Consider the following 230,686-nt stretch of genomic DNA (forward strand, 5'->3'; position numbering starts at 1 on the left):
CTGACTTTAGGCATAGCAAGGCTTAGTGCCTGACGCTCATCTGCCTGCTCGTGTAGCAATTCACCGGCGATTTCACCTTCCCGCATAACTACGATGCGGTCGGCGACACCAAGGACTTCGGGCAGGTCACTGGAGGCAAACAGTACCGCCACGCCCTGCGCGGCCAGCGCATAAATCACGTTATAAATTTCATGTTTAGCCCCCACATCGATGCCGCGCGTAGGTTCATCAAGCAAAATGACTTTCATCTCTTCGGATAACCAGCGCCCCAAAATGGCTTTTTGCTGATTACCGCCGGAAAGATTCATGATCAATTGCTCTGCACCTGGCGTTTTGATGTTGAGAGAACGAATATGGTGATCGGCATTATTGGCTTCCCAGCCGTTGTTGATCACGCACCCGCCGTGCACATGTTTGCGACGAGCGCTGATGTTGATATTGTCGCGCACCGAGTGCACTGGAATAATGCCCTCCGCTTTGCGATCTTCCGGGCAGAGCATCATGCCAGCGGCAATGGCGTGGCCCGGTTTACGGATATCGATCGGCTGTTGGTCGATATAAACCTGACCAGCGGTAATTTGCGTACCGCCAAACATGCCTTTCATTAATTCGCTGCGCCCTGCCCCCACCAGACCAAACAGACCGACGATTTCGCCACTGCGAACAGCCAGGCTTATTGGCGTACGCACGCCTGGTGCCTTTACCGCATCCAGACGCAAGCGCTCCTCGCCGTAGCTGCGCGGTTGCCAGCCGTAGATATCGCCGATGTCGCGACCAACCATTGCCTGCACCAGCGAGTCATGATCTACCTGCTGCATGTCGGTAAAGGTTTTGACGTAACGACCATCTTTAAAGACAGTGATGGCATCGCTGAGCGCAAAAATTTCTTCCATACGGTGAGAAACGTATAAGATCACCCGCCCCTCTTTTCGCAGTTCACGAATGACGCGAAACAGATTGTCTATTTCACGCGCGGATAAGGAGCTGGTTGGTTCATCAAAAGCGATAATTTTGGCGTTACGTGCCAAAGCTTTGGCAATTTCAACCATCTGCCATTGCCCGATGGAGAGGTATTTCAGCGGCGTATCCGGGTCAATATCCATACCCAGATGTTTGAGCTGTATCCCAGCTTCATAATTCAGCAGTGAACGATTCACGATACCGCCTTTATGAGGAAGCTGGCCGAGATAGATGTTTTCCGCGACGGTCATTTCCGGCACGAGATGCAGTTCCTGGTAAATAATCGCGACACCCGCATTCAGTGCTGCGGTGGTATCGGAAAAGGACATTTCCTGCCCATTAATCACTACAGAACCCGTGGTTGGCGCATAGTTTCCACTAAGGATTTTTAAAAGTGTTGATTTTCCGGCGCCATTTTCACCCATCAATGCATGAACCTGACCGGCATAACAGTCAAAACTGATATCCGTAAGCGCCTTGACGCCTGGAAAGGTTTTACCAATGCCGCGAAATGAGAGATACGGGGTAGACTGTTGCATAACGTCTCCGTGAATCACTGGTCGTTTTACACCCCCTCTGCATAACGCAGAGGGGAATTTTTCCGGCAGATTACTTACCGCCTAAACCTTTTTTCTCCAGTTCTTCTTTAAAGTTGTCACGCGTGATCAGCACCACGTCGGTAACTTCAGTGAATTTTGGCGGTTCAACGTCTTTTGCTACCCAGTTGTAAAGCATTTCGCTGGATTTATAGCCATGAACGTCCGGACTTGGCAGCAGTGAACCATAGAAACCCGTAGCCTGTGCCTTTGACAGTTCGCTCACCGCATCCACACCGTTAATACCGATACCGATAATATCAGCTGCTTTAAAGCCCTGACCTTCCGTCGCGCGAACGCCACCCAGCACGGTGCTGTCGTTCATACCGACGATCAACCAGTGTTTAACTTCAGGATGCTGAACCAGCATAGAGTTGGCGGCATCAAACGCCCCTGGAATGTCGTTAGATTTGGTAGGAACTTGATAAATTTGTTTTTCCGGGAATCCGGCGGCTTTCAGCGCATCCATAGAACCGGTGGTACGACGACGGGCGGTATCCAGTTCGTTGGCAGTAATCGCCATTACGGCGCTTTCTTTCACATCCCAGCCACGTTTCTGCATCTCTTTATACAGTTCCTGGCCCTGACGTTCGCCAATTTTCGTCGCCGCCATCATCACCAATGGAACGGTATCAACCGGCTTACCTTTGGCATTAACAAACTGATCATCCACGGCAATAACTTTCATATCGTAGCCACGCGCTTTCGCCACGATGGCTGCACCCAATTTCGGGTCCGGAGTACAGATAACAAAACCTTTCGCGCCACTGGCTGCCAGGCTATCAATAGCGTTCAGTGTTTTTTCGCCATCAGGTACGGCTATCTTAATAACTTCAAAGCCTAAATCTTTCCCGGCTTTATCGGCAAACTTCCATTCAGTCTGAAACCACGGTTCTTCTGGTTGCTTCACCAGGAAACCGAGTTTCAAATTTTCCGCCATAGCGGATTGTGACATAACGGCAGCCAGACCGATGGCTGCAAGAGCTTTAGTAAATTTGTGCATGGTTATCTCCAGCTTTAGCATCATTTTGTGTAGGGCAAAACCTAAGAACTTTTGTTAATTCAATCGGAAAACAAAGCATTACCTTTGGCGAAAAGATAAGTGACTGTGTTGGCATAGTTTTAGCGAGAAATTAATTCTCCATAGGAGAGCAATATCACACCGCAGAATTACAGTGAAAACGTGCATGAATTTAGCAATAAAAGACATACGGAAGACGTCAATTGTATGACAAATGAGAAATGACTTAGCAGATTAGTCCATAAGATTAGCCTGGAAATCCTTGTGGCATCATTTGATAGCTCTGGCGTGTCTTCTTTTTAATCTAATTTGCTCGGGCAAGAAGCTGCTCATTACAGCTGAATGGTGAATGATGTAAGAAGAATAAAAACTCCAGACAAAATTCCTTTCGCTGTTAATTATCACCACCTTCATTAATGAAGGATAAATCCATAATGCGAGCATCATCGCAAAACTGAAAAAATAACTGAAAATATAAGAACAGCATCATGAAATTGATAAATTCATTTAATATCAATAACATCCAGAAATTCACAACATTGAGAGTTATTGCAAATCAATAACCCTAATCAATGAAATGTAAAAAAATATAAACTTGGTGATTTAAGGATTTTCTTATAATGCTTCAGACGTTATGCTTATTTCAGATCATCGTCAGAATTGACTCCAGGATCACATTTCGGACCCGCAGAAAGGAATTATTCTGCAAACAGTAATTACGGTGTTTTGATTTATCTTGCACCTCTCGTCTTCTGGATATAAGGATATTAGGTATGGCAACCACTGGAATGCTTCTCAAACTCAACACTCAAATGAACCGCGAGTTTTATGCATCCAATCTCTACCTTCACCTGAGCAACTGGTGTTCTGAACAAAGTCTGAATGGCACCGCGACTTTTCTTCGCTCCCAGGCACAAAGTAACGTGACTCAAATGATGCGCATGTTTAACTTCATGAAAAGTGTCGGAGCGACGCCCATCGTTAAAGCCATTGATGTACCTGGAGAAAAACTGAACTCTCTGGAAGAACTCTTCCAAAAAACGTTGGAAGAATATGAGCAGCGTTCAAGCACGCTGGCGCAATTAGCAAATGAAGCTAAAGAATTGAATGATGATTCTACTGTCGATTTTCTGCGCGATCTGGAAAAAGAACAGCAGCACGATGGCCTCTTACTGCAAACCATTCTTGATGAAGTACGCAGTGCGAAACTGGCCGGTATGTGCCCTGTCCAGACCGACCAGCATGTTCTGAATGTCGTGTCGCATCAGATACATTAATAAAATCGGCGCATAAAAAGATGCGCCGAATACAAAAAAGTGGTGAAAACCGCTGCCTCACATTACTGAGGCAGCGGTTTTTTTAATGGGATTCGTTTTGTGGGGTGAACTTTAGCTCAATCAACGCGATGGCTTTTTGAATAGCGCGCATAGTGACTGGGTCAGCAGCAGCCGGATGGTGAGTAAAATCAATATTCTTCAGCTGGCTGGACATTTTTTCACGTACCTCAACAGGCGCGATCACATCGAGCACGTCGAGAATTTGTTTGATCACCAACTGGCAAGCAACAACATCAGAAACCAGTTCCTGATCGGCATTCAGCGGCTGGGACATCCTAAACTCCTGATAGCATTTTGAAAGCCGTTATAGTAGCGGCTTCCCTTCCTCAACGATAGTCACATCAGCCCGCATCAGGGTACAAAAAAACCTGCCGAAGCAGGTTTTTTTGTTATCTGAACATATTGCCAGGCGGTACGTCTTTGAACGTCTTGCAATAATTATTGAACATGCTTTTCAGGATCTTACGCAGTTTCATCGCGCCACTCCGATTATTTGTTATGCAGGTGTTATCGTCTTTACGTTTATAATATGACATTCATCACAAAAATCAATCTTTATGTGATATGCATCACATAAATACCTCTTTAATGTTATAAAAATGATAACCACAAAACCTCTGTGTTCTGCAGAAAGCAAGGAATAGCGCTAATCCGTCGTCTTTTCTGTCCATAGCCTGGCTGTGTCCACAAGTACAATACCTGTTTCTTCTCCCTCTTCAGGCTGTGACATGAAACATCTGATAATTGTTTTTTCACTTTTAACAGTAGCGGGCTGTACCGTAACTCGTCAGGCTCACCTGAGCGATGTTGACGCCACGAGTGGCATTGTCCGCCTCGTTTACAATCAGGCTTTTTTACAACACGCCCGCACTGACAACTATCTCGATCAGGGAATCGCGAACCGCGCATGTCAGCAGGTTGGATTTACCCGCGCCTTTGCGTTTGGGCAACCTGTAAGTAACTGTAGTTTGTTTGCGGGATCATTATGTCTGAATACGCAATTTACACTGTCGTATCAGTGCCGATACTTAACACCCTCGGCTTATCAATAAAGATTTTAATCAGCGAGGGAGGCTTCGCTGGTTAATTAACATCACAAATAGCGTTAATGCGTTTTATTCACATTCGCATTTTTAATTATTGAGTTTAATATTTTACCTTTTGCAAATAATAAAATAACAAATTATAGTGGCGCCACAGCAACAAATATAACCTTTGTGGAGCACTATCATGCTGAAACCAGAAATGATTGAAAAACTTAATGAGCAGATGAACCTGGAACTCTACTCTTCACTGCTTTATCAGCAAATGAGCGCATGGTGCAGCTATCACACCTTCGAAGGTGCTGCCGCGTTTCTGCGTCGCCACGCCCAGGAAGAGATGACGCATATGCAGCGTCTGTTTGATTACCTGACCGATACCGGAAATTTACCGCGAATTAATACCGTTGAATCACCGTTTGCTGAATATTCTTCACTTGATGAATTATTCCAGGAAACCTATAAACACGAACAATTAATTACGCAAAAAATTAACGAACTGGCTCATGCTGCAATGACCAATCAGGACTACCCAACGTTCAATTTCCTGCAATGGTATGTGTCTGAGCAACACGAAGAAGAGAAATTGTTCAAATCTATTATTGATAAATTGAGCCTGGCAGGGAAAAGCGGCGAAGGTCTTTATTTCATCGATAAAGAACTCTCTACCCTCGACACGCAAAACTAATCTTCTCCGGCGGCAGATTACCTGCCGCCGTTTCAGATCAGTGACGACAAATCTTACTTTTATCGGTTGAGAACCCTTCTTCGCAGGGAATAAATTTGCCTTTTGCCGCCAGAAAAGCCACCAACTCTCCCGCAGTCATCCCTTCAGCCGAGCAAGTATGAAAACGTGTCTGATCACCAAAACGCGCTTTGATCGCCGCTTCCAGGCTGGCGTGCGTATATTGCTCACCTGATTCAATCATCATATTTAACACTTCATGACCGTGAATCGATTCCATCGTTCCTCCTCAAGAAAAGCATAGCGTAACGATCCCCGCGCCTTATGGCTTTGCGCCAGCTCAGTTCTGAATGCATTTATCGTACATTTTTATTTACACTAGATGTAACGTCGATTTGACGAAGTTTGGATAATGCCTTAACCTGCGCCGCAGATATCACTCATAAAGATCGTCAGGACAGAAGAAAGCGTGAAAAACAGAACTCTGGGAAGTGTTTTTATCGTGGCGGGAACCACAATTGGCGCAGGTATGCTGGCAATGCCGCTGGCAGCGGCTGGCGTCGGTTTTACCGTCACTCTGACATTGTTAATTGGCCTGTGGGCCTTGATGTGTTACACCGCGCTGTTACTGCTGGAAGTGTATCAGCATGTCCCTGCAGATACCGGCTTAGGCACGCTGGCAAAACGCTATCTGGGCCGCTACGGTCAGTGGCTGACCGGCTTCAGTATGATGTTTTTAATGTATGCCCTGACCGCAGCATATATCAGCGGTGCCGGCGAATTGCTTGCCTCCAGCATCAGCGACTGGACAGGCATTTCAATGACCACAACCGCTGGTGTGCTGTTGTTTACTTTTGTTGCCGGTGGTGTGGTTTGTGTTGGGACGTCGCTGGTCGATTTGTTTAACCGTTTTTTGTTCAGCACCAAGATTATTTTCCTGGTGCTAATGCTGGTATTGCTGCTACCACATATTCATAAAATCAATCTGCTAACGCTGCCACTGCAACAGGGTCTGGCATTGTCTGCAATTCCGGTGATTTTTACCTCGTTTGGTTTTCACGGTAGCGTACCGAGCATCGTCAGCTATATGGATGGCAACATTCGTAAATTGCGCTGGGTGTTTATTACCGGTAGCGCGATCCCTCTGGTGGCATATATTTTCTGGCAACTGGCGACACTGGGCAGCATTGACTCAACAACCTTTATGGGACTGCTGGCGAATCATGCTGGATTAAATGGGCTGTTACAGGCATTACGCGAAGTGGTGGCCTCGCCGCATGTCGAGTTGGCAGTGCATTTATTCGCTGATTTAGCCCTCGCCACATCTTTCCTTGGCGTAGCGTTAGGCTTATTTGATTATCTGGCGGATTTGTTTCAGCGTTCCAATACCGTTGGTGGAAGACTGCAAACCGGTGTAATTACCTTTCTGCCGCCACTGGCGTTTGCGCTGTTTTATCCACGTGGTTTTGTAATGGCGCTCGGGTATGCTGGCGTAGCGCTGGCAGTATTGGCGTTGATAATTCCTTCACTGCTGACCTGGCAGAGCAGGAAGCATAATCCACAAGCAAGCTATCGGGTGAAAGGTGGACGTCCCGCACTGGTGTTGGTGTTTATCTGTGGCATTGGCGTGATTGGCGTGCAATTTTTGATTGCGGCAGGATTGTTGCCAGAAGTGGGATGAATGCTTTGCCGTGTATTTGGGCATAGTCCAGATTTTTGTCCACATCCTTATCAGGCCCATAAAACATGGGTGCCAGAGTTAATTCTGACACCCAATATAGCCTCTTAATGCAGGCAGCACTGCTTATATTTCTTGCCACTACCACATGGGCAAGGGTCGTTACGACCAGGTTTTTCTTCAGCTTTAATCGGTTGCTGAACAGCTTTTTCCTGAGGATGCGTCATCCAGTAAGCATGCAAATCAAGCGCCGCCAGTCGAATGGCATCCACGCTTTCTTCAAACGCTTCTGGCGACATCTTCTCTACCCGCTCGAAGTTTTCCTCAGTACCGTGCAGCGCAATCGCTTCAAGCGCCGGTTTTAATGAGTCAGGCAATGCTGACCAGTCAGAAAGCGCAACGCCACGCATATAGCCAAAGCACCACTCTTCGACAATCGTCAGCTCCCTACCGTCAACTTCTCGTAGACCAAATAACGGTTCAAACTGCTCAGGAAACTCGTTGAGTCGCTCTGCAGTATCGGCCATATGTTGAAACGCCAGGTTCATAAAGCGCGTCATCTCTTTCTCTGACGCCCAGCGCGGCACATAATCCGCCCCACCCCACACAGCAACCAGCCACTGTTCTGGTTCAATTTCTTGCGGAGAACTCAACACCGCCGTCAACAAACCGTCCAGCTCTGCCACATCAAGGATGGCGTGGTCTGTGTTGTATTTGGTCAAGATATCATCCAGCCATTCCAACTCACTTTCGTTTAACGGTCCAGTTTTCATACGCTTTTCCTTGTGGATCTCGACTCGCCAGCGCCTATATTACATGTCGGTCTGGCATAGAGATACTTTTCGAGTGGATTACCCGGAGATTAAAAATCAGAGAGGGTGTAACGACAAGTTGCACATACAAAAAAACCACCCGAAGGTGGTTTCACGACACTGCTTATTGCTTTGATTTTATTCTTATCTTTCCCATGGTACCCGGAGCGGGACTTGAACCCGCACAGCGCGAACGCCGAGGGATTTTAAATCCCTTGTGTCTACCGATTCCACCATCCGGGCTCGGGAAAAATTGGAGGCGCGTTCCGGAGTCGAACCGGACTAGACGGATTTGCAATCCGCTACATAACCGCTTTGTTAACGCGCCAAATTCTTCAGGCTTTTCAGCCAGACACCCGCTTAATGCCGATGCCTTTTAAACTGGAGCGGGAAACGAGACTCGAACTCGCGACCCCGACCTTGGCAAGGTCGTGCTCTACCAACTGAGCTATTCCCGCAATCATCAAGCAATCAGCTAATCACTTGATTTTATTATCATCTGGCAATCAGTGCCGCCGTTCGATGCGTTGCATTCTACTTACCTGACGCGTTGAGTCAACGATATTTTTCACCACTTTTGATCGTTTGCTGAAATTTGCGTCGAAACGATCACTGATCAAGCAAATCCGCGCGTGCAGCGCTCAAATATTGCAACATTGACCAGAGTGTCAGCACCGCAGCCACAAAGAAAAGGGCAATACCGGCGTACTCAACCCAAATATTCGGGCGCCACAGCAACCAGGCCAGCGCGACCATCTGGGCAGTCGTTTTGACTTTACCAATCCAGGATACGGCCACACTGCTACGTTTACCGAGTTCAGCCATCCATTCACGCAGAGCAGAAATGATAATTTCACGGGCAATCATCGTTGCCGCCGGTAAGGTCACCCACCAGCTATGATAATGCTCGGTTACCAGCACCATGGCGATGGCGACAAGCACTTTGTCTGCTACTGGATCAAGGAAGGCACCAAAACGGGTACTCTGGTTCCAGCGACGCGCCAGAAAACCATCGAACCAGTCAGTCACCGCCGCGACGCAGAAAATGAGCGCGGCAGCAAACGGCGACCAGGTAACAGGTAGATAAAAAACCAATACAAAGAATGGGATAAGGATGACACGGAACAGTGTGAGCAACGTAGGGATATTAAATTGCATAATGACGGGTAACTATCTGTTGTCAGTAAGATTACCCCTATGTTGCTACAGAGACATCAATGTTTCAACGACCAGAAGATCTTTTCTGCCAGACCTTGCGAAATACCCGGCACTTTTGCAATTTCTTCGACGCTGGCGTTACGTAAACCTTGCAAACCGCCCATATATTTCAACAACATTTGCCGACGTTTTGGCCCGACGCCTTCAATGGTTTCCAGGGTGCTGGTATTTTTAACCTTCGCCCGTTTTTTGCGATGTCCGCCAATCGCATGATCGTGTGATTCATCGCGAATATGCTGGATGACGTGTAACGCAGGCGAATCTGGCGGTAAGCTAAAGCCCTCTCCTTCCGGCTCGAAGAACAATGTTTCCAGCCCAGCCTTACGGTCAGCCCCTTTGGCAACGCCAAGTAACAACGGATGGTTTTTATCCCAGGGGACGTCCAGCTCGGCGAAGACATTTTTCGCCTGCGCAAGTTGTCCTTTGCCACCATCAATCAGGATCACGTCCGGAATCTTACTGTCATCGATGGCTTTACCATAACGCCGACGCAACACCTGATTCATCGCCGCATAATCATCGCCCGGCGTAATGCCATTGATGTTATAGCGCCGATACTCCGCACGCAGTGGGCCATTAGCATCAAACACCACGCACGAGGCAACGGTTTGTTCGCCCATCGTATGGCTGATATCGAAACATTCCATCCGTTTCACTTCCGGCAATTTCAACACGCTGGCAAGCGCTGTCAGTCGCTGATGAACGGTTGATTGCTGCGAAAGTTTGGTGGTTAACGCTGTTGCTGCATTCGTCCGCGCCAGTTTCAGGTAACGCGCCCTGTCGCCACGCGGTTTGGTCTGAATGTTTATCTTGCGCCCCGCCAGTTCTGATAATGAATCGGCGAGCAGCGTTTTATCGCTAAGATTAAAATCGAGCAGGATCTCTCCCGGGAGAGTGCGCATCTGGCTGCCCTGTAAATAGAACTGACCAACAAAGGTTTCCACGACTTCGCCCAGTTCCGTACCGCCCGGCACCTTGGGGAAATAGCTACGGCTACCGAGCACTTTGCCCTGACGAATAAACAAAACATGGACACATGCCATGCCAGCATCGAACGCCACGCCAATAACATCAAGGTCGTCGCCCGTATTAGAGACAAATTGTTTTTCGGTGACGCGTCGCACCGCCTGAATTTGGTCGCGAATACGTGCCGCCTCTTCAAACTCCAGATTCTGGCTGGCTGTTTCCATGCGGCTAATCAGTTGCTTAAGCACCTGATCGTCTTTACCCGATAAAAACAGGCGCACATATTCAACCTGCTGGGCATACTCTTCTTCGCTAACCAACCCGGCCACGCACGGCCCAAGACAGCGCCCGATCTGGTATTGCAGACATGGACGCGAGCGATTGCGATAAACGCTATTTTCGCACTGGCGAATGGGAAAAATCTTTTGCAACAACGCCAGAGTTTCACGCACCGCATAACCATTCGGGAACGGGCCGAAATACTCTCCCTTGGCGTGCTTCGCACCGCGATGCATCGCCAGACGTGGATGTGTATCGCCACTGAGGAAAATAAAGGGGTAAGATTTGTCGTCGCGTAACAAAACGTTGTAACGCGGCTGATAGAGTTTGATGTAGTTGTGTTCCAGCAATAATGCTTCGGTTTCAGTATGAGTCACCGTGACATCGATTTGCTGGATCTGGGCGACCAACGCTTCCGTTTTGCGCGAAGCGAGATTGCTACGGAAATAGCTTGAAAGCCGTTTTTTCAGGTCTTTCGCTTTACCGACATAAATAACCGTACCACCAGCATCATACATGCGATATACGCCCGGCTGGCTGGTGACGGTTTTTAAAAACGCTTTTGCGTCAAACTGAACACTCACTGACTTGTTAACGTCTCCGCATTACACAGACCATGGCGAATAGCCAGGTGAGTCAGCTCAACATCGCCATGAATGTTTAATTTACTGAACATACGGTAGCGATAGCTGTTCACCGTTTTCGGGCTGAGATTAAGCTGTTCTGAAATCTCATTGACCTTCTGGCCTTTGGTAATCATCAGCATAATCTGCAATTCGCGTTCAGACAAACTGGCAAATGGGCTTTCTGTTTTTTCTGGTTCGATCTGGCTTAACGCCATTTGTTGCGCAATGTCAGAAGCAATATAACGCTGCCCAGAATAGACAGAACGAATCGCGCTCACCACCTCCTGCGGGGCCGCACCTTTGCTTAGATAGCCCGCAGCGCCAGCCTGCATGACTTTTGCTGGTAAAGGGTTTTCGGTGTGAACCGTAAGCATGATGATTTTGACATCTGCGGTTGAACGGGCGATTTTACGCGTCGCCTCAAGGCCGCCAATGCCAGGCATACTCATGTCCATTAGCACCACGTCGACGGAATTTGCCCGGCACCACTTAACGGCATCTTCACCACAGGAAGCCTCACCAACGACTTTAATACCCTTTATATCTTCCAGAATGCGTCGTATCCCTGCGCGCACCAGTTCGTGGTCATCAACAAGTAGAACGTTGATCAAAGGAATATCTCCAGAAATAGGGATAACGCTACTGATAGTTAGTCATCCGTATATTAGCGGGTTTTATTGCAACTTTGAAACGTTAAAAATGGTGGGTATTCGATTTTTCTCTCATTTTTGATAATTCAATTGTCCGCAGTTATGGTCACGTCCGTCACCAAAAAGCTTCCGCAGCGTTGTAACCTGCCGGTTAGACTGAAATGTGACAAAAATTGACTTCATTCAGCACAAATGAAAAATCATCAGCATGAATATGTAACATTAATTAACTCAATAAATACGCACAAAAAACATTCATGATATAAATATTTATTAACCACTATATTAACTAATTTAATATCAATGATGATTCAGTGAGCAAAAAACAACCACTGCTATTTTTAGCAAAGCTTATGGTATACTCCGCCGCCTTAACATTTTTTACTGCAAATTTTCATTGCAACATGACGAGGAAAATAAATGAGTACGCCTGATTTTTCTACTGCCGAGAATAATCAAGAACTGGCAAATGAAGTCTCCTGCCTGAAAGCGATGCTGACGCTGATGCTGCAGGCGATGGGACAAGCTGACGCGGGCCGCGTGATGTTAAAGATGGAAAAACAGCTTGCGCTGATCGAAGACGAAACCCAGGCTGCGGTATTTTCCAAAACGGTTAAGCAAATTAAACAGGCCTACCGTCAGTAATATAAAACCGGCTGAAAGCACACCTTTCAGCCGGTTTTACACCTGGCACGCAGAATGTAATAGAGGTCATATTAAGCCAGTTGCGGCGGCGTAACAGGCAACCTGGGTCTTATTCGGCGCGTTGATTTTTTTCTGCATGTTTTTCTGATGAAAATTAACCGTGTTCTCGGAGATTGACAAGATCATCGCAATCTCTGCCGATGTCTTACCTTCCGCGGTCCATTTCAAAATTTCCTTTTCCCGCTTACTGAAATTCATCTCCGGCGTCATCACTATTTGATCATTTAAACGCATCAGCGCCATCAGACTTTCGCGCACCAGTAGCTGCATTTTTAATTGCAGCTCATCACTAAGAACGGGTATTTCGCGCGTACTGCTACGAGAAAATGACAAAAATCCCAACGCCCGGTTCGGTAGCATTAAATACTGAGTAACTCCCCTGCGTAAACCATGTGCACGCGCAGCCTCCCATAATGGCTGGGCTTCACTGAATAAGTCATCATTCCACAATAAATGGCCCTGGCTGAAGTTTTCAGGGTTGAGCACGGGATCAATAGCGAGAAAGTTTTTTGCCTGATAATAACTAACCCACGACTCAGGGTAATTGGTGTAGAAAGCCACTTTGGGTCGCGTGAATGGCACCGGGTGGCGAACACATAACGAATAGTAATCGTACTCAAGCTGCTGAGCCTGAAGCTCTATTTCATGGTAGACCTCTTCTGCGGCCTCCATCCTCTGAAAGCGCGACAGCATTGTGCGACGCCAGCTAAAAAAATCCGTATCCTGCATAGTAAACCGCAATGCCCCTGAGAGTGAGTATCATTTATACTGAAAACTCAAGCTATCACATAAATAAGATTTATATATAATTTATATTATTCAGATAATGAATTACTTTTGCAAGACATCGCATTCTCTTATGTTATTAATGAGTTATGCTGATTTATTGACCGTTTATTGAGTCTTCAGAAGAGTGGTTCGCCCCGGTCACTAACTCACCGGGGCTGATTTTTTCTTATTATTGCAGTAGAAACTTCTCGAGAAACTGGCGGGTACGGGGCTGCTGTGGATTGGCAAATAACGCTTTCGCCGATCCCTGCTCTACTATCCGCCCCTGGTCCATAAAGATCGCGCGGTCAGCAACATCTCGGGCAAAGCTCATTTCGTGTGTCACAATCACCATTGTGCGCTTTTCCTGCGCCAGCTGGCGGATAGTATTCAGGACTTCGCCCACCAACTCTGGGTCCAGTGCCGAGGTTGGCTCATCAAACAAAATCACCTCGGGGCGCATCGCCAGCGCTCGGGCAATCGCCACACGTTGCTGTTGACCGCCAGATAAACGACGTGGATAGCTGGTTTCTTTGCCTGCAAGGCCAACTTTCGCCAACAACTCACGTGCGCGCGCCGTGGCTTCCTCTTTAGGTTCACCTTTGACAATCACCGGCCCTTCAATAATGTTTTCCAGCACCGTACGATGCGGAAACAAATTAAAGTTCTGGAAAACAAAACCAACGTGCTGGCGCAACTGACGAATCAGGGATTTTTGCTGACTTAACGAACGCGCGGTATCAATGGTGATATCCCCGACGGTAATCGTCCCCGCTTCCGGTTGTTCCAGCAAATTTATGCTGCGTAGCAACGTGGTTTTCCCGGAGCCGCTTGGACCTATAATCGCCACTACTTCGCCGGTTTTAACCTCCAGATCTATGCCATGCAGCACCGTCTGACCGTGGAATTTTTTCACCAGGTTTTTAACGTCAATGGCACTCATTTTGGATCCCTCTCCTGGCGATTAAGTTGATTCTCAAAATGGTTCTGCAAAGTCGATAACACCGTCGCCATAATCCAGTAGATGAGCGAAGCCGCCAGATACATGGTGAAAACTTCCAGTGTGCGCGAAGTAATCAACTGCGCCTGACGGAACAACTCTGGTACCTGAATCGTCGCAGCCAGAGAAGTATCTTTTACCAGGCTGATAAAACTGTTCGACAGCGGCGGCAGTGCTACCCGCGCGGCCTGTGGCAAAATAGCACGACGCATAGTTTGCCACGGCGTCATGCCGATACTGGCAGCCGCCTCCCACTGACCTTTATCAATGGACGAAATCGCTGCCCGCAGCGTTTCGGCTGCATAGGCGGCGGTGTTCAGTGACAGGCCAATCATCGCTGACGGAATCGGGTCTAATTCAATACCAAACTGCGGTAAACCGTAGTAGATCATAAACAGCTGTGCGATGAGTGGCGTACCACGGAAGATGGAGATATAAAAACGCGCCAGCCAGCGCACAGGCCAGACGGGCGACAAGCGCATCAGCGCGAGAATAAATCCCAGCAGTAAGCCAAAAAACATGCCGCCGATGCTGAGTTGCAGCGTATACCCTGCCCCTTTCAACAGGAACGGCAGAGAATCAATAACCAGTTGTATACTTTCTTGCATGAGCATTTCCGGCGCTAAACGTGGGGATGATAGGCGAACAGTGCAGGCGCGCCCCCGGTATGAATAAACAGAATCGGCCCTTCATCTTTGAAGCGTTTCTGACTTATACCATCAATCAGCCCCGCCATCGCTTTTCCGGTATACACGGGATCAAGCAGAATGCCTTCCAGACGCGCCAGCAGTTTCACCGCCTCCATGCCTTCGTCATTCGGCACACCGTAGCCAGGCGCAAAATAGTCATCCCAGAGTAAAATTTCCGCTGAGGCAGTCAGCTCCAGTTCTTTCGCGATCGCCTGTTGTAGGCTAACCACTTTCGGCAACTGGTCAGCAACAGAACGTGAAACAGTCACGCCAATCAGTTCTGTTTCAGGCATCAGTTGTTCCAGCCCTACAGCAAGCCCGGCGTGAGTTCCGGCACTGCCTGATGCCACCACCACCGACGATATATTAACCGCCCCTTCACACTGCTGGGCGATTTCCAGCGCACTCTCCACATAGCCCAACGCACCTAAAGCATTGGAGCCGCCAACCGGAATGACGTATGGGCGAAAGCCTTGCGCTTCGACGCGAGTCGCTAACTCTTCCAGTTGGGCATCAGGATTGGTCAGCGCATCGCACATTTCAATCTGAGTATTGAACAGATCCAGCAACAAGCGGTTGCCGTTGGTTAAATAGTTTTCTGCGGCAGTGCCAATGGGATTTTCCAGCAGCGCCACGCAATGCAGACCAAGTTTTGCGGCCACTGCGGCAGTCTGGCGCACATGGTTAGACTGAATCGCTCCGGCTGTAATCAGTGTGTCGGCACCTTCGCGCAAGGCGTCTGCTGCGAGAAATTCCAGTTTGCGTAACTTATTTCCGCCCATTGCCAACGGGGTGACGTCATCCCGTTTGATGAAAATGTCCCGCCCGAGATAATCAGAAAAACGTGGCAGATATTCGAGCGGTGTCGGTGCGCCGATAAACTCCAGCCGTGGAAAACGAGTTAAATTATGCAGTGGCATAAAAGCCTCCGATGTGTGTTGTTGTGATCTTGTTATTATGCACGCAGGAAACGTATAAATAAAAAATGCGCCGATTAAAGCGCCCTTTTTTGTCATTATGCCCCGCCCAGAATAGCGTTGACACGTTCCTGGCTGTGAGTTCAACCGAGGGATGCAACACACTGGTTGAACCGATCTGCGGATGATTCATAGTTTAGCGTTTTTCTCAGTCTTTCGTTGAGCATATGGCAACTGTAGTACTCTTGGATTCCGGGCGATAGCAGGTAGTGTGTTAATAGAATCAGATTTGTGGTCCCGTGATACTGTTGAATGTCCGATGGGTCATCAGGAACGTAACGGTGTAAAGGCTGCTTATGTCCATAAAGCAGAAAATCTGATGTCCCCTGGTTACGGGGATAACTTCTCCTGGCATCTTAGGTTGATCAAGCCTGGTTATCCATACCCATTCATTAATAAGGAAACCATTATCTTTATATTAATTATTATTTATATCCATGTCTGTTTTTAGGATAAAAATATTATATTCCATGACGGTATTTTCAGGCACTTTTCTTATAAAAAAGCAGAGAAACACTCACTATCTAAAATTATGCCGACCAATAAACAAACTAACATCCAGAAAACATTACAATTTCAAATTACTCGCCAAAAAAATCAACCTGATTGCTTGAGATGGATTTTTTCTGTTTATTTGCAATAATGCTCGCATCGATCATTTGTATGATGATTAGATAATACATATTATTTCTCAATGGCATTTACACAGCCAAAACATTTAACCCACCATTCTTAAACAAGAAATTGGAGCTTTTGTGAAAATCAAAATTAATAAAAAAGAAAAGTTTTATGTATATATAAAAAACAGAAAAACATTCGGCGTAACGCAAGAGGGAATGAAGACAACATTACTATTCAGTCTTATATCTGCCACTCTGGCCACTCTGGCCATTCAGCCTGCTTTGGGAGCCAAAATGGAAGTTACTCTTTCTGAAGGAAACCCTGCAGAAATATCTGAAAATATCATTGGTGCTGATGGCGTGCGTCACCCCCCGGGTAATGATGATGGGGAAGCTGGTGAAGATGCTCTCATTGTTAATGTTGTACCTGGTTCGTTACAGGATGAAAATATCCTGACAATTAACAGCGGTACTAGCATTAGTGGCGGTGAAGGCGGATGGGCTGGTGATGATGATCTTACTAAGATGGGATCGGCAGGAGGCCAGGGCGGTACAGCCATTACTGGAAATAATTTTACTCTTGTTAATTCTGGTGATATTTCCGGTGGTAAGGGTGGTTGGGGAGGTTATGGTAATGGCGGGGGCGATGGAGGTGAAGCGGGTACCGCTATTTCCGGAGATGATCTTACCATTACGAACAACGGAAGCATTAAGGGTGGCAATGGCGGAATGCCTGGAGCCAGTGGTTATGGCGATGAGAGCGGTGGTTTAACGGGGACTCCTGCTGTTGGTGGGACTGCCATATCTGGCAATAATCTTCAAATAAGCAATAACGGAAACATCACTGCCGGGCAAGGTAGTAGTGGTGCCTGGTGGGCGGTATGGGGGTCTTCTGCCGGCACAGGAGGGAATGGAGGCACGGCAATATCCGGAAATAATATGGTGATAACAAATAATAATCACATCACAGGTGGCCAGGGGGGGGATGGTGCTCGCGGTGGTGAAGGTAGTCTCGAATTTTCTACCGATCCGAATATTAATGGGAGTACCGGTGGTAGTGGTGGTATTGGAGGGTCTGCTATATATGGTAATAATATTAAGATAAATAATACGGGAGATATAACTGGCGGACAGGGGGGCACTGGTGGTGAAGGTGGTAGTGGTTATACAGAATATGATCCCACTGATTCAGTGCCTCTTGGCACTGGTGGTACTGGTGGTATTGGTGGCACCGGGGGGATTGCCATATCTGGAAATAATATGGAAATAAATAATTATGGAAATATTATTGGTGGCACTGGTGGTGATGGTGGTTATGGTGGCGACCCCGGTGAAAATATGCATTCTGAAAATACTGGTAACGGTGGTAATGGTGGCGACGGAGGTAATGGTGGTACTGCTATATCCGGGAGTGATATTACGATAAATAATCATGGCAGGATATTGCCTGGTAGTGGCGGAAATGAAGGTCACGGTGATTTCCACGGTGGGATATATGGTAACAGAGGGCAAGATTGTGATACCGCAATATCTCTGAATGGTGGAACTAACTCGTTGAATCTCTTCGCTGGTTCTGTCATTCAAGGTGATATTGTTTTGAATAATGTTGAAAATAGTGCTGATGGTAATTCTCTGTCCATTACAAATAAAGACTCCGCCAGCTCTGAGATAAAAGGCAATCTGAGTGCGGGTACAGGTACACATGTTTCCGTTTCGGGAGCTGATGTCACCTTTAGCGGAAGTTCGGTATTTGACAGAGATTCATCGCTGAATATGAGTACAGGTTCCAGTCATTTAACTGCCAACAATATCCAGTTCAATAACGGTGCAGTGCTTAATGTTGATACTGCCATGACAATATGGAAGCAAAATGAGTACGGCTTGTTGACGACCTCCGACGGCATAACAGGGCTCTCTGAAAATAATATTTATCAGCATAACAATCTACTGAGTGATGGTGCTGAAGACTATGTTTTAACATCACTTAGTGGTAACGGGCAGACAGTAAAAGAGGTGAGTTCTTCCCTGAAGTGGAATGACCCCTCAGGAAATGGATATGGCTCGTTTGATCTAAGGAGAGGCGCGGTGTTAGAGCTGAAGGTGCGACTTGCAGATAACAATGCTGTTCAGTTATCTCATGACTGGGATGGAAAAACGCTGACCAAAGCCGGCGAAGGAACACTGATTCTGTCTTCCAAAAACACTTACACGGGTGTAACAGACATCCGCGGCGGCAATGTTCGCATGAACAGCAACAGTGCACTGGGGCAGACCAGCGAGATTCGTCTGGCAGACGACACCATGCTGGACATGAACGGTCACAGCCAGACCGCAGGTAAACTGAACAGCGCAGCAGGTTCCATACTGAACATTAATGGCGGTAATCTGACCCTCACAGGTGGAGGCCTGTCTGCAGGTACCCTCATCGGCTCTGGCTCCCTGAACCTCAGCGGTGGCGTGTTCGATATTACTGGTGCCAGCCGCGCCCTGAATGCCACCATTGCTATCGCAGATAAGGCAATGGTGAAGGTGCTTAATACTGACGGACTGGGAGCAGGCTCGGTTAACACTGTCGGCACACTGATTCTGGGCAAGGCTGATGCACCTGTCATGCTTGCTAACAGCCAGGTCACCATCGCTCAGCAGGGGACACTCTCCGGCTCTGGTGGTGTCGCCGGGAACGTAACCAACAGCGGTACCCTTGACCTGAGAGCTGATGCACCAGGTAATGTACTGACGATCGGAGGTAACTATACCGGTAATAATGGCATACTGCTCATGAACACCGCTCTGGGAAATGACAGCTCCGCAACAGACAAACTGGTTATTAAAGGCGATGCTTCCAGTCAGACCCGAGTGGTTGTTATAAATGCAGGTGGTACCGGAGCACAGACACTGAACGGTATTGAGTTGATTCATGTCGACGGAAATGCTGACAGTGCTGCATTTATTCAGGCCGGGCGTATTGCCGCTGGGGCTTATGACTACACGCTGGGACGTGGTCAGGGAAGCAACCGTGATAACTGGTATCTGACCAGTGGTAAAAACACTCCGTTCCTGCTGCGCGCTCTGAAAGCAATGCAACCCCCTGCCCCTGAACCTGCTCCGGGTGGTCATGACAACGACCTGCGCCCGGAAGCTGGCTCCTACACGGCGAACATGGCTGCCGCAAACACCATGTTCGTATCCCGTCTTCATGAACGCCAGGGGCCGATGCATTACACCGATGTGATTACCGGTGAGCAGAAAGAAACCAGCATGTGGATGCGCCATGAAGGGGGACACAACCGCTGGCGTGACGGTACAGGTCAACTGAAAACACAGGGTAACCGTTACGTCCTGCAGATGGGCGGTGACCTGGCCCAGTGGAGCCGGAACAGATCTGACCGCTGGCATCTGGGGGTTATGGCTGGTTACGGTAATGACCATAACAATACAGATTCTGTACGTACCGGATACAGTTCAAAAGGCAGTGTGAAAGGATACAACACAGGTCTGTATGCCACCTGGTATGCTAATGATGAGACACATAGCGGGGCTTATCTGGATAGCTGGGCACAGTACAGTTGGTTCGATAACGATGTGAAAGGTGACGGACTGCCGGGGGAATCCTGGAAATCAAAAGGTCTGACAGCCTCACTGGAAACCGGTTATGCCTGGAAAGCCGGTGAGTTTACCGGCAGCCATGGCAGTCTGAACGAATGGTATGTCCAGCCTCAGGCTCAGGTTATCTGGATGGGCGTAAAAGCTGATGAGCACCGCGAACGCAATGGTACCCGTGTTGAAAGCACCGGTGACGGTAACGTCGGTACCCGTCTGGGCGTGAAGACCTGGATTAAGGGACACAACAGAATGAATGACGGCAAATCCCATGAGTTCCGTCCGTTCGTTGAGGTGAACTGGCTGCACAACACCCGTGATTTTGGCACTCGCATGAACGGTGTGACGGTACATCAGGACGGCGCCAGCAATATCGGAGAAGTAAAAACCGGTGTTGAGGGGCAGATAAATGACCATCTGAACCTGTGGGGCAATGTGGGTGTACAACTCGGTGACGAGGGATACAGCGACGCCTCTGCCATGCTGGGTATGAAGTATACATTCTGAACCGGGTAGCTCTTTATCAGTCAGTGCATGAGAGAAACGGGATAACCTGCTCAATGACCGTTGGTTATGACTGCGACCAGAATGCGCTGGCTGAACGAATAAACGGGCTCCTGAAAAACTCGCGTCCTGCAGGCCCGGAAAATAGTAAAAAATCCGTGGCAATTTATAACCATGAGCGGCCACACCTGGCACTGAAATACAAAACGCCCGATGAAGTTCATCAGGCGTTTTACAGACAGAAATCTGTCAACTTATAGCAGGGCCCGTCAATACGTTGATTACTTGGTCACATCAGCACCAAACCATTTTTCGGAAAGGGCTTGCAAGGTTCCATCTTTTTGCATTTCTGCAATGGCATCGTTGACTGCTTTCAGCAAGTCTTCGTTACCTTTACGCAGCGCGACACCTGACTCCTGGCGGGAGAAGGCTTCGCCAGTTACTGCCAGCGTATCATTGGTTTTCTTCACCAAATCCAGCGCCGCCAGACGGTCAACCAGGATGGCATCAATACGGCCTACGCGCAGATCCTGGTACTTGGTCGGGTCGTCATCATAGGTGCGCACATCAACACCCTGAACATTCTGACGCAGCCACTCTTCATAGTTGGTGCCTAAACCAACACCAACTTTTTTACCTTTCAGGTCGTCTGCGGTTTTTATTGTGCCTTCATTACCTTTTTTCACCAGCGCCTGAATACCGGAAATGGTGTATGGGGTAGAAAAGTCGTATTTTTTCTTGCGTTCATCAGAAATGGTGACCTGGTTAATCACCACATCGATGCGTTTAGAATCCAGTGACGCCAGCATCCCGTCCCATTTGGTCGGTTTTAATGCGGCATCAACGCCCAGATGTTTTGCCAGTTGTTGGGCAAATTCCACTTCAAAACCAGTCAACTTGCCGTCATCGCCCTGAAAGCTAAACGGCGGGTAAGTCCCTTCCAGTCCCACCAGCAACGTGCCACGCTCTTTTACTTTATTGAGCAGGCCTTCGTTGGCAAAACTTTTCACGCTCATACCCGCAACCAGCGCCACGGCCATAACGCCCATCAACGCCTGATGTCCCAGATGTGCTAGTTTCATATTCACCCCGAATGTTGTTTTGTTGGTTTGCAGTGTAGAGCTATTGTTTGTAAACACAAAAACAAGTCTGCTACATCTTATTCTTATTTAATATATATCAGAAGCTGACATGCAGGGGGAATTCTGCGCAAGATCACCGCGGGTTTGCGTCTGGTAACACTGATACTTACGTAATGCGATGCGGTAATTATTGGTGCTTGTGGTGGGTAGCCAGGGCGCCAGGTTTTCATCAAGAAAACCATCCTGCAGCAGGTCGGTGGAAATATCTTGCTCGCTTAAATAATTACCCAAACGACGCAGACGCACCACATACTCGCGCACAGTACCGGGGCTCATTTCAGTATGGTCAAAGAGAAATTGCTTGAAGCCGATAATATCAAAAAAATCACTCTGCGTTTTGCAGTGTAAATCGCCGCAAAAACGACACAACGCGGACCATGATTTTTGTTCTTCCTGCCAGCCATTTTCATCAAGCAGTGTATCGAGACGGGAAATCTCGATTTTATTCACTATTTTGCCGTCGCGAACCAGCGTAATGCGATCAAGTAGTTTACGGCAAAATGCGCAATGGCTTTGACTGTGTTTAAAGTCTTTAAGATAGCGACTCAATGGCCGCCTTTTCTGGTGCTGCATCATTATTAAGAACTCCTGGTATTCAAAATTAATGTGCGGCATTTACTTAAGTTATAACTTACCCAGTTTGGTGCGTAACCGTTTAATGGCCTGACTGTGTAACTGACTGACCCGCGATTCACCAACTTCCAGCACCGCGCCAATCTCTTTGAGATTAAGCTCTTCCTGGTAATAGAGCGTTAATACTAACTGTTCACGCTCCGGCAACATTTCGATGGCTTCCATCACCCGTTGACGCAGATTACTTTCCAGTAATTTTTGTAACGGGTTTTCCCGCTGATGATCGTCACTTACCAGTTCAATACTATCGCCGTGCTCTTCACGCCACTCATCGTAGGAAAAGAGTTGACTGTTATTAGTATCAAGCAACATTTGTCGATAATCGGCGATTTCGATCCCTAAACGTTCTGCCACTTCAGTTTCTGTGGCGTTACGGCCAAGTTCCTGCTCCAGTTGCCCCATTGCCTGCGCCACTTCACGCGCATTGCGTCGCACGCTTCGTGGCACCCAGTCACGGCTGCGAAGTTCATCCAGCATAGCACCACGGATTCGCTGCACTGCGTAAGTTGTAAATGCCGTTCCTTGCAGGGCGTCATAACGTTCAACGGCATTAAGTAATCCAATGCCGCCCGCCTGTAGGAGATCATCAAGTTCTACACTCGCGGGCAGTCGGACCTGCAGGCGCAATGCTTCGTGACGCACCAGCGGGATATAACGCTGCCACAGCGAGTATTTATCCATTACACCTTCAGCGGTATAGAGTGATTTCACGATAAACAACCCTGCGTTATATAAGTAATCGGCATAATTATCCGTTTCTGCAGGTTTTTTAATCGGACGATTAATGGGTGAAATAAGCGGTTATTTAGGGTGATCGGTAAATAACGAGCAGAATAACCCCGCCGGACGCGGGGTTAAGAGATCTGACAACGTACGTTTCATCTTGCCGGATGCGGCGTAAACGCCTTATCCGGCCTGGACGAATATGCAAATTTAATTAATTGCGATTCACCTTGTAGGCCTGATAAGCGCCGCGCATCAGGCAATTTGGCGTTTGCTGTCATTATCGGTTAGTCAGGTTTTGGCGATTAACCCTGCAGCAGAGACAGAACTTGCTGCGGCACCTGGTTAGCTTTAGACAGCACAGAGTTACCCGCCTGCTGGATGATCTGCGCTTTCGACATATTGGACACTTCGGTCGCATAGTCGGCGTCCTGAATACGGGACTGCGCTTCAGACAGGTTGGTGGTGGTGTTGTTCAGGTTAGTGACCGCAGAATCCAGACGGTTTTGTACGGCACCGAGGGAGGAGCGGAAAGTATCAACTTGTGAGATAGCTTTGTCTAAAAGTGCCAGTGGATCGTTGGTTGAAGCACCTGCAAATTGCTCAGTCGCAGTTGTAGTTACCTTACCATTAGTATCAGTAACATCACTTAAATTCAGATCAGTTAATTCAAGATCGATTGCTCCATTCTCAAGAACGTCTGCCGCATCACCAGCAGAATAGTTTTTGCCTTGAAGTGTGACGAAACCTTGAGCTGCACCATCTTTATCTGCTGAAACTTTGATCAGCTGATCTGTTTGCTTGGCATCGTCAACACCGTTCGCATAATCATCATAAGTAACATTAATGGTGTTTAAGGTTACTTTACCCGAAGTGGCATCAACAGAAGCAGCATAGAAGTCTTTACCTGACTGAACAACATAATCAGCTGTCGGCTTACCATCTTTATCAAGGATGTTGTGCAGCGACAGGTTTGACGTATCGGATACACCCAATTTAGCTGCAATTGCTGCAGACTCAACAGTATCACCAAAGTTAACATCAACAGGTTCATCGCCAGCGGCTTGCGGGATAGATGTGATAGCATTGCTGACATTAAGAGAGTTTTTAGAAACTGAGAAGCCATTCAGCCCTAAAGTTGAAGAATCAATTTTCTTCAGATCGATGGAAATAGTCTGCCCGTCATTCGCGCCAACCTGAATCTTCATCGAACCGTCTTTTGCCAGTACATTCACGCCGTTGAACTGGGTCTGACCGGAAACACGGTCAATTTCATCCAGACGGGATTTGATTTCGTCCTGAATAGAAGACAGGTCAGAATCAGAGTTAGTCCCGGTCGTCGCCTGAACGGTCAACTCACGCACACGCTGCAAGTTGTTGTTGATTTCAGACAGTGCGCCTTCTGCGGTCTGCGCCAGAGAAATACCGTCATTAGCGTTACGCGCAGCCTGAGTCAGCCCTTTAATGTTAGAGGTGAAACGGTTAGCAATCGCCTGACCAGCGGCGTCGTCTTTCGCACTGTTGATACGCAGACCAGAAGACAGGCGTTCGATAGAAGTCGACAGCGCAGACTGGTTTTTGTTGATGTTGTTCTGAGTGATCAGCGAGAGGCTGTTGGTGTTAATGACTTGTGCCATAATTTTTATTCCTGTTTTTTAGCTCTACGGTTTAAGTATTGGGCTTCCACCCTTCGGCTTCGTCGCCGTCAACCCTGTTATCGTCTGGTCACTCACAACCTTTAGAATTTTTTTCTAGCCGTCGAAATACTCCCCTTCCTCGTTGCTGTTCGTGTCATTAAGCCAAAAAATAAATCGTAAACTTTGCCCCGCTTGCGCCGATAACCCCGGTATTCGTTCTACATGTCGCATGATTAAGGAATATATATGGCTAGTATTTCAACGCTCGGGGTTGGGTCGGGGCTGGACTTAAGCAGCATCCTCGACAGTCTTGAGGCGGCAGAAAAATCTACCCTGACGCCGATATCAAAACAGCAAAGCTCGTACACCGCGAAACTGAGCGCCTACGGGACGCTGAAAAGCGCGCTGGAGAGTTTTCAGACCGCCAACACGGCACTGAATAAAGCCGACTTATTTACCGCTACCTCAACCACCAGCAGTTCCTCGGCTTTTAGCGCCACCACCACGGGCAGCGCGATTGCCGGAAAATACACCATTAGTGTCAGCCAACTGGCACAGGCACAGACGCTCACGACCCAAAACAGTCAAAAAGACAACAAAGCCGCCATCGCCACCAGCGATAGCGTACTGACCATCCAGCAAGGCGGAGGAAAAGATCCCGTCACGATTGATATCAGCGCGGCTAACTCGTCACTCTCTGGCATCCGCGATGCAATTAACAACGCCAAAGCCGGCGTCAGCGCCAGTATCATCAATGTGGGTAACGGCGAGTATCGTTTGTCTATCACCGCCAATGATACCGGTAGCAATAACGCCATGAAACTGAGCGTCAGCGGCGACAGCGCCCTGCAAAGTTTTATGGGTTACAACGGAACGTCGGGTGATAGCAGTAATGGCATGACTGAAAGCGTCACCGCGCAGAACGCCAAACTTACGGTTAATAACGTTGAGATTGAAAACAGCAGCAACACTATCAGTGACGCGCTGGAAGATATCACTCTCAACCTGAATGACGTCACCACCGGTAATCAGACCCTCACCATCAGCAAAGACACATCTAAAGCTGAAAATGCGGTTAAAGCGTGGGTGGATGCCTATAACACGTTACAGGATACGTTCAGCAGCTTAACCAAATACACCGCAGTCGATGCCGGGGCAGAAAGTCAGGACTCCAGCAACGGCGCGTTACTCGGTGACTCCACGCTGCGCACCATCCAGACCCAGTTAAAAACGCTGCTTGCCAATACGCATAGCAGTTCAGCCTATAAAACATTGGCACAGATCGGTATTACCACCGACGCCAGTACCGGTAAGCTGGAAATAGCGACCGACAAGCTGCAAACAGCCCTGAAGAAAGATGCCGCTGGCGTAGGTGAAATGTTTATTGGTGACGGTAAAAGCACTGGCGTAACCACCAGCATTAGCAGCAACCTGACCAGTTGGCTCTCCTCCACCGGGATAATCCAGGCTGCAAAAGATGGCGTAAGCAAAACGCTGAACAATTTGACGGATCAGTACAACGCTGCCAGTGAACGTATCGATACATTAATGGCGCGCTACAAAGCCCAGTTCACCCAACTGGATGTGTTAATGAACTCGCTTAACTCCACCAGTAGCTATCTGACACAGCAATTCGACACCTCAAATAGCAGCTCGAAATAATCTTCAGGAGAGACTATGTACAGCGCAAAAGGCACGCAGGCCTATGCACAAATTGGCGTTGAGAGCGCCGTGATGAGCGCCAGTCCACAGCAACTGGTTACCATGCTATTTGACGGCGTGTTGAGTGCGCTGGTAAGAGCGCGCCTGTTTATGCAGGACAACAACCTGGAAGGTAAAGGCGTGTCTTTATCGAAAGCTATCAACATCATTGAGAATGGGCTGAAGGTGAGCCTCGAAGAAGAAAGCCAGGATGAATTAACCCAGAATTTAATTGCGCTCTATAGCTATATGGTCAGGCGTTTGCTGCAAGCGAATTTGCGTAACGATGTCTCCGCAGTAGAAGAAGTGGAAACGTTGATGCGCAATATTGCCGATGCCTGGAAAGAGACTTTACTCTCCCCTTCTTTGATTCAGGACCCTGTCTGATGAACCATGCACCGCACTTGTATTTTGCCTGGCAACAACTTGTCGAAAAAAGCCAGCTCATGTTACGCCTGGCGACAGAAGGACGATGGGATGAACTCATCGCCAGCGAAATGGATTATGTGAATGCGGTGCAACAAATCGCGCACCTGACGGAAGAGATGGAACCCTCTGCCATGATGCAGGAACAACTCAAACCGATGTTACGCCTCGTCCTGGACAACGAAAGCAACGTTAAGCATTTATTGCAGGTGCGAATGGATGAGCTGGCGAAGCTGGTTGGTCAGTCATCGATGCAAAAATCCGTATTAAGTGCTTACGGCGACCAGGGCGGCTACGTACTGGCGCCGCAGGAGAATATCGTCAATTTTTCTCCCCATCTGAATTTTGGCAAAGCATAAAAGTTGGATTACTCGCGAATAACCTGATTACGGCTACGCTTCTAATGTTCCCCTCATGTGGAGTCGAAGAATGCGTAATCCCACGCTGTTGCAATGCTTTCACTGGTATTATCCTGAAGGCGGCAAGCTCTGGCCCGAGCTTGCCGAGCGCGCCGACGGTTTAAATGATATTGGTATCAATATGGTCTGGCTACCGCCTGCCTATAAAGGCGCATCGGGCGGATATTCTGTCGGCTACGATTCCTATGATTTATTTGATTTAGGCGAGTTTGATCAAAAAGGCACTGTCGCGACGAAATATGGTGATAAAGCGCAATTGCTGGCGGCCATCGACGCGCTTAAACGCAACGACATCGCCGTACTGCTGGATGTGGTGGTGAACCACAAAATGGGTGCCGACGAAAAAGAAGCGATTCGCGTTCAGCGAGTTAACGAAGAGTGTCGCACGCAAATTGATGATGAAATTATCGAATGCGAAGGCTGGACCCGTTACACCTTCCCTGCACGAGCCGGAAAATATTCACAATTCATATGGGACTTCAAATGTTTTAGCGGTATCGACCATATCGAAAACCCGCATGAAGATGGCATCTTTAAAATCGTCAACGATTACACTGGCGAAGGCTGGAATGATCAGGTCGATGATGAATTAGGCAATTTCGATTATCTGATGGGCGAAAATATCGATTTTCGTAACCATGCCGTCACCGAAGAGCTCAAATACTGGGCGCGCTGGGTAATGGAACAAACTCAGTGCGATGGTTTTCGTCTCGACGCGGTAAAACATATTCCGGCGTGGTTCTATAAAGAGTGGATCGAGCATGTGCAAGAAGTTGCGCCGAAACCACTCTTTATTGTGGCGGAATACTGGTCGCGCGAGGTCGAGAAACTGCAAACGTATATTGATCAGGTGGAAGGTAAAACCATGCTGTTTGATGCACCGCTGCAGATGAAATTCCACGAAGCGTCTCGTATGGGGCGTGATTATGATATGACTGAGATTTTTAGCGGCACATTGGTTGAAGTCGATCCTTTCCACGCTGTGACGCTGGTCGCCAACCACGACACCCAGCCGTTACAAGCCCTTGAAGCTCCGGTGGAGCCGTGGTTTAAGCCGCTGGCTTATGCCCTTATTTTGCTACGGGAAAATGGCGTGCCTTCGGTGTTTTACCCTGATCTGTACGGGGCTCATTACAAAGATGTCGGCGGTGACGGTCAAACCTATCCAATCGATATGCCAATAATCGAACAACTTGATGAGCTAATCCTCGCCCGACAGCGTTTTGCCCACGGTGTACAGACGCTATTTTTCGATCATCCGAACTGTATTGCCTTTAGTCGCAGTGGCACCGATGAATATCCAGGCTGCGTTGTGGTTATGTCGAATGGCGACGATGGCGAAAAGACGATTAATCTGGGGGAGAACTATGGCAATAAAACCTGGCGAGATTTCCTCGGTAATCGACAAGAGAGCATAGTTACCGATGAAAATGGCGAAGCGACTTTTTTTTGCAACGGCGGCAGCGTCAGCGTTTGGGTTATCGAAGAGGTGATTTAAAACCGATCGCTGACAATACACGCATCGTTATTGCGGCGCCGTTACAGTTCCAGGCCCGATAAGCTTGCGTATCGGGCACTTTTTTTGACATGAAAATCCCCCTGGGCCAGGGGAATTTCATTACGGCAGCGGCGTCGGTAACGGCGCTTTTTCCAGCGCGGCGGCACACTCTGCCGTCGGACGAGCCACGCGTTCCATCGTCATGCCATCATACTCAATAGTGTTACCGTCACGCTCAATCTCGTACAGCTCACGTTTCACAGTAACGTTAGTGAGAGAATCAGACATCAGCGTCAGCTTACCCGGTAACGCAATCACTCGCTGCCATTGACGGCAATCCAGGGTATCACCCTCTTTAGTGACAATCAGGCTACCAATCGCTTCCGGGCTGACCAGCGCACGTTGCGGCCCTTTGGTCTGCCAGTACCCTGCCAGCCAGTCTGGCGCGGGGGTTTTTACAACATTATTATAGTTTTCGACTTCGGCACAGCCCGCCAACAACATGAGTGCGCCTGCAATTGCGAGTTTTTTCATCATTCGTCCTGCATGAGAAGAAAAGTGGATTGTGGCATTAAAGCCCTGACGCTGCCACCCTTTCCAGGCCCAAAGAGAAATTTGATCTAACTATTATTTCTGTGAATTATTGCCACGCAAATAAATTCTCCTGATGTATGATTCGCAACTCTTGTTTAAACCTTCTGAGTTCAGAGGCTACATACATGTCATGGCAGCAATTCAAACAAGCCTGGTTGATTAAATTCTGGGCGCCAATCCCTGCGGTCATCGCGGCGGGCATTCTCTCCACTTACTATTTTGGCATTACCGGCACTTTTTGGGCAGTTACGGGTGAATTTACCCGCTGGGGCGGTCAGCTCCTGCAACTGTTTGGCGTCCATGCTGAAGAGTGGGGCTATTTTAAAATTATCCATCTGGAAGGATCGCCATTAACCCGCATTGACGGGATGATGATTCTCGGTATGTTCGGCGGCTGTTTTGCCGCGGCATTATGGGCCAACAACGTCAAACTGCGCATGCCGCGAAGCCGTATCCGCATTATGCAGGCCATTATTGGCGGGATTATTGCTGGTTTTGGTGCACGTCTGGCGATGGGCTGTAACCTGGCGGCGTTCTTTACCGGCATTCCTCAGTTCTCGCTGCACGCCTGGTTCTTTGCCATCGCCACCGCCATCGGTTCATGGTTTGGCGCGCGCTTTACCCTGCTGCCTGTTTTTCGCATCCCCGTGAAAATGCAGAAAGTCTCTGCTGCCTCACCGCTGACGCAGAAACCGGATCAGGCGCGGCGCCGTTTTCGTCTCGGGATGCTGGTCTTTTTCGGCATGCTGGGCTGGGCGCTGCTGACGGCGATGAACCAACCAAAGCTGGGGCTGGCGATGCTGTTTGGTGTCGGCTTTGGCTTACTGATAGAACGTGCACAAATCTGCTTTACTTCGGCGTTCCGCGACATGTGGATCACCGGACGAACCCACATGGCGAAAGCGATCATTTTCGGTATGGCGGTAAGTGCCATCGGGATTTTCAGTTATGTACAGCTGGGCGTAGAACCTAAAATCATGTGGGCGGGTCCGAACGCGGTAATTGGTGGATTACTGTTTGGTTTTGGTATTGTGCTGGCGGGCGGCTGCGAAACGGGATGGATGTACCGCGCGGTGGAAGGCCAGGTGCATTACTGGTGGGTCGGTCTGGGCAACGTTATTGGCTCCACGATTCTTGCGTATTACTGGGATGATTTCGCCCCGGTACTGGCAACCGACTGGGACAAAATCAACCTGCTAAAAACCTTTGGTCCAATGGGCGGCCTGCTGGTGACATATTTACTATTGTTCGCTGCGCTGATGCTGATTATCGGCTGGGAAAAACGCTTCTTCCGCCGTGCGGCGCCGCAGACAGCTAAGGAGATCGCATGAAAAATATCGTTCCTGATTACCGTCTTGATATGGTGGGTGAGCCCTGCCCTTACCCAGCGGTTGCAACACTTGAGGCGATGCCGCAGTTAAAAAAAGGCGAGATCCTAGAAGTGGTCAGCGATTGTCCACAGTCGATTAACAATATTCCGCTGGATGCGCGTAATCACGGCTATACGGTACTGGATATTCAGCAAGACGGGCCGACCATTCGTTATTTAATTCAGAAGTAATCTTTTCTCCCGCTGTTTCAGGCAGCGGGAGTCACTTGCTACGAATACTCCGTTGTCTATTTTCCGTACCGCAGTTGGATTATTATTGATTCACACAGACACAGCATTAAGTGATCGGACCAGATTGAAGGAATAACACCGATCATGCAAACTACTCTCCCTCACAACTGACGAGAGATTATTTCCCTGATGGATCAGGTTGCTAATTTTCAAAAGATGTTTGAGCAAGTGAGAACGGAGCTAAATTTTTCCTGGTTTTATGCTGAGTTAAAACGTCATCATATTGCACATTATATTTACTATCTTGCCACAGATAACATCAGGATCGTCACGCACGATGACAATGTTTTGTTAATAAGAGGAAGCAGAAGTCTATTAAAAGTCAGTGCCATCAAGGATCCTGAGCAAGTCAAAAAAGCAGCCCGAACTCACATTTCAAGACGGTCTACATTTCGGGAATATTGTATAACGCTTGCAAAGGCTGGTGTTTTTCGGTGGGTTACTGACGTCGGTGATAATAAGCGGCGTTACTATTCTATCGATAATACACTTTTATATATTGAAGATATCGAGAACAACAAACCACTTATTTAGCTGTTCTCACCAACTCAGGTCTGACAGTGGCTGGTTATTAATAAAATTTTCAATGAACGGTTCTGAAATAGCGATTAACTAACGGCTTCATGTTCATGCCTGTGACCATGTATTTTTCGTTGATGACAAAGAAAACCCTGGAGCGCACCTGTTAACAGGCGGGGTGAAATATCAAGTATCATCGTTCACCGTAGTTCTCGCGGTGTGTCATACCCTAAACACGCCCATCACTCGATGGGCATTCTGAAAGCAAGTTACTGCAAAGCTTTCTTCCAGCGATGGCTCCATACAATGGTGAGCGGTCATTTTTACAAACAGAACCGTGTCATAAGAAACATCTATTAGACAAAGATGTTTTCGCCTGTTGGTATGTTGTAATTAGACAACCAACAAGAAACAATCATGTTCACTGTCAAAACAGATGATCTCTCCCATCCTGCAGTACAAGAATTAGTGAATTACCATATTTCCGGTATGCAGGAACAATCTCCACCAGAAAGCATCCATGCTTTGGACGTACAAAAACTACGTGATCCGGCAGTGACATTCTGGTCAGCATGGGAAGGAGATCGACTCGCCGGAATTGGCGCGCTGAAGTTACTGGATGATGAACATGGCGAGTTGAAATCAATGCGTACTGCGCCAGACTTTTTACGTCGTGGCGTTGCAAATCTGATTCTACGGCATATTTTGCGGGTTGCACATGACAGACGCCTTCATCGCCTGAGTTTAGAAACAGGAACACATGCTGGGTTTACGGCCTGCCATCAACTTTATCTCAAACATGGCTTCACCGCCTGCGAGCCCTTCGCTGATTATAAACCGGATCCAAATAGCCGTTTTATGACCTTGAACTTATATGAAAATCATCAATTGTCATGACTGGTAGCCCAACCAACTGCGGCAGGGAATGCTGATTATGTGTTTGCAGCACTTTTTTGTGCTTGCAGGCAGCTTCTTATAAAGGTTCGATCACTTCATACTAATGAATACTCATTACCTTACGGTGCGGCCCCAAAAGTGATTAATCAGTCGCCCATTACCTATTGTTCCAATGTAAATGGGACATCATCCCCCCACTCTCACCATTGCTCGTACAGCCAAAAACTTAGCTTTAGTGTACTCAACCCACTGTAAGCAAGTTAAATAACTCTGACAAAAACAGGGAACGTGCCATTTGCTCGTGATTTTTGCATTTTTATGAATATTGGTTAAGTAATACCACCCAGGAATAAAATAACAAAATCGAGAGTTAACATCACCTAAATTAAATGATAAAGCACAGTTGTTTGCTATGGGATTACAATCTGATACTCTAGATAAACTCTAAAGTAATCCATACCCATTTATATAGATTACTGATTATTTTTAACATTTACTGCAGAAGAGTTTTGTTCATATGAACCTGTCATTCTCATTTATTTTAGCATTTTTCTGTATCGTAGGTGCATTAATCGCATTCAGCTTGCCAATATTTAAATTTCTTGATAACGACATTCAGCCAAACAGAGCCAATAGACTTGATGGCATGCGTTTTTATCTTGCATCTTTTGTTATATTCCATCATATGGATTGCGCTTACTCATATTTTACAACTGGTCAATGGGCTCCGATATCCCAATGGCTTTTAATTATGGGAAAGAATGGCGTAGCATTGTTTTTCATGACAACCGCTTATTTATTTTGGGGAAAGATTAGGGACAAAGATAATATAGACTGGATTGATTTATATAAAAAAAGACTCCTTAGAATTGTCCCGTTAACTTTCTTTTGCTCATTCCTGGCTATTTCTCTCCTTTTCATATTCACGGAAAAAATCCCATTCACCGCAACGACTATATCTAATTTACTGACCTGGTTTGATGGTGGTTTATGGGACAATAAATTACCAGTGACGGCTTTTCATACCCCCTTTATTGTATTAGCCGGGGTTACGTGGACATTAAAATGGGAATGGATGTTTTATTTTTCTCTTCCATTGCTATTTATGCTCAATAAAAGATCTATGGAACTGAGCATTGTACTTTTTGCATTTTCATTTTATTTCTTACCTTCCTTCACGAATACAGCTTATCTTTGGTCATATTTCTTTGCAGGAATGCTTTGTAAGGAATTGAAAGAAAGGGTTATTCTATCAAAGACCACTGCAAATTGTATTTTATTATCTACAATACTGCTGGCCTATCTGTCAGCACCTACATTGTATAGCCCGCCAGAGACTGCTTTCCTTGCTATTATTTTCTTTTGTATCATATCTGGAGCCGAACTATTTGGTGCATTAACAACCAGAGCAGCTAAAAGATTAGGGGCGATTAGCTACAGTTTGTACCTCACGCAGGGGTTAGTACTTTTCCCAGTTTACAACTATCTGGCAACTGCAAAAATGATAGCTATTGGCCCCTTACTACTTTCGATACTTATTATAGCCTTCTTCGCTATTTGCCTTCTATCCACTTTCACTTACCATTTTATAGAGCTACCATTTATCAAAAAAATAAAGACTAACTCGCCATCCTCATTACATGAAATATAAAAAATAATGAGAGTGTACTTATCTGCATTCACTAATCGCCGCCCCAGGTTTCGTAGACCAGTTGTTTTTGTTGTATCGGCAGGACGCCTCAGTTACAAAACCTACACCTGCATGGACATCATTTCCTGGTACGCCGCCACCAGCTTATTACGCACCTGAATCCCCATTTGCATTGAAACTGAGGCTTTTTGCATATCGGTCATCACATCGTTTAGCGCTACGCCGGGTTCGCCGAGGGTGAATTTTTCTGCCTGAGTGCGGGCGGCGGTTTGCGTATCACTTATACGATCGAGCGCGGCATGAAACTGTCCGGCAAAACTGATGCCAGGTTGTGGTAGTGATTCCTGCGCACGGGCACTCATCGCCGTAGCCTGTAACTGGCTGATAACCCCTTCAATCCCCTGTATGGCTGACATATTCATCTCCTGGACCATTTCTGGTAGCAGAGATTAACAGTAAGTCAATAAGATAAAGGCGTTAAATAACGATAAAAAACCGGGTTAATTGGCGCATAGAAAAAAATAAAACCACAAATAATGAGGCCGTCAATTTTTCGAGTTTGCTGACCCGGGAGTGCGTCTTGTTCCACTTTGCTAATAACGCCGTCTTTCATCTGCCGCGAGGTGCGCGATGAATACGACTGCAGCCCAGACAAAATCTCTTGAGTGGCTTAATCGCCTACGCGCGAATCCGAGAATCCCTTTGATTGTTGCTGGTTCCGCTGCAGTGGCAGTGATAGTCGCGTTAGTTCTATGGGCAAAAGCCCCTGATTACCGCACGTTATTCAGCAACCTTTCCGATCAGGATGGTGGCGCGATCGTCAGCCAACTGACGCAGATGAACATCCCCTACCGCTTTAGTGAAGCCAGTGGTGCAATTGAAGTTCCGGCGGATAAGGTTCATGAATTGCGTCTGCGTCTGGCGCAGCAAGGCTTACCTAAAGGCGGAGCGGTCGGCTTTGAACTGCTCGATCAGGAAAAGTTTGGTATCAGCCAGTTCAGCGAACAGGTGAATTATCAGCGAGCGCTGGAAGGCGAACTTTCTCGTACCATCGAAACTATCGGCCCGGTAAAAGGGGCGCGCGTGCATCTGGCGATGCCGAAACCGTCTTTATTTGTCCGTGAACAAAAATCCCCTTCAGCATCGGTGACGGTAAATCTGTTACCCGGCCGCGCACTCGATGAAGGGCAAATTAGCGCCATTGTGCATCTGGTTTCCAGTGCAGTAGCTGGGCTGCCCCCGGGTAACGTTACGCTGGTGGATCAAGGTGGGCATCTGTTAACCCAGTCCAACACCAGCGGGCGCGATCTCAATGATGTTCAGTTGAAATATACCAGCGATGTCGAAGGCCGCATTCAGCGTCGTATTGAAGCAATTCTGTCGCCTATTGTCGGCAACGGCAATATTCATGCGCAAGTCACAGCGCAGCTGGATTTCGCCAGTAAAGAGCAAACAGAAGAGCAGTATCGCCCTAATGGCAATGAGTCACAGGCAGCACTTCGTTCCCGTCAACTGAATGAAAGCGAGCAGAGCGGTTCCGGTTATCCGGGCGGCGTGCCGGGGGCATTGTCTAATCAGCCCGCGCCTGTAAATAACGCGCCGATCAGTACGCCTCCGGCAAATCAAAACAATCGCCAACAACAGACGAGCACCACCAGCAATAGTGGGCCGCGCAGCACACAGCGTAATGAAACCAGCAACTACGAAGTCGATCGCACCATTCGTCATACCAAAATGAACGTCGGCGACGTGCAACGTCTGTCTGTCGCGGTAGTGGTGAATTACAAAACGCTGCCGGATGGCAAACCGTTGCCACTGAGCGCCGAACAGATGAAACAAATTGATGATCTGACCCGCGAGGCAATGGGCTTTTCGGAAAAACGCGGTGATTCGCTCAATGTCGTCAACTCGCCGTTTACCAGTAGTGATGAAAGTGGTGGTGAGTTGCCGTTCTGGCAACAACAAGCGTTTATCGATCAGTTGCTGGCTGCCGGTCGCTGGTTGCTGGTACTGCTGGTGGCGTGGCTGCTGTGGCGTAAAGCGGTACGTCCGCAATTAATCCGCCGCGCTGAGGTGGTGAAAGCCGTTCAGCAACAGACACAAACTCGCCAGGAGACGGAAGATGCAGTGGAAGTACGCCTGAGCAAAGACGAACAACTGCAACAACGCCGCGCTAACCAACGTCTGGGGGCTGAGGTAATGAGCCAGCGCATCCGCGACATGTCTGATAACGATCCGCGCGTAGTGGCGCTGGTCATTCGCCAGTGGATAAATAACGATCATGAGTAACCTGACAGGCACCGATAAAAGCGTCATTCTGCTGATGACCATCGGCGAAGACCGGGCGGCAGAGGTATTCAAGCACCTGTCCCAACGAGAAGTGCAAACCCTGAGCGCGGCAATGGCGAACGTCTCGCAGATCTCCAACAAACAATTAACTGAAGTACTGGCAGAGTTTGAACAAGAAGCCGAACAGTTTGCCGCACTGAATATTAACGCCAATGATTATCTGCGTTCAGTGCTGGTCAAAGCGCTGGGCGAAGAGCGTGCCGCCAGCCTGCTGGAAGATATTCTCGAAACCCGCGACACTGCCAGCGGTATTGAAACGCTCAACTTTATGGAGCCACAGAGCGCCGCCGATCTGATTCGCGATGAACATCCGCAGATTATCGCCACCATTCTGGTGCATCTGAAACGCGCTCAAGCCGCCGATATTCTGGCGTTGTTCGATGAACGTCTGCGCCACGACGTGATGCTACGTATCGCTACCTTTGGCGGCGTACAACCTGCCGCGCTGGCTGAACTGACAGAGGTGCTGAATGGCCTGCTCGATGGCCAGAATCTCAAACGCAGCAAAATGGGCGGCGTGAGAACAGCAGCGGAAATTATCAACCTGATGAAAACTCAGCAGGAAGAAGCGGTTATTACCGCCGTGCGTGAATTTGACGGCGAACTGGCGCAGAAAATCATCGACGAGATGTTCCTGTTCGAAAATCTGGTGGATGTCGACGATCGCAGCATCCAGCGTCTGTTGCAGGAAGTGGATTCCGAATCGCTGCTGATCGCGCTGAAAGGGGCCGAGCAGCCGCTACGCGAAAAATTCCTGCGCAATATGTCGCAACGTGCCGCCGATATTCTGCGCGACGATCTCGCCAACCGTGGTCCGGTGCGTCTGTCGCAGGTGGAAAACGAACAGAAAGCGATTCTGCTGATTGTGCGCCGCCTTGCCGAAACCGGCGAGATGGTGATTGGCAGCGGCGAGGATACCTATGTCTGATAATCTGCCGTGGAAAACCTGGACACCAGACGATCTCGCGCCACCCCAGGCGGAGTTTGTGCCACTGATGGAGCCAGAAGAAACCGTCACTGAAGAGGCCGAACCCAGCCTTGAGCAACAACTGGCGCAACTGCAAATGCAGGCCCACGAGCAAGGTTATCAGGCGGGGATTGCCGAAGGTCGCCAGCAAGGTCACGAACAGGGCTATCAGGAAGGTCTGGCTCAGGGGCTGGAACAAGGACTGGCACAGGCAAAATCCCAGCAAGCGCCGATTCATGCCCGGATGCAGCAACTGGTCAGCGAGTTTCAGACCACCCTTGACGCGCTGGATAGCGTGATTGCTTCACGCCTGATGCAGATGGCGCTGGAGGCAGCGCGTCAGGTGATCGGCCAGACGCCAACGGTGGACAACTCGGCACTGATCAAACAGATCCAACAGTTGTTGCAGCAAGAACCGTTATTCAGCGGCAAACCGCAGCTACGCGTGCACCCGGATGATCTGCAACGTGTTGATGAGATGCTCGGCGCAACCTTAAGTTTGCATGGCTGGCGCTTGCGCGGCGACCCGACCCTGCATCCTGGCGGTTGTAAAGTCTCCGCTGATGAAGGCGATCTCGACGCCAGTGTCGCCACCCGCTGGCAAGAACTCTGCCGTCTGGCAGCGCCAGGAGTGGTGTAATGACCACGCGCCTGACACGTTGGCTAACCACGCTGGATAATTTTGAAGCCAAAATGGCGCAGTTGCCTGCGGTGCGTCGCTACGGGCGATTAACCCGCGCCACCGGGCTGGTGCTGGAAGCCACCGGATTGCAACTGCCGCTCGGCGCAACCTGTGTCATTGAACGTCAGAACGGCACTGAAACGCACGAAGTGGAAAGCGAAGTGGTTGGCTTTAACGGTCAACGGCTGTTTTTAATGCCGCTGGAGGAAGTAGAAGGCGTGCTGCCCGGCGCGCGCGTTTACGCCAAAAATATCTCCGGCGATGGGCTGCAAAGCGGCAAGCAGCTTTCACTTGGTCCGGCGTTATTAGGTCGCGTTCTGGACGGCAGCGGTAAACCGCTCGATGGTCTGCCCTCCCCCGATACGACTGAAACTGGCGCCTGATTACCCCGCCGTTTAATCCGTTGCAACGTACACCGATTGAGCATGTGCTGGATACGGGCGTGCGCCCAATTAATGCCCTGCTTACCGTCGGGCGCGGGCAGCGTATGGGGCTGTTTGCCGGATCTGGCGTTGGTAAAAGTGTGCTGCTGGGAATGATGGCGCGCTACACCCGTGCCGATGTGATCGTCGTTGGTTTGATTGGTGAACGTGGGCGAGAAGTAAAAGATTTTATTGAAAATATTCTCGGTGCCGAAGGGCGTGCGCGCTCCGTGGTGATTGCCGCTCCGGCGGATGTTTCTCCGCTCCTGCGAATGCAGGGTGCCGCCTATGCCACGCGCATTGCCGAAGATTTTCGCGATCGTGGTCAGCATGTGTTGCTGATTATGGACTCCCTCACCCGCTACGCGATGGCCCAGCGTGAGATTGCGCTGGCGATTGGCGAACCACCAGCCACCAAAGGTTATCCGCCGTCGGTATTCGCCAAATTACCGGCGCTGGTCGAACGTGCCGGAAACGGAATCAGCGGCGGCGGCTCGATTACCGCGTTTTATACCGTGCTCACCGAAGGCGATGACCAGCAGGATCCGATTGCCGACTCCGCGCGGGCGATCCTCGACGGTCACATCGTGCTGTCTCGCCGTCTGGCAGAAGCCGGGCACTATCCTGCGATTGATATTGAAGCCTCAATCAGCCGTGCAATGACGGCGTTGATCAGCGAGCAACATTACGCGCGGGTACGCACATTCAAGCAGCTGTTGTCGAGTTTTCAGCGTAACCGCGATCTGGTCAGCGTCGGCGCGTATGCCAAAGGCAGCGATCCAATGCTCGATAAAGCTATCGCCTTGTGGCCGCAGCTGGAGGGCTATTTGCAACAAGGCATTTTTGAACGCGCGGACTGGGAAGACTCTCTCCTGGGGCTGGAACGTATTTTTCCGACGGTGTGATTACGCAGGAGATAGCAACAGATGGCAGAACATGGCGCCCTGGCGACCCTGAAAGATCTGGCAGAAAAAGAGGTGGATAATGCGGCCCGCCTGCTGGGTGAAATGCGTCGCGGATGTCAGCAAGCGGAAGAACAACTCAAAATGCTGATCGATTATCAAAACGAATATCGCAGCAACCTGAACAACGACATGAGTGCAGGAATGACCAGTAATCGCTGGATCAACTACCAGCAGTTCATTCAGACGCTGGAAAAGGCCATTACCCAGCACCGCCAGCAGCTTAATCAGTGGACGCAGAAAGTTGACATTGCGCTGAACAGCTGGCGAGAAAAGAAACAACGCTTGCAGGCCTGGCAGACCCTCCAGGAACGGCAATCCACGGCGGCCCTGTTAGCAGAAAACCGCCTCGATCAGAAAAAGATGGACGAGTTCGCCCAGCGCGCCGCCATGAGGAAAACTGAATGATTCGTTTAGCGCCCTTGATTACCGCTGACGTTGACACATCCACATTGCCCGGTGCTAGCGCCACTGACACGGCACAGGATTTTCTTGCGTTGTTGAGCGGGGCATTAGCAGGAGATGCAGCACCTGGCAAAGCTTCGCCATTGCTTCAGGTTGCAGTGGATACCCCACACGCGCAAGGTAAAGAACGCGCCAACGAAATTCTGGCCGGGGTACTGCCGTCTGATTTACACATCGCTACTGACGAAACGCTGGCTGAAATAACCACAGCACTACCCGATACAACGCCGCTGACGACGGCTTTGGTTAATACGCTGGCAGCCATGCCAGAAAAGGAAACGGTCGCCGACGATAAAACGGATGACCTTAATGAAGATGCTGTCGCCAGCCTGAGCGCCCTTTTTGCTATGCTGCCCGGTTTTGACAATACCCCCAAAGTGACTGATGCGCCTGTCACAGCGTTACCGACGCAGAAGCAAGCACTCTCAACAAAACTGACTACCGCGCAACTCGCAACAGCACAACCTGACGACGCCCCTGGCGCGCCAGATCAGCCATTAACACCGCTGGTCGCAGAAGCCCAGAGTAAAGCGGAGGTCATCAGCACGCCTTCACCTGTTACTTCTGTCACCAGTCCGCTAATTACTCCGCACCAGACGCAGCTACTGCCCACCGTCGCAGCGCCTGTTTTGAGCGCACCGCTGGGTTCCCACGAATGGCAACAATCATTAAGCCAGCATATTTCGCTGTTTACCCGCCAGGGGCAACAAAGTGCCGAACTGCGTTTGCATCCGCAAGATTTAGGCGAAGTGCAAATCTCCCTTAAGGTGGATGACAACCAGGCGCAAATTCAGATGGTTTCACCGCATCAGCACGTGCGCGCCGCTCTGGAAGCGGCTTTGCCGGTACTGCGCACACAACTGGCAGAAAGCGGAATTCAGTTGGGGCAGAGCAATATCAGCGGAGAGAGTTTTAGCGGTCAGCAGCGGGCAGCTTCCGAGCAACAACAAAGTCCACGCACATCAGGCCATGAACGCCTGACAACCGAGGATGACGATGCATTGCCAGTTCCCACAACTCTCCAGAGAGTTTCATCGGGCAATAGCGGCGTCGATATTTTCGCCTAACGCCAGAGGTAACACCTTAATCCGCGTCTTTTCCCCGCTTTGCCACACTTAAGACGCAGGATAATTAGCCGATAAGCAGTAGCGACACAGGAAGACCGCAACACATGACTGATTACGCGATAAGCAAGAAAAGCAGGCGATCGCTTTGGCTCCCGATCCTGGTATTCATCACTCTCGCGGCCTGTGCCAGCGCGGGTTACAGCTACTGGCATTCGCAACAAGTGACCGCTGGCGACAAAGCGCAGCAACACGTCGTGCTCTCACCTGTCTTCTATGCGCTGGACACTTTTACGGTCAATCTTGGCGATGCAGATCGCGTGCTTTATATCGGTATAACGCTGCGACTGAAAGATGAAGCCACCCGTTCGCGGTTGAGCGAGTATTTGCCGGAAGTCCGCAGTCGTTTGCTGTTACTGTTTTCGCGCCAGGATGCCGCCGTGCTGGCAACGGAAGAAGGCAAGCAAAAACTGATTGCCGCAATTAAAGCCACACTCTCCCCCCCGCTTGTTGCCGGGCAACCGAAACAGGATGTCACCGACGTGCTGTATACCGCTTTTATTCTGCGATAACGACATGGGCGATAGTATTCTTTCTCAAGCTGAAATTGATGCGCTGTTGAATGGTGACAGCGAGGTCAAAGACGAACCGACAACCAGTGTTAGCGGCGAAAGTGACATTCGTCCGTACGATCCCAACACGCAACGCCGGGTTGTGCGCGAACGTTTGCAGGCGCTGGAAATCATTAATGAGCGTTTTGCCCGCCATTTCCGCATGGGGCTGTTCAACCTGCTGCGCCGTAGCCCGGACATTACCGTCGGGGCTATCCGCATACAGCCGTACCATGAATTTGCCCGCAACCTGCCGGTGCCGACCAACCTGAACCTTATCCATCTGAAACCGCTGCGCGGAACAGGGCTGGTGGTGTTTTCGCCGAGTCTGGTGTTTATCGCCGTGGATAACCTGTTTGGCGGCGATGGACGCTTCCCTACCAAAGTAGAAGGTCGCGAGTTTACTCATACCGAACAGCGCGTCATTAATCGCATGTTGAAGCTGGCACTTGAAGGCTATAGCGACGCGTGGAAGGCGATTAATCCGCTGGAAGTCGAGTACGTGCGTTCCGAAATGCAGGTGAAATTTACCAATATCACCACCTCACCGAACGACATTGTGGTTAACACGCCGTTCCATGTGGAGATTGGCAACCTGACCGGCGAATTTAATATCTGCCTGCCATTCAGCATGATCGAGCCACTGAGGGAATTGTTGGTTAACCCGCCGCTGGAAAACTCGCGTAATGAAGATCAGAACTGGCGCGATAACCTGGTGCGCCAGGTTCAGCATTCACAGCTGGAGCTGGTTGCCAACTTTGCCGATATTTCGCTGCGCCTGTCGCAGATTTTAAAGCTGAAACCTGGCGATGTCCTGCCGATAGAAAAACCCGATCGCATTATCGCCCATGTTGACGGCGTTCCGGTACTGACCAGCCAGTACGGCACCATCAACGGTCAGTATGCGTTACGGATAGAACATTTGATTAACCCGATTTTGAATTCTCTGAACGAGGAACAGCCCAAATGAGTGACTTGAATAATCCGGCCGATGACAACAACGGCGCAATGGACGATCTGTGGGCTGAAGCGTTAGGCGAACAAAAATCAACAAGCGGCAAAAGCGCGGCTGAAGCGGTGTTCCAGCAACTTGGCGGCGGCGACGTCAGTGGAACATTGCAGGATATCGACCTGATTATGGATATTCCGGTTAAGCTGACCGTCGAACTGGGCCGCACACGAATGACCATCAAAGAGTTGTTGCGTCTGACGCAAGGGTCAGTCGTGGCGCTGGACGGTCTGGCGGGCGAACCGCTGGATATTCTGATCAACGGTTATTTAATTGCTCAGGGTGAAGTTGTCGTAGTCGCTGATAAATATGGCGTGCGGATCACCGATATCATTACCCCATCCGAGCGGATGCGCCGCCTGAGCCGTTAGTGATGAATAACCACGCTACTGTACAACCTTCCGCGCAGGTTTCTGCTGCTCCGCTCCTTCAGGTGAGCGGCGCGCTAATTGCCATTATTGTCCTGATCCTCGCTGCGGCCTGGCTGGTAAAAAGGCTGGGATTTGCTCCCAAACGTAATGGCACGAACGGGCTGAAAGTCAGCGCTAGTGCCTCGTTGGGGGCGCGTGAACGGGTCGTGGTGGTCGATGTGGAAGATGCGCGACTGGTGCTCGGCGTTACTGCCGGGCAAATCAATCTGCTGCATAAACTTCCCCCTTCTGCGCCAACGGAAGAGTTACCTCAAGCCGATTTTCAGTCGGTCATGAAAAATTTACTTAAGCGTGGCGGGAGAGCCTGATGCGTCATCTCTTGTCTGTCGCACCGGCCCTTCTCTGGCTGTTTACTCCCCTCGCCTTTGCTCAACTGCCTGGCATCACCAGCCAGCCGCTGCCTGGCGGTGGACAAAGCTGGTCACTCCCGGTGCAGACGCTGGTGTTCATCACCTCGCTGACTTTTATTCCGGCAATTTTACTGATGATGACCAGCTTCACCCGCATCATCATTGTTTTTGGTTTATTGCGTAACGCACTGGGAACGCCCTCCGCGCCGCCCAACCAGGTATTGCTGGGGCTGGCGCTGTTTTTGACCTTTTTTATTATGTCTCCGGTAATCGACAAAATTTATGTCGATGCGTATCAGCCGTTCAGCGAAGAGAAAATATCAATGCAGGAGGCGCTGGAAAAAGGGGCGCAGCCACTGCGTGAGTTTATGCTGCGCCAGACCCGCGAGGCGGATTTAGGGTTGTTTGCCAGGCTGGCGAATACCGGCCCGTTGCAGGGACCTGAAGCAGTACCGATGCGCATTTTGCTCCCGGCCTACGTGACCAGCGAGTTGAAAACCGCCTTCCAGATAGGCTTCACGATTTTCATTCCGTTTTTGATTATCGACCTGGTTATTGCAAGTGTGTTGATGGCATTGGGGATGATGATGGTTCCCCCCGCGACCATTGCCCTGCCGTTTAAACTGATGTTGTTTGTACTGGTGGATGGCTGGCAATTGCTGGTCGGCTCGCTGGCACAAAGCTTTTACAGCTAGAGAGGCCAAATGACACCCGAATCGGTCATGATGATGGGGACAGAAGCGATGAAAGTCGCGCTGGCACTGGCTGCCCCGCTGTTGCTGGTGGCGCTGGTCACCGGTCTTATCATCAGCATTTTGCAGGCCGCCACGCAGATTAACGAAATGACGCTGTCATTCATTCCGAAAATCATCGCCGTATTTATCGCCATTATTATTGCCGGACCGTGGATGCTCAACTTGTTGCTGGATTACGTTCGTACCTTATTCACTAACCTACCGTATATCATCGGGTAATCGATGTAATGTTGCAGGTAACAAGCGATCAATGGCTTTCCTGGTTAAGCCTGTATTTCTGGCCATTACTGCGCGTGCTGGCGCTGATCTCCACCGCGCCCATTTTGAGCGAACGCAGCGTGCCAAAACGGATAAAACTGGGCCTCGCAATGATGATCACGTTCGCCATTGCTCCGGCAATACCCGCCAACGATGTGGCTATTTTTTCGTTCTATGCCCTATGGCTGGCGGTGCAGCAAATCCTGATTGGCATTGCTCTCGGCTTTACCATGCAATTTGCCTTCGCCGCTGTGCGTACCGCTGGCGAAATTATCGGTCTGCAAATGGGGCTGTCATTTGCGACGTTTGTCGATCCTGGCAGTCATCTCAATATGCCCGTCTTAGCGCGCATTATGGATATGCTGGCGCTACTGTTGTTCCTGACATTTAACGGTCATTTATGGCTGATTTCGTTGCTGGTCGATACATTTCACACTCTCCCCATTGGTGGCGAACCGCTGAACAGCAATGCATTTCTGGCACTCACCAAAGCAGGAAGTCTGGTTTTCCTTAACGGGTTGATGCTGGCGTTACCGCTCATTACCCTGTTGCTGACGCTGAATATCGCATTAGGTTTACTGAATCGTATGGCCCCGCAATTATCAATTTTTGTTATTGGTTTTCCATTAACGTTGACTGTCGGCATCTCATTAATGGCGGCATTAATGCCGTTAATTGCTCCTTTTTGCGAACATTTATTTAGTGAAATTTTTAATTTGCTGGCGGATATTATCAGCGAATTACCTGTAATATGATTCCCTAATGTTTATCTTGTTATCCTAAGGATTATCCGAAAAATAATACCAGCGAACATCTTCCAGGATACTCCTGTGGCGAAATATTTGTTTTAACCTCACTCACATATCGCAACATTTACTTTACTTTAAGACAATTCCAGGCAAATTATACAACGCTTTACGGGATAGTAAGTCCGCCTGAAAAATCGCGAGAGTGGCGCATTAGGTGACCCATGTCGTTCCGTTTAGTCATGATGAAATATTCAGGTAAGGGGAATTATCGTTACGCATTGAGTGAGGGTATGCCATGTCAACGATTATTATGGATTTATGTAGTTACACCCGGCTGGGTTTGACCGGGTATCTGTTGAGTAGAGGGGTGAAAAAAAGAGAAATCAACGACATTGAAACCGTTGATGACCTTGCCATCGCTTGTGATTCACAGCACCCTTCAGTGGTGTTTATTAATGAGGACTGTTTTATCCACGATGCTTCTAACAGTCAACGTATCAAGTACATCATTAATCAACATCCCAATACGTTATTTATCGTTTTTATGGCAATTGCCAATGTTCATTTTGATGAATATCTATTGGTCAGAAAAAATTTATTGATCAGTTCCAAATCGATTAAACCGGAATCTCTTGATGATATCCTTGGCGATATTCTGAAAAAAGAGACAGCGATGGCCAGCATTTTAAATATGCCAACGCTATCATTAAGCCGGACCGAATCGAGTATGTTGCGAATGTGGATGGCTGGCCAGGGAACGATTCAAATATCCGACCAAATGAATATTAAAGCCAAGACCGTTTCATCGCATAAAGGCAATATTAAACGTAAGATCAAAACGCATAATAAACAGGTTATCTACCATGTCGTCCGACTGACGGATAATGTGACAAATGGTATTTTTGTCAACATGCGCTAGGGCATACTGACTGGTGGTATTCCACCAGTCAGGCTGACAGAAATTACTCTGCTTTCTCCACAAAGATACCATCCTGATGCCCTGCTTCATTAAAGAACCAGATGCCGAGCGGGTAGTCTTCCAGCGAAACCAGGTACATTGTGCCTTCACTAAACTCCTCAACTGCCAGTACCACGCCAGGACGACGCGGACCGCCATCCGTTTTGACTGTTACCCGATCATTCACCTTCATCGTTTTCCTCCTGTGGCTTTGTGCCAGTTTAGAACAATTTCGTTTTTCTGACAGCGCCAGGCGCGTGCGAGTGCTGATTTTCTCAACGGTCTATACTTAAGAAATGCCTGGCTGACATGACGTGTCGGCAGCAACATATAAGCAACGGTTGCGAGGATAGATGATGAAAACCGCAAAAGAGTACAGCGATACCGCAAAACGTGAGGTCAGCGTCGATGTCGATGCCCTGCTGGCGGCGATCAATGAAATTAGCGAAAGCGAAGTTCATCGCAGCCAGAACGATTCAGAACACGTTAGCGTCGATGGCCGTGAATATCATACATGGCGTGAATTAGCCGATGCCTTTGAACTTGATATTCATGACTTTAGCGTCTCTGAAGTGAATCGCTAAATGCGTCATAAAAAAATCCCGGCCCTTGTTGGGGTCGGGATCAAACTTGCTTAAGCAAGAAGCACTTAAAAAATTCGTTACACCAGGAAATCTGATGCGTACATCACCTTATCCGCAATTTTTTATGCTGACAAGAAAATATTCTTGATATGAATGATTAACGTCACTTATGAATGGAAGTGTGATCCGCGTCACCCCCTGGAGGCTCTGGCGTTCACGGGATCGCTCCCGAAAAACGATTTTTTATTATTCGTGCTGTTTTAAGAAATATCCGGCAAAGGGAGTACTGCGCGATCATGCTTTCAATTCATCAACCGCTGCTGATTTTTACCGATCTTGATGGCACCCTGTTGGACAGTCATAGCTATGACTGGCAACCTGCCGCCTCCTGGTTAATCCGCCTGCGGGAAGCGGAGATCCCCGTGATCCTGTGTAGTAGTAAAACCTCGGCTGAAATGCTGTACCTGCAAAAGATGTTAGGTCTGCAAGGGTTGTCACTCATTGCAGAGAACGGCGCGGTGATCCAACTGGATCAACAATGGCAGGATTTGAACGGCTTTCCGCGCATCATCTCGGGGATTGCTCATAGTGAAATCAGCCTGGTATTAAATACGCTGCGTGAGAAAGAACACTTCAAATTCACCACCTTTGATGACGTCGATGATACAACCATCGCTGAATGGACTGGCTTAAGCCACAGCCAGGCAGCACTGACGCAGTTGCATGAGGCTTCTGTCACGCTTATCTGGCGCGACAGTGACGAGCGGATGGCGCAATTTACCGCTCGCCTGAATGAACTGGGCTTGCAGTTTGTGCAAGGTGCGCGTTTCTGGCATGTGCTGGATGTCTCAGCCGGGAAAGATCAGGCTGCCAACTGGATCATTGCGGCATATCAGCAATCGAGTGGAAAACGTCCGACCACGCTTGGCTTAGGCGATGGCCCAAATGACGCACCATTACTGGAAGTGATGGATTATGCGGTGATTGTAAAAGGGCTAAACCGGGAAGGCGTGCATTTGCAAAATGAGGATCCGGCCCGTGTCTTGCGGACACAGCGAGAAGGACCGGAAGGCTGGCGCGAAGGACTGGATCACTTTTTCACGGCCAGTTAAGGGCTATCGCTGGCGCAAACCTGATTGCGCCCCGCTTGTTTTGCAAGATACAACCGTCGGTCGGCCAGAGACTGTAATTGTTCAAAATCATAATCGCCGGTTTCCTCGCTGCTACTCACCCCCAGCGAAGCACTGATGCGTAGGGTCGTGCTCTTGGCGATCAACATCTCTTTTTCATTCAGCTTCAGGCGAATACGTTCGGCCACTTCCGTTGCCTGCGCCAGGTTAGCGCCAGGCAGAATCACACAAAACTCCTCGCCGCCCACGCGGCCGGCAACGTCCTGTGAACGCAATGAATGACTGATTAATCCGGCAGCATGCGACAGCACACGATCGCCTGCCTGATGACCAAAGCGGTCATTAATCGCTTTAAAATGGTCAAGGTCGACCTGGATGACAGAAAACGGATGTTTGTGTATCTGACACAATTCGGCAAGCGGACGCGCTTTTTCGAACAATGCGCCACGGTTATACAAGCGCGTTAAGGTGTCATGCCACGCCTGCCACTGCAACGAGCTTTGCAGGACAAACATATTGCTGACCATCTGGCGAATCACATACCAGGAGATAAGTAACATCGTCGTAAAAAGCGCCCACAGAAGGGTTAACGCAATGCTGATGCTGCCGAAATCACCACGCACACCTTCACTGAGCGAATGAATGCGCACCAATGCGCCGTCAAAATGGTCCAGTCGCTCCCAGCTAACATAGCGACTGCTCATCCTGATGCCACCGCGCGTATCGTGTTCCATAGCCTGCGCCAGAGATGCCAGCTCTCGAGGATCAAAGAGATCCTCCGCCGAGTGTTCCGGGTTAGAGGAAGTTAATAATTTCAGTTTACTGTCGTAGAGCTGATATTCGCCATCCAGGTTTTTATCAATAGCGTTTTTTAGAAATTGCTGCATTGAGCGCACAGGGATACTCATCCCCAACACGCCATACCAGTAATTATTACTGTCGACCGGCACGCTTACGGTGACCTGCGGTTCAGTAACATTGTTATGGTCATGCTGAGAGGTAAACCAACGTACGCCACGTTGACGATTTTCTCGTTCTGATTGGCCGATAAACCAGGGTTGTGTGACAAATTCGTAGTAACGCGTAGGGATATTTCGGGTAAACAACGTCGGCTGCGTCGAAACGTAGAATCCGGCGCGCGAGACATACATCGCCTGTTCAACCATCGAAGAAGAGTTGTGCGCCAGTCGCAGTAAGTAGCCGACTTCCAGTGCGGCGGTAATTTCATTGTCGAGTAATTCATTTTCGCGAGAAAGCTGATTTCCCTCGCTCACTAACGCATCCGAGACACCGTTTACCGACAGAGTGCGTCGTCTGTTGAGTTCGATTTGCCAGGCGTGCTCGTCGCGATGTTGTTCAAACTCGATAACAGCGTTTCGCATAGAAGTGAAATCCAGCGGCGCAACAAGAGCTTCACGCATTCCATTACGCAAAAAAATCAGTTTATCGACGTTATATTGCAATTGCTTGTCGAGCGCGTTGGCAACGTTTTCCAGATGATTACGCTGGCTGGAGATATAGGCGTCTTCCAGCACCACAACTTCACGCCAGGTGAGCAAAGTGGAGAAGATCAACACCACGATAAAGCACAGATTAACGACATGACCAGGCCCCAGGCGGCGCGCGAGTTTTTTTAGCCAGCTCTGGTTTTCCATTTTTGTCTCGTGCTGCACCCTGACGACTCCCAACCTGCTTTTTAATGATTCTGGCATAACCTGGCGATAGCGTACCGCCAAACAACGATAATTTTATAATGTTGGCATGATACGAGGCATCAGGCCTTCGATATTGACGCTGGCAGGACTGCCGGATGCGGCGTGAACGCCTTATCCGGCCTACTTTTGATTCTATCGCCAGATATCGATTATTTGTATAACCCAGGCATGATAAGACGCGACAGCGTCGCATCAGGCATTCCATGCAGACGCTGGCACAACTGCCGGATGCGGCGTGAACGCCACATCCGGCCTGGTGTTAATTGCACACTTTCAAACTTCTTCCGACGAACAACTCCCCTCCCCCGGAACAAGCTCGGTTTCATGAAAAGCTTCCCGCTTGACCCCATAACCATCATACCACCGGCACTCAACCATACCGCTGGAATACCCGGTGACAATCATCCGCGGGCCGCCCTCTTTTACCGTGACTTCCTCACTAACCATAAAGCTCATACTCGCCTCCTTTTTTCGAGTGAAACTTGTTCACCTTAGTCGAGGATGGCGAATTTTGCATAACAGCCAATGTGAATTTTAATGTGCCTGGCCGCGCATTTTCGCTACCACTTTCACTCCCAGCACCACGATGCCACCGATGATAAATCCAAGAATCAGATTTAAAACAGTCGGTAATATCATCGCCACCAGCGCGTTCTGCTGTCCGGCAAAATGTTCAATGGCATGATGCAGCGGCGCGATGCCATGCACCACAATACCGCCACCAACCAGGAACATCGCCAGCGTGCCGACAACCGATAATGCTTTCATCAGCCAGGGCGCGATAATCAACAGCCCCTTACCCAACGCCTGCATCAACGTACTGGACTTTTCTGCCAGCCAGTAGCCCAGGTCATCAATCTTAACGATAATCCCCACCAGGCCATACACGCCAATCGTTACCACCAGAGCTATCCCTGAGAGCACCAGCACCTGATTAATCAGCGGCGCTTCCGCCACAATGCCCAGCGTTATGGCGACAATTTCCGCAGACAAAATAAAATCGGTGCGAATGGCCCCTTTTATTTTGTCCTTTTCAAACTTGAGCGGGTCTTGCTCCGCCAGTTTTTCCAGACGCTGCTGACTCTGCGCCGGATCCTCTTTGTGTTTACGCGCCTCCAGCATATGTAGCACTTTCTCTACCCCTTCAAAGCAGAGAAACGCACCACCAATCATCAACAGTGGCGTAATTGCCCACGGGATAAATGCACTGATGATCAGCGCCAGCGGCACCAGAATCACTTTGTTGATTAGCGATCCCTTCGCCACGCCCCAGACCACAGGAAGTTCCCGGTTGGCACGCACACCTGAAACTTGTTGCGCATTGAGCGACAAGTCATCCCCTAATACGCCGGCGGTTTTCTTCGCCGCCAGCTTGCCCATCACGGAGATATCGTCCAGCAAAGTGGCGATATCATCGAGCAACGTCAATAAACTACTCCCGGCCAAAAGCATTCCCTCTCATTTTTTCGTTGACGCGCTAAGTATGAAGCAAAATCGGCTTGCCTGATACTGTGCTTCACAGGTCAACATTTTTTTAACAATCAAGCACAATTATATCTCTCGCCAGCAGAATGATTTTCACGTTTACTATGAACCACCTTTTTATTTCTACCGTGAGGGATTATGCGTTTCCGCCAGTTGTTACCGCTTTTTGGCGCGCTGTTTGCGTTGTATATCATTTGGGGCTCGACCTATTTTGTCATTCGGATTGGCGTTGAAAGCTGGCCACCGTTAATGATGGCGGGGGTGCGATTTTTGGCAGCAGGTCTTTTATTGATGGCATTTTTACTGCTGCGTGGGCACAAATTGCCGCCGCTACGTCCCCTGCTCAACGCCGCGCTTATTGGCCTGTTACTGCTGGCTGTCGGTAACGGTATGGTGACGGTTGCCGAACATCAAAACGTCCCTTCCGGCATTGCCGCCGTGGTGGTGGCAACGGTGCCACTCTTTACTCTTTGCTTCAGCCGCCTGTTTGGCATTAAAACGCGCAAACTGGAATGGGTGGGTATCGCCATCGGGCTTGCCGGGATCATCATGCTCAATAGTGGCGGTAATTTAAGCGGTAACCCGTGGGGTGCAATGCTGATTTTAATCGGCTCAATTAGCTGGGCGTTTGGGTCGGTTTATGGCTCACGCATTACCTTACCGGTAGGGATGATGGCAGGTGCCATTGAGATGCTGGCGGCTGGCGTAGTGTTAATGATTGCGTCGATGATCGCAGGTGAAAAACTGACAGCAGTCCCTTCGCTTTCTGGTTTCCTTGCAGTCGGCTATCTGACGCTGTTTGGCTCGATTATCGCCATCAACGCTTATATGTATTTAATCCGCAATGTCAGTCCGGCTCTGGCCACCAGCTACGCCTATGTTAATCCCGTGGTCGCGGTATTGCTGGGTACGGGTCTGGGCGGCGAGACGCTGTCGAAGATTGAATGGCTGGCGCTAGGAGTGATTGTTTTCGCCGTGGTACTGGTCACGTTGGGGAAATATCTCTTCCCGGCAAAACCCGTTGTCGCTCCCGTCATTCAGGATGCATCAAGCGAGTAAATGAATCCCCAGAGTGTCGATCTGCGCGCTGGCGCCCTCGCCGCAGATCCACTCTTCCAGACGCTCGGTAAGTGCCGCGTCCGTTAATTTCTCCCGCCCGCGTAACGCACATTCCCAGACAATCAACACACGCCAGCCGAGTTCCTGCAAACGACTGATATCGCGCCGATCGCGCTCGACATTTTTACCAATCTTCTCCAGCCAAAAATCTGTTCGCGTGGCGGGGACTTTAAACAGGTAGCAATGGTGATGGTGCCAGAAGCAACCGTGGGCAAATATCACACAGCGAAATTCATCAAGGACAAAATCCGGACGTCCGGGAAGATTGGCCTCCTGAACACGAAACGCCAGCCCCTGCTCAGTTAACAGGCTGGCGAGACGTTTCTCGATTGCCGTATCGTGCGTGGCAATCGCGCGCATATTTTTGCTACGCGTGGCCTTATCGTGAACATCGGCCATGTTGTGTTTCTCGCTGACGCAACGCCACCGCTTGTCTGATTTTTGGCTCGAGCAGTTTTGCCACCGCGGCAAAGACCGGTACTACCACCGAATTACCGAACTGACGATAGGCCTGCGTATCAGAAACCGGTATACGGAATTTCGCTTCTCCCGGCGCTTCAAAGCCCATCAGACGCGCGCATTCGCGAGGCGTTAATCTTCGTGGGCGATGTTGCTGATTCTGCGGATCGTCAAAGTCTTTCTCACCGGTCGCCATATCCCAGCCGCGATCGATTAAGATTTCCGCGCCGTCTTTATAATAACGGGCAGAAAGCGTGCGCGTGACACTTTGTGGATTGTTCGGATAAACCATCCCATAACCGAAGCCGTTACCGCGCGCCTGATGCTTTTTCGCATAGCGATAGAGATACTTCCATAGTACCGGCGTCAGGATATATTTCGCTTCGACCATCGGGTCCAGCAACTGCGCCAGCGTCACTCGCTGCACCGGGAAACAATCGCTAATGTCACGCAGGGTGAAATCTTCTTTCAGATTAAGGTCGCGACGAAAGCCCACCAGCACGATGCGCTCACGGTGCTGCGGTAAAAAATGTTTGCCATCGATGATTTTCGGATCGTCCGGGCCGTTATCTTCTGCGTCGGCAACGTCATAGCCCAGTTCGTCCAGCGTCTGCATGATGATGCGGAACGTTTTACCCTGGTCGTGGCTTTTCAGGTTCTTAACGTTTTCGAGCACAAAAATCGCCGGACGACGAGCGTCGATAATGCGCACCACATCAAAGAACAGCGTACCCTGGGTATCGCAGGCAAAACCGTGCGCCCGCCCAAGCGAGTTCTTTTTCGATACGCCAGCCAGTGAAAACGGCTGGCAAGGAAAACCGGCCAGTAAAACATCGTGTTCAGGAATGTGCTGACGGATATGTTCCGCCGCCGCGTCATCACTCGTGCCCTCTTTATGACTCAGGGTGATGTCACGGATATCTTCATTAAAATGATGAGTTGCCGGATCGCAATAATGGTTGGCTTTATAGGTGCGCACCGCATGTTTATTCCATTCACTGGTAAATACGCACTGACCGCCAATTGACTCAAAACCGCGACGGATACCACCAATCCCGGCAAAGAGATCGATAAAGCGAAACGCATAATGCGGATGATGTGTTGGCGGTTTGGGTAGCAACGTTTGCAGGTGGGCGAACTCATTTTCACTTAAACGGTGCCATACCGAATCATTCGCCAGCGCACGTTTTAAAATCGCCGCGCTCCAGTGGTTCTCACCGACGCCATTAAGTTGCGCCACCAGCGTTTTAACATCATAAATTTGCAGCAGTTTCTCCAGCATTGCCTGTGCGGCATTCCCGGTGCTGTATGAATCGGTTACTGAAATATTTTCCTGCATAGATTTAACCGGCCATATGAGATGGCCGACAGGTTAACATAATTACATCGGTTTAGGGCCACGCGCGCAGTCAGCTGGCGAAAACGCATCAATCACGTTGTGATCGATACCTTCATTCTCCCCCGCCAGTTCCGCACTAAGTTTGGCCATAAACTCCACCAGAAAACGGGCGTTGTGTTGCGCCAGTTGTTTACCTTTTGTGGTTTGCATCGTTTGAGGTAGTTTTAGCAGCTTGGTCTGGAAGTGGTCCAGCGCGTAACGTTTATCATCGAGCGGGCGATGCTGCGCGAACGGATCTTCGCCATCAAACAGCGCCACACCTAACGCGCCTGAAACCGCAAACACACGCGCCAGGCCAATCGCGCCTAAGGCTTCCAGCCGGTCCGCATCCTGCACGATTTTAGCTTCCGCCGTTAAGGGCGTAATTTGCGCACTGAAACTGTGTGCGGCAATGGCATGACAAACGGGCTCTATTTTCTCCGCTGGAAATTGCGCAAACTCTTCACATAGCAGGCGACGCGTCTCTTCTGCTGCCAGCATTGAAGATTGCTGCCGTTGCGGATGATTTTTCGCCAGACTCACGATATCGTGAAAATAACAGGCGGTTAAAATCACCAGCATGTCCACGTCTTCATCTACCGCCAGTTTTTGTGCCGTCGCCCAGACGCGGCGAAAATGACACAGGTCATGGGCCGCGTCCTGATACTGATGATGGCTCTTCAACCAGTTCTCGAATTGTGCCTGCCAGTGTTGTAAGTCCATATGCGCTCCGCTGCCAAAGAGTCGCAACCTTAGCAGTTTTTACTCATAGCGTCTGTTACGTACGGGTCGAGGTCGCGTGTACCAGGCAATGCCGCCTAACAACGCACCGACCATGGCCATAAACAAAAATCCCACTAACGCACCTAACCACTTACCCGCAGTTGAACCTAAATCACTTTCAAATCCAGACACGGGGGCATCGGGGATGCGGCTCATTACCCAGATGTAACGCGCCATTACCCAGACAAAATAACCACACCAGGTATAAAAAGCCCATAAAGCCAGTTTGCCGCCAGGGCTGCGAGAGAGTCTTTCTTCCATTGCTGTCGAACCATACTCCATTTTGAGATAACCCGGAAAATTCAGACTTATACTGTTATGTGATAAAAGTCACATTTTTCCACATCGGTCGAGCCAGTCAAGTCTCACTCATTTTTTGAACAAATATATGAATCTGAACCAGTGACATTATGTGCAGAAAAAACAAGTCAGAAGGCATTTGTTTTTTGTTTGGGCATAATTGATTAATTCATATTTTGAATATATTGGCATTGAATACAATTATACCTTTTTTGTTTTCTGTGTCATGATGACTACGTTATTAGCCTTTTATCGTCTTGTTTATATTTTTTGGGCCGGCATGATGCCGGCTTTTTTTTATGCGTTTATTTATGTGCAGTAGATCACACTAAGTCTTTAGCTCAACAACTATTGATGCAAGCTATCCTTCCAAAAGAACAATAACCAATTGATATGCATACATAAATATGATGAATGCTTATGTCTGAAATTCATAATCATGAATTATATTAAATAGAATAGAAACATTTTGAAATCTTTTAAATACATTTGTTACATGTAATCTTTAAAATAAAATGAACTTCATAGAATAGTATCCAAATGTGCTTTTTTTTGGATAACGGCACTTATTGATATATTCATGAAGATTATAATCACAAGGGAATACATAATGAAAAGAAAAGTTCTGGCAATGCTGGTCCCGGCGTTATTAGTTGCTGGCGCAGCAAATGCGGCTGAAATTTATAATAAAAATGGCAATAAAGTTGATTTCTACGGCAAGATGGTTGGTGAGCGCATCTGGTCGAACACTGATGATAATAACAGCGAAAACGAAGATACCTCCTATGCTCGTTTTGGTGTAAAAGGTGAAACTCAAATCAACAGTGAACTGACTGGTTTTGGTCAGTTTGAATACAACCTTGACGCCAGCAAGCCTGAAGGTTCTAACCAAGAAAAAACTCGTTTAACCTTCGCTGGTTTGAAATATAACGGACTTGGATCTTTCGATTACGGTCGTAACTACGGTGTTGCCTATGATGCCGCAGCTTATACCGATATGTTAGTTGAATGGGGTGGCGATTCCTGGGCTTCCGCTGACAACTTCATGAACGGTCGTACCAACGGTGTTGCAACCTACCGTAACTCTGATTTCTTTGGTCTGGTTGACGGTCTGAATTTTGCTGTTCAATATCAAGGTAAGAACAGCAATCGTGGCGTTACTAAACAAAACGGTGATGGCTATGCGCTGTCTGTAGACTACAACATCGAAGGTTTTGGTTTTGTCGGTGTTTATGGCAAATCTGATCGTACCAATGAGCAAGTTGCTGATGGAAACGGTTCAAATGCAGAAGTATGGTCATTGGCAGCAAAATATGATGCGAACAATGTCTACGCTGCTGTGATGTATGGTGAAACTCGTAATATGACACCGACATCAGTTAATACAGGCGGCTTCGACAAAGACGGCAACTCGATAATGCGCGATCAACTGATCAACGAAACTCAGAACTTTGAAGCAGTTGTTCAGTATCAATTCGACTTTGGTCTGCGTCCATCCTTAGGTTATGTTTACTCCAAAGGTAAAGATATCAAAGGGGTACCTGGCCATAAATATGTTGACGCTGACCGCGTGAACTACATTGAAGTTGGTACCTGGTACTACTTCAATAAGAACATGAACGTTTATACTGCATACAAATTTAACCTGCTGGATAAAGATGATGCAGCAATTACCAATGCCGCATCTGATGACCAGTTTGCAGTTGGTATTGTCTACCAGTTCTAATCAGCCAACGCGCCGCGGCACGTAACTGTAAAACATAATATCGGCCTGAGTTCGTCCCTCATCGAATTCAGGCTTTTTTATATCCCACATCAAATCACCAACAGCGGCACGCTAAACTGCCGTAGCATGTCGATAAACCCTAATTCCTGCGTAGCTCCCAGCACAATAACATCAGCCAGTTGTTGTTCAGCAAGTTCCTTTATCCCTTCCGGAAGAGTGCCGAAATGAACATATGTATGAATAAATCCTTCAGGCAAAACCAGTTGTTCTGCCATATGAGATAAACGGCACACAGCCTGCCCACGTAGAGCTTCTTTAAAACGATGCATATCAGAAATATACCCACGCTCGAGAACTCTTAAATATTCCGGTATAAAGCCAAGTAAGTGAACATGCCCAGAAGAAACATTGGCGAAAAATTGCGCATGAAAAAACGCTTGCTCTCTATCATCCCGAGAAAAAACATTCACCGGAATAACAATATTTCGGTACATAGGTATTCCCTGAAAAAATTCAATATTAATCAACTGCGCTTGAATGATTAGTGCATATTTTTAATGCTATATTTATGTCATTATCTTTAGAAAAGTTATCGTTGCTGCCCCACTTTAGTCTCCAGCCCATTCCCTCTGGCAAATTGCGCAAAGAGTACATCTGATGACAAGTAATTAATCATATCTGTCATCAGTTAAACCTTAATCTGGATCATCATTCTTTCGCGATAATCTTTCGTGCCAGACAGTTTTACGATTATTTTTTTGCTAATAATCTCATTTTCTTAACTTACACTCTCATCGCATGTTCCGGGGAGATTCTTTGCTCCAGCATTTACCTATCTTAAGCAGGCCTCAGGCAAATCACTCGGTTGTCAGCCCCCCCCCCCGGTGCCGCTCTAAGCATCACGTGAGCACAAAAAATCTCCACAATTAAAAATTGTGCTACCAGTGAGTCAATATCCTGATTTCTGAAAAATAGACTAAAATAAATTAACACCAGTTCCAACCACTTTACTCAATAAGGAGAAAATTGGCATGACTAATATCCTACACAAGTGCAGCATAGTCATCGCACACTCCCCCTTGCATACCGCTTTCGATATATTGACTCCAATTTCCTATCTGGTTAAAAATAGCAACCAGCTCAGTCGCGAATATAGTGACTAACCTACATAAGTAACAACAAGGAATACACTATGACTGTTCAACAAAGTAAGAATCCGCAAATCGATATGGCTGAAGATAATGCTTTCTTCCCGTCAGAATATTCGTTAGGCCAATATACCAGCCCGATTTCTGATCTTGATGGGGTAGACTATCCAAAACCGTATAGCGGAAAGCAAAAAATCCTGGTAATCGCCGCCGATGAACGCTATTTGCCAACCGATAATGGTAAGCTCTTCTCAACAGGAAACCATCCGATTGAAACGTTGCTACCATTATATCATCTGCATGCTGCTGGTTTCGAGTTCGAGGTTGCGACGCTTTCTGGCCTGATGACAAAATTTGAATATTGGGCTATGCCGCGGAAAGATGAAAAAATTATGCCATTCTTTGAGCAGCACAAATCTCTGTTCCGCAATCCGAAAAAATTGGCAGATGTTGTCGCCAGCCTCAACGCAGACAGCGAATATGCAGCAATCTTTGTTCCTGGCGGTCACGGTGCTCTCATTGGTTTACCAGAAAGCAAAGACGTGGCTGCCGCTCTGCAGTGGGCAATCGAAAATGACCGTTTTGTTATCTCCCTTTGCCACGGTCCAGCAGCCTTTCTGGCGCTTCGACACGGCGATAACCCATTAAATGGTTATTCAATTTGCGCATTCCCTGACGCTGCAGACAAACAAACGCCAGAGATTGGCTACATGCCGGGTCATCTGACCTGGTACTTTGGTGAAGAACTGAAGAAAATGGGCATGAACATCGTCAATGATGATATTACCGGCCGGGTACACAAAGATCGTAAACTTTTAACCGGTGACAGTCCTTTCGCAGCAAATGCGTTAGGCAAACTGGCAGCACAGGAGATGCTGGCCGCATACGTAGGTTAATCGGCTGACACTTACTGTGGAGTAAAAGTGGGGGTAGCTCTCCCCCACTTAACAAACATGAAAACGACCACCTCCAATTGCTGACCTTTTAACGCTTCCCTTCACTTTACGCCCCCCAGACTGAAGAATGCGACACAAGCTGTTTTTAAACAGAATAATAATTTCCGAAAATGATTAACACATAAACCATAAATATATAGTATATTCACGTTATTATTTATCGATTTTAGAAATCAATCATATCTGATAAACTTCACCACGTTTTAACCAGAATGGAAGCGAGGTTGGAAATGTCATTTGTATCATTTTTCAGACGTATTGCATTTGCGTATTATGATTATCGCTGCAAAGATACTGATATTGCAAAAAGTGAATTTGTAGTTATTCACATTCCCGATCAAATTGGGGATGCAATGGCTATTTATCCAATAATCCGATCGCTTGAAATGCATAAAATAAAACACTTATTGATTGTCACATCAACAATTAATAAATCTGTTTTTGATGCACTTCATCTGGAACAAACAAAATTAACATTGGTCAGTATGACAATGCAGGATCATGCCAGTATTAAAGAAATAAAAAAATTAGCAAAAAACATCAATGAACAATATGGAACTCCTGATCTTTGTATTGAAGCAATGCGCAAGAAAAACCTGAAGACGATGTTATTTATTAGTCACTTACGAGCCAATGCAAATTTACAGGTTGTGGGTTTAACGATGAAATGTTATTCACCGATATGTAAGTCAGCGTCGAAAATGGATCAGTCACTACGCGCCCCAGTACCGCTGACATGGGCCTTCATGATGCGAGAAGTAGGATTTCCGGCGCCCCCGCCCATATTTGAATTGCCCCTCAGCGAAATAGTGCTAAAAGAAGTACGTTGTGAGATGCATTCATTAGGTTCATATATTGCTCTTAATTTAGAAGGTAGCGTGCAAGCGAGAACATTTTCACTAACAATGGCACAAAAAATCATCGAGATGATTAAAATACAATCAGACATGCCAATTGTCATTGTTCATGGTCCGAAAGGTTCGGAAACAGCCCTGGAACTAACCCGGCATTTTGATAACGTTTATCATTTGTCGTTATCACCTTCAATAATGCGGTCTGCAGCAATCATAAGAGATGCCTTCCTTGCAATAACGCCAGACACATCTATTTTACACATGGCAAGTGCTTATAATGTTCCTGTCATCGCCGTGTATGCTGATTATAAGACTCGCTGGCCCGCCATGGCCGATATTTCAGAGACGATTGTGGTAGGAAAGGCTATTGATCATCTAAATTTGGATGAATTCAGCAATACGCTGAAAAGGATTATCGCGAAAATTTCAGTCACAGCGTAATGAAAGCTCTAACAAAAATTCGAACACTAAAGCACGCTTGCAGAAAAGCAAAAAGCCTGCTCGAAAGCAGGCTTTTTTGAATTTGGCTCCTCTGACTGGACTCGAACCAGTGACATACGGATTAACAGTCCGCCGTTCTACCGACTGAACTACAGAGGAATCGTGAGAACGAGGCGAATATTACTTAGCAGCGCAGCGAGTGTCAACACTAAAATTCGCAAGCCATTTCAATCGGTTAATTAAGCAACAAAATTTATATTTAATGAACATTTGGTACTGGATAGGTGTCTCGCCCACTGGCATTTCGTAGCCGTTGTAATGGATCCTGCTTATAAAATTGGCAGAAACGTTGCCACAGCGAGGGGAAGCGTGGAGCAAAAAGCTCCGGTGCACTAAAAAAGTATTCGGAAAGCACAGCAAAACATTCTGCAGGGTCACTGGCAGCATAAGCATCGATGCTGGAGGCATTTTCGCCCACTAACTCAATTTCTTCCTGAATATTATCCATCGCCGCATGAAGATCGTGTTCCCATCCTGCGACCTCACGTAAAGAAATAAAGGGAACTCCACTGGCGCGATCGCCATTTCGCGTATCCAGTTTATGTGCAACTTCGTGGATAATCAGATTAAAGCCCGAGGCATCGAAAGAATCTTGTATATCGAGCCAGTTCAGCACGATTGGGCCTTGCTGCCAGCTTTGTCCTGATTGAACGATACGTTGATTATGTACCAGTCCTATATCGTCTTCCCATTCATCGTCCACCACAAATGGCGCAGGGTAAATTAGCACTTCATGAAAACCATCCAGCCATTCCAGTCCAAGCTCCAGAACAGGCAAGCAGAAAAGTAAGGCGATGCGACTACTTTTCAATGCATCAAGTTCAAATCCTTGTAGCGGGACCAGTCTTTTTTGCTGTAAAAAACGTTCGGCAAGAGTGACTAGTTTGCTTTGCTCCTGCTCTGTCAGACATGTCAAAAGAGGTATCGCCAGAGCTTCCTTCCATGGCAGCGTATCTTCATGATCTGTTTCTTGTACTTTCCAGGGCCACTTAATCATCGTTTTGCTCGCAAACTCGTCACTTGAACAAAATTGCACGGACAGGGACTGTTAAAATGCCAAATTTCCTGGCATCATGGCAACCATCTGAACGGAGAGATGCCGGAGCGGCTGAACGGACCGGTCTCGAAAACCGGAGTAGGGGCAACTCTACCGGGGGTTCAAATCCCCCTCTCTCCGCCAATCATTCAAGCAATTAGCTCGCCTGGTGTCAGTGACACAAATCCCATTAGGATAATTCAAAAAAATACATCAGAAAAAAATAGCATCAGACGGGCATGCGTTGCTGCTTTAGCGTTCACATTTTTCTGTTCAACGCGGTTGTAATATGTAACTGCCCCCTCACGGCCCTTCGTCCTCAGTTCCTGGCATAAAAACATTTGCAGATACTTTCTGTCGCGGTAGTCTCATAAGGTTCGTTTATTGATCGACGGCAATGTGAGTTACCTTATCCATACTAATTATAAAAAGACAGTACAAACAGGATCACTATGGACTCCACGCTTATCTCCACGCGTCCCGATGAAGGAACGCTTTCGTTAAGTCGCGCCCGACGCGCTGCGTTAGGCAGTTTCGCGGGTGCCGTCGTCGACTGGTATGATTTTTTACTCTATGGCATTACTGCCGCATTGGTGTTTAATCGCGAGTTTTTCCCGCAGGTAAGCCCGGCAATGGGAACGCTCGCTGCATTTGCTACCTTTGGTGTCGGTTTCCTTTTTCGTCCGCTCGGTGGTGTCATTTTCGGCCATTTCGGCGACCGACTGGGGCGTAAGCGCATGTTGATGCTTACCGTCTGGATGATGGGCATCGCCACAGCATTGATCGGCATTCTCCCTTCATTCTCAACTATTGGCTGGTGGGCACCAATTTTACTGGTGATGCTGCGAGCTATTCAGGGATTTGCTGTTGGCGGCGAATGGGGAGGCGCTGCGTTGCTGTCCGTTGAGAGCGCGCCCAAAAACAAAAAAGCCTTTTACAGTAGCGGCGTACAAGTTGGTTACGGTGTAGGGTTACTCCTTTCAACCGGACTGGTGTCACTGATCAGTATGATGACAACTGACGAGCAATTTTTGAGCTGGGGTTGGCGCATTCCTTTCCTGTTTAGCATCGTACTGGTGCTGGGTGCATTGTGGGTGCGCAATGGCATGGAGGAGTCCGCTGAATTTGAACAACAGCAGCATAATCAAGCGGTAGTGCAAAAACGCATCCCGGTTATCGAAGCTCTGTTACGACATCCCGGTGCTTTCCTTAAGATTATTGCGCTGCGACTGTGCGAGTTGCTAACAATGTATATCGTTACCGCCTTTGCACTTAACTATTCGACCCAGAATATGGGGCTGCCGCGCGAATTGTTCCTCAATATTGGTTTGCTGGTGGGTGGATTAAGCTGCCTGACAATTCCCTGTTTTGCCTGGCTTGCCGATCGTTTTGGTCGCCGTAGGGTTTATATCACCGGCGCAATAATCGGAACGTTAAGCGCATTTCCTTTTTTTATAGCGCTTGAGGCACAGTCCATTTTCTGGATCGTTTTCTTCTCCATTATGCTGGCGAACATTGCGCATGACATGGTGGTTTGCGTGCAACAGCCGATGTTCACCGAGATGTTTGGTGCCGGTTATCGCTACAGCGGCGCTGGCGTCGGATATCAGGTTGCCAGCGTGGTAGGCGGTGGATTTACACCTTTTATTGCTGCTGCTCTGATTACTTATTTTGCAGGAGACTGGCATAGCGTCGCCATTTATTTGCTGGCAGGCTGCCTGATTTCCGCAATAACTGCGTTGTTAATGAAAGACAATCAACACGCTTGATAGCCTGGCGAAGATCGTCCGATCTTCGCCTTACACTTTTGTTTCACATTCCTGTGACATACTATCGGAAAAGCGGTAATTGTATGGAACAGGAGACACACATGAATAATAAGGGCTCCGGTCTGACCCCAGCTCAGGCACTGGATAAACTTGACGCGCTATATGAAAAATCTGTAGTCGCTTTACGCAACGCCATTGGCAAATATATTAAAAGTGGCGAACTGCCTGATGAAAACGCCCGAAAACACGGTCTTTTTGTCTATCCATCGCTGACCGTGACCTGGGACGGTAGCGCAACAAACCCTCCCAAAACACGCGCGTTTGGTCGTTTTACTCACGCTGGCAGCTACACGACCACCATCACCCGCCCTGCTCTCTTTCGTTCATATCTTAATGAACAATTAACTCTGCTGTACCAGGATTATGGTGCACATATTTCCGTGCAACCGTCAGAGCATGAAATTCCTTATCCCTATGTCATCGACGGCTCAGAGCTGACGCTTGATCGCTCAATGAGCGCCGGATTAACTCGTTATTTCCCGACAACCGAACTGGCACAAATTGGCGATGAAACGGCAGACGGCATTTATCATCCAACGGAATTCTCCCCGCTATCGCATTTTGATGCACGTCGGGTAGATTTTTCCCTCGCACGGTTACGCCATTATACGGGCACGCCAGTCGAACATTTTCAGCCGTTCGTCTTGTTTACCAACTACACACGTTATGTGGATGAATTCGTACGTTGGGGGTGCAGCCAGATCCTTGATCCTCATAGCCCCTACATTGCCCTTTCTTGTGCTGGCGGGAACTGGATCACCGCTGAAACCGAAGCACCGGAAGAAGCAATTTCCGACCTCGCATGGAAAAAACATCAGATGCCCGCATGGCATTTAATCACTACCGATGGTCAGGGTATTACTCTGGTTAATATTGGCGTGGGGCCGTCAAATGCCAAAACTATCTGCGATCATCTGGCGGTGCTGCGCCCGGATGTCTGGTTGATGATTGGTCACTGCGGAGGATTACGTGAAAGCCAGGCTATTGGAGATTACGTACTTGCGCATGCTTATTTACGCGATGACCACGTTCTTGATGCGGTTCTGCCCCCCGATATTCCTATTCCGAGCATTGCTGAAGTACAACGTGCACTTTATGACGCCACCAAACTCGTCAGCGGCAGGCCGGGTGAGGAAGTTAAACAGCGGCTACGCACTGGAACTGTAGTAACCACTGATGACAGGAACTGGGAATTACGTTACTCAGCTTCTGCACTTCGTTTTAACTTAAGCCGGGCCGTAGCAATTGATATGGAAAGTGCAACCATTGCCGCGCAAGGATATCGTTTCCGCGTGCCATACGGGACACTACTGTGTGTTTCAGATAAACCGTTGCATGGTGAGATTAAACTTCCCGGTCAGGCTAACCGTTTTTATGAAGGCGCAATTTCCGAGCACCTGCAAATTGGCATTCGGGCGATAGACTTGCTGCGCGCAGAAGGCGACCGACTGCATTCGCGTAAACTGCGGACCTTTAATGAACCACCGTTCCGATAATGAGTTCAGATCCTTTGCGTCAGGAAAAGATGTGAAGGATTTGATTAAGTAACAAAGCAAAAAGCCCGCTATAAAAGCGGGCTTTTCAGAAATTTGGCTCCTCTGACTGGACTCGAACCAGTGACATACGGATTAACAGTCCGCCGTTCTACCGACTGAACTACAGAGGAATCGCGAGAACGGGGCGAATATTAACGATGCCCATCCACAATGTCAAAGCCTGTTTTTTAATTTTGAATTCGTTTGCTGAAATAATCTGCGCTTTGTCGTTTATTCCGACACACCTGGCTTTTTTTCATACTATTTATGCTCAGAACGAGGGTATTTCCATAGCCATCGCCCTGTCACCATTCGCCAGTAAAACAGCACAGCCCGCACGGCCCAGTCGGCAAACATCCCCATCCAGACGCCAACCACACCCCAGCCAAGCATGATTCCCAACATATAACCGACTACTACCCGGCATCCCCACATGCTCAGCATAGAAACCCACATGGCGTAGCGTGCATCTCGGGCACCTTTAAAACCAGCAGGTAGTACCCAGGAGGCAGACCAAATCGGCATAAATAAAGCATTCAACCAAATCAGAATCACAACGACATGTTTAACCTGCGGATCCTGGGTATAAAACGACGCCATAATCCCGGCAAAGGGGGCGGTTAACCAGGCTATTGCCGTTAATCCAATAGTGGACAGCCAGAACACATGCCTCAATTGAATTTCTGCTTGCGCTCTTTGCCCTACCCCCAACCTTCGACCCGTAATGATTGTAGAAGCTGAACCAAGTGCACTTCCTGGTAAATTGATAAGAGCCGCAATCGAAAAAGCGATAAAATTCCCGGCGATAACACTCGTCCCCATCCCGGCAACGAACATTTGTGTTAATAACCGGCCACTGGTAAATAATACGGATTCCACACTTGCAGGAATACCAATCCCCATTACTTCCCAGATAATGCTGAAATTCAATGGTTTAAAATAGCTCTTTAACGAGATCCGTAACGCAGGATTAAAACCAATCGCCAGAACCCACAAAATGGCGACTGCGCCAATATAACGGGAAATAGTTAATCCCAGCCCTGCCCCGACAAACCCTAACCCCTGCCAGGAGAAAAGACCGTAAATCAATATGCCGCTAATGATGATATTAAGGATATTCAGGCTACCATTTATAAGAAGCGGTATTTTCGTATTCCCTGCGCCGCGAAGTGCTCCGCTGCCAATCAAGGTGATTGCCGCCGCAGGATAACTGATGACGGTCAGTTCCAGATAAGTCAGCGCCAGTGCTTTTACCTCCGGTGTGGCCTCACCTGCAACAAAATCGATAATTTGCTCACCAAAATGATGAATAAGCGCTGCCAACAGTACGGCAAACAATGTCATGATCACTAATGACTGCCGTGTCGCTACCCTCGCTCGCCGTCGATCACGCTTACCGAGACTAAATGCCACAACGACTGTAGTACCAAGGTCGATAGCTGCAAAAAAAGCCATAATGACCATATTGAAACTGTCCGCCAGCCCAACGCCTGCCATTGCATCTTTTCCCAGCCAACTGACCAGAAACGTGCTCAGTACGCCCATCAACAGGACACAGGCATTCTCCATAAAGATAGGAACAGCAAGCGGGGTTATCTCACGCCAGAACAACACCTTGTAGCTCTTACGTTTTGCGTGCCAGCGAGTGCCATGAACAATCTGGCGTAAAGCTGAGGAGATATTCAAAACTGACCTTAATTGCAGAAAGTGAAACCACATTTCAAATAATGAGGGAGAATCAGCAAAGCTGCAAAGATTTTCGCCAGCAAATTGTCTGCAAATGCAACAAACTGTTGATAGAAACGGCAAACGGTTGAGAAATTTAAAAATCAGGTTTGACAAAAGATTTTTCGCCGTTAAGATGTGCCTCAACAGCGATTCCTCTGTAGTTCAGTCGGTAGAACGGCGGACTGTTAATCCGTATGTCACTGGTTCGAGTCCAGTCAGAGGAGCCAAATTTCTGAAAAGCCCGCTTTATAGCGGGCTTTTTGCTATATCTGATAATCAATTTCCTCTTCACTATTTTCCATCACCTGTCGCTTAATATCCTCAACCGACAGTCCTGCATTGCACAGTTCCAGAAAACGCCAGACATAGTTACGCTGTAATTGTCCTCGTTTTAGTCCCAACCAGACGGTATTAGCATCGAAAAGATGGCGCGTTTCCAGACGAATTAAATTCTCTTCCTCTCGTTCGCCACTGGATTGTTCTGCTACTAATCCAATCCCCAGGCCAAGGGCTACGTAGGTTTTGATAACATCAGAATCCTGTGCACTCAATACAATATCTGCCAACAAACCTTTGCGGGCAAATGCGTCATCAATCCGCGAGCGACCAGTAATCCCCTGTCGGTAAGTGATCAACGGCCACTTCGCTATTGATTCCAGCGTCAATGGCGTAATTTTTGTTAAGGGATGATTATCTGGAACGAGCAAACTATGATGCCAACGAAACCACGGGAAGGCGACGAGTTGCGGATCATTGCTCAGACGCTCACTGGCGATGCCAATATCGGCCCCGCCATTTTGCAGCAACGTCGCAATTTCCTGTGGTGTTCCCTGGATAAGCTCAAGCCGCACTTCCGGGAAAAGTTCGCGAAAGGCTTTAATGACCTTTGGCAAGCTGTAGCGTGCCTGAGTATGCGTCGTTGCGATAGTGAGAACGCCAGATGTATCGTTGGTAAAGAGATCGGCAAGTCGACGAACATTACTGGCTTCATTCAGAATGCGTTCTGCAATTACCAGCAATGCTTTGCCCGGTTCAGTCATACCAAGCAGTCGTTTGCCCCGACGAACGAATATTTCTATACCAAGCTCATCCTCCAGCTCTCGAATATGACGGCTTACACCTGACTGTGAGGTAAAAAGCATATTCGCAACCTCTGTCAGGTTGTAATCCTGACGTGCAGCCTCACGGATTATCTTTAGTTGTTGGAAATTCACGGTAAACTCCGGGCAGATCAGACATTCCGCTATTGTTAAAGTCTAACGCCCGGCATAACAAATAATAAAAACCCGCATCTTATTCCATCCAGATATAACGTTTAGCTAACCAATTGCCATTGTCTTTTTTCCATGACTGGAGGACTGATCACTGACAATAACAGCTCTTTCACTGCTTGTGCCTGTGGCGACAGTTTTGCTCTGGCAGGTAAATTTAATGACAAGGAGAGACTCATTGACGGTGTGGTAATACGTGACATCCATCCGTTAACTGCGTCACATAACGAGCGCGCGGCTGATTCGGGTAACACTGCAACCCCCATGCCGCTGGCAATCGCTGCGGTAAGCGTGGCGATAGACTCAATTTCACCGATGACTTTTGCCGTGAGTCGCCGTAAAGAAAAAGCCTCATCAACGCGGAGTCTTACGGCACTGTAATCGCCGGGAAGAAAGAGATTCATTTGTGCTATAGCATTAACATCAACGCTTTGCCCTGGAAAATCCTGAGTTCCGACAAGAAAAAGATCTTCTTTTAACAAAGCCTGGCTGGATACGCCTGCCACAGGGGAATGCTCGTAAATTACCGCCATATCAAGCTGGCTATTTATAAGTTTATCGTTAAGAACAGCGCCGCTGTTTTCATGTAGATAGATAATCACTTCCGGAAATTCGGCACGTACCGCCTGTAATAAGGGCATGGTGATAGACGACGCGGCGGTTCCTGGCGCAAAGCCAATTGAGACTTGACCCGATAATGTCTGACCTACGTTATGAACTGCCAGTTGGGCCTGTTCACACTGACGTAAAATTGCCCGCGCATGGGTATAGAGAATTTTTCCGGCATCTGTTGGAGTAACGCCACGTTTAGTGCGAATCAAAAGTTGTTGATCCAGCTCGCCTTCCAGTGTGGCGACCTGCTGACTGAGCGCAGGCTGCGCGATATGCAACACTTCAGCAGCCTGGGTCAGGCTACCAATGTCTACAATTTTTACGAAGTATTTCAGGCGTCTGAAGTTCATGTTGCCTCCGGTTTTTAAGAATCGGCCCAAGTGCCAGTATTACTCACAACCAGATTGCAAGATGCTTGCCAGTTTAAGTTTGGCGCTAACGCGAAAGCTAATCGCCTGTCAAATAAGAGATTATGATTGTTTTGTCCTTTCGTCTGGGTTACAGAACGAGTGTTCATTGCCCCATAAAAGGATGGCATGCACTACAATGGAACATTACAAAAAAGATTGAATGTTCATCGCTTTGTCGAAATTGCCAGCAAACGAACAAAAAAATGCATTTCCCCCTTTGACATCGCGGAACGCTGCCATTAATATGCGCCCCGTTCACACGATTCCTCTGTAGTTCAGTCGGTAGAACGGCGGACTGTTAATCCGTATGTCACTGGTTCGAGTCCAGTCAGAGGAGCCAAATTCAAAAAAAACCTGCTTTCGAGCAGGTTTTTTGCTTTCTACGTAACAACTATTTTAAAACATCTGCCTGGAACCAGAATTAACTTGCACAGGCATTCCCGATCGACGTTGCAACGCAGCATTTGCGCGATTCACATCAACTTCTTGCCCGTTGATAAATGCCTGCAATGAAGGCGTTACCGGCAATGGCACTTTTCTGTCGGACTCATATTCCCCCCGATTGCGCGATAACGGTTCATGAACTTCCAGCCACTTTGAGCCATCCAGTTCCGTTGTGTATTTCACCGGCTGATCGATAATTTGCACGCGCGTCCCGACTGGAACATTATCGAACAAATACTTTATGTCATCATTGCGCAGACGAATACAGCCCTGACTCACCCGCAAGCCAATGCCAAAATTGGCATTAGTTCCGTGGATGGCATAAAGCCGACCAATATAGATGGCATAAAGCCCCATAGGATTATCGGGACCCGCAGGGACAAATGCTGGCAGGCTCTCCCCTCGTTTTGCATATTCGCGCCGAGTGTTCGGCGTTGGCGTCCAGGTTGGAGCTTCTTGTTTACGTTCAACGGCAGTCACCCAATTGCGCGGCGTTTCACGCCCGGCCTGACCAATGCCGATAGGAAACACTTCCACAGTATTTGTGTCCGGCGGATAGTAATAAAGACGCATCTCAGCGACGTTAACCACAATCCCTTTACGAACAGTGGCGGGCAAAATCAGTTGCTGCGGAATGGTAAGTTGCGAGCCAGACTTCGGCAAGAAAACATCAGCACCCGGATTCGCTTCCAGCATATTACTCAGACCTTGCCCGTACTGTGCAGCAAAGGTTTCCAGCGGCTGGGTATTGTGATCAGGAACCGTTATTGTCAGTGGTTGCCCTACTAAACGGCTACCCTCCGGAGGGAGTGGGTAAGTTACCGCCAGACTATTATGGCTGGCAAAAAGCAGAACAAATGAACAAAGAATATTTACACGACGCATCATGTCCCTTTCCTAAGTCGCGAAAGCTATCCGATAAGTATAGCTTTTATCTGACTTTTCGTTTTTAACTGTTCAATTCAGAAGTCGTCTTTCCCGGTAGAACAATATTACTGGCGGCAAGTTCACCCATGTTGCTGTATATCGCGCAGGCGGCTTCGATGATGGGCATCGCCAGCGCTGCGCCACTCCCCTCACCTAAACGCATTTCCATATTGAGATAAGGCTCCAGCCCCAAATGTGACAGCGCTATACGCGCCCCTTTTTCTGCCGACAGGTGAGAAGGAATGAGATACGGTTTGATTGCAGGACACATCCGGCAGGCGGCAAGTGCAGCGGCGTAAGAAAGAAATCCATCCAGCAACACGGGTAAACCGCAGGAAGCGGCACCTAACATTACGCCAGCCATTCCGACCAAATCAAACCCACCGACTTTGGCCAGCACATCAATACCATCCTGTGGATTCGGTTGATTCACTGTTATTGCCCGACGAACAACATCAACTTTATGAGCCAGTTTATCTGTCGGCAGGTTTGCGCCAATACCGACCACTTCTTCAGGATCGCGTCCAGTAATCGCACTGACTATCGCAGCTGCCGGTGTGGTATTTGCCATCCCCAGTTCACCCACACCAAACAGCGTGACGCCATTTCTCGCTAACTCGCGCGTATATTGTATGACGTCCAGAAGTAACGCTTCAGCCTGACAGGGGCTCATTGCCGGACCCGAGGCAATATTACCGCTACCTCGTGCGACACGCATGTTAATAAGCCCAGGGATAGGCTCAACGGTATCAATCCCAACATCAAGCACGTGAACTTTAGCGCCCGCTTGTGCTGCCAGCACACACACCCCAGTTGTTCCACGTGTCATATTTTCAGCCTGGATGGCTGTCACTGCTTTCGGAGAAATAGCGACACCTTCCTCCCAGACACCATGATCGGCACACATAACCAGCACTGCTTTTTGGCCCACATGAGGCACACCATTCAGTCCCGGCATTCCTGCCAGTTGTACGGCAAGCGCCTCCAGTCTTCCCAGACTACCGACAGGTTTGAGTAACCCATCAATATACCGTTGGGTACTCGACATAGCGGCAGGATCGATGGCAGGGATCGTATTCAATAATTCGGCGAGTGTTTGCATGTAACGTCTCCTCGGTAATCAGTCTTATAGCAGTGCCAGCAGGAAGACCAGTTCACCAAGTTCTATGGCTGCTCCCAGCGTATCGCCGGTTTGCCCGCCCAGAGTCCGTTTGAGAAGCTGACCGAGGACGAAAATCGCCACCATCGTCACCACCATAGCTGCCACACCATGCAAACCCGGCAATAATACGGCAGCAAAAATAGCGGCTAAACCGAGGGTGACACAGGTTTGTCGCCCGTCAATTTTGCCAATGAACACATTACCAAGCCCTTCTTCCCGGGCATAACAATGACGATACATCAACAATGCGGCAGTCCCACGGCTAACCGCACATGCTGCCGCCAGCGATGCAAGGATCGGTTCGCCACGCAGTGCCAACTCGCTTAGCACCAGAATCTTTGCCAGAACCACAAAAATCAGCGCCAGACCACCGTGAGTACCCAAACGGCTATCACGCATGATTTCCAACATGCGATCGCGGCTACGTGCAGAAAATACGCCATCACAGGTATCTGCGAGGCCGTCCAGGTGGAATCCCCCTGTCATCAGCGCCAGCACCAGCACACTAAACAGTGCCGCCAGCGGTACGCCACACCATGCCTGCAACGCCATGAAGACCAGTCCACTAATGGCGCCAAGCAATAAACCAATCAAGGGAAAAGTAATGATACCGCGAGAATAATGCTCGAAATCCAGCCCCTGGGACCAACGACGCGGTACAGGCAGACGCGAAATAAAAGAGAGCATCGCCCAAAATAATTTACTCATTTGATTTTTACTCCAATACCCGAAACCACCAGCCATACTTCATCTGCCGCAGCGGCCAACTGCTGATTTACCCGCCCGGCAATATCACGAAAATGTCGCGCCAGACGATTCTCCGGCACAATCCCCATGCCCACTTCATTGGTCACTAATACGACCTTTGCAGTACAACGTTGACAGGCGGCAATCAACGACTGAATCTCACCGTTAATCGCCTGCTCCATCGCGTCATAATCCCATTTTTCAGGATCTTTATCGCCGCCATATTCAAACAAAAGATTAGTCACCATTGTTGTAATGCATTCCAGCAATACGGCAGCCTGCGGATTAATGTCTGCGTTAATTAACTCATCAAGATTTTGCCAGCGTTCCACCGTGTGCCAGTGCGCCGGGCGGCCTTGCCGATGGTGTTCAATCCGTGCGGCCATCTCATCATCAAAAATTTGCGAAGTAGCGATATACAGGACCTGTGGAGTGTCCCCAATAAGCGCCTCGGCGTGCCGGCTCTTCCCGCTCCGTGCGCCCCCCGTCACCAAAATCATCATACGGACTCCCGGTTCAATTGTATGATGGTATTCATTGACCAGAGCAATGGATGTTCCACTGTTACTGACCGTAATAACATTTCTTCGATTAATACTGCGCGTATTAAAAATAAAAATCCAGCATTCTCAATCCATTACGAATGAGGGAGGCATTGTGAAATAGCCCGATTTCCCTGCGTTAACGACCGACGAAATGTGTCATTAGCAACGGTTTCTCTGAATTGACACATTTCATTCAGATAATGGATTAACGCTACAGCCCCACCAGCCGTGCCATTCAGCAAACGAGCATTGTGCTCTGCTATTAAGATTACCGTCACGCCATCAGGCAGAGGGAGCCTTTCTGGTATGAGTGTCCCGCTTTCAGCAATCAATAACAGCACTGAATAATCACTATACGCATCTGATAATGATTGTTCTGGCCCACCGTTAAAAGGCAGGAAACCTTGCTGCCAATCCTCACCGACAAAACAGGTAATAGGCAACATTTCAGCCAGATGTTTAGCGAGTTCAATATCGCCAGATGAGAGGCAAAAAAGAGCTATCGATTCAGGTTTTATCGTTTTCATGACCACCACCCTCCGCTTAGTTTCCTGTAATAACGGTCAGGTTGATATGCCACAAAAAAAGATTGCCACACCATAAGTGCAGCCCTGGCGCCTGTCGACACGACGATGAATGAAATAAATGCTGCCGCCATCCCCTGATCCTTTCAGGGTGGTAGGGGTATAAAGACGCGCCAGTGCTCAACCGGGCGCTTCCAGACAACCCACTTCCCACCGAAGTTGTTGGTATTAACTGACAGGCTGGTCTTCTGGCTTAGCGTCATCCTCCCCCGGCCTTCCCGATCTCACGATCAGTGGCATTTTCGGGGTTGTCAGCATTACAGCAGCGGGGGCTGCGAGGGATTTCCACCCTCTTCCCAGGCACAAATGTGCCAAACCTGTCAGCGTATGTTATGAGCCGATTTCAATTTTCCCATAACACGTAAATGAATTATTACTGCCAGAGTATATTTAATCATCCCTCATTTTTTACATTGAATTTATGCCGTTTCCGCAGCCGTATTTTCGCCAATTTGCTGACGGTATACCTGCGGCGTTACCTGATAGGTCTGTCGAAAAACTTTGCAAAAATAACTGGTTTGAGAGAAGCCTAAATTACGCGCAATGCTGGCGATGCTCCAGTCACTATGGCACAGCAACTCTCGGGCGCTGGCCATGCGTTGTTGGTTTACCCATGCATTAAAACCAATTCCATGATATTTCTTAAACAATTTACTGAAATAATAAGGGCTTAGATAAACATGCGAGGCAACATCTTCCAGGCGTAAATCGTCTGATAAATGCGCATCAATATAGCGCAATGCTTTTTTCATTTTATTATCGTGGGGATTAGACGCACGGGTCTGACGAACTGAATCCGAATGAGGTTTATTCTCTTTAATAACGACAAAATTGAGTTGCTTTTTGAGGCAATTTTCCACAATCAGCTTCAACAAATCAGCAGAGGCCATAACTCGCGAGTAATCCATCTCCGGGACTTTGCGAAATTCATTAAGTAATTCGGGATCTGCTTGCCAACGATCATCGACATTCAGAATATCGATCAAATCGACATCACCATTACGCAGGCGGACTTGTCCACACAACACAAAACCGACTAAATGCCCGGCAATCACCAAAGGAATAGAGAAATCAGTTAATCCTGCATGGCAACGGTAAATACAAGGTTGATCGGATTTAGAAGCTTCCAGACCTCCACAACGATCGCTCATGCGGCAGCGAGTGCTAAGCTGTGGATGTTGCCGCATCATCTGACAAAACGGGGTGAAGTTAAAAAGTTCGGAAATTTCATCACCGTGGATATTGACCACGACAACCGCAAGGCTGGTCGCCTGCGCAAAATCCTGCGCGATTTTATTAATGAGTTCTGAATTAAGTGTCGCCGCAGAAATCATGATAAAACCTCCCAGTTAATTTATTGTTATTGTAAAAACAATTGTTTTACATTTAATCTTCACATCATCCCTGATGATTTACTGACGAGAAGCACAAAGGACAATAACAAAAGCCTCCATGAAGCGGGAGACTTTTTAATAAGTTCGGAAAGCAGATCACAAACAGTAAAAAAATAAACGTTTATAACCTCCAGGTTATTTCGCTATTCGCGGATATCTTTAGGCGTAACACTATTGACAGGTAAATTTTGTGCAATGAGAAAGCGATAAATCGCCGCGCCAACGCAGGCACCAATGACCGGGGCAATAATGGGTACAATGAAATAAGGAATATTGCGTCCGCCAGTCATCGCTATTTCTCCCCAACCCGCAAGCTAGGTGAACATTTTTGGCCCAAAATCACGCGCTGGATTCATGGCAAAACCAGTTAATGGTCCAGTAGAAGCACCAATAACAGCAACCAGAATACCAATCAGTAAAGGTGCAAGAGGCCCCTTCGGTACACCGTTGCCGTCATCGGTCAACGCCATAATCAATCCCATCAACATAGACGTGATGACTATTTCAACCAGCGCCGCCTGCCATACATTTATTGCCGCGGCCGGGTAAGTACTGAAGATACTGGCGAGTTGTAAGCTTTCTGCACTACCACGAACCATATTGTGGGCAGATTCAAAATCGGTAAACAAATTGCTGTATAAAAAATACGCCAGAACCGCACCACCAAAGGCACCCGCTAATTGTGCCATACAAAATGGCAGCACTTTACGGCCAGGAAAAGCGGCGAACAACCATAGAGCAATCGTAACCGCTGGGTTGAGATGAGCGCCGGAAATTCCTGCCGTAAGATAAACAGCAAGTGAAATACCTAACCCCCAAATAATACAAATTTCCCACAGCCCCAGACTTGCCCCAGCAAGTTTGAGGGCACACAAACAACCAATGCCAAAAAAGAGGAACAGTCCGGTGCCCAAAAACTCGGCAACGCATTGCGCCTTGAGTGAATCATTCATAGTGACACCTTCTTTGCGGAGTTTGTTTCTTCATCAGCCAACAGAATTGCTGATTGTTGTGTATATCGAGGGCAACTATAAAAATTGCTCTGCAAAAAATATTGCCAACATTCATGACAGACTCGTGGAAAAATCGTGCTGACATAGCAAATTATTGTCATTGCAAAAGCATCAAACACAGCGTTAATCAGTGTTGAAAGTAATAATTACTGCCAAACTTTCACAATAAAAAATTGTCATCATGATATAATAAAATTTAAACAAATATCACAGTTCCCTTCCGCGAACCAAACCCAACGAAATATTATTCGCGATTAACCCCTTCAGCCAACGCAATTAATTCACATTGAAACACCCACAAAACAACCAATAAATTAATAACATATAGTATATAAAAGCAATTTTATAATATTTGTCCTCTATTTATTTTTCTCATTGGTCGACTAAGTCAGCCATTCTTTTTCCTCGCTTTTTTTTATAGTCATATCGTCAAAAAATCCAGGCGAGGTCTTTATGCAACAAGAAGCGTTAGGAATGGTAGAAACCAAAGGCTTAACTGCCGCCATAGAGGCCGCAGACGCCATGGTGAAGTCGGCAAATGTATTGCTGGTTGGCTACGAAAAAATAGGTTCCGGGCTGGTGACCGTCATCGTTCGTGGTGATGTCGGGGCTGTAAAAGCGGCAACAGACGCAGGTGCCGCCGCCGCGCGTAACGTCGGTGAAGTAAAAGCCGTACACGTTATTCCCCGCCCACATACCGATGTCGAAAAAATCTTACCAAAGGGAATTAACCCATGAGCAGCAATGAACTGGTCGAACAGATCATGGCGCAGGTCATCGCTCGCGTAGCGACGCCAGAGCATGAGGTTCTCCCGGAAACCACTCATCAAACACGAGAGACGGCTATGGCAGAAAAAAGCTGCACGTTAACGGAATTTGTTGGCTCCGCTATTGGCGACACTGTAGGTCTGGTCATTGCGAACGTTGATAGCGCCCTGTTGGACGCGATGAAACTTGAAAAACGCTATCGCTCCATTGGCATTCTGGGTGCACGTATTGGCGCAGGTCCACACATTATGGCCGCTGATGAAGCGGTAAAAGCTACGAACACTGAAGTTATTAGCATTGAACTTCCTCGCGATACCAAAGGCGGTGCCGGACACGGCTCATTGATCCTCTTAGGTGGCAACGATGTTTCCGACGTGAAACGCGGTATTGAAGTTGCCCTGAAAGAACTCGATCGGACCTTTGGTGATGTCTATGCCAACGAAGCCGGACATCTTGAACTGCAATACACCGCCCGCGCCAGCTATGCACTGGAAAAAGCGTTTGGCGCACCTCTGGGTCGCGCTTGCGGCGTTATTGTCGGCGCTCCGGCCGCTGTTGGTGTTCTGATGGCCGATACCGCGCTGAAGTCCGCCAATGTGGACGTGGTGGCATACAGCTCGCCTGCTCATGGCACCAGCTACAGCAATGAAGTCATTCTGATTATCTCAGGTGACTCCGGCGCAGTCCGTCAGGCGGTCATCTCCGCACGCGAAATCGGTAAAACCGTACTTTCGACTCTCGGCGATACACCGAAAAACGATCGCCCTTCCTACATCTGAATTCCCTGAGGCAGATTCATGAGATCGAAAAGATTTGAAGCACTCGCCAAACGCCCGGTCAACCAGGACGGTTTCGTTAAAGAGTGGATTGAAGAAGGCTTCATTGCGATGGAAAGCCCGAACGATCCAAAACCGTCAATCAAAATTGTTAACGGCGTCGTCACCGAGCTGGATGGAAAACCCGCCAGCCAGTTTGACCTGATCGACCACTTTATCGCCCGTTACGGCATCAATCTCGCGCGCGCCGAAGAAGTCATCGCGATGGATTCGGTCAAACTTGCCAATATGCTGTGCGATCCAAATGTCAAACGTAGCGATATCGTTCCCCTTACCACAGCAATGACGCCCGCCAAAATCGTCGAAGTGGTTTCGCAGATGAACGTGGTAGAGATGATGATGGCGATGCAGAAAATGCGCGCCCGTCGAACACCATCACAACAGGCTCACGTCACCAACGTCAAAGATAACCCGGTACAAATTGCCGCCGACGCAGCTGAAGGCGCATGGCGCGGGTTTGATGAACAGGAAACCACCGTTGCCGTTGCTCGCTATGCGCCGTTCAACGCCATCGCTCTGCTGGTAGGTTCACAGGTAGGGCGCCCGGGCGTGTTGACCCAGTGTTCACTGGAAGAAGCCACCGAACTGAAACTCGGTATGTTAGGTCACACCTGTTACGCCGAAACGATTTCTGTTTACGGCACAGAACCTGTTTTCACCGATGGCGATGACACCCCGTGGTCAAAAGGATTTCTCGCATCATCTTATGCTTCTCGCGGCTTAAAAATGCGCTTTACTTCCGGCTCCGGCTCTGAAGTACAGATGGGTTACGCGGAAGGCAAATCAATGCTTTATCTCGAGGCTCGTTGCATTTACATCACCAAAGCCGCAGGCGTACAGGGGCTGCAGAATGGTTCCGTAAGCTGCATCGGTGTTCCATCAGCTGTGCCGTCAGGCATCCGCGCAGTGCTGGCGGAAAACTTAATTTGCTCATCGCTGGATCTGGAATGTGCCTCCAGTAATGACCAGACCTTTACCCACTCAGATATGCGCCGTACCGCGCGTTTCCTGATGCAGTTTCTGCCGGGTACTGACTTTATCTCTTCCGGTTTTTCCGCTGTGCCGAACTACGACAACATGTTTGCCGGTTCAAACGAAGACGCAGAAGACTTCGATGATTACAACGTCATTCAGCGTGACCTGAAGGTTGATGGCGGTCTGCGACCGGTGCGCGAAGAAGATGTTGTCGCCATCCGCAATAAAGCCGCACGCGCTTTACAGGCTGTCTTTGCCGGTATGGGATTACCCCTTATTACCGATGAAGAGGTCGAAGCGGCGACCTATGCCCACGGTTCGAAAGATATGCCAGAGCGCAACATCGTAGAAGACATTAAGTTCGCCCAGGAAATTATCAATAAAAACCGTAACAGCCTGGAAGTGGTGAAAGCCCTGGCGCAAGGCGGTTTTACCGATGTCGCTCAGGACATGCTCAACATGCAAAAAGCGAAACTGACCGGCGATTATCTCCATACCTCAGCCATTATCGTCGATGACGGACAAGTGCTGTCTGCGGTCAATGATGTCAATGATTACGCCGGACCGGCTACAGGTTACCGCCTGCAAGGGGAACGCTGGGAAGAGATCAAAAATATTCCCGGTGCACTTGATCCCAACGAAATTGACTAAGGGTGAGAAATGGAAATTAACGAAAAATTACTGCGTCAGATTATCGAAGACGTGCTGGCAGAAATGCAAACCAGCGACAAGTCCGTTTCATTTCGCGCGCCTGTCGCCTCCACTGCCCCTTCCGCACCGGATGCAGGGAGTTTTTTGACCGAAATTGGCGAAGCCCAACAAGGCACTCAGCAAGATGAAGTCATTATTGCTGTAGGCCCGGCGTTCGGCCTGGCGCAAACCGTCAATATCATCGGTATTCCGCATAAAAACATCTTGCGCGAAGTGATTGCCGGTATCGAAGAAGAAGGCATTAAAGCCCGTGTGATTCGCTGCTTTAAATCGTCTGATGTCGCATTCGTGGCGGTCGAAGGCGATCGCCTTAGTGGTTCCGGCATTGCTATTGGTATTCAGTCAAAAGGCACCACGGTTATCCACCAGCAGGGGCTTCCCCCTTTGTCTAACCTGGAACTTTTCCCGCAAGCGCCTTTGTTGACGCTGGAAACTTATCGTCAGATTGGTAAAAACGCCGCGCGTTATGCGAAGCGTGAGTCTCCACAACCAGTTCCGACCCTCAACGATCAAATGGCGCGGCCTAAATACCAGGCCAAATCAGCCATTTTACATATCAAAGAGACGAAGTACGTGGTCACTGGCAAAAAACCGCAAGAACTGCGCGTGACGTTTTAACAAAGGAAACCTTCATGAATACCGATGCAATTGAGTCGATGGTCAGGGACGTGTTGAACCGCATGAACAGTCTACAGGATGCAGCTCCTGTTTCTGCGACACCCAACGCGTCAATACAGAGCGCCAAAGTGACGGATTATCCACTGGCAAATAAACATCCAGAATGGGTTAAAACGGCGACCAATAAAACGCTCGACGATTTCACTCTGGAGAATGTCCTCAGCGATAAAGTCACCGCCCAGGATATGCGTATAACCCCTGAAACATTGCGTATTCAGGCCGCGATTGCCAGAGATGCGGGTCGTGATCGCCTGGCGATGAATTTTGAACGCGCTGCCGAGCTTACCTCAGTGCCGGACGATCGCATCCTCGAAATCTACAATGCGTTACGCCCTTATCGTTCGACAAAGCAAGAGCTCATTGCCATTGCCGACGATCTTGAACAGCGTTATCAGGCCAGGATTTGCGCTGCATTTGTCCGTGAAGCTGCAGAACTCTATGTCGAGCGTAAAAAACTGAAAGGCGACGATTAAGGACGAACTATGCGATATATAGCAGGCATTGATATCGGCAATTCATCCACAGAAGTTGCACTGGCGACGCTCAATACGTCTGGAGAATTGTCGTTCGTGAGCAGCGCCCTTGCGGAAACCACCGGAATCAAAGGTACGTTGCGTAACGTCCATGGCATTCAGGAGGCGCTCGCACAGGCAACGAAAAAAGTCGGCATCAATGTCAGCGATATTTCGCTTATTCGTATCAACGAAGCAACTCCTGTCATTGGCGATGTGGCGATGGAAACCATTACGGAAACCATCATTACCGAATCAACCATGATTGGTCACAACCCAAAAACTCCGGGCGGAGTGGGACTGGGCGTGGGGCTCACCATCACTCCACAAGAGTTGTTAACACGCCCGGCGGATACACCGTACATTCTGGTCGTGTCATCGGCATTTGATTTTGCCGATATCGCGACCATGATAAACGCCTCCGTGCGTGCCGGATATCAACTGACTGGCGTTATTCTGCAACGTGATGATGGCGTGCTGGTCAGTAACCGCCTGGAAATCCCTTTACCCATTGTTGATGAAGTCCTCTACATCGATCGTATTCCGCTCGGCATGCTGGCCGCGATTGAAGTCGCCGTTCCCGGGAAGGTTATCGAAACCCTGTCTAATCCGTATGGGATTGCCACTGTTTTCGCCCTCAATGCTGAGGAGACTAAAAATATCGTTCCTGTTGCACGAGCACTCATAGGCAACCGTTCTGCAGTAGTGGTGAAAACACCTTCTGGCGACGTTAAAGCCCGTTCGATACCCGCCGGAAACATCGAGCTGCTTTCTGCCGGACGTACAATACGAGTTGATGTTGCTGCTGGTGCCGATGCCATTATGAAAGCGGTCGGCGAGTGCTCAAAACTGGAAAACGTAACGGGAGAACCGGGCACCAACATCGGCGGTATGCTGGAACATGTTCGCCAGACTATGGCGGAACTGACCAATAAACCCAGCCACGAAATTTTTATTCAGGATTTACTGGCGATAGATACCTCTGTTCCCGTCAGCGTAACCGGTGGGCTGGCTGGTGAATTTTCACTGGAACAGGCAGTGGGTATCGCTTCAATGGTGAAATCCGACCGACTGCAAATGGCGATGATCGCCAGTGAAATTAAGCAAAAACTGCATGTTGATGTTCAGGTCGGAGGCGCTGAAGCAGAAGCTGCAATTCAGGGAGCCTTGACTACCCCTGGAACCACACGCCCTCTGGCAATTCTGGACTTAGGCGCAGGTTCTACCGATGCCTCCATCATCAATCAGAAAGGGGAAATGATAGCTACTCACCTTGCGGGAGCGGGCGACATGGTGACGATGATTATTGCCAGGGAACTGGGCTTAAATGATCGTTATCTGGCAGAAGAAATCAAAAAATACCCGTTGGCAAAAGTAGAAAGTCTGTTCCATTTACGCCATGAAGACGGCAGCGTTCAGTTCTTCCCTACTCCGCTGTCCCCTCATGTATTTGCCCGCGTTTGTGTGGTGAAACCTGACGAACTGGTGCCTATTCCCGGTGATTTGACGCTGGAAAAAGTACGCGCTATCCGTCGTAGTGCGAAAGAGCGTGTCTTCGTAACCAATGCCCTGCGCGCGCTACGTCAGGTAAGTCCAGGCGGAAATATTCGCGATATTCCGTTCGTCGTTCTGGTGGGCGGTTCTTCCCTGGATTTCGAAGTACCGCAGTTAGTCACCGATGCATTGGCGCATTATCGATTGGTCGCCGGACGGGGGAATATCCGTGGTAGTGAAGGCCCGCGCAATGCGGTAGCTACCGGGCTACTGATTTCCTGGCACAGGGAGTTGGCTCATGGAAAGTAAAGAACATACGCCCGCTATTGTCGTTACGGAAATAGGTGACTGTATCAGTACATGGAATGAGGTGCTTCTTGGCATTGAAGAGGAAGGTATCCCCTTTCGCATTCAACATATCCCGTCAGGTGAAGTCATCGATAGCGCCTGGCAGGCTGCTCGTCAGTCCCCCCTGTTGGTTGGCATAGCCTGTGACCGGGAAAAGCTGATTGTGCATTACAAAAACTTACCGGCATCAGCGCCACTGTTTACGCTGATGTATCAACAAGATAACCATGCCCGGCGCAGCATCGGCAATAACGCTGCCCGCCTGGTAAAAGGCATTCCCTTCAGGGAATGCCACTCATAATCCACAGGAGAAACGCTGTATGAACAACGCACTAGGACTGGTTGAAACAAAAGGGTTAGTTGGCGCAATTGAAGCCGCAGATGCCATGGTTAAATCCGCCAACGTGCAACTGGTTGGCTATGAAAAGATTGGTTCGGGTCTGATTACAGTGATGGTCCGTGGCGATGTTGGCGCAGTAAAAGCCGCCGTTGATGCAGGAAGCGCCGCCGCAAGCGCCGTTGGCGAAGTGAAATCCTGCCATGTCATCCCGCGGCCACACAGCGATGTTGAGGCCATTTTACCTAAATCTGCATAACCCCATTCGCTAAGGAGCACAGCGTGAAGCAATCACTGGGATTACTTGAAGTCAGTGGTCTGGCACTCGCCATCAGTTGCGCAGATGCTATGGCAAAAGCCGCGTCCATCACGCTGGTTGGCCTTGAGAAGACCAATGGCTCAGGCTGGACGCTCATTAAAATCACCGGTGACGTCGCCTCGGTTAATGCGGCGATCGCGACGGGTGCCAGTTTCGCCGAACAGCGAAATGGCCTCGTCGCACACAAAGTGATTGCCCGCCCGGGTGAGGGAATACTGCCCCGCCCAACAGAAGCAATGAATATGACGGTGGCAGTAAGCGAAACGCCAGCAACAGTCGCCCCCCCAGAGATTATCAGCTGTAATTTGTGTCTTGATCCCGCGTGTCAACGGCAAAAAGGTGAGCCACGTTCACTTTGTCTGCACTCTGATAAGCGAGGGGAGTAGCAATGGATAAACAAACCTTGCAGGAGACTGTCAGCCAGGTTCTGGATGAAATGCGCGAGCGCCCTATCCCTCTGGGCGTTTCCAGTCGTCATATTCATCTTTCAACGGCGGATTATGTGCGCCTTTTTCCTGAACAACCGATCAGCGAGAAAAAGTCATTACTGCAACCTGGTCAATTCGCTGCTGAACAGGTTGTTACGCTGGTGGGACCAAAAGGCAAATTACACAACGTTCGCTTGTTAGGGCCACTACGTAACTCAAGCCAGGTGGAGATTTCCCGGACTGACGCCAGAACATTAGGGATCACCGCCCCGCTACGTATGTCTGGCGATCTCAGCGGCACACCGGGGATTCGTCTGATAAGCCCGTTTGCAGAGCTGGAAATCGCTTCTGGCGTTATTGTCGCACAACGGCACATCCATATGTCTTCGCTTGATGCCCTGATTTATGGCGTTACACATGGCGATAAAGTGGCGGTCGCCATTGAAGGTAATGAACGACGACTGATATTCGATAACGTTGCTGTTCGCGTCTCACCAGATATGCGCCTTGAAATGCATATTGATACCGACGAGGCCAACGCCGCAGGCGCTGATAATCCTGATGTTTTTGCCACGCTGGTGTCGGTGCCATGAATAACAAACTGATGCAACACATTGTTGAAGAAGTGATTTTTCGCCTGAAACAACGTGCGGGAAAAACACTCGCGCTGACGGTTTCGCAACTGCGAGAAGCCAGCGTTCACGAGATAGTTCATCAGTATGCTTCGTTACAAATTCGATTCGTCGATTTACCGTTGCTGCGACAACTTGCGGAGAACGAAACGTCAGATCGAGCGGTAATCCACATTCACGAGGCGTTAGCCTGGGGAATACACATTCAATTGTCGTTGCAAAGTCATTTCCTGAACGCCATCAAATTGAAGTCTCTCGCCCATCTACCGCTAACCTGGTGCGACGAACAAGGACAACCGATCTACCTTCATCGTGGTCAACTTTTAAGTTATGCCGACGTAGTGCAGTTATGCGCAGGGATAGTGGTGTTGCAACGGAAATGTTGTGTGACCGCACTTGCGCGTGAAGCGGCAATGACCCGAAACATTCAGTTAATCAGGCAGGAGTAACCCATGCATCTGGCTCGAGTCACTGGCGCGGTGGTATCCACGCAAAAATCACCTTCTCTGGTTGGGAAAAAACTGCTGTTGGTTCGCCGGGTCAGTGCTGACGGCGAACTGCCTCTCACGCCATTAACCGGTGACGAAGTTGCCGTTGATTCAGTCGGTGCAGGCGTCGGTGAGCTGGTACTCCTCAGCAGCGGCTCCAGCGCCAGACATGTTTTTAGCGGCCCCAACGAAGCCATCGACCTGGCAGTGGTCGGCATTGTAGATACGATTTCGCGCTAAGGAGTTGAAAGATGGCGATTTATACCCGCACAGGTGATTCAGGAAGTACGTCTCTATTTACCGGACAACGCGTGAGTAAAACTCATCTACGCGTCGAAGCCTACGGCACACTGGATGAACTGAACGCGACACTCAGTCTGTGTTATTGCGCCACCGCCATCGAAAGCCATCGCATATTACTGGAAGCCATTCAGCAACAGATATTTTGGTTTAGCGCCGAACTCGCCAGTGAAAGCGAGCAGCCATCAGCGCAGCAGCGTTACATCAGTACGGAAGAAATTGCCGCACTTGAAAAAGCGATCGATAGCGCAATGAGCGCTGTTCCTCCAGTTCACAGTTTCATTCTGCCAGGACGTTGTGAAGCCGCGAGCCGCATGCATTTCGCCCGCACCGTGGCCCGGAGAGCTGAAAGGCGTCTGGTTGAACTGACAACGGAAGCCTCCGTCCGCCATGTTTTGCTGCACTATATTAACCGGCTTTCCGATTGCCTGTATGCCCTCGCCCGCGTGGAAGACAACGTTGCTCATCAGAACCTGATGATTCAGGAAATCACAAAACGTTATCACGAAGCCAACCACACTTCAGCATTGAAGGAACGCACGATGTCGCTCACTTTTCAGGATCTTCATCAGCTCATTCGTAGCGCGGCAATGCGTGCGGATGAACTGCATATTCCCGTTGTTATCAGCATTGTCGATGCCAACGGAACAGAAAGTGTTACCTGGCGGATGCCTGATGCACTGCTGGTTAGCAGTGAACTGGCACCGAAAAAAGCCTGGACCGCCGTGGCGATGAAAACGGCAACACACAAGCTTACGGATACCGTGCAACCGGGGGCGCCACTTTACGGGCTAGAAAGCCATATGCAAGGCAAAGTCGTCACTTTTGGTGGCGGCTTCCCCCTCTGGCGTGACGGAATATTGCTTGGAGGGCTTGGGATTAGTGGTGGTAGCGTTGAACAAGACATGGATATTGCCCAAAGCGCAATGACGGCAATTAACGTGGGAGAAAACCAATGAATAACTCTGAATTAGAAACACTGATCCGCAATATTCTGCGCGAGCAGCTAGTCCCCACGACATCACAAACGCAAAAAAACGGTATTTTCCAGACTGTCGATGAAGCTATCGGCGCTGCACACCAGGCCTTTTTGCGTTTTCAACAGTGTCCGCTTAAGACTCGCAGCGCCATTATCAGCGCTATTCGCGAAGAATTAACGCCCCGTCTTACAGAATTGGCGGAAGAGAGCGCTAACGAAACGGGAATGGGAAATAAAGAAGATAAGTACTTAAAAAACAAAGCGGCGCTCGATAACACACCAGGAATTGAAGATTTAACCACCACCGCACTGACCGGTGATGGTGGCATGGTTTTGTTTGAATACTCCCCGTTTGGAGTTATTGGCTCGGTCACGCCAAGTACCAATCCCACGGAAACCATCATTAACAACAGCATCAGCATGCTGGCAGCTGGTAATAGCGTCTACTTCAGTCCACACCCGGGAGCCCAAAACGTCTCGCTGAAATTGATCGCCATAATCGAAGACATCGCGTTTCGCTGTAGTGGCATTCATAACCTGATCGTTACTGTATCTGAACCGACCTTTGCCGCAACCGAACAGATGATGGTGCATCCTAAAATCAGCCTTCTGGCGATTACCGGTGGTCCGGGTATCGTCGCCATGGGAATGAAAAGTGGCAAGAAAGTGATTGGTGCCGGTGCGGGTAATCCCCCCTGCATCGTCGATGAAACGGCAGATATTGTGAAAGCTGCCGAAGACATCATTAACGGAGCCTCGTTTGATTACAACCTGCCGTGTATCGCTGAAAAAAGCCTGATCGTCGTGACCTCAGTGGCAGATTATTTGATTCAGCAGATGCAAAGTTTTGGCGCCCTTCTTCTTAACCATGAACAAACTGAAAAATTGCGTGCTGTTTGCCTGCCAGACGGCGTGGCCAACAAAAAACTGGTCGGCAAAAGTCCATCAGCCTTGCTGGAAGCCGCAGGCCTCCCTTTGCCAGCAAAAGCGCCCCGCTTGCTGATTGCTGTTGTTGACGCCGATGATAGCTGGGTTACCAGCGAACAACTCATGCCAATGCTACCCATTGTGAAGGTCAACGATTTTGATAGCGCCCTCACACTGGCGTTGAATGTAGAAGACAGTTTGCATCACACCGCAATCATGCACTCGCAGAACATCTCACGGCTCAACCTTGCCGCGCGCGTTATGCAAACTTCAATCTTTGTCAAAAACGGTCCTTCCTGGGCGGGTATTGGCGTCGGCGGCGAAGGCTTTACGACCTTCACCATTGCTACACCGACCGGAGAAGGGACAACGTCAGCCCGGACTTTTGCCCGCTCACGACGCTGTGTGTTAACCAGCGGCTTTTCCATTCGCTAGAGAAACGGAAATGAATACTTTTTCACTGCAGACGCGTTTATACAGCGGACCGGGAAGTCTCAAAGTACTTAGCCGTTTCACGAATAAGCACATCTGGATTATTTGCGACACCTTTCTGGCGCGATCGCCGTTGATTGATACCTTGCGCCTGGCGCTACCCGACAGCAATCGCCTCAGTATTTTTAGCGAAATAACGCCCGATCCAACTATCCAGACAGTGGTAAAAGGCATCACTCAGATGCAAACTTTACGCCCGGATGTGGTTATCGGTTTTGGCGGCGGCTCTGCACTGGATGCCGCAAAAGCGATTGTCTGGTTTAGTCGCCAGTGTGCTATCGAAATTGAAACCTGCGTAGCCATCCCCACCACCAGCGGCACTGGTTCAGAAGTGACCAGCGCCTGTGTCATCAGCGATCCTGAGAAGGGAATTAAATATCCCCTTTTCGATGATGCACTTTATCCGGATATCGCGATCCTTGATCCCTCGCTGGTCGTGAGTGTGCCACCGGCGATAACGGCCAATACCGGAATGGATGTTTTAACCCATGCGCTTGAAGCCTATGTTTCTCCCCGCGCCAGCGACTTCACGGATGCACTGGTCGAAAAAGCCGTGCAAATTGTTTTTCAATACCTGCCCACGGCAGTGAAGAAAGGCGATTGTCTTGCCACCCGCGGTAAAATGCATAATGCCTCTACACTTGCAGGAATTGCCTTTAGCCAGGCCGGACTGGGATTAAATCATGCGATTGCCCATCAACTCGGTGGGCAGTTTCATTTGCCCCACGGTCTGGCGAATGCGCTCCTGCTGACGTCAGTTATTCGTTTTAATGCTGGCGATCCTCGCGCCGCCAAACGCTACGCCCGGCTGGCTAAAACGTGTCATTTATGCCCGGACAATGCCAATGACACCGCAAGCCTGAATGCACTCATTCAACATATTGAACAGCTCAAAAAAGCGTGTTCAATACCGACTCTCGCCAATGCTCTGAAAGAAAAAAAAGCAGAATGGTCATCACGTATTCCCGATATGGTTCAGGCGGCGCTGGCGGATGCTACATTGCGTACCAACCCACGTGAGGCTGATGCCAATGCTATTGCCGAACTGCTTGAGGAGTTGTTATGAACGTCGAGTTTACGTCCTGCGACGGTCAGACGATCCGCGAGCGAGTACAAGCAGCAGGCGTCGTGGGTGCTGGTGGTGCTGGCTTTCCGACACATATCAAGCTACAAGCACGTGTTGATACGTTCCTGGTGAATGCGGCGGAATGCGAACCGATGCTGAAAGTGGACCAGCAGTTAATGGCGCAGCAAGCCAGTCGCCTGCTTCGCGGCGTTCACTACGCAATGAAAGCCACCGGGGCCAGTAGCGGAATCATCGCGCTGAAAGAAAAGTATCAACTGGCAATAAACGCACTCACGCCACTGTTACCACCTGATATCCGCCTGCATATTTTGCCCGACGTTTACCCCGCAGGAGACGAAGTGCTGACCATCTGGATGGCAACAGGTCGCCGTGTTCCTCCAGCCGCGTTACCCGTTAGCGTCGGCGTAGTCGTCAATAACGTCCAGACTGTGCTGAATATTGCCAGAGCCGTTGAGCAGCAGTATCCGGTAACGCGCCGCACGCTAACCGTTAATGGTGCAGTTGCTAAACCCGTAACGGTGACCGTTCCCATAGGGATGTCTTTACGCGAAGTACTGGCGCTGGCGGGAGGCGCAACGGTAGATAATCCTGGTTTTATCAATGGCGGTCCGATGATGGGGAGTTTGATCACATCGCTCGATACGCCAGTCAGCAAAACCACTGGCGGCTTGCTGGTTTTACCCAACTCTCATTCACTGCTCCAACGTCGAATGCAGGATGACCGCAGCGTACTTGCCGTCGCGAAAACCGTTTGTGAACAATGCCGCTTATGCACCGATCTCTGCCCACGTCATTTAATTGGTCACGAACTGTCACCGCATTTGTTAGTACGTGCAGTTAACTACCAACAGCTCGCTACGCCGCAACTGTTACTGACAGCGCTCACCTGTTCGGAGTGCAACGTCTGCGCCAGCGTTGCCTGCCCGGTAGGTATTTCACCCATGCGCATAAACCGCCTGCTTAAGCAGGAATTACGCGCCAAAAATCTCCGCTACGAAGGTGCCTTAAATCCTGAGGATGCCATGGCAAATTATCGGCTGATTCCCGTAAAACGGCTGGTAACCAGATTGGGCTTAACCCCGTGGTATCAGGACGCGCCATTGTCTGAACACGTACCACAACCCGAAAAAGTGACGTTATTGTTACGCCAGCACATCGGTGCCAGCGCAATTCCATGTGTACAAAAAGGCGATTGCGTCGTTCGTGGGCAATGTGTAGGTCAAATTCCACACGGCGCATTAGGCGCCCCTGTTCATGCCAGTATTGATGGCATGGTCAGCGATGTGACAGAAAACGCGATTACGATAGTGAGAGGTTAATCATGTCGAAAGCGGTAGGTATTTTAGAACTTAGTAGTATCGCGAAAGGGATGGAAACCGGCGATGCCATGCTGAAAAGTGCCAACGTTGAATTACTGGTCAGCAAAACGCTTTGCCCCGGTAAATTTCTGCTGATGCTCGGCGGCGATGTCGGTGCAGTACAGCAAGCCATCAACAGCGGCGCTTCCCTTGCAGGTGAAATGCTGGTCGACAGTCTGGTCCTTCCTAATATTCATCCCACTATCCTGCCCGCAATCAGCGGTCTGAACCATGTTGACCAGCGACGGGCTGTCGGTGTAGTCGAAACCTGGAGTGTAGCGGCCTGCATTGACGCTGCCGATTGTGCAGTGAAAGCGGCAAACGTCACGCTCGTACGGGTACATATGGCCTTTGGTATTGGCGGTAAATGCTACATGGTAGTGGCAGGCGATATTTCTGATGTTAATAACGCGGTATCTGTCGCCAGCGAGCGAGCGGGGGAAAAAGGTTTGTTGGTCTATCGCTCAGTAATTGCCCGTCCGCATGAAGCCATGTGGCGTCAGATGGTGGAGGGATAATGTCACCTCAGCACACGACTGAACGAATGATTCAGGAATATGTCCCCGGTAAACAGGTCACGCTGGCACATGTTATTGCAAATCCTGGAAAGGATCTGTTTAAAAAATTAGGCTTACCGGACACCGTTTCCGCTATTGGCATTCTGACGATTACCCCCAGCGAAGCATCTATCATCGCATGTGATATCGCTACAAAATCAGGCGCTGTAGAGATTGGTTTTCTTGATCGTTTTACCGGCGCGGTAGTTCTGACTGGCGATGTTTCTGCTATCGAATATGCACTTAGCCAGGTTACCCGAACGCTGGGCGAAATGATGCGCTTTACCGCCTGCCCCATTACCCGGACCTGACTCGATGCAACGTATGATGCTCATCGGACCCAGCCAGTGCGGAAAAACGTCACTCACGCAATGCCTGCGCGGGGAGAATATTCAGTATCAGAAAACGCAGGCCATCGTCTGGTCACCGGCCACCATTGACACTCCCGGGGAATACCTCGAAAACCGCAGTCTTTACAGTGCGCTGCTGGTCAGCGCCTGTGAAGCAGACATTATCGCGCTGGTGCTTAATGCGGACGCGCCGTGGTCCCCTTTTTCGCCAGGCTTTACCACGTCAATGAATCGCCCGGTCATTGGGGTAGTCACCAAAGTGGATTTAGCCAGTGAAGAACAGATATCTTTGGTGAAATGCTGGCTACGGGAAGCTGGAGCACGAAAGGTGTTAGTGACCAGTGCGGTAAATAACATCGGGGGTGCAGAACTTCTTGCCTTGTTGCATACAGAAGAAGGCAGTCATTAAGCCAGAAATTTCAATATGTTATGAGATGGGATGATGACTTACGACACGGAGAAAAGAATCAATGAACAATGAGGATTGCCCGGCAATCCTCATTGAATAAAGTAGAAATTACTTCGCTTCGCCGTTTTTCATTTCGCCCATAGCTTTCAGCTTTTTGGAGATATCGCGGCGTTCTTTGGAGAGCTCAGCATTTTTTATGATGTAATCATCAACACGATCTTCATAGTCGCCTTTCATGCTGGCGATGATGCCCTGAATTGCTTCAACGCTCATACCAGGTTTGATGTAGTCGCTCAGGTTGTCGAGCAGCAGGACGCGTTTCTGGTTGTCACGGATCTTTTTCTCAACGTCCTGGATTTCACGTTGCAGCTTGTTCTTACGGCGGAACAGACGAACAAATTCCAGCACGTCCTGGAATGAAGGCTTGGTAGTTTCCATTTTTATACCCCTGATAATGTGAGAGTCGGATTCGTTTAAGCAACCGCTATTCGTTAGGGCCAACATTACTCATAGCTGCCGCAGATGACAATGCTTTTATCCCTATTCACTATCATACCCTTTATCCTTGCTGAATCGAAGCAGCAGCAATTTGATTCTGAAGGTCGGAATTTATTTGCGCAAAGCCCGACAAATCAGATTTGACAGCAACTCCAGTTGATGCGCCGTTTCCATGTTTAGCCATACATAGCCATAAATCGGCGTCTCAACGACTTTCAGATCATGATGATTAGCGAGCAACTGGCGCAACTCTTCCACAGCATCGTTCAATTTTTCTGTATTAGCAAAAACCGGCTGTGGATTACCTTCGTACAGGGCATGAACAAGAGTCAGCACTATTTGCTGCATCATTTGCTGTGTGTCGCGCAGTTTTTGCGCATTCAGTAGCACGAAATGACTAGGCCTCGTGGCCCAGTAAGCATTGATTTGCAGCTCCAGCATACAAACCAGATTACGGTTAATCGTCTGGATACCTTCATATATCGATTTTGGAATACGGGTTTCTTTGCTGGCGGGTGCAATCAGCCCACGCATTTTCACGGCATCAGCCAGGAGTTTTTGCAGATGGCTTTCCAGATGCGGACGTTCCAGTAGGTTCGGTGAAAATGCTGATTGGTAGACACGGTTATATTCGGTAAGGCTTTTCGCCAGTTGAATACGCCAGTGGATGAAAGCTCGCTGCGGCCAGATGCCAGTAAAAACCATTGCCAGTAGGGAGCCGAGGATCACATCGCCGCTTCGCCATAATGCCGTATCAATTTCACCTGTCGGGGAACCAACAACAATCGCCAGCGTCACACCAATCAATAAGCCTTGATAAGGTTTCTTGCCCAGCGCCAACCAACCGCAAAGGAACATCGCCGCCGCGCACCAGACCAACATCAGAGGTAACGAAATTAACTCCAGTTGCAGGGCTATAAGACCTAAAATCGAGCCGAACACCGTACCGCCAATACGTTCGAATGCTCGAGGGACGACGTTACCCCAAAACGAGATAGGCCCCATGATCACCACCATAGTAACCAGTGGCCAGGTGCTTTCCGGGATAGTAAACAGGCGAATAATGAGAAAAGTCAGCAGGAATGCTAGTGCGACGCGAGTACCATGCACGATACGGTAATGACGGTACACACGAATTTCAAACGGACTAAGGCACTTATCAGCTCGCACGCTGGAACTCCGTTAAATAAGGATGAAGTTAACTCAGAACGATTACCGCGGCCAGACACTAAACCAAGTGTCCAGCCGACTTACAAAAAGTAATCAGGAACATTCCCGAAGGATTATCAGAAGTCTGAAGGTCAATTTTACCCTTTTACATGACGAAAAACAGCGAAGCAATCAGGTTAACACCCTGTTGTTGCACCAGCATTAACCCATTTTCGGCTGCACTGCGACATACATTTCAATATCCCAATAGCCGTCTTCCGCTCCATTATTAAGATAAACTTCGAAACAGGGCTTAGGTGACATCTGATAAGCACTGTCTTGCAAGAGAGTATTAAAAAACTGATACCATGGCGTAGAAAAATCATCGCCTTCTACGCGAGCAACGGCAACCGCATATTGCCCACCGGAGATTTCCGTCAGGATCACGCCTTCACTGTTTTCCGGTAGAGTGAAGTTGTTCTCCAGGGAAACCACCGTGTCACAACGTAACTTTTCGGCAGGTGTTTCATCTGGGTTATCGTAATAGACGGCGATCCATTCCTTAGGCACAACTTTTTTGTTGTCTACCCACATCATCAACTGCTCAAAACCTTTTTTTACCGTTTGTTCCCACGGGCCAACGAGATGGAAACCTGCAACGGTACGTTTATCTTCCTGCTTAATCTCGTAGTTCATGACGCCTCCACATACACTGTTTTTTTGTACAGTGTATTTTGCAATGTAAATACCACAAGGAATGAGTGTTGATTATGCGAGCAGACTCGCACTCCTGCCAGTCGGCGCTAAATAAAGGTCAGGATTTATGGTGGAAATAATCGCTCAACCTGGAAAACATATCGCCTTCACCGACAGACTCCAGGGTAACCAATGGCCAATGCGCAACCAATTTATCGCGGTCGTACAGCTCAATTTCCCCTACCCGCTTGTGAGCAGCAATTGGCGCAGTTAGTTCTTTACCATCAAGGGTATATTTTGCTTTGATATTAGGGATCTCCGCTTTCGGCAGCACCATCCAGAACTCTTGTTCCGTTCCCAGTGCAATGTTTTCTTTATCACCATACCAGATGCGTTCCGTACCGACTTTTTTCCCACGGTGCAAAATTTGCACCGTAGTAAAGTTTTGCTGCCCCCAACGCAGTAATTTTCTAGCCTCTTCTTCGCGAGCTTTTGCGCTGTCGGCCCCCATTACCACTGCAATGAGACGGCGTTGCCCATCCACCGCCGAAGCAATGAGATTAAACCCGGCCCCGGATGTATGCCCGGTTTTCAGGCCGTCAACGTTCATGGTTTTATCCCACAATAGCCCGTTTCGGTTTTGCTGGGTGATGCCGTTCCAGGTAAGGCTTTTTTCGCTGTACATATGGTAAAACTCAGGTTCGCCGTGGATGATGGCGCGAGAAAGCACGGCTAAATCATAGGCTGAGCTATGCTGGCCCGGCGCATCCAGACCGTGAACCGTTTCAAAATGGGTATCCTGTAAATGCAACTTTTCAGCGTAATTGTTCATCATTGTGACGAACTGCCGTTGCCCCCCGGCAATATAATCCGCAAGCGCCACACAGGCGTCATTGCCGGAATCCACAATTAATCCACGGCTTAAATCACGTACCGAAACACGATCGCCCTCTTTCAAAAACATCAGTGAAGAGCCGACAAAAACAGGATTATCTTTCGCCCACGCATCGCGTCCCACAGTGACAATATCGTCTGGTGTTATGCGATGGCTATCGATAGCGCGATCGACGACATAGCCCGTCATTAGCTTAGTCAGGCTGGCAGGGTTACGTTGTTGGTGCTCATTACCCGCCGTGAGGATCTGTCCGGTTGTGTAATCCATCAAAACCCATGATCCCGCATGAATCTCCGGAGGTTGGGGTGAAAAGGGAATATTTTCCGCCGCAAAACCAGACGATAAATTAAAAACGAACAAAGAAGCAGCAATAATAAGACGGCGTTTCAACAGCAAATCCTCAGGTGTTTCCAATAGCTGTTCTTTTTACGGAAATCCTGATGAACTGGCTGGAATAAAGTGCAAGAAAATGTGACATTTATCTCATTTTAATCTGACATTATCTGTTTCCACACGCAGCCAAAATATCGCTCTAAAGCTGATTAGCACGGTGATATTTGATACTCTGGCATACAACAGAAATAACGGATTTAACCTAACGATGAATGACGGTAAGCAACAATCTACCTTTTTGTTTCATGATTACGAAACCTTTGGCACGCACCCCGCGTTAGATCGCCCTGCGCAGTTTGCCGCCATTCGTACTGATAGCGAATTCAATATTATCGGTGAACCTGAAGTCTTTTACTGTAAGCCTGCGGACGATTATTTACCCCAGCCAGGGGCGGTGTTAATCACCGGCATCACTCCACAGGAAGCGCGTGCAAAAGGGGAAAACGAAGCTGCCTTTGCCACCCGTATTCACTCGCTTTTTACCATACCAAAGACCTGTATTCTTGGTTACAACAATGTGCGTTTTGACGACGAAGTTACGCGCAATATCTTTTATCGTAATTTTTACGATCCCTATGCCTGGAGTTGGCAGCATGATAACTCTCGCTGGGATCTGCTTGACGTGATGCGTGCCTGTTATGCCCTGCGCCCGGAGGGGATTAACTGGCCTGAAAATGAAGATGGTTTACCGAGCTTTCGACTTGAACATTTAACCAAAGCTAATGGTATTGAACATAGCAACGCCCACGATGCGATGGCCGATGTGTACGCCACTATTGCGATGGCAAAGTTGGTGAAAACACGTCAACCACGCCTGTTTGATTATCTCTTTACCCATCGTAATAAGCACAAACTGACGGCGTTGATTGATGTGCCGCAGATGAAACCGCTGGTACATGTTTCCGGTATGTTTGGCGCATGGCGCGGCAATACCAGCTGGGTGGCGCCACTGGCGTGGCATCCTGAAAATCGCAATGCCGTGATTATGGTGGATTTGGCGGGAGATATCTCGCCACTCCTGGAGCTGGACAGCGACACGCTACGCGAGCGTCTGTACACCGCAAAGGCCGATCTGGGCGATAACGCCGCAGTCCCGGTTAAGCTGGTGCATATCAATAAATGCCCAGTGCTGGCGCAGGCGAATACGCTGCGCCCGGAAGATGCCGACAGGTTAGGAATTAATCGTCAGCATTGTCTCGATAACCTGAAAATTCTGCGTGAAAACCCGCAAGTCCGCGAAAAAGTGGTTGCGATATTTGCTGAAGCCGAACCATTTACACCTTCAGATAACGTCGATGCACAGCTCTATAATGGCTTTTTCAGTGACGCCGATCGCGCAGCAATGAAAATTGTCCTGGAAACCGAGCCGCGTAATTTACCGGCACTGGATATCACCTTTGTCGATAAACGTATTGAGAAACTGTTGTTCAATTATCGGGCGCGTAACTTCCCGGGGACGCTGGATTACGCCGAGCAGCAACGCTGGCTGGAGCACCGCCGTCAGGTCTTCACCGCAGAATTTTTGCAAGGTTATGCTGATGAATTGCAGATGCTGGCACAACAATATGCCGATGACAAAGAGAAAGTAGCGCTGTTAAAAGCGCTTTGGCAGTACGCGGAAGAGATCGTCTGAAATAAAAAAACCGGAGCGATAAACTCCGGCTTTTTTAGATTTACCGGATGATTATGTCATCCGGCTTTAAAGATTATGCAACGTCTTCGTACTGCGGAACCGGGTTACGGAAACTCTTAGTCACGCAAGCCAGGTAAATCAGACCGATAGCCGCCCAGATCAGACCCAGAACCATTGAGCTTTCTTCCAGGTTAACCCACAGCGCACCTACAGTCAGCGCACCACACATCGGCAGGAACAGATACTGGAAGTGATCTTTCAGCGTCTTGTTACGCTTCTCACGGATCCAGAACTGAGAGATAACCGACAGGTTAACGAAGGTGAACGCCACCAGCGCACCAAAGTTAATCAGCGCCGTTGCCATTACCAGGTCAAAGTTGATTGCCAGCAGAGCAATCGCGCCAACCAGGATAATGTTCATCGCCGGAGTACGCCATTTCGGGTGTACATAACCGAAGAAGCTTTTCGGGAACACGCCGTCACGACCCATTACGTACATCAGACGCGCTACGCCTGCGTGCGCCGCCATACCGGACGCCAGTACGGTAATGGTGGAGAAGATCAGCGCGCCAACCTGGAACGCTTTGCCCGCAACGTACAGCATGATTTCAGGCTGTGACGCATCCGGATCTTTAAAGCGAGAGATATCCGGGAAGTACAGTTGCAGGAAGTAAGTTGCAAAGATGAAGATCATGCCGCCAATCAGCGCGGTCAGGAAAATCGCACGCGGGATCACGCGCTCTGCATCTTTGGTTTCTTCCGACAAGTTGCTGATGCCGTCAAAGCCGGTAAAGGAGAAGCACAGAATCGTCGCACCGGTAATCATCGGGATGACATGCGCATCACCGGACCAGAACGGACGCGTGCTCGCCAGCGTACCAGCGCCTTCACCTTCAAATACGCCATACACAACCATGCCCAGAATCACCGCGATCAGCACTACCTGCAACACCACGATTACGGTGTTGAAGTTCGCTACGGATTTCAGACTACGCAGGTTAAAGGCGGTCATAAAGGCCACCAGCGCCACCACAAACATCCACGATGGGATAGAAGGCACCAGAGCTTCAAAATAGATTTTCGCCAGCAGAATGTTGATCATCGGCGCGAACAGATAGTCGAGCAGAGAAGACCAACCCACCATAAAGCCAACCGTCGGGCTAATGGATTTCTGGGCGTAAGTGTATGCAGAGCCAGCAGAAGGATAGCGACGAACCAGCTTCCCGTAGCTCAGAGCCGTAAACAGGATCGCAATCAATGCGAACGCATAGGCTGTCGGCACATGACCATCCGTGAGGCCTGAAACGATACCAAAAGTATCAAACAGCGTCATCGGCTGCATATAGGCAAGACCCATCATTACAACCGGAACTAACGTAAGCGTTTTACGCAATTCCACGCGAGAGGTGTTTGGAGTAACGTTATGCGACATGGTCATTCTCCTTTACGGTGATAACCGTCGCGTAAGCAAAAAATTGCCCCATTTTTTTGGATTCCTCAGCGACAACAACTGTCGATTTTTAGTAAATATCTATCCGGTACGAAGCCCGGCCTCTTGGTATGAATGATTGGTTTGAAGCAAAAAATAACCGACGCGGATGAAACGTCGGTTTTTAGTCATTTTTTGACAGCGGCGCATTGTGCCTAAATGGGGGGTAAATGACAAGAGAATGAGAGGCTTGTCATATAATTTTTTATTTAAATGGCTGATTTTCCGTCATCATATTTTGCATAAACACCAGCAATAGCACTATTTGCTAAAATCTCATCACGCCACCACGCACTGGCAAGCCCTGCGGTTTGTTCATTCCATCCAATCCATACGGGTTCAAAGAGGGATTGCGCAACCACTGTCTTCTCAATTAACGCACCACTATCGAGAAAACGTTGCGCCAGATAGCGCGGTAAATAACCGCAACCAAGACCGCTGATTTGTAATTCCAGTTTGGTTTTAAAATCAAATACGGTAATGGCCTCTTGTTCGTCGAGAAGTTGTGATGCCGTAGATGCACCTGCCTGCGCAGTATCACCCACGATAATCGCCCGATAGCGTTTAATGATACGGCGATTTAGCGGTTCCTCTTCCAGAGCTAGCGGATGATGAGGTGCAATCGCGAAAACTTGCTCCAGATCGCCCAACCGCGAGAAACCATATTCGCTGGAAGATGGAGGTTCATGCATCGCGCCAACAATAATATCGGCCCTGCCCTGGGTCAGGGCCTCCCAGGAACCGCCCAGAACGCCATTGATAAACTTCAGGCGCGTGACGTTGTGATGTTGATAAAAGGCTTCAATAAGTGGTGCAAGCAGTGAAAAGGGAAAGGTATCATCAACACCAATCACCAGTTCGTTTTCCCAGCCTTCATGGAGTTTGATCGCTTGTTTTTCCAGCTCATGGACAGTGTGGAGAACTTCCCGCCCTTTCTCTAATAACATCTTTCCGGTACGGGTAAATTTAGCGCGGTGACCGCTACGATCAAGCAATTGAATATTAAGGTCGCTTTCCAGCTTGTGAACGGTGTAACTCAGAGCGGACGGCGTCTTATAGAGTTTGGCCGACGCCGCCGCAAAACTGCCCTCTTTTTCTAAGGCATCGAGGATCATCAACACATCCAGCAGTGGTTTCATACACGCCCCCTTGCAGTGTATGCGGCGTCCTGCTGGCGTGATGGTTTACTCCAGCGGCATTACCAGCGGATCGGGATACTGGTATTCAAATCCCAGTTCATTACAGATCCGACTACCATCAATAATTTTACCTTTGCCGCTGTCCAGGCTATTTCTGAACTGCGGAGGCTCCAGCCCCAGTAAACGGGCCATCTGCGGATAGAAAACATTGCGCGCAGGGTGAGCTGGCGCACATATATTATAGATGTGTCCGCCTTTAGGTGCCTGTAACAACAGAGTGATAGCGCCAATAACATCTTCCAGGTGAACTAAATTCACACCATGTTCACCATCAGGCGCGGTTTTTCCGGCAAAGAAGCGTCCGGGATGACGCCCAGGCCCGACCAGACCCGCAAGACGCAAAATATCAACCGAAGTACCGGGTAAATTGTGCAGCCAGTCTTCCAGCTCTTTTAACACTCGTCCACTATGGGTCAGCGGATTACGCGGGGTGGTTTCTTTCACCGTGCCTTGTGCGTCGCCATAGACAGACGTTGAGCAGGTAAAAATAATGCGGGGAATACGATGAGCCAGCGCGCTATCCACCAGCTCCTGCACTGCTTGTAAATAGAACTCATCGCCGGGGCCGCTGCGGCGTGCCGGAAGCGTAATCACCAGCGCATCGGCATCCATCAGGGCATCCAGATCGTCAGAGTCGCAAACTAAATCGGGCTCCATGCGAAGCAGATAGCTATCAATGCCACTCATTTGGGCCGCTTCTACGCCATCTTGTGTAGTTTTACTCCCGGTGACTTGCCAGCCTTTCGCTGAAAGTGACATCGCCAGCGGCATGCCTAACCACCCTAACCCGACAATTGCGACCTTTTTCATCCGTTTTCTCCTGATACACCTTAGATCTATAAGGCTACGCCAGCGTATCAAAACTGACAATTCATTCTATGAATGAATCGAAACTGTTAGCAAATATAGAATTATACAATTGTCTGATGCGCTCCGCTTATCAGGCCTACAAAAACATCAATATATTGAATTTACGCAACATTTGTTGACCGGATAAGGCGTTCACGCCGCATCCGGCATGAACAAAGCCCGCTTTAGTTACAGAACACAATGTTCTTGAGGGTTTTAAAGACATGTTTTCACGATTACTTTTTTAAAGTACTCACTCTTAGCCTCCTCCTTTCCCCGCTCATTCATTAAACAAATCCCTCGCCACAAAATATATAAAAAAGCCCTTGCTTTCTAACGTGAAAGTGGTTTAGGTTAAAAGACATCAGTTGAATAAACATTCACAGAGAATTTTATGACACGCGTTCAATTTAAACACCACCATCATCACCATCATCCTGACTAGTCTTTCAGGCGATGTGTGCTGGAAGACATTCAGATCTTCCAGTGGTGCATGAACGCATGAGAAAGCCCCCGGAAGATCACCTTCCGGGGGCTTTTTTATTGCGCGGTTGATAACGGTTCAGACAGGTTTAAAGAGGAATAACAAAATGACAGACAACACTCGTTTACGCATAGCTATGCAGAAATCAGGACGTTTAAGTGATGACTCACGCGAATTGCTGGCGCGCTGTGGCATAAAAATTAATCTTCACACTCAGCGCCTGATCGCAATGGCTGAAAACATGCCGATTGATATTCTGCGCGTGCGTGACGACGACATTCCCGGTCTGGTAATGGACGGCGTGGTAGATCTTGGGATTATCGGCGAAAACGTGCTGGAAGAAGAGCTGCTTAACCGCCGCGCCCAGGGTGAAGATCCACGCTACTTTACCCTGCGTCGTCTGGATTTCGGCGGCTGCCGTCTTTCGCTGGCAACGCCGGTTGATGAAGCCTGGGACGGCCCGCTCTCCTTAAACGGTAAACGTATCGCCACCTCTTATCCTCACCTGCTCAAGCGTTATCTCGACCAGAAAGGCATCTCTTTTAAATCCTGCTTACTGAACGGTTCTGTTGAAGTCGCCCCGCGTGCCGGACTTGCGGATGCGATTTGCGATCTGGTTTCCACCGGTGCCACGCTGGAAGCTAACGGCCTGCGCGAAGTCGAAGTTATCTACCGCTCGAAAGCCTGCCTGATCCAACGCGATGGCGAAATGGAAGAATCCAAACAGCAACTGATCGACAAACTGCTGACCCGTATTCAGGGTGTGATCCAGGCGCGCGAATCAAAATACATCATGATGCACGCACCGACCGAACGTCTGGATGACGTCATCGCCCTGCTGCCAGGTGCCGAACGCCCAACTATTCTACCGCTGGCGGGTGATCAACAGCGCGTAGCGATGCACATGGTCAGTAGCGAAACCCTGTTCTGGGAAACGATGGAAAAACTGAAAGCGCTGGGTGCCAGTTCAATCCTGGTCCTGCCGATTGAGAAGATGATGGAGTGATCGCCATGAGCTTTAACACAATCATTGACTGGAATAGCTGTACTGCGGAGCAACAACGCCAGCTGTTAATGCGCCCGGCGATCTCCGCTTCTGAAAGCATTACCCGCACTGTTAACGATATTCTCGATAGCGTGAAAGCACGCGGTGATGACGCCCTGCGGGAATACAGCGCGAAGTTTGATAAAACCACGGTTACCGCACTGAAGGTGTCTGCTGAGGAGATCGCCGCCGCCAGCGAACGCCTGAGCGACGAGCTAAAACAGGCGATGGCGGTGGCAGTAAAGAATATTGAAACCTTCCACACTGCGCAAAAACTGCCGCCGGTAGATGTAGAAACGCAGCCAGGCGTGCGTTGCCAGCAGGTCACGCGCCCGGTCGCTTCAGTTGGGTTGTATATTCCTGGCGGCTCCGCCCCGCTTTTCTCAACGGTATTAATGCTGGCAACTCCGGCGCGTATTGCGGGCTGTAAAAAAGTGGTGCTGTGCTCACCGCCGCCGATTGCCGATGAGATCCTTTACGCGGCACAGCTGTGCGGTGTACAGGACGTGTTTAACGTCGGCGGCGCACAGGCCATTGCCGCACTGGCGTTTGGTACGGAATCTGTGCCGAAAGTGGACAAAATCTTCGGGCCGGGTAACGCCTTTGTCACCGAGGCAAAACGCCAGGTAAGCCAGCGTCTTGACGGTGCGGCGATCGATATGCCCGCAGGCCCGTCGGAAGTGCTGGTCATTGCCGACAGCGGCGCTACGCCGGATTTCGTGGCTTCTGATTTGCTCTCCCAGGCTGAACACGGCCCGGACTCACAGGTGATTTTACTGACGCCCGATGCTGATATGGCGCGTCGCGTTGCCGAAGCTGTCGAACGCCAGCTGGCAGAACTGCCGAGAGCTGAAACCGCACGTCAGGCACTGAGCGCCAGCCGCCTGATCGTGACCAACGATTTAGCGCAGTGCGTAGAGATCTCCAACCAGTACGGCCCGGAGCACCTGATCATTCAGACCCGCAACGCCCGCGAACTGGTCGATAGCATCACCAGCGCCGGTTCGGTATTTCTTGGTGACTGGTCACCGGAATCGGCAGGTGATTACGCCTCCGGCACCAACCACGTGCTGCCGACTTACGGTTACACCGCCACCTGTTCCAGCCTCGGGCTGGCGGATTTCCAGAAGCGCATGACCGTGCAGGAACTGTCGAAAGAAGGGTTCTCCGCGCTGGCTGCAACCATTGAAACACTGGCCGCCGCCGAGCGCCTGACCGCCCACAAAAATGCCGTTACTTTGCGTGTTAACGCCCTTAAGGAGCAAGCATGAGCACCGTGACTATTACCGATTTAGCGCGTGAAAACGTCCGCAACCTGACGCCGTATCAGTCAGCGCGTCGTCTGGGCGGTAACGGCGATGTCTGGCTGAACGCCAACGAATATCCCACAGCCGTGGAGTTTCAGCTCACTCAGCAAACGCTCAACCGCTATCCGGAATGTCAGCCGAAAGCGGTGATTGAAAATTACGCGCAATATGCAGGCGTAAAGCCGGAGCAGGTGCTGGTCAGCCGTGGCGCGGACGAAGGTATTGAACTACTGATTCGCGCTTTTTGCGAACCAGGTAGAGACGCCATCCTCTACTGCCCGCCAACGTACGGCATGTACAGTGTCAGCGCCGAAACTATTGGCGTCGAGTGCCGCACAGTGCCGACGCTGGACAACTGGCAACTGAACTTACAGGGCATTTCCGACAAGCTGGACGGCGTAAAAGTGGTCTATGTTTGCAGCCCCAACAACCCGACCGGGCAACTGATCAATCCGCAGGATTTTCGCACCCTGCTGGAGTTAACCCGCGGTAAGGCGATTGTAGTTGCCGATGAAGCTTATATCGAGTTTTGCCCGCAGGCATCGTTAGCTGGCTGGCTGGCGGAATATCCGCACCTGGCTATTTTGCGCACACTGTCAAAAGCTTTTGCTCTGGCGGGCCTTCGTTGCGGTTTTACGCTGGCAAACGAAGAAGTCATCAACCTGCTAATGAAAGTGATCGCCCCCTACCCGCTCTCGACGCCGGTTGCCGACATTGCGGCCCAGGCGTTAAGCCCGCAGGGAATCGTCGCCATGCGCGAACGAGTGGCGCAAATTATTGCTGAACGTGAATACCTGATTGCCGCACTGAAAGAGATCCCCTGCGTAGAGCAGGTTTTCGACTCCGAAACCAACTACATTCTGGCGCGCTTTAAAGCCTCCAGCGCAGTGTTTAAATCTTTGTGGGATCAGGGCATTATCTTACGTGATCAGAATAAACAACCCTCTTTAAGCGGCTGCCTGCGAATTACCGTCGGAACCCGTGAAGAAAGCCAGCGCGTCATTGACGCCTTACGTGCGGAGCAAGTTTGATGAGTCAGAAGTATCTTTTTATCGATCGCGATGGAACCCTGATTAGCGAACCGCCGAGTGATTTTCAGGTGGACCGTTTTGACAAACTCGCCTTTGAACCGGGTGTGATCCCGGAGCTGCTGAAGCTGCAAAAAGCGGGCTACAAGCTGGTGATGATCACCAATCAGGATGGTCTTGGAACACAAAGTTTCCCGCAGGCGGATTTCGATGGCCCGCACAACCTGATGATGCAGATCTTCACCTCGCAAGGCGTGCAGTTTGATGAAGTGCTGATTTGCCCGCACCTGCCCGCAGATGAGTGCGACTGCCGTAAGCCGAAAGTAAAACTGGTGGAGCGTTATCTGGCTGAGCAAGCGATGGACCGTGCCAACAGTTATGTAATTGGCGATCGCGCGACCGACATTCAACTGGCGGAAAACATGGGCATTAATGGCTTACGCTACGACCGCGAAACCCTGAACTGGTCAATGATTGGCGAGCAGCTCACTAAACGAGATCGTTACGCTCACGTAGTACGTAACACCAAAGAGACGCAGATTGACGTTCAGGTGTGGCTGGATCGCGAAGGCGGCAGCAAAATTAACACTGGCGTTGGCTTCTTTGATCACATGCTGGATCAGATCGCTACCCACGGCGGTTTCCGCTTGGAAATCAACGTCAAAGGCGATCTCTATATCGATGATCACCACACCGTCGAAGATACCGGTCTGGCACTGGGCGAAGCGTTAAAAATTGCTCTTGGCGACAAACGCGGTATTTGCCGCTTTGGTTTTGTGCTGCCGATGGACGAATGCCTTGCCCGCTGCGCGCTGGATATCTCTGGTCGCCCGCACCTGGAATATAAAGCCGAGTTTACCTACCAGCGCGTGGGCGATCTCAGCACCGAAATGATCGAACACTTCTTCCGTTCGCTCTCATACACGATGGGCGTGACGCTCCACCTGAAAACCAAAGGTAAAAACGATCACCACCGTGTAGAGAGCCTGTTCAAAGCCTTTGGTCGCACCCTGCGCCAGGCCATCCGCGTGGAAGGCGACACCCTGCCCTCGTCAAAAGGAGTGCTGTGATGAACGTGGTGATCCTGGATACCGGCTGCGCCAACCTGAACTCGGTGAAGTCGGCCATTGCACGTCACGGTTATGAACCAAAAGTCAGCCGTGACCCGGACGTGGTGTTGCTGGCCGATAAACTGTTTTTGCCCGGCGTTGGCACTGCGCAAGCAGCGATGGATCAGGTGCGTGAACGCGAGCTGTTTGAACTCATCAAAGCCTGTACCCAACCGGTGCTGGGCATCTGCTTAGGGATGCAGCTGCTGGGGCGGCGCAGCGAAGAGAGCAACGGCGTCGACTTGCTGGGCATCATCGACGAAGACGTGCCGAAAATGACCGACTTTGGTCTTCCACTGCCGCATATGGGCTGGAACCGCGTTTACCCGCAGGCAGGAAACCGCCTGTTTCAGGGGATTGAAGACGGCGCGTACTTTTACTTTGTTCACAGCTACGCAATGCCGGTCAATCCGTGGACCATCGCCCAGTGTAATTACGGCGAACCGTTCACCGCGGCGGTACAAAAAGATAACTTCTATGGCGTGCAGTTCCACCCGGAGCGTTCTGGTGCCGCTGGCGCTAAGTTGCTGAAAAACTTCCTGGAGATGTGATGATTATTCCGGCATTAGATTTAATCGACGGCACTGTGGTGCGTCTCCATCAGGGCGATTACGGCAAACAACGCGATTACGGTAACGACCCGCTGCCGCGCTTACAGGATTACGCCGCACAGGGTGCCGAAGTGTTGCACCTGGTGGATCTGACCGGGGCAAAAGATCCGGCAAAACGTCAAATCCCGCTGATTAAAACCCTGGTGGCGGGCGTTAACGTACCGGTGCAGGTTGGCGGCGGCGTGCGTAGCGAAGAAGATGTGGCAGCGTTACTGGAAGCAGGCGTTGCGCGCGTGGTGGTTGGCTCCACCGCGGTGAAATCACCAGAAATGGTGAAAGGCTGGTTTGAACGTTTCGGTGCGGATGCCTTAGTGCTGGCGCTGGATGTACGCATTGACGAGCAAGGCAACAAGCATGTGGCAGTCAGCGGCTGGCAAGAGAACTCGGGCGTTTCACTGGAACAACTGGTGGAAACCTATCTGCCCGTTGGCCTGAAACATGTGCTGTGTACCGATATCTCGCGCGACGGCACGCTGGCAGGCTCTAACGTCTCTTTATATGAAGAAGTGTGCGCCAGATACCCGCAGGTGGCATTTCAGTCCTCTGGCGGCATTGGTGACATTGATGATGTCGCTGCCCTGCGTGGTACTGGCGTACGCGGCGTAATAGTTGGTCGTGCATTACTGGAAGGTAAATTCACCGTGAAGGAGGCCATCGCATGCTGGCAAAACGCATAATTCCGTGTCTCGACGTTCGTGATGGTCAGGTGGTGAAAGGCGTACAGTTTCGCAACCATGAAATCATTGGCAATATCGTGCCGCTGGCAAAACGCTACGCCGAAGAAGGTGCAGACGAACTGGTGTTCTATGATATCACCGCTTCCAGCGATGGCCGTGTAGTAGATAAAAGCTGGGTATCTCGCGTGGCGGAAGTAATCGACATTCCGTTTTGTGTGGCGGGTGGGATTAAGTCTCTGGAAGATGCCGCGAAAATTCTTTCCTTTGGCGCGGATAAAATTTCCATCAACTCCCCTGCGCTGGCAGACCCAACATTAATTACTCGCCTGGCGGATCGCTTTGGCGTGCAGTGTATTGTGGTCGGCATTGATACCTGGTACGACGCCGAAACCGGTAAATATCATGTGAATCAATATACCGGCGATGAAAGCCGCACCCGCGTCACTCAGTGGGAAACACTCGACTGGGTAGAGGAAGTGCAAAAACGCGGTGCCGGAGAAATCGTCCTCAACATGATGAATCAGGACGGCGTGCGTAACGGTTACGACCTCGAACAACTGAGAAAAGTGCGTGAAGTCTGCCACGTTCCGCTGATTGCCTCCGGCGGCGCAGGCACTATGGAGCACTTCCTTGAAGCCTTCCGCGATGCCGACGTTGACGGCGCGCTGGCAGCTTCGGTATTCCACAAACAAATAATCAATATTGGTGAATTAAAAGCGTACCTGGCAACACAGGGCGTGGAGATCAGGATATGTTAACAGAACAACAACGCCGCGAACTGGACTGGGAAAAAACCGACGGACTGATGCCGGTGATTGTGCAACACGCGGTATCCGGCGAAGTGTTAATGCTGGGCTACATGAACCCGGAAGCCTTAGACAAAACCATCGAAAGCGGCAAAGTCACCTTCTTCTCGCGCACTAAACAGCGACTGTGGACCAAAGGCGAAACGTCCGGCAATTTCCTCAACGTAGTAAGCATTGCGCCGGACTGCGACAACGACACTTTACTGGTGCTGGCGAATCCCATCGGCCCCACCTGCCACAAAGGCACCAGCAGCTGCTTCGGCGACACCGCTCACCAGTGGCTGTTCCTGTATCAACTGGAACAACTGCTCGCCGAACGTAAATCTGCCGACCCGGAAACCTCCTATACCGCCAAACTGTATGCCAGCGGCACCAAACGTATTGCACAGAAAGTGGGTGAAGAAGGGGTGGAAACTGCACTGGCAGCAACGGTAAATGACCGCTTTGAACTGACCAACGAGGCATCGGATTTGATGTATCACCTGCTGGTGCTATTGCAGGATCAGGAGCTGGACTTAACGACGGTAATTGAGAACCTGCGTAAACGGCATCAGTGAGTTGCGGGGTAAGCGGATGCGATGTTGTTGTCGCTTCCGGAGCCATTGCCCGATGCGCAAGTTTATCGGGCCTACTATTCGCTCTGCACACGTAGGCTGAATAAGATGCGCCAGCATCGCATCCAGCAACAAAAAAGGGCAAGGTGTCACCACCCTGCCCTTTTTATTTAAAGCTGAAAAGACTATTTCGCGTTGTAATTACGCAGCGCATTACGCCCCAGCACAATTCCCGCGCCAACCATGCCGCCCAGCAGTACAGCCAGAATCAAGGTAATTGCTTTCTTCGGGCTATCGCGACGAATGGGTAACGAGGGTTTCATCACATAGCGGTAAGCATGAATATCAAGATCATCTACCTTTAAGCTTTCGATATCCAGCAGGTTTTGACGAGTCTGATAATAGTTTGGCGAGAACACAAGCGGACGAGTCGCTTCGTGCTTAATCATCGACTCCAGTGCTTCGCTACCTAATAAAAGCAACGTATCCTGAGTAATATTTTCACCAGTCTGCTGAATCTGCGGCTTTGTTACCTGCGCCTGATTCGCATACTGCAACGCTTCCTGAATCTGGCGGATACGCAGCGTTTTTTGCTCTTGAGCCACCACTTCCTGAGTTTTCAGGGAGTCCTGCAAGGTTTTCATACCCAAAGCGATATTATCCTTCAGGTCTTTCTCCAGCTCTTCATTCACTCGGTCATCAACTTGTTGAATGTATTCAGCCAGCTTTTTCTGTGCATCCTCCGCAGTGTGCCCGACATAAGAAACAGCTAACGGTAACGGCTGGTTTTTAACAGCAGGCTCGATAGTCAGTTTTTCGCGTTCTTCCTGATTATCCAGCGTTTCCGCTAATGCAGAAAAAGCAGAACTGAAGCGCCCAATCAACGCCTCCTGTAAATCAGCTACTTTTGGCGCAGCCTGGCCATAAATTACATTCATGGCGTTGTTATAGCCGGCAATTTGCCCCACATCAGGCTGAGTGACAATGGCTGTTGATGTCCATTGCTCTTTCGCTACTGCCAGGTATCCAATAGCCAACACGATAGCCACAATGACTGTGGCGATAATGGTCATCTTCCCGCGCCACAGTTGTACCAGTAAATCAATTAAATCAATCTGTTCCGGGTCATTGTTGTGCCCAGAAATATTATTATTTTCAACTTTCATCATTACCCTAACAGACGGAAAATTTCAGGTCGCCATAGTTTAGCGATAATCCGTATGAATGCCATAGGATAAACAATAAATATAATGAATTGTTACATGAACATAGATACCAACTACCGCCAAAAATCATCTGATTACAGATAGTTAGTCGCTACCGAAAAGATCGCGGGTGTAGACCTTGTCTGCTGCATCTTTAAGCTCTTCTGACATTCGATTAGAGATAATGACATCAGCCTGTTGCTTAAAAGTCGCGAGATCACGTTCCAGACGTGAATTGAAAAACATTTCTTCCTTCATTACCGGTTCATAGATAATCACTTCTACCCCCTTAGCTTTGATACGCTTCATGATCCCCTGAATGGAAGACGCACGAAAGTTATCTGAACCGCTCTTCATAATTAGGCGATATATCCCTACGACTTTTGGTTTACGCGACAAGATAGCATCGGCAATAAAGTCTTTGCGGGTACGGTTAGCTTCAACGATGGCAGAAATGATGTTATTTGGCACAGACTGGTAATTTGCCAGAAGCTGCTTGGTATCTTTCGGCAAACAGTAACCACCGTAACCAAATGATGGATTGTTGTAATGATTGCCGATACGAGGATCAAGACAAACACCTTCAATGATTTGACGGGTGTTCAATCCCAGGCTTTCTGCATAACTGTCCAGCTCGTTAAAGTACGCCACGCGCATTGCAAGGTAAGTATTGGCAAAAAGTTTAATAGCCTCTGCTTCTGTTGAATCAGTAAACAGAGTCGGGATATTTTGTTTAACCGCCCCTTGCTGTAATAACGCGGCAAAACGCTGTGCACGTTCAGAACGTTCGCCTATCACAATACGGGAAGGATGAAGGTTATCGTAAAGGGCTTTGCCTTCTCGGAGGAATTCAGGGGAGAAGATGATGTTCTCTGTCTTGAATTTTTTTTGCATCGCGGCCGTAAAACCTACCGGAACCGTGGACTTAATAATCATTACTGCATGAGGGTTTATTTCTGTAACATCTTTAATTACTGATTCTACACTGGATGTATTGAAATAATTGGTTTTAGGATCATAGTCGGTCGGGGTTGCGATGATTACATAATCAGCATTCCGGTAGGCTTCTTTTTTATCTAACGTGGCATTAAAACGTATTTTGTCTGATTGCAAAAATTGCTGAATTTCTTTATCAACAATAGGAGATATCCGATCATTTAGCATTGCAACGCGAGATGGTAAAATATCTAATGCTACAACGTTATGATTTTGTGCGATTAATAGCCCATTAGACAGGCCAACATAACCGGTTCCGGAAATGGTAATTTTCATTTCATGCTCTCAGAATTAACTTAACTATGAATCATGATGTTTTTAGCACCCTGATAAGAGTTAAAAGTTTTAACGCCACGATGATGTCTGGTCAACGAAACGAAAAACATTTCAGATTTTCTTTATAAGAATAGCTGCTATTTATTAAGTTAGTATTAAGCAATGAAATTAAATCAATAAGATTGATAGCAAAAAAAAAGCCCGGCGATAAATGCCGGGCCTTAGTTTAATAATGATTAAATCAGATTAATCCAGCCATTCCGTGTGGAATACACCTTCTTTATCAATGCGCTTATAGGTATGCGCACCGAAATAGTCACGCTGTGCCTGGATCAAGTTTGCAGGCAGTACTGCGGCACGATAGCTGTCATAATAAGCAACCGCTGCAGAGAAGGTAGGTACTGGAATACCGTTCTGCACCGCATAAGCAACAACATCACGCAGAGCTTGCTGGTAATCGTCGGCAATTTTCTTAAAGTACGGGGCTAACAGCAGGTTAGCAATCTTCGGATTTTCGGCGTAAGCATCTGTGATTTTCTGCAGGAACTGAGCACGAATGATGCAACCGGCACGGAAGATCTTCGCTATTTCACCATAATTCAGATCCCAGTTGTACTCTTCAGACGCCGCACGTAGCTGCGAGAAGCCCTGCGCGTAAGAAACAATCTTACCCAGATAAAGCGCACGGCGAACTTTTTCGATAAACTCTGCTTTGTCGCCTGCTGGCTGCGTTTGCGGACCCGACAGTACTTTAGACGCAGCCACGCGCTGATCTTTCAGTGAAGAGATGTAGCGTGCAAACACAGACTCAGTAATCAGCGACAGTGGCTCACCGAGATCCAGCGCGCTCTGACTGGTCCATTTACCCGTACCTTTGTTTGCTGCTTCATCCAGGATCACATCAACTAGGTAGTTACCGTCTTCATCTTTTTTGGTGAAGATGTCTTTAGTGATGTCGATCAGGTAGCTGCTCAGTTCACCGTTATTCCACTCGGTAAAGGTTTGTGCCAGTTCTTCGTTAGAGAGATTCAGACCACCTTTCAGCAGAGAATAGGCTTCAGCAATCAGTTGCATATCACCGTATTCAATACCGTTGTGAACCATCTTCACATAGTGACCTGCGCCATCGGCACCTATATAGGTAACGCACGGTTCGCCATCTTCAGCCACGGCGGCGATTTTGGTCAGGATAGGTGCAACCAGTTCATAGGCTTCTTTCTGCCCACCAGGCATGATAGAAGGTCCTTTCAGCGCGCCCTCTTCACCACCGGAAACACCCGTACCGATGAAGTTAAAGCCTTCTGCAGAAAGCTCGCGGTTACGACGAATGGTGTCCTGGAAGAAGGTATTACCACCATCAATGATGATATCGCCTTTATCGAGATATGGTTTCAGGGAATCAATAGCAGCATCCGTGCCTGCACCTGCTTTCACCATTAACAGGATGCGACGAGGCGTTTCCAGAGATTCAACAAACTCTTTCACCGTATAGTAAGGAACCAGTTTCTTGCCTGGATTTTCGGCAATCACTTCTTCCGTCTTTTCACGAGAACGGTTGAAAATAGAGACGGTATAACCACGGCTTTCGATGTTGAGCGCAAGGTTGCGTCCCATCACTGCCATACCGACGACGCCGATCTGTTGCTTTGACATTGTTTACTCCTGTCAGGGGTCAAAATAAGTAGCCAAAGTAGTATAACGTTATACTAGTCGCTAAATCTATTTTAGTTAAAGGTCAAAAAATGTTAATTAGTAGAGCAAACATTAGTAAGAATCTATCACGCTTTCGCCGTCTCAGTTTAGCAATATTAACAGCAAGATATAAATTACCGAAGTAGCCATTGTAAAGAGCCTTATTAAGAAAAGGATCATCACGTAAAGATAATACTGTGATTAATTTTTGGATCTCAGTACGATACCACTTCTTTTGTATTAGCTTAAATCTCTTGAGAAATGATTTCAGACTATTATTAGCACCAACTTGGTTATTTTCATGTTGACGGTAGAGCATACTAGATCTATCGTCAATGAACCATGTGAAATTATTACTGCGTGCAAAAGCGTAAACAAACCAATCATGAAGATATAACGACAATACTTGATCTTTATTATTTTCTATAAAATATTTTAATTTAAAGAAAACATCTTTTCTTATAACATAAGTACAACCTGGCCCACCTGCTTCAAATACATAATCATATTTCACCATTGGCTGTGATTTAATTACATCAATTTTACGCCCATCGTTCCAAAATGCAGTCACATTACTAGAGTAAAAATCATATTCATTTAATACACTAACAGCCCGCCTTAATTTATCAGCAAACCATATATCATCTTGATCAGCAAAAGCTATATAATCAAACTTTTGAATATCGGTCTCAAGAATTAATCGAAAAAAATTTTTTGCTGCTCCGCCAAATACTTCTCCAAATGGTAAATACGATATATTATTATACTTTAATGAAAGATTATGAATAATTCTTTCCGTACCATCTGATGACTTATCAACACTTACGCAAATGGAAACGTCCACATCTTCTTGGTTTAAAATTGACTCAATTTGTTCAACAATCCATTTATTGCCATTATAAGCGGCCATCAACACCAATACTTTACTTTGCATTCAAAGCCCCAGGAAATTTTTTGGATAGTATATAAAGTACTTAATTATTATGCGACGACAGAACTTCAGCAAAGAATAGCCTGAAAAAAACAAATATTCTTTATATTCAAGTTTTCTATCTTTCAAAAGAATATAAAAATTTTTTAATTCACCTTTTTCCATTTGCCAAAGATGACTTCCAAGTCCTTTTCCTGATGCATAAGGGTGTTTATCGTCACCATATTTAATAAGATCGCTCGTCAATACCGCACAGCGGAAATGGTAGCAAACTTGAGAGAAAAATAATGCATCTTCGCAATATCTTCTTCCTGCTACAAAACCAGGAACTTTCAATAATACGTCTCGTTTAAATAATACTGTTGATGGTTGGAAATATTGTTTAAACAATTGCATCTTAAAAGAAATTTCAATATAACCATCATCTTTATTACTTCCATTGTAAATACCATTAAATCCTCCACCCACTAATGAAAAATTATGTTCATTAATAAACTTCATTTGTTTTTGAAGTTTATCTGGATACCAAACATCATCAGCATCTAGGAAAGCAATAAATGTTCCAGTTGCATATTTTACTCCTTCATTACGGGCTGAAGCTACACCCTCATTGTTTTTTTTTATTAACTTAATTAATGAAGGATATTTCTCTGAAAACCCTATAACAATGGTTGAAGTATTATCTGAGGAACCATCATCCACGACAATAATCTCTTTAACGAAGTCACCATGTTGTCCACATACAGAATTCAAAGCTTCAGAAATAGTATACTCAGCGTTATAGGCTGGAATTATTACACTTATTTCACACACAGTAACACCACCTATTTCACAAATTTAGGAATAATAAGTCCCACTTTTTTATAACATTTTCAGGCCAATATTTTTGTGCAGTTATTTTAGCATTCTCACTGACTTGAATTAATTCTTGTTCATTTTGAAGCAGTTCACTACATTTTTTATAAAGAGATGAATAATCTCCATCAGGTATTAAATAACCATCATATCCATCAGTAATAATTTCCCCAGGGCCTGTTGGACAACTGTAGCTAATTACTATACATCCTGCTGCCATTGCCTCCACAATGACCATGGAAAAACTTTCCCTGTGTGATGTAACAATAAAAAATTTTGAATTTTGCATCTCAACAAACATTTTCTTTGTTGAACCCTGAATTACTTTATGAGCCGATGAAGATATGTTACAAAGTCGCTGATAGTCGCTCCCATGACCGAACAATTTAAAAATCAAACTGTTTTTTTTAGTTAGATCATCGTGAAGTTTGATAAAATCTTCAAATCTTTTTATAGGATGTAATCTTCCTCCGGCTAAAAAGTCGGTCTCACGCGTTGAGAAATCATTATGAATCTCATTCGTGATAAAATCCGTATCTAAAATATTTGGGATGATATAACATTTTTTGTGCCACTTTTTATATAGTTTGAAATCTACGTTTGTCAGACATACTATTGCATCACATCCAATTTTATATGCAATCTTACGTAAAAACCTTACCTTTAAAGAATGAGCAAAATAATCAGCATGTTGATGAGCTATTAGTTTATTTTTTTTATTTGAAAAGAAAAAAATCAAACTAATGATAAATGATAATCTATCATAGGCTGATATTATTATTGTGGATTCATCCAATGTATTGATATATTTTTTTAACTTTACAAATTCGTTAGATCCTTTCAATACTCTATAGCGCTCAGTGCTATTCAACGCAACCTCATTATTTTCATATAATGATACCAGTTCGACATTATGGCCAGCTTTTCTAAGATTTTTTGCTAAGGTAAATGAACTGCGTTCAATTCCTCCTAAATCACAAACATTAAGGACTATAATTGAAATATTCATTCTCTTACTTTCGCTCATCAGTTTTTTCACCCACTTTTTTAGGTAAAATTAACAAATATTACCAAATAATATTTTGGTAATCATACCCATCCAATGTTGCATATCCGTAGACTTTATATGCTGTTAAAATAAATACAACCAACATATAAGCCATTTTCATGCGATTTTTCTTGCAATAAACAAATATATAATTATATATTATAGCATCAAAAACCAGAAAATATAAACTCAGTCTAACAGCAACATCTGGAAAAGACTGATATAAAGCGAAGTAACACAGTAAACCAACAAGATATAATTTTACAAAAATATTTGATTCAAGATTTTTTAACCTAACAACAGATAACAGTAGCAATAATGGCATTATGCGTTTAATACCACCGATTATATAATCTCCCAAAGTGTAAATGTCATTATATGATTGATCAGTATACAGCTTAATATCACGAAAATAGCCGAGTTGTAATGCAACATCAGTTATGCCTAAGAATAAAGTTGAAATAGCTAATGAAAAAATCGCTCCTAGAAGAATATTCCTGAACGAGGCTTTAAAATATTGAACAAAATAAGCAAGAATGAAAAATATTGCTGTCTTATGAAACAAGCAAGCAATAATTATTGTTATAACGAAGCAGACAAATTTTTTTCTTACTATAAAAAAAGTCGAAAACAGCGTTAATGCTAAGGCAATGCCTTGTCGCATTCCACTCAAATTTAAATAAAAAAACAAATCTGAAAAATAAACTAGCAAAAAAATCAACTTATAGAAAACAAATTCATATGTAAATATACTGATGAATAAAAAAGACAAAGAGGCAACTAATAATAAAAGGACATTAAAGCTTAACCCTTTTAAGATATTATTGATGTATATATATCCAATTTCAATATTTTGTGAGATTAACTCATTTTGATTGTAAAACATACTCTCATATGCTTTCCAATCAATTCCCACATGCTCACGCGTTGAAGCTAGTACAATTAACCAAAAAATACAAAAAATGTATAACAGATTTTTATACGCTCTATTCTTAAGAAAGAAAATATCACTAACGGCAGAAAGAGACAAAGCTATAAAATAGATAAAATACATTTCATCTCCAAGCTATAAAATATGGAAGCATATTTTATACTTTTTGTTTTTCATAAAAATATTATACATTACCTTTTTTTATTGATAATGTATCAAAATATTTTGCTAATATTTTCAGATACGAATCTCCATGAATGCTGCAAGGTTCAATATAATTCCCTTCGGCCCATTCATTCCACGATTTAATCATAACTATTTTTGGATGAGTCTGCTTTTGGCTCATTAGCAATGAAGTTTTATTAACGTGCTCTTCAAAGGCTTTGGGATTTGTGTTTTTCAGCACAACCCCTTTTTTACCATGGCGAAAACTTGAGTCCCAACCAGGAAAAATTATAGGTATCTGTTTACTTTGTAATTCAATATCAGTATTCATTTTTTTGATTAAGGTTTCATAATTATATATTCTCGGCAGTACTATATTATGTTTCTGTGCCATCATTATTATCTTATCAAAAACTTTCCTAATTAAATAACGGTGTTTCATAAAATCACAGCTATTAAGGTATTGTTCTACGAGATTTATCTGTTTATCCGAAGGTAAAAGATTCTCACCAATAAAATAAACACCGTTAAATCCCTCTTTTTTAGAGCGTTCGATAAAATATGAAATAAGGGATTCACCATTGCACGCATTTTTGAGATCGTATATTATAAAAACAGGCTTGTTATCTATTTTAGTATAGCGAGGGTCTTTAAAAAATGGCAATAAATAATCAAAATATTTACTTAAAGAAAAATTATATTTCTGTTCTTTCAACAATATATTTTTACTTTTATTCCACCATGAATGGTTAGCCCAAGCAAAACAAAATTTAACATCAATATCACTTTTCAGAATTAATTCAGCGGGTTTTTCTAAGAGTAGATCTTCGTCATCAAACCAATAATGCCAAAAACAAAAAGTGGACACTTCATGTTTTTTTGCTAGAGCATATTGTTTTTCTATAGTTTTAACATCCGTGAGGTCATAATACCCCAGTGGCTCTATTGGATAAGGAATTTTATGATCTGGAAATAATTTTTTTGCATTCCTTAAATTAACCCACTCAGTAAATCCCTCACCCCACCACTCATCATTTTCTTTTATTGTATGATACTGGGGCAAATAATATGCAAAAATTTCTTCAACTTCAGTTTTCATTTACGTTCCTTTATCAATAAATCTATAAATATAATGCACTTAAAAGCACAACTCTTTTATTACTCAAGGTATTTTAGCATCGTTGTACTTTTGATGTTGCCTTATTATTTATTGCTATAGCTTAATTCAATTAATAAATGTTTTTCAATTTTTATTTTGCTAGTAGATAGGATATTATTACTTTAAATATGATTTAATTTTTCGGAGTTCAATATAAAAGAAAATAATCATTAGAAAGGTTATTACTAACTCAGTAATAATAACAGATGTAAGCATGCCAAAAATACTATATTTTTCCATCAACGGTATGGTATAAAACAGATGTAAAAACGCACCAGTCACATAAATTTTTGTTAACGTTTTCTCCTTCCCTAACGTGATTAATCCCCATTGTCCATAAACTATTGCTACGGCAATTACAAATAAAAGTATCGACATCCATTTGAACAATATAGCAGATGAAGAAAAATCTTCTCCTAAATACATTGTTGCAAGCTTTTGCCCAAAAACAAATATTAGTATAGAACCGCAGAAAGAAACGATAAGAAATGGCCCCCCATATTTAAATAGTTTATGCCCTACAGTGCCATTTTCCTTATTCATTTTTGGAAAAATAACTTGCTGAATTGGGATATAACATGATTGTACTGCAACCCTCAACTTATCTGCAGCTGAATACAAGCCAACCATTGTAGGGCTATAAAAATAGCCTAGAATCAATGTATTGAATGTCGTATAGAAACTAATAGATACTTGCGATATAAATAATGGTGAGCTTTCTTTTAGCTCATTAAAAACCGAAGATATATCTACTTTATTCAAGGTCGCAATTTTTTCTTTCTTTATATAGAAATGAGCGATGACACCAGGAATCAATAATGGTAACGTAAGAACTATGGCAGCATTAATTATATCACCAGAATTCCTTACTAAAATGAAAGTTAGTATCGTCATCAAAGTTTTGGAGCATATACTGATCCAAGCGATGTTTCGCATTAACTCTAATCCTTGAAACAAATAAATAGGAAATAAACAATTACCAATAACTCCGATGAACATTACTAATATAACATCTCTTTGTTCGTAAAACAATCCAAAACAATATATTAAAATTAAAATAGCACATAGACATAAAAAAGATAATAATAAGCGCGCATAAAACGTACTCGTATAAATACTGTTTATATTATCCTTCCCATTCGCTAATGTAATTTTTTTAGTTGCACTTAAATTAAAACCGTAATCAGTTATGATAATACAATATTGTATTACGGCTTGAGCAAGCATCACCCCTCCGAATTGTGATACTCCTAAAACTCTCACTAAATAGGGCAAAGTAATTAACGGGAAAACATAATTTGTTATTTGAACTAAAGATAAATAAAAAATATTAATAAACATTAATTCTTGCCCTTATTTACAAAAAAACTTCAACTTAAACAAAGATTCTTACGATCTTTGTCTGATAATATAATTTTTTCCATCTTTGGCCATGCTATACCAATTCTAGCATCGGACCATAGAAGACCTGCCTCATGTTCCTTTGAATAATAATTATTAGTTTTGTAGACAAATTCTGCAGTATCGCTCAGGACCAGAAATCCATGTGCAAAGCCTTCAGGAATCCATAATTGTCTTTTATTTTCAGCAGATAGATTTATACCAACCCACTTTCCAAAGGTTTTTGATGATTCTCTGATATCTACGGCAACATCGAAGACTTCCCCAACAACACAACGAACTAATTTAGCCTGAGCGTAAGGAGCTTTTTGATAATGTAGTCCTCTCAGTACTCCTCTGCTCGATTTAGAATGGTTATCCTGAACAAACTCAACCTTACGCCCCACTGCCTCTTCGAATACTTTCTGATTAAAGCTTTCCATAAAGAAGCCACGTTCATCCCCAAAGACTTTTGGTTCAAAAATCAGCACATCAGGAATTTCAGTTTTAATTACATTCATTTTATTAATACCCTTTAATCATTTTGAGCAGATACTGACCATAAGCATTTTTCTTCAACGGTTCGGCTAATACTTTCACCTGCTCAGCATCAATAAATCCTTTACGATAAGCAATCTCTTCCGGGCAAGAAACTTTCAACCCTTGACGCTCTTCAATTGTTGCAATGAAGTTACTTGCTTCAATAAGGCTTTGATGAGTTCCTGTATCCAGCCATGCATAACCACGCCCCATCATAGCGACAGACAAACGTCCTTGTTCCATATAAATACGGTTAATATCGGTAATTTCCAGTTCGCCACGGGCAGAAGGCTTAAGGTTTTTCGCCATTTCCACAACGTCATTGTCATAGAAATAAAGCCCAGTTACCGCATAGTTACTTTTTGGTTCCAGCGGTTTTTCTTCCAGGCTAATTGCCGTACCGTTATTATCAAACTCCACGACACCATAACGTTCAGGATCATTAACGTGATAAGCAAATACCGTTGCACCGCTTTCTTTGTTAACCGCAGCGTCCATTAATTTCGGCAAGTCGTGTCCATAGAAGATATTATCGCCAAGCACGAGTGCACAATCATCGCCACCAATAAAGTCTTCACCAATGATAAACGCTTGCGCCAGGCCATCCGGACTCGGTTGTACTTTATACTGTAGATTAAGCCCCCACTGGCTCCCGTCCCCCAACAATTGTTGGAAACGCGGTGTATCCTGTGGCGTACTGATAATAAGAATATCGCGAATACCCGCTAACATAAGTGTTGAAAGCGGATAATAAATCATCGGTTTATCATAAATCGGCAGCAGTTGTTTACTTACTGCCATCGTCACAGGATAAAGACGAGTGCCGGAACCACCAGCCAGAATAATACCTTTACGCGTTTTCATTTCACCATTCCTTTTAATTCATCCCGCTCTGGCATCATGAGCGAGATGCAAAAATTTGTTAAATTGCCGTAGTCGTAAATAATTCGTTGAGCATTCGTTTCACGCCCACCTGCCAGTCAGGCAAGACAAGCGCAAAGTTCTGCTGAAACTTTTCTGTATTGAGGCGAGAGTTATGGGGTCGACGGGCTGGTGTGGGATAGGCCGTTGTTGGCACGGCGTTAAGTTTGTTAAGAGCAAGGTTAATCCCTGCTTTGCGCGCTTCTTCAAATACCAGAGCGGCATAATCGTGCCAGGTTGTTGTGCCGCCAGCAACCAGATGGTACAAACCAGCAACTTCTGGTTTGTCTACTGCTACGCGAATGGCATGAGCGGTGCAATCAGCCAGCAATTCGGCACCTGTTGGTGCGCCAAACTGATCGTTTATCACAGCCAGTTCTTCGCGCTCTTTTGCCAGACGCAACATTGTTTTGGCGAAGTTATTTCCTTTACCTGCATATACCCAGCTGGTACGGAAAATAATATGCTTCGCGCAATATTTCTGTAACGCTTTTTCTCCGGCTAGTTTAGTTTCACCATAAACATTCAATGGTGCTGTTGCATCTGTCTCCTGCCACGGTATTTCACCGGTCCCCGGAAATACGTAGTCAGTAGAGTAGTGAATAACCCAGGCGCCGACTTCATTGGCTGCTTTTGCAATCGCTTCGACACTTGTCGCGTTAAGTAATTGTGCAAATTCCGGTTCTGATTCCGCTTTGTCTACTGCAGTGTGAGCAGCCGCATTAACAATAACATCAGGGCGAATTTTTTTGACAGTTTCAGCTACACCTTCGGGATTACTAAAATCACCACAATAATCAGTGGAGTGAACATCAAGAGCAATCAGATTACCCAGCGGTGCCAGAGCACGCTGTAGTTCCCAACCTACCTGCCCTGTTTTGCCGAATAGGAGGATATTCATTACTGGCGGCCCTCATAGTTCTGTTCAATCCACGATTGATAGGCGCCACTTTTCACATTATCAACCCATTTTGTATTGGACAGGTACCATTCCACCGTCTTTCGAATCCCGCTCTCAAACGTTTCTTGCGGTTTCCAGCCCAATTCACGGCTAATTTTATCGGCATCGATCGCATAACGGCGATCATGCCCTGGGCGATCAGCAACATAAGTAATTTGCTCACGATAAGATTTCTCTTTCGGGACTATCTCATCCAACAAATCACAAATAGTCAGCACAACATCGATGTTTTTCTTTTCGTTGTGTCCGCCAATGTTATAGGTTTCACCCGCTTGACCTTCAGTAACTACGGTATATAACGCACGAGCATGATCCTCTACATACAACCAGTCGCGGATCTGATCTCCTTTACCATAAATAGGTAATGCCTTACCTTCCAGTGCATTAAGAATAACCAGTGGAATAAGCTTTTCCGGGAAATGATAAGGACCATAGTTGTTCGAGCAATTAGTCACAATTGTCGGTAAACCATATGTACGTTTCCATGCGCGAACCAAATGATCGCTTGACGCTTTAGAAGCAGAATATGGGCTACTTGGCGCGTATGCTGTCGTTTCCGTAAATAACGGCAATGTTTCATTGCTATTTACTTCATCCGGATGGGGTAAGTCACCATACACTTCATCAGTAGAAATATGATGAAAGCGGAAGTTTTTTTTCTTTTCATCGTCCAGACCAGACCAATAATTGCGCGCTGCTTCTAAAAGTACGTAAGTACCCACAATATTAGTTTCAATGAATGCCGCCGGGCCAGTTATTGAGCGGTCAACGTGGCTCTCAGCCGCCAGGTGCATCACCGCATCTGGCTGGTGTTGTGAAAAAATACGAGCCATCGCTGCGGCATCACAGATATCTGCATGCTCAAATGAATAACGTTCAGAATCAGAAATTTCAGCGAGCGATTCCAGATTTCCGGCGTATGTTAATTTATCGACATTAACAACACTATCTTGCGTATTATTTATTATGTGACGAACAACAGCAGAACCAATAAATCCTGCGCCACCAGTAACAAGTATCTTCACTTTTTTATTCCATATAGCCAGAGAGCATGCTGTGAAATAGACTGCTCCAGATTTGATTAATAGATGCATTAATGCACGCTACCGCCCCTGGCTTAACAGCTACCAGAGCACTGCGTACATTTCCACGATGTGACGAGCGTAACCCACTCGTGCCAAATCCGAAAAATTCAAACGCTAATTGTCTTACCAAACAGCTGTAGAAACAAGGAAAATCCTGGAAAAATTTGAACTATAATTGCAAGCTAACATGCTGTTTTTATTATATTTATAAAAACGACAACGGCAGTGAGATTCAATGAGCAAAACTTATGCTATGAATCTTCACTGCCGTTTTTAATTTCTTACTGACCGACACTTCCAGTCAGGAATTTGTTACTCGCTTAACAACTTCTCAATGCCTTTGCGGAACTTAGCGCCTTCCTTCAGGTTACGCAGTCCATACTTCACAAACGCTTGCATATAACCCATTTTCTTACCACAGTCGTAACTGTCCCCAGTCATCAGCATTGCGTCAACAGCTTGTTTTTTTGCCAACTCAGCAATGGCATCAGTCAACTGAATACGTCCCCATGCTCCAGGTTGAGTACGCTCCAGTTCAGGCCAAATATCGGCAGAAAGCACATAACGCCCTACAGCCATGATGTCTGAGTCCAGGGTCTGCGGCTGATCCGGTTTTTCGATAAATTCAACAATGCGGCTGACTTTGCCTTCGCGATCAAGCGGATCTTTGGTCTGGATGACGGAGTATTCAGAGAGATCGCCCGGCATGCGTTTTGCCAGAACCTGGCTGCGGCCTGTTTCATTGAAACGCGCAATCATTGCGGCCAGATTGTAACGCAGCGGATCGGCACTGGCGTCGTCGATAACAACATCCGGCAGCACCACGACAAACGGGTTATCGCCAATGGCTGGTCTGGCGCACAAAATGGAGTGGCCCAGACCTAAAGGTTCCCCCTGACGCACGTTCATAATGGTCACACCTGGCGGGCAGATAGATTGTACTTCCGCCAGCAGCTGGCGCTTCACGCGCAGTTCAAGGAGAGATTCTAATTCATAAGATGTATCGAAGTGATTTTCGACTGCGTTCTTGGACGCATGAGTTACCAGGAGGATTTCTTTGATCCCTGCAGCCACAATCTCGTCAACAATGTACTGAATCATTGGCTTGTCGACGATCGGTAGCATCTCTTTAGGAATCGCCTTAGTTGCAGGCAACATATGCATCCCAAGACCCGCTACAGGAATAACTGCTTTTAAATTCGTCATTATTTCATCCACCTGTAAAATGGTTGCTGAATTATAGCTTGTTCGATTTTTTTCGCCAGCATCAATTCCCCTGAATTGATTACTGATTTACTTCCGATGTTACGCCGCTTCGCTCAAGATTGCAGTAGCGTTATTCCTAAGTATGGCTCTATTTTTCCAGGAATGGTCGCAAATCTACCTGCCCCGTTCCGGCAGCTTAAAGTTAATATTTTCCACATTAACGACATGGTGATTAATCCTGTCGATATCGACTGAACTTTGTCCTTTTTCATTCACCGCATGAACATTTACCAGCGACAGTAGCGTCTCGTTCTTTGCCATAAAGACACCACGAACGTCCTTTCGCAGGTCGAAATTCATGGTCAATGCCGGACCCGCAGTGGATTCTTGCATTACGTTGATATTACGCATAAAAATGTGTTGCGGCTTGTTGTGAAGCTCCAGCGAAGCACGCTTCATTTTAATGTTGGTCAACGCCACGAATGAAACGGCATTCCCTGCGGAAATTTGGATTCCGCGCAATTTCCAGGCAAGGTTAGTGTTATCAAGATGAATATTATTCAATCTGAAGTTTTGTGGTATTGAGAGATACTTACCTTTAATGACTCCGTAACCGATTAACATTCCGGCACTATTGGTCATTTTTATATTGTCAATAACAAAGTTATCACATCCATATATCGCTACCGTGGCGTTATCAATACCCGCTTTCTTGCTGAAAGCTGGCGTAATATTATGAGCCTTGATATTACGAATGATGAAGTGTTTGCCGTTCTCAACATGAATCAGTTGCCGACAATCCGATCCCGTGATATTCGCCACGACAAAGTTTTTAACCGACTGGTCTTCCGGGTAGTTATTATCGTAAGTACTTCCTGCCAGTCCTATGCCAATACCCCAGTTGATTTTGCCATTAGTACAGTTGATGCGCTCGATGACATGGTCGGATATCAAAATATCACTGTCGTTAATTGCCACGTTCCATTCAATGGCGTCGCCCTGTAAGTCGCTGAACTTACAATTGGTGATGTTGGCACCGATAATCTGATTATGAAATCCCTGGCGTAAAATGGCGTAATTAGCGTGGCTAACAGTCAGGTTATCGATAGTCAGGTTGCGCATGACACGTTTATTTTTGCCGCCGATATAAATCTGCGTTACCGGGCCAAAACCGCTCATCGCCAACCCTTTGATGATGCAGTCAGAACCGCGCACATCCAGGGTGATGTTATGTATACTGCCACCCTCATCCCCTGTCACCTGACTGCCGTCCTGTAAGACAAATCGCCCTCTGCCATTGCCGCACAGGCTACCGAGGATGTGTAACGTTTTGCCGGGAGGAATGAAGATGCCGGTGTTGATATTGTCACAAACCAATCCGGCAGGCACGACGACCGTTTGCCCTTCGCTGAAGGCTTGTTTAAATGAGGCGATCCAGTCGTGTGGGTTGTAGTCGTTAATGTTAACGCTTTGTCGGGCGGGAAGTGCGCGGGCGAAGGGGGTATGGAGGAAGGCAAGCGCGGAGCTTGCTGTCAGGAAGGTGCGTCGGGAGAGTTTTTTAAATGACATGCGTTCTCCTCTATAAAGCTTGCAACAAGCTGGCGAGTTCTCGGTTAATCACCTGCTGGTTAAAATCGTGTTCGACTTTTTCGCGCGCGCGTTTGACGACCGGAGCCAGTTCGTCGGTGTCCAGTTGGCTAAACGCAGTCAGACGTTGCGCCAGTGCACTGGCATCGTTCTCAGGTACCAGCCAGCCGGATTTATCGGCCTCTACCAGTTCCGGAATTCCGCTATGCAGAGTAGAAACCACCGGAATGCCGACCGCCATCGCCTCCATCAGCGCCACCGGAATGCCTTCCATATCGCCATCCGCACCCGTTACCGATGGCAACAGGAAAACATCCGCGTCGTCGAGCATCGCTTTCACTTCGTGGCTCGGTTTAAAGCCCGGCATCACTACCACATCTTCCAGTTGATATTGTTCGATGAGGGTACGCAGCCGTCGTTCCCACGGGCCAATGCCGAGGATGCGATAGCGAAATGCCACGCCCTGCTCTTTCAACTGACGGCAGGCTTCGATCGCCACATGCAGGCCTTTTTTCTCGGTTAAGCGTGCGACGGAAATAATCTCCAGCGGTGTTGCGGGCGCTTTCACGGGACGCGGGCTAAAGCGCGTCATGTCCACGCCCATACGCGATACGGCGATTTTTTCCCTCGGGCAGCCCATTTTTTGCAGCCTTCCAGCCCACAGATCGCTTATCGGTAGCATCAGGTCGCCGCGGCGAAACAGTTGTTGATATTCGGGAGTGTAGTGGTTGAGCACTTCCCGACTGGAAATATCAATGCCGTGGAAAATAGTGGCAATTTTGCCGCGAATGACACCCAGTTCGCGTAGTTTTGCTGCGGTTACCCCCGCAGGGCCAAAATGAGCGATAAAGACATCAGCATGAAACGGTGTTGCGACCTGGCCGCAAATGGCAGACAAAATCAGGTTTCGTGACTCTGCACCATAGCGTTTGAGGTTGAGCGCCTGCCAGGTATTTTTACGATGAATGCCGCGTAAGGTCTGGCTGGCGCGGTGGCGCAGTTTCGCAACTTTGCCTTGTGGTTCGTCCTGTAACCAGCGGGTTCTGGCGGCAAGGTTGTATTTCGTCCATGCCGCGTGGGTATTCTGGGTGTCGCCTTTTTGCAGCGCGACAATCTCCACCTCAAAGCCCATATCAATAAACGCGGTAATTTGGTTGAGGACGAAGGTTTCCGACGACAGCGGAAATTTCAGTAAAAAGAAGCCGACCTTCATTTCACCTCCCCGATGCGCTCAAGCACAGACTGCACCATCTGCATTCCCGTCTGACGTTCTCGACTGACGGCTTCGCTAAGTCGTTCGTTCAGCGCCGGAAGCTGGCCTAAGGTATCCGCAACCATCGCTTGCAGGCTGCCGTCCAGTAAATGACGGATATCAATCGCCATCTCTGGCAGCCCCAGCTGCTGCATAATCCCGGCGGATTTATGTTCATAGTTGATGGCAATTGCCGGAGTAGCAAAATTCATCGAGATAATGGCGGAGTGCAGGCGCGTACCGACGGTGAGTTCACAGGCACCCAGAATTTTGCCCATTTCCAGATCGTTGAGTTCATCCATCACTACGTGATAACGGGCAGGATCGCTGATGTGCTGGCGCAGATTGAGCGCCACCATGCGGTCGTCTTTGTTATAGCTGTCGATACCCGTACAGGTGGAGAGCGCAATGACCTGATACCCTTCGTCGAGAATGCGATTGACCACCCCGGCAAAAGCTTTTTCATACGCTTGTTGAGTGGTGCCGAGACGTTTGTCGAACGGTGCCAGTTCGCGCAGGGTAATTGCTACCGTTTTCTGTTGTGCGGCAACGTCCAGCCAGTGTTGAACGGCATAGCTGGCGGTGAAATCTTCTGTGTGGTGATCAACCAGCCACGCGGTATCAACGCCATGTTCCACTTTTGCGGTAGTGATATTGCTGCGTTTCATCAGATCGAGACTGACCGATTCGCGCAGGATCAGCGCGTCGCAGTGACCAAAAACATAGTTCGCCAGTTGGTTAAATTGCTCATCCTGGAAGGGGCCGACGCTGTGACCAATCATAAACAGCGGCTTTTTCGCCATAAACGTGCAAAGTGCGTGTTCAAACTGCGGCACGCCGTAGAGATCGACAAAAAACGATCCGCCGACCTGAATAATGGCGTCGTAACCTGACAGCAGGCGCACGAAGTCGGTGAATCCCTGGGCGATGGCGATATTACGCAGCTGGCCAGTGTCGGTGACGCGTGAGAGCAATACCTGATGCTGGTAGCGGCGACGGAGGACTTTTTTAACGCGCCCGACAACGCCCGCCGCGCTGTTGTGTTGTTTCATTTGCAGGAACAGCGGATCACCCATTACCGGGCGGTTGAGCAGCCAGGAAGAACTGACCGGATAGCGGCTCATCACGTCCACTTCGGCGTGTGGATTGAGGATGTTGATGGCATCAAGTAAGCCGCGCAAGATGGCGCTGTCACCGCGATTGCCGCAAGTGTGGTTGCCCAGAATAAGTAATTTCATTTTTTCCTCATAAATTTGATGCCAGGTGAGGCTGTGTTTGTTGTGTTCGTTGCCGCTTTTTGCCTGATGCGACGCTGACGCGTCTTATCAGACCTACAGGTCCCGAGCACAGAACCGTAGGCCGGATAAGGCGTTCACGCCGCATCCGGCAACCGTTGCCGGAACCGAAAACAACCATTCACCCCGCCCGTAAAAGCATTTTCATTTTTTCGCTGCGACAAAACTGACGCTTCACTTCCACCACCAGCGGATGGCGCGACAGCACAATCATCACCACAAACGCCAGCACGCCTGCGGCTATTTGCACCGCCAGCAGCATCCCCAGAGCCAGTTGCCCTTTCAGCAATACGCCCAGCGCATAACTGACCACCAGCGTCGGCAGCGAGAGATAAAACGGTAGCCATAAACTCAGGATGTACTGGCGATAACTGGAACCGAGCATCGGTTTAATCATCACGAAGTAACTCAGAATGGTGTTGATAATCTGCACCAGCAGGAAACCGAGCGTGACGCCGATTGCACCCGCCATCTGCCCACCAATAACAATCGCCGGAATAAACAGAAATGTTTTGAATACGTTGAATTTAAAGCTGATATCGACCCGCGCTTTCGCCATCAGCAGCGAACCAATCGGGTTACCCACCGAACGCAGCAGCCCCACAATACACAGCAATTGCAGCACCGGAATAATACTGTTCCACTTTTCGCCAAAGACCAGCGGTACAAAGTTATTCGACACCACCATCAGCCCCAGCAGCGCCGGAAAGTTGATAATCCCCACCACCGACAGCAACTTGTAGAAGTTCACGCGCAGCTTTTCGGTGTCGTCCTGAATTTTAGCAAACGCAGGAAACAACACGCGGGTGATGATGGGGTTCAGCTTCATCGGTGGCACAACGGCCACGTTGTACGCCAGGTTGTATCCCCCTGCCACGCCCGCGCCGAGAATACGCGCCAGCACCAGCGTTGAAAGGTTGGTGTTGAGATAGTTGATGATGCTGTCCGCCGTCAGCCAGGCACCAAAGCGTAAGTTTGGTGCCACCGACGCCAGCGAGAAATGCAGACCGGGGCGATAAATTTTTCGACCAAAGTAGCCAAATAGCAACGTTCTTACCGCACTATTGACCAGATAACCGAGGATCGCGGTCATCGCCAGCGGCCAGAAATGGGCGCTAACCACTGTAAAAGTGAAACCCGCCAGCACCGCGCTGGTTTCGATCATGCCGATTTTGTTGAACTCCAACTCCTTCTGCATCAACGCGCGGAACTGCTGCCCGTGGGGGATCACCACAAACGCCAGCGACAATGTTTTAATCAACGGCGCCAGATCCGGGTTATTCAGCACGTCGCCGATGACATCACTCAACAGAAACACCGCCACGCACACCACGATCCCCAGCCCGACGTTCAGCCAGTACAGCGTGGTGAGTTCCAGGTGACTGATTTCTTTTCGCTGAATAATCGAGTTAGCGATACCGAAGTCAGAAAGCGTATCTGCCAGCGCAATAATCACCAGCGACACAGTCAGTAGGCCGAACTGGTGGTTGTCGATAATCCGCGCCAGCACGGTCATCTGCACCAACCCGAGGCCGATGATGATTACCGTGGCAATCGCCGACCACTTCGCGCCGCTGATGGTTTTTTCACGTAAGCTCATATCAATATGCCGCTTTGTTAACGAAGCCTTTGAATACCGTCAGGAAAACGATTTTGATATCGAACCAGACGCTCCATTCGCGGATGTACTCAAGGTCGAACTCGACGCGTTTTTCCATTTTCTCCAGCGTGTCGGTTTCGCCGCGCCAGCCATTAATCTGCGCCCAGCCAGTAATGCCCGGTTTCACTTTGTGGCGCAGCATGTAGCCTTCAATGAGCTGGCGATATTGTTCGTTATGCGCCACCGCGTGTGGACGTGGACCCACAATCGACATCCCGCCGGTCAGCACATTGATAAACTGCGGCAATTCGTCCAGCGAGGTGCGGCGCAGAAAGTTCCCCACTTTAGTAACGCGCGGATCGTTCTGCGTCGCCTGAGTCACCACTTTGTCGTTCTCCATCACTTTCATGGAACGGAACTTCCATACTTTGATCGGCTTGCCATCCATGCCGTAGCGAGTCTGGCGGAAAATAACCGGCCCTGGTGAACTGAGTTTTACCGCCAGCGCAATACAGCACAGCACCGGGGAGATCAGCAGCAAGATCAGCGTCGCCAGCACAATATCTTCCGCACGTTTTAGCAGGCGGTTAACCCCGGAAAGCGGCGTGTCGTAAAGCGGCACCACCGGAACGCCGTTCATCTCTTCGATACGGGAATGAAGAATATTGAAGGTAAAAACATCGGGGATCAGCAGCACCGAACAGGTGGTATCCGCCAGTTGATGGACCAGTTTTTTCACGCGCGCGCCGTCGCACATTTGCATCGCGATATAGATGTTATGAATCTTGCCCGCTTTCGCATCCTCGACCAGCTGTTGCAGATTGCCCGCCCAGTCGTTAGAAACGCCGCCCGGTTTCGGGTCGTGGTAAACGCCCACCACTTCAAACCCTAACCACGGCTGATTACGGAAGCTCTCCATCAGCATTTGTCCGGCGGCTAAATCCCCCGCCACCGCGACCATACGCTTGTTATAGCCATGATTACGCAGCCAGCCCGCTCCAATGCGAATACACGAACGGCAAACCACCAGTCCGATACTGGTCAGCGCATACCACGCCAGCCAGATTTTCAGTTGCGTGTCAAAATCATTATTGAACGCCACCAGTCCGGCGCTGAAAATCACGCTTAACGTCCAGTTTTGTAGCAACAAGGCAAATTCTGTCGCTGCCCGAACACCGCGCCATGAGCGATAAAAATCGGTGATGCCGCCCAGCATCTGGAACACCACCAGCGTAATCAGCGCCACCAACAGGTGCATATAGAGGAATGACAGTCCGCTGACTTCGCAAACCAGCCATAGCCCGGCAAACATGATGGTGATATCTGAAAAGCGTTGCACCATAGAGATTAACGATGCATTGGTTTTCGCTCGCTCGCGCTTTTTTAGATTTGTCATCGTTGTTCCTGTTATTAGCCCCTTACCCGCAATGGGGTAAGGGAAGATCCGACATTACTCGTTCAGCAACGTCAGCAGAGTTCGCGTTCGCGCTTCCATCAGCGGCACATCACCGCGCGATTCCACATTCAGGCGCACCACCGGTTCGGTGTTGGAGGAGCGCAGGTTAAAGCGCCAGTCGGCAAAGGTCATGCTGATGCCATCGGTGCGATCCACCGCCAGCGCCTCGCGGCTAAAATGCTGTTCGACGCGGTTAATCGCCTCAACGGGTTGCACCAGTTTGCTGTTGATCTCACCGCTTGCCGGGAACGCCGCCATCCGGTCGCGCACCAGTTCGCCCAGCGTTTTTCCTTTCAGGCACACCAGTTCAGCGACCAGCAGCCACGGGATCATGCCGCTGTCGCAGTAAGCGAAATCACGGAAGTAGTGGTGGGCGCTCATTTCACCACCGTAGATGGCGTCTTCCTTGCGCATACGTTCTTTAATAAAGGCGTGTCCGGTTTTCGACATCACCGGCGTGCCGCCTGCGGCAGTCACCACATCAACGGTGTTCCAGGAAAGACGCGGATCGTGGATGATCTTCGCGCCGGGATTTTTTTCGAGGAACGCTTCTGCCAGCAGGCCGACAATGTAGTAGCCCTCGATAAACTGCCCTTTTTCGTCAAACAGGAAACAGCGGTCAAAATCGCCATCAAAGGCAATGCCCATATCCGCGCCGTGTTTGATGACCGCATTGCGGGTGTCATCGCGACATTCCGGCAGCAACGGGTTAGGAATACCGTTGGGGAAATTGCCGTCCGGCGTGTTATGCACTTTGATTAACTCCACCGGTGCGCCGAGGGCTTTAAAGCGGGCTTCGATGGCGTCCACCACCGGACCCGCTGCGCCATTCCCGGAGTTAATCACCAGCTTGAGCGGCGTAAGGTTTTTGACGTTGATATAACCGAACAGGTGATCAACGTAAGCGTCACGCAGATTGATTTGCTGATAGCGACCGCGTTTGGTTTCATCGACGGGAGGAAAGTCGTTGGCTTCTGCCAGACGCTGGACATCGCGCAGTCCGGTATCGCCGCTGATCGGGCGAGCCCCTTCGCGCACCAGTTTCATGCCGTTGTAATCCATCGGATTATGGCTGGCAGTAACTTCGATGCCGCCATCCACGCCGAGATGGAACGTGGCGAAATAGATCTCTTCGGTGCCGGACATACCGATATCCAGCACATCGACGCCCGCATCCTGTAAACCTTTTGCCAGCGCCAGTTTTAAGGTTTCGCTGGTGAGGCGGATATCACCGCCTAACACAATGGTTTTCGGTTTAAGAAATTCGCCATAGGCGCGACCAATGCGCCAGGCAATATCTTCATTCAGTTCTTCGCCTAATTTTCCGCGAATATCATAGGCTTTAAAGCAGGTTAATTTTTTCATATCGTTACCCTTTTTCAGGCAATAGTTGGCCCTGACCGAAGCGGCCAATTTTGTTTTTGTCGTTATTTACATCGCGGTTTCGCATTCATTGCCTGATGCGACGCTGCCGCGTCTTATCAGGCCTACAAACCCGAACCGTAGGTCGGATAAGGCGCTTACGCCGCATCCGACAAACTGCGCCTGATGCGACGTTTACACCCGTCCGTAGCGATCCGCGAAGCGCACCACATCATCCTCTTCGAGATAAGAGCCGGAGCGCACTTCAATTAAATCGAGCGGAATTTTCCCCGGGTTTTCCAGGCAGTGCGTCGCCCCCAGCGGAATATAAATGGACTCGTTTTCACCAAGCAGTTTGATATCACCGTCAATGGTGACTTTTGCCGTTCCCGCGACCACCACCCAGTGTTCCGCGCGGTGATGATGCATCTGTACCGACAAGCCTTCGCCCGGTTTCACGGTGATGCGTTTCACCTGGTAGCGATCGCCCGCGTCGATAGAGTCATATTTGCCCCACGGGCGATACACTTCGCGATGCACCCGATGCTCATGGCGACCATCGGCTTTGATCTGCTCGACCACTTTTTTCACATCCTGCACCGCGTTACGGTCGGCAATCAGCACCGCATCTTTGGTCTGCACCACTACCAGATCTTTCACCCCGACGGTGGTGACCAGGCCAGATTCGGCATACACATAGCTGTTTTCGGTTTTGTGATTAATCACATCGCCGTGGCAAACGTTGCCCTCGGCGGTGTGGGCGCTGATCTCCCATAATGAAGACCAGGAACCAACATCGCTCCAGCCCGCATCCATCGGCACCACAACAGCATCTGCCGTGCGTTCCATGACTGCGTAATCCACCGACTCTTCCGGGCAGGCGAGAAACGCTTCTTCATCCACACGAATAAAATCAAGATCCGGATCGACGGCGCTCATCGCTTTTTCACAGGCATCGAGAATATCCGGGCGATATTTTTTCAGTTCTTCGAGATAGCGTCCGGCGCGGAACAGGAACATGCCGCTGTTCCAGTAATATTCGCCGCTTGCCACATAGGCCTGCGCGGTTTCCAGATTTGGTTTTTCGACAAACTGCGCCACTTCAAAGGCCACCGTATCCTGCTCGCCCGCAGATACTTCACCGCGACGAATATAGCCATATCCGGTTTCTGGTAGATCCGGCACAATGCCGAAAGTCACCAGTTTGCCCGCTTCGGCATACGGCATGGCGTTATGCACGGCGGCGCGAAAAGCATCTTCATCGGCAATCACATGATCCGCCGCCAGCACCAGCATTAATGGGTCGCTCTCCGGACTATGACGTGTTGCCGCCAGCGCCGCCAGCGCAATGGCAGGTGCAGTGTTACGCCCTGCCGGTTCGAGAATAATGTTCTCGGTGAGTTTGTTCAGTTGGCGCAGCTGTTCCGCGACAATAAAGCGGTGCTGCTCATTGCAAATCACCACCGGGCTTTCGCACTCCACGCCTTTCAGGCGGCAGATGGTGGTTTGCAGCATGGTGAGATCGCCTTTCAGGCATAAAAACTGCTTGGGGTAAAGTACGCGGGAAAGCGGCCATAAGCGGCTACCGGAGCCACCTGCCATCACAACTGGATAGAGTTTCGACTGCGCCATAATTATCCCCGAATATCATTTATAAATTGACGTAACACGTTCTCTTTATCGAGCGTGCGTTCGGCATATTCACGTGCCACCGTGTTGTGTTTGGGCAGCAGAAGCGCCTGACGGATCCCCGCCACCAGCGCCTCGACCGATTCCGGTTCTACGCAAACCGCAATTCCCGGAAAGGTTTCGCAAAGCTGCCCCAGTTCTGTGTGGGCTTCCGCGGTAATCACCGCGTTACCGCCTACCGCCAGAATATTGGTCAGTTTCGACGGCAATACGGCATCTGCCGCGCCACGTTTTTGCACCACCAGATGGCAATCGCCCATCTTCAGCAGTGCGGGTAAAGCGTCATACGATTGCAGCGGGAAAAATTGCATGTTGCGCAGACCACGCTGTTGCGCCATTTTTTCCAGCCGCGCTTTGCCGCCGCCCTGCCCGACAATGGCAAAAATCAGCGGTTCATCGCGCAGGCGATCGGCAGCTTCAATAACGTTTTCCAGCCCCTGCTTTTCACCAATATTGCCGGAGTAAAGAATGATTTTTTTGTTATCCGGCAGGCCAAGCTGGTTACGAAGGGCGTCAACATCGGTGTCTGCAACATGTTGAAAACGGGCAATTTCCGACCAGTTGGGGAAGAAGATGACATTTTCCGCCGCCACGCCTTTTTCGATGGCTTTATTCATCATCGAACGCGAAATCGTGGAGACGTTATCGACGTTATGCAGTCCGCTACGTTCGAACGCCGTTGCCAGCTGTGCCACTTTGCCGCCTTTACCTTTTCCGGCAAGGCCCAGCCCCAGCATGGCGTCCACTTCGTAATCCTGAATATGCAGCACGGTACGCGCACCAGAGAGTTTCGCCAGCAGGCGCATTCCCGGCGTGCAAAACAGCGTTGGCACCACGCCAATAATGCGATCCGGCTTCCAGCGACGTTGCGCCATCAGCGGAAAGAAACTGCTGACGGCAAAACTGCCGAGATGCAACAGGCGTTTCAGGGTGCTCGGCTGTTTTGGCACGTACAGCGGGCAGCGCCACACCGTAGCGGCTCCCTCTTCTCGTTTGTACCGCCAGGCGGAATAGTTCTCGCCCACCTGCCACTGCGGGTAGTAAGGCGGTGCGGTAATAACCCGCACCTCATGACCTTGCGCCGCCAGCCATTCCACCATCTCGCCGGTGTATTTGCCGATGCCGGTTAACTCCGGCGAGTAGTTAATGCCGTAGACCAGTATTTTCATAATCCGGGTACTCCGGCACGCTTCTCAGCGAGAAAATAGGCGCGGCTGTTAGCGTGAACATTGTCACTGGCGAGCAGCGCGTCCGGCGTCAGCCAGCGGTAATCGTCATGCTGCTCATCCGGCAGTAACAGATCTTCTTCAGCGACTCTGAAGCGAAAACCGAGCACCACATAGTGAGTGGTGAAATCCGTGCCGGAGAAGTTATCGTCATAAAAGTGCTGCCAGACACCGTAAAACTGGCCTGCTGTTATCGGCAGACGCAGCCCCAGTTCCGCCATCGTCAGCCGCTCAAATGCGGCCTCCAGCGTTTCGTCTTTCCGCACGCGCCCTCCCGGCACAAACCAGTGACCCTGCGCCGGGCGGTTGGTTCTTTTGCCAAGCAGAAACTCGCCGCGACTGTTCTCGACAATAAAGTCGAGAGAGACAAGCGGTGTGGAGCGCACTACCGTGGCAAAGTCTTCCTGACGTAAAAACATCATTACCCCCGAAAGCGGTCTTGATTCTCAAGGAACCACTGGTAAGTGCTGGCAAGCCCCGCTTCCAGTGAGATTTCGTGATACCAGCCAAGCTGATGCAGGCGCGTCACATCCAGCAGTTTGCGCGGCGTGCCATCCGGTTTGCTGGCATCAAAAACTACCCGACCTTTGTAACCCACCACTTTGGCGATGGTTTGCGCCAGCTCGCGGATAGTGCAGTCAACGCCCGTGCCGACGTTAATGTGCGACAGCATCGGCTGGGTGTTCTCCAGCCAGACTTCATGCGCCAGCTCCATGACATGAATGCTCGCCGCCGCCATATCATCGACGTGCAGGAATTCACGCATCGGTGTACCGCTGCCCCATACCACCACGTCCGGTGCATTCTGTGCCGTCGCCTCGTGGAAGCGACGCAACAATGCAGGGATCACATGCGAGTTACTCGGGTGGAAGTTGTCGTGCGGCCCGTACAGGTTGGTCGGCATAACTGAACGGTAATCTCGTCCGTACTGGCGATTGTAAGATTCGCACAGTTTGATCCCGGCGATTTTGGCAATGGCGTAAGGCTCGTTGGTCGGCTCCAGCGTACCCTGCAATAACTCGCTTTCTGCCATCGGCTGTTTTGCCAGTTTCGGGTAGATACAGGACGATCCAAGAAACAGCAGTTTGTTCACGTCGTTCTGATGCGCGGCGTGAATGATGTTGCTCTCAATCATCATGTTCTGGTAGATGAAATCCGCCGGATACGTGTTGTTGGCGACAATGCCGCCCACTTTCGCCGCCGCCAGATAGACCTGGTCAATGCTTTCGCTGGCAAAGAAATCATGCACCGCGCGGCTGTCCAGCAGGTTCAGCTCGTCGCGGGTGCGTAATACCAGTTCCACATCACCGCGCTGTTCGAGCTGTCGCTTGATGGCGGAACCGACCATCCCGCGATGGCCAGCGATAAAAATGCGTTGTTTACTCATGCTTATGACTCCAGCGCGATCGCCACGTCGTAGCCGTGAGATTTCAGCAGAGAGTGTTTTTTCGCCGCTTCGAGGTCATTAGCCACCATTTCAGACACCATCTCTCTGAGGGTGATTTCCGGTTTCCAGCCCAGTTTTTCGTGCGCTTTGGTCGGGTCGCCGAGCAGCGTTTCAACTTCAGCCGGACGGAAGTAACGCGGGTCAACGGCGATAATCACATCGCCCGGTTTAACGCCCGGCGCGTCATGCCCGGTGACGGAAACCACAATGCCCTTCTCTTCAACGCCCGTGCCTTCAAAGCGCAGTTTGATGCCCAGCTGTGCTGCCGCCATTTCCACGAACTGACGCACGGAGTACTGAACGCCGGTAGCAATAACGAAATCTTCTGGTTGTTCCTGTTGCAGCATCATCCACTGCATTTTTACGTAGTCTTTGGCATGGCCCCAGTCACGCAGGGAATCCATATTGCCGAGGTACAGGCACGACTCCAGCCCCTGGGCGATGTTGGCGATTGCGCGGGTGATTTTGCGGGTAACGAAGGTTTCGCCGCGGCGCGGGGATTCATGGTTAAAGAGAATACCGTTACAGGCGTACATGCCGTAGGATTCGCGGTAGTTAACGGTGATCCAGTAGGCGTACAGTTTGGCGACCGCATACGGAGATCGCGGGTAGAACGGCGTGGTTTCTTTCTGCGGAATTTCCTGCACCAGACCGTACAGTTCAGAGGTGGAAGCCTGATAAAAACGGGTTTTCTTTTCCAGACCGAGGAAGCGGATCGCCTCCAGCAGGCGCAGCGTACCCATCGCATCAACGTCTGCGGTATATTCCGGTGACTCAAAAGAAACCGCAACGTGGCTCATTGCGCCCAGGTTGTACACTTCATCCGGCTGCACTTCACGCAAAATGCGCGTCAGGTTGGAGGTATCACTCAGGTCGCCATAATGCAGATGGAATTTCGGGTTGCAGGTGTGCGGATCCTGATAAATGTGATCCACGCGCTCGGTGTTGAATGACGATGCGCGACGCTTAATACCATGCACCTCGTAACCTTTTTCCAGCAGCAGTTCTGCCAGGTAAGAACCGTCTTGTCCGGTTACACCGGTGATGAGAGCGACTTTTGACATGTCTTATTCCTCTGTATTTTTTGAATTTATTCAGTTTCAACGCGTTCGCGTATCACCACTGCGGGATTCCCCCGGCAAATGGCATTTGCCGGAAGCGATTTAAAAACACTGCTTCGCGCACCCACGACGGTGCCGTCGCCGATCGTGACGCCAGGGGCAACAAAGACATCGGTTGCCAGCCAGCATTTCTCGCCAATCACAATGGGCGTGGCGTTAATGGTGAAATGTTGACTTGCATGGTCGTGGCTCCCGGTGCATAAATAACTTTTTTGCGATATCACCGAATGTGCGCCAATGGTTATTTCACCGAGGGTATATAAATTGACCTCATCGCCGACCCACGCGTAATCACCTAAGGTTAATTTCCACGGATAGGTAATTTTTACTGACGGACGAATAACTACGTTTTTTCCTATTTTTGCGCCGAATAAACGTAATAAAAATGCCCGCCAGCGATACAATACTTGTGGCGACCAGGCAAATATTGTTGCCTGTACTGCCCACCACAATTGCACTTTAATAGCGTTGCCACCCCGGAATCCTTTCGGCACCGAGAAACCGCTTAAATCTTGCATCGTTTCCCCTTATATTCAGCTTTTGTTATATAAGGCTTTCGTCTTTGAGGTAGTACGTTGGCGTAAATGCCAGGATAATTCAGCCCAAAAGCCAGGCACGTGCAATATTTGCCGTTGGACTTTTTTAGCGTCAGCACACAATTCCATATTATTGGTGGTAGATACCCCACCCATAGAAAATTCAGACACCAGGCCATTGAGTTTTTTAAATGCATAACCGGCTTTGTACATTTTGGCCGCCAGCGCGTAATCGGAAGAAACTTTATATTCCAGATCATAACGCCATTTCTTCAAGCCGGACACCGGGAAAAATATCGCCTGATGACTGGCGGGCAGACTGTGGTAAATATACCAACCCGGTTTGGCGCTACGTTTAATTTTATGCCCGTCGCCAAAATCCAGCAGCGCATCGCCGGTGATCATCATGTTATCTTTTTGCATTTTTAACTTACGGACAAAATTTGCGGCATCCTGATGAAAAATATCGCCCGAGTTGAGAAACAGCGCGAACTTGCCTTGCGCCATTTCAATACCTTTGTTCATGGCGTCGTAGATACCGTTATCTGGCTCACTGACAAAGCGTAGGTTATAGATACCATTGAGATTTTCCAGGTACTCACGGGTGCCGTCGTTGGAACCACCATCGACAACAATCCATTCGAAGCTGATATCGTCCGCCTGCGCCAGATGCGCCAGCGAGGCATAGGTTTTAGCAATCCCTTCAAGGTTACGAAATGCGACAGTGATTATGCTAAGCAACATGTTCTTATTCTTACCTCGTAATATTTAACGCTTTTCGTAAAATAAACGGACAGACGATTAAAAATGCATATTCCGGGCTAAATATCGAACCGGTAAAAAACAGCGATACCGGAGTGAAAAGATATAATTGCACGCGAAAATTGCGGTTATCACCAAAAGCGTTGATCATCATTTTTATCACTTTCCCCATGTACCACAGCGATAAAAACACTGCGAACCAGGAAAAATAAATAATCAGCAGATACAAACCATTGTCTATGGTTTTTCCGACATCCGCACCGTTAAATATTCCGAATGATGCGACATATTCATAAAGTGAGCCAAATCTGACTACACCGTCAATATGGGTCAAAGAATAACCGACCATCACCAGCGGACCGACAATACGATAATATGATGACGATCCTTCTGTACCTAAATCGCCCAGACGGGTGGAAATATAAGGAAACGCGATTACCACACCAACCAGGAATACAGCCAGAGAAATCAATGCTAACGGTAACTTTTTCTTAATCGCCTCTTTATTCAGATATTGAAATGCCCACTCCAGCAAATAAAACAGGATAAAGGTCATAACCCCTGAAAACGATCCGGATAATATTATTCCTGCGAGAATCATAGCATCGGTTTTAGGCGTTTTGATACCAAACTGTTTGATGCTGAGCCAAATTGAGATTAATGCCAGAGCGAAAAATGCCGGTTCGAAATAAAGTGCTGTCGTGCGCTTGCCACCGAATTTTATGAAATTCAGTACATAGCTGTTGCTGTAAATCAGATATTTCGAAATCGACTCCATAATACTGCTGCCGCCGGTGAGGATAATTTGCGCCATCTCCACCGCCGCCAGCGCCACCACCAGCCCGACCACCAGATAAAAGAAACGTAATATCTTGCGATGGTTGTGTGGCGAAATTGTTTTAAAACGAATACTCCACACCATGCCAATAATGATCACAATATAGACAAACAGCATAGTTGAAGTGACGTATTTACTGGCATCCAACGACTGACCAAACAGGTAGTTAAACGCCGTGAGTCCCGCACCAATCCCCAGGGCAATCATCAATTTTTTAACGCTGATGCGCTCTAAAAACAGCAGTAACAAGACAGGTAAAAAAGTGACGATGGTGATGGGGAAACTTTCGCCAAGCTGGGCGATTTTGACGTTAACCAGCAGGTAAATAAGCGGCAGCAGCAGGTAGCTACAGATTCTGATAGAAGTTGACATACTCCTCCAGCATCTGTTGTCCACTGTAGGCGGCGCGGCTGCGTTGGCTGAACTCAGCCAACGTGGTACCAAATATCGCCTGCGCGATTTCCGGTTTGCTTAACTGCACCAGTTGCAGCACGTCTTCTTCGCTGACGGTTTTACCGCCGGATTTTTGCAACACTTCCCGCGCCGCATCGCTATGGGTGGCGATCACCGGCACACCAATCGATAGCGCCTCACACAAAATAAGTGGGTAGTTATCGACGCGAGAACTGAATACCAGCGCATCCATCTGATTGAGCGCGCTCATTAACTTACGTTTGTCAGTTTCAAAGCCGTGATTAACCACGTTGCCAGCGGTGAACGGCGAGAACTTACCAAAGGTATGCAGTTCGATTTTGTCGCCCAGCGCCATCATCTCGCGCACCAGTTGCTGGTTAGTTTTGCCGTCGTAACGCAGGTCATGCGCCACCACCGCGATTTTCGGCTTGCCCTGGGTTTCGCGCACCGGAGGCAGATCCGCCAGAATCGCTTCGGTTGCCATATCAATGCCATTATTGATAATCCGGCAACGCCCTGGCCCGTACAGGCTATTGAAAGCGTCAGCCACATGCTGGCTGGGGGAAATAAACTGACAGCCCAGCGCCAGCATCTCGCGAAATAACTGGCGTTTGCCCGCCACCAACTGGTGTGCGCGATCAATCTTCACCGGCGGATAGTTATTTAAGGTCGGGCATTTCTGGCAGCCCGTTTTCCAGCCTTCGCAACCGTCGGTAAAAGCGCAGCGTCCGGTAACGCTCCAGTGGTCGTGCAGAGTCCAGACCAGCGTGACGTCCGGTTTGTGGTTTTTCACCTTTTCGCAAAAGCGCACCACGCTGTTAAGATTCAACCAGTAGCTGTGCAGCACATGAAAATGCAACACCACCGGACCCGCTGTGCGAGTAATGGTGCGATATAACTCATTGAAATTGCCAAACAGATCGCGATTAAACAGACGAAACAGGGCAATGTTCGCCATCGCGGTCATCCGCGGCGTATGTTTGATGACCTGCGGATAGTTTTGATGGCTGACGCTCTCTTTGCCGCCTTTGCCGTAGCCGTAGACAAAATGTGACGCCAGCCCCTGTTGCAGCGCACGCTGGTGGAGATCTAACGCCACACCTGCCGCTCCGCCTTCCGCCAGTCGCACATTAAATTGCAGAATATTCATTTAATTACCTTCACTCGCGCTTTTTCTCCCACCACCAGCGCGTTGTCCGGGACAGAGTCGAGCACCACGCTGCCAGCGCCCACGGTGACGTTGTTACCAATCGTGATATCACCAAGAATAATGACGTTGGCACCGAGTTCGACGCCGTTGCCAATGTGTGGACATGCCATGTTATCGGCACCACGATTGCCGATAGTGACGCCGTGGCGAATGGTGAAATCATCCCCCGCCACCACGTTTTTATTGATCACTACGGCGTAACCGTGATGGATAGTAAAGCGGCGGCCAATGGTCGCGGCAGCCTGGATTTCATAACCGAAAAAGCATTCGGTGATAATGCGATACAGCACCAGCAGCGGGGCCGCCCAAAGATTGTTGAAAACGTTCTTTTTGCGCCACACCGAACAAAAATGAGCAACACGATAGGCAAGTACCATGCAGCACGGGCGTAAACTCCAGCTGTTGGCGCGCAGATCTTCCAGCATCTTTAGCGCCCCCGAATACCATCAGCCAGACGTTTGCCGTTACGCACCGACAGCAGCGTCAGCAAAGTGCGCCAGGTCATACGTTTATTGCGGATCTGGTAGAGGGTAAACAGCTGATATTTTTTGCTGGCGCGGTCGAATTTGTCTTTGTGCTTGCGGTAAAAGTGGAAGTATCCGGAGAATTTTTTCGGTGACGAGGTGATCTGCATTTCACCGTGATTGATATGCAGGATCTGCGTCGCTTCTTCCACTTTCCACGGTTCGCCATACTCCACCACCATCCGCAGGAAGATGTCGTAATCCTGTGCCGCTTTCAGTTCGGTATCGAACAAACACTCTTTGAAACGCCACGCCCAGGTAAAGACCTGATTGCCAATGATATTGCGTTTATAGAACAGGCGGCGTGAATACGGCGATTTGGGATACAGCGGCAAACTTGCTGGTTGGGAATAGACTTCGCCCTGGCAAACGTAGTCGTTAGCGTACAAAAAGGCGTGTGTGACCAGTTGCTGTTTATGGGCGAGGAAGACGCTCAGACGGTTGGGGGTCCATTCATCATCATCATCGATCCCGGTGATGTATTCCCCTTGCGCCAGCATAATCGCCTGGTTACGTACCGCGCACGCCCCGCTGTTAATATCGTTGTGGATGTAAGTGATACGCGGATCGTTGAGGACGGTGACGTACTGTTGCAGTTGTTCCCAGGAGGTGGAGCAATCATCCACGATGATCATCTCCCAGTTGCTGTAGTCCTGCCGCAGGACCGATTTTATCGCCCGAATCGCCAGTTGTTGGCGGTTCCAGGTTGGCATATAGATTGAGATCAGCGGATTATCTTTCATAGGTTGTTCTCCCGGCTTATGAGCTGGTTTGCTTGCCGGATGCGGCGTGAACGCCTTATCCGGCCTACGGGCGGTGCGAATACAAGCGTCGTTATTTCGCATCCGACTTATATTCGTATTCGTAATAGCCATAATCCTGATACGCGCTGGCGCGGCGGAAGATGGAGTTCAGAATCACCCCTTTCACCGGAATACCGTTTTGCTCAAAGCGGCTCAGACTGGTTTCCACTTCTTTCAATGTGTTGACCGCATAACGCGCCACCATTAACGTGGTTCCAGCGTGACGCCCGACAATTGCTGCATCGGTCACTGCCAGAATCGGCGGCGTATCAATCAACACCAGGTCGTAGTTTTTACTCGCCCAGTTCACCAATTCGGCAAAGCGTTCGCTCATCAACAGTTCAGAAGGATTTGGCGGCACCTGACCGCGCGGGATCAGGTCAAATTTGGCAATAGAGGTCGGTTTAGCAGCGGTAGTAATATCGCCCTGACCAATCAGAATTTCCGACAGGCCATTAACGTTATTAGTGCCCAACAGCTCGTGGGTGTAGCCTTTGCGCATATCGCAGTCTATCAACAACACCCGTTTATTGGTCTGGCTGATCACCGCCGCCAGGTTGGCGCAGACAAAGGTTTTACCGATTGACGGGCTAACCCCGGTCATCATCAACACATTGTTCTGCGCCTGCATCATCGCGAAGTGCAAACTGGTACGCAGACTACGGATGGCTTCAATCGCCAGATCGGTTGGATTCCCCACCGCCAGTAGCTGGCTCTGTTTATAGCGTTTAATCCCTTTGATGGTTTTGACGCTATCGCGCGCTTTCTGCCATTCCGACAGCGGGATGCTGGCATAGACGCTGATACCGTGCTCTTCCAGCACCTGCGGGCTTTCGATACCGCGATTAAACAACGAGCGCAGCAGTACACCCACGATAGAGAGCATCAGGCCAAGGATAATCGCGCCGAGGATAATCAGCCCTTTCTTCGGTTTCAGCACGCCAGGCTGGGTGATTGCCGGGTCAACAATGCGCACATCGCCGACGGTGCTGGCTTCGGTGATTTTCAGCTCCTGCTCTTTATTCAGCAGTTGCATATAGACCTGCTGACCAGACTCGACATCGCGGGTCAGGCGCACAATCTCCTGCTGAGTTTTCGGCATCGCCGTTACGCGACCATTAAGTTTGGCTTTTTCGTCTTCCAGCGCCTGACGTTTCTCCAGCAGCGTGCGGTACGCCGGATGAACTTTGGTGAACAGCTTGGAGATTTCCGCCTCTTTAAAGGTCAGTTCGTTCAGCTGCGCGTCGATGTTCACCATCGAATCGAGCACCGCTTTTGCTTCCAGCGGCAGATCAACAGAATCTTTATCCTGACGGAAGGCATTCAGTTTGTTTTCGGCGACATCGAGACGGCTACGTACTTCCGGTAACTGTTGCGCGAGGAAGGCGAGGCTTTTCGACGCTTCCGCCGATTTGCGCTCAATATTTTGTTCCTGATAGTTACGGGCGATGCTGTTAAGAATGTCGCGGATCTGTTCGCGATCTTCACCGGTATAAGTCAGGCTCAGTACGCCTGCGTCTTTGCCGTTCTCCGTTACCGTCAGGCTGTTTTGCAGTTGGTTGATCATCCCCAGCGTGGAGTATTTGGTGACGGTAAACTCACTGCCCGGGCTGGCGTGAATGGCTTCAACCATCAGCGTGACGCCTTCTTTTTTCAACATCTGGCCCGCTTGCCCACGGGCGCTAAAGCCGCCATCACTGCTCAGGGTGTAGTTTTTATCATCCAGCACATTAAGCGTAAACACCTGATCCGCCATCTCTTTCGGGCGGTTAAAGGTAGTCACTTTCACCGTCTCGTTCTGACGCCCCATCAGGCGATCCCAGCCCGCACCGAAAATCGGGAACGTGTTTTTGCTCACTGCAATATCGAGGTCGAGATCATCCACCGTTTTACCAAGCACCAGACGCGAACGAATCAACTGGATCTCGGCGTCCGATGCTGGCGGTTTATTGGCTAATGCCGAACCAATGTCCTGCACTAACGAATTGCCGCTGTTTTGCTCGATTTGTACCAGTGCGTCGGCGCTGTATATCGGCGTAGCGAAGAAGGTGTAAACCACGGCACAGAGGGCAAATACGGCGGTGATGCCAATCACCCACCAGCGCGCTTCAATGACGGTGCCGACCAGGCGACCAATATCGATTTCATCACTGCCCGTTACCGGAGCGGCATGTTGTTTTACTTTTTCTGTCATTCTTATACCTGCTCTGCGTTCAATGCCTGCGCCCACTGGCGGGCAGACCGTTCAAGTAATGTGTACACCGCTGCAAACGTTTCCCGGCTTTTGCGATACGGATCGGGGATTTCACATTCGTTATCCCAGTGACCAAACAGCATCACTTTGCCGCGCATCTCGGGTGCCATCTCGCATAAGCGTTCGATATGGCGCTTTTCCATGGTCAAAATCAGGTCATAGTTGCGACACAGGCGGCGGCTGATTTGTCGTGCACAGTGGCCTTCCAGAGACAGTTGATGTTCTGCGGCGACGCTGATAGCGGTAGGATCAGCGCCCTTACCGACCAGCGCGCCGAGTCCAGCGGACTCCACTTTTAGCTCCGGGTGATAACGTTGCAGTAAGCGTTCCGCCGTCGGGGAACGGCAAATATTGCCGACACAGACAACTAAGATGTTGTTAAACATGACGATTACCAGTTATGAATGTCGCTGGCTGTATCCGTCATGTAACGGACACCGCTAATAGTTGGCAGCAACTGATTGATCAGACGGTTCCAGCGGGAAACCGGGGCGGTGGTGACATACACCACGTCATAAGGTTGCAGGCGGAATTCTGTCGCCATCACCAGCGACGTGGCATCAGACATATCCAGCTGGTAGATATTGGCAATCTTGCCGTTACGCCCGCCCTCGCCTTTCAACGGACGAATGACAAAGATGCCGCTGGCGTTGGAGGTGGTCATGTCGATACCTTCAGCATTGCCCAGGGCTTCAGTCAGGGTCATGCCGCTAAAGTCCATTTTCAGGGTGCTCTGTTTCTTCACTTCACCCATCACAAATACTTTCAGATCGTCATTACGCGGCACGTAGAGAATATCGCCGGGGTAAAGCAGTCGGTTCTGATTGAGGTCGCCGTTTTGCATCAGCGCCTGCAAAGAAATGCGTTCTTCACGACCATTGTGTGTTAGCACCACGTTGCGCCAGTCAGCGGTGTCGGTCAGGCCACCTGCGGCGTTGATGGCGTCGAGAATGGTCAGTGGCACGTTGGTGATCGCCTGTTGACCGGATTTATTCACCTGACCGGAGATATAGGCCTTTTGTGAGCGGAAGGCGGCGATATTAACGTCCACCTGCGGGTCAGCGATGTACGTCGCTAAGCGCCCGGTAATATCACTGCGGATTTCAGCGAGCGTTTTTCCCACCACGTGAACCTTGCCGATATACGGGTAGAACATGGTGCCGTCAGGCTGTACCCAGTTGCCGGTGTCGCTGGAGCTGCGGTACTGACCGGCTGGCGTGGTGAGTTCCGGGTGATCCCAGACAGTGACATTAAGAACGTCGCCCGGCCCGACGCGATACTGGTAATTCGCGATCTCACTTTCCAGCGTCATATTGGGGCGCGCTACATTCGGGCGTGGGCGTAATTGGTCAATCAGGCGCGGGGTCAGCGGATAAACATTCACCATTTTGTCGAGATCGAAATCAGCGTCCTGCTGTTTGATGACGTCTTTCCCCATCGTCGACATATTGCTGCCCGGAAGTACTGTGCAACCGCTTATCAAGGTTACTGACACCAATAATGGCATCAATTTCATTTTGGATTTCATCATTGTTTATTTATCACTTTGGCAGAGTAATTATCCTGTGCACTATTAATAGCAATGTCGCCATGCACATTTACCTTGCAGTTAATTGAATAAAAATTTAACTGGCATCAGTCCTAAAAAAATTGATTTCATCCGCAGGCTATTGACAGAATAATTCAGACTGGTCTTTCAGGCATCCAGACACGCTACCGCCCCTGGCTTTTTAGCTAACAATACACTGATTTAGTTTAGATTTTCTAACTCTTTCATCATGCAGCCGTTTATGAAAAAGCGTTATTGCGTGAATTAATTTTCCAGATATAAGGCGGCATTATGGTATTTGAATATTGGCGTTCCAATAATGCAGGAGGAAGTGTTGCAGCTAACGGAATAGCAGGCAAGGTAACAATTCGGTAATTAGCTATTTTTAAGAATTATATTAAGTGTCATTCAATATGGTTTTTAGGAGTTTCTTTAGGTTGACAATAATTAATATGGCGTCTTCACATGCGATATTTCTTAAATAATATTTTATTATTATCACTTTTAATTCAGGGATAATGCGATGTTATAATCCTCAAATAATGTGAGATAAATAGTGCCGCAACATTGCATTTTTGCCCTGATTTATCCATGATCGAATTGTGACATTTGTCATACAACGAATAGGTTTTGTACTTACTATGGAATGGATTGCCGATCCGTCTATCTGGGCCGGGTTAATCACGCTGATTGTGATCGAACTGGTCCTCGGCATTGATAACCTGGTCTTTATTGCCATCCTCGCCGAAAAACTACCGCCGAAGCAGCGTGACCGCGCACGGGTTACCGGGCTGCTGCTGGCGATGTTAATGCGCCTGTTACTGCTGGCGTCAATCTCCTGGCTGGTCACCCTGACTCAACCACTGTTCAGCTTCCGCTCGTTTACCTTTAGCGCCCGCGACTTAATCATGCTGTTTGGTGGTTTCTTCCTGTTGTTCAAAGCCACGATGGAGCTGAACGAACGGCTGGAAGGGAAAGACAGCAATAATCCCACACAACGCAAAGGTGCGAAGTTCTGGGGGGTGGTGACACAAATTGTGGTACTGGACGCCATCTTCTCACTCGACTCGGTGATTACCGCCGTCGGGATGGTCGACCATTTACTGGTCATGATGGCCGCCGTGGTTATCGCTATCAGCCTGATGCTGATGGCAAGCAAGCCGTTAACCCAGTTCGTTAATAGCCACCCGACCATCGTTATTCTCTGCTTAAGCTTCCTGTTGATGATTGGCTTTAGCCTGGTGGCGGAAGGTTTCGGATTCGCCATTCCGAAGGGCTATCTGTACGCTGCCATTGGTTTCTCGGTGATGATCGAGGCGCTCAATCAGTTGGCTATCTTTAACCGGCGACGTTTTCTTTCCGCTAACCAGACGCTACGCCAGCGGACTACCGAAGCGGTAATGCGCCTGCTTAGCGGGCAAAAAGAAGATGCGGAACTGGACGCCGAAACCGCGTCCATGCTGGTGGATCATGGTAACCAGCAGATCTTTAATCCGCAGGAACGGCGGATGATTGAGCGGGTACTTAATCTTAACCAGCGTACCGTCAGCAGCATTATGACGTCGCGCCACGATATTGAGCATATCGATCTCAACGCGCCGGAAGACGAGATCCGCCAGTTACTGGAGCGAAATCAGCATACGCGGCTTGTCGTTACTGATGGCGATGACGCAGAAGATTTGCTCGGTGTTGTTCACGTTATCGACCTGCTACAACAGTCACTGCGCGGCGAACCGCTCAACCTGCGGGTGTTGATTCGCCAGCCGCTGGTGTTCCCGGAAACCTTGCCGTTGCTACCTGCCCTGGAGCAGTTCCGTAATGCCCGCACACACTTTGCTTTTGTGGTGGATGAGTTTGGCTCGGTGGAAGGGATTGTGACATTAAGTGACGTCACTGAAACCATTGCTGGTAACTTACCGAACGAAGTGGAAGAGATCGACGCCCGCCATGATATTCAGAAGAATGCGGACGGTTCCTGGACGGCGAATGGTCATATGCCGCTGGAAGATCTGGTGCAATATGTGCCGCTGCCGCTGGATGAAAAACGTGAATATCACACCATTGCCGGGCTGTTGATGGAATATTTGCAGCGTATTCCAAAACCTGGCGAAGAAGTTCAGGTGGGGGATTATTTGCTTAAAACGTTGCAGGTGGAAAGCCATCGCGTGCAGAAGGTGCAGATTATTCCGCTGCGTAAGGATGGCGAGATGGAGTACGAGGTGTGATGGCATCGGTCATTTTACCCGATGCTGCGTAACGCCTTATAACTTAAGCAATGAAGCATTGTCTGTGGTAAACGGACATCACAGCGGGGGTGTGGGTCCGGCTGTAAATCGCCGAATCGTTTCCTGTAGGCCGGGGCAGCCCACATGGATGTGGGCTGAGGGCGCGTTTTACAGGGATGTTACCTCGCGCCCGTACCCGATAGCCGAAAGGAATAAGATGAGGGAACCGCGCAGCGGCGATTTACCGCCGGGAGCCCGGGTTGCCAGGGTGGTGGCGATTGAGCCACCCTGGCACGTTCACCGACTTGAGCGTTCCATAGTAGCGAGGAACATAAAGTGAACGGAACAGCCTTCGATCTTACATATTCAGAATATAATGGTGCCGCCACGAAAGCCTGATGCGACGCTTTACGCGTCTTATCAGGCCTACAAATTATGTCATCTGGTAACTTACATCTTCTCCAGCAACTTCTTCACATCTTTGCCATTGCGGGAATCTTTATTCCGCTCGGCCCAGTCATTCAGGCGACGTTTCGCTTCGTCCTGTAAGTGTTTACGCAGTAACTGATCCACTTGCAGGCTGTAATTGAGTTGCTGCCAGTTGCCATAAACCCGCAGAGGAACCGGCGTTTCTTTGAGGAAATCAATCAGTTTGCTTTCCCCGTTCCAACCGCCAATCACACGAATGTCAAACTGGGTGTCGCAGGTTTGATCTGCCAGATTCAACGTGCCAGCCCCTGAAAGCGCCAGCACTGGCGATTGACCTTGCATGTCGTTTAACGTCACGACACCATCCTTCAACGTCAGATCGGTGGTAAAGCTATCAAGCCGCGTCACGTTATCGAAGCTTTCAGCGGCCTTCACATCACCGCCATTACGTTCTACCGCTTGTTGGATCATCTGCTGGAAGTTCATGCCTTCCATGCGCGTATCGGCCATTTCGACATGCGCCTGTCCTTGCCAGGTGTGGCGGAATGCGTTGGCATCAATGTCAGCACCAGAGAAATCCCCTGCCAGCGACATTTTCCCCGTTAGTGAGATGGGGTAGTTGAAGGCATTCAGGATGGTGCCAATCTCGACATTTTCCAGCCGGGGATGGAAGACTATCCGTGGATGTGAGGCTGTTGCATCCAGCGTACCCGGTAACGACACGACACCGTCGTTAAGTTTGCCCTGCAACTGGATAATCTCCAGCAGCCCCGCCTTGTTGGTCATTTGCGCAGTGACATCGGCAAAATCCATTCCACGCCAGCGCACATTATTGGCCTGCAACAAAATATCTGCCGCAAAGCCTTTCAGCCCCTGATACGCAGGTTCATCAACGCGTGAGGAAATTACCGGACGTGGCAGCGTCGGTTGGCTTTGCCCCTGTTGAGCAACACCATTTTGCTTAGTCATCACCTCATTCATCGGCAGCAAATTATCCAGATTCAACTGGGCAAATTGCAGTCTGAGCAGCCATTCTGGCTTCTCAAGCAGCGCTACCTGCGCCTGACCGGTCAGATTACTGTCGTTAGCGGTTAAATTGATTTGTTCAAAGGAGAGACGTTTTTGCGCTTCCTGCCACTGAGTCCTGAACTGACCGTGGCCCTGAATCCCCTGCTTCGGAAGATCAGCGCCCTGCAGTTGCCAGTCAATCTGTTGAATATCTGCCGTTAAATCATGCGGGTAATCAGAAGCATCAACAGTCCCCTTGAGCGCTAACGTGAGATCGCGTTGGTCGCGATTTACCCGACCAGAGAATTCAAACGAACCGCGATGTTGTGGGTCCTGCTCCATTTGCAGGCGGATATCACGTACCGTAACCTGTTCGTCATTTTCATGCTGGAACACCAACACGCTGTCACTGACTCGCAGACTGGCGATATCGAACGACCAGCCGCGATCTTCCGCATCATCAGGTAACGTATTGTCTTTCGGGGTTATTGGGGCGTCTTCACTGCGCACTGCTTCTGTTTCCGGCGTCAGTTGAATGACTGCCCCTTTGAGCATGACTTGCTTAACGCTGAGTTGATGACTCAATAAAGGCCACAAGGCCACATCAAGGCGCATATTATCGGCACGTACCAGCGGTTGGCTGGCCCCGTTGGCCGTTAATATCATGCGACCAGAGAGGATACTAAGCTGCGGCCAGACGTGCCAACGCAGTGGCCCGTCGAGCTGCAATTGATAACCGCTACGTGCAGCAACCTGCTTGACCATATAGTCACGGAAATCATTCGGATTCACCAGCAACACTAACGCAGATAACCCAGCCACCAGCACGACCAGGAGTATCATCAGCGTCGTCAGAAATCGTCTCATGGTATCCTCAATGGGCCTGAATTAGTCTTTATCGATACGGCTAGCGACTGCGCCCTGCTGGTTGCGATATTTCGCATCTTCACGGCGGTTATACGGACGCGCTGCCGGACCTGAAAGCGGCTCAAAGCTCAGCGCGCCAATCAGCATACCCGGACGCAGGGCCAGCGGCAGCTTACCGGAATTGTAGAACTCCAGCACAATACAGCCAGACCAGCCCGGATCGATACGGTGCGCAGTGACGTGCACCATAAGTCCCAGACGCGCCAGTGAGGAACGCCCATCCAGCCAGCCCACCAGATCGGCTGGCAACGTAACCGACTCCAGCGTCACCGCCAGCGCCAGTTCTCCCGGATGGAGATAAAATGCCTCGCCCTCGTCGAGCACGATTTCATCGCTCATCACCCGATCAAGCGCGGCGCTCACTTCATCTTTGGGACCGCTCAGATCGATAAACGCTGCCGTGTGACCACGGAAGGTACGAAACTTATTGCCCAGGCGCACATCTACCGTCGCGCCATTAATACGCTCCACCGGTGGACGTGGGTTGATCGACAAACGGCCTTCATCAAGCCAGGCTTCAATATCTCGGTCACACAGACGCATGGCATTTTCTCCTTTCGCGCATCACTCCCTTAACGCCAGTTACGTCAAGGGCATACCAGGTTATCACTGAACGGTACACAATTTACCAAGCTTATTCAAAGAACTGACTTATTTTCGCTTTCAATATATCGATCGCGATGCGGTTTTTACCGCCGCGCGGCACGATGATATCTGCATACTGTTTAGACGGTTCAATGAATTGCAGGAACATCGGGCGCACGGTTTTTTGATATTGCGCCATTACAGAATCCATCGAGCGACCACGCTCATTAACATCGCGCTTAATGCGGCGCATCAGGCAGATATCCAGTGGGGTATCCACAAAAATCGAGAAGTTCAGCTCGTCGCGCAGACGCGCATCCGTCAGCAGCAAAATGCCTTCGAGAATAATGACTTTCTTCGGTTCAACCTTCACCGTTTCTTTCATACGCGTATGTTCAACGTAGCTGTAAACCGGCAGGTCGATAGCCGAGCCGCGTTTCAGCGCCTGCAAATGTTGCAGCAGCAGGCTGTGATCCATCGCGCTGGGATGGTCATAATTAGTTTTAACCCGTTCTTCCATCGACAAATGGCTTTGATCTTTGTAGTAACAGTCTTCCGGAATAACGCCGATGTGTTCATCACCGACTTGTTCACGTAATTCACGATAAAGGGTACTGGCAATGAGACTCTTGCCGGAAGCCGATGCGCCTGCGATACCGATAATGACGCACTGATGAGACTGATCAGTCATAAATTTAGCGACCTGAATAACCTGGATGTTAGGAAGGGGGCGCCGAAGCGCCAAACGCGGCAATTATAGGGATTTCATCCGCGTGATACCAGTCGAATAGCGTTGCCTTGCTCTCAGAGTTAATTGTTGACGATCAATTCCCTGATGCAAATTTAATTGCTCAGTTATGACGCAAAGTGAAAAATGTTATGCATAGTTGCGCAAATTATCCGCCATTACGTCACTTTATGAGCAATTTGCATATAAAATGTAAAACTTTTGTACTAGCATAAACACAGATACCAATACTGACGGCCTGGCCATGCGGATAGAGCGGTAATGAGTAAACCATCACAGCGTGTTTTAATTACCTTGCCTCATCCTCTGCTTCACCTCGTCAGTTTAGGTTTAGTCTCGTTTATCTTTACCCTTTTCTCGCTTGAGCTTTCGCAATTTGGCACTCAGCTTGCGCCGCTATGGTTCCCCACTTCCATTATGATGGTGGCGTTTTACCGCCATGCCGGACGCATGTGGCCTGGTATTGCGTTAGCCTGCTCACTGGGAAACATAGCCGCATCCGTGCTGCTCTTTTCCACCAGTTCGCTCAATATGACCTGGACGGCTATCAACATTATTGAAGCCGTCGTGGGCGCAATGCTGCTGCGAAAATTATTACCGTGGTATAACCCGCTACAAAATCTGGCTGACTGGCTTCGTCTTGCATTTGGCAGCGCCATCGTTCCACCTCTGTTGGGAGGGGGGCTGGTTGTCCTGCTGACGCCCGGAGACGATCCTCTCAGGGCTTTTTTGATATGGGTACTTTCAGAATCCATCGGCGCCCTGGCGCTGGTACCGCTGGGCCTGTTGTTTAAACCGCATTATCTATTACGCCATCGTAACCCACGACTGTTGTTTGAAACGCTGCTGACGTTAGCGATCACATTGACATTAAGCTGGCTTTCGATGCTGTACCTGCCGTGGCCTTTTACTTTCATTATTGTGCTGCTGATGTGGAGTGCCGTGCGCCTGCCACGAATGGAAGCCTTTTTGATCTTCCTCACGACAGTGATGATGGTGTCGTTAATGATGGCTGCCGATCCCACTCTGCTTGCCACGCCGCGAGCGTACCTGATGAGCCATATGCCGTGGCTGCCATTTTTGCTGATCCTGCTGCCCGCCAACATCATGACAATGGTGATGTACGCCTTCCGCGCGGAACGTAAGCATATTTCCGAAAGCGAAACACGCTTTCGGAACGCCATGGAATATTCTGCTATCGGCATGGCGTTAGTGGGTACTGAGGGGCAATGGCTGCAAAGCAACAAAGCCCTGTGCCAGTTTCTCGGCTACAGCCAGGAAGAACTGCGTGCTCTCACCTTTCAACAGCTGACCTGGCCGGAAGACCTCAATAAAGATCTGCAACACATTGAGAAGTTGATTAGCGGTGAAATCAATACCTACTCAATGGAGAAACGCTACTACAACCGCCACGGCGACGTAGTTTGGGCGCTGCTTGCCGTCTCACTGGTGCGCCACACCGATGGCACGCCACTCTACTTCATTGCGCAGATAGAAGACATTAACGAGCTAAAACGCACCGAGCAGGTGAATAAGCAACTGATGGAACGCATCACGCTGGCTAACGAAGCGGGCGGGATTGGTATCTGGGAATGGGAGTTGAAGCCGGATATTTTCAGTTGGGATAAGCGGATGTTTGAACTTTACGAAATTTCCCCGCATATCAAACCAAACTGGCAGGTTTGGTATGACTGCGTGCTGCCGGAAGATCGAGAACACACCGAGAAAGTCATCCGCGATTCGCTGCAGGCTCGTTTGCCTTTTAAACTGGAATTTCGCATTACGGTAAAAGACGGTATTCGTCATATCCGCGCACTCGCCAATCGGGTTCTGAATAAAGAAGGTGAAGTCGAACGCCTGCTTGGCATCAATATGGATATGACTGAAGTAAAACAACTCAACGAGGCGCTGTTCCAGGAAAAAGAACGTCTGCATATCACCCTGGACTCTATCGGTGAAGCCGTGGTCTGTATTGATATGGCGATGAAAATCACCTTTATGAATCCAGTCGCGGAGAAAATGAGCGGCTGGAAGCAAGAAGAGGCGTTGGGCGTTCCGCTGCTGACGGTATTGCATCTTACAACTGGTGACACCGGGCCGTTAATTGAGAACATTTACAGTGCCGACACCTCACGTTCTGCTATTGAACAGGACGTGGTTCTCCACTGCCGTAGCGGTGGCAGCTATGACGTTCATTACAGTATTACGCCGTTAAGCACCCTGGATGGTAGTAGCATTGGTTCGGTGCTGGTGATTCAGGACGTCACCGAAGCACGCAAAATGCTACGCCAGCTTAGCTATAGCGCCTCTCACGATGCCCTGACGCATCTGGCGAACCGTGCAAGTTTTGAGAAACAACTGCGAATACTGCTGCAAACCGTTCACAGTACGCATCAGCAACATGCACTGGTATTTATCGATCTTGATCGCTTTAAAGCGGTAAATGACAGCGCCGGGCATGCGGCCGGCGATGCTTTGCTGCGCGAACTGTCTTCGTTGATGCTGAGTATGCTGCGCTCCAGCGATCTACTGGCACGACTTGGTGGTGATGAATTTGGTCTGTTACTGCCAGACTGTAATGTCGAAAGTGCCCGTTTTATCGCGACACGCATTATCAATGCGATTAATGATTATCACTTTATATGGGAAGGTCGGTTACATCGGGTAGGAGCAAGCGCCGGGATGACGTTAATAAACGACAGTAATCACCAGGCAGCAGAAGTTATGTCCCAGGCCGATATCGCCTGTTATGCTTCGAAAAATGGTGGTCGTGGTCAGGTCACTGTTTATGAACCGCAGCAGGCAACTGCACATAATGAACGGACAGTGATGTCGCTCGATGAACAGTGGCGGATGACTAAAGAGAATCCGCTTATGATGATTGCCCACGGCATCGCTTCGCCACGAATCACGGAAACGCGGAATTTGTGGTTGATTTCGCTTAAGCTCTGGAGCAGCAAAGGCGAGTTGATTGATGAACAGGCATTCCGCCGTAGCTTCAGCGATCCGGCACTCAGCCACGCGCTTGACCGCCGGGTATTACGTGAATTTTTCCAACAAACAGCAAAAGCGGTTGCCAATAAAGGTTTAAGCATCGCCCTCCCCCTTTCCGTTGCAGGGCTAGGCAGCGTCACTCTGGTAGACGAATTGCTTGAGCAACTGGAACAAAGTTCATTACCACCACGGTTGTTCCATTTGGTAATTCCGGCAGAAGCGATTTTCGACCACGGGCTGGCTGTACAAAAACTGCGGCTGGCCGGCTGCCGGATCGTACTCAGCCAGGTAGGGCGCGACCTGCAAATATTCAATACGCTCAAAGCAAATATGACGGATTATCTACTGCTTGACGCCGAGTTATGCGCCAGCGTACAGGGCAATTTAATGGATGAGATGCTGATTTCGATTATTCAGGGGCATGCCCAGCGGTTGGGTGTGAAAACCATCGCTGGGCCAGTAGCGTTGCCATTGGTATTGGATACGCTTTCTGACATTGGTGTTGATCTGATTTATGGCGATGTGATCGCCGAGGGCCAGCCTCTGGATTTGCTGGTTAATAGCAGTTATTTCGCGATTAATTGAGGGAGCGTTTCCCCATCGCCTGATACGACGCTAACGCGTTTTATCAGGCCTACAAATCGCTCATTCCCCAGGACAGATAAGGCGCTCGCGCCGCATCCGGCGACCAGCGTCATACTTCGTCTGGTTGCCAGCCTTCCGTATACCAGATATGCAACAACGCATAAGAACGCCAGGGCTTCCAGCGCTCGGCATAACGGCGGATTTGTGCCGGTGTCATTCCCGGAAATCGCTGTTTAATCAGATAATCATCCGGCAGGAAAACATCTTTCGCCTGCCAGCCACGCAAAGCGAAATAATTCGCCGTCCAGCGCCCGATACCCGGAAAAGTTTGCAGCGTTTTCATCGCCTGCTCCACATCGCCCGGTATTGTCATTGGTAAGGAACCATCCAGTGCTGCATTGGCTAAATGAATCAGCGCCTCTGCCCGTTTCAACGGCATGCCTAACGCTTTTAATGCCTGCGGATCGGCTGCTGCCAGCCGCTGAGGTGTGGGGAAGCAGACATAATCCGGAAAATCATCCAGCCGTTCGCCATAAAGCTGCGCCACTTTGGCGGTCAATTTTGCCGCCATCGCCACGCTCACCAGTTGGCCTAAAATCGCCCGCACGCCCTGTTCAAAAGCATCTACGCTGCCAGGTAAACGCAATCCAGGCCGCGCCGCGCCTAACTCGCCCAACGCCTCGTTAACAATCTGCGGGTTACATTGCAGATCAAATAAGCGGCTCATTTTCGCCAGGCACTCAGCGGCAACGGGTTCTAAACCTGCACTTAAATTTATGTGCAGAGTATGGCTGGCTATATCCGGAATAGCAGTCACCACACCGCGATATTCGCCCACCGCCAGACTACGGGCATAATAATCGTCAGCGACCGTTTCCACACCGCTCACCGCACGGGCGGCGAGAAATCCCAACATCCAGGACCAGTCATACGGCGGCTGCCAGTTCAGGGTATACATCGCATCTCCTTATTCATCCGCTTTCAGCATAAACGTTATTCAGACGTTACGCTTTGCTTTCATATTCCGGTTGTCGCGACGGCAACATTTCGCTAAAGTCACGCCCCTTCTTCACCGGCATGGGGATTATTTCGTGTTTATTGGTTTTGATTACGGTACAGCAAACTGTTCAGTGGCGGTCATGCGCGACGGTAAACCGCAATTACTGAAAATGGAAAACGACAGCACGTTGCTGCCTTCAATGCTTTGCGCGCCAACGCGTGAAGCGGTAAGCGAATGGCTGTACCGCCATCATGATGTTCCGGCAGACGACGATGAAACGCAGGCGCTGTTGCGTCGGGCGATTCGTTATAACCGCGAAGAAGATATCGATGTTACGGCGAAAAGCGTGCAGTTCGGTCTTTCCTCACTGGCACAGTACATTGATGATCCGGAAGAAGTGTGGTTTGTGAAATCACCAAAATCGTTCCTCGGTGCCAGCGGCTTAAAACCGCAGCAGGTAGCGCTGTTTGAGGATCTGGTCTGCGCAATGATGTTGCACATTCGCCAGCAGGCGCAGGCGCAGTTGCCAGAAGCGATTACCCAGGCGGTGATTGGTCGCCCGATCAACTTCCAGGGGCTGGGCGGCGATGAAGCAAACACCCAGGCGCAAGGGATTCTGGAACGCGCAGCGAAGCGTGCCGGGTTTAAGGATGTGGTATTCCAGTACGAGCCGGTAGCGGCTGGGCTGGATTACGAAGCCACCTTACAGGAAGAAAAACGGGTGCTGGTGGTGGATATCGGCGGTGGTACGACTGACTGTTCATTGCTGCTGATGGGACCGCAGTGGCGTTCGCGTCTCGATCGTGAAGCCAGCCTGCTGGGTCACAGTGGTTGCCGTATTGGCGGTAACGATCTGGATATCGCACTGGCGTTTAAAAACCTGATGCCGTTACTGGGCATGGGAGGCGAAACCGAAAAAGGCATCGCCCTGCCGATTCTGCCGTGGTGGAATGCGGTTGCCATCAACGACGTACCTGCGCAAAGTGATTTCTACAGTAGTGCCAACGGTCGCCTGCTTAACGATCTGGTACGCGATGCCCGCGAACCGGAAAAAGTGGCCCTGTTACAGAAAGTCTGGCGTCAGCGTTTAAGCTATCGACTGGTGCGCAGCGCAGAAGAGAGCAAAATTGCGCTTTCCAGCGCAGCGGAAACCCGCGCATCGCTGCCGTTTATCAGCGACGAACTGGCTACGCTGATTAGCCAGCAGGGTCTGGAAAGCGCCCTCAGCCAGCCACTGGCGCGGATTCTGGAACAGGTGCAACTGGCGCTGGATAACGCCCAGGAAAAACCGGATGTCATCTACCTGACCGGCGGTAGCGCCCGTTCGCCGCTGATTAAAAAGGCGCTGGCAGAACAGTTGCCGGGCATTCCAATTGCAGGCGGCGATGACTTTGGCTCCGTCACCGCCGGGCTGGCACGCTGGGCGGAAGTGGTGTTTCGTTAATTGAAAACTGGCTCAGCAACGGCTTAAATCTGCCTGCGCCTGAGCCAATTTTTCTGCCGCCTGACGTAACGGTTCCATCAACGGCATGGTCCGCGCTGGAGCATGAAGGCGGAATCGCTGCAACTCTGTCGCTCCGACAGTCAACGCCGATTCCAGCCGATGTCGTTTGGCGGCCATTTTCGCCATTACCGCTTGTCTGTCTGCTGGCGTTACCGCTTCATTCGGCCTGAACACAAAACGGCGTTCGCAACTCGCTTTCCAGTCGATAACTGCCTGGGTCAGATGGTCGCCAAACCCTTTCACTTGCTTAACACCACGACGGGTAACATCTGCCGCTGTTTCAATACCAAAGGACCGTAACGCCGCTTTACGCGCAGGGCCAACGCCGGGAATAGAGGCAACATCAATAAAAAATCCCTCCAGAAACTTCTGCTTCTGCCGTTCCCTTGCGGTGTCGTGAAGTGCTGCCAGAGCGCGTGTTTCTTCTTCCGGTAACCCGAGAATTTCGTCCTTCATTTTTTCGAGCATCGCCCGTTTGGCGATAAAACCTTCCAGCCCGCCCAACTGTTGGATCTGGCTGACTAAATGGTCATAGTCCATTTTCGCGCGATTAAATGCCTCATGGCGCTGCTGAACTTCTGCTTTGTACGCTTTGCTTGTCAGACTGCCAATAATCCAGATAGCCGCCAGCACGGGTACCAAAATGATATAACGCGGCTCTGCCTGAAGGCCGCAAAGCAGTAGCGATAACGCTGACAGCGAGATCTCAATCAGAATGATGTATTCGCGCCGTAACAGACCTGAAGGAAAAGGAAGCGGCCTGCCAGTCGGTTGGAAATGATCGGGTAATGGTAACTGTAGTGCTGGCGGTGGCACTGACGCCATCACCATCGCCCAGACTTTCGCCAGCAGAAAATCACCGCCGGTGGTAATGAGCTCTTCGCCGAGATCAATAAAATAGATAACGCCTTGATTATCCAGCGCACACCACGGGCAGTCGGTTAAATGACCGGGGTAAACATGCATTGCCGAAACGGGACATTTCTTTAGCTGTTGGCGTAGAGAATCAAGTGCCGCTACCCACGCTTTAGCCGTCGGACGCGCGGTTACCACCCCATTTTCCGTAAACGCCTGCTGAAACATGGCTTCAACATCACTCGGTAACATCGATAGCGGAATAGATCGTGGCGGCGGTTTTAAACCACGTCGCTGATTATCTGACGCGTAGGCATAACGGAAATGGGCAATATCCGTATCCAGCGCATTACCCGCTTCAGAGATAAGCGGTACACCGGAATAAGGATGCCGACCACCAAACAAGACGTGAAAAATCAGCAAGGCAAGGCCAAAATTATCGTGATTCGCGGTGCGTTCAAAGCCGACAAATGATGGCAAGGTTTGCAGCTCTGGTGGCGTAAAATGCGACACGCCGACTTCGCATAAATGCAGCGTGCCATTGGCGTTAATCTGAAAGGAGTCGCTATCAATTAACACCACTTTGCTGTCACGACCTACCATGAAGCTGTTCTGGTTTACGTCACCTACGACATGCCCGTGCTCGTGAACCGTAGCAAAAGATGAAGCAATATTGCGCGCAACATAGAGTAGAAAATCCCACGCACAATGAGGGTAACTCTGGCGACGATGTGCCGGGCTATAGATCATATGAATCGGTTCTTTACCTGAAACCTTCGGCATCATAAAACCGATAACCTTCCCGCCTCGTCCGCCATGAAGCGTTGCCTGCGGCCAGGCGACATAATTCAGCAACTGCGCGTCAGCTGTCGCAGCCATAAAGGCGAGTTTGTCCTGTTTTAAGGCGGGTGGCGGTGTGTGATAAATTTTGGCGACGCTATCGACAAACTCTTCGATATCATAAACCGCGCCTTCGCCACCTTTGCCCAGTTCACGGCCAAGAGTGGTTAATTCACCTATCGATGTAAATACTTTTATATTTGTTTTCATAATATTTCGCGGGCAGCCATATTATATTTCAATGAATAATAACAACTGACCATTAAAATTATTTCTATATGGGGAAACCCCACTCAATAATAAAAATGATAATGCAATTCTATCAGGATACAATTCAATTTCTGCCTGATAATGATTAACTTCCACAGGTTTTTGCTAACTTTTACTACACAGGGATTCTGGAGAAAAAATGAAAAAGATATTACTTATGTTGAGTCTGCTATTTTTTACTACCGCGGGCTATTGTGAGATTTCGGATACGTTAGTGACAGGAGGTTATGATAAACAAGCGATGTCTGACGCGATTAAACATGCGCGAAAAGAAACTGATAAATTCATCGAGGTTATGAATAAAAAAGATGCCGATACTTTCGCAGTCAAAGCCCCGATAACCGATCACGGAAGAACCGAGCATTTCTGGCTCACAGATGTCACTTATTCTAATGGCATGTTTATTGGCGTAATCAGCAATGACCCTGGTATTGTTACAAACGTAGAATATGGCCAGGAGTGGAAAATTAAGAAAGAAGATATTTCAGACTGGATGTATACCCGTGGGGACAAAATTTACGGTGGTTATACCATTGATCCTTTATTGGTCACCTATCCAAAAGAAGAAGCCGACGAGCTAAGAGCAAAATTAGTTCGCTAATCAGCCGTTATATTGATTGCTTAAACTGGCGGTTGATCTGTTGACTTCAACCGCCATGAGAAACTCACACTGCCCACAGCGCCAGTGCCAGGGTTTTATCATCATCGGTACGCTCGTTTACCGCCGGGCTGGACAAAAACTGCTTTAACAATTCAGGTAATAAATCGAGCTGTTCCTGCGTTGCTGCCGCCAGTCCATTGAAAAACGGGGTAAAGAAAGGCACATGCGGAGAATTATCCAGCATATTTAACGCCAGCCGCTGGATACCATCCGTAAATGCTGCAAATTTATGCGTACGCTCAGTGCAGGTGAAAGTTTCCAGTCTGGAAACCGCATCTTCATCAGTAATGAAGTGCGTCATATTGGCATATTCACCCACCATCGGCGTGAGAGGCAATTGCAGACCTTGACCAAAATCCACCACCACGCCGCCATCGCCAATCTGCATAATCAAGGTGCCATTAGCCGATGAAATCAATCCCAAAAACGTGCAGGCAAAATCGCGAACCGCTAATTCTTTAGCTTCCGCCTCGGCAAAAAGTCGCTGACGAATGGTCAGTACAATATCCGTGGCGAGAACATCATTGAGTCCAAATTCACCGTTCTGCACTTTTTGCGATATAAAGGCCATCGCTTCATTGACGGCGAGCATCGCGCCTTCGCCACCCTGCGAGACGCTGCCTGCGCCATCAGCGACAAATACCGACAGTAATGGCTGCTGGTCATTTAGCCAGGCAACCTGCATCTGACAGGCATCCTGGCAAGGCAAATCAGCGCTGATGTGCGACGTTCCGACGGCTGATGCATAGACCAGACGCCAGGTCACACTGACGTCCAGCCTTTTGGTGCCTCCAGTACAACTTCCGTTCCCGGCGTGGAGCGGGAAACCGAACGTAACGAACTGGATAACCAGCTAAACAGTTCACGGAATTGTAATCCCTGCAATGGCAAAGGCTGACGGACGCTGATTTGGGCCAGCGTCTTCATATCCGCCCCCTGAACACCGATGGAAAAGAAGGCAAACTTCTTATCTTCTTCCCCCTGAAACACTTTGTTGGCGGCAGCCTGCCACTCATCGGTTGGAGCGCCATCGGTGATCAGGAAAATCCACGGACGATAATACGAAATGCCATTTGCGCGGTACTCACGTTTCCGCTCTTCAACCATATCCAGGGCTTTGGTAATGGCGGCGCCCATTGGCGTATCGCCCTGGGCAAACAGGATAGGTGGGAAAAAATTAGCGGCGCTGGTAAAGGGTTGTTCCACATGCACCGGGCCGAACGTCACAATGCCGAGTTCCACTCTTTTTAAAGCCAGCGGATCAGCAAGCAGTTCATCACGAAAGGTAACCAATCCGGCGTTAAGTTCATTAATGGGTCTGCCGCTCATCGAACCAGAAACATCCAGCAGCAAAATGCAGGGGCAACGTGGTTCCGGGTTACTGGCAAAATCGCTGGTGGCAAACGTGATTTGTTCGCTCATAAGAAATCCTTTCTTAGAGAATTATTGAGGTCCGGTATCATACCGACTGCAATAATGAAAGAAGAGCAAACGAAGACATTTTCAGAATTAGGCCCGGCGGCGTAGATAATTTTGCTATTCGCCTCGCAAGAACGTGGGCTTATAGATTGACAACAAGGGTTGAGTGACATAATTTCAGGAGTGAGGGTAGAGCGGGGTTTCCCCCGCCCTGGTAGTCTTAGTAAGCGGGGAAGCTTATGACTAAGAGCACCACGATGATGAGTAGCTTCATCATGGCCCTTTCCTTATTTAAGGCCCCTTCCTCGGGAGGGGCTTTCCCGTTTCAGCATCCCGCTGAAATCGTCGTTTTATCTCCTTCCGCCATGCATGCAGTCTATCGCTGACTCGCGGATAAAATAGTTTCACCAGTGATTATTGCGTAACGTCTCGCAAAGAATATTTGCTGTCAGGATCGCAGACTGCAAAGCCTGCAGATTGACAATCTGACCGTGAAGGCATACTTTCAGGAATGAGGGTAGAGCGGGGTTTCCCCCGCCCTGGTAGTCTTAGTAAGCCGGTAAGCTAATCACTAAGAGCACCACGATGATGAGTATCTTCATCATGACCCTTTCCTTATTTAAGGCCCCTTCCTCGGGAGGGGCTTTCCCGTTTCAGCGTCCCGCTGAAATCGTCGGGTTACCTCCTTATTGCCATGTACGCAGTCTATCGCTAACCTGCGAATAAAATAGTTTCCTGTGTCATTACTGGATGCATGCTCGCAAAGCGCACCGTCATTCAGACGATTCCCGAAACTGTTTCATAATTCCTCCATTTTTCGCCCTTATTGGCTGGCTACACTAGTATCATTCCGCGAAACGTTTCAGGAAGAGAAACTCTTAACGATGAAAGGCAGTTATAAATCCCGTTGGGTAATCGTAATCGTGGTGGTTATCGCCGCCATCGCCGCATTCTGGTTCTGGCAAGGCCGCAATGAATCCCAGAGCGCAGCACCTGGTGCGACGAAACAAGCACAGCAATCGCCAGCGGGTGGTCGCCGTGGTATGCGTTCCGGCCCATTAGCCCCGGTTCAGGCGGCGACCGCCGTAGAACAGGCAGTTCCGCGTTACCTCACCGGGCTTGGCACGATTACCGCTGCTAACACCGTTACGGTGCGCAGTCGCGTAGATGGTCAACTGATGGCGTTACATTTCCAGGAAGGCCAGCAGGTCAAAGCAGGCGATTTGCTGGCAGAAATTGACCCCAGCCAGTTCAAAGTTGCATTAGCACAAGCCCAGGGCCAACTGGCAAAAGATAAAGCCACGCTTGCCAACGCCCGCCGTGACCTGGCGCGTTATCAACAACTGGCAAAAACCAATCTCGTTTCCCGTCAGGAACTGGATGCCCAACAGGCGCTGGTCAGTGAAACCGAAGGCACCATTAAGGCTGATGAAGCAAGCGTCGCCAGCGCACAACTACAACTCGACTGGAGCCGGATTACTGCACCAGTCGATGGTCGTGTTGGCCTGAAGCAGGTTGATGTTGGTAACCAAATCTCCAGTGGTGATACCACCGGGATTGTGGTGATCACTCAGACGCATCCTATCGATTTAGTCTTTACCCTGCCGGAAAGCGATATCGCTACCGTTGTGCAGGCACAAAAAGCCGGAAAACCACTGGTGGTTGAAGCCTGGGATCGAACCAACTCGAAGAAATTAAGTGAAGGCACGCTGTTAAGTCTCGATAACCAAATCGATGCCACTACCGGTACGATTAAAGTGAAAGCACGCTTTAATAATCAGGATGATGCGCTGTTTCCTAATCAGTTTGTTAACGCGCGCATGTTAGTCGACACCGAACAAAACGCCGTGGTGATCCCCACCGCCGCCCTGCAAATGGGCAACGAAGGCCATTTTGTCTGGGTACTGAATAGCGAAAACAAAGTCAGCAAACATCTGGTGACGCCGGGCATTCAGGACAGTCAGAAAGTGGTGATCCGCGCAGGTATTTCTGCAGGCGATCGCGTAGTGACGGATGGCATTGATCGCCTGACCGAAGGGGCGAAAGTGGAAGTCGTGGAAGCCCAGAGCGCCACCGCACCGGAAGAGAAAGCCACCAGCCGCGAATACGCGAAAAAAGGAGCGCGCTCCTGATGCAGGTGTTACCTCCGAGCAGCACAGGCGGCCCGTCGCGCCTGTTTATTATGCGTCCTGTCGCCACCACGCTGCTGATGGTGGCGATCTTACTCGCCGGGATTATCGGTTATCGCGCCCTTCCCGTTTCGGCACTTCCGGAAGTGGATTATCCGACTATTCAGGTGGTTACACTCTACCCTGGCGCCAGCCCGGATGTGATGACCTCTGCCGTCACCGCGCCGCTCGAACGCCAGTTCGGGCAGATGTCCGGCCTGAAACAAATGTCATCGCAAAGTTCCGGCGGTACGTCGGTTATCACTTTGCAGTTCCAGCTAACATTGCCGTTGGATGTCGCCGAGCAGGAAGTGCAGGCCGCGATTAACGCCGCCACTAACCTGTTGCCGAGCGATCTGCCTAACCCGCCGGTTTACAGCAAAGTGAACCCGGCAGATCCGCCGATCATGACGCTCGCTGTCACCTCAACCGCCATGCCGATGACACAGGTGGAAGATATGGTGGAAACCCGCGTCGCGCAGAAAATCTCGCAGATTTCCGGCGTCGGCCTGGTGACACTTTCCGGCGGTCAGCGTCCGGCTGTTCGCGTCAAACTTAACGCCCAGGCGATTGCCGCCCTCGGCCTGACCAGCGAAACCGTGCGCACCGCCATTACCGGCGCTAACGTTAACTCAGCGAAAGGTAGCCTTGATGGCCCTTCCCGTGCGGTCACGCTTTCCGCGAACGACCAGATGCAATCCGCCGAAGAGTATCGCCAGCTAATCATTGCCTACCAGAACGGCGCGCCGATTCGTCTTGGCGATGTCGCAACCGTAGAACAAGGTGCTGAAAACAGCTGGCTCGGCGCGTGGGCGAACAAAGAACAGGCCATCGTGATGAATGTTCAGCGCCAGCCCGGTGCTAACATTATCTCCACCGCCGACAGCATCCGGCAGATGCTGCCACAGCTCACCGAGAGTCTGCCGAAATCGGTGAAGGTGACGGTACTTTCTGACCGTACCACCAATATCCGCGCATCGGTCGACGATACCCAGTTTGAGCTGATGATGGCTATCGCGCTGGTAGTCATGATTATCTACCTGTTTTTGCGCAATATTCCGGCGACCATCATTCCCGGCGTCGCGGTGCCGCTGTCGTTAATTGGCACCTTCGCGGTTATGGTGTTTCTCGATTTTTCAATCAATAACCTGACGCTGATGGCGTTAACTATCGCCACTGGATTCGTGGTCGATGACGCCATCGTGGTGATCGAAAACATTTCCCGCTATATCGAAAAAGGCGAAAAACCGTTGGCGGCGGCGCTCAAGGGCGCAGGCGAAATCGGCTTTACCATTATCTCGCTGACCTTCTCACTGATTGCGGTGTTGATCCCACTGCTGTTTATGGGCGATATCGTCGGGCGACTGTTCCGCGAATTTGCCATTACTCTGGCAGTCGCGATTTTGATCTCAGCCGTGGTGTCGCTGACCCTGACACCGATGATGTGCGCGCGGATGCTCAGCCAGGAGTCGCTGCGTAAACAGAACCGCTTCTCCCGTGCCTCGGAGAAAATGTTCGACAGGATAATCGCCGCCTATGGTCGTGGACTGGCGAAAGTGCTGAATCATCCGTGGCTGACCTTAAGCGTGGCGCTCAGCACGCTGCTGCTTAGCGTACTGCTGTGGGTGTTCATTCCGAAAGGTTTCTTCCCGGTACAGGACAACGGCATTATTCAGGGCACCCTGCAGGCACCGCAATCCAGCTCCTTTGCCAATATGGCCCAGCGGCAACGCCAGGTCGCGGATGTGATTTTGCAGGATCCGGCGGTGCAAAGCCTGACCTCATTTGTTGGCGTTGATGGCACTAACCCGTCGCTGAACAGTGCGCGTTTACAGATCAACCTCAAACCGTTGGATGAACGTGATGATCGGGTGCAAAAAGTCATCGCCCGTCTGCAAACGGCGGTAGATAAAGTGCCGGGCGTCGATCTCTTCCTGCAACCAACGCAGGACCTGACTATTGATACTCAGGTCAGCCGCACCCAGTACCAGTTTACCTTGCAGGCCACGTCACTGGATGCGCTCAGTACCTGGGTGCCGCAGCTCATGGAAAAACTCCAGCAGCTGCCACAGCTTTCTGATGTCTCCAGCGACTGGCAGGACAAAGGGCTGGTGGCGTATGTCAATGTTGATCGCGACAGCGCCAGCCGTCTGGGGATCAGCATGGCGGACGTCGATAACGCCCTGTACAACGCGTTTGGTCAGCGGCTGATTTCCACTATTTATACTCAGGCTAACCAGTATCGCGTAGTGCTGGAGCACAATACCGAAAATACTCCTGGGCTTGCGGCGCTGGATACTATTCGCCTGACCAGCAGCGACGGCGGCGTGGTGCCGCTAAGCTCAATTGCCAAAATTGAGCAGCGTTTTGCGCCGCTATCCATCAACCATCTGGATCAGTTCCCGGTAACGACCATCTCCTTTAACGTGCCGGATAACTATTCGCTGGGCGATGCGGTGCAGGCGATTATGGACACCGAGAAGACTCTGAATCTGCCGGTGGATATCACCACACAGTTCCAGGGCAGCACCCTCGCCTTCCAGTCGGCGCTGGGCAGCACTGTCTGGCTGATTGTCGCGGCGGTGGTGGCGATGTATATCGTGCTCGGCATTCTGTACGAGAGCTTTATTCACCCGATCACCATTCTCTCGACGCTACCCACCGCAGGGGTCGGCGCACTGCTGGCATTAATGATTGCCGGAAGTGAGCTGGATGTGATTGCGATTATCGGCATTATTTTGCTGATCGGTATTGTGAAGAAGAACGCCATCATGATGATCGACTTCGCGCTGGCTGCTGAGCGCGAGCAAAGCATGTCGCCGCGCGATGCTATTTACCAGGCTTGTCTGCTGCGTTTTCGTCCAATCCTGATGACCACTCTGGCGGCTCTGCTTGGCGCGCTGCCGCTGATGTTGAGTACCGGGGTCGGCGCGGAACTGCGTCGTCCGTTAGGTATCGGCATGGTCGGCGGTCTGGTTGTCAGCCAGGTGCTGACACTGTTTACCACGCCGGTGATTTATCTGCTGTTCGACCGCCTGGCATTGTGGACCAAAAGTCGCTTTGCTCGTCATGAAGAGGAGGCGTAAGTGAAGTTTTTTGCCCTCTTCATTTACCGCCCGGTGGCGACGATTTTACTGTCGGTTGCCATTACCCTGTGCGGCATACTGGGCTTCCGTATGCTGCCAGTGGCTCCGCTGCCACAGGTCGATTTTCCGGTGATTATGGTCAGCGCCTCGCTGCCCGGTGCATCGCCAGAGACAATGGCGTCTTCCGTTGCCACGCCGCTGGAACGTTCGCTTGGGCGCATTGCCGGAGTCAGTGAAATGACCTCCAGCAGTTCGCTCGGCAGCACGCGCATTATTTTGCAGTTTGATTTTGACCGGGATATCAACGGCGCGGCGCGCGATGTGCAGGCGGCGATCAACGCCGCGCAAAGTTTGCTGCCCAGCGGGATGCCAAGCCGTCCGACCTATCGCAAAGCGAACCCGTCGGATGCGCCAATTATGATCCTGACGCTAACCTCCGATACTTATTCGCAAGGTGAACTGTACGATTTCGCCTCAACACAGCTTGCCCCGACGATTGCGCAAATCGACGGTGTCGGTGATGTCGATGTCGGCGGCAGCTCACTGCCCGCCGTGCGCGTCGGACTGAATCCGCAGGCGCTGTTTAATCAGGGAGTCTCGCTGGACGATGTTCGCACCGCCATCAGCAATGCCAACGTGCGTAAACCGCAGGGGGCGCTGGAAGATGGCACTCACCGCTGGCAGATCCAGACTAACGATGAACTGAAAACCGCCGCCGAATATCAGCCGTTGATTATTCATTACAACAACGGCGGCGCGGTTCGTCTGGGCGATGTGGCGACGGTGACCGACTCAGTGCAGGATGTGCGCAACGCCGGGATGACCAACGCCAAACCAGCTATTTTGCTGATGATCCGCAAGCTGCCGGAAGCCAATATTATCCAGACGGTAGACAGCATCCGGGCAAAATTACCGGAGTTGCAGGAAACCATTCCGGCGGCAATTGATCTGCAAATTGCTCAGGATCGCTCCCCCACCATTCGCGCCTCGCTGGAAGAAGTCGAGCAAACGCTGATTATCTCGGTGGCGCTGGTGATTCTGGTGGTCTTTTTATTCCTGCGCTCGGGTCGCACCACTATTATTCCCGCCGTTGCCGTGCCGGTTTCGCTGATTGGTACGTTTGCCGCGATGTACCTGTGCGGATTCAGTCTCAATAACCTGTCGTTAATGGCGCTCACCATTGCTACTGGTTTCGTGGTGGATGACGCCATCGTGGTGCTGGAAAACATTGCCCGTCATCTGGAAGCGGGGATGAAACCACTACAGGCCGCGCTACAAGGTACTCGCGAAGTCGGCTTTACGGTGCTGTCGATGAGTCTGTCACTGGTGGCGGTGTTCCTGCCGCTGCTGTTGATGGGCGGATTGCCGGGCCGCCTGTTACGCGAGTTTGCCGTGACGCTTTCTGTCGCCATTGGTATTTCGTTGCTGGTTTCCCTGACGCTAACGCCGATGATGTGTGGCTGGATGCTGAAAGCCAGCAAGCCGCGCGAGCAAAAGCGACTACGTGGTTTTGGTCGCATGTTGGTAGCCCTGCAACAAGGCTACGGCAAGTCACTGAAATGGGTGCTCAATCATACCCGTCTGGTGGGCGTGGTGCTGCTTGGCACCATTGCGCTGAATATCTGGCTATATATCTCGATCCCGAAAACATTCTTCCCGGAGCAGGACACTGGCGTGTTGATGGGCGGGATTCAGGCGGATCAGAGTATTTCGTTTCAGGCGATGCGCGGTAAGTTGCAGGATTTCATGAAAATTATCCGTGACGATCCGGCAGTGGATAATGTCACCGGATTTACCGGCGGTTCGCGAGTGAACAGCGGGATGATGTTTATCACCCTCAAGCCACGCGACGAACGCAGCGAAACAGCGCAGCAAATTATCGACCGTCTGCGCGTGAAGCTCGCAAAAGAGCCAGGAGCGAATCTGTTCCTGATGGCGGTACAGGATATTCGCGTTGGCGGACGTCAGTCGAACGCCAGTTACCAGTACACGTTGTTATCCGACGACCTGGCGGCATTGCGCGAATGGGAGCCGAAAATTCGCAAAAAACTGGCAACGTTGCCGGAACTGGCGGACGTGAACTCCGATCAGCAGGACAACGGCGCGGAGATGAATCTGGTTTACGACCGCGACACCATGGCGCGGCTGGGAATCGACGTGCAGGCTGCCAACAGTCTGTTAAATAACGCCTTCGGTCAGCGACAAATCTCGACCATTTACCAGCCGATGAACCAGTACAAAGTGGTGATGGAAGTGGATCCGCGCTATACCCAGGACATTAGCGCGCTGGAAAAAATGTTCGTTATCAATAACGAAGGCAAAGCGATCCCGCTGTCGTATTTCGCTAAATGGCAACCGGCGAACGCTCCGCTGTCGGTGAATCATCAGGGATTATCGGCAGCGTCGACCATCTCGTTTAACCTGCCGACCGGAAAATCGCTCTCGGACGCCAGTGCGGCGATCGATCGCGCAATGACCCAGCTTGGTGTGCCTTCGACGGTGCGCGGCAGTTTTGCCGGAACAGCGCAGGTGTTCCAGGAGACGATGAACTCACAGGTGATCCTGATTATCGCAGCCATCGCCACGGTGTATATCGTGCTGGGTATCCTTTACGAGAGTTACGTACATCCGCTGACGATTCTCTCCACCCTGCCCTCGGCGGGCGTTGGAGCGCTGCTGGCGCTGGAGCTGTTCAATGCCCCGTTCAGCCTAATCGCCCTGATAGGGATCATGCTATTAATCGGCATCGTGAAGAAAAACGCCATTATGATGGTCGATTTTGCGCTTGAAGCCCAACGGCACGGTAACCTGACGCCGCAGGAAGCTATTTTCCAGGCCTGTCTGCTGCGTTTTCGCCCGATTATGATGACCACCCTGGCGGCACTGTTTGGCGCGCTGCCGCTGGTATTGTCGGGCGGTGACGGCTCGGAGTTGCGCCAACCCCTGGGGATCACCATTGTCGGCGGTCTGGTAATGAGCCAGCTTCTGACGCTGTATACCACGCCGGTGGTGTATCTCTTTTTCGACCGTCTGCGGCTGCGTTTTTCGCGTAAACCTAAACAAACGGTAACCGAGTAAATGACAGATCTTCCCGACAGCACCCGCTGGCAATTGTGGATTGTGGCTTTCGGCTTCTTTATGCAGTCGCTGGACACCACCATCGTAAACACCGCCCTTCCCTCAATGGCGCAAAGCCTCGGGGAAAGTCCGCTGCATATGCACATGGTCATTGTCTCTTATGTGCTGACCGTGGCGGTGATGCTGCCCGCCAGCGGCTGGCTGGCGGACAAAGTCGGCGTGCGCAATATTTTCTTTACCGCCATCGTGCTGTTTACTCTCGGTTCACTGTTTTGCGCGCTTTCCGGCACGCTGAACGAACTATTGCTGGCACGCGCGTTACAGGGCGTTGGCGGTGCGATGATGGTGCCGGTCGGCAGGTTGACGGTGATGAAAATCGTACCGCGCGAGCAATATATGGCGGCGATGACCTTTGTTACTCTGCCCGGTCAGGTCGGCCCACTATTGGGTCCGGCGCTCGGCGGCCTGCTGGTGGAGTACGCGTCGTGGCACTGGATCTTTTTGATCAACATTCCAGTGGGAATTATCGGTGCGATCGCCACACTGATGTTAATGCCGAACTACACCATGCAGACGCGGCGCTTTGATCTCTCCGGCTTTTTATTGCTGGCGGTTGGCATGGCGGTATTAACGCTGGCGCTGGACGGCAGTAAAGGTACAGGACTGTCGCCGCTAACCATCGCCGTGCTGGTAGCGGTTGGCGTGGTGGCACTGGTGCTTTATCTGCTACACGCCAGAAATAACCATCGCGCTCTTTTCAGTCTGAAACTGTTCCGCACTCGTACCTTTTCGCTGGGCCTGGCGGGGAGCTTTGCCGGACGTATCGGTAGCGGCATGTTGCCCTTTATGACGCCGGTTTTCCTGCAAATTGGCCTTGGTTTCTCGCCTTTTCATGCCGGACTGATGATGATCCCGATGGTGCTTGGCAGCATGGGAATGAAGCGAATTGTGGTACAGGTGGTGAATCGCTTTGGTTATCGTCGGGTACTGGTGGCGACCACGCTGGGTCTGTCGCTGGTCACCCTGTTGTTTATGACCACCGCGCTGCTGGGCTGGTACTACGTTTTGCCGTTCGTTCTGTTTTTACAAGGAATGGTCAACTCGACGCGTTTCTCCTCCATGAACACCCTGACGCTGAAAGATCTCCCGGACAATCTGGCGAGCAGCGGCAACAGTCTGCTGTCGATGATTATGCAATTGTCGATGAGTATCGGGGTCACCATCGCCGGGCTGTTGCTGGGACTTTTTGGTTCACAGCATGTCAGCGTCGACAGCGGCACCACACAAACTGTCTTTATGTACACCTGGCTTAGTATGGCGTTTCTTATCGCCCTTCCGGCGTTCATCTTTGCCAGAGTGCCGAACGATACGCATCAAAATGTAGCTATTTCGCGGCGCAAAAGGAGCACTGAATGAAGTTCTGGCGGCCCGGTATTACCGGCAAACTGTTTCTGGCGATCTTCGCCACCTGCATCGTCTTGCTGATCACAATGCACTGGGCGGTACGTATTAGTTTTGAGCGTGGTTTCATTGATTACATCAAGCATGGTAATGAGCAACGGCTGCAAATGCTTGGCGACGCGCTTGGCGAGCAATACGCCCAGCACGGTAACTGGCGCTTTCTGCGTAATAACGATCGCTTCGTATTTCAGATCCTGCGTTCGCTTGAACACGATAGCAACGACGATAAGCCCGGCCCCGGTATGCCACCACACGGCTGGCGTACCCAGTTCTGGGTGGTCGATCAAAATAACAAAGTGCTGGTTGGCCCACGCGCCCCCATTCCACCGGACGGCACACGGCGGCCCATTCTGGTCAATGGTGTGGAAGTCGGCGCGGTGATCGCTTCCCCCGTTGAACGCCTGACGCGCAACACCGATATCAATTTTGATAAGCAACAGCGGCAAACCAGCTGGCTGATTGTGGCGTTATCTACTTTATTAGCGGCGCTGGCGACATTTCCACTGGCACGCGGTTTGCTGGCACCGGTAAAACGGTTAGTTGACGGTACGCACAAACTGGCGGCGGGCGATTTCACCACTCGCGTGACGCCCACCAGCGAAGATGAACTGGGGAAACTGGCACAAGACTTCAACCAGCTCGCCAGCACGCTGGAGAAAAACCAGCAAATGCGCCGCGATTTTATGGCCGATATTTCTCACGAACTGCGTACGCCATTAGCGGTGCTGCGCGGTGAACTGGAAGCTATTCAGGATGGCGTGCGTAAATTCACGCCGGAGACGGTGGCCTCTTTACAGGCGGAGGTCGGCACACTGACGAAACTGGTTGACGATCTCCATCAGTTGTCGATGTCTGATGAAGGCGCTCTCGCCTATCAAAAAGCACCGGTAGATTTGATCCCACTGCTGGAAGTGGCGGGCGGCGCATTTCGCGAACGATTCGCCAGCCGTGGCCTTAAACTGCAATTTTCCCTGCCAGACAGCATTACCGTATTTGGCGATCGCGACCGTTTAATGCAGTTGTTCAATAATTTACTGGAAAACAGCCTGCGCTACACCGACAGCGGCGGCAGCCTGCAAATCTCTGCCGAGCAGCACGATAAAACGGTGCGCCTGACCTTTGCCGACAGCGCGCCGGGCGTCAGTGATGATCAGCTGCAAAAACTGTTTGAGCGTTTTTATCGCACCGAAGGTTCCCGCAACCGTGCCAGCGGCGGTTCCGGGCTGGGGCTGGCGATTTGCCTGAACATTGTTGAAGCGCATAATGGTCGCATTGTTGCCGCCCATTCGCCTTTTGGCGGGCTAAGCATTACAGTAGAGTTACCGCTGGAACGGGATTTACAGAGAGAAGTATGACCGAGTTACCTATCGACGAAAACACGCCGCGTATTTTGATCGTGGAAGATGAACCCAAGCTGGGGCAGTTGCTCATTGATTATCTGCGTGCCGCGAGCTACGCGCCAATACTTATCAGCCACGGCGATCAGGTACTGCCGTACGTGCGCCAGACGCCGCCGGATCTGATCCTGTTGGATCTGATGTTGCCAGGCACCGATGGTCTGACGCTGTGCCGGGAAATTCGTCGTTTTTCCGATGTCCCAATTGTGATGGTGACGGCGAAAATCGAAGAGATCGATCGCCTGCTGGGGCTGGAAATTGGTGCTGATGACTATATCTGCAAGCCGTACAGCCCGCGTGAAGTAGTGGCGCGCGTCAAAACCATTTTGCGCCGCTGCAAACCGCAGCGCGAGTTGCAGCAACAGGATGCCGAAAATCCGTTGATTATCGACGAAGGTCGTTTTCAGGCTTCATGGCGTGGCAAAATGCTTGACCTGACGCCTGCGGAATTTCGTCTGCTGAAAACGCTCTCCCATGAACCGGGTAAAGTATTCTCCCGCGAGCAATTGCTCAATCATCTTTATGACGACTACCGCGTGGTAACCGACCGAACTATCGACAGCCACATTAAAAACCTGCGTCGCAAGCTGGAATCTCTCGACGCCGAGCAGTCATTTATCCGTGCCGTTTACGGTGTCGGTTACCGTTGGGAAGCTGACGCCTGCCGTATTGTTTAGCCTGTTCCTTTTAATGGCAGTCTCAAACTACAACGCGAACCGTTCCGTCGCCCACTGAGTATTATTACCCTCTCTGAAAAAGAGAGGGATAAAGCCGTGCTCGTATTCAGATTACAGCATATTTATCAGTAATCTCCCCCATGCATTAGAGGGTATTCCCCTGATTGGCAACCACCTGAATATCACCCATACTTAAATGGTTACATACTGTTTTCGATACGCAATTTCAAGCAAGGAGTCAATATGGCTGGTTGGTTTGAACTTAATAAGAGCAGTGATAATCAGTTCCGTTTTGTGTTAAAAGCGGGAAACGGAGAAATCATTCTCACAAGCGAATTGTATGCCTCAAAAGCCTCTGCGGAAAAGGGCATCGCCTCGGTACAAAGCAACAGTCCGCAGGATGAACGCTATGAGAAAAAGACGGCGAGCAACGGCAAGTTTTATTTCAATCTGAAAGCTGCCAATCATCAGATAATTGGCTCCAGCCAGATGTATGCTACCGCTCAATCACGCGAAGTCGGAATTGCCTCTGTAAAAACCAATGGCGTAAGCCAGACGGTAAAAGATAAGACTTAATCATTGTGCCGGGCGCGGATGACGCGCTCGGCTTTATTTCTAATAAACACTGGCTTATTGATGCTAAGGATCAATCCTCGCCATTAAAATAATGGGAGGATAAGTTTCATATTAGATGAAAGAATTTTTATTCTTCTTTTTGAACGCCACGTTATTTATTTCCTGCAAGTGCCGAAGAAATTATCGTTATTCGCATCCTTACCAAAACCAGGACACGACCAGACATTTACACTGGAGCCAACCCCACCAATTGCGCTACAATGCCCGCCCTTAAAGTGGGGACACTCCCCTAACCGCTTCATCAGGTGAAGCGGATCTGACCTGTCATCAGAACGAGAGAATTATGTTTAAACCGGAACTCCTTTCCCCGGCGGGAACGCTGAAAAATATGCGTTACGCTTTCGCTTATGGCGCAGATGCTGTTTATGCGGGCCAGCCGCGTTACTCCCTGCGTGTGCGCAACAACGAATTCAACCACGAAAATCTTCAGCTCGGCATCAATGAAGCCCATGCGCTGGGGAAAAAGTTTTATGTCGTGGTCAACATTGCACCGCACAACGCCAAGCTGAAAACCTTTATCCGTGACCTGAAACCGGTAGTGGAAATGGGGCCGGATGCGCTGATTATGTCCGATCCTGGGCTGATTATGCTGGTGCGTGAGCACTTCCCTGAAATGCCGATCCACCTTTCCGTGCAGGCTAACGCCGTAAACTGGGCGACGGTAAAATTCTGGCAGCAAATGGGCCTGACCCGCGTGATCCTCTCCCGTGAACTATCACTGGAAGAGATTGAAGAGATCCGCAATCAGGTGCCGGATATGGAGCTCGAAATCTTCGTTCACGGCGCACTGTGCATGGCCTACTCCGGTCGCTGCCTGCTCTCTGGTTATATCAACAAACGCGACCCGAACCAGGGCACCTGCACCAACGCCTGCCGCTGGGAGTACAACGTCCAGGAAGGTAAAGAAGATGACGTCGGCAACATCGTACACAAATACGAGCCGATTCCGGTGCAAAACGTTGAACCGACGCTGGGTATCGGCGCGCCAACCGACAAAGTGTTTATGATCGAAGAGGCCCAGCGTCCGGGTGAGTATATGACCGCGTTTGAAGACGAACACGGCACTTACATCATGAACTCGAAAGATCTGCGCGCTATCGCCCACGTTGAACGCCTGACCAAAATGGGCGTGCATTCGCTGAAAATCGAAGGCCGCACCAAATCTTTCTACTATTGTGCACGCACCGCGCAGGTTTATCGTAAAGCTATCGATGATGCCGCTGCGGGCAAACCGTTCGACACCAGCCTGCTGGAGACGCTGGAAGGTCTGGCGCATCGCGGCTATACCGAAGGTTTCCTGCGTCGCCATACGCATGATGATTATCAGAACTACGAATACGGTTATTCCGTTTCTGACCGCCAGCAGTTTGTTGGTGAGTTTACCGGTGAGCGTAAAGGCGACCTCGCGGCGGTAGCGGTTAAAAACAAATTCTCCGTTGGCGACAGCCTTGAGCTGATGACTCCACAGGGCAATATCAACTTTACCCTTGAGCATATGGAAAACGCCAAAGGCGAAGCGATGCCGGTTGCGCCGGGCGATGGTTATACTGTGTGGATCCCGGTCCCGCAGGATCTCGAACTGAACTACGCGCTGCTGATGCGTAATTTCTCTGGGGAAACCACGCGTAACCCGCACGGCAAGTGATTAATTTCAAGTATTTTCCCCAGATAGAAAATTCTTAGAAACCGATCACATACAGCTGCATTTATTAAGGTTATCATCCGTTTCGCTGAAAAACATAACCCATAAAATGCTAGCTGTACCAGGAACCACCTCCTTAGCCTGTGTAATCTCCCTTACGCAGGCTTATTTTTTTGCACCACGACTTTCATCCTGTTCTGACTCCACCTTCTCTTTTCTGCTCTACACTTTCTAAAGATCAATAATAAAGGCATACGACGATGGCCGATTTTCCCGCCAGTTTGCTGATTCTTAACGGCAAAAGTGCTGACAATGAAACATTGCGCGAGGCGATTATGCTGTTGCGTGAGGAAGGAATAACGATCCATGTACGGGTCACCTGGGAGAAAGGTGATGCCGCGCGTTTTGTGACTGAAGCGCGCCAACTTAGCGTCGCGACGGTGATAGCAGGCGGTGGTGATGGCACCATTAATGAAGTCTCCACGGCGTTGATTCAGTGTGAAGGCGATGACATTCCTGCTTTGGGGATTTTGCCGCTAGGTACAGCGAATGATTTCGCCACCAGCGTGGGGATCCCTGAGGCGCTGGATAAGGCGTTGAAACTGGCGATTGCCGGTAACGCTATTGCAATTGATATGGCGCAGGTTAACAGGCACACCTGTTTTATCAATATGGCAACGGGCGGGTTTGGTACACGTATCACCACCGAAACACCGGAAAAATTAAAAGCCGCGCTGGGGGGCGTCTCTTACATCATTCATGGCTTAATGCGCATGGATACATTGCAACCGGACCGTTGTGAAATCCGCGGTGAAAACTTTCACTGGCAAGGTGACGCCCTGGTCATTGGTATTGGTAACGGGCGTCAGGCCGGTGGCGGTCAGCAGTTGTGCCCAAATGCGCTGATTAATGATGGCTTGTTGCAGTTGCGTATTTTCACCGGAGATGAAATTCTTCCGGCCCTCGTATCCACATTAAAATCTGACGAAGATAACCCGAATATTATCGAAGGCGCTTCGGCGTGGTTCGATATACAAGCACCACACGAAATCACTTTTAATCTTGATGGCGAACCGTTGAGTGGACAAAACTTTCATATTGAAATACTTCCGGCGGCGCTGCGTTGTCGATTACCACCGGATTGTCCGTTATTGCGTTAATCAAATTATTCTCTCTTGAATTAGGGAAAATCAGTTATGCCGGATGCGGTGTAAACACCTTATCCGGCCTACAGAACAATACTACACCGTAATTAATTTCACCCGTGTCTTCTGCAATGCCAGTTTATCGACCTCTGACACGGCATCATCGGTAATAATAATATCGATTTTTTCGATTGGCAGTACCTGATTAAATCCACGACGGTTAAATTTTGTTGAGTCGAGAACTGCGATAACTTTATTCGCCGCTGTCACCATAGCACCGCTAACGGAATAACCTTCATTAAAGGTCGTAATACCATTAACCGCATCAATCCCATCAGCACCCACAAACATTAAATCGGCATTAATATCCTGCAGGGAACGTTCAGCAATAGAACCATGCATAGATCGCGTTTTATGGCGCACCGTACCACCACAAACCACCAAAGTGATGTCTTTATTTTCAGAAAGGGCAAATGCAGCAGGAAGGCTATTGGTGATCACCGTGATATTTTTAGCAGTCATTAACCCTTCAGCGATAAGCATTGTCGTACTTCCGCTATCGAGGATAACCGTCATGCCTTCGTGGATCATTTTTACTGCCGCTTGCGCAATTCTGTTTTTCGGTGCGCTGGCTAACTGGAATCGCTCTTTAAACCCGACTTCCTGCGCCTCGGTTTCACTATTACCGGACATTATTTTCGCCGCACCGCCATGAAAGCGCGTGACCACGCCTTTTTGTTCGAGAAAGCGCAAATCGGCTCGAATTGTCGCTTCCGATGCAGCAAATATTCCCGCCAGATCCTGAACAAGCACGGTTCCCTGTTCATTCACTAATTGGATGATCTTATTCCTTCGCTCGAATGAATTCATCGTCATTTACCCATATTCAATTGTGACTAGTGTAAACGAAGGGGGACCATTGGTGAATGATCTGTTTTGCACAATACCGGGCCAGCATCACGCTGGCCCGCGGTTTCAGGGAATGAGCAACACTTTACCCGGCATGGTATTGCGAGCAATGTCACGCACCGCCTGGGCGAAGCTTTCAAAGCTTCCACGGTGAGCGATTAATGGCTCCAGGCTTAACTTACGTTCTGTCAGCAACCGGCTCGCCGTTTCCCACTCCTGCCCAGGCCACGGGCTGGAGTAGTTCATCCAACTGCCGATAACCGTCAGCTCTTTACGCAATATTTTGCCAAACGTTGCCGATGTTAAATGCAGATCCTGATGCAACGTGCCCACCAGTGCCAGTTGGGCATGAGGACCGGCAATCTCTACCGCCAGTTCGACAGTTTGCGGTACGCCAGCCGTCTCGAGGATAAGCTGATTAAAGCGCAGTTCGCGTAAAACGCTCTGCATTTGCGGCGCGCTCATTTCGCTACTGTTAAATGTTTGCATCGCACCGAAAGATTTTGCCAGTGCCAGTTTTTCTGAGCTAATGTCGATAGCCGTCACACTCTTTGCTCCCAGCGCGACAGCGCACTGAATGGCCAGCAGGCCAATGGTTCCGGCACCAATAATAATAACGTTTTTATTCTCACAACCTTGCGCTAAATGGAAAGCATGCAGGCCAACGGTAATCGGTTCAATAAAAGCCCCATCCTCAATAGGCATATCCGCGGGTAGTGCAAAAACATTTTTTCGCTTAACGACAATATATTCGGCAAATCCACCATCACGTCGCGAACCAATAAAATCATATTTCGCACACTGGGAATAAAACCCTTTCAAACACTCCGGGCAATTAAAACAGGGTAATAACGGCGCACAGGCAACTGCATCGCCAGGTTGTAAATCATTAACATCGGCCCCCACCGCATCAATATAGCCACTAAATTCATGGCCTAACGTTATTGGATAATAATGTGCACCATTTTTAAAAATTCTGGGTAAATCGGAACCACATACCCCCGAGCTGGCAATTTTTACCCGCACCTCATCCTGATGATTAATTTCAGGAATAACTTTTTCTACAACGAGCACGACACCATCAGTATCATTCACCACTGATTTCATAAAAACTCCTGATTGTTAAGGGGGATAACCTCCCCCTCAGGTAAAAATTATTCTGCGATAGCGGCTTTCTCTTGTTTGGTAAAGCCGCGCGCTCTACGCCAGGTCATGAAAATACCGGTGAGATAAATGGCGCCGATAATAATGAAACCGGGAATATTTTGCGGGGAGAAAACCTGAATCAATAACCAGGTAATGGGAGAACCGCCCTGATCCATCGAAGCCACCATACCTCCGGCTTTTAATGCGCCCGCATTGGCAGCCAGTTGAGTGTGCAGACCAATAGTTTGCGTCGCAATCCACAGGGTGATGCTCATGATGATGACGCCCGAGATTAAGGTGCGGAACAGGTTTCCACGATGCACGGCGACTGCCATCGCCACAAAGAAGCCAATAGTTGCAAGATCGCCAAACGGCAGCACCTGATTACCCGGAACACAAACAGCAATTAAAATGGTGAGCGGGATAAAAATCAGGCTTGCCGATACTACCGCCGTATGCCCCAGCAGCAATGCCGGATCAAGGCCAATCAGGAACTCCTGACCGCCGAACTTCGCCTGCAAACGGCTGCGAGCCTGCTTCGCAATAGGTGTTAAGCCATCCATGATGGGTTTAATCACCCGTGGCATCAGCAGCATGACTGCCGCCGTTTTTACCGCCAGTTGCAATACACCTTTGACATCGTAACCCGCGAGGATGCCGATAATCAGCCCCATCACAAAACCCACGGTGACAGGTTCGCCAAAAGGACCAAATTTGCGCTGAATATCGTCGGCGCTAAATTTAATTCGGTTAACGCCAGGGATTTTCTCGATAATGGCATCCACCAGTACCGCGATGGGTCCCAGATACGCCGACGTACCGTGTGGAATAGCAATGCCTTCCAGCTCAAAGAAATCACGGGTATCGCGGGCAAACCAGTCGCCGAGCTTATAAACAAACGCCGCGTGAATTACCACACCCGCCATCCCAATCATCCATGAACCGGTGGCCAGATGCAGCAACGCGCCGGTGAAGGTCATATGCCAGATATTCCAGATATCAACATTCACCACCCGCGTCATACGGGTCAGTAGCATTGCCACGTTAACCAGAATCGCAATCGGAATCGCCACCAGCGCGATTTGCGACGCCCAGGTCATTGGTGAAGAGCCCGGCCAGCCGACATCGACCACATGCAAATTTAAGTCAAAATTTTCCGCCATCGCTTTCGCCGCTGGGCCAATGGAATCCAGCATTAAGCCAATCACCAGGCCGATGCCCACAAAGCCAATCCCGATATGCAGACCCGCTTTAAAGCAATCGCCTGCCTTCATGCCTAATATTTTAGAAAAAATAATGATGACAATCGGCAGCATCACCGTAGGGCCGAGGTCGAGAATATAACGCATGACTTCTGAAAACATAGGTCACCCCTGTAAGATAGTCAGAATTTTATTTTGTAATGCTTCGATACCGACACCAGAAATAAAAGGCATGCCGTGAACTAACGGAATATCGCCAAAACTACGATCCACTTTGGCAGTAGTACATATCAAATGCACACCATCCATATAGGTTTCTATTTCATTAACCCGACACTGGATTAATTCAACAGGAATATTATGATTCTGACACAACTCTTTAATTTCTTCCGCCGCCATCGTAGAGGTCGCAACCGCGCCTCCGCAAGCGACAATAATCTTGCGTTTCATAAATAGTCCTTTTTATTGTTACAGAGGGATTTATTCGTCTGAATCTAAAACATACTTTGTGAAGTATTCCTTTAACTGGGTTTCAGGAAGAGTAATTAGTGTCTCGACAATATCGGGCTGTTGTAGCTTGCCAAATAAACAGCGTAAAAGTTTCAATTGCTGCTGCGGATTTTCCACAATTAACGCAATAACCAACGATACTGCCACGTCGTTATCATCATCCGCTTGCTGAAAATGAACTTTATTTGTTGGCCTTAACAGATAAATGGCTGACGACTTAGCATGAATCGCCTCACAATGTGGTATTGCAATGGCGTGCTGCTCAAGCATTATCCCGGTGGGAAATTCCGCCTCTCTGGCAATTAATGCCTGCGGCCAGGAGTCATGAACTACACCTTGCGCGACCATTTCATTGCCGATATGGGTCAGTGCCTCACTGCGATCGGCAAAAGAAATCCCGCTACGAACAAAGAGCTTTGTCATATGCCGTCCTTATTCCGCACAGCCGTACCAATAGGCACGCAAAACATCATAAATTTTATCCATAATCAGCTGATGCGGTATTGCTGATAATTCCCCGGACTGAATGCGTTCAAATTGTTTGGGAAGATACTGACTAATCATGCCCAGTGGGATGTCCACGCCTTCCAGATTCGCCATCATCGTTTCGACGCTATTTTTAATCCGGTTATGCGGCCAGTAATAACGAATACGATCCGAAAGACTATAACGAATATCCAATAATGAATCGTTAAAACCCGTACGATAATATTTCTTCCAGTACTGCGGTTCGTCGAACATCACTTCTTCAATTACCGCCAGGCAACCGCTGCGATTTTCGGGGGCAATAAGTTCCTTTTCAATTTGCGCCAGTGAAAATATCGCCTCGCGTAAAGCAAAGGTTAATGCCGGGCCGACTTTCAATATGGCAAAGTGATCGCGCACTAATTCTCGATAAGCCGTCCGGGTCTGATAATCGGTAGAATGTGCTTCATAAACCATTTTGGTGTTGATTATCCATTCGGCCAGCGCCTGCGCTTCTTGCGGCTGATAATGGATAATATTGCTGTGATCAAATTCCACGCCTGGCTGCACCACAATGGCAATCACGCGTGTTAACGCCTCTGCCAGACCACGGGCAATAAAGGCCTTTTGATGCGTACGTAAAGTATTGGCGGCATCTTCAACCTGGGTGATGTGTACTGACTGAATGGCGCTGGCCTCACCGCCCGGAACCGGAACTTCGGTGCCAATGACATAGCTCAGTTGCTCACGCTGGCAATCTGTCGCCACACTTTCCGCAGCAAAGCAAAGCACAGCAGCTCGTTCCGCAACCGTTTCTGGCGCTAACGGTATGGGATCCCCCGCGCAGGACATTGACGCATCAAGGTGAATTTTACTGAATCCCGCACGAACATATGCTTTTACCAGCTCAATGGATTTTTCCATCGCCACATCTGACTTTTCCTGCAGCCAGCAGTTCGGCCCCAGATGGTCGCCGCCGAGAATAATACGCTCACGTGCAAATCCGACTTTATCGGCAATCGCAAAAACAAATTCGCGAAAGTCCGCCGGTGTCATTCCGGTATAACCGCCAAATTGATTGACCTGGTTTGACGTTGCTTCAATCAGCACTTTGCGCGTGCTGTTGCGATCAAATGCCAGCGCCGCTCGATAACCAACGGATGTGCAGAACAGACTGAACATATGCCGATATGTTCACCAGCTTTATGCCGGGCAATTAACGTTTTCATGTTTTTTCCTTGTTAAATGGCAGGTGCGTTATGCCCTGCCCTCGCAGCCACAATCGGCAATCACTTTGCTCACCACATCGCGCATTGCAGATTTAGCCGACTGCAAATAATCCCGGGGATCGGTCGCTTCGGGGTGCTCGGTCAGGTAATTTTTTAAAGCCTGCGAGAAGGCATTTTTCAGCTCCGTTGCAACGTTGATTTTGCATATCCCCAGTTTGATGGTTTGCTGAATATCCTTAGTCGATAATCCTGACGCGCCATGCAGCACCAGCGGTAAGTTCACCCACTGGCGAATGTTCTCCAGTCGAGAAAAATCAAGCGCCGGTGCGCTGGCATACATCCCATGAGCCGTGCCGATGGCGACCGCCAGGGAATCAATTCCGGTTGCCTCGGCAAATTCACGCGCCTGAACGGGGTTGGTGTACAACGCATCGGCTTCATTGACTTGCACATCATCTTCCTGGCCGCCAAGTTGCCCCAGCTCCGCTTCGACGCTGACATCAAAGCGATGGCAAAAATCCACCACTTCTTTAACCCGTGAAATATTTTGCGCATAAGGCAGATGCGAGGCGTCAATCATTACTGAGCGCACGCCGGAGCGGACTTTCTGAGCTATATCTTCAAAATTAGTGTGATGGTCGAGGTGAATCGCCAATGGATGGTGATATTGCTTCGACATCGCGCTGACCAGCGCCAACAGATTTTCTGTACCAGCATGAGTAAATGTACCGGGCGTTCCAGCGATAATGACCGGTGCCTGCAGGTTGGCAGCGGTTTCCACCACTACTTGCATCGTTTCGAGATTGTGAATATTGAATGCAGGAACCGCGTAACCGCCGCGCTGCGCGTTGTTTAGCATCTGCTTTGTCGATACCACGTACATTTTCATATCCTATCGTTTATTTTCGATTTCAAAACATAATGAAATTATTTGTTTTTAAATGTCGAGATAACGATCACAAAAACGACAATATGAAAACCAATACAGGAATGAAGGCAAAAAAACGGCCTCCCGGGGGGGAAGCCGTAACAAAGTGCGCGTTATTTTATGCCGGATGCGGCGTAAACGCCTTATCCGATCTACGGGGCAGTGCTGTTCGTATGAAGCGTATCAGGCGATAGTAATTTTGCTATCGAGATAAACGTCCTGCACGGCGTTAATCAGTTTCACGCCGTCAGCCATCGATTTCTTGAACGCTTTACGTCCGAGAATCAGCCCCATTCCGCCAGCGCGTTTGTTGATGACCGCAGTACGCACCGCATCACTAAGGTCAGTTTCACCGCCTGCTGCACCGCCGGAGTTAATCAGCCCTGCGCGCCCCATATAGCAGTTAGCTAACTGATAACGCACCAGATCAATCGGATTTTCGCTGGTCAGCTTGCCGTACACGCGATCGTCGGTGTAACCGTAATTAATCGCTTTATAGCCGCCGTTATTTTCCGCCATTTTTTGTTTGACGATATCTGCACCGATGGTCGCCGCCAGATGGTTCGCCTGGCCTGTCAGGTCGGCGGAAACATGGTAATCAACGCCATCTTTTTTAAAGGCGGAGTTACGCAAATAGGCCCACAGCACTGTCACCATGCCCAGCTCGTGCGCACGTTCAAAGGCCGCAGAAATTTCTTCAATCTGGCGACGTGACTCTTCCGAGCCAAAATAGATAGTCGCGCCAACCGCCACCGCGCCCATGTTGAACGCCTGCTCCACGCTGGCATACAGCGTTTGATCGTAGGTGTTCGGGTAACTTAGCGTCTCGTTGTGATTAAGTTTGACGAGGAATGGAATGCGGTGCGCGTAACGCCGCGATACCGATGCCAGCACGCCGTAAGTTGACGCCACACAGTTGCAGCCCGCTTCGATCGCCAGTTCTACAATGTTCTTCGGGTCAAAGTAGAGCGGGTTAGCGGCAAATGAAGCTCCGGCAGAGTGCTCAACGCCCTGGTCAACCGGCAGAATAGAAAGATATCCTGTGCCAGCCAGACGCCCGGTGTTGTAGAGCGTCTGCATATTACGTAACACCGCTGGCGGACGATTATTGTCAATCATCACGCGGTCTACGTAATCATGTCCGGGGAGATAAAGCTGGTCAGAAGGAATAGTCATACAACGGTGCTGTAAAAGGTTGTCGGCGTCTTTGCCAAGCAACTGCGCAATATCTGTCATTACTATGCTCCCGTAAATTCCGATTGGATATCGGCTATGGATTGTCCTGGCCCACCTTTTGCGGGCAATCATAATCCTGGTCGTTACGGGCTGGTTTTTCCATCTTTTGGATGTTTTTTCAGCGTTTTCTGTTGGCACGATTCATCAGAAAAAGTGTTACAGCGGTCAAGCTTTCACCGCAAAGGTATTTAAAAGGTATTGTAAAATGGTATTGTCAGCGCGTACCTTACATTACCTGTCATGAAGGAATTAAAAGATGAAAACAACAGCAAAGCTGTCGTTCATGATGTTTGTTGAATGGTTTATCTGGGGCGCGTGGTTTGTGCCATTGTGGCTGTGGCTAAGTAAAAGCGGTTTCAGTGCCGGAGAAATTGGCTGGTCCTATGCATGTACCGCCATTGCGGCGATCCTGTCACCTATTCTGGTTGGCTCCATCACTGACCGCTTTTTCTCGGCGCAGAAAGTACTGGCGGTATTGATGTTCGCCGGTGCGGTGCTGATGTATTTCGCCGCGCAACAGACCACCTTTGCCGGGTTCTTCCCGTTACTGCTGGCCTACTCACTGACCTATATGCCGACCATTGCGCTGACTAACAGCATCGCGTTTGCTAACGTCCCGGATGTGGAGCGTGATTTTCCGCGCATTCGCGTACTGGGGACTATAGGCTGGATTGCCTCTGGCCTGGTCTGCGGATTCTTGCCGCAAATGCTGGGTTATGCCGATATCTCACCGACCAATATTCCGCTGTTAATTACCGCAGGAAGCTCCGCATTGCTCGGTGCGTTTGCCTTATTCCTGCCAGACACGCCGCCAAAAAGCACCGGCAAAATGGACATTAAAGTCATGCTCGGCCTGGATGCGCTTATTCTGCTGCGCGATAAAAATTTCCTCGTCTTTTTCTTCTGTTCATTCCTGTTTGCGATGCCACTGGCGTTCTATTACATCTTTGCCAACGGTTATCTGACTGAAGTCGGCATGAAAAACGCCACCGGCTGGATGACGCTCGGCCAGTTCTCTGAAATCTTCTTTATGCTGGCATTGCCGTTTTTCACCAAACGCTTTGGTATCAAAAAGGTATTATTGCTTGGTCTGGTCACCGCTGCGATCCGTTATGGCTTCTTTATTTACGGTAGTGCGGATGAATATTTTACCTACGCGTTACTGTTCCTCGGCATTTTGCTGCACGGCGTAAGTTACGATTTTTACTACGTTACCGCTTACATCTATGTCGATAAAAAAGCCCCCGTGCATATGCGTACCGCCGCGCAGGGGCTGATCACGCTCTGCTGCCAGGGCTTCGGCAGTTTGCTCGGTTATCGTCTTGGCGGAGTGATGATGGAGAAGATGTTTGCTTATCAGGAACCGGTAAACGGGCTGACCTTCAACTGGGCCGGGATGTGGACTTTTGGCGCGGTGATGATTGCCATTATCGCCGTGCTGTTCATGATTTTTTTCCGCGAATCCGACAACGAAATTACGGCTATCAAGGTCGATGATCGCGATATTGCGTTGACACAAGGGGAAGTAAAATGAAAACAGAACGTATTCTCGGTGCTCTTTATGGGCAGGCGTTAGGGGATGCGATGGGGATGCCCTCCGAGCTTTGGCCACGCAGCCGCGTTAAAGCACACTTTGGCTGGATTGACCGTTTTCTGCCTGGACCAAAGGAGAATAACGCGGCCTGTTATTTTAACCGCGCCGAATTCACCGACGATACCTCGATGGCGCTGTGTCTGGCGGATGCGTTGCTGGAACGTGAAGGCAAGATCGATCCGGATCTGATTGGGCGTAATATTCTCGACTGGGCGCTGCGTTTCGACGCCTTTAACAAAAACGTGCTAGGCCCAACCTCGAAGATTGCGCTTAACGCCATTCGCGACGGTAAACCCGTGGCTGAACTGGAAAACAACGGCGTGACTAACGGTGCGGCGATGCGCGTCTCACCATTGGGGTGTTTACTTCCGGCGCGTGATGTTGATTCCTTTATTGATGATGTGGCGCTAGCGTCCAGCCCGACTCATAAATCGGATCTGGCGATTGCGGGGGCGGTGGTTATTGCATGGGCGATTTCTCGTGCCATTGACGGCGAAAGCTGGTCAGCGATTGTTGATTCACTGCCTTCAATTGCGCGACATGCACAGCAAAAACGCATCACCACCTTCAGCGCCTCACTGGCGGCGCGGCTGGAGATTGCCCTGAAAATTGTGCGCAATGCAGACGGCACCGAATCCGCCAGCGAACAGCTTTACCAGGTCGTTGGCGCAGGCACCAGCACCATTGAGTCCGTGCCGTGCGCCATTGCGCTGGTTGAGCTGGCACAAACCGATCCGAACCGTTGCGCCGTCCTGTGCGCCAATCTTGGCGGCGACACAGACACCATCGGTGCTATGGCGACGGCGATTTGTGGCGCGTTGCATGGTGTAAATGCTATCGATCCTGCGTTAAAGGCGGAACTGGATGCGGTAAATCAGCTTGATTTCAACCGCTATGCCACAGCGCTGGCGAAGTATCGCCAACAACGGGAGGCGGTATGAGCGGCGCTCGATTACACACGCTGCTGCCTGAATTAACCACGCGTCAGCCGGTGATGGTCGTCGGCGCGGCGGTCATTGATGTGATCGCCGACGCTTACGCTCTGCCCTGGCGTGGGTGCGATATCGAACTGAAACAGCAGAGCGTTAACGTTGGCGGCTGCGCACTGAATATTGCCGTGGCGTTAAAGCGCCTCGGCATCGAAGCGGGTAATGCCCTGCCGCTCGGTCAGGGCGTGTGGGCGGAGATTATTCGCAACCGGATGGCGAAAGAGGGGTTAATCAGCCTGATCGATAACGCCGAAGGCGATAACGGATGGTGTCTGGCGCTGGTTGAGCCGGATGGTGAACGCACGTTTATGTCGTTCAGTGGTGTGGAAAATCAGTGGAATCGCCAATGGCTGGCGCGATTAACCGTTGCGCCTGGCAGCCTGCTCTATTTTTCCGGTTATCAACTGGCCTCGCCCTGCGGCGAATTGTTAGTGGAATGGCTGGAAGGGCTGAAAAACGTGACGCCGTTTATCGATTTTGGCCCACGTATTGGCGATATCCCGGATGCATTACTTGCGCGGATCATGGCCTGTCGACCTGTCGTGTCACTCAATCGTCAAGAGGCTGAGATTGCCGCCGAACGTTTTGCTTTATCCGCAGAGATAACAACGCTTGGCAAGCAATGGCAGGAGAAATTTGCCGCGTCGTTGATCGCTCGTCTCGATAAAGAAGGTGCCTGGTATTTCAGCGACAACACGTCAGGCTGCGCTCCCGCATTTCCAACGCAAGTTGTAGACACCATTGGTGCGGGCGACAGTCATGCAGGTGGCGTACTTGCCGGGCTGGCCTCTGGTCTGCCACTGGCGGATGCCGTATTACTGGGCAATGCAGTGGCATCGTGGGTTGTCGGGCATCGCGGCGGTGATTGTGCGCCAACGCGCGAGGAACTACTCCTCGCACACAAAAACGTATAGATCGCTGCGACAGTGGCTGATGCTGTACTCAATAGGCCGTTGCTGTTGGTCAAGCGCCACTTGCTTGATCACCAGCACCGGTATTTTGCTATCTAACTGAATATGTGACTGAAACTCAGCATCCGGCATTCGGGCGCTAACGCGGGAACGCGTACGTTGTGGGTAAATGTGCTGGCTGCGGAAATAGTCATAAAGAGAAATTCCGATGGCATCAACATCATGAATTAAATGCGCCGGAACCCACGATTCCTCAATGGATACCGCGTCTTCATCGACATAGCGAATACGCTTAAGCAAAAAGACATCACTGCTCGCTTCGACCGCCAGTTGCTGCGCCACCTCTTCAGGGCATTTAACCACTCGCTTGTTAACCCACAGCGTATCGGGCTTTTTCCCGCGCAACACCACCTGTTGAGAAAATCCTCGCGCTTCTTTCAACGAGTATTCAAAGATGTTGTTGATCTGCGTGCCGTAGCCACGCGAACGTGTCACCACGCCCTCTTCTTCCAGCGCCTGCATCGCCTTGCGCACCGTAATACGCGAAACGCCGGTTAACTGACTTAAATCACGCTCGCCGGGTAAAATATTGCCATGTTCCAGCACCCCGCTGCGCACGGCATTTTTTACCGTTTCGGCAAACTTAATATAAAGCGGCGTGTTGTCCGCCGCTAAAATACGCTCATTCAGTTGAGCGATAAGCTGGGTATGCGCTTGTTCCATTTGTCTTTTTCCTGCCGGGGAGTCTGGTAGGAGTATATCACTGCTGGTTATTTAAGGCGTTTCTTTAATGCCATCAACGAAAGCCTGCAACTCCTCCGCCTTGCCATTAAACACATTAAAATCCACCGGACCATTAATGCCATCTACCTGTCCACGGTCGGAATGCTGCCAGAAGCGCCAGGCCATGCCGTCATTGTCCGGACGACGTTGATAATAGTGCGCCACCCACCACGGATACTCATTGAAATACCCCGCCAGATTCGTGTGATAAAACACGGCTCCGGAGTAAATAATCGGCTTTTTCCCCGTGCTTTTTTCGACCATTTTTAGCCACTGACTTACCCGCTTGCGTAATTCTTTTGCCGATAATTTTCCTCGCTCTTCTACGTCCAGCACGGCAGGGAAATCGCCGTGGGCAAAATCCACTGTTTGCAGAAATAATCTGGCCTGAACTGAAGCGGATACCGACGGAGAAAAATAGTGATACGCCCCACGCAGCAGGCCATTTTCACGGCTTCTTTGCCAGTTGCGCGAAAAATACGGGTCAACCAGCTTTTCGCCTTCCGTAGCCTTAATAAAAGCAAACTGTAAGCGGATACCGTTGTCGCGCATTTTTGCTACACGCTGCCAGTCGATCCGCTCCTGCCAGCGTGAAACATCAATACCATGAATGGTGTAATTGGCAGGGATACGAATAGCAAAAGATTTGACCGGGCGATAACCATAAAAGTGGATATAGTCTTTAATCTGAATTGCTGTCGAATAGAAAAAATTCACCGTCTGACGGGGATGAATCGCAACGATGGAAATTAGCCCCAGAGCGCATATCAAAGCGGTGAATTTTTTTCGACTGCCGATTCTTAGCTGCATTGGTTTCATCCCTGAATTTCAGCGCGAAAAAGCTGAAAAATGCCAAAGCAGCTATACTACGGTGCTCACCACCAGGCGTGAAAGTGGTGAACCGGACCAATCCCGTGGCCAACTTCCAGCGTGTCTGCCTGCGTTAACGCCGCAGAAAGCCAGCTTTTTGCCTCCTGTACGGTGTCAGCCCAGTTTGTATGGCGCGGGCGTAGTGCAGCCAGCGCCGCAGAGAGCGTACAACCAGTGCCGTGGGTGTTTTTGGTCATAATGCGCGGTACAGTAAATCGTTGTTCTCCCTCACGAGTAAACAGCCAGTCCGGGCTTTGCTCATCATCCAGATGACCGCCTTTCATCAGCACTGCGCCACAGCCCATCGCCAATAATTCACGTCCCTGTTCCAGCATTTCCTGTTCGTTACGCGCGTGTGGCGCGTCGAGCAAGGCGGCAGCTTCGGGCAAGTTTGGCGTTATTAATGAAACCTGTGGCAATAATCGACCGCGCAGCGTGGCAACCGCCGAAGGTGAAAGCAGCGGATCGCCACTTTTTGCCAGCATAACGGTGTCGAGTACCACGTTTTGGATCTGATAACGTTGCAGCCGTTCTGCCACCGCTTCAACGATATCGGTTTCCGCCAACATACCGATTTTAGTGGTGTCGATTCGCACATCGCTGAACACCGAATCGAGCTGGGCGGCGACAAAATCAGGCTCAATGCGATACACCGACTGCACGCCACGGGTATTTTGCGCCACCAGTGCAGTGATTACCGAGCAACCATACGCACCTAGCGCCGAGAAGGTTTTAAGATCGGCCTGAATCCCCGCACCACCACTCGGATCAGTACCGGCAATCGTCAGAGCGTTAATCCGTTTCATGCCTGCACCTCCTGCGTCAGCTGCCAGAGCGCGTCAAGGAAATGTGGAACAAAACTGCCTGGCCCCTCGCTTCTGGCGACTGCGCGTTCTCCGGCTTGTTTCATCCAGTGACAGGCAGATGCGATATTTTCCAGCGTATCGCCTGGTAGCGCACAACAGGCAGCGATAACCGCCGATAGTGCACAGCCAGTTCCTACCACTTTGGTCATTAACGGATCGCCACCGTGAATGCCAATGATACGATGTCCATCGGTAACATAATCTACCTCGCCAGTGACCACGACGACTGCGCCAGTTTCCCGTGCCAGAGTTTGAGCGGCGGGCAACGCGTTAGCTACGTCGTCAGTGGTATCCACACCACGTCCACCATTAGCAATGCCAGCTAATGCCATGATTTCCGAAGCATTACCGCGTATGGCGTTTGGTTTAAGAGACAGGAGTTCCAGACAAAAACGGCGGCGATAATCGAGTGCACCAACCGCAACCGGATCAAGCGTCCAGGGCGTTTGTGATCGTGTTGCCTGCTCAACGGCAGCCCGCATCGCCTGCGCACGTGGCTGCGTCAGTGTGCCAACGTTAATCAACAAGGCACTGGCGATGGCCGCAAACTGACTGGCCTCTTCGGCTTCGATAACCATCGCTGGCGATGCACCGAGCGCCAGTAAGGTATTGGCAGTAAAGGTTTGCACCACATCATTGGTCATGCAGTGCACAAGGGGAGAGTGTTGGTGAAAGAGGTGTAACGCGTGCGCAGATTGCGCGGAACTCAGCAGGTCGACTTGCATAGTTTGCTCCTGCCATAACGTGAAGAAGCAATGACCTGATGGTCTGTGACTTCCCTACGCTGGCATTATCCAGATCAGGTGATACGGGTATTTCTCAGCCTTCACGCAGAAGGGCACCCCGAGTCGTTTGGTTGAATCTCTATATTTTGTGCCAGATTAGGGGAAGTGGCTTGCAGATGCAAGCTCACCTCCATTCATTACTTCTTCACTGTGTACCCCATATCAGTAATGAAAAAGAAGCAATTCACACCCATCATTCAGATGGTAAAAACTATAGACTATCTTAATTAGCTAATTTATATTATTTATCTAAATTTGATAGGTGAGATAAAAAATGACAGAAACCCAGATCTACGAGAACATTAAGCAAGCCATTAGCAGCGCACCACGAAATAGCCAAACAATGGAAATGCACCTCCAGATGATCAAATACGCTGACCATCTGAAAAACGTCACGGCAAAAGAGTTTTGCGAAGGTGTAGGACTTAAAGCCAGCTTTGGTACAGAGTTCAGCAAAATGAGAAATCTTACCGAGCGACTCAAAGCCGCCGGACTTGATACCACAAAGTTATAACAAACGAAGTCATCAATATATTACTTTCGTTTTCTAGGTTTCCCTGTATATGTACCTATGATCATAAAAACCAGTTACCACCACGTAGCTGATACCATAATATTTTCATTTTTACTTTAAATAAAGAGATAAGTTTAGAGAGTGGAATAATTAAGGTCTATTTGCTCTAGCCTTTTGAGATTGAAAGTTGAGAAAGATAATTCTTTCATCTCAATAACAACGAAGTTTGATAGCTGTTTAAGCCACAATTGAAGACCAGCATCAGAGCAACCTGCTCGATGTGTTACATCACTATATTTTATTGGTGTTGATTTCCTCTTATAGAGATAAACAAGGACTTCATAGATTCGTTTTCCGGTGTCATGGGATACGCTCTATACCACCATTCTTTACTAAATATTGGATCATAATCGTACTTTAATTAAAATCGATCTAAAAATTCATCATAGATGGCTGGATTTTTCATAGATAAATATGCCTCGATACCATTTGATATTTTTATTTGTTAATCACAGGCTAACGGCCTTGAATATTCTATAAATGATGCTTCCTCTATTCTAATTCTACCCGCGTAATATGTATACAACCCTACCTATACTCGAAGTACGTTCAACACATAAGACAACGAAAAATAGTTGTGTGCTGTAAAACTTAAATATTTTAATAATTAATTTCAAGAGAATGCAGTGCCCCCTATATTATGCAATATGAAAAGTTGGGAAAAAATCCATAAGACACATTAAAATATTACAATAATCAAACCTATATAAAGGTGAGTAGAAGGTATTCGAATGAGTCATTTCTAATATTTTTAGTCTTGCGGGCAAAGGCTATCTATTACCTAACATACAATGGAAAGCGGAAAAGTATGTAGATAGTGCAACTTGTTCCCTGAACTGCTGTTTATCCAACCTATTGCTATGAAAGTACGTAATAATTTCAAACCTAAACAATACCATTACTAAACAAATGAAAACTTGTTCGTTTTACTAATTAATAGTTTTATAATGACTACCCCAAAATAGGTAACTCAAATCCAAGCAAAGGGAAAATATGAAGAGTAAAATTTTTGCTGCACTTCTGCTACTACCTCTATCTACTTATGCAAGCTCCTATAAATGTGATGCTCTTCAGCAGGGTCAAATTGGCAGCAATGGGAAAACTGTTACGGCACGATCCTCCATCGACATTGACGGCAAACAGATGCATTTTAGCTTGAACGGAGTGAGTTGGGATCTCTCATATATTGGTGAAAAACAGATTGCAAAGATGTATAGCACCGAAAGCGGTAACGTCTCTGTATCTTTCATTGATGCCAATCCCATCATCTTCGTGCTACATCTCGTAAACGATGATGGTAGAAAAGGCACTTACAACATCAGTGAATGTTCTGAATTATAAGAGGCTAAAATGAAAAAACTACTCGTTACCGTCATCTTTATGGCAATGATGCCAAATGCATTCGCACTAAGTCACGGAGACAGCGCAACACTTAAAGAAGGTACATTTAACTGTAAAAAGTTAACCGACTTTTACGAGATGATCAGTTACATCCAAGACAAGGACCAACAGGCTATGCTGAGTCTCATTACATCCAATAAATGTCGCGTGTTAGATGAATCAATGACGGTAGAAATCCAGAGCGTCGATGACAAAGGTTTTGTTTCATTCATAACTCCTGGTGGTCATGGTGGCTGGGCTGTGAAGCAATTTTTCGAAAATTAATCAAACTATAACCTCTAATGGCGTGTGTCCTCACGCCATTTACCCTAATTCAGCTTAACGTCACTTGTCCCTCTATTTATTGCCTCAACTATGGCCATATTAGGCACTTTCATTTGATATAAGAATCCAGCACCTTCAGAACGACATCCAGATCTTCTTCACGTTTTAGCTCATCCCCCTGGTGAACGATGTGTTCCGTCAGATGACCTTTAATCACTTCCCGCATCAGACCGTTTACCGCGCCACGGATAGCGGCAATCTGCTGTAAAACTGCAGCGCATTCATGCGGCTCATCGAGCATTTTCTTGAGCGCAACAACCTGGCCCTGAATCTTACTGGCACGCGCTTTCAGTTTCTGTTTATCACGGATGGTATGAGACATGGCAACACCTGGTTAACAAGATCATGGAAAATCATAGCACTATTAATCTACTGGGGGGTAGTATCATGTACTGGGGGGGAGTAGAATCAGGCCGCCGACTTAATACTAAGAATTATTATCATGACCGAATTTACAACTCTTCTTCAGCAAGGAAACGCCTGGTTTTTCATCCCCAGCGCCATCTTACTTGGTGCACTACATGGTCTGGAGCCAGGACACTCAAAAACGATGATGGCGGCGTTTATCATCGCCATTAAAGGCACCATTAAACAGGCGGTGATGCTTGGACTGGCGGCAACCATTTCGCATACGGCAGTAGTCTGGTTGATTGCTTTTGGTGGGATGGTGATCAGCAAACGCTTTACTGCACAGTCAGCGGAGCCGTGGCTCCAGTTGATTTCCGCAGTGATCATTATTGGCACCGCGTTCTGGATGTTCTGGCGCACCTGGCGAGGTGAACAAAACTGGCTGGAGAATATGCACGAGCATGATCATGAGCATCATCACCACGATCACGAAGATCACCACGACTATGAACATCATCACCATCACGAACATGGCGAGTATCAGGATGCCCATGCACGAGCCCATGCCAATGACATTAAACGACGCTTTGATGGTAGAGAGGTCACCAACTGGCAAATTTTGCTGTTTGGCTTAACCGGCGGGCTTATCCCCTGCCCTGCGGCAATAACAGTATTGTTGATTTGTATTCAGTTGAAAGCCCTCACATTGGGTGCAACTCTGGTCGTCAGTTTCAGCATCGGCCTGGCGTTAACGCTGGTCACCGTAGGCGTTGGCGCAGCAATCAGTGTTCAGCAGGTTGCAAAACGCTGGAGTGGATTTAACACTCTCGCTAAACGCGCCCCCTATTTTTCCAGTCTGTTGATTGGTTTAGTCGGGTTGTATATGGGAGTGCATGGCTTGATGGGTATTATGAGATAAAACAATCACCTGGGCTTCGTTATCCCTTTAGCCCAGGATGATTCTTAAATCAGCTTATTCCGCTCACTTCTCGCTCAATGAGGATGCTTTTGCTGCATCCTTTCATTTACACTTTTTACGAAATCATGGGATCACTAACAAAATATCTCTTGTCGGTTATATTGTATGGCAGGAAAGATATGCGACTGATTTTACTGATCCCCAAAGTGGAGAGTATATGACCATAAAAAATAAGATGTTGCTGGGTGCGCTTTTGCTGGTAACCAGCGCAGCATGGGCCGCACCAGCCACCGCGGGTTCGACCAATGCCTCGGGAATTTCGAAGTATGAGTTAAGCAGTTTCATTGCTGACTTCAAGCATTTCAAACCAGGTGACACCGTACCAGAAATGTACCGTACCGATGAGTACAACATTAAGCAGTGGCAGTTGCGTAACCTGCCCGCACCTGACGCCGGAACCCACTGGACCTATATGGGCGGTGCATATGTGCTGATCAATGATACCGACGGAAAAATCATTAAAGCCTACGACGGTGAGATTTTTTACCATCGCTAAAAAAAGCCCCCTCGGAGAGAGGGGGAAATGCAGACACCTTATTATTTTTTATTATTAGCCACTTGCTCGTCTTACTTGTTATTAGTCGTATTTCACGTTGATTAATGCGGTTGCCTGTAGTGCGCCAGATTTTACTTTATTTTTATCATAAACATAGTAACTGGCCAGGACAGGTATATTAATAATATTACTATTTAAAGAAGCCCCGGGTTTATCTGTTTTCCATAATGATGTCGCCGCGCCCTGATCGCCGCTAGCAGAAATTTTGATGGCTGCTTCAGTCCCTTTGGGTGGTTCTTTTAGATCCAACACAAATCCTACACCATTATCTATGTTGCCGCGCAAAATTGTATTGCTTCCTGTAACTAAGTCACTACTGGAAAGATATACGACCATATTCCGCGATGCTTGTTTTGTGTCGCCAAAAAGATTATCACATTTCAACGTAATTATTCCTTCCTTACTGTTCGCCGTAATCTTTCCCTGACTTCTGAGTTGGGACAAGGCAATATCATCTACTTTTATTATTGTGTTTTCAGGCTTACAGGTCGTATTTTTAGGATAATAGGAAATACTTAATCCAAGCGTAAATGTATCCCCCGCCAGTTTACTGGTGAGATAACTTACACACCAGTTAATCTTCAATGTCTTACAAATGCTCAACCAAAAGTCAATGGATGAAGATGACTCACCGCCAATATTTGCAATCACAGTATCTGAAAGAAACCAGGTAGGTTTTCTTTCTCCAGTAAAATCAGGTGTGCCTTTAGATATTTTAACCACATAGGGTAATACTGCCTGCGCATTGCTGGATTTCCCAATCGTGTCACTGGTTTTACCTAAAGACTCTATTTTAACCTTTAACTTTTCGCCATTACCAAAAGGCCCGACTTCAACCCAATCACTTTGGATATTTTTATAGACTATTTTATCCGTGCTCGTATCACAAGATATCCCAGTAAACACAACACTTTTACTAAAGGAAACCTCATTCACTAAAATCTCCCCCACATTAATACTATCAGTAATATTTAATGATGCAGTGGTACGACATCCAGCCCAGGTAAAATTAGCCCATAAAATAAAAATTAGTAACATTCCATTTCTGAAAATCATATTCCACCTCTCACCGACAGATATAATTTTTACTTTCATCAATCTCTTTATCGAAGGTGATTGTGCATGAAAGCCCTTGTTGCTTATCAATTGCCACATTAACCGCTGGCGGTACTTCATTGGTGCGAATAAATAACTGGCTTCCCTGGCCGACAACGCCAATATTATGACCATGGATATCATTGACTTCATAACCAAACGTTAATGGTTGCCCATCCGCTCTTGACGCTTTTATAAACCAGGGCTTGCGCTGATCGGTATCAAAATCAACCAGTACAACCGCGCCGCGATAAGGTGCGGCAATTTTCCGGTTACCGCGCAATTCTGCTTCGCTATCGCTTTGCGACACATCCAGCATCAGGTGATTTTCCCGATAAGGTGTCATTCCGTCGTATACCACCACTCCATTACGGTTTGTTGTGCGATATTTTTGCCCATTGACATAAGCATCTTTAATTCCTGGCGCCTTCATCACAGCAAACGTTTCGGAAAGACGGTTCGCCAGATTAACGCCACCCGACCAGGCGACAATGCCCCCTGAAACACTGGCTCCAGCCTGTCGATAAGTACTCGACTGACTATAGCTGCCATTCACTGTTGCCACCGGCGCGTTCCAGGTTAAATTCGCTCCAGCTGTCGTTTCATTTCCCTGGTGTTGATGGCTCAAGTTGATCCCATAGTTAAACTGATCGCGATTACCAACGGTTCCCGATAATCCGGTATTATTTGAGGAAAAACCCTGATCATCAAACGTCGTTGAGTTAGACATATATATTTGCCGACGAGGCGTCGTAACGTCATCACCCCAATCAAAGGGAATTGATATAAAAATATTAAAACGTTTCTCTTCATGATGATTCTCGTCATACGCCTGACTTGCCGCGAGGGTATAGCTTATCCGTTGCCAGTTATTGGAATAACTCAGTTGATAATCTTTACTACTGCCACTGCGCCCCCAGTAATCACGCCATAAAGTACTTAATGACACAGATCCCCAGCCTTCTGGCATTGACTGACTCATATTGGCGGAAAAGCTATTTTTGCGACCAAAATCATTCTGGTAATAATCGGCAATGTCATAGACATCGTTTTTATCACGACGATAATTATCTTTATTATTTGCCCACACATAATCGTTAAACGTGCGGTAATCACGCGACGAATAACGCCAGGCCGCCAGACCAAAACGTGTCGATGTTTGGCTCAAAAATTTGTTATAAGCAATTTGATAACTGTGTCCGTCAAATACATCACCATTGTCTTGCTTACTGTGCGATTTAGTTGCATCGACTGAAATTGCGCCAATGCACGTGTTCCAGCCTGTTCCCAGGGTAAACGCGTAGTAATTATTAGCAACCATCGTGCCGCCATACAGCGTCAATAAGTTATTAAAACCATACTGATAACCTGCCTGGACAAAATCACTTTGCTTGCTCGCACCTTCAATATGACTACGGCCCGCTGCAAAATCATATTTTGATACGCCAGGTTGCAACATATTAGGTACTGCCGCATAAGGCACCAGATATGTAGTAACTGAACCATCGGCTTCCTTAACACTCACATCAAGATCCGCACCTCCGCCCGCTAACTGCAAATCACTAATCGAAAACGGACCTGGTGGAACCTCTTTCTGATAAACGACAAAACCGTTCTGTTCAATAGTTACCAACGCGTTACTCTGGGCAATCCCCTGTACCCGCGGGGTAAAATTTTGCTTCGAGTTTGGCAACATCTGCATATCACGAAATAACCGAACTCCGCTGAAGCGAACGGAATCAAATATATCGGCTGATGTGTACATATCACCAATACGCAGCGTACCGAGAATTTGAGAAAATCCACGCTCCAGATACAGTGTGTTGCTTTTCCACTCCCCTGGATTATTATCCGTTTTGCTAAAACTGGCATCAGAATGCAGCTGCCATCCCAGCAAATTTAGCCCACTGTTAAAACGCACATAGGTACTCTTACTATTACCCGAGGCTTTATAGTCACTGTAATACTGACTTACGTAATAAGACGTATAAAACGCATTAACTCCCCGTTCCCAGTTTTCTGGCGGAACGTAACCATTTTCCAGTTCTTCGACCCAGGCTTGCGGGACAGCAAGATCCAAACGAAAAATTCCAATATCCCAGGCGTAACTTCCACCCTGTACAAGTTGCTCAAATGTTAAACATTGTTTGTCGCGTGCAAAATTATCGCTATTTATACCTAACCGCTTGACAATTTCACGCGTCAGGCAAGTTTCATCTGGGTTATCTTTGACGATAATTTCATATTTTCCACGCCATTGCTTATTGACATAAATATCAATGTCGTACTGGCCGGGTAAAGGCTGATTATCATCAAGACGCAAATTTGTTACTTGCTCACCTTTCATTCCGCCCATCATAAAATGGGTGTCAAAGGTTTCTTCTGTTGCATGTGCTTCAATGCCGAGCAATAACGCAACTATTGCTGATGCAAGCGGGGTCATTCTCAACATAGGAAGCTCCTGCAATTAAATTTTGTCACTAATATAGTTGCCGTGATCATCGATAATGGTCAGTTGCCAGCCATCCGTATTATTATTTTTTACACTGACATTCTGACTTTCTAGTGGTGCAATCATGATAGTTTCATAATTCACTTTGACGTTATTAGCCTTAACGTCAGAAATCGTTACCCAATTTGGCGAGTCATTTTTTATGACTACGTCATTACCGCTACGACTCACCCGCAATTTTTTAAAGGTCGTTTTATTTACTGGGGCAACACCTGCAGGTCGGTAAAACAACTTGATTCTGTTTTGCATGGCAAATTTTAACGCATTCTTTCCTTCATCTTCTGGGCTATTCGGTGGAATATCCAGAACGTTTAGATAGAAAATACTCTCCTTATTAACAGGTAATTTATTAGGCATGATTTTAATTTTTATTTGTTGCCCAGAATTGGCCGCTACTTTCACTACTGGTGGCGTTAACATGAAAGGAACCTGAATCTTTTCTGGCGGCAGAGACGTGTCACCATCATCAATCCATACCTGCACCAGCGAAGAGCGGTTTCCCTGATTCATCAGTTGTACCATGACTTCTTTCTGCTCTGCCGGGTAAATGATACGTGTCCCGAAAATAACCATTCCGGCATGCACAGGAAATATCATAGAAGAGATGAGTAAAGATAATAATCCTTTCATCTTAATGCCTCTTATATTTATGCTGACCGCCATGAATATGGCGGCCATTTTAAGTTGCTGAAAAAATAAGGTGATTATTTTAAATGTTTAATCCTGGGCAACACGCATAACCAATGAAGAGTTAACAGTACCAGATGCAACACCACTGTCAGTCAACTTCAGATATTTTGCCTTAAACGGTATGGCATATTGTCCGTCAGCAGTTTTATAACTTTCAATATTAAACGGTGCGGAAATATCCAGTACGTCACTGCTATCCCCTAAATAGAGATAGTATCCAACTGTGTCATTACTACTGGATATTGCCTTATCATTACCAAGAATTTTCTCGTTGGTGATCAATGAAAGTTTTACGCCATCAATAGTCTTCGGACAATTAATTTTCAGCATACTGCTGGTTACACCAACCGCATCATCATAAGTTGAATATTTCGCTTTACCATCAAATACAGTGGTTGGTACAGTCGGCATATTAATACTGACTGAATCACCACCAGCAACAAATGTACATGGAGATTCAGCAATATTTCCTTTAATGGTTAAAGTTCCGGTGTCGACGTCTTCAGCAAATACACCAGCACTCATAAATACAGAGGACAAGACAGCGGCAGCAATAATTGAACGTTTCATAATGTGTTCCTTAATAGGTTTATTTTGTTTTGTTAAGAGTCTGTATCTCTTGGAAACAAATTTCTCACACCAAAAAGGTTGCTTCAATGTAAACATATTGTTTTATTGATTTAAAACAAATTAACTAATACAATATAATCACAACAATAATTCCATATAACAAACATATTTGAAACTGATTGATTACCGCAAATTACCGTAAATAACATTTATTAAATAAATAAAAAAGCCAAAATCATTCACGAGAATGATTTTGGCTTTCTAAATATGCTTAAAACGGTGTTGCCAAATTAATCGTAACGATTTAACACGATTTTGCGTTTGTCATTATTACCCACAGCAACCACTTCTGTCGTAACGCCTTTTGCAGTAGAAGAAGCGCGATAGTTGGTTTCAACTCGTTGTAGCAACCGCCCACAACGTTGCTGAAGATGATTATTAACAACATCCATACTGCATGTAGGGGAACTAATCCTGCCATTGATGGTTAATGTTGCAGTATCAGAAGAGAACGCGGGTGATGCTAGTCCATAAGCAAGAAAAAAAACTCCTGACAACCAATACTTATTCATTGAACGTTATCCCTGTAGTAAAGGTTATGCCGGGTAGATTGAGTGCATAACAAACTATAGCTGTACATCCGCTACACAGCCACGAGGGATGATAAAGAGACAGTGTTTGCACAATCAATCGCCTTTGTACAGTTTCGGACTAAGATCCACTGAATATTCGCAGCATTAAAAAAGGGGTTATTAAGGCTGCAAAAAAATTCACCGCATCAATTTAACATTGATGCGGTGAATGAAGAATAACCAGAAAGGTTAATACGCGTTATACGGCGCGAAAGGCAATCTCGCCAGGGATGACTTCGCCCTGCCAGTAGAGTTGGGCTGCAACACGGTCTGCCAGCTGGCGGTAGATAGCGGTAAATTCGCTCTCCGGACGGCTGATAACCGTTGGCGTGCCTTTATCGAGATCTTCGCGTAAGGAGATGTGTAAAGGCATCTGCCCCAGCAGTTGCGTGTGGTATTTCTCTGCCAGTTTCTCTGCGCCGCCAGTGCCGAAAATCGGCTCATGGTGACCACAGTTACTGCAAATATGCACACTCATGTTCTCGACAATACCGAGCACAGGAACTTCGACCTTTTCAAACATCACGATGCCTTTTTTGGCATCAATCAGCGCGATATCCTGCGGCGTTGTTACCACTACTGCACCGGTTACTGGAATGTTCTGCGCCAGCGTCAGCTGAATGTCACCAGTTCCTGGCGGCATGTCGAGCACCAGATAGTCGAGATCCGGCCACAAGGTTTCTTGCAACATCTGCATTAACGCCTTGCTCGCCATCGGGCCACGCCACACCATCGCATTGTCGTCAGTGACCAGATAACCAATTGAATTGGTTGCCAGGCCATGAGACATAATCGGTGCCATATGGGTACCGTCCGGCGAAGTTGGACGCTGATTTTCTGCCCCCAGCATGGTTGGGATTGATGGGCCGTAGATATCGGCATCCAGAATACCCACTTTCGCCCCTTCTGCCGCCAGTGCCAGCGCCAGGTTTACCGCCGTGGAGGATTTACCCACGCCGCCCTTACCGGAACTGACTGCAATAATGTTCTTCACGCCATTAATACCCGGCTGATTCTTCACGCGTTTCAGAGTGGCGATGTTATGCGACAATTTCCAGTCGATAGCTTTCGCCCCAGTGATACGCAGCAATTCGGCGCTACATTGCTCTTTTAACTCTTCAAACGCACTATGCCAGACAAACGGCATAACCAGTTCCACATGCAACGTGTCGTCCATCCAGGCAACATGGTGCAACGCTTTTAGCGTAGTGAGGTTATGCTTGAGGGTTGGGTGCTGAAAATTGGCCAGTGTCCCGGCGACCATTGCGCGCAGGGCTTCTGGTGATTTGGCCTGGGATTGTTCGTTCATCCCGACTCCTTATTTATAAAGATAACTTATCGCTATTAGTTTACCTGAAGTTAACAGCTAAGTACTTACCTAATAATGCATCATAAGATGCTTGCACAGGACTTACGTAACCATGCCCCATTTGGTACTATCTAAGCCCTTTTCACTACAAAGAAGTAATGCCTACTATGACTCAAGTCGCGAAGAAAATTCTGGTAACGTGCGCACTGCCGTACGCCAACGGCTCAATCCACCTCGGCCATATGCTGGAGCACATCCAGGCTGATGTCTGGGTCCGTTACCAGCGAATGCGCGGCCACGAGGTCAACTTCATCTGCGCCGATGATGCCCACGGTACGCCAATCATGCTGAAAGCCCAGCAGCTTGGTATCACACCGGAGCAGATGATTGGCGAAATGAGTCAGGAGCATCAGACTGATTTCGCAGGCTTTAACATTAGCTACGACAATTACCACTCTACGCACAGCGAAGAGAACCGTCAGCTGTCAGAGCTTATATACAGCCGCCTGAAAGAGAACGGTTTTATTAAAAACCGCACCATCTCTCAGTTGTACGATCCGGAAAAAGGCATGTTCCTGCCGGACCGTTTTGTGAAAGGCACCTGCCCGAAATGTAAAGCACCTGATCAATATGGCGATAACTGTGAAGTCTGCGGCGCAACATATAGCCCGACGGAATTGATCGAACCGAAATCGGTGGTTTCTGGCGCTACGCCGGTAATGCGTGATTCCGAACACTTCTTCTTTGATCTGCCTTCTTTCAGCGAAATGTTGCAGGCATGGACCCGCAGCGGTGCGTTGCAGGAGCAAGTGGCAAATAAAATGCAGGAGTGGTTTGAATCCGGCCTGCAACAGTGGGATATCTCCCGCGACGCGCCGTACTTCGGTTTTGAAATTCCGAACGCGCCGGGCAAATATTTCTACGTCTGGCTGGACGCGCCGATTGGCTATATGGGTTCATTCAAGAATCTGTGCGACAAGCGCGGCGACAGCGTAAGCTTCGATGAATACTGGAAGAAAGATTCCACCGCTGAGCTGTACCACTTCATCGGCAAAGATATTGTTTACTTCCACAGCCTGTTCTGGCCTGCCATGCTGGAAGGTAGCAACTTCCGCAAGCCGACCAACCTGTTTGTTCACGGCTATGTGACGGTGAACGGCGCGAAAATGTCCAAGTCTCGCGGCACCTTTATTAAAGCCAGCACCTGGCTGAATCACTTTGACGCCGACAGCCTGCGTTACTACTACACCGCAAAACTGTCTTCGCGTATTGATGATATCGATCTCAACCTGGAAGATTTCGTTCAGCGCGTAAATGCCGATATCGTGAACAAAGTGGTTAACCTGGCATCCCGTAACGCTGGCTTTATCAACAAGCGTTTTGACGGTGTGCTGGCAAGCGAACTGGCTGACCCGCAGCTGTATAAAACCTTCATTGATGCCGCTGAAGTGATTGGTGAAGCGTGGGAAAGCCGCGAATTTGGTAAAGCAGTGCGCGAAATCATGGCGCTGGCTGACCTGGCTAACCGCTATGTCGATGAACAGGCTCCGTGGGTAGTCGCAAAACAGGAAGGTCGCGATGCTGACCTGCAGGCGATTTGCTCAATGGGCATCAACCTGTTCCGCGTACTGATGACTTACCTGAAGCCGGTACTGCCGAAACTGACCGAGCGTGCAGAAGCATTCCTGAATACGGAACTGACCTGGGATGGTATCCAGCAACCGCTGCTGGGCCACAAAGTGAATCCGTTCAAGGCGCTGTATAACCGCATCGACATGAAACAGGTTGAAGCACTGGTGGAAGCATCCAAAGAGGAAGTAAAAGCCACTGCCGCACCAGTTACTGGCCCGCTGGCAGATGATCCGATTCAGGAAACCATCACCTTTGACGACTTCGCCAAAGTTGACCTGCGCGTGGCGCTGATTGAAAACGCAGAGTTTGTTGAAGGTTCTGACAAACTGCTGCGCCTGACACTGGATCTCGGCGGTGAAAAACGTAATGTTTTCTCCGGCATTCGTTCTGCTTACCCGGATCCGCAGGCACTGATTGGTCGTCACACCATTATGGTGGCTAACCTGGCGCCGCGTAAAATGCGCTTTGGTATCTCTGAAGGCATGGTGATGGCTGCCGGTCCTGGCGGGAAAGATATCTTCCTGCTAAGCCCGGATGCTGGTGCTAAACCAGGCCATCAGGTGAAATAATCCCCCTTCAAGGCGCTGCATCGACAGCGCCTTTTCTTTATAAATTCCTAAAGTTGTTTTCTTGCGATTTTGTCTCTCTCTAACCCGCATAAATACTGGTAGCATCTGCATTCAACTGGATAAAATTACAGGGATGCAGAATGAGACACTTTATCTATCAGGACGAAAAATCACATAAATTCTGGGCGGTGGAGCAGCAAGGCAACGAGTTGCATATCAGTTGGGGCAAAGTCGGCACCAACGGGCAAAGCCAGGTAAAAAGTTTTGCTGATGCTGCTGCGGCGGCAAAAGCGGAACTAAAGCTTATCGCAGAGAAAACGAAAAAAGGCTATGTGGAAGGCGATTCGGCAAACGTATATATCCCTCCAGTCACCAAAGCCACTCCTGAAGTTAAAACTCCCCCTGTGAGTCAAAATAAACGCCCATGGCTGGCTGATGATGCAGTCATTCCGGTCACTGACGATATTAATCGATTTGCTTTTCCTCATCGCTCTCGCCCCAGAGAGATCAACTATCTGCACAAAGATAGTCAAATATGGAAGCGCATTGCGAATAACACCAGGGCATATGACCCCGACAACAGATACCGTTCTTATCCAGAAAACTGGCAGCAGGCTTTTGCTGAGTTACAAATGCGAGTTCAGGGTAATCAACAGACAGGGAGTGCGCAATCTGATGCAGCATTGCTCTGGAGTTTTTGGAACTCTTACTCTACAGATGAACTGGTCGATGACTTAGTCATTCGCTGTGGTCTGGAAAGTGCCGTTGAAATCGCCCTTCTCGCTCTTCAACTTAGGTATAAACCAGTAAAAGGTGCAGTAACCACCATCATTCCACCTAATCACGAAGCAGAATCGCTACCGAGTTGGCATCAACGTCTCTGTCATCATCTTTCACTCGCTTCAGAAAATGAGTGGCAACGCTGTGTAGATAAAGTACTTGCGGCTATTCCCTCGCTCTCCCCCGCACGGCAACCTTTTGCGGCGTTATTGATCCCTGAACGCCCGGATATCGCCAATGCTATGGAGCTACGTTATGCAGATCAAAACGTTCCGGCGATGACCTGGTTAAGACTGGTGGTAACCGATGATACCGCTCTGACTACAGCGGAAAAATACGACTTCCCGCCATTACATCGTGATTTTCGCGCTTATCTGGCAATGTTGCTGGCAAATAATGGAATTCGCGGTGCAGGCCGTATACTTACTGAGTTTACGGAAGAGCATTCTGACAATCCCACTTATCTCTTCGAGCGCATCAGCGAGACTGAAGATCTTGTCAAATGGCTATGGAAAACGAATCACCCGGATGCGATTCAAATTCTGATCCTCGGTGTAATTGGCAAGAAAAAGCACCTGGAATACTTAAGCAAAGCCTGCCAAAAACATCCCGCTGCGGCTATTGCCGCTTATGCAACTTTGCTGGCAATACATGAAGATAAAGACTGGCATAAAGCACTTGTCAAACTGATTACCGCCACGCCAGAGTTAGTCACTGACGTCATTCCCTGGGTTAATGCTAAAGCGGCAGACATCTTATCTGAATGTCGTCCTCAGTCAGTAGCTGAAGAATGTCAATATGCCACTGTGGATATGTTGCCGGAGCTGTTTGTCGCTCCACCGTGGGTAATAAATAAAAAGAAAAATGTAATACCCGTATTTGATTTACCTGTGCTTCCTGTTCCTGCCGTCACGGATATCACACCTGGAATTACAGAGTTAATCAGTCATACTGACATATCCAGATTCAGTGAAATCGCGCAATATCAGGCATCCCAGCAAACCTTATTTACCGACCTGCCACTAATTGAAAAAGAAAGTTGGGAGACATCTTTCATTCCTTTTACACCAGAACAACAAATCCTTTGGCAATTAGGTTTTAATAAATGGCGGCATTGCGAGGATGACTTGCATGAAAAAAAATATATACCGCAAAGCGCCGTTGATGCCTTGTTGCGCTTTGATTTTCCAACACTAAAAGCTGAGTTTGCGAAATATCACAACAATGCAAACAAAAGCTGGAATCTATCTGCGCTTTGTTACTTACCGGGACAACAGGCGATTTCATTTCTCAACCAAATAATCATTGAAGAGCGATATTCAGGTGAGAAAGAGATTCTGGCGGTTTTTGGTAGTACTGCCATTCCTGCGTTCATGACTTGCTTGCAAAGAGATCATCAACGACTGTGGATATTCACCCTTTTTATTGGGGCCAGTGAACTAGCCTTACCAATGGCGCAGCGGTTACAGAAAAAAATGGCTTACAAGGATGCCGCTAATTGGCTGGCAAATAACCCGCGCCATGCCGCCGCCGGGCTACTGCCTTTGGCGCTAGGCAAATCCTGTCAAAATCGGGAATATGCCCGCCAGGCACTCCGCCTGCTAGTAAAATTAAACCAGCGAGAAACAATTGAGGAAATCGCGCAAGGATATAACCAACCTGATGTTTTAGCTGCGCTGGCAACATTATTTGATAGCGACCCACTGGAAGAATATCCCGCAAAAATCGCCCCACTGCCCGGCTTTTATCAGTTCACCTTATGGCGCAGGCCACGGCTGAAAAGTAATAACCTGCCTCTGTCCGATGACGCTATGCGCCACCTCGGCACAATGTTGAGCTTTCCTCGCGACATTACCCCCTACGCTGGGCTTGCGATCATCAAAGAAACCTTCACCCGCGAATCACTGGCTGACTTTGGCTGGGATCTGTATACCGCCTGGACAGAAGCTGGCGCACCCGCAAAAGAAAACTGGGCATTTACCTCGCTTGGGATTTTAGGCAATGACGACACCGCGCGTAAATTAACCCCACTTATCCGCGCATGGCCGGGTGAATCCCAGCATAAACGCGCGGTTTCCGGGCTGGATGTATTAGCTGATATTGGCAGCGATATTGCACTAATGTTACTTAATGGCATCGCGCGAAAAATTAAATTCGCCGCATTGCAGGAACATGCGAGTGACAAAATCAACATGGTCGCTGAAAACCGTGGGCTGACTATGGCTGAACTGGAAGACCGCCTGGCACCGGATTTAGGACTTGATAGCAGTGGCTCGCTGACACTGGATTTCGGCCCACGTCAATTTACCGTTGGTTTTGACGAAACCTTGAAACCCGTGGTTCGCGACGCAAACGGCAACGTCCTGAAAGATTTACCTAAACCAAACCAGAGCGATGATAAAACACTGGCAACTGACGCCGTTAACCTCTTTAAACAATTGAAGAAAGATGCGCGAGCCATAGCCAGCCAGCAGATTGATCGTCTGGAGCAGGCTATGTGCCAACGCAGACGCTGGACGGCAGAGCAGTTCCGCCTGTTTCTGGTGGAGCATCCGCTGGTACGTCACTTAACCCGACGGCTGTTATGGGGAGTATATACTGAGGAAAACACGCTGATTGCCTGCTTCCGGGTCGCAGAAGACAGCACTTACAGCGATGCGCAGGAAGAGCTATTCACGTTACCAGCAGGAAACATCGGTATTCCGCATGTGCTGGAAATATCTCCTGAATCCGCCGCTGCATTTGGGCAAATTTATACTGATTACGAACAGCTTCCTCCGTTCCGCCAACTCGATCGTGGTTATTACCACCTTGCTGATAATGAACGTGATTCCCATGAATTGATACGCTGGCAAGGACGTCTTTGCCAGGCCGGGCGCATTGTCGGGCTGGAACGCCGAGGCTGGCAACGTCTGGAAGAAAGCGGCAGCGTTTACGCGATGCGCAAATCTACTCCTTATGGCGATCTCGAACTTGAAACAGAACCTTTTTCATTAATTTATGGTGAAACGGGGTATGGCGACCAGCTACCGGTTGAAAGCGTAAAAATCACCTCGCCTGATAATCGCTACGGTAAACAATCCTCACTCACTTTCTCCGCGCTCGACGACATCACCGCCAGCGAGCTGATTAACGATATTGAATCACTGTTTGATTAAAAGGATTTAACAATGAAAACCTATATTTATCAGGACGAAAAATCACATAAATTCTGGGCGGTGGAGCAGCAAGACAACGAGCTGCATATCAACTGGGGCAAAGTCGGCACTAACGGGCAAAGTCAGGTAAAAGGCTTTGCCGATGCTGCGGCGGCGGAAAAAGCGGAACTGAAGCTGATTGCGGAGAAAGTAAAGAAGGGGTATGTGGAGCAAGCGAAGGATAGTTCTTTGCAACCTTCCCAAACGGTAACGGACTCTCTCAAGGTAGCGGACTTATCCACCATTATTCAGGAACAACCCTCTTTCGTAGCAGAAACCCGTGCGGCTGACAAAAATACAGATGCTGTTTTACCGTGGCTGGCGAAAGATATTGCTGTCGTTTTTCCGCCCGAAGTTGTACACACCACGTTAAGTCATCGCCGCTTTCCCGGAGTTCCTGTTCAGCAAGCAGACAAATTGACCCAATTACGTCGCTTAGCCTGTAGTGTGTCGCAACGGGATAATAAAACAGCCACATTTGACTTCAGCGCCTGTTCTTTAGAATGGCAAAACACCGTCGCCCAGGCGATCAGTCAGATCGACGGCCTGAAAACAACACTGTTACCATCACCAGTAATGGCTGTACTCACGGCACTTGAAATGAAATGCACAAGATATAAAGTGCGTGAGGATGTTATGGATCAGATCGTCCAGGAAGGCGGTCTGGAATATGCTACTGATGTAATAATACACCTTCAACAGATTGATATTGAATGGGATTATGCGAATAATGTCATTATTATTCTGCCGTCTGGCATTGCACCTAACTACTTGGAGCAATATTCCAGATTTGAATTACGCCTACGTAAACATTTATCACTGGCGGAAGAGTTTCTCTGGCAAAAATGTGCACAAAAACTTATTGCCGCAATTCCACATATTCCAGAATGGCGGCAACCATTAATTGCTTTGTTATTACCCGAAAAACCAGAAATTGCACATGAAATTGCCCAGCGTCTACTGGGGCAAAAAAAATCACCCTCGCTTGAGTGGCTAAAAATAGTGGCGACTGATGAGCACATTCTTGCCTCATTAGAAAAATATCACGAGCCATATGCCATTTTTGATGATTACTATTGTGGTGCGATATGGTCAGCCACCGTATTACAGGAGCAAGGTGTTGCAGCCCTGCCCCGATTTGCTCCCTATGCTGCAAGTGACTACTGCGCCGATGTGTTGCGTCATATTAATCATCCGTTCGCATTAACACTGCTTATACGTGTAGCCGGGCATACTAAACGCTGTCACGATCGAATGACGAAAGCCTGCGCTGCGTTCCCACACGCAGCACTGGCAGCACTGGCGGAACTTCTTGCGCAAAAAGAAGAGAATAGTTGGCGCATTATGCTGATGACGATGCTTATCTCGCAACCGACACTGGCAGATCAGGTCATTCCCTGGCTTTCGACACCCGCAGTTGCAGTGCTGAAATCATGCCTGCAACAACTGACACAGCCCTCAAACCATGCCAGCGCCGATCTACTGCCAGCCATAGTAGTCTCCCCACCATGGCTTTCGAAAAAGAAAAAAGCGACGATTCCGGTGCTGGAGTTAGCGCCATTAGGCATTGAGCCAATCTGTTATCTGACAGAAGAAATCAGTAATCAACTTTTGGCGAAATATATCTGGTATTCAAAACACATCACGGTTAGCCATGAAGAAAGTACTGCCAACCTGTTGGCAAGAATGGGTTTTCAACGACGGATCGCTGGTACATATATTAAAGCTCCCGAAGCGGTAGTTGAGGCATGGCTAAATGAAGATTATTCAACCTTAATAAGTGAATTTAAGGTGTTTCATTCACCTACCGGGCATTATTGGCATTTGGGGATTTTGACAACATTGCCGCTGGAGAAAGCAGTAAAAGCATGGAATGCCCTTACCCTATCTCCACATACCGATACCGAATACGCCATGTTACATTTTGGACTCAAAGGGTTACCTGGGTTAGTAAACTCACTTGCACGCTATCCACAGGAAGCCTTGCCCATCACGAATTACTTCGCAGCGAGTGAGCTGGCACCTGCCGTCGCCCGTGCCTTCAACAAACTCAAAACGCTACGCGAAAACGCCCGCACCTGGCTGCTGAAATACCCGGAACATGCCATTACCGGCCTACTGCCTGCGGCGCTCGGCAAAGCCGGTGAAGCCCAGGATAACGCCCGCGCTGCCTTGCGAATGCTTACCGAAAACGGTCATCAGCCATTACTGCAAGAAATCGCCCGGCGTTATAACCAGCCGGAAGTAACCGATGCGGTGAACGCTCTGCTTGCGCTCGATGCCTTAGATAATCACCCGACAAAAATCCCCACTCTTCCGGCCTTTTATCAGCCATCGCTCTGGACGCGCCCGGTATTAAAAGCAAACGCCCAATCACTGCCAGATAGCGCCCTCCTCCACCTCGGCGAAATGCTCCGCTTCCCTCAGGAAGAGGCTCTGTATCCGGGATTATTGCAGGTGAAAGATGCCTGTACCGCCGACTCACTGGCTGAATTTGCCTGGGATCTGTTTACCGCCTGGCAGACCGCTGGCGCGCCGTCGAAAGAGAGTTGGGCGTTCAGTGCGTTAGGTGTTCTCGGCAACGAAGACACCGCCCGCAAACTGACGCCATTAATACGCGCCTGGCCTGGTGAATCCCAGCATAAACGCGCCACCGTTGGTTTGGATATTCTCGCTGCTATCGGCAGCGATATCGCCCTGATGCAGCTTAACGGCATCGCCCAGAAACTGAAATTCAAAGCATTACAGGAGCGGGCGAAAGAGAAAATTGCCGACATTGCCGAAAGTCGCGAACTGACAGTGGCGGAGCTTGAAGATCGGTTAGCACCGGATCTCAGTCTGGATGATAACGGTTCGCTGCTGCTGGATTTTGGCCCACGCCAGTTCACCGTCAGCTTTGATGAAACCTTAAAACCTTTTGTGCGTGATGTTTCCGGCAGCCGCCTGAAAGACTTACCTAAACCCAATAAAAGCGATGATGAAACACTGGCAGACGACGCTGTTAACCGCTACAAACTGCTGAAAAAAGATGCGCGTACCGTTGCTGCCCAGCAGGTGGCAAGGCTGGAATCCGCCATGTGCCTGCGACGCCGCTGGTCGGCTGAAAACTTTCAACTCTTCCTGGTTGAACATCCACTGGTACGCCACTTAACCCGCCGTCTGATTTGGGGCGTTTATAGCGCCGAAAACCAGCTACTGGCGTGCTTCCGCGTGGCGGAAGATAACAGCTACAGCACCGCTGATGATGACCTCTTCACCTTGCCGGAAGGCGATATCTCTATTGGTATTCCTCACGTTCTGGAAATATCACCGACGGATGCTGCCGCCTTCGGGCAGCTTTTTGCCGACTACGAACTGTTACCACCGTTCCGCCAGCTTGATCGTAACAGTTACGCGCTGACAGAAGCCGAGCGCAATGCCAGCGAACTGACACGCTGGGCAGGCAGAAAATGCCCGAGTGGTCGGGTAATGGGGCTGGCAAATAAAGGCTGGATAAAGGGCACCCCGCAGGATGGAGGCTGGATCGGCTGGATGATCAAACCCCTGGGCCGCTGGTCGTTAGTCATGGAAATCGATGAAGGTTTTGCGGTAGGCATGTCGCCAGCCGAACTGAGTGCCGAGCAACTCTTAAGCAAGCTGTGGCTATGGGAAGGCAAAGCGGAAAGCTATGGCTGGGGGAGTAATTCAACACAGGAAGCGCAGTTCTCCGTACTCGATGCCATCACCGCCAGCGAGCTAATTAACGATATTGAAGCCCTGTTTGAATAAGGAAAGAGCATGGACAAGGAATTACCGTGGCTGGCGGATAACGCCCAACTGGAACTGAAATATAAAAAAGGCAAAACACCACTCAGCCATCGCAATTGGCCAGGCGAACCGGTGCCTGTTATCACTGAAAGCATCATTCAGACACTGGGTGATGAATTGCTACAAAAAGCAGAGAAGAAAAAAAACATTGTCTGGCGTTATGAAAACTTTTCACTGGAGTGGCAGTCCGCCATCACGCAGGCCATCAACTTGATCGGCGAACACAAACCCTCAATCACGGCCCGGACAATGGCGGCGCTAGCCTGTATCGCGCAAAATGATAGCCAACAGTTGCTCGACGAAATCGTCCAACAAGAGGGGCTGGAATATGCAACTGAGGTGGTGATTGCACGCCAGTTTATTGTACGGTGTTATGAGAGTGATCCTCTGGTAGTCACATTGCAATATCAAAACGAGGACTATGGCTATGGTTATCGCTCAGAAACCTATAACGAATTCGATCTCCGATTGCGTAAGCATCTCTCTCTGGCAGAGGAAAGCTGCTGGCAGCGTTGCGCCGACAAACTCATTGCCGCACTGCCAGGAATAACCAAAGTTCGCCGCCCTTTTATTGCGCTGAACCTCCCGGAAAAACCCGAAATCGCCAACGAGCTGGTAAGCCTTGAATGTTCGCAAACTCATTTTCGCTCAAAAGAGTGGTTAAAAGTTGTTGCTACTGACCCCAAAGCGGTGAGAAAACTCGAACGCTACTGGAGCCAGGATATATTTAGCGATCGAGAAGCCAGCTACATGTCGCATGAAAACCACTTCGGCTACGCGGCCTGCGCTGCCCTTTTGCGCGAACAAGGACTGGCAGCCGTTCCGCGCCTCGCGATATATGCCCATAAAGAAGATTGCGGCAGTCTGCTGGTACAAATTAACCATCCGCAAGTCATCCGCACCTTGCTGTTAGTTGCTGATAAAAACAAACCCAGCCTGCAACGTGTGGCTAAATACAGTAAAAACTTCCCCCATGCGACGCTCGCCGCACTGGCAGAACTGCTGGCGTTAAAAGAACCACCTGCGCGCCCTGGTTATCCAATCATCGAAGACAAAAAGCTGCCTGCACAGCAAAAAGTTCGAGATGAGTTCTGGCATACGCTGTTACAAACGCTGATGGCATCGCAGCCACAACTGGCAGAAGACGTCATGCCGTGGTTAAGTACTCAAGCTCGGGCAGTGCTGAATAGTTATTTATCGGCACCTCCAAAACCGGTTATTGATAGCACCGATAACAGCCAAATGCCTGAAATCCTCGTTTCACCACCGTGGCGTAGTAAGAAAAAAATGACAGCTTCACGTCTTGATTTGGCACCGCTCGAATTAACTCCGCAAGTTTACTGGCAATCAGGCGAACAAGAGAGGCTTGCGGCCACTGAGTCTGCCCGTTATTTCAGCACGGAATCTCTTGCGGAACGCATGGAACAAAAAAGTGGACGAGTTGTATTACAGGAACTGGGTTTTGGGGATGATGTATGGCTGTTTCTGAATTATATACTCCCCGGAAAACTGGACGCTGCACGCAATTCACTCATTGTTCAGTGGCATTACTACCAGGGGCGGGTTGAAGAGATCCTGAATGGCTGGAACTCCCCGGAAGCACAATTAGCAGAACAGGCGCTTCGCAGCGGTCACGTAGAAGCGTTAATTAACATATGGGAAAATGACAACTACTCACGTTATCGTCCGGAAAAGAGTGTCTGGAACCTGTATTTGCTGGCACAGTTGCCACGAGAGATGGCACTAACGTTCTGGCTGCGTATCAATGAGAAAAAATTCCTGTTCGCTGGCGAAGACTATTTTCTCAGTATCCTCGGGTTGGATGCGCTACCCGGTTTGTTATTGGCTTTTTCGCATCGTCCAAAAGAAACATTTCCGTTAGTGTTAAATTTCGGCGCCACCGAACTGGCCCTGCCCGTTGCTCGCGTCTGGCGACGTTTCGCGGCACAGCGTGATCTGGCTTGCCAGTGGATTTTACAATGGCCGGAACATACGGCAACCGCCCTTATTCCACTTGTCTTTGATAAACCCAACGACAACAGCGAAGCGGCATTACTAGCCCTTCGTTTCCTGTATGAACAGGGATATGGTGAATTACTGCAAACCGTGGCAAACCGCTGGCAGCGTACAGATGTATGGCCTGCCCTGGAGCAATTACTTAAACAGAGTCCAATAGAGATTTACCCAGCACGCATTCCAAAAGCTCCTGATTTCTGGAATCCGACAATGTGGTCCAGGCCGCGCCTTATCACTAATAATCAGCCTGTTACCGATGACGCTCTGGAAATTATCGGCGAAATGCTGCGCTTTACCCAGGGTGGACGTTTTTATAGCGGGCTGGAACAACTGAAAACGTTCTGCCAACCGCAAACGCTGGCCACTTTTGCCTGGGATCTCTTCACCGCATGGCAACAAGCTGGCGCCCCCGCAAAAGACAACTGGGCATTTCTGGCGTTAAGTCTCTTTGGCGACGAAAGCACGGCACGGGATCTGACGACACAGATCCTCGCCTGGCCACAAGAAGGCAAATCTGCCCGTGCTGTCAGTGGTCTGAATATACTCACCCTGATGAATAATGATATGGCGCTGATACAGCTGCATCATATATCGCAACGGGCGAAATCCCGCCCCTTACGTGATAACGCGGCGGAATTCCTTCAGGTGGTCGCAGAAAATCGCGGGCTAAGCCAGGAAGAGTTAGCGGACAGATTAGTCCCATCACTGGGCCTTGATGACCCGCAGGCGTTGATTTTTGATTTTGGTCCCCGGCAGTTTACCGTTCGCTTCGATGAAAACCTCAACCCGGTTATCTACGATCAGCAAAACGTTCGCCAGAAAAGTGTTCCCCGGTTGCGAGCCGATGACGATCAACTGAAAGCGCCCGAGGCACTGGCCCGATTAAAAGGGCTAAAAAAAGATGCCACTCAGGTGAGCAAAAACCTGCTCCCGCGTCTTGAAACTGCCCTGCGCACCACCCGACGCTGGTCGCTGGCAGATTTTCATTCTCTCTTTGTTAATCATCCATTTACTCGCCTGGTTACCCAGCGACTGATATGGGGCGTTTATCTGGCAAATGAACCGCGACGTTTACTCAACGCCTTTCGTGTGGCCGCAGAGGGGGAATTCTGCAATGCACAAGATGAGCCAATTGACCTGCCTGCGGACGCTCTGATTGGCATTGCCCACCCGTTAGAAATGACAGCAGAAATGCGCAGTGAATTTGCACAGCTTTTTGCCGATTACGAAATTATGCCGCCTTTTCGCCAGTTGGCGCGGCGCACGGTGCTGCTCACACCTGACGAGTCAACCAGTAACAGCCTGACTCGCTGGGAAGGTAAATCCGCTACCGTTGGGCAACTTATGGGAATGCGATACAAAGGCTGGGAGTCAGGCTATGAGGACGCATTTGTCTATAATTTGGGCGAGTACCGGCTGGTCCTTAAGTTTTCACCCGGTTTTAACCACTACAATGTTGATAGCAAAGCGCTAATGAGCTTCCGTTCTCTTCGAGTGTACCGTGACAATAAATCCGTCACTTTTGCCGAACTTGATGTGTTTGATTTGAGTGAGGCGTTAAGCGCACCCGACGTCATTTTCCATTAAAACACAGTGGGCAGTGATGCGACTGCCCGTTATCAACACGACTTACCACCGGGAAAAGCGATGATCGTGCAAAAAGAGCTGATCGCTATTTACGATTATGAGGTCCCTGTACCTGAAGATCCGTTTTCCTTCAGTCTTGATATCCATAAATGCTCTGAATTATTTACAGGTTCTGTCTATCGACTGGAACGATTCCGGCTACTTCCAACATTTAATGATGCCGACCCGCTAATAAATGATGCGTTGATTTATATAAGAGATGAGTGTATTGATGAGCGAAAATTACGAGGTGAATCACCTGAAACGGTAATAGCAATTTTTAATCGCGAACTACAGAATATATTCAACCAAGAAATATAATAATAGTTTATTAAAGGGGGAAACGGTATTCCCCCTTAGATGCGTTTCAATTTGCCCGTTACTTCAACAAATCAATCAACCGTAACAGAGCCACTAATAACTCCAGTACGGCAATGAGCACGGTTAACTTTTGTGTCAGCGTGTCCATCCGCTCTCCTTATTAAGGAGCGCAACACCAGCACCTTACCCTTACACTGCCTGTCGATACTGGTTTACGTATGTTGGTACGAAACGTTGCTCTCCGGATCAGGACACCGCCTGCAGCACCACCCGTCCGGCAGCCAGGACTTAAAATTGGTCCGATCCGGCACAACCTCCCAACGGGCAGGATTATAAATATCATTCACTGAATTGCAATGGAGTGTGGATATGGTTATAATTTATTCGTTGGTACGAAATGTTGCACTATCAGCAAGTTAGCGTCATTGTAGTAAATAAAAAAACCTGCCTCACCAGCAGGTTTTTTTATTTACTGTGATCTGCTTTCCAGATATTTTTCGCTCAAACAACTAATGCGCCAAACATTTATTTCGCGTAAAATATCGTTTATTTCATTAATACATTTCAGGGATGAATATATGTCACCACAGAATAATCATCTGCAGCGTCCGCCTGCTGCTGTGTTATACGCCGATGAACTGGCAAAATTAAAACAAAATGATAACGCCCCATGTCCGCCCGGTTGGCAGTTAAGTTTGCCTGCAGCCCGTGCTTTTATCCTTGGCGACGAAGCGCAAAATATTAGCCGTAAAGTCGTGATTAGTCCCTCCGCTGTCGAACGTATGTTAGTCACTCTTGCCACCGGACGCGGTTTGATGTTGGTGGGGGAACCGGGTACCGCAAAATCTCTCCTGTCTGAATTACTGGCAACCGCTATTAGCGGCGATGCCGGGTTAACCATCCAGGGCGGCGCATCTACCACCGAAGATCAAATCAAGTACGGCTGGAACTACGCCCTGCTTATCAATCATGGTCCGTCAACGGAAGCGCTGGTCCCAGCCCCGCTTTACCAGGGAATGCGCGACGGCAAAATTGTCCGTTTTGAAGAGATAACGCGTACACCGCTGGAAGTGCAAGACTGTCTGTTAGGTATGCTTTCTGACCGGGTTATGACGGTGCCGGAACTCACCGGTGAAGCCAGTCAGCTCTATGCGCGGGAAGGCTTTAATATTATTGCCACTGCCAATACCCGCGATCGCGGCGTCAATGAGATGAGTGCCGCGCTAAAGCGTCGCTTCGATTTTGAAACTGTCTTTCCGATTATGGATTTCGCCCAGGAGCTGGAACTGGTCGCCAGTGCTTCGGCGCGTTTGCTGGTCCATAGCGGTATTCCGCATAAAGTGCCTGACGCGGTACTGGAGTTACTGGTACGCACCTTCCGCGATCTGCGTGCCAACGGCGAAAAGAAAACGTCAATGGATACACTAACAGCGATTATGTCCACCGCTGAAGCCGTGAACGTGGCCCACGCCGTGGGCGTCCGCGCCTGGTTTTTAGCGAATCGCGCAGGTGAGCCAGCCGATCTGGTGGACTGTATTGCCGGAACCATCGTCAAAGATAACGAAGAAGATCGCGCTCGTCTGCGCCGTTACTTCGAACAGCGTGTCGCCACACATAAAGAAGCTCACTGGCAGGCTTATTATCAAGCCCGCCACCGCCTGCCGTGAGGAAAGATGCATGAGCGAGCCGTTAATTGTCGGCATCCGGCATCATAGTCCGGCCTGCGCCCGGCTGGTGAAATCGTTAATCGAAAGCCAGCGGCCACGATACGTGTTGATTGAAGGCCCGGCTGATTTTAATGACCGGGTAGACGAACTGTTTTTAGCCCACCAGCTTCCGGTAGCTATTTACAGTTATTGCCAGTATCAGGACGGTGCGGCCCCCGGGCGTGGTGCCTGGACGCCATTTGCTGAATTTTCGCCGGAGTGGCAGGCGCTACAAGCCGCACGTCGTATTCAGGCACAAGCTTACTTCGTCGATTTGCCTTGCTGGGCGCAGAGTGAAGAAGAGGACGATTCGCCTGATACGCAAGAGGAAAGCCAGACCTTGCTGCTGCGTGCCACCCGCATGGATAACAGCGACACCCTGTGGGATCACTTGTTCGAAGATGAAAGCCAGCAAACTGCATTACCCTCTGCACTGGCGCACTATTTTGCCCAACTGCGGGGCGACTCCCCCTGCGATGCACTCAATCGTCAGCGCGAAGCCTTTATGGCCCGCTGGATTACATGGGCGATGCAGCAAAATAATGGTGACGTGTTAGTCGTCTGCGGCGGCTGGCACGCTCCGGCACTGGCAAAAATGTGGCGCGAATGTCCGCAGGAAATTAACAAGCCAGAATTGCCCGCACAGGATGGGGCCGTTACAGGTTGCTATCTCACGCCATACAGCGAAAAGCGCCTTGATGTGCTGGCTGGATACCTTTCCGGTATGCCTGCCCCGGTCTGGCAAAACTGGTGCTGGCAGTGGGGCTTGCGGCAGGCAGGAGAACAACTGCTAAAAACGGTTCTTACCCGTTTGCGCCAGCATCACTTGCCTGCTTCAACCGCTGATATGGCTGCCGCTCATCTGCATGCGATGGCACTGGCACAGTTGCGCGGTCATACACTACCGTTACGCACTGACTGGCTGGATGCCATAGCAGGATCACTGATTAAAGAAGCCCTGAATGCGCCGTTGCCGTGGAGCTATCGCGGCGTTATTCATCCCGATACCGATCCGATTCTGCTAACGTTGATAGACACATTAGCGGGTGACGGATTCGGTAAACTTGCCCCCTCCACGCCACAACCGCCTCTGCCAAAAGATGTCACCTGCGAACTGGAACGTACCGCAATCTCTCTTCCGGCGGAGCTTACCTTAAATCGCTTTAACCCCAATGGACTAGCGCAAAGTCAGGTGTTACATCGGCTGGCAATACTGGAGATCCCAGGGATTGTGCGCCAGCAGGGAAGTACACTGACACTTGCAGGTAACGGTGAAGAACGCTGGAAATTAACTCGCCCGCTTAGCCAACATGCGGCATTGATTGAGGCCGCCTGTTTTGGTGCCACACTCCAGGAAGCCGCACGCCATAAATTAGAAGCCGATATGCTGGACGCGGGCGGAATCGGCAGTATCACCACATGTCTTAGCCAGGCGGCGTTAGCGGGTCTGGCGTCTTTCAGTCAACAATTACTGGAGCAACTCACATTATTAATCGCCCAGGAAAATCAATTTGCCGAAATGGGCCAGGCGCTGGAAGTGCTATATGCCTTATGGCGGCTGGATGAAATTAGCGGTATGCAAGGCGCGCAGATATTACAAACGACGTTATGCGCGGCTATCGATCGCACGCTGTGGCTGTGTGAATCTAACGGAAGACCGGATGAAAAGGAGTTTCACGCTCACCTGCATAGCTGGCAAGCGTTGTGTCATATCCTGCGCGATCTGCATAGCGGTGTGCAGCTCCCCGGCGTTTCTCTTTCTGCGGCGGTGGCCTTACTGGAGCGCCGCAGTCAGGCGGTTCATGCCCCGGCACTGGATCGCGGCGCGGCTCTTGGCGCACTGATGCGTCTGGAACATCCCAACGCCAGTGCCGAAGCGGCGCTGACGATGCTGGCGCAATTATCCCCGGCACAATCCGGCGAAGCGCTGCACGGTTTGCTGGCGCTGGCCCGCCATCAACTGGCCTGTCAGCCGGCATTTATCGCCGGTTTCAGCAGTCATTTAAATCAACTGAGTGATGCCGATTTTATTAACGCCCTGCCCGATTTACGCGCGGCGATGGCCTGGCTACCGCCACGAGAACGCGGGACGCTGGCGCATCAGGTGCTTGAGCATTATCAACTGGCGCAACTTCCCGTTTCGGCGCTGCAAATGCCGTTGCATTGTCCACCGCAAGCCATTGCACACCATCAACAACTCGAACAGCAGGCACTGGCATCGCTGCAACACTGGGGAGTTTTCCATGTCTGAACTGAACGATCTTCTGACCACCCGTGAGCTACAACGCTGGCGATTGATTCTTGGCGAAGCGGCAGAAACGACGCTTTGTGGACTGGATGACAATGCCCGGCAGATAGACCACGCGCTGGAGTGGCTGTACGGGCGCGATCCTGACCGGCTCCAGCGTGGTGAACGCTCCGGTGGATTAGGTAGCTCAAATCTCACTACACCTGAGTGGATCAACAGTATTCACACACTGTTTCCGCAACGGGTGATCGAGCGACTGGAAAGCGATGCCGTACTGCGCTACGGAATTGAAGATGTGGTGACGAATCTCGACGTGCTGGAACGTATGCAGCCTTCTGAAAGCCTGCTACGCGCCGTTTTGCACACCAAACATCTGATGAATCCTGAAGTGCTGGCTGCCGCCCGCCGGATAGTGCGCCAGGTAGTGGAAGAAATTATGGCGCGACTGGCAAAGGAAGTTCGCCAGGCTTTTTCTGGTGTCCGCGATCGCCGCCGTCGCTCATTTATTCCACTGGCGCGTAATTTCGATTTCAAAAGTACTCTGCGCGCCAACCTGCAACACTGGCACCCGCAACATGGCAAGTTGTATATCGAATCCCCCCGCTTTAACAGCCGTATTAAGCGCCACAGTGAACAATGGCAATTGGTCTTACTGGTTGATCAAAGCGGATCGATGGTCGATTCGGTGATCCACTCTGCGGTGATGGCGGCCTGTTTATGGCAGTTACCCGGCATTCGTACCCATCTGGTCGCTTTTGACACCAGCGTGGTTGATCTCACGGCAGACGTTGCCGATCCGGTAGAGTTATTAATGAAAGTACAATTAGGCGGTGGGACCAATATCGCCAGTGCCGTGGAGTATGGTCGGCAACTTATTGAACAACCAGCAAAAAGCATCATTATCCTCGTGAGCGATTTTTATGAAGGGGGTTCATCATCATTGCTGACGCATCAGGTGAAAAAGTGTGTCCAGAGCGGTATCAAAGTGCTGGGACTGGCAGCGCTCGATAGCACAGCAACGCCATGTTATGACCGCGATACGGCCCAGGCGCTGGTTAATGTCGGTGCACAAATAGCCGCGATGACACCGGGCGAGCTGGCATCATGGCTTGCGGAGAATCTTCAGTCATGAATTCACTACGTCCGGAATTATTAGAACTGACACCGCAGGCCCTGACGGCGTTAAGCAATGCCGGTTTTGTGAAGCGCAGTCTTAAGGAACTGGAAAATGGCAACATTCCGGAAATCAGCCATGAGAACGGTGTTTTACTCGCCACGTTCAGTGACGGTGTCCGTACCCAGCTGGCGAACGGTCAGGCACTGAAAGAGGCTCAGTGCACTTGCGGGGCCAGCGGCATGTGCCGTCATCGCGTGATGCTGGTGTTAAGTTATCAACGACTTTGCGCTACCGCCCAGCCCACAGAAAAAGAAGAAGAGTGGGATCCAGCAATCTGGCTGGGAGAGCTGGCAACCCTACCCGATGCCACCCGTAAACGTGCACAAGCCCTTGTCGCTAAAGGCATCAGCATCGAGTTGTTCTGTGCGCCGGGCGAAATTCCCTCTGCCCGATTGCCGATGAGTGATGTGCGTTTTTATTCCCGCAGCAGCATTCGTTTCGCACGCTGTGATTGTATTGAAGGCACGCTGTGTGAACATGTAGCACTGGCTGTGCAGGCCTTCGTCGAGGCCAAAACTCAGCAAGCGGAATTTAACCATTTGATCTGGCAGATGCGCAGCGAACACGCTGCATCATCTGACGATCCATTTGCCAGCGAAGAAGGCAAAACGTGTCATCAATATGTTCAGCAATTAAGTCAGGTATTATGGCTGGGCGGCATCAGCCAGCCGCTCATCCATTACGAGGCCGCATTCAGCCGTGCATTGCAGGCGGCAGAGACCTGCAACTGGCGATGGGTGAGTGAATCGCTACGGCAACTGCGCGCCAGCGTTGATGCCTTCCACGCCCGCGCCAGCCACTACCATGCCGGAGAATGCTTACGTCAGCTTGCGGCATTAAACAGTCGCTTGAACAGTGCACAAGAAATGGCACGCCGCGACAGTGTTGGTGAAATTCCTCCCATGCCGTGGCGCACGGTGGTTGGCGCAGGCATTGCCGGAGAAGCAAAGCTTGATCATCTGCGGCTGGTGTCTTTAGGTATGCGTTGCTGGCAGGATAATGAGCAGTATGGTTTACGCATCTGGTTCACCGATCCCGACACCGGCAGTATTTTGCACCTTTCGCGCAGTTGGCCGAGAAGCGAACAGGAAAACTCACCGGCAGCCACACGTCGGCTGTTTAGTTTTCAGGCTGGCGCACTGGCAGGTGGGCAAATTGTTTCACAAGCCGCGCGTCGCAGTGCCGAAGGTGAGCTGCTGTTAGCTACTCGCAACCGCTTAAGTAGCGTTGTCCCACTGTCGCCCGATGCCTGGCAAATGCTGAGTGCACCGTTGCGCCAGCCCGGCATTGTGGCTTTGCGGGAATACTTACGCCAGCGTCCGCCAGTCTGCGTCCGGCCGCTTAATCAGGTGGATAATTTATTTATTCTGCCGGTGGCGGAGTGTATTTCGCTGGGATGGGACAGCAGCCGCCAGACGCTGGATGCGCAGGTGATTAGCGGCGAAGGTGAAAATAATGTGCTGACGTTATCGCTGCCAGCCTCTGCCTGCGCGCCCTTTGCCACTGAACGTATGTCGGCACTTTTACAACAGCAGGATGATCCTGTGTGTCTGGTTTCTGGATTCGTCAGTTTTGTTGAAGGACAGTTAACGCTGGAACCTCGAGTCATGATGACGCAAACCAGAGCCTGGGCTCTGGATGCTGAAACTGCGCCTGTTGCAGCACTACCTTCAGCGTGCGTTCTTCCTGCGCCATCCACCGCTCATCAGTTGCTGATGCGCTGTCAGGCGTTGCTCATTCAATTGCTACACAACGGCTGGCGCTATCAGGAACAGAGCATCATTAGCCAGGCTGAGTTGCTGGCAATAGATTTAACCGCGGCGGGGTTTTATCGGCTGGCGCATGTGTTGAATCAATGGCGTCATACGGAAGGTGAGACACTAATAGAAACATTGAATAGTTGCGTTTTACTTTGCGAACAATTATTACCGTTGCTTGAGTACCTGGAAGGAGAAAATGCTTTTTATTAAGAGTTCTACTCCATTTCCGGACTGCTCAAGCCGTTATATTAGGCATATCCTATAGCGCCCTGGTGAGAGTCACCAGTTTCCTGATTTTGATAAAATGGAGTTTTACATGAAGGCTTTCAACAAGCTGTTTTCCCTCGTAGTTGCATCTGTTCTGGTTTTCTCTCTCGCAGGCTGCGGTGACAAAGAAGAATCTAAGAAATTTAGCGCTAATCTGAACGGTACTGAAATTGCCATTACTTATGTCTACAAAGGCGACAAAGTGATTAAGCAATCTTCAGAAACCAAAATTCAGTTTGCAACCATTGGTGCAACCACCAAAGAAGATGCAGCTAAGAAACTTGAGCCATTAAGCGCCAAATACAAAAACATTCCGGGCGTTGAGGAAAAATTAACCTATACCGATACTTACGCGCAGGAAAATGTAAATATCGATATGGAAAAAGTTGATCTGAAAGCCCTGCAGGGCATTTCCGGTATCAAGATGGGTGATGAAGATACCAGCAAAGGTGTCAGCATGAAGCAGATTGAACTGGTCATGGCTGCTGCTGGTTTTAAAGAAGTGAAATAATCTGTCGGCGGCCATGTTCTTGCATGGCCGCCATCTCGCCTTAGCTTTTCTTCACATGCTGGCGCGCTGCCAGTCCACGCAGAAAATAACGCAAGAATTGATCGCCGCATTCACGGAAGTTTTTATGATCCGGTGCACGCATCATCGCAGTAATTTCCGGCATCGAAACACGGAACTGTTGTTCGGTGAGGATCGCCAGAATGTCATCGGTTTTCAGTGAAAACGCGATGCGTAATTTTTTCAGCACGATGTTGTTATTAATGCGTCGTTCCGGCTCCAGTGCCGGAGCAGACTCATCCTTGCCGCGTTTTTCGTAAATCAAACCATTCAGGAATGAAGACAAAACAATGTCCGGACAACGCTGAAAACCCTCTTCGTCTTCTTTACGTAGCCAGACGGCGATCTGTTCCGCGGTGGCTTCAACATTAGCCAGCGCCAGGATACGCACCAGGTCATTATTGTTGGCTTTCAAAATGTAGCGCACGCTGCGCAGAATATCGTTACTTAGCATGAGGCCTTCGGGTGTTAATGAGGCAAAAAGCCATTTTAGCAGTCTTTTACAGGCCAATCGCCTCTTTTAAACTTTTCAGATAACGGCGGCTGACAGGGACGGTTAATCCATTACGCAAAATCAACTCAGCCTGACCGTTATCTTCCAGGCGAATCTCCTGTAAATGCGCGAGGTTAACCAGATACTGTCGATGGCAGCGCAGTAGCGGGGTGCGGCTCTCCAGCGTGCGCAAAGTTAATTCTGTGAAGCCCTCTTTCCCTTCCTGGCTGATAACGTAAACACCGCTCATTCGACTACTAACAAACGCCACATCTTTCATTTGCAGCAAATAAATACGACTATGACCGGTACAAGGGATAAATTTCAGCGCCTGCTGATTTTCCGGTAACAGCGAAACATCCTGCTTGCTGCGCTCCTGTCGCAAACGCACCAGTGTTTTCTCCAGCCGCGCTTCATCAATCGGCTTCAATAGATAATCAAAGGCATGTTCTTCAAAGGCTTTTATAGCGTATTCGTCAAATGCGGTGAGAAAAACAATATACGGGCGATGTTCCGGGTCAAGCATGCCAACCATTTCCAGACCGCTGATACGCGGCATCTGGATATCGAGAAACAACACATCCGGGCGCAGTTTATGCACCGCGCCGATCCCTTCTACGGCGTTTGAACATTCGCCGACAATTTCAATATCACTCTGCTCCTGCAGAAACACACGCAGGTTTTCCCGTGCTAACGGTTCATCATCAACAATTAAGACTTTAATCATGCCTCGTCCCTCCATGGCAGTCGTAACGTTATTCGGGTGTAACTATCAGGCTCACAGGCGACGCTTATCCCATAGTCATCGCCAAACCGTTCACGTAAACGCTTATCCACCAGATTCATCCCCAGCCCGCTGGCATTGGTTGCCGGTTGATACAAACCAGCATTGTCTTCGATCTCCAGCATTAAATGTTGCCCATCACGTCGGGCGCTAATTGCCACTCTCCCCGTATCCAGGAGTTGTGATGTCCCATGTTTAATGGCGTTTTCCACTATTGGTTGCAGGGTAAATGCGGGTAACTGCTGCTGAGATAACGCCTCCGGAATAGAAATGTTGACCTGCAACCGCGACTGGAAACGCGCCTTTTCAATTTGCAGATAAGCATTCACATGTTCAATTTCGTCAGCGAGAGTAACAAACTCCGAAGGCCGCTTTAAGTTTTTGCGGAAAAAAGTGGAAAGATACTGCACCAGCTGACTGGCCTGTTCGCTGTCACGGCGGATCACGGCTTTGATGGTGTTAAGTGCATTAAACAAAAAATGGGGATTGACCTGGGCGTGAAGCAGTTTGATCTCTGACTGGGTGAGCATCGCTTTTTGCCGCTCATACTGCCCGGCGAGGATCTGCGCCGAAAGTAGTTGTGCAATCCCCTCACCCAGCGTGCGGTTGATCGAGCTGAACAGCCGATTTTTAGCTTCATACAATTTGATGGTACCCATCACCCGCTGATTTTCACCACGCAGAGGGATCACCAGCGTTGAGCCTAACTTGCACTGCGGATGCAAAGAGCAACGATAAGGCACTTCGTTGCCATCGGCGTAGACCACTTCTCCGGTTTCAATGGCTTTTAAGGTATAAGCCGAAGAAATTGGTTTACCTGGTAAATGATGGTCGTCACCAATACCAGTAAAAGCCAACAGTTTCTCGCGATCGGTAATCGCTACCGCGCCAATATCCAGCTCCTGATACAGCACCTGGGCCACCTTCATGCTATTCACTTCGTTAAAGCCCTGGCGCAAAATGCCTTCCGTCGAGGCCGCAACTTTCAGCGCGGTAGCGGAAAAAGCTGAGGTGTATTTTTCAAACATCGCGCGCTTATCAAGCAAAATGCGCATAAACAGCGCCGCGCCCACGGTGTTGGTTACCATCATCGGCGCAGCGATATTACTCACCAGACGCACCGCATCTTCATAAGGTCGGGCAATCGCCAGGATGATCAGCATTTGCACCATTTCCGCGACGAATGTGACGGCACCAGCGGTAATGGGGTTAAAGACTTTATCGGTACGCCCGCGGCGGATCAGGATGCTATGTACCAGCCCGCCGAGCAATCCTTCGACGATCGTCGAGATCATGCAACTCAGCGCAGTCATGCCCCCCATCGAATATCGATGTAGACCGCCGGTCAGACCAACCAGTCCGCCCACTACCGGACCACCGAGTAAGCCGCCCATTACCGCACCTATGGCCCGGGTATTGGCAATAGAATCGTCAATGTGCAGCCCGAACCAGGTGCCCATGATGCAGAAGATGGAAAAGACGATATAGCAGAGAAATTTGTGCGGCAGACGAACTGTGACCTGCATTAATGGTATGAATAATGGCGTTTTACTCATTAACCACGCAATGACCAGAAAAACGCACATCTGCTGAAGCAGCAGCAACACCAGATTAAAATCGTACATACCCGCAAACCACACGTCCCTTTAAAACGCGTAACATACATTGCTCGCGTTCAACTTTCTTTGAACTGTTGCAGAAAAATGAAAAATCGTGAGTACGATCACTCAAAACAACCTGGCAAAAACAAAATCATCCTAATCGAGATCAAAAAACTGCCAAAACTACCTGGTTCATAAAAGAACGTCTACAGTTATGCTGGGACCTCGCAAGCAAGGGTGGGACGATGGCGCTTTACACGATTGGTGAAGTGGCGTTGCTTTGTGATATCAACCCTGTCACGTTACGCGCGTGGCAGAGGCGTTATGGGCTGTTAAAACCGCAACGCACAGACGGCGGTCATCGCCTGTTCAACGATGCCGATATCGACCGGATCCGGGAGATCAAACGCTGGATCGACAACGGTGTGCAGGTCAGCAAAGTTAAAATGCTACTCAGTAATGAGAATGTTGATGTGCAGAACGGCTGGCGCGATCAGCAAGAAACTCTGCTTAGTTACCTGCAAAGTGGCAACCTGCAAAGTCTGCGAATGTGGATCAAAGAGCGTGGTCAGGATTATCCCGCCCAGACGCTCACCACACATCTGTTCATTCCACTGCGCCGACGGCTTCAGTGCCAACAACCGACTCTCCAGGCACTGCTGGCGATTCTGGACGGCGTACTGATCAACTACATCGCCATTTGCCTGGCTTCGGCACGTAAAAAACAGGGCAAAGATGCGCTGGTGGTTGGCTGGAATATTCAGGATACCACTCGTCTGTGGCTGGAGGGCTGGATTGCCAGTCAACAAGGATGGCGCATTGATGTCCTCGCCCACTCGCTCAATCAACTACGCCCTGAACTGTTCGAAGGCCGTACATTGCTGGTGTGGTGCGGCGAAAATCGAACCTCCGCCCAACAGCAGCAACTCACCAGTTGGCAGGAACAAGGGCATGATATTTTCTCACTCGGCATTTAATGATTCGTTAACAAATGCGCTTTACTGTACAATCCTTTCGTTAACATAAGGAGTGCATTATGCGCATAGCTAAAATTGGGGTTATCACCCTGTTCCTGTTTATGGCGTTAGGCGGTATCGGTGGCGTAATGCTCGCAGGTTATACCTTTATTTTGCGTGCTGGCTAAGCGCCTGCACCAGCCGTTCAAACAGGCGGTCTACGATGATCGCCGCCAGTGCCACCAGTAACGCCCCCTGAATCACATAAGCGGTATTAAATCCGCTAAGCCCGATGATGATGGGCGTACCCAGCGTACTGGCCCCAACCGTTGAGGCGATCGTCGCCGTGCCAATGTTGATAATTACTGAAGTCCGCACGCCCGCCAGAATCACCGGCGCTGCCAGCGGTAACTCGACTTTGCGCAGTCGCTGACTACGGCTCATTCCCATGCCTTTGGCAACTTCGGTCACGCTGGCATCAATCGCTCCCAGCCCGGCAAGTGTCGCCTGCAAGATGGGGAGCACGCCGTAAAGGATCAGCGCGATAATCGCCGGTTGCTGGCCAAACCCAATCACCGGAACGGCAATCGCCAGCACCGCGACGGGCGGAAAAGTCTGCCCAACGGCGGCAATAGTTTCCACCATCGGGCGAAATTCCGCGCCCCACGGGCGAGTGACAGCAATTCCAGCACCAGTGCCAATGATCACCGCAAATAAACTCGAAATTCCCACCAACCAGAAATGGGCCAGCGCCAGGGCTGCAAAGCTTTCTTGCTGATAAACGGGCCTCGGCAGTTGCGGAAATAAAGCACCGAACAGCGGCTGGCTGTAAGGCAGCCAGAAGATCAGTGCCACAAACAGAGCAATGAGCCAGAACAGCGGATCGCGCAACATCTTCATACGCTTACGCCTCCACCAGCAGATCCTGAAAATGCAGCGTGCCGCAAGGCTGGCCCTGCGTGTTGACCACCGGCAGCACTTCGCATCCCCGCGCAACAAACAGGGAGAGCGCATCGCGTAGCGTCATCTCTTCTGCCAGCGCCTCACCTTCTGCCCGTTCTTCGCGGCGCACGTAATCCGCCACACTACGTAACGAAAGCAGGCGCACACCCAGTTCGCTGCGCCCAAAAAACTGGCGGACAAAATCGTTTGCCGGACGAGTCAGCATCGCCAGCGGATCGCCCTGCTGCACCACTTCACCGTGATCCATTAACACCAGATGTTCTGCCAGCCGTAGTGCTTCATCAATATCATGAGTGACCAGCACAATGGTGCGCCCCAGCAAACGGTGAATGCGCGTCATCTCTTGTTGCAACGCGCCGCGCGTTACCGGGTCCAGCGCGCCAAAAGGTTCATCCATCAGCAAGACTTGCGGATCGGCAGCCAACGCGCGCGCCACTCCCACACGTTGCTGCTGACCGCCGGAAAGCTGATGCGGATAACGCTCACGCAAATTCGGTTCCAGCCCCAGTAGCGCCATTAGTTCGTCGATACGATCGTCAATCCGCGCCCGCGACCATTTTTGTAATTGCGGCACGGTGGCGATGTTTTGCGCCACGCTCCAGTGGGGAAACAGGCCAATAGATTGAATGGCATAGCCCATCCGGCGGCGCAGCTCCAGCACTGGCAGCGAGCGAATTTCTTCTCCGGCAAAGCGGATCTCTCCGCTGTCATGCTCCACCAGGCGGTTAATCATTTTCAGGGTGGTGGATTTGCCGGAGCCAGATGTGCCAATCAGCACCGAAAAACTCCCTTCCTGAAAATTGAGATTGAGATCGTTAACGGCTTTTTGTGCGCCGAACCGTTTGCTGACATGGCTAAATTCAATCATTACGTTTCACCTTCAGCAGTGCGATAAGCAAATCGAACAGCGCGTCGGTAAGCACCGCCAGAACAATTACCGGGATCACCCCCAGCAACACTAAATCAATGGCACTGCTTAACAGCCCCTGGAAAACCAGCGCACCAAAACCGCCTGCGCCGATTAACGCCGCAATCACCGCCATGCCTACAGTTTGCACCATCACCACCCGCAGGCTGCGCAGAAATACCGGTAACGCCAGCGGTAACTGAACATGCAGGAAACGCTGCGCCCCGCTCATCCCCATCGCTCTGGCGCTCTCCAGCACATCACGCGGGATCTGGTTCAAACCGACTACCACGCCGCGCACCAGCGGCAGCAAGGCATAGAGCACCAGCGCAATCAGTGCGGGTGTCATTCCGGTTCCTGCTATGCCGAGCTTCCCCAGCCACGGAAAGGCAGTAACCAGCGCGGCAAGCGGCGCAATCAACAGGCCAAAGAGCGCCACCGAAGGCACGGTCTGAATGACATTGAGCAGAGAAAAAATCGCCCCCTGCCGCGCGGTGGAAAAGTAGCACCAGATGCCCAGCGGCACACCAATCACCAGCGCAGGCAGCACCGCACCAAACAGCAACGTCAAATGCTGTGCCAGCGCGTCATCAAACACATCCTGACGGTTGGCGTATTCTTTCATTAACGAGAGATCGTTAAGCGTGCCGGAGTACAGCAACCACAGCGGAATAATGGCAATCTGCATATGCAACAACCAGCGCCACAGCGGATGCGTGGTGATCCGGCGGATGGCATCGCTACAGGCCAGCAATGCCAGCGCCACAGCCAGCCAGAAACCACTGCCGAGGCTGGTACGCGCCAGCGCACTGCCGTTTTGCGCCAGCTGCGTCGCTGCTTTTCCTGCGCCCCATACCAGTAACACGAAGACGAGTTGCGCCAGAATGAGTGCAAAAATGCAGCCTTTTTTAGCGGGAATAAAACAGGCTGTCAGCCAGGCGCAGCCAACGCCCACCAACATCCAGATCGTTTGCGGCCACAGCTGCCAGAGATAACGCCCCTCACCAGAGACTAAACGATTAGGCGCGTAACTGATAAACGGCAGCGCCGCTGCGATTGCCGTCAGCAACAGCAGCAGCGCCAGAACAGGATTAATACGTAGATAAGTCACGGGAAATTACTTCGTCCACCCTTTTTGTTTCAGGTAGTCGGCAGCCACTTTTTTGGCATCCAGTCCTTCCACTGCAATGCTGGCATTCAGTTGCTGCAATGTTTTTTCATCGAGGCTGGCGAAGACTGGCTGTAGCCACTGTGCCATTTGCGGATACTCTTT

At 49.3% G+C, this 230,686-nt stretch carries 213 protein-coding genes, 8 tRNA genes, 5 pseudogenes, 2 riboswitches and 1 other annotated feature (2 of these 229 only partly in view); of the genes and pseudogenes, 105 read left to right on the forward strand and 121 right to left on the reverse strand.

From position 1 onward, the window contains the following. Together araG and araF are read right to left on the reverse strand one after the other, a co-directional pair. Positions 1-1,499, reverse strand: the 5' portion of a protein-coding gene (gene araG, locus FFT88_RS10515; RefSeq protein WP_130218664.1) for an arabinose ABC transporter ATP-binding protein AraG. 16 nt of this gene lie to the left of the window's left edge; 1,499 of the gene's 1,515 nt are visible here — the first part of the coding sequence; it begins with the start codon at positions 1,497-1,499; the stop codon falls past the left edge of the window. Between the two features lie 70 nt (positions 1,500-1,569). Further along, on the reverse strand, positions 1,570-2,559 hold the full coding sequence (araF, locus tag FFT88_RS10520) for an arabinose ABC transporter substrate-binding protein AraF (RefSeq protein ID WP_130208541.1): 990 nt from the start codon (positions 2,557-2,559) through the stop codon (positions 1,570-1,572). 791 nt (positions 2,560-3,350) lie between these two features. Here araF and FFT88_RS10525 point away from each other — a divergent pair. Continuing rightward, entirely contained in the window at positions 3,351-3,854 is a 504-nt protein-coding gene (locus FFT88_RS10525; protein ID WP_130208543.1) for a non-heme ferritin-like protein, read from the forward strand. Between the two features lie 82 nt (positions 3,855-3,936). Here FFT88_RS10525 and yecJ read toward each other — a convergent pair whose 3' ends face one another. Both yecJ and azuC read right to left on the reverse strand, forming a co-directional pair. After that, a complete protein-coding gene (gene yecJ, locus FFT88_RS10530; protein ID WP_064529310.1) occupies positions 3,937-4,188 on the reverse strand; it encodes a DUF2766 family protein YecJ in 252 nt (83 codons plus the stop codon). A gap of 115 nt (positions 4,189-4,303) precedes the next feature. Continuing rightward, complete coding sequence (gene azuC, locus FFT88_RS10535) at positions 4,304-4,390, reverse strand: stress response protein AzuC (protein ID WP_010723106.1); 87 nt, start codon at positions 4,388-4,390, stop codon at positions 4,304-4,306. A gap of 252 nt (positions 4,391-4,642) precedes the next feature. On the opposite strand from azuC, the gene yecR reads away from it, so the two are divergent. Together yecR and ftnA are read left to right on the forward strand one after the other, a co-directional pair. Continuing rightward, a complete protein-coding gene (yecR, locus tag FFT88_RS10540) occupies positions 4,643-4,966 on the forward strand; it encodes a YecR family lipoprotein (protein ID WP_130208545.1) in 324 nt (107 codons plus the stop codon). Positions 4,967-5,144: 178 nt separating this feature from the next. Continuing rightward, positions 5,145-5,642, forward strand: coding sequence for a non-heme ferritin (gene ftnA, locus FFT88_RS10545; protein ID WP_000917208.1), 498 nt, complete (start codon positions 5,145-5,147; stop codon positions 5,640-5,642). A 37-nt stretch (positions 5,643-5,679) separates the two neighbouring features. Here ftnA and FFT88_RS10550 read toward each other — a convergent pair whose 3' ends face one another. Continuing rightward, complete coding sequence (locus FFT88_RS10550) at positions 5,680-5,919, reverse strand: YecH family metal-binding protein (protein ID WP_064529312.1); 240 nt, start codon at positions 5,917-5,919, stop codon at positions 5,680-5,682. Between the two features lie 189 nt (positions 5,920-6,108). On the opposite strand from FFT88_RS10550, the gene tyrP reads away from it, so the two are divergent. After that, positions 6,109-7,320, forward strand: a complete 1,212-nt coding sequence (gene tyrP, locus FFT88_RS10555; RefSeq protein WP_135405141.1) for a tyrosine transporter TyrP — start codon at positions 6,109-6,111, stop codon at positions 7,318-7,320. 104 nt (positions 7,321-7,424) lie between these two features. Here the strand turns inward: tyrP and yecA are convergent, their stop codons facing one another. The 7 genes from yecA to uvrY all read right to left on the reverse strand — a co-directional run bounded on the left by yecA (position 7,425) and on the right by uvrY (position 11,829). Further along, positions 7,425-8,090, reverse strand: coding sequence for a UPF0149 family protein YecA (yecA, locus tag FFT88_RS10560; protein ID WP_130218660.1), 666 nt, complete (start codon positions 8,088-8,090; stop codon positions 7,425-7,427). A gap of 195 nt (positions 8,091-8,285) precedes the next feature. After that, a tRNA-Leu gene (locus FFT88_RS10565) sits at positions 8,286-8,372 on the reverse strand. Between the two features lie 11 nt (positions 8,373-8,383). Continuing rightward, positions 8,384-8,457, reverse strand: a tRNA-Cys gene (locus FFT88_RS10570). A 54-nt stretch (positions 8,458-8,511) separates the two neighbouring features. Beyond that, a tRNA-Gly gene (locus FFT88_RS10575) sits at positions 8,512-8,587 on the reverse strand. A 151-nt stretch (positions 8,588-8,738) separates the two neighbouring features. Then, a complete protein-coding gene (gene pgsA, locus FFT88_RS10580; protein ID WP_001160187.1) occupies positions 8,739-9,287 on the reverse strand; it encodes a CDP-diacylglycerol--glycerol-3-phosphate 3-phosphatidyltransferase in 549 nt (182 codons plus the stop codon). A 56-nt stretch (positions 9,288-9,343) separates the two neighbouring features. Next, the gene (gene uvrC, locus FFT88_RS10585; RefSeq protein ID WP_130208553.1) at positions 9,344-11,176 is read right to left on the reverse strand and encodes an excinuclease ABC subunit UvrC; all 1,833 of its coding nucleotides are present in this window, start codon (positions 11,174-11,176) and stop codon (positions 9,344-9,346) included. Continuing rightward, positions 11,173-11,829: a UvrY/SirA/GacA family response regulator transcription factor gene (uvrY, locus tag FFT88_RS10590; RefSeq protein WP_064529316.1), complete on the reverse strand. Its 657-nt coding sequence runs from the start codon at positions 11,827-11,829 to the stop codon at positions 11,173-11,175. Before uvrY ends, uvrC begins: the two co-directional genes overlap by 4 nt. A gap of 338 nt (positions 11,830-12,167) precedes the next feature. Here uvrY and FFT88_RS10595 point away from each other — a divergent pair, with 338 nt between their 5' ends. Further along, positions 12,168-12,302: a hypothetical protein gene (locus FFT88_RS10595; RefSeq protein WP_240731068.1), complete on the forward strand. Its 135-nt coding sequence runs from the start codon at positions 12,168-12,170 to the stop codon at positions 12,300-12,302. Beyond that, on the forward strand, positions 12,289-12,513 hold the full coding sequence (gene yecF / locus FFT88_RS10600) for a DUF2594 family protein YecF (RefSeq protein ID WP_000106474.1): 225 nt from the start codon (positions 12,289-12,291) through the stop codon (positions 12,511-12,513). Before FFT88_RS10595 ends, yecF begins: the two co-directional genes overlap by 14 nt. 66 nt (positions 12,514-12,579) lie before the next feature. On the opposite strand, the gene sdiA is transcribed toward yecF, so the two are convergent. The 4 genes from sdiA to dcyD all read right to left on the reverse strand — a co-directional run bounded on the left by sdiA (position 12,580) and on the right by dcyD (position 15,950). Continuing rightward, entirely contained in the window at positions 12,580-13,302 is a 723-nt protein-coding gene (sdiA, locus tag FFT88_RS10605; protein WP_130208555.1) for a transcriptional regulator SdiA, read from the reverse strand. A gap of 229 nt (positions 13,303-13,531) precedes the next feature. Beyond that, positions 13,532-14,284, reverse strand: coding sequence for an L-cystine ABC transporter ATP-binding protein TcyN (tcyN, locus tag FFT88_RS10610; protein WP_130218658.1), 753 nt, complete (start codon positions 14,282-14,284; stop codon positions 13,532-13,534). Further along, entirely contained in the window at positions 14,281-14,949 is a 669-nt protein-coding gene (tcyL, locus tag FFT88_RS10615) for a cystine ABC transporter permease (protein ID WP_130223595.1), read from the reverse strand. Before tcyL ends, tcyN begins: the two co-directional genes overlap by 4 nt. A 14-nt stretch (positions 14,950-14,963) precedes the next feature. Beyond that, a complete protein-coding gene (gene dcyD, locus FFT88_RS10620) occupies positions 14,964-15,950 on the reverse strand; it encodes a D-cysteine desulfhydrase (RefSeq protein WP_135405138.1) in 987 nt (328 codons plus the stop codon). Between the two features lie 244 nt (positions 15,951-16,194). On the opposite strand from dcyD, the pseudogene FFT88_RS25600 reads away from it, so the two are divergent. The 3 genes and pseudogenes from FFT88_RS25600 to FFT88_RS10635 all read left to right on the forward strand — a co-directional run. Beyond that, a pseudogene (locus tag FFT88_RS25600) lies at positions 16,195-16,323 on the forward strand (hypothetical protein); the annotation flags it as partial. A 439-nt stretch (positions 16,324-16,762) separates the two neighbouring features. Then, the gene (locus FFT88_RS10630) at positions 16,763-20,734 is read left to right on the forward strand and encodes an autotransporter outer membrane beta-barrel domain-containing protein (protein ID WP_135405136.1); all 3,972 of its coding nucleotides are present in this window, start codon (positions 16,763-16,765) and stop codon (positions 20,732-20,734) included. An 11-nt stretch (positions 20,735-20,745) separates the two neighbouring features. Then, positions 20,746-20,991 (forward strand): annotated as a pseudogene (locus FFT88_RS10635) (integrase core domain-containing protein); the annotation flags it as partial. 21 nt (positions 20,992-21,012) lie between these two features. Here FFT88_RS10635 and tcyJ read toward each other — a convergent pair. The 4 genes from tcyJ to FFT88_RS10655 form a co-directional block, all read right to left on the reverse strand. Beyond that, a complete protein-coding gene (gene tcyJ, locus FFT88_RS10640) occupies positions 21,013-21,813 on the reverse strand; it encodes a cystine ABC transporter substrate-binding protein (protein WP_130218652.1) in 801 nt (266 codons plus the stop codon). An 87-nt stretch (positions 21,814-21,900) separates the two neighbouring features. Beyond that, positions 21,901-22,452, reverse strand: coding sequence for a flagella biosynthesis regulatory protein FliZ (fliZ, locus tag FFT88_RS10645; RefSeq protein WP_135405216.1), 552 nt, complete (start codon positions 22,450-22,452; stop codon positions 21,901-21,903). Positions 22,453-22,497: 45 nt separating this feature from the next. Further along, the gene (fliA, locus tag FFT88_RS10650) at positions 22,498-23,217 is read right to left on the reverse strand and encodes an RNA polymerase sigma factor FliA (protein WP_064529323.1); all 720 of its coding nucleotides are present in this window, start codon (positions 23,215-23,217) and stop codon (positions 22,498-22,500) included. A 317-nt stretch (positions 23,218-23,534) separates the two neighbouring features. Beyond that, positions 23,535-24,866 carry a FliC/FljB family flagellin gene (locus tag FFT88_RS10655; protein WP_135405133.1) on the reverse strand — a complete coding sequence of 444 codons (1,332 nt, stop codon included), beginning with the start codon at positions 24,864-24,866 and terminating at the stop codon, positions 23,535-23,537. A gap of 246 nt (positions 24,867-25,112) precedes the next feature. On the opposite strand from FFT88_RS10655, the gene fliD reads away from it, so the two are divergent. The 4 genes from fliD to amyA all read left to right on the forward strand — a co-directional run bounded on the left by fliD (position 25,113) and on the right by amyA (position 28,910). Then, a complete protein-coding gene (gene fliD / locus FFT88_RS10660; protein ID WP_135405130.1) occupies positions 25,113-26,528 on the forward strand; it encodes a flagellar filament capping protein FliD in 1,416 nt (471 codons plus the stop codon). 15 nt (positions 26,529-26,543) lie between these two features. Further along, the gene (fliS, locus tag FFT88_RS10665; protein ID WP_130208571.1) at positions 26,544-26,954 is read left to right on the forward strand and encodes a flagellar export chaperone FliS; all 411 of its coding nucleotides are present in this window, start codon (positions 26,544-26,546) and stop codon (positions 26,952-26,954) included. After that, complete coding sequence (gene fliT, locus FFT88_RS10670; RefSeq protein WP_135405127.1) at positions 26,954-27,352, forward strand: flagella biosynthesis regulatory protein FliT; 399 nt, start codon at positions 26,954-26,956, stop codon at positions 27,350-27,352. The genes fliS and fliT overlap by 1 nt, the downstream gene beginning before the upstream one ends. Before the next feature lie 70 nt (positions 27,353-27,422). Next, positions 27,423-28,910 carry an alpha-amylase gene (gene amyA, locus FFT88_RS10675; protein WP_135405124.1) on the forward strand — a complete coding sequence of 496 codons (1,488 nt, stop codon included), beginning with the start codon at positions 27,423-27,425 and terminating at the stop codon, positions 28,908-28,910. Positions 28,911-29,030: 120 nt separating this feature from the next. On the opposite strand, the gene yedD is transcribed toward amyA, so the two are convergent. Beyond that, complete coding sequence (gene yedD / locus FFT88_RS10680; protein ID WP_064529329.1) at positions 29,031-29,444, reverse strand: lipoprotein YedD; 414 nt, start codon at positions 29,442-29,444, stop codon at positions 29,031-29,033. A gap of 185 nt (positions 29,445-29,629) precedes the next feature. Between yedD and yedE the strand changes: the two genes are divergently transcribed. The 5 genes from yedE to FFT88_RS10705 all read left to right on the forward strand — a co-directional run bounded on the left by yedE (position 29,630) and on the right by FFT88_RS10705 (position 34,192). Beyond that, on the forward strand, positions 29,630-30,835 hold the full coding sequence (gene yedE, locus FFT88_RS10685) for a selenium metabolism membrane protein YedE/FdhT (RefSeq protein ID WP_135405122.1): 1,206 nt from the start codon (positions 29,630-29,632) through the stop codon (positions 30,833-30,835). Further along, positions 30,832-31,065 carry a sulfurtransferase-like selenium metabolism protein YedF gene (yedF, locus tag FFT88_RS10690; RefSeq protein WP_000790504.1) on the forward strand — a complete coding sequence of 78 codons (234 nt, stop codon included), beginning with the start codon at positions 30,832-30,834 and terminating at the stop codon, positions 31,063-31,065. The genes yedE and yedF overlap by 4 nt, the downstream gene beginning before the upstream one ends. Positions 31,066-31,254: 189 nt before the next feature. Beyond that, entirely contained in the window at positions 31,255-31,659 is a 405-nt protein-coding gene (locus tag FFT88_RS10695; protein WP_130218640.1) for a DUF1398 domain-containing protein, read from the forward strand. A 402-nt stretch (positions 31,660-32,061) separates the two neighbouring features. Next, positions 32,062-32,541 carry a GNAT family N-acetyltransferase gene (locus FFT88_RS10700; protein ID WP_131161105.1) on the forward strand — a complete coding sequence of 160 codons (480 nt, stop codon included), beginning with the start codon at positions 32,062-32,064 and terminating at the stop codon, positions 32,539-32,541. Positions 32,542-33,058: 517 nt separating this feature from the next. Then, positions 33,059-34,192, forward strand: a complete 1,134-nt coding sequence (locus FFT88_RS10705) for an acyltransferase (protein ID WP_130218636.1) — start codon at positions 33,059-33,061, stop codon at positions 34,190-34,192. A 101-nt stretch (positions 34,193-34,293) separates the two neighbouring features. Here FFT88_RS10705 and fliE read toward each other — a convergent pair whose 3' ends face one another. Next, positions 34,294-34,608 carry a flagellar hook-basal body complex protein FliE gene (fliE, locus tag FFT88_RS10710; protein WP_130259938.1) on the reverse strand — a complete coding sequence of 105 codons (315 nt, stop codon included), beginning with the start codon at positions 34,606-34,608 and terminating at the stop codon, positions 34,294-34,296. 214 nt (positions 34,609-34,822) lie between these two features. Here fliE and fliF point away from each other — a divergent pair, with 214 nt between their 5' ends. The 14 genes and pseudogenes from fliF to rcsA all read left to right on the forward strand — a co-directional run bounded on the left by fliF (position 34,823) and on the right by rcsA (position 46,185). Further along, positions 34,823-36,481 (forward strand): flagellar basal-body MS-ring/collar protein FliF, encoded by a 1,659-nt coding sequence (gene fliF, locus FFT88_RS10715; protein ID WP_135405119.1) that lies wholly within the window; start codon positions 34,823-34,825, stop codon positions 36,479-36,481. Then, the gene (gene fliG / locus FFT88_RS10720; RefSeq protein ID WP_032184453.1) at positions 36,474-37,469 is read left to right on the forward strand and encodes a flagellar motor switch protein FliG; all 996 of its coding nucleotides are present in this window, start codon (positions 36,474-36,476) and stop codon (positions 37,467-37,469) included. Before fliF ends, fliG begins: the two co-directional genes overlap by 8 nt. Next, positions 37,462-38,148, forward strand: coding sequence for a flagellar assembly protein FliH (gene fliH, locus FFT88_RS10725; RefSeq protein ID WP_130216477.1), 687 nt, complete (start codon positions 37,462-37,464; stop codon positions 38,146-38,148). Before fliG ends, fliH begins: the two co-directional genes overlap by 8 nt. Next, positions 38,148-39,517 (forward strand): annotated as a pseudogene (gene fliI / locus FFT88_RS10730) (flagellar protein export ATPase FliI). The gene fliH and the pseudogene fliI overlap by 1 nt, the downstream one beginning before the upstream one ends. Before the next feature lie 21 nt (positions 39,518-39,538). Continuing rightward, positions 39,539-39,982, forward strand: coding sequence for a flagellar export protein FliJ (gene fliJ, locus FFT88_RS10735; protein WP_130208591.1), 444 nt, complete (start codon positions 39,539-39,541; stop codon positions 39,980-39,982). Further along, positions 39,979-41,106: a flagellar hook-length control protein FliK gene (locus FFT88_RS10740; RefSeq protein ID WP_135405116.1), complete on the forward strand. Its 1,128-nt coding sequence runs from the start codon at positions 39,979-39,981 to the stop codon at positions 41,104-41,106. The genes fliJ and FFT88_RS10740 overlap by 4 nt, the downstream gene beginning before the upstream one ends. Positions 41,107-41,210: 104 nt before the next feature. Next, complete coding sequence (fliL, locus tag FFT88_RS10745) at positions 41,211-41,675, forward strand: flagellar basal body-associated protein FliL (protein ID WP_130216471.1); 465 nt, start codon at positions 41,211-41,213, stop codon at positions 41,673-41,675. Positions 41,676-41,679: 4 nt separating this feature from the next. After that, positions 41,680-42,684, forward strand: a complete 1,005-nt coding sequence (fliM, locus tag FFT88_RS10750) for a flagellar motor switch protein FliM (RefSeq protein ID WP_130216469.1) — start codon at positions 41,680-41,682, stop codon at positions 42,682-42,684. After that, on the forward strand, positions 42,681-43,094 hold the full coding sequence (fliN, locus tag FFT88_RS10755) for a flagellar motor switch protein FliN (RefSeq protein WP_130208597.1): 414 nt from the start codon (positions 42,681-42,683) through the stop codon (positions 43,092-43,094). The genes fliM and fliN overlap by 4 nt, the downstream gene beginning before the upstream one ends. Positions 43,095-43,096: 2 nt before the next feature. Further along, positions 43,097-43,462, forward strand: a complete 366-nt coding sequence (gene fliO, locus FFT88_RS10760; RefSeq protein WP_135405113.1) for a flagellar biosynthetic protein FliO — start codon at positions 43,097-43,099, stop codon at positions 43,460-43,462. Then, complete coding sequence (gene fliP / locus FFT88_RS10765; protein ID WP_130216465.1) at positions 43,462-44,199, forward strand: flagellar type III secretion system pore protein FliP; 738 nt, start codon at positions 43,462-43,464, stop codon at positions 44,197-44,199. Before fliO ends, fliP begins: the two co-directional genes overlap by 1 nt. 9 nt (positions 44,200-44,208) lie before the next feature. Further along, positions 44,209-44,478: a flagellar biosynthesis protein FliQ gene (fliQ, locus tag FFT88_RS10770; protein ID WP_000187358.1), complete on the forward strand. Its 270-nt coding sequence runs from the start codon at positions 44,209-44,211 to the stop codon at positions 44,476-44,478. Between the two features lie 8 nt (positions 44,479-44,486). Next, positions 44,487-45,272 (forward strand): flagellar biosynthetic protein FliR, encoded by a 786-nt coding sequence (gene fliR / locus FFT88_RS10775; RefSeq protein WP_135405111.1) that lies wholly within the window; start codon positions 44,487-44,489, stop codon positions 45,270-45,272. 289 nt (positions 45,273-45,561) lie between these two features. Continuing rightward, the gene (gene rcsA, locus FFT88_RS10780) at positions 45,562-46,185 is read left to right on the forward strand and encodes a transcriptional regulator RcsA (protein ID WP_135405108.1); all 624 of its coding nucleotides are present in this window, start codon (positions 45,562-45,564) and stop codon (positions 46,183-46,185) included. A 43-nt stretch (positions 46,186-46,228) separates the two neighbouring features. Here rcsA and dsrB read toward each other — a convergent pair whose 3' ends face one another. Further along, complete coding sequence (gene dsrB / locus FFT88_RS10785; RefSeq protein WP_000867217.1) at positions 46,229-46,417, reverse strand: protein DsrB; 189 nt, start codon at positions 46,415-46,417, stop codon at positions 46,229-46,231. A 163-nt stretch (positions 46,418-46,580) separates the two neighbouring features. Here dsrB and yodD point away from each other — a divergent pair, with 163 nt between their 5' ends. Further along, positions 46,581-46,808, forward strand: a complete 228-nt coding sequence (gene yodD, locus FFT88_RS10790) for a peroxide/acid resistance protein YodD (protein ID WP_000844800.1) — start codon at positions 46,581-46,583, stop codon at positions 46,806-46,808. Between the two features lie 296 nt (positions 46,809-47,104). After that, the gene (locus FFT88_RS10795) at positions 47,105-47,920 is read left to right on the forward strand and encodes a mannosyl-3-phosphoglycerate phosphatase-related protein (protein WP_135405106.1); all 816 of its coding nucleotides are present in this window, start codon (positions 47,105-47,107) and stop codon (positions 47,918-47,920) included. On the opposite strand, the gene dgcQ is transcribed toward FFT88_RS10795, so the two are convergent. The 3 genes from dgcQ to FFT88_RS10810 all read right to left on the reverse strand — a co-directional run bounded on the left by dgcQ (position 47,917) and on the right by FFT88_RS10810 (position 51,105). Then, positions 47,917-49,611, reverse strand: a complete 1,695-nt coding sequence (dgcQ, locus tag FFT88_RS10800; RefSeq protein WP_135405103.1) for a cellulose biosynthesis regulator diguanylate cyclase DgcQ — start codon at positions 49,609-49,611, stop codon at positions 47,917-47,919. The genes FFT88_RS10795 and dgcQ overlap by 4 nt on opposite strands. A gap of 315 nt (positions 49,612-49,926) precedes the next feature. Then, positions 49,927-50,109, reverse strand: a complete 183-nt coding sequence (locus FFT88_RS10805; RefSeq protein WP_130208609.1) for a DUF2158 domain-containing protein — start codon at positions 50,107-50,109, stop codon at positions 49,927-49,929. A gap of 78 nt (positions 50,110-50,187) precedes the next feature. Further along, positions 50,188-51,105 (reverse strand): DUF808 domain-containing protein, encoded by a 918-nt coding sequence (locus FFT88_RS10810; protein WP_130216453.1) that lies wholly within the window; start codon positions 51,103-51,105, stop codon positions 50,188-50,190. 171 nt (positions 51,106-51,276) lie between these two features. On the opposite strand from FFT88_RS10810, the gene yedA reads away from it, so the two are divergent. Further along, positions 51,277-52,197 (forward strand): drug/metabolite exporter YedA, encoded by a 921-nt coding sequence (gene yedA, locus FFT88_RS10815; protein WP_130259947.1) that lies wholly within the window; start codon positions 51,277-51,279, stop codon positions 52,195-52,197. Here the strand turns inward: yedA and FFT88_RS10820 are convergent. From FFT88_RS10820 to drpB, 4 genes are read right to left on the reverse strand one after another with little or no spacing between them, the layout of a single operon-like run. Continuing rightward, a complete protein-coding gene (locus tag FFT88_RS10820; protein WP_130257626.1) occupies positions 52,186-52,656 on the reverse strand; it encodes a very short patch repair endonuclease in 471 nt (156 codons plus the stop codon). The two genes, yedA and FFT88_RS10820, sit on opposite strands and share 12 nt — an antisense overlap. Further along, positions 52,637-54,055 carry a DNA-cytosine methyltransferase gene (gene dcm / locus FFT88_RS10825; RefSeq protein WP_135405101.1) on the reverse strand — a complete coding sequence of 473 codons (1,419 nt, stop codon included), beginning with the start codon at positions 54,053-54,055 and terminating at the stop codon, positions 52,637-52,639. Before dcm ends, FFT88_RS10820 begins: the two co-directional genes overlap by 20 nt. Positions 54,056-54,097: 42 nt before the next feature. Next, positions 54,098-54,817, reverse strand: coding sequence for a phosphohydrolase (locus tag FFT88_RS10830; protein ID WP_130259950.1), 720 nt, complete (start codon positions 54,815-54,817; stop codon positions 54,098-54,100). Between the two features lie 39 nt (positions 54,818-54,856). Continuing rightward, positions 54,857-55,138 carry a cell division protein DrpB gene (gene drpB / locus FFT88_RS10835; RefSeq protein WP_254446237.1) on the reverse strand — a complete coding sequence of 94 codons (282 nt, stop codon included), beginning with the start codon at positions 55,136-55,138 and terminating at the stop codon, positions 54,857-54,859. Between the two features lie 649 nt (positions 55,139-55,787). Here drpB and FFT88_RS10840 point away from each other — a divergent pair. Then, positions 55,788-56,903, forward strand: a complete 1,116-nt coding sequence (locus FFT88_RS10840) for a porin (RefSeq protein ID WP_135405098.1) — start codon at positions 55,788-55,790, stop codon at positions 56,901-56,903. A gap of 89 nt (positions 56,904-56,992) precedes the next feature. On the opposite strand, the gene FFT88_RS10845 is transcribed toward FFT88_RS10840, so the two are convergent. Further along, positions 56,993-57,397, reverse strand: coding sequence for a universal stress protein (locus FFT88_RS10845; protein ID WP_135405095.1), 405 nt, complete (start codon positions 57,395-57,397; stop codon positions 56,993-56,995). Between the two features lie 698 nt (positions 57,398-58,095). Between FFT88_RS10845 and hchA the strand changes: the two genes are divergently transcribed. Both hchA and FFT88_RS10855 read left to right on the forward strand, forming a co-directional pair. Further along, positions 58,096-58,947 carry a glyoxalase III HchA gene (gene hchA / locus FFT88_RS10850; RefSeq protein WP_130216437.1) on the forward strand — a complete coding sequence of 284 codons (852 nt, stop codon included), beginning with the start codon at positions 58,096-58,098 and terminating at the stop codon, positions 58,945-58,947. Positions 58,948-59,237: 290 nt separating this feature from the next. Further along, complete coding sequence (locus FFT88_RS10855) at positions 59,238-60,302, forward strand: glycosyltransferase family 9 protein (protein ID WP_135405213.1); 1,065 nt, start codon at positions 59,238-59,240, stop codon at positions 60,300-60,302. Between the two features lie 83 nt (positions 60,303-60,385). On the opposite strand, the gene FFT88_RS10860 is transcribed toward FFT88_RS10855, so the two are convergent. Together FFT88_RS10860 and mtfA are read right to left on the reverse strand one after the other, a co-directional pair. Then, a tRNA-Asn gene (locus tag FFT88_RS10860) sits at positions 60,386-60,461 on the reverse strand. 100 nt (positions 60,462-60,561) lie between these two features. Further along, on the reverse strand, positions 60,562-61,359 hold the full coding sequence (gene mtfA / locus FFT88_RS10865; protein WP_130216435.1) for a DgsA anti-repressor MtfA: 798 nt from the start codon (positions 61,357-61,359) through the stop codon (positions 60,562-60,564). A 93-nt stretch (positions 61,360-61,452) separates the two neighbouring features. Here mtfA and FFT88_RS10870 point away from each other — a divergent pair. The 3 genes from FFT88_RS10870 (at position 61,453) to amn (ending at position 64,723) form a co-directional block, all read left to right on the forward strand. Further along, a tRNA-Ser gene (locus FFT88_RS10870) sits at positions 61,453-61,542 on the forward strand. 308 nt (positions 61,543-61,850) lie between these two features. Then, complete coding sequence (shiA, locus tag FFT88_RS10875) at positions 61,851-63,167, forward strand: shikimate transporter (protein ID WP_130257620.1); 1,317 nt, start codon at positions 61,851-61,853, stop codon at positions 63,165-63,167. 101 nt (positions 63,168-63,268) lie between these two features. Beyond that, entirely contained in the window at positions 63,269-64,723 is a 1,455-nt protein-coding gene (gene amn, locus FFT88_RS10880; RefSeq protein WP_130208633.1) for an AMP nucleosidase, read from the forward strand. 94 nt (positions 64,724-64,817) lie between these two features. Here amn and FFT88_RS10885 read toward each other — a convergent pair. Both FFT88_RS10885 and yeeO read right to left on the reverse strand, forming a co-directional pair. Beyond that, positions 64,818-64,893, reverse strand: a tRNA-Asn gene (locus tag FFT88_RS10885). Between the two features lie 130 nt (positions 64,894-65,023). After that, positions 65,024-66,481 carry a toxic metabolite efflux MATE transporter YeeO gene (yeeO, locus tag FFT88_RS10890; RefSeq protein ID WP_302476340.1) on the reverse strand — a complete coding sequence of 486 codons (1,458 nt, stop codon included), beginning with the start codon at positions 66,479-66,481 and terminating at the stop codon, positions 65,024-65,026. A 160-nt stretch (positions 66,482-66,641) separates the two neighbouring features. On the opposite strand from yeeO, the gene FFT88_RS10895 reads away from it, so the two are divergent. Then, positions 66,642-66,717, forward strand: a tRNA-Asn gene (locus FFT88_RS10895). 36 nt (positions 66,718-66,753) lie between these two features. Here FFT88_RS10895 and cbl read toward each other — a convergent pair. Together cbl and nac are read right to left on the reverse strand one after the other, a co-directional pair. Continuing rightward, positions 66,754-67,704, reverse strand: coding sequence for an HTH-type transcriptional regulator Cbl (gene cbl / locus FFT88_RS10900; RefSeq protein ID WP_130216429.1), 951 nt, complete (start codon positions 67,702-67,704; stop codon positions 66,754-66,756). A 101-nt stretch (positions 67,705-67,805) separates the two neighbouring features. Then, a complete protein-coding gene (gene nac / locus FFT88_RS10905) occupies positions 67,806-68,723 on the reverse strand; it encodes a nitrogen assimilation transcriptional regulator NAC (protein WP_130216427.1) in 918 nt (305 codons plus the stop codon). Between the two features lie 324 nt (positions 68,724-69,047). On the opposite strand from nac, the gene FFT88_RS10910 reads away from it, so the two are divergent. Beyond that, positions 69,048-69,123 (forward strand) — tRNA-Asn (locus tag FFT88_RS10910). 56 nt (positions 69,124-69,179) lie between these two features. Here FFT88_RS10910 and ldtA read toward each other — a convergent pair. From ldtA to pduF, 7 genes and pseudogenes are all read right to left on the reverse strand, one after another. Further along, entirely contained in the window at positions 69,180-70,115 is a 936-nt protein-coding gene (gene ldtA, locus FFT88_RS10915; RefSeq protein WP_135405091.1) for a L,D-transpeptidase, read from the reverse strand. A 61-nt stretch (positions 70,116-70,176) separates the two neighbouring features. Beyond that, positions 70,177-71,256 carry a nicotinate-nucleotide--dimethylbenzimidazole phosphoribosyltransferase gene (gene cobT, locus FFT88_RS10920; RefSeq protein WP_135405088.1) on the reverse strand — a complete coding sequence of 360 codons (1,080 nt, stop codon included), beginning with the start codon at positions 71,254-71,256 and terminating at the stop codon, positions 70,177-70,179. 24 nt (positions 71,257-71,280) lie between these two features. Beyond that, positions 71,281-72,024 (reverse strand): adenosylcobinamide-GDP ribazoletransferase, encoded by a 744-nt coding sequence (gene cobS, locus FFT88_RS10925; protein WP_135405086.1) that lies wholly within the window; start codon positions 72,022-72,024, stop codon positions 71,281-71,283. After that, positions 72,021-72,566 (reverse strand): bifunctional adenosylcobinamide kinase/adenosylcobinamide-phosphate guanylyltransferase, encoded by a 546-nt coding sequence (gene cobU, locus FFT88_RS10930; protein ID WP_130222270.1) that lies wholly within the window; start codon positions 72,564-72,566, stop codon positions 72,021-72,023. Before cobU ends, cobS begins: the two co-directional genes overlap by 4 nt. A 134-nt stretch (positions 72,567-72,700) precedes the next feature. Next, complete coding sequence (locus FFT88_RS10935; RefSeq protein WP_135405084.1) at positions 72,701-73,135, reverse strand: cobalamin biosynthesis protein; 435 nt, start codon at positions 73,133-73,135, stop codon at positions 72,701-72,703. 217 nt (positions 73,136-73,352) lie between these two features. Beyond that, positions 73,353-73,528, reverse strand: a riboswitch (cobalamin riboswitch). Positions 73,529-73,611: 83 nt separating this feature from the next. Continuing rightward, entirely contained in the window at positions 73,612-74,526 is a 915-nt protein-coding gene (pocR, locus tag FFT88_RS10940; RefSeq protein ID WP_135405081.1) for a regulatory protein PocR, read from the reverse strand. A 203-nt stretch (positions 74,527-74,729) separates the two neighbouring features. After that, a pseudogene (gene pduF, locus FFT88_RS10945) lies at positions 74,730-75,539 on the reverse strand (propanediol diffusion facilitator PduF). Positions 75,540-76,052: 513 nt separating this feature from the next. Here pduF and pduA point away from each other — a divergent pair. Genes pduA through FFT88_RS11040 form a run of 19 tightly spaced genes read left to right on the forward strand, consistent with a single transcriptional unit; the run spans position 76,053 to position 90,584 of the window. Next, positions 76,053-76,337, forward strand: a complete 285-nt coding sequence (gene pduA / locus FFT88_RS10950; RefSeq protein WP_001183614.1) for a propanediol utilization microcompartment protein PduA — start codon at positions 76,053-76,055, stop codon at positions 76,335-76,337. Continuing rightward, positions 76,334-77,146, forward strand: coding sequence for a propanediol utilization microcompartment protein PduB (gene pduB / locus FFT88_RS10955; protein WP_135405079.1), 813 nt, complete (start codon positions 76,334-76,336; stop codon positions 77,144-77,146). The genes pduA and pduB overlap by 4 nt, the downstream gene beginning before the upstream one ends. A gap of 18 nt (positions 77,147-77,164) precedes the next feature. After that, on the forward strand, positions 77,165-78,829 hold the full coding sequence (pduC, locus tag FFT88_RS10960; RefSeq protein ID WP_130259966.1) for a propanediol dehydratase large subunit PduC: 1,665 nt from the start codon (positions 77,165-77,167) through the stop codon (positions 78,827-78,829). 9 nt (positions 78,830-78,838) lie between these two features. Next, entirely contained in the window at positions 78,839-79,507 is a 669-nt protein-coding gene (gene pduD, locus FFT88_RS10965; protein WP_135385805.1) for a propanediol dehydratase medium subunit PduD, read from the forward strand. A 14-nt stretch (positions 79,508-79,521) separates the two neighbouring features. Beyond that, positions 79,522-80,040, forward strand: coding sequence for a propanediol dehydratase small subunit PduE (pduE, locus tag FFT88_RS10970; protein ID WP_135405076.1), 519 nt, complete (start codon positions 79,522-79,524; stop codon positions 80,038-80,040). Positions 80,041-80,049: 9 nt separating this feature from the next. Then, the gene (locus FFT88_RS10975; protein WP_135405074.1) at positions 80,050-81,882 is read left to right on the forward strand and encodes a diol dehydratase reactivase subunit alpha; all 1,833 of its coding nucleotides are present in this window, start codon (positions 80,050-80,052) and stop codon (positions 81,880-81,882) included. Further along, positions 81,872-82,222, forward strand: coding sequence for a glycerol dehydratase reactivase beta/small subunit family protein (locus FFT88_RS10980; protein WP_000444000.1), 351 nt, complete (start codon positions 81,872-81,874; stop codon positions 82,220-82,222). Before FFT88_RS10975 ends, FFT88_RS10980 begins: the two co-directional genes overlap by 11 nt. A 19-nt stretch (positions 82,223-82,241) precedes the next feature. After that, positions 82,242-82,517, forward strand: a complete 276-nt coding sequence (pduJ, locus tag FFT88_RS10985) for a propanediol utilization microcompartment protein PduJ (protein ID WP_001057752.1) — start codon at positions 82,242-82,244, stop codon at positions 82,515-82,517. Then, positions 82,514-82,963 carry a BMC domain-containing protein gene (locus FFT88_RS10990; protein WP_130222283.1) on the forward strand — a complete coding sequence of 150 codons (450 nt, stop codon included), beginning with the start codon at positions 82,514-82,516 and terminating at the stop codon, positions 82,961-82,963. The genes pduJ and FFT88_RS10990 overlap by 4 nt, the downstream gene beginning before the upstream one ends. Before the next feature lie 2 nt (positions 82,964-82,965). Beyond that, positions 82,966-83,598, forward strand: coding sequence for a phosphate propanoyltransferase (locus FFT88_RS10995; RefSeq protein WP_135405071.1), 633 nt, complete (start codon positions 82,966-82,968; stop codon positions 83,596-83,598). Beyond that, on the forward strand, positions 83,595-84,086 hold the full coding sequence (gene pduM / locus FFT88_RS11000) for a microcompartment protein PduM (RefSeq protein ID WP_135405069.1): 492 nt from the start codon (positions 83,595-83,597) through the stop codon (positions 84,084-84,086). Before FFT88_RS10995 ends, pduM begins: the two co-directional genes overlap by 4 nt. A 3-nt stretch (positions 84,087-84,089) precedes the next feature. Further along, the gene (locus FFT88_RS11005; protein WP_130208669.1) at positions 84,090-84,365 is read left to right on the forward strand and encodes a EutN/CcmL family microcompartment protein; all 276 of its coding nucleotides are present in this window, start codon (positions 84,090-84,092) and stop codon (positions 84,363-84,365) included. A gap of 11 nt (positions 84,366-84,376) precedes the next feature. After that, entirely contained in the window at positions 84,377-85,384 is a 1,008-nt protein-coding gene (pduO, locus tag FFT88_RS11010) for a two-domain cob(I)yrinic acid a,c-diamide adenosyltransferase PduO (RefSeq protein ID WP_135405067.1), read from the forward strand. Continuing rightward, positions 85,381-86,766, forward strand: coding sequence for a CoA-acylating propionaldehyde dehydrogenase PduP (pduP, locus tag FFT88_RS11015; protein ID WP_135405064.1), 1,386 nt, complete (start codon positions 85,381-85,383; stop codon positions 86,764-86,766). The genes pduO and pduP overlap by 4 nt, the downstream gene beginning before the upstream one ends. A 10-nt stretch (positions 86,767-86,776) precedes the next feature. After that, complete coding sequence (locus FFT88_RS11020; protein ID WP_135405061.1) at positions 86,777-87,889, forward strand: 1-propanol dehydrogenase PduQ; 1,113 nt, start codon at positions 86,777-86,779, stop codon at positions 87,887-87,889. Continuing rightward, positions 87,886-89,229, forward strand: coding sequence for a 4Fe-4S dicluster domain-containing protein (locus FFT88_RS11025; protein ID WP_135405059.1), 1,344 nt, complete (start codon positions 87,886-87,888; stop codon positions 89,227-89,229). The genes FFT88_RS11020 and FFT88_RS11025 overlap by 4 nt, the downstream gene beginning before the upstream one ends. Before the next feature lie 2 nt (positions 89,230-89,231). Continuing rightward, on the forward strand, positions 89,232-89,786 hold the full coding sequence (gene pduT / locus FFT88_RS11030) for a propanediol utilization microcompartment protein PduT (RefSeq protein ID WP_130257601.1): 555 nt from the start codon (positions 89,232-89,234) through the stop codon (positions 89,784-89,786). Continuing rightward, on the forward strand, positions 89,786-90,136 hold the full coding sequence (pduU, locus tag FFT88_RS11035; RefSeq protein ID WP_130216389.1) for a propanediol utilization microcompartment protein PduU: 351 nt from the start codon (positions 89,786-89,788) through the stop codon (positions 90,134-90,136). The genes pduT and pduU overlap by 1 nt, the downstream gene beginning before the upstream one ends. Positions 90,137-90,140: 4 nt before the next feature. Further along, positions 90,141-90,584, forward strand: coding sequence for a EutP/PduV family microcompartment system protein (locus tag FFT88_RS11040; RefSeq protein ID WP_135405058.1), 444 nt, complete (start codon positions 90,141-90,143; stop codon positions 90,582-90,584). Positions 90,585-90,692: 108 nt separating this feature from the next. Here the strand turns inward: FFT88_RS11040 and FFT88_RS11045 are convergent, their stop codons facing one another. From FFT88_RS11045 to dacD, 4 genes are all read right to left on the reverse strand, one after another. Beyond that, on the reverse strand, positions 90,693-91,022 hold the full coding sequence (locus tag FFT88_RS11045) for a DUF496 family protein (protein WP_000450409.1): 330 nt from the start codon (positions 91,020-91,022) through the stop codon (positions 90,693-90,695). A gap of 171 nt (positions 91,023-91,193) precedes the next feature. Continuing rightward, complete coding sequence (locus tag FFT88_RS11050; RefSeq protein WP_135405056.1) at positions 91,194-92,252, reverse strand: FUSC family protein; 1,059 nt, start codon at positions 92,250-92,252, stop codon at positions 91,194-91,196. 201 nt (positions 92,253-92,453) lie between these two features. Then, positions 92,454-92,927 (reverse strand): DNA gyrase inhibitor SbmC, encoded by a 474-nt coding sequence (gene sbmC / locus FFT88_RS11055; RefSeq protein ID WP_130216383.1) that lies wholly within the window; start codon positions 92,925-92,927, stop codon positions 92,454-92,456. Positions 92,928-93,045: 118 nt separating this feature from the next. Continuing rightward, positions 93,046-94,212, reverse strand: a complete 1,167-nt coding sequence (gene dacD, locus FFT88_RS11060) for a serine-type D-Ala-D-Ala carboxypeptidase DacD (RefSeq protein WP_135405054.1) — start codon at positions 94,210-94,212, stop codon at positions 93,046-93,048. A gap of 211 nt (positions 94,213-94,423) precedes the next feature. Here dacD and sbcB point away from each other — a divergent pair, with 211 nt between their 5' ends. Further along, a complete protein-coding gene (sbcB, locus tag FFT88_RS11065) occupies positions 94,424-95,848 on the forward strand; it encodes an exodeoxyribonuclease I (RefSeq protein WP_135405051.1) in 1,425 nt (474 codons plus the stop codon). 73 nt (positions 95,849-95,921) lie between these two features. On the opposite strand, the gene plaP is transcribed toward sbcB, so the two are convergent. From plaP to FFT88_RS11085, 4 genes are all read right to left on the reverse strand, one after another. Then, on the reverse strand, positions 95,922-97,280 hold the full coding sequence (plaP, locus tag FFT88_RS11070; protein WP_000019197.1) for a putrescine/proton symporter PlaP: 1,359 nt from the start codon (positions 97,278-97,280) through the stop codon (positions 95,922-95,924). After that, positions 97,270-97,332 (reverse strand): membrane protein YoeI, encoded by a 63-nt coding sequence (gene yoeI / locus FFT88_RS11075; protein ID WP_010723108.1) that lies wholly within the window; start codon positions 97,330-97,332, stop codon positions 97,270-97,272. Before yoeI ends, plaP begins: the two co-directional genes overlap by 11 nt. A 214-nt stretch (positions 97,333-97,546) precedes the next feature. Further along, a complete protein-coding gene (locus tag FFT88_RS11080) occupies positions 97,547-98,476 on the reverse strand; it encodes a LysR substrate-binding domain-containing protein (RefSeq protein ID WP_135405048.1) in 930 nt (309 codons plus the stop codon). A gap of 45 nt (positions 98,477-98,521) precedes the next feature. Next, positions 98,522-99,346: an SDR family oxidoreductase gene (locus FFT88_RS11085; RefSeq protein ID WP_135405045.1), complete on the reverse strand. Its 825-nt coding sequence runs from the start codon at positions 99,344-99,346 to the stop codon at positions 98,522-98,524. Between the two features lie 433 nt (positions 99,347-99,779). Between FFT88_RS11085 and hisL the strand changes: the two genes are divergently transcribed. The 9 genes from hisL to hisIE all read left to right on the forward strand — a co-directional run bounded on the left by hisL (position 99,780) and on the right by hisIE (position 107,009). After that, a complete protein-coding gene (gene hisL, locus FFT88_RS11090; protein ID WP_001364200.1) occupies positions 99,780-99,830 on the forward strand; it encodes a his operon leader peptide in 51 nt (16 codons plus the stop codon). Further along, positions 99,806-99,929 (forward strand) — a sequence feature (His leader region). (Overlaps the previous gene by 25 nt.) A 46-nt stretch (positions 99,930-99,975) precedes the next feature. Continuing rightward, the gene (gene hisG / locus FFT88_RS11095) at positions 99,976-100,875 is read left to right on the forward strand and encodes an ATP phosphoribosyltransferase (RefSeq protein ID WP_000131780.1); all 900 of its coding nucleotides are present in this window, start codon (positions 99,976-99,978) and stop codon (positions 100,873-100,875) included. Between the two features lie 5 nt (positions 100,876-100,880). Then, positions 100,881-102,185, forward strand: a complete 1,305-nt coding sequence (hisD, locus tag FFT88_RS11100) for a histidinol dehydrogenase (RefSeq protein WP_135405043.1) — start codon at positions 100,881-100,883, stop codon at positions 102,183-102,185. After that, positions 102,182-103,252 carry a histidinol-phosphate transaminase gene (hisC, locus tag FFT88_RS11105; protein WP_135405040.1) on the forward strand — a complete coding sequence of 357 codons (1,071 nt, stop codon included), beginning with the start codon at positions 102,182-102,184 and terminating at the stop codon, positions 103,250-103,252. The genes hisD and hisC overlap by 4 nt, the downstream gene beginning before the upstream one ends. After that, complete coding sequence (hisB, locus tag FFT88_RS11110) at positions 103,252-104,319, forward strand: bifunctional histidinol-phosphatase/imidazoleglycerol-phosphate dehydratase HisB (protein WP_135405037.1); 1,068 nt, start codon at positions 103,252-103,254, stop codon at positions 104,317-104,319. Before hisC ends, hisB begins: the two co-directional genes overlap by 1 nt. Next, complete coding sequence (gene hisH / locus FFT88_RS11115) at positions 104,319-104,909, forward strand: imidazole glycerol phosphate synthase subunit HisH (RefSeq protein ID WP_096842980.1); 591 nt, start codon at positions 104,319-104,321, stop codon at positions 104,907-104,909. The genes hisB and hisH overlap by 1 nt, the downstream gene beginning before the upstream one ends. Further along, a complete protein-coding gene (gene hisA, locus FFT88_RS11120) occupies positions 104,909-105,646 on the forward strand; it encodes a 1-(5-phosphoribosyl)-5-[(5-phosphoribosylamino)methylideneamino]imidazole-4-carboxamide isomerase (RefSeq protein ID WP_135405035.1) in 738 nt (245 codons plus the stop codon). The genes hisH and hisA overlap by 1 nt, the downstream gene beginning before the upstream one ends. Then, the gene (hisF, locus tag FFT88_RS11125; RefSeq protein WP_135405032.1) at positions 105,628-106,404 is read left to right on the forward strand and encodes an imidazole glycerol phosphate synthase subunit HisF; all 777 of its coding nucleotides are present in this window, start codon (positions 105,628-105,630) and stop codon (positions 106,402-106,404) included. Before hisA ends, hisF begins: the two co-directional genes overlap by 19 nt. Next, positions 106,398-107,009 (forward strand): bifunctional phosphoribosyl-AMP cyclohydrolase/phosphoribosyl-ATP diphosphatase HisIE, encoded by a 612-nt coding sequence (gene hisIE / locus FFT88_RS11130; protein WP_135405030.1) that lies wholly within the window; start codon positions 106,398-106,400, stop codon positions 107,007-107,009. Before hisF ends, hisIE begins: the two co-directional genes overlap by 7 nt. Positions 107,010-107,191: 182 nt before the next feature. Here hisIE and wzzB read toward each other — a convergent pair whose 3' ends face one another. The 34 genes from wzzB to wza form a co-directional block, all read right to left on the reverse strand. Continuing rightward, a complete protein-coding gene (gene wzzB, locus FFT88_RS11135) occupies positions 107,192-108,172 on the reverse strand; it encodes an LPS O-antigen chain length determinant protein WzzB (protein WP_135405210.1) in 981 nt (326 codons plus the stop codon). Between the two features lie 144 nt (positions 108,173-108,316). After that, on the reverse strand, positions 108,317-109,483 hold the full coding sequence (gene ugd, locus FFT88_RS11140) for a UDP-glucose 6-dehydrogenase (protein WP_130257591.1): 1,167 nt from the start codon (positions 109,481-109,483) through the stop codon (positions 108,317-108,319). A gap of 246 nt (positions 109,484-109,729) precedes the next feature. Then, positions 109,730-111,136 carry an NADP-dependent phosphogluconate dehydrogenase gene (gndA, locus tag FFT88_RS11145; protein WP_135405028.1) on the reverse strand — a complete coding sequence of 469 codons (1,407 nt, stop codon included), beginning with the start codon at positions 111,134-111,136 and terminating at the stop codon, positions 109,730-109,732. An 82-nt stretch (positions 111,137-111,218) separates the two neighbouring features. After that, positions 111,219-112,109, reverse strand: a complete 891-nt coding sequence (locus FFT88_RS11150; protein ID WP_135405025.1) for a glycosyltransferase — start codon at positions 112,107-112,109, stop codon at positions 111,219-111,221. Beyond that, positions 112,110-112,919, reverse strand: coding sequence for a glycosyltransferase family 2 protein (locus FFT88_RS11155; protein ID WP_167851619.1), 810 nt, complete (start codon positions 112,917-112,919; stop codon positions 112,110-112,112). A 16-nt stretch (positions 112,920-112,935) separates the two neighbouring features. Further along, positions 112,936-113,988 (reverse strand): glycosyltransferase, encoded by a 1,053-nt coding sequence (locus FFT88_RS11160; protein WP_135405020.1) that lies wholly within the window; start codon positions 113,986-113,988, stop codon positions 112,936-112,938. Positions 113,989-114,028: 40 nt separating this feature from the next. After that, positions 114,029-115,063 (reverse strand): EpsG family protein, encoded by a 1,035-nt coding sequence (locus FFT88_RS11165; protein ID WP_135405017.1) that lies wholly within the window; start codon positions 115,061-115,063, stop codon positions 114,029-114,031. A gap of 61 nt (positions 115,064-115,124) precedes the next feature. Beyond that, entirely contained in the window at positions 115,125-116,204 is a 1,080-nt protein-coding gene (locus FFT88_RS11170) for a glycoside hydrolase family 99-like domain-containing protein (protein ID WP_135405014.1), read from the reverse strand. Between the two features lie 177 nt (positions 116,205-116,381). Then, a complete protein-coding gene (locus FFT88_RS11175; protein WP_135405011.1) occupies positions 116,382-117,605 on the reverse strand; it encodes a flippase in 1,224 nt (407 codons plus the stop codon). Between the two features lie 29 nt (positions 117,606-117,634). Then, a complete protein-coding gene (gene rfbC / locus FFT88_RS11180; RefSeq protein WP_135405008.1) occupies positions 117,635-118,165 on the reverse strand; it encodes a dTDP-4-dehydrorhamnose 3,5-epimerase in 531 nt (176 codons plus the stop codon). Between the two features lie 4 nt (positions 118,166-118,169). Further along, the gene (gene rfbA, locus FFT88_RS11185; protein ID WP_105280193.1) at positions 118,170-119,048 is read right to left on the reverse strand and encodes a glucose-1-phosphate thymidylyltransferase RfbA; all 879 of its coding nucleotides are present in this window, start codon (positions 119,046-119,048) and stop codon (positions 118,170-118,172) included. 58 nt (positions 119,049-119,106) lie between these two features. Then, positions 119,107-120,006, reverse strand: a complete 900-nt coding sequence (gene rfbD, locus FFT88_RS11190; RefSeq protein WP_135405005.1) for a dTDP-4-dehydrorhamnose reductase — start codon at positions 120,004-120,006, stop codon at positions 119,107-119,109. Continuing rightward, on the reverse strand, positions 120,006-121,091 hold the full coding sequence (gene rfbB / locus FFT88_RS11195; RefSeq protein ID WP_135405003.1) for a dTDP-glucose 4,6-dehydratase: 1,086 nt from the start codon (positions 121,089-121,091) through the stop codon (positions 120,006-120,008). The genes rfbD and rfbB overlap by 1 nt, the downstream gene beginning before the upstream one ends. 372 nt (positions 121,092-121,463) lie before the next feature. Next, positions 121,464-122,357 (reverse strand): UTP--glucose-1-phosphate uridylyltransferase GalF, encoded by an 894-nt coding sequence (gene galF / locus FFT88_RS11200; RefSeq protein WP_000183029.1) that lies wholly within the window; start codon positions 122,355-122,357, stop codon positions 121,464-121,466. A gap of 174 nt (positions 122,358-122,531) precedes the next feature. After that, a complete protein-coding gene (gene wcaM, locus FFT88_RS11205) occupies positions 122,532-123,926 on the reverse strand; it encodes a colanic acid biosynthesis protein WcaM (RefSeq protein WP_135405000.1) in 1,395 nt (464 codons plus the stop codon). Positions 123,927-123,936: 10 nt separating this feature from the next. Next, entirely contained in the window at positions 123,937-125,157 is a 1,221-nt protein-coding gene (gene wcaL, locus FFT88_RS11210) for a colanic acid biosynthesis glycosyltransferase WcaL (protein WP_135404998.1), read from the reverse strand. After that, positions 125,154-126,434, reverse strand: coding sequence for a colanic acid biosynthesis pyruvyl transferase WcaK (wcaK, locus tag FFT88_RS11215; RefSeq protein WP_135404996.1), 1,281 nt, complete (start codon positions 126,432-126,434; stop codon positions 125,154-125,156). The genes wcaL and wcaK overlap by 4 nt, the downstream gene beginning before the upstream one ends. Before the next feature lie 178 nt (positions 126,435-126,612). After that, complete coding sequence (wzxC, locus tag FFT88_RS11220; protein WP_135404994.1) at positions 126,613-128,091, reverse strand: colanic acid undecaprenyl disphosphate flippase WzxC; 1,479 nt, start codon at positions 128,089-128,091, stop codon at positions 126,613-126,615. Position 128,092: 1 nt separating this feature from the next. Next, the gene (gene wcaJ, locus FFT88_RS11225; RefSeq protein WP_135404992.1) at positions 128,093-129,487 is read right to left on the reverse strand and encodes an undecaprenyl-phosphate glucose phosphotransferase; all 1,395 of its coding nucleotides are present in this window, start codon (positions 129,485-129,487) and stop codon (positions 128,093-128,095) included. Between the two features lie 54 nt (positions 129,488-129,541). Continuing rightward, the gene (cpsG, locus tag FFT88_RS11230) at positions 129,542-130,912 is read right to left on the reverse strand and encodes a colanic acid biosynthesis phosphomannomutase CpsG (RefSeq protein WP_135404990.1); all 1,371 of its coding nucleotides are present in this window, start codon (positions 130,910-130,912) and stop codon (positions 129,542-129,544) included. 192 nt (positions 130,913-131,104) lie between these two features. After that, positions 131,105-132,541, reverse strand: a complete 1,437-nt coding sequence (gene cpsB, locus FFT88_RS11235; RefSeq protein ID WP_135404988.1) for a mannose-1-phosphate guanyltransferase — start codon at positions 132,539-132,541, stop codon at positions 131,105-131,107. A gap of 2 nt (positions 132,542-132,543) precedes the next feature. Further along, positions 132,544-133,767, reverse strand: a complete 1,224-nt coding sequence (gene wcaI / locus FFT88_RS11240; RefSeq protein ID WP_001543312.1) for a colanic acid biosynthesis fucosyltransferase WcaI — start codon at positions 133,765-133,767, stop codon at positions 132,544-132,546. Continuing rightward, a complete protein-coding gene (gene gmm, locus FFT88_RS11245; RefSeq protein WP_135405208.1) occupies positions 133,764-134,243 on the reverse strand; it encodes a GDP-mannose mannosyl hydrolase in 480 nt (159 codons plus the stop codon). Before gmm ends, wcaI begins: the two co-directional genes overlap by 4 nt. Before the next feature lie 2 nt (positions 134,244-134,245). After that, complete coding sequence (gene fcl, locus FFT88_RS11250; RefSeq protein ID WP_000043595.1) at positions 134,246-135,211, reverse strand: GDP-L-fucose synthase; 966 nt, start codon at positions 135,209-135,211, stop codon at positions 134,246-134,248. Between the two features lie 2 nt (positions 135,212-135,213). After that, positions 135,214-136,335 (reverse strand): GDP-mannose 4,6-dehydratase, encoded by a 1,122-nt coding sequence (gene gmd / locus FFT88_RS11255; RefSeq protein WP_000048207.1) that lies wholly within the window; start codon positions 136,333-136,335, stop codon positions 135,214-135,216. Between the two features lie 26 nt (positions 136,336-136,361). Next, positions 136,362-136,910 carry a colanic acid biosynthesis acetyltransferase WcaF gene (gene wcaF, locus FFT88_RS11260; protein WP_135404986.1) on the reverse strand — a complete coding sequence of 183 codons (549 nt, stop codon included), beginning with the start codon at positions 136,908-136,910 and terminating at the stop codon, positions 136,362-136,364. 15 nt (positions 136,911-136,925) lie between these two features. Further along, positions 136,926-137,672: a colanic acid biosynthesis glycosyltransferase WcaE gene (gene wcaE / locus FFT88_RS11265; protein WP_135404983.1), complete on the reverse strand. Its 747-nt coding sequence runs from the start codon at positions 137,670-137,672 to the stop codon at positions 136,926-136,928. 10 nt (positions 137,673-137,682) lie between these two features. Next, the gene (gene wcaD / locus FFT88_RS11270; protein WP_000107816.1) at positions 137,683-138,900 is read right to left on the reverse strand and encodes a colanic acid polymerase WcaD; all 1,218 of its coding nucleotides are present in this window, start codon (positions 138,898-138,900) and stop codon (positions 137,683-137,685) included. Beyond that, positions 138,875-140,092: a colanic acid biosynthesis glycosyltransferase WcaC gene (gene wcaC, locus FFT88_RS11275; protein ID WP_135404981.1), complete on the reverse strand. Its 1,218-nt coding sequence runs from the start codon at positions 140,090-140,092 to the stop codon at positions 138,875-138,877. Before wcaC ends, wcaD begins: the two co-directional genes overlap by 26 nt. Beyond that, the gene (wcaB, locus tag FFT88_RS11280) at positions 140,089-140,577 is read right to left on the reverse strand and encodes a colanic acid biosynthesis acetyltransferase WcaB (RefSeq protein ID WP_135404978.1); all 489 of its coding nucleotides are present in this window, start codon (positions 140,575-140,577) and stop codon (positions 140,089-140,091) included. The genes wcaC and wcaB overlap by 4 nt, the downstream gene beginning before the upstream one ends. Before the next feature lie 2 nt (positions 140,578-140,579). After that, a complete protein-coding gene (gene wcaA / locus FFT88_RS11285) occupies positions 140,580-141,419 on the reverse strand; it encodes a colanic acid biosynthesis glycosyltransferase WcaA (protein ID WP_000654515.1) in 840 nt (279 codons plus the stop codon). Positions 141,420-141,510: 91 nt separating this feature from the next. Continuing rightward, entirely contained in the window at positions 141,511-143,673 is a 2,163-nt protein-coding gene (gene wzc / locus FFT88_RS11290; RefSeq protein ID WP_135404976.1) for a tyrosine-protein kinase Wzc, read from the reverse strand. Between the two features lie 2 nt (positions 143,674-143,675). Next, positions 143,676-144,119, reverse strand: coding sequence for a low molecular weight protein-tyrosine-phosphatase Wzb (gene wzb, locus FFT88_RS11295; RefSeq protein ID WP_000482901.1), 444 nt, complete (start codon positions 144,117-144,119; stop codon positions 143,676-143,678). 5 nt (positions 144,120-144,124) lie between these two features. Further along, complete coding sequence (gene wza, locus FFT88_RS11300) at positions 144,125-145,264, reverse strand: polysaccharide export protein Wza (RefSeq protein WP_000978094.1); 1,140 nt, start codon at positions 145,262-145,264, stop codon at positions 144,125-144,127. Between the two features lie 659 nt (positions 145,265-145,923). On the opposite strand from wza, the gene FFT88_RS11305 reads away from it, so the two are divergent. Further along, positions 145,924-147,507, forward strand: coding sequence for a TerC family protein (locus tag FFT88_RS11305; RefSeq protein WP_135405205.1), 1,584 nt, complete (start codon positions 145,924-145,926; stop codon positions 147,505-147,507). 450 nt (positions 147,508-147,957) lie between these two features. Here the strand turns inward: FFT88_RS11305 and asmA are convergent, their stop codons facing one another. The 3 genes from asmA to udk all read right to left on the reverse strand — a co-directional run bounded on the left by asmA (position 147,958) and on the right by udk (position 151,147). Continuing rightward, positions 147,958-149,811, reverse strand: coding sequence for an outer membrane assembly protein AsmA (gene asmA / locus FFT88_RS11310; protein WP_135404973.1), 1,854 nt, complete (start codon positions 149,809-149,811; stop codon positions 147,958-147,960). 21 nt (positions 149,812-149,832) lie between these two features. Continuing rightward, positions 149,833-150,414 (reverse strand): dCTP deaminase, encoded by a 582-nt coding sequence (gene dcd / locus FFT88_RS11315; protein ID WP_001234767.1) that lies wholly within the window; start codon positions 150,412-150,414, stop codon positions 149,833-149,835. A gap of 91 nt (positions 150,415-150,505) precedes the next feature. Next, a complete protein-coding gene (gene udk / locus FFT88_RS11320) occupies positions 150,506-151,147 on the reverse strand; it encodes a uridine kinase (RefSeq protein WP_064529458.1) in 642 nt (213 codons plus the stop codon). A gap of 318 nt (positions 151,148-151,465) precedes the next feature. Between udk and FFT88_RS11325 the strand changes: the two genes are divergently transcribed. Further along, positions 151,466-154,783 carry a diguanylate cyclase gene (locus FFT88_RS11325; protein WP_135404971.1) on the forward strand — a complete coding sequence of 1,106 codons (3,318 nt, stop codon included), beginning with the start codon at positions 151,466-151,468 and terminating at the stop codon, positions 154,781-154,783. Positions 154,784-154,892: 109 nt separating this feature from the next. On the opposite strand, the gene alkA is transcribed toward FFT88_RS11325, so the two are convergent. Continuing rightward, entirely contained in the window at positions 154,893-155,741 is an 849-nt protein-coding gene (alkA, locus tag FFT88_RS11330; RefSeq protein WP_135404969.1) for a DNA-3-methyladenine glycosylase 2, read from the reverse strand. 133 nt (positions 155,742-155,874) lie between these two features. Here alkA and yegD point away from each other — a divergent pair, with 133 nt between their 5' ends. Then, positions 155,875-157,227, forward strand: coding sequence for a molecular chaperone (gene yegD, locus FFT88_RS11335; RefSeq protein ID WP_135404966.1), 1,353 nt, complete (start codon positions 155,875-155,877; stop codon positions 157,225-157,227). Positions 157,228-157,239: 12 nt separating this feature from the next. Here yegD and yegI read toward each other — a convergent pair whose 3' ends face one another. Next, a complete protein-coding gene (yegI, locus tag FFT88_RS11340; RefSeq protein ID WP_135404963.1) occupies positions 157,240-159,192 on the reverse strand; it encodes a protein kinase YegI in 1,953 nt (650 codons plus the stop codon). A gap of 199 nt (positions 159,193-159,391) precedes the next feature. Here yegI and FFT88_RS11345 point away from each other — a divergent pair, with 199 nt between their 5' ends. Further along, positions 159,392-159,853: a DUF2314 domain-containing protein gene (locus tag FFT88_RS11345; RefSeq protein ID WP_130221835.1), complete on the forward strand. Its 462-nt coding sequence runs from the start codon at positions 159,392-159,394 to the stop codon at positions 159,851-159,853. Positions 159,854-159,917: 64 nt separating this feature from the next. On the opposite strand, the gene FFT88_RS11350 is transcribed toward FFT88_RS11345, so the two are convergent. The 4 genes from FFT88_RS11350 to FFT88_RS11365 form a co-directional block, all read right to left on the reverse strand. Further along, a complete protein-coding gene (locus FFT88_RS11350; protein ID WP_135404961.1) occupies positions 159,918-160,679 on the reverse strand; it encodes a PP2C family serine/threonine-protein phosphatase in 762 nt (253 codons plus the stop codon). Continuing rightward, positions 160,676-161,335 (reverse strand): VWA domain-containing protein, encoded by a 660-nt coding sequence (locus FFT88_RS11355; RefSeq protein WP_000003176.1) that lies wholly within the window; start codon positions 161,333-161,335, stop codon positions 160,676-160,678. The genes FFT88_RS11350 and FFT88_RS11355 overlap by 4 nt, the downstream gene beginning before the upstream one ends. Before the next feature lie 217 nt (positions 161,336-161,552). Continuing rightward, positions 161,553-161,609: a type I toxin-antitoxin system Ibs family toxin gene (locus tag FFT88_RS11360; RefSeq protein ID WP_001386899.1), complete on the reverse strand. Its 57-nt coding sequence runs from the start codon at positions 161,607-161,609 to the stop codon at positions 161,553-161,555. Positions 161,610-161,880: 271 nt separating this feature from the next. Then, on the reverse strand, positions 161,881-161,937 hold the full coding sequence (locus FFT88_RS11365) for a type I toxin-antitoxin system Ibs family toxin (protein WP_100733667.1): 57 nt from the start codon (positions 161,935-161,937) through the stop codon (positions 161,881-161,883). A gap of 279 nt (positions 161,938-162,216) precedes the next feature. On the opposite strand from FFT88_RS11365, the gene mdtA reads away from it, so the two are divergent. From mdtA to yegS, 9 genes are all read left to right on the forward strand, one after another. Then, positions 162,217-163,464, forward strand: a complete 1,248-nt coding sequence (gene mdtA / locus FFT88_RS11370) for a multidrug efflux RND transporter subunit MdtA (protein ID WP_135404959.1) — start codon at positions 162,217-162,219, stop codon at positions 163,462-163,464. Further along, the gene (gene mdtB, locus FFT88_RS11375) at positions 163,464-166,586 is read left to right on the forward strand and encodes a multidrug efflux RND transporter permease subunit MdtB (protein ID WP_135404956.1); all 3,123 of its coding nucleotides are present in this window, start codon (positions 163,464-163,466) and stop codon (positions 166,584-166,586) included. Before mdtA ends, mdtB begins: the two co-directional genes overlap by 1 nt. Then, entirely contained in the window at positions 166,587-169,664 is a 3,078-nt protein-coding gene (gene mdtC / locus FFT88_RS11380) for a multidrug efflux RND transporter permease subunit MdtC (protein ID WP_135404954.1), read from the forward strand. Then, positions 169,665-171,080, forward strand: a complete 1,416-nt coding sequence (locus FFT88_RS11385; RefSeq protein ID WP_130219358.1) for an MFS transporter — start codon at positions 169,665-169,667, stop codon at positions 171,078-171,080. After that, positions 171,077-172,480, forward strand: coding sequence for a two-component system sensor histidine kinase BaeS (gene baeS, locus FFT88_RS11390; protein WP_135404952.1), 1,404 nt, complete (start codon positions 171,077-171,079; stop codon positions 172,478-172,480). Before FFT88_RS11385 ends, baeS begins: the two co-directional genes overlap by 4 nt. Next, positions 172,477-173,199 (forward strand): two-component system response regulator BaeR, encoded by a 723-nt coding sequence (gene baeR / locus FFT88_RS11395; protein WP_130206968.1) that lies wholly within the window; start codon positions 172,477-172,479, stop codon positions 173,197-173,199. The genes baeS and baeR overlap by 4 nt, the downstream gene beginning before the upstream one ends. Positions 173,200-173,442: 243 nt before the next feature. Beyond that, entirely contained in the window at positions 173,443-173,775 is a 333-nt protein-coding gene (locus FFT88_RS11400; RefSeq protein WP_130206970.1) for a YegP family protein, read from the forward strand. A gap of 343 nt (positions 173,776-174,118) precedes the next feature. Further along, entirely contained in the window at positions 174,119-175,480 is a 1,362-nt protein-coding gene (gene yegQ, locus FFT88_RS11405; RefSeq protein ID WP_000476028.1) for a tRNA 5-hydroxyuridine modification protein YegQ, read from the forward strand. A gap of 257 nt (positions 175,481-175,737) precedes the next feature. After that, on the forward strand, positions 175,738-176,637 hold the full coding sequence (gene yegS / locus FFT88_RS11410; RefSeq protein ID WP_135404950.1) for a lipid kinase YegS: 900 nt from the start codon (positions 175,738-175,740) through the stop codon (positions 176,635-176,637). 81 nt (positions 176,638-176,718) lie between these two features. Here yegS and FFT88_RS11415 read toward each other — a convergent pair whose 3' ends face one another. From FFT88_RS11415 to fbaB, 8 genes and pseudogenes are all read right to left on the reverse strand, one after another. Then, positions 176,719-177,492 (reverse strand): DeoR/GlpR family DNA-binding transcription regulator, encoded by a 774-nt coding sequence (locus FFT88_RS11415; protein ID WP_205712905.1) that lies wholly within the window; start codon positions 177,490-177,492, stop codon positions 176,719-176,721. A 105-nt stretch (positions 177,493-177,597) separates the two neighbouring features. Further along, positions 177,598-178,638, reverse strand: a complete 1,041-nt coding sequence (gene gatD / locus FFT88_RS11420; RefSeq protein WP_135404948.1) for a galactitol-1-phosphate 5-dehydrogenase — start codon at positions 178,636-178,638, stop codon at positions 177,598-177,600. Between the two features lie 47 nt (positions 178,639-178,685). After that, on the reverse strand, positions 178,686-180,041 hold the full coding sequence (locus tag FFT88_RS11425) for a PTS galactitol transporter subunit IIC (protein WP_130219344.1): 1,356 nt from the start codon (positions 180,039-180,041) through the stop codon (positions 178,686-178,688). Between the two features lie 3 nt (positions 180,042-180,044). After that, positions 180,045-180,329, reverse strand: a complete 285-nt coding sequence (gene gatB, locus FFT88_RS11430; protein ID WP_000823272.1) for a PTS galactitol transporter subunit IIB — start codon at positions 180,327-180,329, stop codon at positions 180,045-180,047. A gap of 30 nt (positions 180,330-180,359) precedes the next feature. After that, positions 180,360-180,812: a PTS galactitol transporter subunit IIA gene (gene gatA / locus FFT88_RS11435; RefSeq protein WP_130221844.1), complete on the reverse strand. Its 453-nt coding sequence runs from the start codon at positions 180,810-180,812 to the stop codon at positions 180,360-180,362. Positions 180,813-180,821: 9 nt separating this feature from the next. Next, positions 180,822-182,083: pseudogene (gatZ, locus tag FFT88_RS11440) on the reverse strand (tagatose-bisphosphate aldolase subunit GatZ). A gap of 28 nt (positions 182,084-182,111) precedes the next feature. Next, a complete protein-coding gene (gene gatY / locus FFT88_RS11445) occupies positions 182,112-182,966 on the reverse strand; it encodes a tagatose-bisphosphate aldolase subunit GatY (RefSeq protein WP_135405203.1) in 855 nt (284 codons plus the stop codon). 228 nt (positions 182,967-183,194) lie between these two features. Next, positions 183,195-184,247 (reverse strand): class I fructose-bisphosphate aldolase, encoded by a 1,053-nt coding sequence (gene fbaB / locus FFT88_RS11450; RefSeq protein ID WP_135404945.1) that lies wholly within the window; start codon positions 184,245-184,247, stop codon positions 183,195-183,197. Positions 184,248-184,503: 256 nt separating this feature from the next. Here fbaB and FFT88_RS11460 point away from each other — a divergent pair, with 256 nt between their 5' ends. From FFT88_RS11460 to FFT88_RS11470, 3 genes are read left to right on the forward strand one after another with little or no spacing between them, the layout of a single operon-like run. Next, positions 184,504-185,781: a nucleoside permease gene (locus FFT88_RS11460; RefSeq protein WP_135404940.1), complete on the forward strand. Its 1,278-nt coding sequence runs from the start codon at positions 184,504-184,506 to the stop codon at positions 185,779-185,781. Continuing rightward, complete coding sequence (locus FFT88_RS11465; protein WP_089637400.1) at positions 185,778-186,782, forward strand: ADP-ribosylglycohydrolase family protein; 1,005 nt, start codon at positions 185,778-185,780, stop codon at positions 186,780-186,782. The genes FFT88_RS11460 and FFT88_RS11465 overlap by 4 nt, the downstream gene beginning before the upstream one ends. Further along, entirely contained in the window at positions 186,779-187,744 is a 966-nt protein-coding gene (locus FFT88_RS11470; RefSeq protein WP_135404938.1) for a carbohydrate kinase family protein, read from the forward strand. Before FFT88_RS11465 ends, FFT88_RS11470 begins: the two co-directional genes overlap by 4 nt. On the opposite strand, the gene FFT88_RS11475 is transcribed toward FFT88_RS11470, so the two are convergent. From FFT88_RS11475 to thiM, 4 genes are all read right to left on the reverse strand, one after another. Next, a complete protein-coding gene (locus FFT88_RS11475; protein ID WP_135404935.1) occupies positions 187,718-188,464 on the reverse strand; it encodes a GntR family transcriptional regulator in 747 nt (248 codons plus the stop codon). The genes FFT88_RS11470 and FFT88_RS11475 overlap by 27 nt on opposite strands. 51 nt (positions 188,465-188,515) lie before the next feature. Then, positions 188,516-189,334: a glycoside hydrolase family 25 protein gene (locus tag FFT88_RS11480; protein WP_135404932.1), complete on the reverse strand. Its 819-nt coding sequence runs from the start codon at positions 189,332-189,334 to the stop codon at positions 188,516-188,518. Positions 189,335-189,399: 65 nt separating this feature from the next. Then, a complete protein-coding gene (gene thiD / locus FFT88_RS11485; RefSeq protein WP_135404930.1) occupies positions 189,400-190,200 on the reverse strand; it encodes a bifunctional hydroxymethylpyrimidine kinase/phosphomethylpyrimidine kinase in 801 nt (266 codons plus the stop codon). Further along, on the reverse strand, positions 190,197-190,985 hold the full coding sequence (gene thiM / locus FFT88_RS11490; RefSeq protein ID WP_135404927.1) for a hydroxyethylthiazole kinase: 789 nt from the start codon (positions 190,983-190,985) through the stop codon (positions 190,197-190,199). Before thiM ends, thiD begins: the two co-directional genes overlap by 4 nt. Before the next feature lie 34 nt (positions 190,986-191,019). Further along, positions 191,020-191,116: riboswitch (TPP riboswitch) on the reverse strand. 203 nt (positions 191,117-191,319) lie between these two features. Between thiM and FFT88_RS11495 the strand changes: the two genes are divergently transcribed. The 3 genes from FFT88_RS11495 to FFT88_RS11510 all read left to right on the forward strand — a co-directional run bounded on the left by FFT88_RS11495 (position 191,320) and on the right by FFT88_RS11510 (position 193,284). After that, complete coding sequence (locus tag FFT88_RS11495; protein ID WP_032303346.1) at positions 191,320-191,559, forward strand: hypothetical protein; 240 nt, start codon at positions 191,320-191,322, stop codon at positions 191,557-191,559. 1,053 nt (positions 191,560-192,612) lie between these two features. Continuing rightward, positions 192,613-192,960 (forward strand): hypothetical protein, encoded by a 348-nt coding sequence (locus FFT88_RS11505; protein ID WP_135404924.1) that lies wholly within the window; start codon positions 192,613-192,615, stop codon positions 192,958-192,960. Positions 192,961-192,969: 9 nt separating this feature from the next. Beyond that, on the forward strand, positions 192,970-193,284 hold the full coding sequence (locus tag FFT88_RS11510; protein WP_135404922.1) for a hypothetical protein: 315 nt from the start codon (positions 192,970-192,972) through the stop codon (positions 193,282-193,284). Positions 193,285-193,393: 109 nt separating this feature from the next. On the opposite strand, the gene rcnR is transcribed toward FFT88_RS11510, so the two are convergent. Then, positions 193,394-193,666 (reverse strand): Ni(II)/Co(II)-binding transcriptional repressor RcnR, encoded by a 273-nt coding sequence (rcnR, locus tag FFT88_RS11515; protein ID WP_000019944.1) that lies wholly within the window; start codon positions 193,664-193,666, stop codon positions 193,394-193,396. Positions 193,667-193,786: 120 nt separating this feature from the next. On the opposite strand from rcnR, the gene rcnA reads away from it, so the two are divergent. Then, positions 193,787-194,611, forward strand: coding sequence for a nickel/cobalt efflux protein RcnA (gene rcnA / locus FFT88_RS11520; protein WP_135404919.1), 825 nt, complete (start codon positions 193,787-193,789; stop codon positions 194,609-194,611). 217 nt (positions 194,612-194,828) lie between these two features. Further along, positions 194,829-195,167: a Ni(II)/Co(II) efflux transporter accessory subunit RcnB gene (gene rcnB, locus FFT88_RS11525; protein WP_000153060.1), complete on the forward strand. Its 339-nt coding sequence runs from the start codon at positions 194,829-194,831 to the stop codon at positions 195,165-195,167. 81 nt (positions 195,168-195,248) lie between these two features. Here the strand turns inward: rcnB and FFT88_RS11530 are convergent, their stop codons facing one another. The 6 genes from FFT88_RS11530 to apbC all read right to left on the reverse strand — a co-directional run bounded on the left by FFT88_RS11530 (position 195,249) and on the right by apbC (position 202,035). Beyond that, positions 195,249-196,283, reverse strand: a complete 1,035-nt coding sequence (locus FFT88_RS11530) for a fimbrial protein (RefSeq protein ID WP_135405200.1) — start codon at positions 196,281-196,283, stop codon at positions 195,249-195,251. A 10-nt stretch (positions 196,284-196,293) separates the two neighbouring features. Continuing rightward, positions 196,294-198,774: a fimbrial biogenesis outer membrane usher protein gene (locus tag FFT88_RS11535; RefSeq protein ID WP_135404917.1), complete on the reverse strand. Its 2,481-nt coding sequence runs from the start codon at positions 198,772-198,774 to the stop codon at positions 196,294-196,296. 15 nt (positions 198,775-198,789) lie between these two features. Then, complete coding sequence (locus FFT88_RS11540; RefSeq protein WP_135404915.1) at positions 198,790-199,464, reverse strand: fimbria/pilus periplasmic chaperone; 675 nt, start codon at positions 199,462-199,464, stop codon at positions 198,790-198,792. Between the two features lie 87 nt (positions 199,465-199,551). After that, on the reverse strand, positions 199,552-200,094 hold the full coding sequence (locus FFT88_RS11545) for a fimbrial protein (RefSeq protein WP_135404912.1): 543 nt from the start codon (positions 200,092-200,094) through the stop codon (positions 199,552-199,554). A 290-nt stretch (positions 200,095-200,384) separates the two neighbouring features. Then, positions 200,385-200,666, reverse strand: a complete 282-nt coding sequence (locus tag FFT88_RS11550; RefSeq protein ID WP_130217184.1) for a DUF2574 family protein — start codon at positions 200,664-200,666, stop codon at positions 200,385-200,387. 259 nt (positions 200,667-200,925) lie between these two features. After that, positions 200,926-202,035 carry an iron-sulfur cluster carrier protein ApbC gene (gene apbC, locus FFT88_RS11555; protein ID WP_130207002.1) on the reverse strand — a complete coding sequence of 370 codons (1,110 nt, stop codon included), beginning with the start codon at positions 202,033-202,035 and terminating at the stop codon, positions 200,926-200,928. 167 nt (positions 202,036-202,202) lie between these two features. Between apbC and metG the strand changes: the two genes are divergently transcribed. From metG to FFT88_RS11605, 10 genes are all read left to right on the forward strand, one after another. After that, positions 202,203-204,236, forward strand: a complete 2,034-nt coding sequence (metG, locus tag FFT88_RS11560) for a methionine--tRNA ligase (protein ID WP_135404910.1) — start codon at positions 202,203-202,205, stop codon at positions 204,234-204,236. Between the two features lie 140 nt (positions 204,237-204,376). Then, positions 204,377-208,174 carry a WGR and DUF4132 domain-containing protein gene (locus tag FFT88_RS11565; RefSeq protein ID WP_135404907.1) on the forward strand — a complete coding sequence of 1,266 codons (3,798 nt, stop codon included), beginning with the start codon at positions 204,377-204,379 and terminating at the stop codon, positions 208,172-208,174. A gap of 12 nt (positions 208,175-208,186) precedes the next feature. After that, positions 208,187-211,981, forward strand: a complete 3,795-nt coding sequence (locus tag FFT88_RS11570; RefSeq protein WP_135404905.1) for a WGR and DUF4132 domain-containing protein — start codon at positions 208,187-208,189, stop codon at positions 211,979-211,981. A 9-nt stretch (positions 211,982-211,990) separates the two neighbouring features. Continuing rightward, a complete protein-coding gene (yehI, locus tag FFT88_RS11575; RefSeq protein WP_135404903.1) occupies positions 211,991-215,623 on the forward strand; it encodes a DUF4132 domain-containing protein YehI in 3,633 nt (1,210 codons plus the stop codon). Between the two features lie 60 nt (positions 215,624-215,683). Then, a complete protein-coding gene (yehK, locus tag FFT88_RS11580) occupies positions 215,684-215,983 on the forward strand; it encodes a protein YehK (protein ID WP_135404901.1) in 300 nt (99 codons plus the stop codon). A gap of 578 nt (positions 215,984-216,561) precedes the next feature. Further along, entirely contained in the window at positions 216,562-217,650 is a 1,089-nt protein-coding gene (locus FFT88_RS11585; RefSeq protein WP_135404899.1) for a MoxR family ATPase, read from the forward strand. A gap of 10 nt (positions 217,651-217,660) precedes the next feature. Further along, entirely contained in the window at positions 217,661-219,940 is a 2,280-nt protein-coding gene (locus FFT88_RS11590; protein ID WP_135404897.1) for a DUF5682 family protein, read from the forward strand. Then, positions 219,933-221,069, forward strand: coding sequence for a VWA domain-containing protein (locus tag FFT88_RS11595; RefSeq protein WP_135404895.1), 1,137 nt, complete (start codon positions 219,933-219,935; stop codon positions 221,067-221,069). The genes FFT88_RS11590 and FFT88_RS11595 overlap by 8 nt, the downstream gene beginning before the upstream one ends. After that, a complete protein-coding gene (locus FFT88_RS11600; protein ID WP_135404893.1) occupies positions 221,066-223,084 on the forward strand; it encodes an SWIM zinc finger family protein in 2,019 nt (672 codons plus the stop codon). The genes FFT88_RS11595 and FFT88_RS11600 overlap by 4 nt, the downstream gene beginning before the upstream one ends. Positions 223,085-223,190: 106 nt before the next feature. Next, positions 223,191-223,652: a YehR family lipoprotein gene (locus FFT88_RS11605; protein WP_130207020.1), complete on the forward strand. Its 462-nt coding sequence runs from the start codon at positions 223,191-223,193 to the stop codon at positions 223,650-223,652. Positions 223,653-223,692: 40 nt separating this feature from the next. Here FFT88_RS11605 and FFT88_RS11610 read toward each other — a convergent pair whose 3' ends face one another. The 3 genes from FFT88_RS11610 to btsS are packed head-to-tail and all read right to left on the reverse strand — an operon-like array spanning position 223,693 to position 226,611. Then, positions 223,693-224,163: a DUF1456 family protein gene (locus FFT88_RS11610; protein WP_130257535.1), complete on the reverse strand. Its 471-nt coding sequence runs from the start codon at positions 224,161-224,163 to the stop codon at positions 223,693-223,695. Positions 224,164-224,209: 46 nt separating this feature from the next. Then, on the reverse strand, positions 224,210-224,929 hold the full coding sequence (gene btsR, locus FFT88_RS11615) for a two-component system response regulator BtsR (RefSeq protein ID WP_130207024.1): 720 nt from the start codon (positions 224,927-224,929) through the stop codon (positions 224,210-224,212). Next, entirely contained in the window at positions 224,926-226,611 is a 1,686-nt protein-coding gene (gene btsS, locus FFT88_RS11620) for a two-component regulatory system sensor histidine kinase BtsS (RefSeq protein ID WP_130261142.1), read from the reverse strand. The genes btsR and btsS overlap by 4 nt, the downstream gene beginning before the upstream one ends. A gap of 221 nt (positions 226,612-226,832) precedes the next feature. Between btsS and mlrA the strand changes: the two genes are divergently transcribed. After that, entirely contained in the window at positions 226,833-227,564 is a 732-nt protein-coding gene (mlrA, locus tag FFT88_RS11625; protein WP_130207028.1) for an HTH-type transcriptional regulator MlrA, read from the forward strand. A 59-nt stretch (positions 227,565-227,623) separates the two neighbouring features. Then, a complete protein-coding gene (locus FFT88_RS11630) occupies positions 227,624-227,731 on the forward strand; it encodes a protein YohO (RefSeq protein ID WP_064526871.1) in 108 nt (35 codons plus the stop codon). Here FFT88_RS11630 and yehW read toward each other — a convergent pair. The 4 genes in view from yehW to osmF are tightly spaced (at most 6 nt apart) and all read right to left on the reverse strand, a layout consistent with a single transcriptional unit that may run on beyond the window. Then, a complete protein-coding gene (yehW, locus tag FFT88_RS11635) occupies positions 227,712-228,443 on the reverse strand; it encodes a glycine betaine ABC transporter permease YehW (RefSeq protein WP_135404890.1) in 732 nt (243 codons plus the stop codon). The genes FFT88_RS11630 and yehW overlap by 20 nt on opposite strands. Positions 228,444-228,447: 4 nt before the next feature. Continuing rightward, positions 228,448-229,374 (reverse strand): glycine betaine ABC transporter ATP binding protein YehX, encoded by a 927-nt coding sequence (gene yehX / locus FFT88_RS11640; RefSeq protein WP_135404888.1) that lies wholly within the window; start codon positions 229,372-229,374, stop codon positions 228,448-228,450. Next, a complete protein-coding gene (gene yehY / locus FFT88_RS11645) occupies positions 229,367-230,524 on the reverse strand; it encodes a glycine betaine ABC transporter permease YehY (protein WP_135404885.1) in 1,158 nt (385 codons plus the stop codon). Before yehY ends, yehX begins: the two co-directional genes overlap by 8 nt. Before the next feature lie 6 nt (positions 230,525-230,530). Next, positions 230,531-230,686: the final stretch of a glycine betaine ABC transporter substrate-binding protein OsmF gene (gene osmF / locus FFT88_RS11650; RefSeq protein ID WP_135404882.1), read on the reverse strand. The gene runs 762 nt beyond the window's last position; only the last 156 of its 918 coding nucleotides appear in the window; its start codon lies off the right edge, out of view; it ends in the stop codon at positions 230,531-230,533.

It is taken from the genome of Escherichia sp. E4930 (assembly GCF_005845405.1).
Classification (GTDB): domain Bacteria; phylum Pseudomonadota; class Gammaproteobacteria; order Enterobacterales; family Enterobacteriaceae; genus Escherichia.

Excerpts from the sequence above, each read along its gene's own strand:
- araF (WP_130208541.1), bottom strand. The coding sequence starts at position 2,559 with ATGCACAAATTTACTAAAGCTCTTGCAGCCATCGGTCTGGCTGCCGTT.
- FFT88_RS10525 (WP_130208543.1), top strand. The coding sequence starts at position 3,351 with ATGGCAACCACTGGAATGCTTCTCAAACTCAACACTCAAATGAACCGC.
- yecJ (WP_064529310.1), bottom strand. The coding sequence starts at position 4,188 with ATGTCCCAGCCGCTGAATGCCGATCAGGAACTGGTTTCTGATGTTGTT.
- azuC (WP_010723106.1), bottom strand. The coding sequence starts at position 4,390 with ATGAAACTGCGTAAGATCCTGAAAAGCATGTTCAATAATTATTGCAAG.
- yecR (WP_130208545.1), top strand. The coding sequence starts at position 4,643 with ATGAAACATCTGATAATTGTTTTTTCACTTTTAACAGTAGCGGGCTGT.
- ftnA (WP_000917208.1), top strand. The coding sequence starts at position 5,145 with ATGCTGAAACCAGAAATGATTGAAAAACTTAATGAGCAGATGAACCTG.
- FFT88_RS10550 (WP_064529312.1), bottom strand. The coding sequence starts at position 5,919 with ATGGAATCGATTCACGGTCATGAAGTGTTAAATATGATGATTGAATCA.
- yecA (WP_130218660.1), bottom strand. The coding sequence starts at position 8,090 with ATGAAAACTGGACCGTTAAACGAAAGTGAGTTGGAATGGCTGGATGAT.
- pgsA (WP_001160187.1), bottom strand. The coding sequence starts at position 9,287 with ATGCAATTTAATATCCCTACGTTGCTCACACTGTTCCGTGTCATCCTT.
- yecF (WP_000106474.1), top strand. The coding sequence starts at position 12,289 with ATGAGTACGCCTGATTTTTCTACTGCCGAGAATAATCAAGAACTGGCA.
- sdiA (WP_130208555.1), bottom strand. The coding sequence starts at position 13,302 with ATGCAGGATACGGATTTTTTTAGCTGGCGTCGCACAATGCTGTCGCGC.
- tcyN (WP_130218658.1), bottom strand. The coding sequence starts at position 14,284 with ATGAGTGCCATTGACGTTAAAAACCTGGTGAAAAAATTCCACGGTCAG.
- tcyL (WP_130223595.1), bottom strand. The coding sequence starts at position 14,949 with ATGCAAGAAAGTATACAACTGGTTATTGATTCTCTGCCGTTCCTGTTG.
- dcyD (WP_135405138.1), bottom strand. The coding sequence starts at position 15,950 with ATGCCACTGCATAATTTAACTCGTTTTCCACGGCTGGAGTTTATCGGC.
- tcyJ (WP_130218652.1), bottom strand. The coding sequence starts at position 21,813 with ATGAAACTAGCACATCTGGGACATCAGGCGTTGATGGGCGTTATGGCC.
- FFT88_RS10655 (WP_135405133.1), bottom strand. The coding sequence starts at position 24,866 with ATGGCACAAGTCATTAACACCAACAGCCTCTCGCTGATCACTCAGAAC.
- fliD (WP_135405130.1), top strand. The coding sequence starts at position 25,113 with ATGGCTAGTATTTCAACGCTCGGGGTTGGGTCGGGGCTGGACTTAAGC.
- fliS (WP_130208571.1), top strand. The coding sequence starts at position 26,544 with ATGTACAGCGCAAAAGGCACGCAGGCCTATGCACAAATTGGCGTTGAG.
- fliT (WP_135405127.1), top strand. The coding sequence starts at position 26,954 with ATGAACCATGCACCGCACTTGTATTTTGCCTGGCAACAACTTGTCGAA.
- amyA (WP_135405124.1), top strand. The coding sequence starts at position 27,423 with ATGCGTAATCCCACGCTGTTGCAATGCTTTCACTGGTATTATCCTGAA.
- yedD (WP_064529329.1), bottom strand. The coding sequence starts at position 29,444 with ATGAAAAAACTCGCAATTGCAGGCGCACTCATGTTGTTGGCGGGCTGT.
- yedE (WP_135405122.1), top strand. The coding sequence starts at position 29,630 with ATGTCATGGCAGCAATTCAAACAAGCCTGGTTGATTAAATTCTGGGCG.
- yedF (WP_000790504.1), top strand. The coding sequence starts at position 30,832 with ATGAAAAATATCGTTCCTGATTACCGTCTTGATATGGTGGGTGAGCCC.
- FFT88_RS10695 (WP_130218640.1), top strand. The coding sequence starts at position 31,255 with ATGGATCAGGTTGCTAATTTTCAAAAGATGTTTGAGCAAGTGAGAACG.
- FFT88_RS10700 (WP_131161105.1), top strand. The coding sequence starts at position 32,062 with ATGTTCACTGTCAAAACAGATGATCTCTCCCATCCTGCAGTACAAGAA.
- FFT88_RS10705 (WP_130218636.1), top strand. The coding sequence starts at position 33,059 with ATGAACCTGTCATTCTCATTTATTTTAGCATTTTTCTGTATCGTAGGT.
- fliE (WP_130259938.1), bottom strand. The coding sequence starts at position 34,608 with ATGTCAGCCATACAGGGGATTGAAGGGGTTATCAGCCAGTTACAGGCT.
- fliF (WP_135405119.1), top strand. The coding sequence starts at position 34,823 with ATGAATACGACTGCAGCCCAGACAAAATCTCTTGAGTGGCTTAATCGC.
- fliG (WP_032184453.1), top strand. The coding sequence starts at position 36,474 with ATGAGTAACCTGACAGGCACCGATAAAAGCGTCATTCTGCTGATGACC.
- fliH (WP_130216477.1), top strand. The coding sequence starts at position 37,462 with ATGTCTGATAATCTGCCGTGGAAAACCTGGACACCAGACGATCTCGCG.
- fliJ (WP_130208591.1), top strand. The coding sequence starts at position 39,539 with ATGGCAGAACATGGCGCCCTGGCGACCCTGAAAGATCTGGCAGAAAAA.
- FFT88_RS10740 (WP_135405116.1), top strand. The coding sequence starts at position 39,979 with ATGATTCGTTTAGCGCCCTTGATTACCGCTGACGTTGACACATCCACA.
- fliL (WP_130216471.1), top strand. The coding sequence starts at position 41,211 with ATGACTGATTACGCGATAAGCAAGAAAAGCAGGCGATCGCTTTGGCTC.
- fliM (WP_130216469.1), top strand. The coding sequence starts at position 41,680 with ATGGGCGATAGTATTCTTTCTCAAGCTGAAATTGATGCGCTGTTGAAT.
- fliN (WP_130208597.1), top strand. The coding sequence starts at position 42,681 with ATGAGTGACTTGAATAATCCGGCCGATGACAACAACGGCGCAATGGAC.
- fliO (WP_135405113.1), top strand. The coding sequence starts at position 43,097 with ATGAATAACCACGCTACTGTACAACCTTCCGCGCAGGTTTCTGCTGCT.
- fliP (WP_130216465.1), top strand. The coding sequence starts at position 43,462 with ATGCGTCATCTCTTGTCTGTCGCACCGGCCCTTCTCTGGCTGTTTACT.
- fliQ (WP_000187358.1), top strand. The coding sequence starts at position 44,209 with ATGACACCCGAATCGGTCATGATGATGGGGACAGAAGCGATGAAAGTC.
- fliR (WP_135405111.1), top strand. The coding sequence starts at position 44,487 with ATGTTGCAGGTAACAAGCGATCAATGGCTTTCCTGGTTAAGCCTGTAT.
- rcsA (WP_135405108.1), top strand. The coding sequence starts at position 45,562 with ATGTCAACGATTATTATGGATTTATGTAGTTACACCCGGCTGGGTTTG.
- dsrB (WP_000867217.1), bottom strand. The coding sequence starts at position 46,417 with ATGAAGGTGAATGATCGGGTAACAGTCAAAACGGATGGCGGTCCGCGT.
- yodD (WP_000844800.1), top strand. The coding sequence starts at position 46,581 with ATGAAAACCGCAAAAGAGTACAGCGATACCGCAAAACGTGAGGTCAGC.
- FFT88_RS10795 (WP_135405106.1), top strand. The coding sequence starts at position 47,105 with ATGCTTTCAATTCATCAACCGCTGCTGATTTTTACCGATCTTGATGGC.
- FFT88_RS10805 (WP_130208609.1), bottom strand. The coding sequence starts at position 50,109 with ATGAGCTTTATGGTTAGTGAGGAAGTCACGGTAAAAGAGGGCGGCCCG.
- FFT88_RS10810 (WP_130216453.1), bottom strand. The coding sequence starts at position 51,105 with ATGCTTTTGGCCGGGAGTAGTTTATTGACGTTGCTCGATGATATCGCC.
- yedA (WP_130259947.1), top strand. The coding sequence starts at position 51,277 with ATGCGTTTCCGCCAGTTGTTACCGCTTTTTGGCGCGCTGTTTGCGTTG.
- FFT88_RS10820 (WP_130257626.1), bottom strand. The coding sequence starts at position 52,656 with ATGGCCGATGTTCACGATAAGGCCACGCGTAGCAAAAATATGCGCGCG.
- dcm (WP_135405101.1), bottom strand. The coding sequence starts at position 54,055 with ATGCAGGAAAATATTTCAGTAACCGATTCATACAGCACCGGGAATGCC.
- FFT88_RS10830 (WP_130259950.1), bottom strand. The coding sequence starts at position 54,817 with ATGGACTTACAACACTGGCAGGCACAATTCGAGAACTGGTTGAAGAGC.
- drpB (WP_254446237.1), bottom strand. The coding sequence starts at position 55,138 with ATGGAAGAAAGACTCTCTCGCAGCCCTGGCGGCAAACTGGCTTTATGG.
- FFT88_RS10840 (WP_135405098.1), top strand. The coding sequence starts at position 55,788 with ATGAAAAGAAAAGTTCTGGCAATGCTGGTCCCGGCGTTATTAGTTGCT.
- FFT88_RS10845 (WP_135405095.1), bottom strand. The coding sequence starts at position 57,397 with ATGTACCGAAATATTGTTATTCCGGTGAATGTTTTTTCTCGGGATGAT.
- hchA (WP_130216437.1), top strand. The coding sequence starts at position 58,096 with ATGACTGTTCAACAAAGTAAGAATCCGCAAATCGATATGGCTGAAGAT.
- FFT88_RS10855 (WP_135405213.1), top strand. The coding sequence starts at position 59,238 with ATGTCATTTGTATCATTTTTCAGACGTATTGCATTTGCGTATTATGAT.
- mtfA (WP_130216435.1), bottom strand. The coding sequence starts at position 61,359 with ATGATTAAGTGGCCCTGGAAAGTACAAGAAACAGATCATGAAGATACG.
- shiA (WP_130257620.1), top strand. The coding sequence starts at position 61,851 with ATGGACTCCACGCTTATCTCCACGCGTCCCGATGAAGGAACGCTTTCG.
- amn (WP_130208633.1), top strand. The coding sequence starts at position 63,269 with ATGAATAATAAGGGCTCCGGTCTGACCCCAGCTCAGGCACTGGATAAA.
- yeeO (WP_302476340.1), bottom strand. The coding sequence starts at position 66,481 with ATGTGGTTTCACTTTCTGCAATTAAGGTCAGTTTTGAATATCTCCTCA.
- nac (WP_130216427.1), bottom strand. The coding sequence starts at position 68,723 with ATGAACTTCAGACGCCTGAAATACTTCGTAAAAATTGTAGACATTGGT.
- ldtA (WP_135405091.1), bottom strand. The coding sequence starts at position 70,115 with ATGATGCGTCGTGTAAATATTCTTTGTTCATTTGTTCTGCTTTTTGCC.
- cobT (WP_135405088.1), bottom strand. The coding sequence starts at position 71,256 with ATGCAAACACTCGCCGAATTATTGAATACGATCCCTGCCATCGATCCT.
- cobS (WP_135405086.1), bottom strand. The coding sequence starts at position 72,024 with ATGAGTAAATTATTTTGGGCGATGCTCTCTTTTATTTCGCGTCTGCCT.
- cobU (WP_130222270.1), bottom strand. The coding sequence starts at position 72,566 with ATGATGATTTTGGTGACGGGGGGCGCACGGAGCGGGAAGAGCCGGCAC.
- FFT88_RS10935 (WP_135405084.1), bottom strand. The coding sequence starts at position 73,135 with ATGAAAACGATAAAACCTGAATCGATAGCTCTTTTTTGCCTCTCATCT.
- pocR (WP_135405081.1), bottom strand. The coding sequence starts at position 74,526 with ATGATTTCTGCGGCGACACTTAATTCAGAACTCATTAATAAAATCGCG.
- pduA (WP_001183614.1), top strand. The coding sequence starts at position 76,053 with ATGCAACAAGAAGCGTTAGGAATGGTAGAAACCAAAGGCTTAACTGCC.
- pduB (WP_135405079.1), top strand. The coding sequence starts at position 76,334 with ATGAGCAGCAATGAACTGGTCGAACAGATCATGGCGCAGGTCATCGCT.
- pduC (WP_130259966.1), top strand. The coding sequence starts at position 77,165 with ATGAGATCGAAAAGATTTGAAGCACTCGCCAAACGCCCGGTCAACCAG.
- pduD (WP_135385805.1), top strand. The coding sequence starts at position 78,839 with ATGGAAATTAACGAAAAATTACTGCGTCAGATTATCGAAGACGTGCTG.
- pduE (WP_135405076.1), top strand. The coding sequence starts at position 79,522 with ATGAATACCGATGCAATTGAGTCGATGGTCAGGGACGTGTTGAACCGC.
- FFT88_RS10975 (WP_135405074.1), top strand. The coding sequence starts at position 80,050 with ATGCGATATATAGCAGGCATTGATATCGGCAATTCATCCACAGAAGTT.
- FFT88_RS10980 (WP_000444000.1), top strand. The coding sequence starts at position 81,872 with ATGGAAAGTAAAGAACATACGCCCGCTATTGTCGTTACGGAAATAGGT.
- pduJ (WP_001057752.1), top strand. The coding sequence starts at position 82,242 with ATGAACAACGCACTAGGACTGGTTGAAACAAAAGGGTTAGTTGGCGCA.
- FFT88_RS10995 (WP_135405071.1), top strand. The coding sequence starts at position 82,966 with ATGGATAAACAAACCTTGCAGGAGACTGTCAGCCAGGTTCTGGATGAA.
- pduM (WP_135405069.1), top strand. The coding sequence starts at position 83,595 with ATGAATAACAAACTGATGCAACACATTGTTGAAGAAGTGATTTTTCGC.
- FFT88_RS11005 (WP_130208669.1), top strand. The coding sequence starts at position 84,090 with ATGCATCTGGCTCGAGTCACTGGCGCGGTGGTATCCACGCAAAAATCA.
- pduO (WP_135405067.1), top strand. The coding sequence starts at position 84,377 with ATGGCGATTTATACCCGCACAGGTGATTCAGGAAGTACGTCTCTATTT.
- pduP (WP_135405064.1), top strand. The coding sequence starts at position 85,381 with ATGAATAACTCTGAATTAGAAACACTGATCCGCAATATTCTGCGCGAG.
- FFT88_RS11020 (WP_135405061.1), top strand. The coding sequence starts at position 86,777 with ATGAATACTTTTTCACTGCAGACGCGTTTATACAGCGGACCGGGAAGT.
- FFT88_RS11025 (WP_135405059.1), top strand. The coding sequence starts at position 87,886 with ATGAACGTCGAGTTTACGTCCTGCGACGGTCAGACGATCCGCGAGCGA.
- pduT (WP_130257601.1), top strand. The coding sequence starts at position 89,232 with ATGTCGAAAGCGGTAGGTATTTTAGAACTTAGTAGTATCGCGAAAGGG.
- pduU (WP_130216389.1), top strand. The coding sequence starts at position 89,786 with ATGTCACCTCAGCACACGACTGAACGAATGATTCAGGAATATGTCCCC.
- FFT88_RS11040 (WP_135405058.1), top strand. The coding sequence starts at position 90,141 with ATGCAACGTATGATGCTCATCGGACCCAGCCAGTGCGGAAAAACGTCA.
- FFT88_RS11045 (WP_000450409.1), bottom strand. The coding sequence starts at position 91,022 with ATGGAAACTACCAAGCCTTCATTCCAGGACGTGCTGGAATTTGTTCGT.
- sbmC (WP_130216383.1), bottom strand. The coding sequence starts at position 92,927 with ATGAACTACGAGATTAAGCAGGAAGATAAACGTACCGTTGCAGGTTTC.
- sbcB (WP_135405051.1), top strand. The coding sequence starts at position 94,424 with ATGAATGACGGTAAGCAACAATCTACCTTTTTGTTTCATGATTACGAA.
- plaP (WP_000019197.1), bottom strand. The coding sequence starts at position 97,280 with ATGTCGCATAACGTTACTCCAAACACCTCTCGCGTGGAATTGCGTAAA.
- FFT88_RS11080 (WP_135405048.1), bottom strand. The coding sequence starts at position 98,476 with ATGAAACCACTGCTGGATGTGTTGATGATCCTCGATGCCTTAGAAAAA.
- FFT88_RS11085 (WP_135405045.1), bottom strand. The coding sequence starts at position 99,346 with ATGAAAAAGGTCGCAATTGTCGGGTTAGGGTGGTTAGGCATGCCGCTG.
- hisG (WP_000131780.1), top strand. The coding sequence starts at position 99,976 with ATGACAGACAACACTCGTTTACGCATAGCTATGCAGAAATCAGGACGT.
- hisD (WP_135405043.1), top strand. The coding sequence starts at position 100,881 with ATGAGCTTTAACACAATCATTGACTGGAATAGCTGTACTGCGGAGCAA.
- hisC (WP_135405040.1), top strand. The coding sequence starts at position 102,182 with ATGAGCACCGTGACTATTACCGATTTAGCGCGTGAAAACGTCCGCAAC.
- hisB (WP_135405037.1), top strand. The coding sequence starts at position 103,252 with ATGAGTCAGAAGTATCTTTTTATCGATCGCGATGGAACCCTGATTAGC.
- hisH (WP_096842980.1), top strand. The coding sequence starts at position 104,319 with ATGAACGTGGTGATCCTGGATACCGGCTGCGCCAACCTGAACTCGGTG.
- hisA (WP_135405035.1), top strand. The coding sequence starts at position 104,909 with ATGATTATTCCGGCATTAGATTTAATCGACGGCACTGTGGTGCGTCTC.
- hisF (WP_135405032.1), top strand. The coding sequence starts at position 105,628 with ATGCTGGCAAAACGCATAATTCCGTGTCTCGACGTTCGTGATGGTCAG.
- hisIE (WP_135405030.1), top strand. The coding sequence starts at position 106,398 with ATGTTAACAGAACAACAACGCCGCGAACTGGACTGGGAAAAAACCGAC.
- wzzB (WP_135405210.1), bottom strand. The coding sequence starts at position 108,172 with ATGAAAGTTGAAAATAATAATATTTCTGGGCACAACAATGACCCGGAA.
- ugd (WP_130257591.1), bottom strand. The coding sequence starts at position 109,483 with ATGAAAATTACCATTTCCGGAACCGGTTATGTTGGCCTGTCTAATGGG.
- gndA (WP_135405028.1), bottom strand. The coding sequence starts at position 111,136 with ATGTCAAAGCAACAGATCGGCGTCGTCGGTATGGCAGTGATGGGACGC.
- FFT88_RS11150 (WP_135405025.1), bottom strand. The coding sequence starts at position 112,109 with ATGCAAAGTAAAGTATTGGTGTTGATGGCCGCTTATAATGGCAATAAA.
- FFT88_RS11160 (WP_135405020.1), bottom strand. The coding sequence starts at position 113,988 with ATGAGCGAAAGTAAGAGAATGAATATTTCAATTATAGTCCTTAATGTT.
- FFT88_RS11165 (WP_135405017.1), bottom strand. The coding sequence starts at position 115,063 with ATGTATTTTATCTATTTTATAGCTTTGTCTCTTTCTGCCGTTAGTGAT.
- FFT88_RS11170 (WP_135405014.1), bottom strand. The coding sequence starts at position 116,204 with ATGAAAACTGAAGTTGAAGAAATTTTTGCATATTATTTGCCCCAGTAT.
- FFT88_RS11175 (WP_135405011.1), bottom strand. The coding sequence starts at position 117,605 with ATGTTTATTAATATTTTTTATTTATCTTTAGTTCAAATAACAAATTAT.
- rfbC (WP_135405008.1), bottom strand. The coding sequence starts at position 118,165 with ATGAATGTAATTAAAACTGAAATTCCTGATGTGCTGATTTTTGAACCA.
- rfbA (WP_105280193.1), bottom strand. The coding sequence starts at position 119,048 with ATGAAAACGCGTAAAGGTATTATTCTGGCTGGTGGTTCCGGCACTCGT.
- rfbD (WP_135405005.1), bottom strand. The coding sequence starts at position 120,006 with ATGAATATCCTCCTATTCGGCAAAACAGGGCAGGTAGGTTGGGAACTA.
- galF (WP_000183029.1), bottom strand. The coding sequence starts at position 122,357 with ATGACGAATTTAAAAGCAGTTATTCCTGTAGCGGGTCTTGGGATGCAT.
- wcaM (WP_135405000.1), bottom strand. The coding sequence starts at position 123,926 with ATGTCATTTAAAAAACTCTCCCGACGCACCTTCCTGACAGCAAGCTCC.
- wcaL (WP_135404998.1), bottom strand. The coding sequence starts at position 125,157 with ATGAAGGTCGGCTTCTTTTTACTGAAATTTCCGCTGTCGTCGGAAACC.
- wcaK (WP_135404996.1), bottom strand. The coding sequence starts at position 126,434 with ATGAAATTACTTATTCTGGGCAACCACACTTGCGGCAATCGCGGTGAC.
- wzxC (WP_135404994.1), bottom strand. The coding sequence starts at position 128,091 with ATGAGCTTACGTGAAAAAACCATCAGCGGCGCGAAGTGGTCGGCGATT.
- wcaJ (WP_135404992.1), bottom strand. The coding sequence starts at position 129,487 with ATGACAAATCTAAAAAAGCGCGAGCGAGCGAAAACCAATGCATCGTTA.
- cpsG (WP_135404990.1), bottom strand. The coding sequence starts at position 130,912 with ATGAAAAAATTAACCTGCTTTAAAGCCTATGATATTCGCGGAAAATTA.
- cpsB (WP_135404988.1), bottom strand. The coding sequence starts at position 132,541 with ATGGCGCAGTCGAAACTCTATCCAGTTGTGATGGCAGGTGGCTCCGGT.
- wcaI (WP_001543312.1), bottom strand. The coding sequence starts at position 133,767 with ATGAAAATACTGGTCTACGGCATTAACTACTCGCCGGAGTTAACCGGC.
- gmm (WP_135405208.1), bottom strand. The coding sequence starts at position 134,243 with ATGTTTTTACGTCAGGAAGACTTTGCCACGGTAGTGCGCTCCACACCG.
- fcl (WP_000043595.1), bottom strand. The coding sequence starts at position 135,211 with ATGAGTAAACAACGCATTTTTATCGCTGGCCATCGCGGGATGGTCGGT.
- gmd (WP_000048207.1), bottom strand. The coding sequence starts at position 136,335 with ATGTCAAAAGTCGCTCTCATCACCGGTGTAACCGGACAAGACGGTTCT.
- wcaF (WP_135404986.1), bottom strand. The coding sequence starts at position 136,910 with ATGCAAGATTTAAGCGGTTTCTCGGTGCCGAAAGGATTCCGGGGTGGC.
- wcaE (WP_135404983.1), bottom strand. The coding sequence starts at position 137,672 with ATGTTGCTTAGCATAATCACTGTCGCATTTCGTAACCTTGAAGGGATT.
- wcaD (WP_000107816.1), bottom strand. The coding sequence starts at position 138,900 with ATGTCAACTTCTATCAGAATCTGTAGCTACCTGCTGCTGCCGCTTATT.
- wcaC (WP_135404981.1), bottom strand. The coding sequence starts at position 140,092 with ATGAATATTCTGCAATTTAATGTGCGACTGGCGGAAGGCGGAGCGGCA.
- wcaB (WP_135404978.1), bottom strand. The coding sequence starts at position 140,577 with ATGCTGGAAGATCTGCGCGCCAACAGCTGGAGTTTACGCCCGTGCTGC.
- wcaA (WP_000654515.1), bottom strand. The coding sequence starts at position 141,419 with ATGAAAGATAATCCGCTGATCTCAATCTATATGCCAACCTGGAACCGC.
- wzc (WP_135404976.1), bottom strand. The coding sequence starts at position 143,673 with ATGACAGAAAAAGTAAAACAACATGCCGCTCCGGTAACGGGCAGTGAT.
- wzb (WP_000482901.1), bottom strand. The coding sequence starts at position 144,119 with ATGTTTAACAACATCTTAGTTGTCTGTGTCGGCAATATTTGCCGTTCC.
- wza (WP_000978094.1), bottom strand. The coding sequence starts at position 145,264 with ATGATGAAATCCAAAATGAAATTGATGCCATTATTGGTGTCAGTAACC.
- FFT88_RS11305 (WP_135405205.1), top strand. The coding sequence starts at position 145,924 with ATGGAATGGATTGCCGATCCGTCTATCTGGGCCGGGTTAATCACGCTG.
- asmA (WP_135404973.1), bottom strand. The coding sequence starts at position 149,811 with ATGAGACGATTTCTGACGACGCTGATGATACTCCTGGTCGTGCTGGTG.
- dcd (WP_001234767.1), bottom strand. The coding sequence starts at position 150,414 with ATGCGTCTGTGTGACCGAGATATTGAAGCCTGGCTTGATGAAGGCCGT.
- udk (WP_064529458.1), bottom strand. The coding sequence starts at position 151,147 with ATGACTGATCAGTCTCATCAGTGCGTCATTATCGGTATCGCAGGCGCA.
- FFT88_RS11325 (WP_135404971.1), top strand. The coding sequence starts at position 151,466 with ATGAGTAAACCATCACAGCGTGTTTTAATTACCTTGCCTCATCCTCTG.
- alkA (WP_135404969.1), bottom strand. The coding sequence starts at position 155,741 with ATGTATACCCTGAACTGGCAGCCGCCGTATGACTGGTCCTGGATGTTG.
- yegI (WP_135404963.1), bottom strand. The coding sequence starts at position 159,192 with ATGAAAACAAATATAAAAGTATTTACATCGATAGGTGAATTAACCACT.
- FFT88_RS11345 (WP_130221835.1), top strand. The coding sequence starts at position 159,392 with ATGAAAAAGATATTACTTATGTTGAGTCTGCTATTTTTTACTACCGCG.
- FFT88_RS11355 (WP_000003176.1), bottom strand. The coding sequence starts at position 161,335 with ATGAGCGAACAAATCACGTTTGCCACCAGCGATTTTGCCAGTAACCCG.
- mdtA (WP_135404959.1), top strand. The coding sequence starts at position 162,217 with ATGAAAGGCAGTTATAAATCCCGTTGGGTAATCGTAATCGTGGTGGTT.
- mdtB (WP_135404956.1), top strand. The coding sequence starts at position 163,464 with ATGCAGGTGTTACCTCCGAGCAGCACAGGCGGCCCGTCGCGCCTGTTT.
- FFT88_RS11385 (WP_130219358.1), top strand. The coding sequence starts at position 169,665 with ATGACAGATCTTCCCGACAGCACCCGCTGGCAATTGTGGATTGTGGCT.
- baeS (WP_135404952.1), top strand. The coding sequence starts at position 171,077 with ATGAAGTTCTGGCGGCCCGGTATTACCGGCAAACTGTTTCTGGCGATC.
- baeR (WP_130206968.1), top strand. The coding sequence starts at position 172,477 with ATGACCGAGTTACCTATCGACGAAAACACGCCGCGTATTTTGATCGTG.
- FFT88_RS11400 (WP_130206970.1), top strand. The coding sequence starts at position 173,443 with ATGGCTGGTTGGTTTGAACTTAATAAGAGCAGTGATAATCAGTTCCGT.
- yegQ (WP_000476028.1), top strand. The coding sequence starts at position 174,119 with ATGTTTAAACCGGAACTCCTTTCCCCGGCGGGAACGCTGAAAAATATG.
- yegS (WP_135404950.1), top strand. The coding sequence starts at position 175,738 with ATGGCCGATTTTCCCGCCAGTTTGCTGATTCTTAACGGCAAAAGTGCT.
- FFT88_RS11415 (WP_205712905.1), bottom strand. The coding sequence starts at position 177,492 with ATGAATTCATTCGAGCGAAGGAATAAGATCATCCAATTAGTGAATGAA.
- gatD (WP_135404948.1), bottom strand. The coding sequence starts at position 178,638 with ATGAAATCAGTGGTGAATGATACTGATGGTGTCGTGCTCGTTGTAGAA.
- FFT88_RS11425 (WP_130219344.1), bottom strand. The coding sequence starts at position 180,041 with ATGTTTTCAGAAGTCATGCGTTATATTCTCGACCTCGGCCCTACGGTG.
- gatB (WP_000823272.1), bottom strand. The coding sequence starts at position 180,329 with ATGAAACGCAAGATTATTGTCGCTTGCGGAGGCGCGGTTGCGACCTCT.
- gatA (WP_130221844.1), bottom strand. The coding sequence starts at position 180,812 with ATGACAAAGCTCTTTGTTCGTAGCGGGATTTCTTTTGCCGATCGCAGT.
- gatY (WP_135405203.1), bottom strand. The coding sequence starts at position 182,966 with ATGTACGTGGTATCGACAAAGCAGATGCTAAACAACGCGCAGCGCGGC.
- fbaB (WP_135404945.1), bottom strand. The coding sequence starts at position 184,247 with ATGACAGATATTGCGCAGTTGCTTGGCAAAGACGCCGACAACCTTTTA.
- FFT88_RS11460 (WP_135404940.1), top strand. The coding sequence starts at position 184,504 with ATGAAAACAACAGCAAAGCTGTCGTTCATGATGTTTGTTGAATGGTTT.
- FFT88_RS11465 (WP_089637400.1), top strand. The coding sequence starts at position 185,778 with ATGAAAACAGAACGTATTCTCGGTGCTCTTTATGGGCAGGCGTTAGGG.
- FFT88_RS11470 (WP_135404938.1), top strand. The coding sequence starts at position 186,779 with ATGAGCGGCGCTCGATTACACACGCTGCTGCCTGAATTAACCACGCGT.
- FFT88_RS11475 (WP_135404935.1), bottom strand. The coding sequence starts at position 188,464 with ATGGAACAAGCGCATACCCAGCTTATCGCTCAACTGAATGAGCGTATT.
- FFT88_RS11480 (WP_135404932.1), bottom strand. The coding sequence starts at position 189,334 with ATGCAGCTAAGAATCGGCAGTCGAAAAAAATTCACCGCTTTGATATGC.
- thiD (WP_135404930.1), bottom strand. The coding sequence starts at position 190,200 with ATGAAACGGATTAACGCTCTGACGATTGCCGGTACTGATCCGAGTGGT.
- thiM (WP_135404927.1), bottom strand. The coding sequence starts at position 190,985 with ATGCAAGTCGACCTGCTGAGTTCCGCGCAATCTGCGCACGCGTTACAC.
- FFT88_RS11495 (WP_032303346.1), top strand. The coding sequence starts at position 191,320 with ATGACAGAAACCCAGATCTACGAGAACATTAAGCAAGCCATTAGCAGC.
- FFT88_RS11505 (WP_135404924.1), top strand. The coding sequence starts at position 192,613 with ATGAAGAGTAAAATTTTTGCTGCACTTCTGCTACTACCTCTATCTACT.
- FFT88_RS11510 (WP_135404922.1), top strand. The coding sequence starts at position 192,970 with ATGAAAAAACTACTCGTTACCGTCATCTTTATGGCAATGATGCCAAAT.
- rcnR (WP_000019944.1), bottom strand. The coding sequence starts at position 193,666 with ATGTCTCATACCATCCGTGATAAACAGAAACTGAAAGCGCGTGCCAGT.
- rcnA (WP_135404919.1), top strand. The coding sequence starts at position 193,787 with ATGACCGAATTTACAACTCTTCTTCAGCAAGGAAACGCCTGGTTTTTC.
- rcnB (WP_000153060.1), top strand. The coding sequence starts at position 194,829 with ATGACCATAAAAAATAAGATGTTGCTGGGTGCGCTTTTGCTGGTAACC.
- FFT88_RS11530 (WP_135405200.1), bottom strand. The coding sequence starts at position 196,283 with ATGATTTTCAGAAATGGAATGTTACTAATTTTTATTTTATGGGCTAAT.
- FFT88_RS11535 (WP_135404917.1), bottom strand. The coding sequence starts at position 198,774 with ATGTTGAGAATGACCCCGCTTGCATCAGCAATAGTTGCGTTATTGCTC.
- FFT88_RS11540 (WP_135404915.1), bottom strand. The coding sequence starts at position 199,464 with ATGAAAGGATTATTATCTTTACTCATCTCTTCTATGATATTTCCTGTG.
- FFT88_RS11545 (WP_135404912.1), bottom strand. The coding sequence starts at position 200,094 with ATGAAACGTTCAATTATTGCTGCCGCTGTCTTGTCCTCTGTATTTATG.
- FFT88_RS11550 (WP_130217184.1), bottom strand. The coding sequence starts at position 200,666 with ATGAATAAGTATTGGTTGTCAGGAGTTTTTTTTCTTGCTTATGGACTA.
- apbC (WP_130207002.1), bottom strand. The coding sequence starts at position 202,035 with ATGAACGAACAATCCCAGGCCAAATCACCAGAAGCCCTGCGCGCAATG.
- metG (WP_135404910.1), top strand. The coding sequence starts at position 202,203 with ATGACTCAAGTCGCGAAGAAAATTCTGGTAACGTGCGCACTGCCGTAC.
- FFT88_RS11565 (WP_135404907.1), top strand. The coding sequence starts at position 204,377 with ATGAGACACTTTATCTATCAGGACGAAAAATCACATAAATTCTGGGCG.
- FFT88_RS11570 (WP_135404905.1), top strand. The coding sequence starts at position 208,187 with ATGAAAACCTATATTTATCAGGACGAAAAATCACATAAATTCTGGGCG.
- yehI (WP_135404903.1), top strand. The coding sequence starts at position 211,991 with ATGGACAAGGAATTACCGTGGCTGGCGGATAACGCCCAACTGGAACTG.
- yehK (WP_135404901.1), top strand. The coding sequence starts at position 215,684 with ATGATCGTGCAAAAAGAGCTGATCGCTATTTACGATTATGAGGTCCCT.
- FFT88_RS11585 (WP_135404899.1), top strand. The coding sequence starts at position 216,562 with ATGTCACCACAGAATAATCATCTGCAGCGTCCGCCTGCTGCTGTGTTA.
- FFT88_RS11590 (WP_135404897.1), top strand. The coding sequence starts at position 217,661 with ATGAGCGAGCCGTTAATTGTCGGCATCCGGCATCATAGTCCGGCCTGC.
- FFT88_RS11595 (WP_135404895.1), top strand. The coding sequence starts at position 219,933 with ATGTCTGAACTGAACGATCTTCTGACCACCCGTGAGCTACAACGCTGG.
- FFT88_RS11600 (WP_135404893.1), top strand. The coding sequence starts at position 221,066 with ATGAATTCACTACGTCCGGAATTATTAGAACTGACACCGCAGGCCCTG.
- FFT88_RS11605 (WP_130207020.1), top strand. The coding sequence starts at position 223,191 with ATGAAGGCTTTCAACAAGCTGTTTTCCCTCGTAGTTGCATCTGTTCTG.
- FFT88_RS11610 (WP_130257535.1), bottom strand. The coding sequence starts at position 224,163 with ATGCTAAGTAACGATATTCTGCGCAGCGTGCGCTACATTTTGAAAGCC.
- btsR (WP_130207024.1), bottom strand. The coding sequence starts at position 224,929 with ATGATTAAAGTCTTAATTGTTGATGATGAACCGTTAGCACGGGAAAAC.
- btsS (WP_130261142.1), bottom strand. The coding sequence starts at position 226,611 with ATGTACGATTTTAATCTGGTGTTGCTGCTGCTTCAGCAGATGTGCGTT.
- mlrA (WP_130207028.1), top strand. The coding sequence starts at position 226,833 with ATGGCGCTTTACACGATTGGTGAAGTGGCGTTGCTTTGTGATATCAAC.
- FFT88_RS11630 (WP_064526871.1), top strand. The coding sequence starts at position 227,624 with ATGCGCATAGCTAAAATTGGGGTTATCACCCTGTTCCTGTTTATGGCG.
- yehW (WP_135404890.1), bottom strand. The coding sequence starts at position 228,443 with ATGAAGATGTTGCGCGATCCGCTGTTCTGGCTCATTGCTCTGTTTGTG.
- yehX (WP_135404888.1), bottom strand. The coding sequence starts at position 229,374 with ATGATTGAATTTAGCCATGTCAGCAAACGGTTCGGCGCACAAAAAGCC.